The 229,158-nt window shown below is 70.9% G+C and carries 197 protein-coding genes, 1 tRNA gene, 3 pseudogenes and 1 riboswitch (2 of these 202 cut by a window edge); of the genes and pseudogenes, 100 read left to right on the top strand and 101 right to left on the bottom strand.

The features are described from left to right. Positions 1–405, top strand: the 3' portion of a protein-coding gene (locus tag ACFZBP_RS01505) for a shikimate dehydrogenase (RefSeq protein ID WP_391409267.1). Its footprint begins 498 nt before the window's first position; the window shows 405 of its 903 coding nt (coding positions 499–903); its start codon lies beyond the left edge, outside the window; it ends in the stop codon at positions 403–405. A gap of 28 nt (positions 406–433) precedes the next feature. Continuing rightward, positions 434–2,221, top strand: a complete 1,788-nt coding sequence (locus tag ACFZBP_RS01500) for a TIM barrel protein (RefSeq protein WP_391409266.1) — start codon at positions 434–436, stop codon at positions 2,219–2,221. A 28-nt stretch (positions 2,222–2,249) separates the two neighbouring features. Here ACFZBP_RS01500 and ACFZBP_RS01495 read toward each other — a convergent pair whose 3' ends face one another. From ACFZBP_RS01495 to tkt, 8 genes are all read right to left on the bottom strand, one after another. Beyond that, a complete protein-coding gene (locus tag ACFZBP_RS01495; RefSeq protein WP_391409264.1) occupies positions 2,250–3,716 on the bottom strand; it encodes a membrane-associated oxidoreductase in 1,467 nt (488 codons plus the stop codon). Positions 3,717–3,797: 81 nt separating this feature from the next. Next, a complete protein-coding gene (locus ACFZBP_RS01490) occupies positions 3,798–4,388 on the bottom strand; it encodes a histidine phosphatase family protein (protein WP_391409263.1) in 591 nt (196 codons plus the stop codon). A gap of 6 nt (positions 4,389–4,394) precedes the next feature. Next, positions 4,395–5,273, bottom strand: a complete 879-nt coding sequence (gene gnd, locus ACFZBP_RS01485; RefSeq protein ID WP_383453218.1) for a phosphogluconate dehydrogenase (NAD(+)-dependent, decarboxylating) — start codon at positions 5,271–5,273, stop codon at positions 4,395–4,397. Between the two features lies 1 nt (position 5,274). Further along, complete coding sequence (gene pgi / locus ACFZBP_RS01480) at positions 5,275–6,927, bottom strand: glucose-6-phosphate isomerase (protein WP_391409262.1); 1,653 nt, start codon at positions 6,925–6,927, stop codon at positions 5,275–5,277. Next, positions 6,920–7,855 carry a glucose-6-phosphate dehydrogenase assembly protein OpcA gene (gene opcA / locus ACFZBP_RS01475; protein ID WP_391409261.1) on the bottom strand — a complete coding sequence of 312 codons (936 nt, stop codon included), beginning with the start codon at positions 7,853–7,855 and terminating at the stop codon, positions 6,920–6,922. Before opcA ends, pgi begins: the two co-directional genes overlap by 8 nt. Next, positions 7,852–9,381: a glucose-6-phosphate dehydrogenase gene (zwf, locus tag ACFZBP_RS01470; RefSeq protein ID WP_383453224.1), complete on the bottom strand. Its 1,530-nt coding sequence runs from the start codon at positions 9,379–9,381 to the stop codon at positions 7,852–7,854. Before zwf ends, opcA begins: the two co-directional genes overlap by 4 nt. Beyond that, positions 9,378–10,526 carry a transaldolase gene (gene tal, locus ACFZBP_RS01465; RefSeq protein ID WP_383453228.1) on the bottom strand — a complete coding sequence of 383 codons (1,149 nt, stop codon included), beginning with the start codon at positions 10,524–10,526 and terminating at the stop codon, positions 9,378–9,380. The genes zwf and tal overlap by 4 nt, the downstream gene beginning before the upstream one ends. A gap of 19 nt (positions 10,527–10,545) precedes the next feature. Next, positions 10,546–12,621, bottom strand: coding sequence for a transketolase (gene tkt, locus ACFZBP_RS01460; RefSeq protein WP_391409260.1), 2,076 nt, complete (start codon positions 12,619–12,621; stop codon positions 10,546–10,548). A gap of 177 nt (positions 12,622–12,798) precedes the next feature. On the opposite strand from tkt, the gene ACFZBP_RS01455 reads away from it, so the two are divergent. Both ACFZBP_RS01455 and ACFZBP_RS01450 read left to right on the top strand, forming a co-directional pair. Beyond that, a complete protein-coding gene (locus ACFZBP_RS01455) occupies positions 12,799–13,707 on the top strand; it encodes a helix-turn-helix domain-containing protein (protein ID WP_391409259.1) in 909 nt (302 codons plus the stop codon). Positions 13,708–13,782: 75 nt separating this feature from the next. After that, positions 13,783–14,175 carry a spore germination protein GerW family protein gene (locus tag ACFZBP_RS01450; protein WP_391409258.1) on the top strand — a complete coding sequence of 131 codons (393 nt, stop codon included), beginning with the start codon at positions 13,783–13,785 and terminating at the stop codon, positions 14,173–14,175. Positions 14,176–14,250: 75 nt separating this feature from the next. Here ACFZBP_RS01450 and ACFZBP_RS01445 read toward each other — a convergent pair whose 3' ends face one another. The 3 genes from ACFZBP_RS01445 to ACFZBP_RS01435 all read right to left on the bottom strand — a co-directional run bounded on the left by ACFZBP_RS01445 (position 14,251) and on the right by ACFZBP_RS01435 (position 17,246). Then, entirely contained in the window at positions 14,251–15,645 is a 1,395-nt protein-coding gene (locus ACFZBP_RS01445; RefSeq protein WP_391409257.1) for a carbohydrate-binding protein, read from the bottom strand. Positions 15,646–15,884: 239 nt separating this feature from the next. After that, the gene (locus ACFZBP_RS01440) at positions 15,885–16,688 is read right to left on the bottom strand and encodes an IclR family transcriptional regulator C-terminal domain-containing protein (RefSeq protein ID WP_391409256.1); all 804 of its coding nucleotides are present in this window, start codon (positions 16,686–16,688) and stop codon (positions 15,885–15,887) included. Between the two features lie 18 nt (positions 16,689–16,706). Beyond that, the gene (locus ACFZBP_RS01435) at positions 16,707–17,246 is read right to left on the bottom strand and encodes a MarR family transcriptional regulator (RefSeq protein WP_391409254.1); all 540 of its coding nucleotides are present in this window, start codon (positions 17,244–17,246) and stop codon (positions 16,707–16,709) included. Positions 17,247–17,372: 126 nt separating this feature from the next. Here ACFZBP_RS01435 and ACFZBP_RS01430 point away from each other — a divergent pair, with 126 nt between their 5' ends. The 8 genes from ACFZBP_RS01430 to fxsT all read left to right on the top strand — a co-directional run bounded on the left by ACFZBP_RS01430 (position 17,373) and on the right by fxsT (position 29,949). Beyond that, positions 17,373–18,290 carry an SDR family NAD(P)-dependent oxidoreductase gene (locus tag ACFZBP_RS01430; protein WP_383453243.1) on the top strand — a complete coding sequence of 306 codons (918 nt, stop codon included), beginning with the start codon at positions 17,373–17,375 and terminating at the stop codon, positions 18,288–18,290. Positions 18,291–18,301: 11 nt separating this feature from the next. Next, positions 18,302–19,177, top strand: a complete 876-nt coding sequence (locus ACFZBP_RS01425; protein ID WP_391410318.1) for an amidohydrolase family protein — start codon at positions 18,302–18,304, stop codon at positions 19,175–19,177. Between the two features lie 10 nt (positions 19,178–19,187). After that, positions 19,188–20,690: a long-chain-fatty-acid--CoA ligase gene (locus tag ACFZBP_RS01420; RefSeq protein ID WP_391409253.1), complete on the top strand. Its 1,503-nt coding sequence runs from the start codon at positions 19,188–19,190 to the stop codon at positions 20,688–20,690. Between the two features lie 8 nt (positions 20,691–20,698). Next, positions 20,699–21,154 carry a MaoC family dehydratase gene (locus ACFZBP_RS01415; protein WP_383453248.1) on the top strand — a complete coding sequence of 152 codons (456 nt, stop codon included), beginning with the start codon at positions 20,699–20,701 and terminating at the stop codon, positions 21,152–21,154. Positions 21,155–21,566: 412 nt separating this feature from the next. Next, on the top strand, positions 21,567–23,705 hold the full coding sequence (locus ACFZBP_RS01410; RefSeq protein ID WP_391409252.1) for an FxsB family cyclophane-forming radical SAM/SPASM peptide maturase: 2,139 nt from the start codon (positions 21,567–21,569) through the stop codon (positions 23,703–23,705). Beyond that, the gene (locus ACFZBP_RS01405) at positions 23,702–24,538 is read left to right on the top strand and encodes an AAC(3) family N-acetyltransferase (protein WP_391409251.1); all 837 of its coding nucleotides are present in this window, start codon (positions 23,702–23,704) and stop codon (positions 24,536–24,538) included. The genes ACFZBP_RS01410 and ACFZBP_RS01405 overlap by 4 nt, the downstream gene beginning before the upstream one ends. 49 nt (positions 24,539–24,587) lie before the next feature. Continuing rightward, complete coding sequence (locus ACFZBP_RS01400) at positions 24,588–25,964, top strand: TIR-like protein FxsC (protein WP_391409250.1); 1,377 nt, start codon at positions 24,588–24,590, stop codon at positions 25,962–25,964. Beyond that, positions 25,951–29,949: an FxSxx-COOH system tetratricopeptide repeat protein gene (gene fxsT / locus ACFZBP_RS01395; RefSeq protein ID WP_391409249.1), complete on the top strand. Its 3,999-nt coding sequence runs from the start codon at positions 25,951–25,953 to the stop codon at positions 29,947–29,949. The genes ACFZBP_RS01400 and fxsT overlap by 14 nt, the downstream gene beginning before the upstream one ends. A 25-nt stretch (positions 29,950–29,974) precedes the next feature. Here the strand turns inward: fxsT and ACFZBP_RS01390 are convergent, their stop codons facing one another. The 9 genes from ACFZBP_RS01390 to ACFZBP_RS01350 form a co-directional block, all read right to left on the bottom strand. Beyond that, on the bottom strand, positions 29,975–30,868 hold the full coding sequence (locus tag ACFZBP_RS01390) for an alpha/beta fold hydrolase (RefSeq protein WP_383453259.1): 894 nt from the start codon (positions 30,866–30,868) through the stop codon (positions 29,975–29,977). Positions 30,869–30,982: 114 nt separating this feature from the next. Beyond that, the gene (locus ACFZBP_RS01385; protein WP_391409248.1) at positions 30,983–31,840 is read right to left on the bottom strand and encodes a hypothetical protein; all 858 of its coding nucleotides are present in this window, start codon (positions 31,838–31,840) and stop codon (positions 30,983–30,985) included. Next, complete coding sequence (locus ACFZBP_RS01380) at positions 31,840–33,525, bottom strand: PHP domain-containing protein (RefSeq protein WP_391409247.1); 1,686 nt, start codon at positions 33,523–33,525, stop codon at positions 31,840–31,842. The genes ACFZBP_RS01385 and ACFZBP_RS01380 overlap by 1 nt, the downstream gene beginning before the upstream one ends. Before the next feature lie 18 nt (positions 33,526–33,543). Beyond that, a complete protein-coding gene (locus ACFZBP_RS01375; protein ID WP_391409245.1) occupies positions 33,544–35,385 on the bottom strand; it encodes a LamG-like jellyroll fold domain-containing protein in 1,842 nt (613 codons plus the stop codon). A gap of 36 nt (positions 35,386–35,421) precedes the next feature. After that, entirely contained in the window at positions 35,422–38,343 is a 2,922-nt protein-coding gene (locus ACFZBP_RS01370; RefSeq protein ID WP_391409244.1) for a glycoside hydrolase family 2 TIM barrel-domain containing protein, read from the bottom strand. Next, positions 38,340–39,179, bottom strand: a complete 840-nt coding sequence (locus tag ACFZBP_RS01365; RefSeq protein WP_391409243.1) for an ABC transporter permease subunit — start codon at positions 39,177–39,179, stop codon at positions 38,340–38,342. The genes ACFZBP_RS01370 and ACFZBP_RS01365 overlap by 4 nt, the downstream gene beginning before the upstream one ends. 12 nt (positions 39,180–39,191) lie before the next feature. Continuing rightward, the gene (locus ACFZBP_RS01360) at positions 39,192–40,145 is read right to left on the bottom strand and encodes an ABC transporter permease subunit (RefSeq protein ID WP_391409242.1); all 954 of its coding nucleotides are present in this window, start codon (positions 40,143–40,145) and stop codon (positions 39,192–39,194) included. Continuing rightward, positions 40,145–41,431, bottom strand: coding sequence for an extracellular solute-binding protein (locus ACFZBP_RS01355; protein WP_391409241.1), 1,287 nt, complete (start codon positions 41,429–41,431; stop codon positions 40,145–40,147). The genes ACFZBP_RS01360 and ACFZBP_RS01355 overlap by 1 nt, the downstream gene beginning before the upstream one ends. A gap of 63 nt (positions 41,432–41,494) precedes the next feature. Beyond that, positions 41,495–42,514 (bottom strand): PfkB family carbohydrate kinase, encoded by a 1,020-nt coding sequence (locus ACFZBP_RS01350; RefSeq protein WP_391409240.1) that lies wholly within the window; start codon positions 42,512–42,514, stop codon positions 41,495–41,497. Between the two features lie 127 nt (positions 42,515–42,641). On the opposite strand from ACFZBP_RS01350, the gene ACFZBP_RS01345 reads away from it, so the two are divergent. Genes ACFZBP_RS01345 through ACFZBP_RS01330 form a run of 4 tightly spaced genes read left to right on the top strand, consistent with a single transcriptional unit; the run spans position 42,642 to position 49,100 of the window. Continuing rightward, positions 42,642–43,406, top strand: a complete 765-nt coding sequence (locus tag ACFZBP_RS01345) for a DeoR family transcriptional regulator (protein ID WP_391410316.1) — start codon at positions 42,642–42,644, stop codon at positions 43,404–43,406. After that, positions 43,403–44,743, top strand: a complete 1,341-nt coding sequence (locus tag ACFZBP_RS01340) for a 6-phospho-beta-glucosidase (RefSeq protein ID WP_383453279.1) — start codon at positions 43,403–43,405, stop codon at positions 44,741–44,743. Before ACFZBP_RS01345 ends, ACFZBP_RS01340 begins: the two co-directional genes overlap by 4 nt. Before the next feature lie 57 nt (positions 44,744–44,800). After that, the gene (locus ACFZBP_RS01335; RefSeq protein ID WP_391409239.1) at positions 44,801–47,845 is read left to right on the top strand and encodes a glycoside hydrolase family 38 C-terminal domain-containing protein; all 3,045 of its coding nucleotides are present in this window, start codon (positions 44,801–44,803) and stop codon (positions 47,843–47,845) included. Positions 47,846–47,849: 4 nt separating this feature from the next. Further along, positions 47,850–49,100, top strand: coding sequence for an alpha-L-fucosidase (locus ACFZBP_RS01330; protein WP_391409238.1), 1,251 nt, complete (start codon positions 47,850–47,852; stop codon positions 49,098–49,100). Between the two features lie 245 nt (positions 49,101–49,345). Here the strand turns inward: ACFZBP_RS01330 and ACFZBP_RS01325 are convergent, their stop codons facing one another. Next, on the bottom strand, positions 49,346–51,031 hold the full coding sequence (locus tag ACFZBP_RS01325) for a carbohydrate binding domain-containing protein (RefSeq protein ID WP_391409236.1): 1,686 nt from the start codon (positions 51,029–51,031) through the stop codon (positions 49,346–49,348). 137 nt (positions 51,032–51,168) lie between these two features. After that, positions 51,169–52,302 (bottom strand): ATP-grasp domain-containing protein, encoded by a 1,134-nt coding sequence (locus ACFZBP_RS01320; protein WP_383453287.1) that lies wholly within the window; start codon positions 52,300–52,302, stop codon positions 51,169–51,171. A gap of 286 nt (positions 52,303–52,588) precedes the next feature. Between ACFZBP_RS01320 and ACFZBP_RS01315 the strand changes: the two genes are divergently transcribed. Together ACFZBP_RS01315 and ACFZBP_RS01310 are read left to right on the top strand one after the other, a co-directional pair. Continuing rightward, positions 52,589–53,449: a metallophosphoesterase gene (locus ACFZBP_RS01315; protein WP_391409235.1), complete on the top strand. Its 861-nt coding sequence runs from the start codon at positions 52,589–52,591 to the stop codon at positions 53,447–53,449. Continuing rightward, entirely contained in the window at positions 53,446–54,126 is a 681-nt protein-coding gene (locus ACFZBP_RS01310) for a 4'-phosphopantetheinyl transferase (RefSeq protein WP_383453292.1), read from the top strand. Before ACFZBP_RS01315 ends, ACFZBP_RS01310 begins: the two co-directional genes overlap by 4 nt. A 27-nt stretch (positions 54,127–54,153) precedes the next feature. Here ACFZBP_RS01310 and ACFZBP_RS01305 read toward each other — a convergent pair whose 3' ends face one another. The 3 genes from ACFZBP_RS01305 to ACFZBP_RS01295 form a co-directional block, all read right to left on the bottom strand. Continuing rightward, on the bottom strand, positions 54,154–54,384 hold the full coding sequence (locus ACFZBP_RS01305; RefSeq protein WP_383453294.1) for a hypothetical protein: 231 nt from the start codon (positions 54,382–54,384) through the stop codon (positions 54,154–54,156). Between the two features lie 107 nt (positions 54,385–54,491). After that, positions 54,492–55,016 carry a toxin-antitoxin system, toxin component gene (locus ACFZBP_RS01300; RefSeq protein WP_391409234.1) on the bottom strand — a complete coding sequence of 175 codons (525 nt, stop codon included), beginning with the start codon at positions 55,014–55,016 and terminating at the stop codon, positions 54,492–54,494. Between the two features lie 39 nt (positions 55,017–55,055). Then, on the bottom strand, positions 55,056–55,706 hold the full coding sequence (locus ACFZBP_RS01295; RefSeq protein ID WP_391409233.1) for a helix-turn-helix domain-containing protein: 651 nt from the start codon (positions 55,704–55,706) through the stop codon (positions 55,056–55,058). A gap of 223 nt (positions 55,707–55,929) precedes the next feature. Between ACFZBP_RS01295 and ACFZBP_RS01290 the strand changes: the two genes are divergently transcribed. From ACFZBP_RS01290 to ACFZBP_RS01280, 3 genes are all read left to right on the top strand, one after another. Further along, positions 55,930–56,592, top strand: a complete 663-nt coding sequence (locus ACFZBP_RS01290; RefSeq protein WP_383453298.1) for a hypothetical protein — start codon at positions 55,930–55,932, stop codon at positions 56,590–56,592. A gap of 90 nt (positions 56,593–56,682) precedes the next feature. Next, positions 56,683–57,681: a substrate-binding domain-containing protein gene (locus tag ACFZBP_RS01285; protein WP_391409232.1), complete on the top strand. Its 999-nt coding sequence runs from the start codon at positions 56,683–56,685 to the stop codon at positions 57,679–57,681. Positions 57,682–57,791: 110 nt separating this feature from the next. Beyond that, a complete protein-coding gene (locus ACFZBP_RS01280; protein ID WP_391409231.1) occupies positions 57,792–59,099 on the top strand; it encodes an extracellular solute-binding protein in 1,308 nt (435 codons plus the stop codon). Here ACFZBP_RS01280 and ACFZBP_RS01275 read toward each other — a convergent pair. The 4 genes from ACFZBP_RS01275 to ACFZBP_RS01260 are packed head-to-tail and all read right to left on the bottom strand — an operon-like array spanning position 59,068 to position 62,420. After that, entirely contained in the window at positions 59,068–59,880 is an 813-nt protein-coding gene (locus tag ACFZBP_RS01275) for an ATP-binding cassette domain-containing protein (RefSeq protein ID WP_391409230.1), read from the bottom strand. The genes ACFZBP_RS01280 and ACFZBP_RS01275 overlap by 32 nt on opposite strands. 25 nt (positions 59,881–59,905) lie before the next feature. Next, positions 59,906–60,682, bottom strand: coding sequence for an ABC transporter permease subunit (locus tag ACFZBP_RS01270; RefSeq protein ID WP_391410314.1), 777 nt, complete (start codon positions 60,680–60,682; stop codon positions 59,906–59,908). Then, positions 60,682–61,455 (bottom strand): ABC transporter permease subunit, encoded by a 774-nt coding sequence (locus tag ACFZBP_RS01265; RefSeq protein ID WP_391409229.1) that lies wholly within the window; start codon positions 61,453–61,455, stop codon positions 60,682–60,684. The genes ACFZBP_RS01270 and ACFZBP_RS01265 overlap by 1 nt, the downstream gene beginning before the upstream one ends. Further along, positions 61,452–62,420, bottom strand: coding sequence for an ABC transporter substrate-binding protein (locus ACFZBP_RS01260; RefSeq protein ID WP_391409228.1), 969 nt, complete (start codon positions 62,418–62,420; stop codon positions 61,452–61,454). Before ACFZBP_RS01260 ends, ACFZBP_RS01265 begins: the two co-directional genes overlap by 4 nt. Before the next feature lie 159 nt (positions 62,421–62,579). Between ACFZBP_RS01260 and ACFZBP_RS01255 the strand changes: the two genes are divergently transcribed. Then, positions 62,580–63,431: an IclR family transcriptional regulator C-terminal domain-containing protein gene (locus tag ACFZBP_RS01255; protein ID WP_391410312.1), complete on the top strand. Its 852-nt coding sequence runs from the start codon at positions 62,580–62,582 to the stop codon at positions 63,429–63,431. On the opposite strand, the gene ACFZBP_RS01250 is transcribed toward ACFZBP_RS01255, so the two are convergent. From ACFZBP_RS01250 to ACFZBP_RS01225, 6 genes and pseudogenes are all read right to left on the bottom strand, one after another. Then, a complete protein-coding gene (locus ACFZBP_RS01250; RefSeq protein WP_391409227.1) occupies positions 63,346–64,284 on the bottom strand; it encodes a 2Fe-2S iron-sulfur cluster-binding protein in 939 nt (312 codons plus the stop codon). The two genes, ACFZBP_RS01255 and ACFZBP_RS01250, sit on opposite strands and share 86 nt — an antisense overlap. Then, positions 64,281–64,469 carry a hypothetical protein gene (locus ACFZBP_RS01245; RefSeq protein WP_383453320.1) on the bottom strand — a complete coding sequence of 63 codons (189 nt, stop codon included), beginning with the start codon at positions 64,467–64,469 and terminating at the stop codon, positions 64,281–64,283. Before ACFZBP_RS01245 ends, ACFZBP_RS01250 begins: the two co-directional genes overlap by 4 nt. Further along, complete coding sequence (locus ACFZBP_RS01240; RefSeq protein WP_391409226.1) at positions 64,466–65,536, bottom strand: Rieske 2Fe-2S domain-containing protein; 1,071 nt, start codon at positions 65,534–65,536, stop codon at positions 64,466–64,468. The genes ACFZBP_RS01245 and ACFZBP_RS01240 overlap by 4 nt, the downstream gene beginning before the upstream one ends. A gap of 353 nt (positions 65,537–65,889) precedes the next feature. After that, a pseudogene (locus tag ACFZBP_RS01235) lies at positions 65,890–66,686 on the bottom strand (hypothetical protein); the annotation flags it as partial. Positions 66,687–66,847: 161 nt separating this feature from the next. Continuing rightward, complete coding sequence (locus tag ACFZBP_RS01230; protein WP_391409225.1) at positions 66,848–67,642, bottom strand: maleylpyruvate isomerase family mycothiol-dependent enzyme; 795 nt, start codon at positions 67,640–67,642, stop codon at positions 66,848–66,850. Positions 67,643–67,717: 75 nt separating this feature from the next. After that, on the bottom strand, positions 67,718–68,281 hold the full coding sequence (locus tag ACFZBP_RS01225) for an SDR family NAD(P)-dependent oxidoreductase (protein WP_391409223.1): 564 nt from the start codon (positions 68,279–68,281) through the stop codon (positions 67,718–67,720). Positions 68,282–69,145: 864 nt separating this feature from the next. Between ACFZBP_RS01225 and ACFZBP_RS01220 the strand changes: the two genes are divergently transcribed. Next, positions 69,146–69,868 carry a methyltransferase domain-containing protein gene (locus ACFZBP_RS01220; protein ID WP_391410310.1) on the top strand — a complete coding sequence of 241 codons (723 nt, stop codon included), beginning with the start codon at positions 69,146–69,148 and terminating at the stop codon, positions 69,866–69,868. A 35-nt stretch (positions 69,869–69,903) separates the two neighbouring features. Beyond that, positions 69,904–70,067, top strand: a pseudogene (locus ACFZBP_RS01215) (ATP-binding cassette domain-containing protein); the annotation flags it as partial. Positions 70,068–70,213: 146 nt separating this feature from the next. On the opposite strand, the gene ACFZBP_RS01210 reads toward ACFZBP_RS01215, so the two are convergent. The 12 genes from ACFZBP_RS01210 to ACFZBP_RS01155 form a co-directional block, all read right to left on the bottom strand. After that, positions 70,214–70,372 (bottom strand): hypothetical protein, encoded by a 159-nt coding sequence (locus ACFZBP_RS01210; RefSeq protein ID WP_391409222.1) that lies wholly within the window; start codon positions 70,370–70,372, stop codon positions 70,214–70,216. 209 nt (positions 70,373–70,581) lie between these two features. Further along, positions 70,582–71,022, bottom strand: a complete 441-nt coding sequence (locus ACFZBP_RS01205) for a hypothetical protein (RefSeq protein WP_391409221.1) — start codon at positions 71,020–71,022, stop codon at positions 70,582–70,584. 18 nt (positions 71,023–71,040) lie between these two features. Further along, the gene (locus ACFZBP_RS01200; protein WP_391409220.1) at positions 71,041–72,264 is read right to left on the bottom strand and encodes an FAD-dependent monooxygenase; all 1,224 of its coding nucleotides are present in this window, start codon (positions 72,262–72,264) and stop codon (positions 71,041–71,043) included. A 268-nt stretch (positions 72,265–72,532) separates the two neighbouring features. Continuing rightward, positions 72,533–73,549: an FAD-dependent oxidoreductase gene (locus ACFZBP_RS01195; protein ID WP_391410308.1), complete on the bottom strand. Its 1,017-nt coding sequence runs from the start codon at positions 73,547–73,549 to the stop codon at positions 72,533–72,535. A 684-nt stretch (positions 73,550–74,233) separates the two neighbouring features. Further along, the gene (locus tag ACFZBP_RS01190; RefSeq protein ID WP_391409219.1) at positions 74,234–75,112 is read right to left on the bottom strand and encodes an alpha/beta fold hydrolase; all 879 of its coding nucleotides are present in this window, start codon (positions 75,110–75,112) and stop codon (positions 74,234–74,236) included. A 168-nt stretch (positions 75,113–75,280) separates the two neighbouring features. Next, positions 75,281–75,856 carry a TetR family transcriptional regulator C-terminal domain-containing protein gene (locus tag ACFZBP_RS01185; protein ID WP_391409218.1) on the bottom strand — a complete coding sequence of 192 codons (576 nt, stop codon included), beginning with the start codon at positions 75,854–75,856 and terminating at the stop codon, positions 75,281–75,283. 876 nt (positions 75,857–76,732) lie between these two features. Next, positions 76,733–77,083: a UBP-type zinc finger domain-containing protein gene (locus ACFZBP_RS01180; RefSeq protein WP_391409217.1), complete on the bottom strand. Its 351-nt coding sequence runs from the start codon at positions 77,081–77,083 to the stop codon at positions 76,733–76,735. Beyond that, positions 77,080–78,540, bottom strand: coding sequence for an ATP-binding protein (locus tag ACFZBP_RS01175; RefSeq protein ID WP_391409216.1), 1,461 nt, complete (start codon positions 78,538–78,540; stop codon positions 77,080–77,082). Before ACFZBP_RS01175 ends, ACFZBP_RS01180 begins: the two co-directional genes overlap by 4 nt. Then, a complete protein-coding gene (locus ACFZBP_RS01170) occupies positions 78,537–80,213 on the bottom strand; it encodes an FAD-dependent oxidoreductase (protein WP_391409215.1) in 1,677 nt (558 codons plus the stop codon). The genes ACFZBP_RS01175 and ACFZBP_RS01170 overlap by 4 nt, the downstream gene beginning before the upstream one ends. A gap of 29 nt (positions 80,214–80,242) precedes the next feature. Then, on the bottom strand, positions 80,243–81,085 hold the full coding sequence (locus ACFZBP_RS01165) for an alpha/beta fold hydrolase (RefSeq protein ID WP_391409214.1): 843 nt from the start codon (positions 81,083–81,085) through the stop codon (positions 80,243–80,245). 108 nt (positions 81,086–81,193) lie between these two features. Beyond that, positions 81,194–82,009, bottom strand: coding sequence for an oxidoreductase (locus tag ACFZBP_RS01160; protein WP_391409213.1), 816 nt, complete (start codon positions 82,007–82,009; stop codon positions 81,194–81,196). Between the two features lie 1,050 nt (positions 82,010–83,059). Beyond that, the gene (locus tag ACFZBP_RS01155; protein ID WP_391409212.1) at positions 83,060–83,683 is read right to left on the bottom strand and encodes a TetR family transcriptional regulator; all 624 of its coding nucleotides are present in this window, start codon (positions 83,681–83,683) and stop codon (positions 83,060–83,062) included. Positions 83,684–83,888: 205 nt separating this feature from the next. Here ACFZBP_RS01155 and ACFZBP_RS01150 point away from each other — a divergent pair, with 205 nt between their 5' ends. The 3 genes from ACFZBP_RS01150 (at position 83,889) to ACFZBP_RS01140 (ending at position 86,363) form a co-directional block, all read left to right on the top strand. Then, positions 83,889–84,713, top strand: coding sequence for an SDR family NAD(P)-dependent oxidoreductase (locus tag ACFZBP_RS01150; RefSeq protein ID WP_391409210.1), 825 nt, complete (start codon positions 83,889–83,891; stop codon positions 84,711–84,713). A gap of 252 nt (positions 84,714–84,965) precedes the next feature. Next, the gene (locus tag ACFZBP_RS01145; protein WP_391409209.1) at positions 84,966–85,109 is read left to right on the top strand and encodes a hypothetical protein; all 144 of its coding nucleotides are present in this window, start codon (positions 84,966–84,968) and stop codon (positions 85,107–85,109) included. A gap of 66 nt (positions 85,110–85,175) precedes the next feature. Beyond that, positions 85,176–86,363 carry an alpha/beta fold hydrolase gene (locus ACFZBP_RS01140; protein ID WP_391409208.1) on the top strand — a complete coding sequence of 396 codons (1,188 nt, stop codon included), beginning with the start codon at positions 85,176–85,178 and terminating at the stop codon, positions 86,361–86,363. Positions 86,364–86,451: 88 nt separating this feature from the next. Here the strand turns inward: ACFZBP_RS01140 and ACFZBP_RS01135 are convergent. From ACFZBP_RS01135 to ACFZBP_RS01125, 3 genes and pseudogenes are all read right to left on the bottom strand, one after another. Then, positions 86,452–87,059 (bottom strand): annotated as a pseudogene (locus ACFZBP_RS01135) (transposase); the annotation flags it as partial. A gap of 667 nt (positions 87,060–87,726) precedes the next feature. Further along, on the bottom strand, positions 87,727–88,839 hold the full coding sequence (locus ACFZBP_RS01130; protein ID WP_391409207.1) for an alkene reductase: 1,113 nt from the start codon (positions 88,837–88,839) through the stop codon (positions 87,727–87,729). A 59-nt stretch (positions 88,840–88,898) separates the two neighbouring features. Then, complete coding sequence (locus ACFZBP_RS01125; RefSeq protein ID WP_391409206.1) at positions 88,899–90,245, bottom strand: aldehyde dehydrogenase family protein; 1,347 nt, start codon at positions 90,243–90,245, stop codon at positions 88,899–88,901. Between the two features lie 174 nt (positions 90,246–90,419). Here ACFZBP_RS01125 and ACFZBP_RS01120 point away from each other — a divergent pair, with 174 nt between their 5' ends. Beyond that, entirely contained in the window at positions 90,420–91,340 is a 921-nt protein-coding gene (locus ACFZBP_RS01120; protein WP_391409204.1) for a helix-turn-helix domain-containing protein, read from the top strand. A gap of 344 nt (positions 91,341–91,684) precedes the next feature. Here ACFZBP_RS01120 and ACFZBP_RS01115 read toward each other — a convergent pair whose 3' ends face one another. Continuing rightward, a complete protein-coding gene (locus ACFZBP_RS01115) occupies positions 91,685–92,227 on the bottom strand; it encodes a hypothetical protein (RefSeq protein ID WP_391409203.1) in 543 nt (180 codons plus the stop codon). 50 nt (positions 92,228–92,277) lie between these two features. Then, positions 92,278–93,576, bottom strand: coding sequence for an MFS transporter (locus ACFZBP_RS01110; protein WP_391409202.1), 1,299 nt, complete (start codon positions 93,574–93,576; stop codon positions 92,278–92,280). Positions 93,577–93,738: 162 nt separating this feature from the next. Here ACFZBP_RS01110 and ACFZBP_RS01105 point away from each other — a divergent pair, with 162 nt between their 5' ends. Continuing rightward, positions 93,739–95,790, top strand: a complete 2,052-nt coding sequence (locus ACFZBP_RS01105) for a phosphocholine-specific phospholipase C (protein ID WP_391409201.1) — start codon at positions 93,739–93,741, stop codon at positions 95,788–95,790. A gap of 14 nt (positions 95,791–95,804) precedes the next feature. Here ACFZBP_RS01105 and ACFZBP_RS01100 read toward each other — a convergent pair whose 3' ends face one another. Together ACFZBP_RS01100 and ACFZBP_RS01095 are read right to left on the bottom strand one after the other, a co-directional pair. Beyond that, entirely contained in the window at positions 95,805–96,812 is a 1,008-nt protein-coding gene (locus tag ACFZBP_RS01100) for a DMT family transporter (protein WP_391409200.1), read from the bottom strand. After that, positions 96,809–97,654 carry a phosphatase PAP2 family protein gene (locus ACFZBP_RS01095; RefSeq protein ID WP_391409199.1) on the bottom strand — a complete coding sequence of 282 codons (846 nt, stop codon included), beginning with the start codon at positions 97,652–97,654 and terminating at the stop codon, positions 96,809–96,811. The genes ACFZBP_RS01100 and ACFZBP_RS01095 overlap by 4 nt, the downstream gene beginning before the upstream one ends. A gap of 206 nt (positions 97,655–97,860) precedes the next feature. Here ACFZBP_RS01095 and ACFZBP_RS01090 point away from each other — a divergent pair, with 206 nt between their 5' ends. After that, positions 97,861–98,475 carry a TetR/AcrR family transcriptional regulator C-terminal ligand-binding domain-containing protein gene (locus ACFZBP_RS01090; RefSeq protein ID WP_383453334.1) on the top strand — a complete coding sequence of 205 codons (615 nt, stop codon included), beginning with the start codon at positions 97,861–97,863 and terminating at the stop codon, positions 98,473–98,475. A 160-nt stretch (positions 98,476–98,635) separates the two neighbouring features. On the opposite strand, the gene ACFZBP_RS01085 is transcribed toward ACFZBP_RS01090, so the two are convergent. The 3 genes from ACFZBP_RS01085 to ACFZBP_RS01075 form a co-directional block, all read right to left on the bottom strand. After that, positions 98,636–99,634 (bottom strand): DUF2510 domain-containing protein, encoded by a 999-nt coding sequence (locus ACFZBP_RS01085; protein WP_391409198.1) that lies wholly within the window; start codon positions 99,632–99,634, stop codon positions 98,636–98,638. 87 nt (positions 99,635–99,721) lie between these two features. Beyond that, positions 99,722–100,876, bottom strand: coding sequence for an anhydro-N-acetylmuramic acid kinase (locus ACFZBP_RS01080; RefSeq protein WP_391409197.1), 1,155 nt, complete (start codon positions 100,874–100,876; stop codon positions 99,722–99,724). A 4-nt stretch (positions 100,877–100,880) separates the two neighbouring features. Further along, positions 100,881–102,218, bottom strand: coding sequence for an MFS transporter (locus tag ACFZBP_RS01075; RefSeq protein WP_391409196.1), 1,338 nt, complete (start codon positions 102,216–102,218; stop codon positions 100,881–100,883). A 214-nt stretch (positions 102,219–102,432) separates the two neighbouring features. Here ACFZBP_RS01075 and ACFZBP_RS01070 point away from each other — a divergent pair, with 214 nt between their 5' ends. After that, a complete protein-coding gene (locus tag ACFZBP_RS01070; RefSeq protein ID WP_391409195.1) occupies positions 102,433–105,108 on the top strand; it encodes an AAA family ATPase in 2,676 nt (891 codons plus the stop codon). 4 nt (positions 105,109–105,112) lie between these two features. Here ACFZBP_RS01070 and ACFZBP_RS01065 read toward each other — a convergent pair whose 3' ends face one another. The 8 genes from ACFZBP_RS01065 to ACFZBP_RS01030 form a co-directional block, all read right to left on the bottom strand. Next, positions 105,113–105,904, bottom strand: coding sequence for an SDR family NAD(P)-dependent oxidoreductase (locus ACFZBP_RS01065; protein ID WP_391409194.1), 792 nt, complete (start codon positions 105,902–105,904; stop codon positions 105,113–105,115). Between the two features lie 63 nt (positions 105,905–105,967). Continuing rightward, positions 105,968–107,086: a 3-oxoadipate enol-lactonase gene (gene pcaD / locus ACFZBP_RS01060; protein WP_391409193.1), complete on the bottom strand. Its 1,119-nt coding sequence runs from the start codon at positions 107,084–107,086 to the stop codon at positions 105,968–105,970. Further along, the gene (gene pcaB / locus ACFZBP_RS01055) at positions 107,083–108,414 is read right to left on the bottom strand and encodes a 3-carboxy-cis,cis-muconate cycloisomerase (protein WP_391409192.1); all 1,332 of its coding nucleotides are present in this window, start codon (positions 108,412–108,414) and stop codon (positions 107,083–107,085) included. The genes pcaD and pcaB overlap by 4 nt, the downstream gene beginning before the upstream one ends. Then, the gene (pcaG, locus tag ACFZBP_RS01050; RefSeq protein ID WP_383453350.1) at positions 108,411–109,016 is read right to left on the bottom strand and encodes a protocatechuate 3,4-dioxygenase subunit alpha; all 606 of its coding nucleotides are present in this window, start codon (positions 109,014–109,016) and stop codon (positions 108,411–108,413) included. The genes pcaB and pcaG overlap by 4 nt, the downstream gene beginning before the upstream one ends. Positions 109,017–109,022: 6 nt before the next feature. Continuing rightward, positions 109,023–109,796: a protocatechuate 3,4-dioxygenase subunit beta gene (gene pcaH, locus ACFZBP_RS01045; RefSeq protein ID WP_383453352.1), complete on the bottom strand. Its 774-nt coding sequence runs from the start codon at positions 109,794–109,796 to the stop codon at positions 109,023–109,025. 116 nt (positions 109,797–109,912) lie between these two features. Beyond that, the gene (locus tag ACFZBP_RS01040) at positions 109,913–111,115 is read right to left on the bottom strand and encodes an acetyl-CoA C-acyltransferase (protein WP_391409191.1); all 1,203 of its coding nucleotides are present in this window, start codon (positions 111,113–111,115) and stop codon (positions 109,913–109,915) included. Then, positions 111,112–111,756: a CoA transferase subunit B gene (locus ACFZBP_RS01035; protein ID WP_383453355.1), complete on the bottom strand. Its 645-nt coding sequence runs from the start codon at positions 111,754–111,756 to the stop codon at positions 111,112–111,114. The genes ACFZBP_RS01040 and ACFZBP_RS01035 overlap by 4 nt, the downstream gene beginning before the upstream one ends. Beyond that, on the bottom strand, positions 111,756–112,538 hold the full coding sequence (locus tag ACFZBP_RS01030) for a CoA transferase subunit A (protein WP_383453357.1): 783 nt from the start codon (positions 112,536–112,538) through the stop codon (positions 111,756–111,758). Before ACFZBP_RS01030 ends, ACFZBP_RS01035 begins: the two co-directional genes overlap by 1 nt. 222 nt (positions 112,539–112,760) lie before the next feature. On the opposite strand from ACFZBP_RS01030, the gene ACFZBP_RS01025 reads away from it, so the two are divergent. After that, positions 112,761–113,225 (top strand): MarR family winged helix-turn-helix transcriptional regulator, encoded by a 465-nt coding sequence (locus tag ACFZBP_RS01025; protein WP_383453359.1) that lies wholly within the window; start codon positions 112,761–112,763, stop codon positions 113,223–113,225. 24 nt (positions 113,226–113,249) lie between these two features. Here the strand turns inward: ACFZBP_RS01025 and ACFZBP_RS01020 are convergent, their stop codons facing one another. Beyond that, entirely contained in the window at positions 113,250–114,206 is a 957-nt protein-coding gene (locus ACFZBP_RS01020; protein ID WP_391410306.1) for a DUF3048 domain-containing protein, read from the bottom strand. 250 nt (positions 114,207–114,456) lie between these two features. Between ACFZBP_RS01020 and ACFZBP_RS01015 the strand changes: the two genes are divergently transcribed. Continuing rightward, entirely contained in the window at positions 114,457–115,647 is a 1,191-nt protein-coding gene (locus ACFZBP_RS01015; protein WP_383453361.1) for a zinc-dependent alcohol dehydrogenase, read from the top strand. A 12-nt stretch (positions 115,648–115,659) separates the two neighbouring features. Here the strand turns inward: ACFZBP_RS01015 and ACFZBP_RS01010 are convergent, their stop codons facing one another. Next, entirely contained in the window at positions 115,660–116,730 is a 1,071-nt protein-coding gene (locus ACFZBP_RS01010) for an ATP-dependent DNA ligase (RefSeq protein WP_391409190.1), read from the bottom strand. A 74-nt stretch (positions 116,731–116,804) separates the two neighbouring features. Here ACFZBP_RS01010 and ligD point away from each other — a divergent pair, with 74 nt between their 5' ends. Then, on the top strand, positions 116,805–117,830 hold the full coding sequence (gene ligD, locus ACFZBP_RS01005) for a non-homologous end-joining DNA ligase (RefSeq protein ID WP_391409189.1): 1,026 nt from the start codon (positions 116,805–116,807) through the stop codon (positions 117,828–117,830). Here ligD and ACFZBP_RS01000 read toward each other — a convergent pair. The 3 genes from ACFZBP_RS01000 to ACFZBP_RS00990 form a co-directional block, all read right to left on the bottom strand. Further along, entirely contained in the window at positions 117,827–119,998 is a 2,172-nt protein-coding gene (locus ACFZBP_RS01000) for a HEAT repeat domain-containing protein (protein ID WP_391409188.1), read from the bottom strand. The genes ligD and ACFZBP_RS01000 overlap by 4 nt on opposite strands. Before the next feature lie 62 nt (positions 119,999–120,060). Next, positions 120,061–122,247, bottom strand: coding sequence for an OmpL47-type beta-barrel domain-containing protein (locus ACFZBP_RS00995; RefSeq protein WP_391410304.1), 2,187 nt, complete (start codon positions 122,245–122,247; stop codon positions 120,061–120,063). A 14-nt stretch (positions 122,248–122,261) separates the two neighbouring features. Further along, complete coding sequence (locus ACFZBP_RS00990) at positions 122,262–124,739, bottom strand: ThuA domain-containing protein (protein WP_391409187.1); 2,478 nt, start codon at positions 124,737–124,739, stop codon at positions 122,262–122,264. Between the two features lie 178 nt (positions 124,740–124,917). Here ACFZBP_RS00990 and ACFZBP_RS00985 point away from each other — a divergent pair, with 178 nt between their 5' ends. Both ACFZBP_RS00985 and ACFZBP_RS00980 read left to right on the top strand, forming a co-directional pair. Further along, positions 124,918–125,919 (top strand): multicopper oxidase domain-containing protein, encoded by a 1,002-nt coding sequence (locus ACFZBP_RS00985; RefSeq protein WP_391409185.1) that lies wholly within the window; start codon positions 124,918–124,920, stop codon positions 125,917–125,919. A 156-nt stretch (positions 125,920–126,075) separates the two neighbouring features. Then, on the top strand, positions 126,076–127,110 hold the full coding sequence (locus ACFZBP_RS00980; RefSeq protein WP_391409184.1) for a substrate-binding domain-containing protein: 1,035 nt from the start codon (positions 126,076–126,078) through the stop codon (positions 127,108–127,110). A 21-nt stretch (positions 127,111–127,131) separates the two neighbouring features. On the opposite strand, the gene ACFZBP_RS00975 is transcribed toward ACFZBP_RS00980, so the two are convergent. Next, the gene (locus ACFZBP_RS00975) at positions 127,132–127,923 is read right to left on the bottom strand and encodes a VOC family protein (RefSeq protein WP_391410302.1); all 792 of its coding nucleotides are present in this window, start codon (positions 127,921–127,923) and stop codon (positions 127,132–127,134) included. 287 nt (positions 127,924–128,210) lie between these two features. Between ACFZBP_RS00975 and ACFZBP_RS00970 the strand changes: the two genes are divergently transcribed. Next, positions 128,211–128,465, top strand: coding sequence for a WhiB family transcriptional regulator (locus ACFZBP_RS00970; RefSeq protein WP_383453376.1), 255 nt, complete (start codon positions 128,211–128,213; stop codon positions 128,463–128,465). Between the two features lie 41 nt (positions 128,466–128,506). Here the strand turns inward: ACFZBP_RS00970 and ACFZBP_RS00965 are convergent, their stop codons facing one another. The 5 genes from ACFZBP_RS00965 to ACFZBP_RS00945 all read right to left on the bottom strand — a co-directional run bounded on the left by ACFZBP_RS00965 (position 128,507) and on the right by ACFZBP_RS00945 (position 135,348). After that, positions 128,507–129,481, bottom strand: a complete 975-nt coding sequence (locus ACFZBP_RS00965) for an acyl-ACP desaturase (RefSeq protein ID WP_383453378.1) — start codon at positions 129,479–129,481, stop codon at positions 128,507–128,509. A 219-nt stretch (positions 129,482–129,700) separates the two neighbouring features. Beyond that, entirely contained in the window at positions 129,701–130,477 is a 777-nt protein-coding gene (gene ddaH, locus ACFZBP_RS00960) for a dimethylargininase (RefSeq protein WP_383453380.1), read from the bottom strand. Positions 130,478–130,576: 99 nt separating this feature from the next. Next, positions 130,577–132,892, bottom strand: coding sequence for an ATP-binding cassette domain-containing protein (locus ACFZBP_RS00955; RefSeq protein WP_391409182.1), 2,316 nt, complete (start codon positions 132,890–132,892; stop codon positions 130,577–130,579). A gap of 10 nt (positions 132,893–132,902) precedes the next feature. Then, positions 132,903–134,528, bottom strand: coding sequence for an ATP-binding cassette domain-containing protein (locus ACFZBP_RS00950; protein ID WP_391409181.1), 1,626 nt, complete (start codon positions 134,526–134,528; stop codon positions 132,903–132,905). A gap of 403 nt (positions 134,529–134,931) precedes the next feature. Next, a complete protein-coding gene (locus tag ACFZBP_RS00945) occupies positions 134,932–135,348 on the bottom strand; it encodes an SsgA family sporulation/cell division regulator (protein ID WP_383453387.1) in 417 nt (138 codons plus the stop codon). 220 nt (positions 135,349–135,568) lie between these two features. Between ACFZBP_RS00945 and ACFZBP_RS00940 the strand changes: the two genes are divergently transcribed. After that, positions 135,569–136,672 carry a WD40/YVTN/BNR-like repeat-containing protein gene (locus ACFZBP_RS00940; protein ID WP_391409180.1) on the top strand — a complete coding sequence of 368 codons (1,104 nt, stop codon included), beginning with the start codon at positions 135,569–135,571 and terminating at the stop codon, positions 136,670–136,672. A gap of 217 nt (positions 136,673–136,889) precedes the next feature. Here the strand turns inward: ACFZBP_RS00940 and ACFZBP_RS00935 are convergent, their stop codons facing one another. Beyond that, complete coding sequence (locus ACFZBP_RS00935; RefSeq protein WP_383453391.1) at positions 136,890–137,189, bottom strand: YciI family protein; 300 nt, start codon at positions 137,187–137,189, stop codon at positions 136,890–136,892. A gap of 41 nt (positions 137,190–137,230) precedes the next feature. Between ACFZBP_RS00935 and ACFZBP_RS00930 the strand changes: the two genes are divergently transcribed. Both ACFZBP_RS00930 and mmpA read left to right on the top strand, forming a co-directional pair. Then, a complete protein-coding gene (locus ACFZBP_RS00930; RefSeq protein ID WP_383453393.1) occupies positions 137,231–137,923 on the top strand; it encodes an endonuclease V in 693 nt (230 codons plus the stop codon). Positions 137,924–138,007: 84 nt separating this feature from the next. Then, positions 138,008–138,154, top strand: a complete 147-nt coding sequence (mmpA, locus tag ACFZBP_RS00925; RefSeq protein WP_383453397.1) for a morphogenic membrane protein MmpA — start codon at positions 138,008–138,010, stop codon at positions 138,152–138,154. Between the two features lie 31 nt (positions 138,155–138,185). Here the strand turns inward: mmpA and ACFZBP_RS00920 are convergent, their stop codons facing one another. Continuing rightward, a complete protein-coding gene (locus ACFZBP_RS00920) occupies positions 138,186–139,364 on the bottom strand; it encodes a saccharopine dehydrogenase family protein (RefSeq protein WP_383453401.1) in 1,179 nt (392 codons plus the stop codon). Between the two features lie 91 nt (positions 139,365–139,455). On the opposite strand from ACFZBP_RS00920, the gene ACFZBP_RS00915 reads away from it, so the two are divergent. The 5 genes from ACFZBP_RS00915 (at position 139,456) to ACFZBP_RS00895 (ending at position 145,757) form a co-directional block, all read left to right on the top strand. Further along, positions 139,456–139,836: an MmcQ/YjbR family DNA-binding protein gene (locus ACFZBP_RS00915; RefSeq protein ID WP_383453403.1), complete on the top strand. Its 381-nt coding sequence runs from the start codon at positions 139,456–139,458 to the stop codon at positions 139,834–139,836. 129 nt (positions 139,837–139,965) lie between these two features. After that, positions 139,966–141,114: a CoA transferase gene (locus tag ACFZBP_RS00910; RefSeq protein ID WP_391409179.1), complete on the top strand. Its 1,149-nt coding sequence runs from the start codon at positions 139,966–139,968 to the stop codon at positions 141,112–141,114. Next, a complete protein-coding gene (locus ACFZBP_RS00905) occupies positions 141,111–142,253 on the top strand; it encodes an acyl-CoA dehydrogenase family protein (protein WP_391409178.1) in 1,143 nt (380 codons plus the stop codon). The genes ACFZBP_RS00910 and ACFZBP_RS00905 overlap by 4 nt, the downstream gene beginning before the upstream one ends. A gap of 64 nt (positions 142,254–142,317) precedes the next feature. After that, entirely contained in the window at positions 142,318–143,532 is a 1,215-nt protein-coding gene (locus ACFZBP_RS00900; protein WP_383453409.1) for an acetyl-CoA C-acetyltransferase, read from the top strand. 50 nt (positions 143,533–143,582) lie between these two features. Then, positions 143,583–145,757, top strand: a complete 2,175-nt coding sequence (locus ACFZBP_RS00895; protein ID WP_391409177.1) for a 3-hydroxyacyl-CoA dehydrogenase NAD-binding domain-containing protein — start codon at positions 143,583–143,585, stop codon at positions 145,755–145,757. A 342-nt stretch (positions 145,758–146,099) separates the two neighbouring features. On the opposite strand, the gene ACFZBP_RS00890 is transcribed toward ACFZBP_RS00895, so the two are convergent. After that, a complete protein-coding gene (locus ACFZBP_RS00890; protein ID WP_391409176.1) occupies positions 146,100–146,852 on the bottom strand; it encodes a MerR family transcriptional regulator in 753 nt (250 codons plus the stop codon). A 231-nt stretch (positions 146,853–147,083) separates the two neighbouring features. On the opposite strand from ACFZBP_RS00890, the gene ACFZBP_RS00885 reads away from it, so the two are divergent. After that, positions 147,084–148,550 (top strand): amino acid permease, encoded by a 1,467-nt coding sequence (locus ACFZBP_RS00885; RefSeq protein WP_391409175.1) that lies wholly within the window; start codon positions 147,084–147,086, stop codon positions 148,548–148,550. Between the two features lie 378 nt (positions 148,551–148,928). Here ACFZBP_RS00885 and ACFZBP_RS00880 read toward each other — a convergent pair whose 3' ends face one another. Next, entirely contained in the window at positions 148,929–150,455 is a 1,527-nt protein-coding gene (locus ACFZBP_RS00880) for a M1 family aminopeptidase (protein ID WP_391409174.1), read from the bottom strand. A 208-nt stretch (positions 150,456–150,663) separates the two neighbouring features. Between ACFZBP_RS00880 and ACFZBP_RS00875 the strand changes: the two genes are divergently transcribed. The 5 genes from ACFZBP_RS00875 to ACFZBP_RS00855 all read left to right on the top strand — a co-directional run bounded on the left by ACFZBP_RS00875 (position 150,664) and on the right by ACFZBP_RS00855 (position 158,706). Next, positions 150,664–152,625: a Xaa-Pro dipeptidyl-peptidase gene (locus ACFZBP_RS00875; protein WP_391409173.1), complete on the top strand. Its 1,962-nt coding sequence runs from the start codon at positions 150,664–150,666 to the stop codon at positions 152,623–152,625. Continuing rightward, on the top strand, positions 152,622–153,914 hold the full coding sequence (locus tag ACFZBP_RS00870) for a M14 family zinc carboxypeptidase (RefSeq protein WP_391409172.1): 1,293 nt from the start codon (positions 152,622–152,624) through the stop codon (positions 153,912–153,914). The genes ACFZBP_RS00875 and ACFZBP_RS00870 overlap by 4 nt, the downstream gene beginning before the upstream one ends. A gap of 79 nt (positions 153,915–153,993) precedes the next feature. Continuing rightward, positions 153,994–155,697, top strand: coding sequence for a BCCT family transporter (locus ACFZBP_RS00865; RefSeq protein WP_391409171.1), 1,704 nt, complete (start codon positions 153,994–153,996; stop codon positions 155,695–155,697). Positions 155,698–155,854: 157 nt separating this feature from the next. Further along, positions 155,855–156,877: an oxidoreductase gene (locus ACFZBP_RS00860; protein WP_391409170.1), complete on the top strand. Its 1,023-nt coding sequence runs from the start codon at positions 155,855–155,857 to the stop codon at positions 156,875–156,877. A gap of 188 nt (positions 156,878–157,065) precedes the next feature. Then, complete coding sequence (locus ACFZBP_RS00855) at positions 157,066–158,706, top strand: ABC-F family ATP-binding cassette domain-containing protein (RefSeq protein ID WP_383455453.1); 1,641 nt, start codon at positions 157,066–157,068, stop codon at positions 158,704–158,706. Here the strand turns inward: ACFZBP_RS00855 and ACFZBP_RS00850 are convergent. The 4 genes from ACFZBP_RS00850 to ACFZBP_RS00835 form a co-directional block, all read right to left on the bottom strand. Further along, positions 158,703–159,266: a putative glycolipid-binding domain-containing protein gene (locus tag ACFZBP_RS00850; RefSeq protein WP_391409169.1), complete on the bottom strand. Its 564-nt coding sequence runs from the start codon at positions 159,264–159,266 to the stop codon at positions 158,703–158,705. The two genes, ACFZBP_RS00855 and ACFZBP_RS00850, sit on opposite strands and share 4 nt — an antisense overlap. Positions 159,267–159,338: 72 nt before the next feature. Beyond that, complete coding sequence (locus tag ACFZBP_RS00845; RefSeq protein ID WP_383455446.1) at positions 159,339–161,714, bottom strand: Tex family protein; 2,376 nt, start codon at positions 161,712–161,714, stop codon at positions 159,339–159,341. Between the two features lie 114 nt (positions 161,715–161,828). Continuing rightward, positions 161,829–161,960, bottom strand: a complete 132-nt coding sequence (locus ACFZBP_RS00840) for an LPFR motif small protein (protein ID WP_252100478.1) — start codon at positions 161,958–161,960, stop codon at positions 161,829–161,831. Between the two features lie 402 nt (positions 161,961–162,362). Then, the gene (locus ACFZBP_RS00835; protein ID WP_391409168.1) at positions 162,363–163,232 is read right to left on the bottom strand and encodes a hypothetical protein; all 870 of its coding nucleotides are present in this window, start codon (positions 163,230–163,232) and stop codon (positions 162,363–162,365) included. Positions 163,233–163,346: 114 nt separating this feature from the next. Between ACFZBP_RS00835 and ACFZBP_RS00830 the strand changes: the two genes are divergently transcribed. Together ACFZBP_RS00830 and ACFZBP_RS00825 are read left to right on the top strand one after the other, a co-directional pair. Further along, positions 163,347–164,306, top strand: coding sequence for a DJ-1/PfpI family protein (locus tag ACFZBP_RS00830; protein ID WP_391409167.1), 960 nt, complete (start codon positions 163,347–163,349; stop codon positions 164,304–164,306). A gap of 22 nt (positions 164,307–164,328) precedes the next feature. Further along, entirely contained in the window at positions 164,329–164,964 is a 636-nt protein-coding gene (locus ACFZBP_RS00825; RefSeq protein WP_391409166.1) for a DJ-1/PfpI family protein, read from the top strand. Here the strand turns inward: ACFZBP_RS00825 and ACFZBP_RS00820 are convergent. Then, positions 164,951–165,706 carry an enoyl-CoA hydratase-related protein gene (locus ACFZBP_RS00820; protein ID WP_391409165.1) on the bottom strand — a complete coding sequence of 252 codons (756 nt, stop codon included), beginning with the start codon at positions 165,704–165,706 and terminating at the stop codon, positions 164,951–164,953. The genes ACFZBP_RS00825 and ACFZBP_RS00820 overlap by 14 nt on opposite strands. Before the next feature lie 290 nt (positions 165,707–165,996). Between ACFZBP_RS00820 and ACFZBP_RS00815 the strand changes: the two genes are divergently transcribed. After that, positions 165,997–166,506 (top strand): ATP-binding protein, encoded by a 510-nt coding sequence (locus tag ACFZBP_RS00815; protein WP_391410300.1) that lies wholly within the window; start codon positions 165,997–165,999, stop codon positions 166,504–166,506. Between the two features lie 16 nt (positions 166,507–166,522). Here ACFZBP_RS00815 and idi read toward each other — a convergent pair whose 3' ends face one another. From idi to galE, 3 genes are all read right to left on the bottom strand, one after another. Continuing rightward, positions 166,523–167,116, bottom strand: coding sequence for an isopentenyl-diphosphate Delta-isomerase (idi, locus tag ACFZBP_RS00810; protein WP_391409164.1), 594 nt, complete (start codon positions 167,114–167,116; stop codon positions 166,523–166,525). 187 nt (positions 167,117–167,303) lie between these two features. Further along, positions 167,304–168,245, bottom strand: coding sequence for a cation diffusion facilitator family transporter (locus tag ACFZBP_RS00805; RefSeq protein ID WP_391409163.1), 942 nt, complete (start codon positions 168,243–168,245; stop codon positions 167,304–167,306). Positions 168,246–168,400: 155 nt separating this feature from the next. Next, on the bottom strand, positions 168,401–169,384 hold the full coding sequence (gene galE, locus ACFZBP_RS00800; RefSeq protein ID WP_391409162.1) for a UDP-glucose 4-epimerase GalE: 984 nt from the start codon (positions 169,382–169,384) through the stop codon (positions 168,401–168,403). A 280-nt stretch (positions 169,385–169,664) separates the two neighbouring features. Here galE and ACFZBP_RS00795 point away from each other — a divergent pair, with 280 nt between their 5' ends. The 20 genes from ACFZBP_RS00795 (at position 169,665) to ACFZBP_RS00700 (ending at position 190,973) form a co-directional block, all read left to right on the top strand. Continuing rightward, a complete protein-coding gene (locus ACFZBP_RS00795) occupies positions 169,665–171,473 on the top strand; it encodes a DUF5941 domain-containing protein (RefSeq protein ID WP_383455424.1) in 1,809 nt (602 codons plus the stop codon). Next, positions 171,470–172,222 carry a sugar phosphate nucleotidyltransferase gene (locus ACFZBP_RS00790; RefSeq protein WP_383455421.1) on the top strand — a complete coding sequence of 251 codons (753 nt, stop codon included), beginning with the start codon at positions 171,470–171,472 and terminating at the stop codon, positions 172,220–172,222. The genes ACFZBP_RS00795 and ACFZBP_RS00790 overlap by 4 nt, the downstream gene beginning before the upstream one ends. Continuing rightward, positions 172,210–173,271: an iron-containing alcohol dehydrogenase family protein gene (locus tag ACFZBP_RS00785; RefSeq protein ID WP_383455418.1), complete on the top strand. Its 1,062-nt coding sequence runs from the start codon at positions 172,210–172,212 to the stop codon at positions 173,269–173,271. The genes ACFZBP_RS00790 and ACFZBP_RS00785 overlap by 13 nt, the downstream gene beginning before the upstream one ends. Beyond that, positions 173,249–174,028, top strand: a complete 780-nt coding sequence (locus tag ACFZBP_RS00780; protein ID WP_383455415.1) for a CDP-alcohol phosphatidyltransferase family protein — start codon at positions 173,249–173,251, stop codon at positions 174,026–174,028. The genes ACFZBP_RS00785 and ACFZBP_RS00780 overlap by 23 nt, the downstream gene beginning before the upstream one ends. 5 nt (positions 174,029–174,033) lie before the next feature. Then, the gene (locus ACFZBP_RS00775) at positions 174,034–174,906 is read left to right on the top strand and encodes a glycosyltransferase family 2 protein (protein ID WP_383455506.1); all 873 of its coding nucleotides are present in this window, start codon (positions 174,034–174,036) and stop codon (positions 174,904–174,906) included. Positions 174,907–175,003: 97 nt separating this feature from the next. Next, on the top strand, positions 175,004–175,939 hold the full coding sequence (locus ACFZBP_RS00770) for an ABC transporter permease (protein ID WP_391409161.1): 936 nt from the start codon (positions 175,004–175,006) through the stop codon (positions 175,937–175,939). Next, a complete protein-coding gene (locus ACFZBP_RS00765) occupies positions 175,932–176,714 on the top strand; it encodes an ABC transporter ATP-binding protein (RefSeq protein ID WP_383455410.1) in 783 nt (260 codons plus the stop codon). The genes ACFZBP_RS00770 and ACFZBP_RS00765 overlap by 8 nt, the downstream gene beginning before the upstream one ends. A 386-nt stretch (positions 176,715–177,100) precedes the next feature. Next, entirely contained in the window at positions 177,101–178,000 is a 900-nt protein-coding gene (gene hpnC, locus ACFZBP_RS00760; RefSeq protein WP_391409160.1) for a squalene synthase HpnC, read from the top strand. Then, positions 177,997–178,959 (top strand): presqualene diphosphate synthase HpnD, encoded by a 963-nt coding sequence (gene hpnD, locus ACFZBP_RS00755; protein ID WP_383455404.1) that lies wholly within the window; start codon positions 177,997–177,999, stop codon positions 178,957–178,959. The genes hpnC and hpnD overlap by 4 nt, the downstream gene beginning before the upstream one ends. Continuing rightward, entirely contained in the window at positions 178,959–179,102 is a 144-nt protein-coding gene (locus ACFZBP_RS00750) for a DUF6380 family protein (protein WP_383455402.1), read from the top strand. The genes hpnD and ACFZBP_RS00750 overlap by 1 nt, the downstream gene beginning before the upstream one ends. Further along, positions 179,099–180,613, top strand: coding sequence for a hydroxysqualene dehydroxylase HpnE (gene hpnE, locus ACFZBP_RS00745; protein WP_391409158.1), 1,515 nt, complete (start codon positions 179,099–179,101; stop codon positions 180,611–180,613). The genes ACFZBP_RS00750 and hpnE overlap by 4 nt, the downstream gene beginning before the upstream one ends. Before the next feature lie 65 nt (positions 180,614–180,678). Further along, positions 180,679–181,752: a polyprenyl synthetase family protein gene (locus tag ACFZBP_RS00740; RefSeq protein ID WP_391409157.1), complete on the top strand. Its 1,074-nt coding sequence runs from the start codon at positions 180,679–180,681 to the stop codon at positions 181,750–181,752. Between the two features lie 143 nt (positions 181,753–181,895). Further along, positions 181,896–183,926 carry a squalene--hopene cyclase gene (gene shc, locus ACFZBP_RS00735; RefSeq protein WP_391409156.1) on the top strand — a complete coding sequence of 677 codons (2,031 nt, stop codon included), beginning with the start codon at positions 181,896–181,898 and terminating at the stop codon, positions 183,924–183,926. Continuing rightward, complete coding sequence (locus tag ACFZBP_RS00730; RefSeq protein ID WP_383455393.1) at positions 183,926–184,567, top strand: 1-hydroxy-2-methyl-2-butenyl 4-diphosphate reductase; 642 nt, start codon at positions 183,926–183,928, stop codon at positions 184,565–184,567. The genes shc and ACFZBP_RS00730 overlap by 1 nt, the downstream gene beginning before the upstream one ends. A 5-nt stretch (positions 184,568–184,572) precedes the next feature. Then, positions 184,573–185,595, top strand: a complete 1,023-nt coding sequence (gene hpnH / locus ACFZBP_RS00725; protein WP_383455391.1) for an adenosyl-hopene transferase HpnH — start codon at positions 184,573–184,575, stop codon at positions 185,593–185,595. A gap of 4 nt (positions 185,596–185,599) precedes the next feature. Continuing rightward, positions 185,600–186,775 (top strand): flavodoxin-dependent (E)-4-hydroxy-3-methylbut-2-enyl-diphosphate synthase, encoded by a 1,176-nt coding sequence (ispG, locus tag ACFZBP_RS00720; RefSeq protein ID WP_391409155.1) that lies wholly within the window; start codon positions 185,600–185,602, stop codon positions 186,773–186,775. A gap of 31 nt (positions 186,776–186,806) precedes the next feature. Continuing rightward, positions 186,807–188,765, top strand: a complete 1,959-nt coding sequence (gene dxs, locus ACFZBP_RS00715) for a 1-deoxy-D-xylulose-5-phosphate synthase (protein ID WP_383455385.1) — start codon at positions 186,807–186,809, stop codon at positions 188,763–188,765. After that, positions 188,762–190,147, top strand: a complete 1,386-nt coding sequence (locus ACFZBP_RS00710; RefSeq protein WP_391409154.1) for an aminotransferase class III-fold pyridoxal phosphate-dependent enzyme — start codon at positions 188,762–188,764, stop codon at positions 190,145–190,147. The genes dxs and ACFZBP_RS00710 overlap by 4 nt, the downstream gene beginning before the upstream one ends. A gap of 77 nt (positions 190,148–190,224) precedes the next feature. After that, positions 190,225–190,857: a helix-turn-helix domain-containing protein gene (locus ACFZBP_RS00705; RefSeq protein ID WP_391409153.1), complete on the top strand. Its 633-nt coding sequence runs from the start codon at positions 190,225–190,227 to the stop codon at positions 190,855–190,857. Further along, positions 190,854–190,973 carry a DUF6126 family protein gene (locus ACFZBP_RS00700; protein ID WP_048579905.1) on the top strand — a complete coding sequence of 40 codons (120 nt, stop codon included), beginning with the start codon at positions 190,854–190,856 and terminating at the stop codon, positions 190,971–190,973. The genes ACFZBP_RS00705 and ACFZBP_RS00700 overlap by 4 nt, the downstream gene beginning before the upstream one ends. Before the next feature lie 21 nt (positions 190,974–190,994). Here the strand turns inward: ACFZBP_RS00700 and ACFZBP_RS00695 are convergent, their stop codons facing one another. Next, complete coding sequence (locus tag ACFZBP_RS00695) at positions 190,995–191,792, bottom strand: tyrosine-protein phosphatase (RefSeq protein ID WP_391409152.1); 798 nt, start codon at positions 191,790–191,792, stop codon at positions 190,995–190,997. Positions 191,793–191,972: 180 nt separating this feature from the next. Between ACFZBP_RS00695 and ACFZBP_RS00690 the strand changes: the two genes are divergently transcribed. The 4 genes from ACFZBP_RS00690 to ACFZBP_RS00675 all read left to right on the top strand — a co-directional run bounded on the left by ACFZBP_RS00690 (position 191,973) and on the right by ACFZBP_RS00675 (position 197,291). Next, a complete protein-coding gene (locus ACFZBP_RS00690) occupies positions 191,973–194,042 on the top strand; it encodes an alpha-galactosidase (RefSeq protein WP_391409150.1) in 2,070 nt (689 codons plus the stop codon). Positions 194,043–194,341: 299 nt separating this feature from the next. Beyond that, positions 194,342–194,508, top strand: a riboswitch (cyclic di-AMP (ydaO/yuaA leader). A gap of 4 nt (positions 194,509–194,512) precedes the next feature. Then, positions 194,513–195,442 carry a peptidoglycan DD-metalloendopeptidase family protein gene (locus tag ACFZBP_RS00685; RefSeq protein ID WP_391409148.1) on the top strand — a complete coding sequence of 310 codons (930 nt, stop codon included), beginning with the start codon at positions 194,513–194,515 and terminating at the stop codon, positions 195,440–195,442. A 201-nt stretch (positions 195,443–195,643) separates the two neighbouring features. Continuing rightward, positions 195,644–196,360 carry a DUF6250 domain-containing protein gene (locus tag ACFZBP_RS00680; RefSeq protein WP_391409147.1) on the top strand — a complete coding sequence of 239 codons (717 nt, stop codon included), beginning with the start codon at positions 195,644–195,646 and terminating at the stop codon, positions 196,358–196,360. Between the two features lie 145 nt (positions 196,361–196,505). Continuing rightward, complete coding sequence (locus tag ACFZBP_RS00675; RefSeq protein WP_217208143.1) at positions 196,506–197,291, top strand: SGNH/GDSL hydrolase family protein; 786 nt, start codon at positions 196,506–196,508, stop codon at positions 197,289–197,291. A gap of 97 nt (positions 197,292–197,388) precedes the next feature. Here ACFZBP_RS00675 and ACFZBP_RS00670 read toward each other — a convergent pair whose 3' ends face one another. After that, positions 197,389–198,009 carry a TetR family transcriptional regulator C-terminal domain-containing protein gene (locus ACFZBP_RS00670; RefSeq protein WP_391409146.1) on the bottom strand — a complete coding sequence of 207 codons (621 nt, stop codon included), beginning with the start codon at positions 198,007–198,009 and terminating at the stop codon, positions 197,389–197,391. Between the two features lie 69 nt (positions 198,010–198,078). Continuing rightward, positions 198,079–199,257 carry a Glu/Leu/Phe/Val dehydrogenase dimerization domain-containing protein gene (locus ACFZBP_RS00665; RefSeq protein WP_391409145.1) on the bottom strand — a complete coding sequence of 393 codons (1,179 nt, stop codon included), beginning with the start codon at positions 199,255–199,257 and terminating at the stop codon, positions 198,079–198,081. Between the two features lie 182 nt (positions 199,258–199,439). Here ACFZBP_RS00665 and ACFZBP_RS00660 point away from each other — a divergent pair, with 182 nt between their 5' ends. From ACFZBP_RS00660 to ACFZBP_RS00600, 13 genes are all read left to right on the top strand, one after another. After that, positions 199,440–200,666, top strand: coding sequence for an MBL fold metallo-hydrolase (locus ACFZBP_RS00660; RefSeq protein ID WP_391409144.1), 1,227 nt, complete (start codon positions 199,440–199,442; stop codon positions 200,664–200,666). Positions 200,667–201,283: 617 nt separating this feature from the next. Beyond that, the gene (locus ACFZBP_RS00655; protein WP_391409143.1) at positions 201,284–203,713 is read left to right on the top strand and encodes an ATP-binding protein; all 2,430 of its coding nucleotides are present in this window, start codon (positions 201,284–201,286) and stop codon (positions 203,711–203,713) included. A 92-nt stretch (positions 203,714–203,805) separates the two neighbouring features. Next, positions 203,806–204,240, top strand: coding sequence for a roadblock/LC7 domain-containing protein (locus ACFZBP_RS00650; RefSeq protein ID WP_003996239.1), 435 nt, complete (start codon positions 203,806–203,808; stop codon positions 204,238–204,240). Positions 204,241–204,242: 2 nt separating this feature from the next. Further along, on the top strand, positions 204,243–204,614 hold the full coding sequence (locus tag ACFZBP_RS00645; RefSeq protein ID WP_234761968.1) for a DUF742 domain-containing protein: 372 nt from the start codon (positions 204,243–204,245) through the stop codon (positions 204,612–204,614). After that, entirely contained in the window at positions 204,592–205,191 is a 600-nt protein-coding gene (locus ACFZBP_RS00640; RefSeq protein WP_234761895.1) for an ATP/GTP-binding protein, read from the top strand. Before ACFZBP_RS00645 ends, ACFZBP_RS00640 begins: the two co-directional genes overlap by 23 nt. 60 nt (positions 205,192–205,251) lie before the next feature. After that, positions 205,252–205,827, top strand: a complete 576-nt coding sequence (locus ACFZBP_RS00635) for a GAF domain-containing protein (protein ID WP_383455354.1) — start codon at positions 205,252–205,254, stop codon at positions 205,825–205,827. A 151-nt stretch (positions 205,828–205,978) separates the two neighbouring features. Then, entirely contained in the window at positions 205,979–207,007 is a 1,029-nt protein-coding gene (gene tdh / locus ACFZBP_RS00630; RefSeq protein ID WP_391409142.1) for an L-threonine 3-dehydrogenase, read from the top strand. A gap of 51 nt (positions 207,008–207,058) precedes the next feature. Then, positions 207,059–208,252: a glycine C-acetyltransferase gene (locus tag ACFZBP_RS00625; RefSeq protein WP_391409141.1), complete on the top strand. Its 1,194-nt coding sequence runs from the start codon at positions 207,059–207,061 to the stop codon at positions 208,250–208,252. Positions 208,253–208,289: 37 nt separating this feature from the next. Further along, positions 208,290–209,192 carry a LysR family transcriptional regulator gene (locus ACFZBP_RS00620; RefSeq protein WP_383455347.1) on the top strand — a complete coding sequence of 301 codons (903 nt, stop codon included), beginning with the start codon at positions 208,290–208,292 and terminating at the stop codon, positions 209,190–209,192. Between the two features lie 61 nt (positions 209,193–209,253). Continuing rightward, positions 209,254–209,874, top strand: a complete 621-nt coding sequence (locus tag ACFZBP_RS00615; protein ID WP_391409140.1) for a helix-turn-helix domain-containing protein — start codon at positions 209,254–209,256, stop codon at positions 209,872–209,874. Then, positions 209,871–210,383 (top strand): GNAT family N-acetyltransferase, encoded by a 513-nt coding sequence (locus tag ACFZBP_RS00610; RefSeq protein ID WP_383455342.1) that lies wholly within the window; start codon positions 209,871–209,873, stop codon positions 210,381–210,383. The genes ACFZBP_RS00615 and ACFZBP_RS00610 overlap by 4 nt, the downstream gene beginning before the upstream one ends. A 248-nt stretch (positions 210,384–210,631) precedes the next feature. After that, a complete protein-coding gene (locus tag ACFZBP_RS00605; protein WP_383455339.1) occupies positions 210,632–210,991 on the top strand; it encodes an MmcQ/YjbR family DNA-binding protein in 360 nt (119 codons plus the stop codon). Positions 210,992–211,140: 149 nt separating this feature from the next. Beyond that, positions 211,141–211,214, top strand: a tRNA-Pro gene (locus tag ACFZBP_RS00600). A gap of 63 nt (positions 211,215–211,277) precedes the next feature. Here ACFZBP_RS00600 and rox read toward each other — a convergent pair. Further along, positions 211,278–212,705, bottom strand: a complete 1,428-nt coding sequence (gene rox, locus ACFZBP_RS00595; RefSeq protein ID WP_391409139.1) for a rifampin monooxygenase — start codon at positions 212,703–212,705, stop codon at positions 211,278–211,280. Positions 212,706–212,918: 213 nt separating this feature from the next. Between rox and ACFZBP_RS00590 the strand changes: the two genes are divergently transcribed. Continuing rightward, complete coding sequence (locus tag ACFZBP_RS00590; protein WP_391409138.1) at positions 212,919–213,269, top strand: DUF2218 domain-containing protein; 351 nt, start codon at positions 212,919–212,921, stop codon at positions 213,267–213,269. A gap of 47 nt (positions 213,270–213,316) precedes the next feature. Here ACFZBP_RS00590 and ACFZBP_RS00585 read toward each other — a convergent pair whose 3' ends face one another. The 6 genes from ACFZBP_RS00585 to ACFZBP_RS00560 all read right to left on the bottom strand — a co-directional run bounded on the left by ACFZBP_RS00585 (position 213,317) and on the right by ACFZBP_RS00560 (position 219,173). Beyond that, entirely contained in the window at positions 213,317–213,844 is a 528-nt protein-coding gene (locus tag ACFZBP_RS00585) for an NUDIX hydrolase family protein (RefSeq protein ID WP_383455499.1), read from the bottom strand. Positions 213,845–213,886: 42 nt separating this feature from the next. After that, positions 213,887–215,053, bottom strand: a complete 1,167-nt coding sequence (locus tag ACFZBP_RS00580; protein WP_391409137.1) for an amidohydrolase family protein — start codon at positions 215,051–215,053, stop codon at positions 213,887–213,889. Between the two features lies 1 nt (position 215,054). Further along, positions 215,055–216,458 carry a glutamine synthetase gene (locus ACFZBP_RS00575; RefSeq protein WP_391409136.1) on the bottom strand — a complete coding sequence of 468 codons (1,404 nt, stop codon included), beginning with the start codon at positions 216,456–216,458 and terminating at the stop codon, positions 215,055–215,057. 66 nt (positions 216,459–216,524) lie between these two features. Then, the gene (locus ACFZBP_RS00570) at positions 216,525–217,334 is read right to left on the bottom strand and encodes an SAM-dependent methyltransferase (RefSeq protein WP_391409135.1); all 810 of its coding nucleotides are present in this window, start codon (positions 217,332–217,334) and stop codon (positions 216,525–216,527) included. Positions 217,335–217,505: 171 nt separating this feature from the next. Then, a complete protein-coding gene (locus tag ACFZBP_RS00565) occupies positions 217,506–218,354 on the bottom strand; it encodes a hypothetical protein (RefSeq protein WP_391409134.1) in 849 nt (282 codons plus the stop codon). A gap of 111 nt (positions 218,355–218,465) precedes the next feature. Then, positions 218,466–219,173, bottom strand: a complete 708-nt coding sequence (locus ACFZBP_RS00560; protein ID WP_391409133.1) for a response regulator — start codon at positions 219,171–219,173, stop codon at positions 218,466–218,468. Between the two features lie 132 nt (positions 219,174–219,305). Here ACFZBP_RS00560 and ACFZBP_RS00555 point away from each other — a divergent pair, with 132 nt between their 5' ends. The 8 genes from ACFZBP_RS00555 (at position 219,306) to ACFZBP_RS00520 (ending at position 227,681) form a co-directional block, all read left to right on the top strand. After that, entirely contained in the window at positions 219,306–220,547 is a 1,242-nt protein-coding gene (locus ACFZBP_RS00555) for an ATP-binding protein (protein ID WP_391409132.1), read from the top strand. Between the two features lie 162 nt (positions 220,548–220,709). Next, positions 220,710–221,420, top strand: coding sequence for a cupin domain-containing protein (locus ACFZBP_RS00550; protein WP_391409131.1), 711 nt, complete (start codon positions 220,710–220,712; stop codon positions 221,418–221,420). A gap of 45 nt (positions 221,421–221,465) precedes the next feature. Continuing rightward, on the top strand, positions 221,466–222,803 hold the full coding sequence (locus ACFZBP_RS00545) for a M24 family metallopeptidase (RefSeq protein ID WP_391409130.1): 1,338 nt from the start codon (positions 221,466–221,468) through the stop codon (positions 222,801–222,803). Next, positions 222,803–223,780: a thiamine pyrophosphate-dependent dehydrogenase E1 component subunit alpha gene (locus tag ACFZBP_RS00540; RefSeq protein WP_383455307.1), complete on the top strand. Its 978-nt coding sequence runs from the start codon at positions 222,803–222,805 to the stop codon at positions 223,778–223,780. Before ACFZBP_RS00545 ends, ACFZBP_RS00540 begins: the two co-directional genes overlap by 1 nt. Next, entirely contained in the window at positions 223,768–224,748 is a 981-nt protein-coding gene (locus ACFZBP_RS00535; RefSeq protein WP_391409129.1) for a pyruvate dehydrogenase complex E1 component subunit beta, read from the top strand. The genes ACFZBP_RS00540 and ACFZBP_RS00535 overlap by 13 nt, the downstream gene beginning before the upstream one ends. Before the next feature lie 22 nt (positions 224,749–224,770). Then, a complete protein-coding gene (locus tag ACFZBP_RS00530; protein WP_383455299.1) occupies positions 224,771–226,123 on the top strand; it encodes an amidohydrolase family protein in 1,353 nt (450 codons plus the stop codon). Further along, positions 226,120–226,995 carry a cupin domain-containing protein gene (locus ACFZBP_RS00525; RefSeq protein WP_391409128.1) on the top strand — a complete coding sequence of 292 codons (876 nt, stop codon included), beginning with the start codon at positions 226,120–226,122 and terminating at the stop codon, positions 226,993–226,995. The genes ACFZBP_RS00530 and ACFZBP_RS00525 overlap by 4 nt, the downstream gene beginning before the upstream one ends. Beyond that, positions 226,992–227,681: an SDR family oxidoreductase gene (locus ACFZBP_RS00520; protein ID WP_391409127.1), complete on the top strand. Its 690-nt coding sequence runs from the start codon at positions 226,992–226,994 to the stop codon at positions 227,679–227,681. Before ACFZBP_RS00525 ends, ACFZBP_RS00520 begins: the two co-directional genes overlap by 4 nt. Positions 227,682–227,693: 12 nt before the next feature. Here the strand turns inward: ACFZBP_RS00520 and ACFZBP_RS00515 are convergent, their stop codons facing one another. The 3 genes from ACFZBP_RS00515 to ACFZBP_RS00505 all read right to left on the bottom strand — a co-directional run. Next, positions 227,694–228,503, bottom strand: coding sequence for an SAM-dependent methyltransferase (locus ACFZBP_RS00515; protein ID WP_391409126.1), 810 nt, complete (start codon positions 228,501–228,503; stop codon positions 227,694–227,696). Between the two features lie 96 nt (positions 228,504–228,599). Further along, positions 228,600–228,932 carry a DUF3140 domain-containing protein gene (locus tag ACFZBP_RS00510; protein WP_391409125.1) on the bottom strand — a complete coding sequence of 111 codons (333 nt, stop codon included), beginning with the start codon at positions 228,930–228,932 and terminating at the stop codon, positions 228,600–228,602. Positions 228,933–228,986: 54 nt separating this feature from the next. Further along, on the bottom strand, positions 228,987–229,158 hold the 3' end of the coding sequence (locus ACFZBP_RS00505; protein WP_383455285.1) for a Dps family protein. Its footprint extends 311 nt past the window's final position; only the last 172 of its 483 coding nucleotides appear in the window; its start codon lies beyond the right edge, outside the window; its stop codon occupies positions 228,987–228,989.

Below are 229,158 nucleotides of genomic sequence, written 5' to 3'. Positions count from 1 at the left end.
GCCGCCGATCTCGCCGCCTCCCTGAACCGGCACTTCGGCGAGGGCCGGGCGGTCGGCGCCACCCCGGACGCACTGCGCATCCTGACCGGCGGCGCCGACGGCCTCGTCCACGCCACCCCCACCGGCATGGCCGCCCACCCCGGCCTGCCCCTCCCGGCCGAACTGCTCCACCCGGGGCTGTGGGTCGCCGAGGTCGTCTACCGCCCGCTGGAGACGGAGCTCCTGCGGGCGGCCCGGGAGCTGGGCTGCGCCACCCTCGACGGCGGCGGCATGGCGGTCTTCCAGGCCGCGGACGCGTTCCGCCTGTTCACCGGGCGCGAGCCCGACAGCACACGGATGCTCGCGGACATCACCGAGCTCACCGAGCTCGCCGAACGTGCGGGCGCCGTGGGAAGCCCCAGCTAGCAGAGCAGGAACAGGAAGAGGTACCGGCATGCGCACGTCCATCGCCACCGTCTCCCTCAGCGGATCCCTCACCGAGAAGCTCACGGCCGCCTCCCGGGCCGGCTTCGACGGCGTGGAGATCTTCGAGAACGACCTGCTGGCCAGCCCGCTCACCCCCGAGGAGATCCGGGCGCGCTGCGCCGACCTCGGCCTCACCGTCGACCTCTACCAGCCGATGCGGGACATCGAGGCCGTGCCCGCCGACGAGTTCACCCGCAATCTGCGGCGCGCCCGGCACAAGTTCGAGCTGATGCGCCGGCTCGGCGCCGACACCGTCCTCGTCTGCTCCAGCGTCCACCCCCTCGCCGTGGACGACGACGCGCTCGCCGCGTACCACCTGCGTCAACTCGCCGATCTGGCACAGGAGTTCGGTATCCGGGTGGCGTACGAGGCGCTCGCCTGGGGCCGGCACGTGAGCACGTACGACCACGCCTGGCGCATCGTCGAGGCGGCCGACCACCCCGCGCTCGGCACCTGCCTCGACAGCTTCCACATCCTCTCGCGCGGCTCCGACCCCAAGGGCATCGAGAACATCCCCGGCGAGAAGATCTTCTTCCTCCAGCTCGCCGACGCACCCCTGCTCGCGATGGACGTCCTCCAGTGGAGCCGGCACTACCGCTGCTTCCCCGGCCAGGGCGGCTTCGACGTCGCCGGACTCGTCCGGCACGTCCTGCACACGGGATACGACGGCCCCCTCTCCCTGGAGGTCTTCAACGACGTCTTCCGCCAGGCCGAGGCCGGCCCGACGGCCGTGGACGCGCTCCGCTCCCTCCTGGTCCTCCAGGAGACGCTCGGCGTCACCACCCCGCCGGCGCCCGTCGTCCCCACCGGCGTCGCCTTCGCCGAACTGGTCACCCCCGACGCCGAACCGGTCGCGGCCGTACTCGGCGCCCTCGGCTTCGCCCGCACCGCACGGCACCGCAGCAAGCCGGTCGACCTCTGGCAGCAGGGCGAGGCCAGGATCCTGGTCAACACCTCGGGTGCCGCCCGCCGCGACGGCACCGGACTCGCCGCGATCGGCCTGGAGTCACCCGACCCCACCGGCGCCGCCCACCGCGCCGAGGCCCTCCTCGCCCCCGTCCTGCCCCGCCGCCGCGCCCCGCAGGACGCCCCGCTCGACGCGGTCGCGGCACCCGACGGCACGGAACTGTTCTTCTGCGCGACGCAACGGGACGAACTGCCCAACTGGCGGGCCGACTTCACCGACCTCGAACACGAGGCACCCTCGCCCGGCGTCCACGGCATCGACCACCTCGCCCTCACCCAGCCCTGGCACCACTTCGACGAGGCGACCCTCTTCCACCGCAGCGTCCTCGGCCTGCACGCCCAGGAGAGCGTCGACGTCGCCGACCCGTACGGCCTGATGCGCAGCCGTGCCGTCACCAATACGGACGGGAGTGTGCGGATCGCGCTGAGCGTCGGCGCGGCGCCGACCGACGACACGGTGCACGCCCAGCACATCGCGCTGGCCACGGACGACGTGGTCGCCGCCGCCCGCCGCTTCCGGGACGCGGGCGGCCGGCTGCTGCCGATCCCCGCGAACTACCACGACGACCTGGCGGCGCGGTACGCGTTCGCGGACGGCGAGCTGGAGACGTACCGCGAGCTGGGCATCCTCTACGACCGGGACGCGCACGGCGAGTTCCGGCACTGCTACACCGTCACGGTCGGCCGCGTCTTCTTCGAGCTGGTCCAGCGCGACGGCTACCGGGGCTACGGCGCCCAGAACGCGCCGGTGCGGCTGGCCGCCCAGCACGCGGGGCGGCCGGTCCGATGACGGGACCCACCCCCGGGAGCCCCGCGCGTCACTGGCGGCTGACGGTGCGGGTCACACCGGCGATGACCGTCGTCGCCAGGATCCAGCCGGTGAGGACGAGGACGTAGGCCAGGGCCTGCTGCCCGCCCTCCGGGGCGAATGCCGGTTCCTGACCGAAGGAGATCACCGGCAGCAGCAGGTCGAGCGTGTAGAACACCGGGTTGAACCGCGGTGCCTCGCCCGCCTTCAGCGGCGGTGGCGCGTCCAGCGCGAAGGCGACGGAGCCGACGGCGAGCAGCGACAGCAGCCAGCCGAGCGCACGCATCGGCCGGAACCCGTAGCCGACGGTGGCGTCCTGGACGTGGCCCCACAGACGGCCGTACCAGGGCAGGGTCGTGCGGTGGCGGCGCTGCTTGGCGAGCTGGACCAGGCGGGCGGCGTGGTCGTCGCCGGTGCGGCGGTAGGCGGCGGTCAGCTGCTCGAATCCGTGCGGGTCGAACGTGTCCTCGTCCCGCTCCAGCATGGGCAGCCGCTGCTCCGGCGGCACATGCGGGGTCAGGGACGTGTAGGTGAGGTCGAGGAGGCGGACCTGTGCCGGGAGCATCTCCGGCTCCAGGTTGAGGTGCTCTATCTGCGAGCGGCGCAGGTTGAGCATGCCCTCGATCCGCGGGCCCCTGCGCAGCCACACCTCGCCGATGACACAGCTGCTCGCCCGCATCGCGGTGCCGCCGGGATGGGACAGCCGGCTGTACAGCAGGTCGAGCCGGCCCGGTATGCGGGCGCCGCGCAGGTCGATGCGGCCGTGGGCGCTCAGCCGTCTGCACAGGACGTTGGCGCCCACCTCGAGGGCCTCGGCACTGAGGACGAAGGCGCCGGAATGACGCAGCTCGGCTTCCTCCAGCCGGAGCGAGCCGCTGATCGTGGCACCGTCGAGGCGCAGCTCCCCGAGGGTACGCAGCCGCGACGCGCACAGGTCCTCGCCGACGGTCACCTGGTGGAGCTGCAGGACGGGGCCCTCCGTCCCCTCCGGCGCGAGGACCTCCGCCCCCTCCAGATACAGCGCCCCGGCGATCTGCGCCCCGCCGAGCCGCACCCGCCCCCCGAACCGGCACCTCGTCAGCCGCAGCCCGCCGTCGACCCGAATCCGCGCCGCCCCCAGACCCGGCAGTCGCGACCCGGTCAGGTTGAGGTACTTGAGCTGGGCCCCGGAGACGTCGGGAACGTCCTCGAAGTGACAGTGACTCAGCCGGGCCACGCTGTCGATCACCGCGTACCGCAGGTCCAGTACGCCCGTGATCCGTGCCCCCGCCACCTTGAGCGCGGCCACCTCCCCGCTCTCCACCGGTCCGGCGAGCAGCAGGGCCCGCAACACCGTGGCGCGCACGGTCCGTTCGGGCCCCCATCCGGCACCCTCGACCGCACCCTCGCCTTCCCCCGCACGGAAGTCCACGGCCTCACCCTTGGGAAAGGCCTGCCACACCCGCAGTTCGGCCGGCGTCAGATCGTTGATCTCCATCAGCGGGGACTCTGACGCCGGCCTGCCGAAACTGTCAACTCCGCCAGGGGAGTCACGGCCGGGCGTTCCTCCCCCACTGCCTTAAGGGCGTGGGGGTGCCCCCACCGCGATCACAGGCCGCCCGTGCTCCGTCGACAACCGGCTCACCGTGCCCGTCGCCAGCTGGAACAGGCGCCCCTCGGCCGGGGCGAGCCCCAACCGGCGGGCCGTCACCACGCGCAGGAAGTGTCCGTGGGCGACGAGGACGACGTCGCCGTCCAGCAGCGCCACGTCCACCCGGGACAGCACCCGGTCGGCCCGCGCGCCCACCTCGGCCGGGGATTCCCCGGGGTGACCGTCCGGGCCGGGTGGCACTCCGTCGGTCCACAGGTACCAGTCGGGGCGGGAGCGGTGGATGGTGTCGGTGGTGACGCCCTCGTAGCCGCCGTAGTCCCATTCGTGCAGGTCCGGGTCGGGTACGGCGCCCGTCACGCCCGCCAGTTCGGCGGTGCGGACCGCGCGGCGCAGCGGGCTGGTGAGGGCCAGCGAGAAGGGGCGGCCGGAGAGGAGCGGGGCCAGGGACTTGGCCTGCTCCTCTCCCGCCTGGGTGAGGGGCAGGTCGGTCCAGCTGGTGTGCTGTCCCGACCTGCTCCACTCCGTCTCACCGTGGCGGACCAGGAAAAGATCCCCCACGGCGGGCTACTCCTTCGACTCGACGGCGTGACCGCCGAACTGGTTGCGCAGCGCCGCGATCATCTTCATCTGCGGGGAGTCGTCCTGACGGGACGCGAACCGCGCGAAGAGGGACGTGGTGATCGCGGGCAGCGGGACGGCGTGGTCGATGGCGGCCTCCACCGTCCAGCGGCCCTCGCCGGAGTCCTGCGCGAAGCCCTTCAGCTTCTCCAGGTGCTCGTCCTCGTCGAGGGCGTTCACCGCGAGGTCCAGCAGCCAGGACCGGATGACCGTGCCCTCCTGCCAGGAGCGGAAGACCTCCCGGACGTTGTCGACCGAGTCGACCTTCTCCAGCAGCTCCCAACCCTCGGCGTAGGCCTGCATCATGGCGTACTCGATACCGTTGTGGACCATCTTGGCGAAGTGCCCGGCACCCACCTTGCCCGCGTGGACATAGCCGTACGGCCCCTCCGGCTTGAGCGCCTCGAAGATCGGCTTGAGCCGGTCGACGTACTCCTTCTCGCCGCCCACCATCAGGGCGTAGCCGTTCTTCAGGCCCCACACGCCGCCGGAGACGCCCGCGTCGACGAAGCCGATGCCGTGCTTGCCCAGCTCCTGTGCGTGCTTCTCGTCGTCCGTCCAGCGGGAGTTGCCGCCGTCGACCACCGTGTCGTACGGCTTGAGCAGGCTCCCCAGCTGGTCGATGACGAGCTGGGTGGCGTGGCCGGCCGGGACCATGACCCACACCGTGCGCGGCGCGTCGAGCTGGTCGACGAGGTCGGCCAGGCTCGTCACGTCGGACAGTTCGGGGTTCGTGTCGTAGCCGACGACGGTGTGGCCGGCGTTGCGCAGACGCTCGCGCATGTTGCCGCCCATCTTGCCGAGACCAACAAGACCGATCTGCATGTCAGTTCACTTCCTTGAGTTCACGGTAGGCGGCCACGAGGGCGCTGGTCGAGGCGTCGAGGCCGGGGACCTCGGCCCCTTGCGTCAGGGCGGGCTCGACCCGCTTGGCGAGGACCTTGCCCAGCTCGACGCCCCACTGGTCGAAGGAGTCGATGTTCCAGACGGCGCCCTGCACGAACACCTTGTGCTCGTAGAGGGCGACCAGCTGGCCGAGGACCGACGGGGTCAGCTCGGGGGCGAGGATCGTGGTGGTGGGGTGGTTGCCGAGGAAGGTGCGGTGCGGCACCTGCTCCTCGGGCACCCCCTCCGCGCGCACCTCGTCCGCTGTCTTGCCGAAGGCCAGCGCCTGGCCCTGCGCGAAGAGGTTCGCCATCAACAGGTCGTGCTGCGCCTTGAGTTCGTCGCTCAGCTCGGCGACCGGACGGGCGAAGCCGATCAGGTCGGCCGGGATGAGCCGGGTGCCCTGGTGGATCAGCTGGTAGTAGGCGTGCTGCCCGTTGGTGCCGGGCGTGCCCCACACCACCGGACCGGTCTCCCAGCCCACGACCTGCCCGTCCCGGTCGACCGACTTGCCGTTGGACTCCATGTCGAGCTGCTGGAGATACGCCGTGAACTTCGACAGGTAGTGGCTGTACGGCAGCACCGCATGCGACTCGGCGCCGAGGAAATTGCCGTACCAGATGCCCAACAGGCCCAGGATCAGCGGGGCGTTGGCCTCGGCGGGCGCGGTGCGGAAGTGCTCGTCGACGGTGTGGAAGCCGTCGAGCATCTCCCGGAAGCGGTCCGGGCCGATGGCGATCATGAGCGAGAGCCCGATGGCCGAGTCGTACGAGTACCGCCCGCCGACCCAGTCCCAGAACTCGAACATGTTGTCCGGGTCGATGCCGAAGTCCGTCACCTTCTCGGCGTTGGTCGACAGCGCGACGAAGTGCTTGGCGACCGCCTTGTCCTCGCCGCCGAGCCCGGCCAGCAGCCAGGAGCGGGCCGAGGTGGCGTTGGTGATCGTCTCGATGGTGGTGAACGTCTTGGACGCCACGATGAACAGCGTCTCCGCCGGGTCCAGGTCCCGGACCGCCTCGTGCAGGTCGGCGCCGTCCACGTTGGAGACGAACCGGAACGTCAACTCGCGTGCCGTGAACGGGCGAAGGGCCTCGTACGCCATGGCGGGGCCGAGGTCGGAGCCGCCGATGCCGATGTTGACGACATTGCGGATACGGCGGCCCGTGTGGCCGGTCCACTCACCGGAGCGGACGCGGTCCGCGAACGCGCTCATCTTGTCGAGCACCGCGTGGACGCCGGGCACGACGTTCTCGCCTTCGACCTCGATGACGGCCTCGCGCGGCGCCCGCAGCGCGGTGTGCAGCACCGCCCGGTCCTCGGTGACGTTGATCCGCTCGCCGCGGAACATCGCGTCCCGCAGCCCGAACACATCGGTCGCGGCGGCCAGTTCCCGCAGCAGGGCGAGCGTCTCGTCGGTGATCAGGTGCTTGGAGTAGTCGAGGCGCAGATCACCGACGCGTACGACGTACCGCTCGGCGCGGGACGGATCGGCCGCGAACAGCTCACGCAGCCGGGGCCGCTGCAACGCGTCCGCGCGGTGGTCCTCCAAGGCCGCCCACTCGGGGCGCCGGATGAGCCGGGGGGTCTCAGACATGGGAGGGGCTCTCCTTGGTGGCCTCGCCGCGCAGGGCGATGGCGTACATCTCGTCCGCGTCGAGGCGCCTGAGCTCCTCGGCGATGAGTTCGGAGGTGGTGCGGACCTTCAGCGCCAGGGTGCGCGACGGCTGGTCCGGCAGGGACAGCGTGGCCAGCGGGCCCTCGGGGCGGTCGATGACGATCTCGCCGTTCTCGGTGCCCAGCCGCACGCCGGTGACGACCGGGCCGGCGGTGACGACCCGCTCGGCGGTGACGTGCAGCCGGGCCTCCAGCCAGCGGGCCAGCAGTTCGGCGGCCGGGTTGTCGGCCTCGGCCTCCACGACGGCCGAGATGATCGGCACCCGCGCCTGGTCCAGGGCCGCGGCCAGCATGGAGCGCCACGGGGTCAGCCGGGTCCACGCGAGGTCGGTGTCGCCGGGCGCGTAGGAACGGGCCCGGGCCTCCAGCTCCACCAGCGGGTTCTCGGTCGTGTACAGGTCGGTGATCCGGCGCTGCGCCAGCGCGCCCAGCGGATCCTTCGCGGGGTTCTCCGGCGCCTCCACCGGCCACCACACCACGACCGGCGCGTCCGGCAGCAGCAGCGGCAGCACCACCGAGTCGGCGTGCTCGGACACCTCGCCGTACATCCGCAGCACCACCGTCTCGCCGGTGCCGGCGTCGGCGCCCACCCGGACCTCGGCGTCGAGGTGCGAGCGGGTGCGGTCGCGCGGGGTGCGGGCGTGCCGCTTGATCACGACCAGGGTGCGTGCGGGGTGCTCGTGCGAGGCCTCCTCCGCCGCCTTGATCGAGTCGTAGGCGTTCTCCTCGTCCGTGACGATCACCATCGTCAGGACCATGCCCACGGCCGGCGTGCCGATCGCGCGGCGGCCCTGCACCAGCGCCTTGTTGATCTTGCTTGCCGTGGTGTCGGTCAGGTCGATCTTCATGGCCTGCGCCAGCTCCGTCCGTCTCGTGCGAGCATCTCGTCGGCTTCCTCGGGTCCCCAGCTCCCGGACGCGTACTGCGCCGGCTTGCCGTGCGTGTCCCAGTACTCCTCGATCGGGTCGAGGATCTTCCAGGACTCTTCCACTTCCTGGTGACGGGGGAACAGGTTGGCGTCACCGAGGAGGACATCCAGGATGAGCCGCTCGTAGGCCTCCGGGCTGGACTCCGTGAACGACTCGCCGTAGGCGAAGTCCATCGTCACGTCCCGGATCTCCATCGAGGTGCCCGGCACCTTGGAGCCGAACCGCACCGTCATGCCCTCGTCCGGCTGGACGCGGATGACGATCGCGTTCTGGCCGAGTTCCTCGGTGGCGGTGGAGTCGAACGGGGAGTGCGGCGCCCGCTGGAAGACGACCGCGATCTCGGTGACCCGCCGCCCGAGCCGCTTGCCGGTGCGCAGATAGAACGGCACGCCCGCCCAGCGCCGGTTGTCGACGTTCAGCTTGATCGCGGCGTACGTGTCGGTCTTCGACCGCGCGTCGATGCCCTCCTCCTGGAGGTACCCGAGGACCTGCGCGCCGCCCTGCCAGCTCGCCGCGTACTGCCCGCGCACGGTGTGCAGGCCCAGGTCCTCCGGCAGCTTCACCGCCTTGAGCACCTTCAGCTTCTCGGTGAGCAGCGAGGCGGCGTCGAACGCGGCCGGCTCCTCCATGGCGGTCAGCGCCATGAGCTGGAGCAGGTGGTTCTGGATGACGTCACGGGCCGAGCCGATGCCGTCGTAGTAGCCCGCCCGGCCGCCGATGCCGATGTCCTCGGCCATCGTGATCTGCACGTGGTCGACGTACGACCGGTTCCAGATCGGCTCGAACATCTGGTTCGCGAACCGCAGCGCCAGGATGTTCTGGACGGTCTCCTTGCCCAGGTAGTGGTCGATCCGGAAGACCTGCTCCGGGTCGAACACGTCATGCACGATCGCGTTCAGCTCCCGGGCGCTCGCGAGGTCGGAGCCGAACGGCTTCTCGATGACCGCCCTGCGCCACGAGCCCTCCGGCGCGTCCGCCAGGCCGTGCTTCTTCAGCTGCTGCACGACCTCCGGGAAGAACTTCGGCGGTACGGAGAGATAGAAGGCGTAGTTGCCGCTGGTGCCGCGCGCCGCGTCCAGCTCGTCCACCGTCTGGCGCAGCTGCTTGAACGCCTCGTCGTCGTCGAAGGCACCCGGGATGAACCGCATCCCCTCGGCGAGCTGCTGCCAGACCTCCTCGCGGAACTCGGTGCGGGCGTGCTCGCGCACCGAGTCGTGCACGACCTGCGCGAAGTCCTGGTCCTCCCAGTCCCGGCGGGCGAACCCGACGAGGGAGAAGCCCGGCGGCAGCATCCCGCGGTTGGCCAGGTCGTACACGGCCGGCATGAGCTTCTTGCGGGACAGGTCGCCGGTGACCCCGAAGATGACGAGCCCGGAGGGGCCGGCGATCCTCGGCAGACGGCGGTCGCGCGCGTCGCGCAGGGGGTTGTCCCAGTCGGAGATCATTCTGCGTCAGCTCCCTTGCTGCCGAGCGACTTCTTCACGGCGTCCAACAGGTCCTGCCACGCCACCTCGAACTTGGCGACGCCCTCGTCCTCCAGTCGGGTGACGACGTCGTCGTACGAGATCCCGAGCGCCTCCACGGCGGCGAGGTCGGCGCGGGCCTGCGCATAGCGGCCGGTCACCGTGTCGCCGGTGATCTCGCCGTGGTCGGCGGTGGCGTCGAGCGTGGCTTCGGGCATCGTGTTGACAGTGCCCGGCGCGACCAGCTCATCCACGTACAGCGTGGACTTGTACGCCGGGTCCTTCACCCCGGTGGAGGCCCACAGGGGGCGCTGCCTGTTGGCCTTGGCGCCGGTGAGGGCGGTCCAGCGGTCGCTCTCGAAGATGTCTTCGTAGGCCTCGTAGGCCAGGCGGGCGTTGGCGAGCGCGGCCCTGCCCTTGAGCGCGAGGGCCTCGTCCGTGCCGATCGCGGTCAGCCGCTTGTCGATCTCGGAGTCGACGCGGGAGACGAAGAAGGACGCCACGGAGTGGATGCCGGACAGGTCCAGGCCCTGCGCGGCGGCCTTCTCCAGACCGGCCAGGTAGGCGTCCATGACCTCGCGGTAGCGCTCCAGGGAGAAGATCAGCGTGACGTTGACGCTGATGCCCTGGGCGATGACCTCCGTGATGGCGGGCAGACCGGCCTTGGTCGCCGGGATCTTGATCATCACGTTGGGCCGGTCGACCAGCCAGGCCAGCTGACGGGCCTCGGCGATGGTGGCCGTCGTGTCGTGCGCGAGCCGTGGGTCGACCTCGATGGAGACCCGGCCGTCGCGACCGTCGGTGGCGTCGTACACGGGCCGCAGGATGTCGGCGGCGGCACGGACGTCGGCGGTGGTCATCATCCGTACGGCCTCGTCGACCGTGACGCCCCGCACGGCCAGGTCGGCGAGCTGCTCCTCGTAGCCCTCACCGGAGCCGATGGCGGCCTGGAAGATGGACGGGTTGGTGGTGACGCCCACGACGTGCTTGTCCGCGACGAGTTCGGCGAGGTTGCCCGACTCGATCCGCTTGCGCGACAGGTCGTCCAGCCAGATCGAGACGCCTTCGTCGGAGAGGCGCTTCAGGGTTTTGGCGGTCGCGGTTGCTTCGGTGGTCACTGTGCTCAACTTCTCTCTGGCGTTCGGATCAACCGCGGGCGAGGGCAAGGGATTCCCTCGCGGCGGCGGCGACGTTCTCGGCGGTGAAGCCGTACTCGGCGAACAGGGTCGTGGCGTCGGCGGAGGCACCGAAGTGCTCCAGGGACACGATGCGTCCCGCGTCTTTGACGAACCGGTACCAGGTGAGCCCGATCCCGGCCTCGACGGCGACCCGCGCCTTCACGGCCGGCGGCAGGACACTCTCGCGGTACTCGCGCGGCTGCTCCTCGAACCACTCGACGGACGGCATCGACACCACCCGGGTACCGATCCCCTCGGCCTCCAACCGCTCCCGGGCGGCGACGGCCAGCTGGACCTCGGAGCCGGTGGCGATGAGGATGACGTCGGGCGTCCCGGTCGAGGACTCCTCGAGGACGTAACCGCCCTTCGCCGCATCGGCGTTGACCGGCAGGGTCGGCACACCCTGACGGGTGAGCGCGAGGCCGTGCGGGGCCGGGTCGGTGGAGTGCCGCCTGAGGATCTCGGCCCAGGCCACGGCGGTCTCGTTGGCGTCGGCGGGGCGGACGATGTTCAGGCCCGGGATCGCCCGCAGCGAGGCCAGGTGCTCGACCGGCTGGTGGGTGGGGCCGTCCTCGCCGAGACCGATGGAGTCGTGGGTCCAGACGTACGTCACCGGCAGCTGCATCAGCGCGGACATGCGGACCGCGTTGCGCATGTAGTCGGAGAACACCAGGAACGTGCCGCCGTAGATGCGGGTGTTGCCGTGCAGGGCGATGCCGTTCATCTCCGCGGCCATCGAGAACTCGCGGATACCGAAGTGGATGGTGCGGCCGTACGGGTCGGCCTCCGGCAGCGGGTTGCCCTTCGGCAGGAACGAACTCGTCTTGTCGATGGTCGTGTTGTTGGAGCCGGCCAGGTCGGCCGAGCCGCCCCACAGCTCCGGGACGACCGAGCCGAGCGCCTGCAGCACCTTGCCGGAGGCGGCCCGGGTGGCGACCGACCTGCCCTCCTCGAAGACCGGCAGCGCGTCCTCCCAGCCCTCGGGCAGCTGTCCGGCGACGATCCGGTCGAAGAGCAGGGCGCGCTCGGGGTGGGCCGCACGCCAGGTGCCGAGCCGCTTGTCCCAGGCGGCGTGCGCCTCGGCGCCACGGTCGAGGGCGCGGCGGGCGTGGGCGAGGACCTCGTCGGCGACCTCGAAGCTCCGCTCCGGGTCGAAGCCGAGGAGGCGCTTGGTGGCGGCGATCTCCTCGGCGCCGAGGGCGGAACCGTGGGAGGCCTCGGTGTTCTGCGCGTTCGGAGCGGGCCAGGCGATGATCGTGCGCATGGCGATGATCGAGGGACGCTCGGTCTCGGCCTGCGCCGCCTTCAGCGCCGCGTACAGCGCGTGGACGTCGATGTCGCCGCCGAGCTCCGGCTCGATCCGCTGTACATGCCAGCCGTACGCCTCGTACCGCTTCAGCACGTCCTCGGAGAACGCGGTCGCCGTGTCGCCCTCGATGGAGATGTGGTTGTCGTCGTAGAGGAAGACCAGGTTGCCGAGCTTCTGGTGGCCGGCGAGCGAGGAGGCCTCGGCGGAGACGCCCTCCTCCAGGTCGCCGTCGGAGACGATCGCCCAGATGGTGTGGTCGAACGGAGACTCGCCCTCGGGGGCGTCCGGGTCGAACAGGCCCCGCTCGTAACGGGCGGCCATCGCCATGCCCACGGCGTTGGCGACACCCTGGCCCAGCGGACCGGTGGTGGTCTCCACGCCGGCGGTGTGCCCGTACTCGGGGTGACCCGGCGTCTTCGACCCCTGCGTCCGGAACGACTTGAGGTCGTCGAGCTCCAGCTCGTACCCCGCGAGGAAGAGCTGGGTGTAGAGGGTCAGCGAGGTGTGCCCGGGGGAGAGGACGAAGCGGTCACGCCCGGTCCACTCGGGGTCGGCCGGATCGTGCCGCATCACCTTCTGAAAGATCGTGTACGCGGCCGGGGCGAGGCTCATCGCGGTGCCCGGGTGGCCGTTGCCGACCCGCTGTACGGCATCGGCCGCCAGGAGGCGGGCCGTGTCGACGGCACGCCGGTCGAGTTCGGTCCATTCGAAGCTGTCCGGTGTCTGCGTGCTCATCTTCAAAAAGTCCTCGATCGCAGCGAAGTGGCTGGTCCAACGCGTTCAAAAGTAAAAGTCTGACTTTTACGAGGGAAGGTCGGCGTGTGTCACGCTGTGGTGAAAGTGGGACACCGTGAGGAGTGCCGCGCACGGCTGAGCGTGGGGCGCGCACGAGTGAGACGGTACGAGACGGACATGGCGGATATGGCGGATACGGCGGACGTGCGGGCTGATGGCGGCGACGGGATACGGACGTTCCCGTTCCCGGTCGACCTGAGCGTCCTCGGTGTCGGCATGCAGGTGGGCCAGATGGGCACGGGTCGCACCTGGCACGCCGCCGACGCGCCACTGGAGCGCGTGCACCGCATCGACTTCCACAGCGTGATGCTCTTCGACGAGGGGCCCGTACGCCACATGATCGACTTCGCCGAGTACGAGGCGCACGCGGGTGACGTGGTGTGGATCCGGCCGGGCCAGGTGCACCGCTTCTCGGGGACCGGCGGCTACCGGGGCACCGTCCTGACCATGCAGCCCGGCTTCCTGCCCCGCGCCACGGTGGAGGCGACCGGGCTCTACCGCTACGACCTGCCACCCCTCCTCCACCCCGACGAGGCCCAGCTGACCGCTCTGCGTTCGGCGCTCGCCCAGCTCCAACGGGAGTACGAGGACACGACGACGCTGCCGCTGAGCCTGCACACGGCGGTGCTGCGGCACTCGCTCACGGCGTTCCTGCTGCGGCTGGCCCATCTCGCGGCGAGCTCCGCGGAGGCCGCGCGGCAACAGGGGGACACGACGTTCACGCTCTTCCGGGACGCGGTGGAGAAGGGGTTCGCCACCAACCACAGCGTCAGCGCGTATGCCGACCAGCTCGGGTACTCCCGGCGGACCCTCGTCCGCGCGGTGCGCGCCGCGACCGGACTCACGCCCAAGGGGTTCATCGACAAGCGGGTGATCCTGGAGGCGAAGCGGCTGCTCGCCCATACGGACATGGCGATCGGGCGGGTGGGGGTGGCCGTCGGGTTTCCGGACGCCGCGAACTTCTCGAAGTTCTTCCATCAGCACACGGAGGTCACGCCGGCGGTGTTCCGGGCGGAGATCCGCTGATTGTCCGGCCGCCTTCCCTCTCCGGTCCCGGTGGGTCCCCTTGACAGGTGTCGGCTGGTTGTCTACGAGTGCTGGATGACCGACCACGAGGAGAACCCCGCCGTCGCGACGCAGGCCGCGGACGCGTTGTTGGAACACCTGGCCGACAGACTCGGTGGCAGCGCCTCGGTCACCGCCGTCTACGGCGAACCCGTCACCGCTGACGGCGTCACCGTCATCCCGGTCGCCAGAGTCGCCTTCGGGCTCGGCGGCGGAGCCGGGTGGGTCGGCGAGGCCGGAGGGCGTGAGGGCGGGGGAGGCGGGGGAGGGGCGGACGCCAGGCCCGTCGGCTACATCGAGATCAGCAACGGTGTCGCGACGTACCGGCCCATCCGCCGCACCTGGACGGACGTCGCGGTTCCACTGGCCGCGCTGGTGGTCGGCGTCGCGCTCCCGAAAGTCGTCCGGATGCTACGGCGGCGGCGCTGACCATGCCGGTGCCCCGCCAGGGCCGGTGGGCTCTCGCGGGGCATCGGCGTGGTGGCTGTCCGGGCAACGCGCCGGTCAGCGGCCGAAGTTGAACCAGTTCACGTTCACGAAGTCCGCCGACTGGCCGCTGGTGAAGGTGAGATGGACGTCGTGCGTGCCGGTCACCCCGGTGATGTTCGCCGGGATGGTCCGCCACGACTGCCACCCGCCCGTGTTGCCGACCGCGAAACTGCCCACCGGCGCGTTGCTCCGGCTGTCCAGGCGCACCTCGACCAGGCCGCTGACCCCGCCCGCCGCGCCGCTCGCCACCCGGGCGACGAACTGGGTGGCCGCGCTGGAACCGAAGTTGACGCCCCTGTACAGCGCCCAGTCGCCGTTCGCCACGGCACCGATGTTCTGTCCGCCGCCGGAGTCGGACGTGGTCTCGGCGCTCACGCCGCTCTGGCTGTCGTACGACTCGGCCTGGATGGCGCTGTAGGCGTCACGGTTGCCGGTCGGCGGGGGCGTGGTACCGCTCCCACTGGACAGCACCTGGACGTAGTCGACGACCATGGCGTGACCGGGCTGCGTCCCGCTGTCCGGGCCGCCGCCGAAGGCGTCCGGGAAGGCGCCGCCCATGGCCACGTTGAGGATGATGAAGAAGCCGTGGTTCGTGGCGTTCGCCCAGGTCGTCGCGTCGACCTGGTTGGCCCGCACGGTGTGGAAGTTGACGCCGTCGAGGTAGAAGCGGATCTCCTCGACGCTCGTGGAGCGGTCCCACTCCATCCGGTAGGTGTGGAAGCCCGCCTGGCAGGTGGTGCCGGAACAGGTGGTGTTGCCGCCGATGCCGCTGGTCTCGTTGCAGGGGCCGCCCGGTGAGGTGCCGCAGTGCATCGTGGCGAACACCGTGTTCATGCCCTGCGTGTTCTCCATGATGTCCAGCTCGCCGACGCTGGGCCAGTTCCAGTAGTCGCCCCGGTAGGGTGCGCCGAGCATCCAGAACGCCGGCCAGTACCCCTTGGCGGCGGCCCCGGTCACGTTCGGCACCTGGATCCGTGACTCCACGCGGAGCTTGCCGCCCGCCGGGGGCTGGAAGTCGGTGCGGTTGGTCTCGATGCGACCGGAGGTCCAGTTGCCGGACGCGTCCCGGCGCGGGGTGATGCGGAGGTTGCCGTTGCCGTCGAGCGAGACGTTGTCGGTGCTGTTGGTCATCGTCTCGATCTCGCCGGTGCCCCAGTTGGCGGGGCCGCCGGGATAGCCCTTGCCGGTCGCGTACTGCCAGTCGGCGGTGTTCACGCCGGTGCCGGCCGCGCCGTTGAAGTCGTCCAGGAACACCTGCGTCCAGCCCGACGGCGGCGTGGGCGCGGAGGCGTTGGCGGAGGGAACGGCGACGGTGGCGACGGCCGCCGCCAGGCCCAGCGTGCCGAGCAGGGCGACGAACGTCCGCCTGAGGGAGCGGTGTCTGCGATGTATGCCGGAGGGTTCACTCATGGGGTGCTGCCTCTCGGTGTACGGGTGGGGATGCGGGGAGCCTTGGGCTTTGAGAGCGCTCTCAAAGTGTCGCCAATGTGCTCCCCGTCCCTTCGGTCGTCAAGAGGTGAAGCAGAGAAAACCCTTGCGGCACAGGGGAGTTCACCCTGTGAAGGCGGAAATGTGCCAGAGCGCGGTGCCCGCCTTCCACGGCGCCCACGACAGGTTCCAGCCGTTGAGCCCGTTGGCCGGATCGAGGTCTACCCCTTTTCCGGCTGCCACCCCAACCCCCGCGAGATCCCGCGCGCCGCGAGCCGCACCGCCGGTACCAGGACCGGGACCTGGGCGTCGGCCTGGGGTACGACGACGGACACCGCGGCGGTGACCGAACCGCCCGGGCCGCGTATCGGGGCGGCCACCGACAGGGCGTCGTCGGTGACCTGGCGGCTGCTGACCGCCACACCGGTGCGGCGTACGTCGGCCAGTATGCGGCGCAGCCGGGCCGGTTCGGTGACGGTGTACGGCGTGAACGCGGCGAGGGGGCCGGCGCAGTACTCCTCCTGGAACTCGGGGGCACTGTGCGCGAGCAGGGTGAGCCCGACCCCGGTGGCGTGCAGCGGCCAGCGCGCCCCGACGCGGATGTGCACGCCGACCGCGGAGCGTCCCGAGAGCCACTCGATGTAGACGACCTCGGCTCCGTCCCGCACCGCCAACTGCACGTTCTCGTGCGTCGCCTCGTACAGGTCCTCCAGATACGGCAGCGCGAGCTGTCGCAGCGCCAGCCCGCGCGGCGCCAGTGCCGCGAGCTCCCACAGTCGCAGCCCGACGTGGTAGAGGCCGGCGTCGTCCCGCTCCAGGGCGCCCCACTCCGTGAGGGCGTTCACCAGCCGGTGCGCGGTGCTCAGGCTCAGTCCGGCCCGGCGGCCGATGTCCGTCAGGCACAGCGCGGGATGTTCGAGGTCGAAGGCTCCGAGCACGGACAGCAGCCGGTCGGGCGCGGAACGCGTCCCCTTGGCCGGCCCGGACGGGACAGGCGGCGCGGACGGCACTGCTTCGGAGGTCATCGGCACCTCATCCTCCGGTCATCCCAGCCCGGACTCGGTGACCCGCTGCAGCAGCCCGTGGAGCTGCTCCCGCTCAGCCGGGTCGAGGGGCTGGAGGAGTTCGTTGGTGACCCGCTGCCCGGCCTCGTCGGTGTCCCGAAGGAACGCGCGACCGCCCTCGGTCAGGACGATGATCCGGCTGCGGCGGTCGTCGGGAGAGGGGCGCCGCTCGGCGAAGCCAAGCTTCTCCAGGTCGTCGACCAGACCGACGATCGCGCTCGGGTCGTAGCCGAGCGACGCGCTCAGCTCGCGCTGGAGGGCGCCGGGGGACGTGGCGAGGAACCGCAGCACCGCGTAGTGGCGCAGCCGCAGCCCCGACTCCTGGAGGAACGTGTTGAACAACTGACCCGAGCGCAGGCCCAGGCGGTACAGCAGATACCCCGTGTCCGCGTGCAGTCCGCGCATCCACGGTTCGTGTCCGTCGATGGGTGCCGGGTTCGTGGCGTGCTGGCGGGCGATGGCGGACTCCCTGGTCTCGGCCCCCGGTGGCCGGGGGTTCCTCTGTGCAGATTCCAGCATGACGCACCCGAAGGTCACCAACAACTATTGACGACAACAATTATTGCTCTTAACTTCGATCGCGTAGCCGCACCCCGCGTCGAAGCAACCCTGGCGCGCAGCACCCCACGTCGAAGGGACCCTCCCGTGCCCAGCATCGATCTCACCGGCAAGGCCGCCGTCGTCACCGGCAGCGGCCGGGGCCTCGGCCTCGCCTATGCCCACGCCCTGGCCGCGCACGGCGCCTCCGTGGTCGTCAACGACGTCGACGAGGCCGTGGCCGAGGCGGCCGTGAAGTCCATCACCGAGGCCGGCGGCACCGCCGTCGCCGAGGTCGTCCCCGTGGGCACGACCGAGGCCGCCGAGCGGCTGGTGAACCGCGCGGTCGAGGAGTTCGGGCGGCTCGACGTCCTGGTCACCAACGCGGGCATCCTGCGCGACAAGGTGCTGTGGAAGATGACCGACGACGATTTCGACGCGGTCATCACCACCCACCTCAAGGGCACCTTCACCTGCGCCCGCGCCGCCGCCGTCCGCATGCGCGAGCAGGGCGAGGGCGGCACCCTCATCCTGGTCGGCTCCCCGGCCGGCCAGCGCGGCAACTTCGGCCAGACCAACTACGCCGCCGCCAAGGCCGGCATCGCCGCCATGGCCCGCACCTGGTCCATGGAACTGGGGCGCGCCAACATCACCGTCAACGCGATCGTGCCGGTCGCCGCCACCGCCATGACCGAGACCATCCCCGCCTTCGCCCCGTACATCGAGGCCATGAGGAACGGCGAGCCGCTCCCCGACTTCCTGCGCAAGGGCGAGGGCTTCGGCACCCCCGAGGACTGCGCCGCCCTCGTCCCCTTCCTCGCCTCCGAGGCGGCCCGGGGCATCACCGGCCAGGCCATCGGCGTCGGCGGCGACAAGGTGGCACTCTGGTCGCATCCGCAGGAGATCGCGGCCGCCTACGCCGACGGCGGCTGGACCCCCGACACCCTGGCCGACGTCTGGCCCACCTCGGTCGGCGCCGCACTCCAGTCGGTCGGCATCCCGGCGCCCAAGTTCCCGGAGGCGTGATGGCCCCGTCCATGAACCCCGACGACCTCGTCGCGATCGACGTACACACCCACGCGGAGGTCTCCTCCAAGGGCCACGCCTCCCTGGACGACGATCTGCACGACGCCTCCTCGGCCTACTTCAAGGTCGAGGGCAAGCGGAAGCCGACCCTGGAGGAGACCGCCGCGTACTACCGCGAGCGGAAGATGGCGGCCGTGATCTTCACGGTCGACGCCGAGTCCGCGACCGGCACCCCGCCGGTCCCGAACGAGGAGGTCGCCGAGGCGGCCGCCGCCAACGCGGACGTCCTGATCCCCTTCGCCTCCATCGACCCCTTCCGCGGCAAGGCGGGCGTGAAGCAGGCCCGCCGTCTGGTCGAGGAGTACGGGGTGCGGGGCTTCAAGTTCCACCCCAGCATCCAGGGCTTCTTCCCCAGCGACCGTGCGGTGGCGTACGACCTCTACGAGGTGATCGAGGAGACGGGCACCATCGCCCTCTTCCACACCGGCCAGACGGGCATCGGCGCCGGAGTGCCGGGAGGCGGCGGCATCCGCCTCAAGTACTCCAACCCCCTGCACGTGGACGACGTGGCGGCCGACTTCCCCCACCTGAAGATCATTCTCGCCCACCCGTCCTTCCCCTGGCAGGACGAGGCCCTCGCCGTCGCCACCCACAAGCCGGGCGTCCACATCGACCTGTCCGGCTGGTCGCCGAAGTACTTCCCGCCGCAGCTCGTGCAGTACGCGAACACGCTGCTCAAGGACAAGGTCCTCTTCGGCTCCGACTTCCCCGTCCTCACGCCCGACCGCTGGCTCGCCGACTTCGAGAAGCTGTCGATCAAGGACGAGGTCAAGCCGAAGATCCTCAAGGAGAACGCCGCCCGGCTGCTCGGGCTGACGAAACCGTAAGGGGCGCGACATGCGCAACGAGGGACTGGGGTCGTGGCCCGCACGCCGGGCCCGCAAGACCCCGCACCGCACCGCCCTGATCCACGGCGGGACGTCCATCGACTACCGCACCCTGCACCTGCGCACCACCCGCCTCGCCCACGCCCTGCGGGCCCGGGGCGTCCGGCGCGGCGACCGCATCGCCTACCTCGGCCCGAACCATCCCTCCTACCTGGAGACCCTGTTCGCGGCCGGCACGCTCGGCGCGGTCTTCGTCCCGCTCAACACCCGCCTCGCCGGCCCCGAGATCGCATACCAGCTCGCCGACTCCGGCGCCAAGGCCCTCGTCTACGGCCCCTCCCACGCCGGGCTCGTGGCCGGACTGCCCGGCAGCACGGACGTCCGTACCTACGTCGAGGTGGGCGCCGAGTACGAGGAGGCGCTCGCCGCAGCCTCCGAAGAACCCGTCGACACACCGGTCACCCCGGACGACACCTGCATCATCATGTACACCTCGGGGACGACCGGCCGCCCCAAGGGCGCGATGCTCACCCACGGCAACATCACCTGGAACGCGCTCAACGTCCTCGTCGACACCGACCTGATCGCCGACGAACGCGCTCTGGTCTCGGCCCCGTTGTTCCACACGGCGGGCCTGAACATGCTGACGCTCCCGGTCCTCCTCAAGGGCGGCACCTGTGTCCTGGTCGAGGCCTTCGACCCGGACGCCACCTTCGACCTGATCGAACGGCACCGGATCACCTTCATGTTCGGCGTCCCGACCATGTTCGACCAGATCGCCCGCCACCCCCGCTGGCCCGACGCCGACCTGTCCTCCCTGCGCATCCTCACCTGCGGCGGCTCCCCGGTGTCGACGCCGCTCATCGCCGCCTACCAACAACGGGAACTGACGTTCCTTCAGGGCTACGGCATGACGGAGGCCGCCCCCGGCACCCTGTTCCTGGACGCCGAACACGCCGTCGGCAAGGCCGGCTCCGCGGGCGTGCCGCACTTCTTCAGCGACGTACGCGTCGTCCGGCCGGACCTGGCGCCGGTCGACGTCGGCGAGACCGGCGAGGTCGTCGTCCGCGGCCCGCACGTCATGCCCGGCTACTGGGGGCTGCCCGAGGAGACGGCCGCCTCCTTCGCGGACGGCTGGTTCCGCAGCGGGGACGCGGCCCGGATCGACGAGGACGGCTATGTCTTCATCGTCGACCGCATCAAGGACATGATCATCTCCGGCGGCGAGAACATCTACCCGGCCGAGATCGAGGACCTCCTCCTCGCCCACCCGGACATCGTGGAATGCGCGGTGATCGGGGTGCCCGACGACAAGTGGGGCGAGGTGCCGCGCGCGGTGGTCGTCCCCCGCGAGGGCACCACGCCCGACCCCGACGCGATCCTCGCGTCCCTCGCCGGCCGCCTCGCCAAATACAAGATCCCGAAATCGGTGGTGCTCGCGGACGAACTCCCGCGCACCGCCTCAGGAAAACTCCTCAAGTCCCGCGTCCGTACCCGATACGGCAACCAGTAAGGAACCGCATGAGCATCACCGTGAACGGCCTCGACGAACTGAAGAAGCTCGCGGGCAGCGACCTCGGCACCAGCGAATGGATCGAGATCACCCAGGACCGCATCAACACCTTCGCCGACGCCACCGGCGACCACCAGTGGATCCACGTGGACCCCGAGAAGGCGGCCGAGGGCCCGTTCGGCGCCCCCATCGCCCACGGCTATCTCACCCTCTCCCTCTTCATCCCCCTGTTCACCGAGTTGTTGGACGTCCAGGGCGTCACCACGAAGGTCAACTACGGCCTGAACAAGGTGCGTTTCCCCGCGCCGGTGAAGGTGGGCTCCCGCATACGCCTGGTCGGGAAGCTGGCGGAGGTCGAGGAGGTGCCCGGCGGAGTGCAGATCACCGTGGACGGCACCATCGAGATCGAGGGCGGGAGCAAGCCGGCGGCAGTGCTGCGCAGCCTGTCGCGGTTCTACGCCTGAGCCGGGCCGCAGCGTCCATGCACAGACGGCACGTCACCCGTGCGGAGCCACTTCATCATCAGAATTCACACTGGTGACCTGGGAAAACAGAAATGCGGTGGCCCTGACGCCTCGAAGGTGGCACAGCTTAGCGGTAGCGTGCTGCCATAAAAGTTCTGCCCCAACGCTCCTCTGCCCACCCACTTGGGCCTTTCGACAGGGAATGCCGTGACCATTCCAGCAAGAACCACTGCAGGTACGACCGTGCAGTCGGTGGTCGCCGCCACGCCTCGCAAGAGCGCGTTGCGGCTCGATGCTCCGCACGACCCGAAGAGTGTCCGAGGAGTGCGTCGCGCCCTCTCGTCCACCCGGGCAGGCAGCAGGGCAGGGGTGACGTTCCAGTCGTCCATCTGAGGACACCGAATCCTCCGTCATGACCGGTCCGACTCTTCCGCTGCGGCAGCTCGTGCTGAAAGTGCACAGCAGGTGCGATCTCGCCTGCCGGCACTGCTACATCTACGAGCACGCCGACCAGAGCTGGAGCTCCCGGCCCAGGGTGATCTCCGAAGAGACGATCACCTGGACGGCCCTCCGGCTGTCGGAGCATGCCAAGGACCACCAGCTCGCCTCCGTGCAGGTCATCCTGCACGGAGGCGAGCCCCTTTTGGCGGGTCCGGCGCGATTACGGCTGATCTGCGAGGAACTCCGCACCGCCCTGCGCGGAGTGTGCGAACTCGATCTGCGGATCCACACCAACGGCGTGCAGCTGAATGAGCGTCACCTCGACCTGTTCGCCGCACACGGCGTCCGCGTCGGCATCTCGCTCGACGGCGACCGCGCCGCCAACGACCGCCACCGCCTCTTCACCAACGGACGCAGCAGCTACGACAAGGTGCTGAGGGCCCTGGGCCTGCTGAACCAGGACCGCTACCGTCACCTCTTCGCCGGTATCCTGTGCACCGTCGACGTGCGCAACGACCCGATCGCCGCCTACGACGCCCTCGCCGCGCTGCACCCCCCACGCATCGACTTCCTCCTGCCCCACGCCACCTGGGACACGCCGCCCCTCAGGCCCGACGGCGCCCTCACTCCGTACGCCGACTGGCTCCTGACGATCTACGACCGGTGGGACTCCCAGGGGCGCCCGATGCCGGTGCGGCTGTTCGACTCGGTGATCAGCACCCTCGGCGGCGGTCCCGCCCTGACCGAGGCGATGGGGCTGGAATCGGCCGACGTGGTGGTCGTCGAGACCGACGGGACGTACGAGCAGGCCGACTCCCTCAAGACCGCGTACGACGGGGCGCCCGTCACCGGAATGAACGTCTTCCGGCACACCCTCGACGAGGTGGCCCGCCACCCCGGCATGACCGCCCGGCAGCACGGCCTGGACGACCTGAGCGCGCAATGCCGTACCTGCCCGGTGGTCCGCTCCTGCGGGGGAGGGCTCTTCGCCCACCGCTATCGCGACGACGGCAGCGGCTTCGACAACCCGTCGGTCTTCTGTGCCGACCTGGCCGAGCTGATCCACTCCATCGACGCCAGGACCGGCGTCGGCGCGAACCGCCCGATCGACGGCTTCGACGAACTGGCCGACGGCACCGACGACGGCACGGCGGTACGGGTGTTGATCCGGTCCCAGCAACGCGTCACGCTTGACCTGCTGAAGGCTCTGCATACCGAACCGGGCCTGATCAAGGGACAGTTGTGGACGCCCGCATGGCAACTGGCCCTGAAGCTCGGTGAGTACGACGAGTCCCTGCTCGCGTCACTCCTGACGCACCCGTACACCAGGCCCTGGATCCTGCGCTGCCTGGACGGCGAGGCATCCTCCGACCACCTGGCCTCCCTCGTGGCGGCGGTCGCACTGCCCGCGCGTGCCGTCGACGGCATCGAGGTCCCCGTGCGCGACGGCTTCGCCCATCTCCCCGGAATCGGCCGACTGCGTGCCGAACTCCCGGACACCACCGTCTCGTTGGGCGCCCATGCCATCGCTGGATCCCCCTCCGCCTGGGAGCCCGTGCGATGGCTGCGGGCCGAGGGGCTGGAGGTCGCCGTCGACGACATGGATCCCTACCGCGACTGCTTCGGGGCTCCGGTGCGGGCACGCCTGACGGACGAGGACATGCAGCTCTGGCGGGACGTGGTGCCGCAGGCCTGGATGTTGATCGGGAAGACCCTGCCCGCCGTCGCCGCCGGCATGGCCGCGGGGGTCTCCGTGCTGACGCCGCTGGCCACCGCGCCCGACCCCGAACGGACCACGGCCGGCGCCGGTTTCACGGCCCTGGGCGTACACCTCCACCCCGATCCGGTCGACGTCGCCGTCGACCTGGTCCGTGGATTCCGGCTCGGGGTGCTGGACACCCTGCTCGACGAGTGCGAGTTGTACGACGAGACGGACACCCGCGTCGCGGCACTGCTCGCCGACACCTACGCACGCGCGGCCACCGACACCCTGCGCCCGGCCTCCGAGTCGGCCCACCGCACCCGCGCGCAGTGGGAGCGGCTCGCGTCCGCCGCGTCGCTCACGGCGCTCGGACGGCGTTTCGTCGACGGCATCGGACGGAGCCTGTGAGCGGGGGCCGGTCCCTCGGTGAGGGCCTGCGGGCGTTGGGGGTCCGGCCCGGGTCGGTCTTGCTGGCGCATGCCTCGCTGCGGCGGGTCGGGGCGGCGCCCGAGGCTGTGCTGGCCGCGCTGCTCGATGTGCTCGGGCCCGGGGGGACGCTGGTCGTACCGGCCTTCACCGCGGGAAATTCCGACACCTCTCCGGCGTATCAGGAGCGGATCCGTGGCATGACGGAACGTCAAGTGAGCGACTACCGGGCCGCGATGCCGCCGTTCGAGGCGGATCGGACGCCCTCCCAGGGCATGGGGCGGCTGGCCGAGGCCGTACGGTGCCATGGGGAAGCAGTGCGCAGCACGCATCCGCAGACGTCGTTCGCGGCCGTGGGGGCCCGGGCGCGGGAGCTGATGGCGGCGCACGACGAGGAGTGTCATCTGGGGGAGCGCTCCCCGCTGGCCCCGCTGTACCGGGCCGGGGCCGAGGTGCTGCTCATGGGGGTCGGCTACGAGGTGTGCAGCGCCTTCCACCTCGCCGAGTACCGCGTGGCGGAGCCGCCGCACCGGGAGTACAGCTGCGTGGTCCTGCGGGGCGGCGAGCGGTGTTGGACCTCGTACAAGGACGTCGCTCTCGACGACCATGACTTCGGCGCCCTGGGCGCGGCGTTCCAGGCGGACGGCGACACGCGGCCCGAGCCCGTCGTCCGGCGCGGTCCGGTCGGGAACGCCCGGGCCCGGTTGTTCCCCTTGGCGGGGGCGGTGGATTTCGCCACCGGATGGCTGGCCCGAAATCGACCCCGCGGCCTTTTCACGGAGCCGTCACAAATCGCTGCGGGGTTCCTACACTGAGTGTCCACCCCCGCGGGGCGGGGGACGGGGGACGGGATCGGGGGATCGCGTGGAGCCGACGGCACCGACGGGGGAGGACCTCACCGCTCCCTATTTCTTCCTGAGCTACGCCCACCTCCCCCGAAACGGTTCGGAGGAGGCCGATCCGGACCTGTGGGTCCACCGTCTCTTCTGCGACCTGTGCGAGCACATCCAGAACATGACCGCCCACGCGGGCGCGCCCGGATTCATGGACCGCTCGATGCGGGCCGGGCAGATCTGGAGTCATGAACTCGCCGATTCACTGGTCGGTTGCCGGGTGTTCGTGCCGCTGTACTCGCCGCGCTACTTCATCAGTTCCTGGTGCGGCAAGGAGTGGGCCGTCTTCGGCGGCCGCCAGGCCCGCTACCGGGTCGAGGGCCAGCGCGGCACGCCCAGCGCGGTGGTGCCCGCACTGTGGTCGCCGGTGCCCGACCACCAACTTCCGGACACTGTCAAGGAAGTTCAGTACGCGCATCCCGAACTCGGCCAGAAGTACCGCTCGTTCGGGCTGTACGGACTGGCCAAACTCAGTTCGTTCCGCAACGACTACCAGAAGGCCGTGCTGCACCTGGCCCGGCGCATCGTCGAAGTCGGCGAGAGCATCATCGTGGAACGCGGCGACCGGACCGCGATGGACACCGCGCACGACGCCTTCGCCGGCCCGCCCGCCGTACCCGTGACGCTCATCCGGCCCGCCGGGCACACGACGACCGTCGGCCACTCCACGGCCGCGCGGCCGGTCCGTCCCACGACACCCGGGCGCAGCCTGCGGATCAGCGTGGCTGCGGGCAGCCTGGACCGGTTACCCGAGGGCCGCGGTCCCGACTGCTACGGCCCCTCACCGCTCGACTGGAACCCGTACCACCCCACCTCCGCCCAACCCCTCGCCCAGGTGATCGCCGGTATCGCGGAGCGGCTTCAACTCCGCCCCGATCTACGTGAGTTCGGCCAGGTGCCCGGTTCCGCCGACGGGCCGGAGGTCCTGCTCCTGGACCGCTGGGTCCTGCGCGACCGGGAACAGCGCGGCAGGCTGCGCGAGTTCGACGCCGGCGCCCGGCGCTCCACCGGCCTCGCCGTCCCGTGGAACCGCGCCGACCCGGACAGTGACGAGGCCGAGGACGAACTGGCCGCCGAGGTGGAGGTCACCCTGCCCCGCCTGATGTACCAGGGGCGGCAGACGTGCAGACCCGCCGTCCAGGGCATCCCCGACCGCAAGGCCTTCAGCCACCTGCTGCCGCGCGTCGTGCAGGAGGCCGAGAGGGAGTACCTCAGAAGAGCCCCGGCCAGGACGCCGTCCGGTCAGGGCACCGCGCGATTCCGGCTGGGCGCTGCGGACAGCCCGGACAGCCGGCCACAGGGACACCGCCGGGACGCCGAGGAGGAAGACCGCGATGAGCAGCGTTGACGAACGGGACGCACGGGAGGAGCGGGGCGAGCGGGACGGGCGTACCGGCCGCATCGTGACGTTCTACTCGTACAAGGGCGGCACCGGCCGGACCATGGCCCTGGCGAACACCGCGTGGATCCTGGCCGCCAACGGCAAACGGGTCCTCGCCGTCGACTGGGACCTGGAGGCCCCCGGCCTCCATCGCTTCTTCCACCCCTTCCTGGATCCGGCCACCGTCGGCGCCACCACCGGCGTCATCGACCTGCTCAAGGAGTACGCCTGGGCGGCCACCGGTGGTGAGGGCGAGGACGAGCAGCGCCCGCCCGACTGGCACCGGGAGTACGCCCGCATCCAACGCCACGCCGTGTCGCTGGACTGGCCCTTCCCCGAACCCGGCACCCTCGACCTGGTCTCGGCGGGCCGGCAGAGCCGTGACTACTCGGCGATCGTGAGCACCTTCGACTGGGACAACTTCTACGACCGCCTCGGCGGCGGACTGTTCTTCGACGCCCTGCGCGAGGACATGCGGCAGAACTACGACTACGTCCTCATCGACAGCCGCACCGGACTCTCCGACATCGCCGACATCTGCACCGCCCATCTGCCCGACGTCCTCGTGGACTGCTTCACCCTCAGCGACCAGAGCATCGACGGCGCCTCCATGGTCGCCCACGACATCCACGACCGCTTCCACAGCCGCAGCATCCGCATCCTGCCCGTCCCCATGCGCATAGACGAGGGCGAGAAGGAGAAGGCCGACGCCGGACGCTCGTTGGCCCGGGCGAAGTTCGACGGGTTCCCGGCCGGCCTGGTCGACGACGAACTCTCCACCTACTGGGGGTCCGTGGAGGTCCCGTACCGGCCCTACTACGCCTACGAGGAGACGCTGGCCACCTTCGGCGACGAGGCCGGCAACCCCACCTCCCTGCTGTCGGCCTTCGAACGGCTCACCAGCGTGATCAGTGACCGGGCGATCACCACGCTGCCGCGCATGGACAAGGATCTGCGCGAGGGCATCAAGAAGAAGTTCACCCGCACCCGGCTGTCGCTCCCGGCCGACCTGCATCTGAGCTACGTCGCCGAGGACCGCATGTGGGCCGACTGGATCGCCGTGCTGCTGTCCCGGGCCGGGTTCCGGGTGGTGCTCAGGTACGTGGGCTGCGACGGGGACGGCGCCGAGCAGCCAGCCGACCGGACCGTCGTCGTGATCTCCCCCGCGTACCAGCGCTCCGCACGGGCCCGGCAGGTGTGGGAGGCGGCCACGGGCGGTGACCCGTCCGGCCGCCGCCAGGTGGTGGCGGTGCGGGTCGGCGACTTCCGGCCGGCCCCGATGTTCAGCGAGTGGCCCTCGGTCGACCTGGTGCGGACGAACGAGAAGAACGCGGCCTCCGCGCTGCTGCGGGCCCTCGGCAAGCCGCCCCTGCCGGCCGAACTGCCCGACGACGCCGTCGCCTCCGACGCCCGCTTCCCGGACACCGTGCCCAGGTTCTGGAACGTCTCCCCGCGCAACGCCGCCTTCACCGGCCGCAGCGCGCTGCTGGAGCGGCTGCGCGACGGCCTCGGCAGCGCCTCCGGCGGCACGGCCGCGATGTACGCCCTGTACGGGCTGGGGGGTGTCGGCAAGACACAGATCGCACTGGAGTACGTGCACCGGTTCGCCGCGGACTACGACCTGGTGTGGTGGATCCCGTCGGAGCAGAACGAACTCGTCGTCTCCGCCCTCGCGGACCTGGCCCGCAAGTTGGGCCTGCGGGTCGGGGACGACGCGGCACAGGTCGCCCAGGAGGTGCGCGACCATCTGCGCCAGTCGAGCTCGACCCTGCGCTGGCTGCTGGTGTTCGACAACGCCGACGAGCCGCAGGAGGTCAGCCGGCACTTCCCCGGCGGCAACGGCCACGTCCTGGTGACCTCGCGGAACCAGACCTGGCTCCAGTACGGCAAGGCCCTGGAGATCGACCCGTTCCTGCGCGAGGAGAGCGTCGAGCACCTGCTGCGCCGGGCCGCCGACCTCACCGCCGAGGACGCCGACCGGGTCGCCGCCGCCGTGGGCGACCTGCCGCTCGCACTCGACCAGGCGGGGGCGTGGCTCGCCGAGACGGGCACACCCGTCGACACCTACCTCGCCGAACTGGAGCAACAGGCCGAACGCGTCCTGTCGTTCAGCCAGCCCGCGAACTACCCGAAGCCCGTGGGCGCCACCTGGAACGTCTCCATCGAACGCCTCAAGGAGCGCTCCCCGGCCGCCGTACGCCTGCTGCAGCTGTGCGCCTTCTTCGCGGCCGAACCCATCTCCATGAAGCTGCTCTACGGCGACGAGATGATCCGCGTCCTCGCCACGGAGGACCCCTCGCTCCAGGAGAAGATGGTCCTCGGCCAGGTCATCCGGGAGATAGGCCGGTTCGCGCTCGCCAAGGTCGACCGGGCCACCGAGTCGATCCAGGTGCACCGGCTGGTGCAGGCGGTCATCCGCTCCCAGCTGACCCGGCAGGAGCAGGAGGAGGCACAGCACGTCGTCCACCGCATCCTGGCCGGTGCCCGCCCCTCCGGTGAGGAACCGATCGACGACCCCGAGAACCAGCCCACCTTCGCGGCGATCTGGCCCCACCTGGAGGCCTCCGAGGCCAGCATCTGCGACGAACCGGAGACCCGCCAGCTGCTCATCGACCGGGTCCGCTACCTGTGGAAGCGCGGCGACCTGAACGCCGCCCTCGCCCTCGGGGAGTCGCTGCGGCGCCTGTGGGAGGGACAGCTGACCGAGCGGGTGAGCGCCGCCCAGCGCGGCCACGCCGCCAACCTCCGGATCCAGATCCTGCATCTGCGGTTCCACATCGCCAACGTGCTGCGCTCCCTCGGCAAGTACGTGGAGGCGGAGAAGCTGGGCTCGGACACCCTGGCCCGCCAGCGCGACCTGCTGCGGCCCGGGCACCCGCACATCCTCATGACGGCCAGCGGCCTCGCGATGGACCTCGGCAACGTGGGCCGCTTCAACGACGCCCTCGACATGGCCACCGAGGCCTACCTCGGCTTCAAGGAGAGCTTCGGCGAGGACCACCCGCGCACCCTCAGCGCCAACAACAACCGCGCCCTGTGCCTGCGCCAGCTCGGCCGCTACAGCGAGGCCCGCGACGTCGACCAGGAGATCTACGACCGGCGCCGCAACGACCTGGGCAAGGAGCACCCGCACACCCTGATCAGCGTCACCAACCTGGGCCGCGACCTGCGCGAGGTCGGCGAGTACGAGACGTCGATCTCCCTGCTGCGCGACAGCTACCAGTCCTACGAGGCACTGTTCGGCAAGGTCCACCCCGAGACCCTGCGCACCGCCAAGAGTCTCGCGGTCTCGCTGCGCAAGGCCGGACAGCTTCAGGAGGCCCGCGCCCTCACCCAGCAGACCCGTGAGCTCTACCGGGTGCGGGAGACCCCCACGTCCACCCCGGACGTCCTGGACTGCACCCTGAACTACGCGGCCGATCTGTACGCCACCGGGGCCAGGGACGAGGCGTTGGTGCTGGCGCAGGACATAGTGCGGCAGTACCGGACGGCGCCCGGCGAACGCCACCCGGCGACGCTGGCCGCCGTCAACAATCTCGGCATCTTCCTGCGCGGCGCCGGTGACGCCGCCCAGGCCGGCAAGCTGATGGAACGTAACTTCGCCACCCTGCGGAAGGTGCTCGGCGAACGCCACCCGTACACGCTCGCCGCCGCCGTCAACCTCGCCAACGTGCTCGCGGACCAGGGCGAGTTGCGCGAGGCCGAGGACCTGGAACGGACGGCCGTGGCCGGATTCCAGGCCGCCCTCGGTACGAAACACCCGGACACGATCGTCTCGCGCGCCAACCTGGCCGTGACCCTGCGCGCCCTGTGCCGCATCCCCGAGGCCGACCAGCTCCAGGAGAGCGCCCAGGCCGAGCTGACCCGGCTGCTCGGCGAGGAACACCCGCACACGGTGAGCGTGCGCGACGGCAAGCGGATCCACCGGGACCTGGAACCACTGGCCGTGTGACCGCGTGCCCAGCGGGTGGCGCCGATCAGCCGCGGTCGGCGGCCAGTCGGGTGCGGCCGCCCAGCAGCCAGGTCACGATGTCCGGCAGCACCCGTAACGAGGCGAAGTGTGCCGCGGCCGGCTGGAGGATCGCCGTCACCCCGGGGATCCGCTCGGCCAGCCAGCGGGTGTGGCCGGCCGGTGAGAACCCGTCCTGCTCGCCGTGCCACAGCAGCACCGGCACGGAGATGTCGGACGGGTTGAAGCCCCAGGGCGTGCAGAAGGACAGCGCGTCGTCCACCCAGCCGTCGGCCGACACGCTCAGCGCCTCGCGGTAGTTGCGCAGCAGCATGGCCCGGATGCCGGCGTCGGCGACCACCCGCAGGTCGGACTCGGTGAGGTCGCGGCGCAGCTGGGCCAGCAGCCGCACCGGGTCGGCGCGGATGCCGACGGAGCGTTCGCGGAGACTGGCCTCCAGGTGGTCGGGGCTGGCCTGCGCCTTGGTGTACTCGCTGACGTTGAACGCCGCCATCCCGGCGAACCAGTCCAGCCCGTCGGCGTCGCGGGGCGCCAGGCTCACCAGTACCGCGACCCGGGTGACCCGGTCGGGCAGCAGGGCGGCGCAGGCCAGGGCGTGCGGTCCGCCGCCGGAGCGGCCGACCACCGCGAACCGTTCGACGCCGAGGGCGTCGGCGATGGCGGCCACGTCGGCGGAGACATGGGCGACCCGGCGGCCGGGGAGCCGGTCCGAGGGGCCGTAGCCGGGGCGGTCGTAGGTGATGAGCCGGACCTGCTGGTGGTAGAGCAGCATGGGCCTCGGCGCCGGGCCGAGCCTACTGCCGGGGGTGCCGTGCAGCAGGAACACCGGAAAACCGTTGAGATCCCCGGAGATCTCAACGGCTAATCGGCGGCCGTCCCCCGTGATCACCTCTTTGCGCATGCGCGGCCTCCCCTCGAAGCCCCCGCCCGCTGCGGCGTGCCGTCCGGTCGTGCGACGGCCATTCCCCATCGTGCCCCAGATCATCCCGGTGTGCGGGTGTTTCCGAGGTCTCGATCAGTTCGTGACCTGCTGGTACGCGTACACGGCCGTCGCCGCGGCGCACACGCCCGGCGGGATCATCTGGGCGCGCAGGGTGCCGCTGTTGGCGTCGTAGTCGACGCCCTCCGTCTCGAAGGTGCCGAACGAGCCGGTGCACAGGCTGCGCTGCGGCAGCGCGAACAGGCTTGTCACGGCTCCCGTCACCGGCTGTCCGTCCACCTTGCGCGGCAGGTCGACCTGGAGGAGCGGGCGGATCTCCGGGAAGAGCGTGCCCGAGGCGTCGTTCGAGGCGCACACCAGCCGGGTGTCCGTCACGAAGTCGCAGCCCTGGATGTCGCGTACGGGCTTGTCCAGGGTGATCTGCCAGGCCTCCTTCAGCTCGCCGCCGGACTGCGGGGTGGACGGGTTCAGCAGGGGTGCCGGGAACACCTGGAGTCTTCGCTGCTCACCCCACTCGCCCGACACCAGCCACTGTCCGTCCGGCGAGACCGTGGCGAAGGAGTTGTTCAGCTTCTCGCCCGGGTTGAGCTGGTGGACGTACTCGTAGCGCTTCCCGGCCGGGGTCGTCACCGCGAACATCTTGGACGTGGCCGTGTCCGGGCCCTGGTAGGCGTCGAAGACGTGGCCGCGTGCGATGTCCGGGTCGCCGACGTGGTTCCAGCCCTTGATACGCAGGTCCAGCGGGATGGAGGCGAGCCCGCGGTACAGCAGTGAGCCGTCCGCGCGGCTCGCCAGGCCCTGCCCGCCGCCCAGCGTGTCCGTGTACGCCGTGCCGGACTCGGCCCAGCGCGGGGCACCGGCGGCGGACGCCGTCCCCGCGCCGAGCGCGAGAGCGCCCAATAAGCAAGCGAGGGTGCTGAGATGACGTTTCATCAGGCTCCTGCCACGTCGACGAATACCGGGTTCGAATAGAACCACGTATCCGCCCACGGGTCACCGTCCCCGGGCGCGTGCGGGATCGGCCCGTGCGGGTCGACCGAGGTGCCGAGGTAGCCCGGGCCGTTGCGGTTGCCATCGCTGCCGCGCAGCCGCACGTAGAAGGACTCGTCCCCCGCGGTCAGCGGGATGCACAGGGTGTACGTCCCCTTGCGGCCGCTCACGTCCGTCGTCCGCACGACCCTGGTGTCCGGGGCCTGCCAGGCGTCCCGGTCGGTCACCGGGCCGCGCACCGCGCCCCGGACGACGTCCACATGGGCCAACTCCGGCAGGATTCCTTGCGGGTTGGGCCGGGAGGCTGTCGTGACCGTCACGTTCAGCGTGAGCTTCTCGCCCTTGCGTACGCGCAGCCGGCCGCCCAGCGTGACCCCCCGGCCGTGGTCGCAGTCACGCTTGAGCCTTACGTCGAGGCCGTCGAGCAGATGACCGTGGTCCAGCCAGACCCGGCCCGCACGCAGGCCCGCCATCACCGCGCGGTAGCCGTAGCGGGTCACACCGACGTGGGTGCGGCTGAACTGGCCCGGCCAGAAGTCGCTGCCGGGCTGCGGGGTGGTGGTGTTCACCGGGTCGGGCAGCTTGCCGGTGGTGTCGAAGTTCTGGCCGGCCGGCCAGTCGCCGTTCTTCCAGGTGTCGAAGACGATGCGGTGGGCGTCGGAGTTCGTGGTGATCGAGAACAGGCGGCCCTCCGCCAGCATCGAGTCCCACAGCCCGCCGACCGTGGCGGTCGCCCAGTCGAAACCGCCGTAGGTGAGGTACGCGTCCGCCGGGTAGCCCGCCCAGGACTGCGAGGACGGCTTGTTCTCGTACTCGCCGCGGATCGAGGTCGCGCCGCGCCAGCCGGGGATGGCCGCGCCCTGGGCGCCGGGCGCGGCCTCCATGCCGATCATGATCTCGGGGGCCGCGTCCCGCCAGGCCCGCATCTCGTGCGGGGAGTCGATGCCGAGGCGCATCGGGTGGTTGGCGAGGACGAGGACGTCGTCCACGTAGCGCCTGCGGCGCTGTTCGGCCAGCCACTGGATGGCCTTGACCGCGTGGGCCTCGTTGCGGGCGGTGTCCGCGTCGGCGGCCCCGCCCTTGTCGTAGCCGAGCAGCTTGCCGTCGTAGGCGCTCTCGAACCGGGTCAGCAGGTCCACCTCGTGGCGGCCGGGCGCCGCGAAGACCGTGCAGTGCTCGGCACCCGGGATGTACCACTCCAGGCCCTGGAAGATGAGCTGGCGCGGGTTCTCGGCCCGCGCCCTGAGGATCTCCTCGTGCTCCAGTGCGGCCCCGAACCTGGCGTGCCCGAAGTTGGAGTGCTCGGTGAACACCATCCAGTCCAGGCCGAACCTGGCGCTCGCGGCGGCCAGTTGGGAGAACGTGTACTTGGCGTCATGGCTGTAGACGGAGTGGATGTGGTGGTCGCCCACGAGGTAGGCGAGGCGCGGGTCGTCGCCGCCGAGACGCCGGTCGGAGGCGGCCGAGGCCGGTCCCGCCAGGGCGGGTGCGGCCGCGCCGCCCAGCGCGAACGCGGCGCCGAACAGGCCCGCCCGGCGCAGGAGCCCGCGCCGGGAGACGCCCTGCGGGTCGAGGTCGGCGGGGGACACGGACGGGTCGGCCCAGCTGGGCAGCTGCTGCTCGGTCATGATGTGGTCCTCTGAAGGTCAGTGGTTCATGAAGGACTTGACGGGCAGCGCCCGCGCGACGATCCGGACGTCGCCGAGGCGGCCGTGCAGGATCTGGTCGATCTTGCCGCCGTACTCGTAGCCGCCGAGCAGCCACGGCAGGCCGACGGAGGTGATGCCGGTCGAGCGTGCCTTCGGGTTGCGGACCACCGGGCAGCCCTCGACGTACATCGTGGTGTGCTCGCCGTCGTTGACCACCGCGAGGTGCCACCAGGTCTGCAGCGGGGTCTCCTGGGCCCAGTTGGTGGCGATGCCCTCCTGGTTCAGCGGGCGCATCGCCCACTGCGGCTCGCGGTCGTTCGACAGGGAGAGCGTGGCGAGCGGTTCGTCCGGGTCGTCGGCGGTCTTGCCGGCGGCGCCGCCCGTGCCGGTACGGCTCACCAGGCCCGACCAGGCGTGGTGGTCTGGGTCCCAGTCGGCGGGGAGGCGGTAGAACGCCTCGATCGTGTAACCGTCCCCGAACGTCGCCGAGTTGAGCGGCGCCCCGTCGACCGTCCGCAGGCAGGCCCCCTTCAGCGGGGACTTGAAGCCCTGGAACTCCAGGCTGCCGTGACCGGGCTGGTCGGGGTGGTGGTCCGCGGACCAGCCCAGCTCGCCGTCGCCGACGCTGACGAGCGCGAGGTCGTTGCCGCGCCCCGAGAGGTCGCGGACCGTGGCGCCCTCCACCGGCTTCTCGAAGCGCCAGTACGCCACCGTGCCCGGGATCAGCAGCCGCGAGGCGGGGCGCGCCGGGCGAGCGGGCACCGGGGCGAAGCCGGAGAAACGGTCGGCGAAGTCGATCTCGACGCTGAACCGGTCGGCGTCACCGCTGAGTTCGATCTCCTGCCGTTCCAGCTCGTTGAGCCCTTTGGCGGCCCGGCCGAGGATCCACGGGGAGACCGTCTCCACGTCGATGACGTTCCGATCGAGGTCGAAGCGGTACAGACGGATCATCGCCGCGCCGCCGAAGTACCGGTTCTGGTAGTTCGTCAGATGCAGATGGACGTCGTTGCCCGCCGCGTTCCTGCGGGTCGCCCGGCCGGCCGGCCAGTAGTGCCCGTTGAGGGTGAGGAAGATCTGGTCGTGGTCCTCGACCAGCTGGTCCCACAGCTGCTGCCCGTACGCGGACAAGGTGTCGTCCTGGACGACCAGCTCATGGGTGGTGAGGACGACCGGTGTCCTGGGGTGCCGGGCGAGCACGTCCTTGGCCCACGCGTAGCCCTTCGCCGACAGCCGCCAGTCCAGCGCCAGCACCATCCACTCGCGGCCGGCGGCCCTGAACAGGTGGAAGCTGTTGTAGCCGTCGGGGGAGGCGCCCCCGAAGGTCTTCTTCCCCCGGAACCGCTTCGGCCCGAAGGCGTCCAGATACGGTGTCGCACCGCGCTGGTCGTCCGTGGACGACTTCACGTCGTGGTTGCCGGCGAGGACGCTGTAGCCCACGCCCCGCCGGTCCAGGACCCGGAACGCCTCGCTGATCGCGGCCACCTCGGGCTGGGTGCCGTTCTGGGTGAGGTCGCCGAGGTGCGACAGGAAGACGATGTTCTCCTTCCGGCCGTGCTCCAGCAGATACCGCAGCGACGCCTCGATGGGCGCCTTGTCGATGCTCGGCCCGTCGAAGAGGTACTGGGTGTCCGGCATCACGGCGAGCGTGAAGCGACGGCTGTCGGGGTCGGGCCGCCAGTCGGAGCCCACGGCCTCGGCGGGCACGGCGTCGGCGACCGCCGGCAGGGCGACCGAGGCGGTGGCGGCGGCGCCGATCAGCGCCGTGGCCCGCAGGAAGCCGCGTCTTCCGGCGGCGGCCTGCGCGGCCTCGCCCTGGTCGTGGGCATGCGAAGTACACATGGGTGCTCCATGAGGAGGAGGGAGGGGAGGAGGAGTTCAGAGGACGCGCAGGGTCCAGCTCCAGCGATGGACGCCCGGTGCGACGCGGTACGAGGGGAAGGTGTCGGGGCCGCACGACGCGGTGCCGAGGCCCCGGTGCGCCGCGTCGAGGTGGACCACGCAGCCGGGACGCGGCACCAGTTCGTCGTGGTGCTTGGCGGCCGTCAGGTCCTCGGCACGGTAACGGGTGACACAGACCTGACGCGGCTCGTCCAGCGCCACCGCGAGACCGGTGGCGTCCGGCGCGGACAGCGTGAACCGCCGTACGCCGTGCCGGCCACCGCTCTCCTGCGGGCGCAGGTAAGGGGTGAACAACTCGTCGACGGGGAGGGAGTGATGGCCGACGGGCGCACCCGCGCGGCGGTCGGGGTACGACTCCCAGGGCCCCTGCCCAAACCACTCCAGCAGGTCGAGCCCCGCGACCGTCTCGAAGACCGTGCCGACCCGCGCCACGTCGTCGAACGCCTCCGGCAGCTCGGCCTCCTCCTCGACGCGGACGCCGCCCTCGACGGGCGTGAACACCTGCCGGTGCCGTACGACCCCGGTGGTGCCCGCGTACTCGGACCGCACGGTCACCTGCCCGGCGTCCTCACGCACGGACACGACCTTGCGCACCAGCGCGTCCAGCCCCCAGCTCCGCCAGCGCCCCGCCATGCCGCCCAACTCGTCGTTGTCGGTGGGCGCACGCCACAGCGAGAGGGTGGGTGCCACCGTCAGCAGCGGGTGGACGAGGAGGCCCTCGCCGTCGACCTCCACCGAGCCCGCCGCGGCCGGCTCCCGCCGCACGTCGGCCGCCCGCAGCTGTATCTGCGGCACGCACACCTCCGTGCCGCGCGGCGCCCACGGCAGGTCTCGCGCCGTCGTCACCCGCAGCGTCAGCCACGCCTCGCCGCCGCCCTCCGGCAGCGCGAACGGCAGCGGCACCGCCGCCGTCTCACCCGGGCACAGCTCGGGCAGTTCGGCCGGCGCGGTCAGCGTACGGCCGTCGGCCAGCGACAGCTCCCACACGGCGGCCAGCCAGTCGAAGCCGCGGAAGTGCTGGTGGTTGGTCAGGACGACACCCTCGTGCCGGTAGCTCTCGATGCGCACGGGCGCCGCGATCTCCCGGTGCTCGTACATCGCCGGCTTGGGCGTGCGGTCGGGGAACACCACACCGTCCGCGATGAACGCGCCGTCGTGGATGGTCTCGCCGAAGTCACCGCCGTACGCCCAGCGGTACCCGGGTGCGGTGACACCGTTGTCGTACAGCCCGGCACCCCCACGCCCGGCCGGTCTTCCGTCGCTCACGCGTTGCAGAATCCCGTGGTCCCAGAACTCCCAGATGAACCCGCCCTGAAGACCCGGGGTGGCCTCGATGGCGGCCCAGTGGTCGGCCAGCGTGCCGTTGCTGTTGCCCATGGCGTGCGAGTACTCGCACTGGATCAGCGGCTTGGTCTGCTCGCCGGAGAGCGCGTGCGCCACGCAGTCCTCCAGCGGCGCGTACATCGGGCAGGCGATGTCGGAGGCGAGCCCCGGGTCGGCCCAGCCGAGTTTGGCCGCACCCTCGTACTGGATCGGCCGGGTCGGGTCGTGCCGGCGCACCCAGCCGGCCGCCGCGTCGTGGTTGGCGCCGTAATCGGACTCGTTGCCCAGCGACCAGATGATCACCGACGGGTGGTTCTTGTCGCGCAGCACCATCCGCGAGACCCGGTCCACGAAGGCGCCGAGGTAGCGCGGGTCGTCGGCGATCTCGTGGGCGTGGTCGTGGGACTCGATGTCCGCCTCGTCGACGACGTAGAGACCGAGCTCGTCGGCGAGGTCGTACAGCGTCGGGTCGTTCGGGTAGTGCGCGGTGCGGACGGCGTTGAAGCCGAACCGCTTGAGCAGCACCAGGTCGGCGCGCATGTCGGCGTACGACACCGTCCGGCCGGTCAGCGGGTGGAAGTCGTGCCGGTTGACGCCGCGGATGAAGACCCGCTCGCCGTTGACCAGCAGGTCGCGGCCGACGATCTCGACGTCCCGGAAGCCGATCCGGTGCCGGGAGGTGTCGGCGACCGTGCCGTCGGCGCGGTGCAGGCGCACGGTCAGGTCGTACAGCTCGGGCGTCTCCGCGTTCCAGGTGCGCACCTCGGGGACGGTGGTCAGCATCCGTGCCTCGCCGAGGAAGTCGGAGACCCGCTCGTCCTCGGCGTTGGCGCGGTCGAAATCCGCGTCCTGCGCGAGCGGCTGCCCGTCCAGGTCGCCGGTGAGGTACCACCCCTCGGGCAGCGCACCGCCCGCGTCCCGGACCTGGCAGTCCACCCGCAGGTCGCCGCTGTACCGGGCCCGCACCGTGACGTCCGCGAGATACAGCGGGTCCGTCGCGTACAGCAGCACCGAGCGGGTGATCCCGCCGTGCCACCACTGGTCCTGGTCCTCGATGTGCGAGGCGTCGGACCACTTGACGACCGTGAGCCGTACGGTCGCGGACGCGCCGGGGCGGACCAGCGCCGTCAGATCGAACTCGGCGGCCAGGTGCGAGTCCTTGGACACGCCCACCGGCCGCCCGTCCACGTGCACCAGCAGCACGCTCTCGGCGGCCCCCACCTGGAGCACGATCCGGCGGCCGGTCCAGTCGGCGGGGACGTCCACCTCGCGCTCGTACACGCCCGTCGGGTTCGCCGCGGGGGAGGCGGGCGGGTACTCGGGGAACGGCATCCTGACGTTGGTGTACCGCGGGAGGTCGTCGGTGCCCCGCACGGTCCAGACGCCGGGGACGTGTGACGTCGACCAGGCACCGCCGACCGGCGCGTCCGGAGCGGACAGCAACTCAAAGCGCCAGTCGCCGTCCAGGGGGAGTGCTCCGTCGCGCCGGTCGACGGCGTTCATGGGGAGCCGCCCCCAGGAGGTCACCTCGGGTGCCTCCCAGGGGCGAAGCGCCAGCAGCGGATCGCCGGTCATCCGCGGACGGCTCCCTTCGCGAGGTCGCCGATGATCTGCTTGGCGCCGACCGCGAACACGATCAGCAGCGGGATGAGGGCGAGCAGGGCGCCGGTCATCACGATGCCGTAGTCGGTGGTGCCGTGGGTGCCGTTGAGCTGCGACAGCGCGACCTGGAGGGTGACGTTGTCGGGGTTGGTGAGGGCGATCAGGGGCCAGGCGAAGTCGTTCCACTGGCCCATGAAGGTGAAGATGCCGAGGAAGGCGAGGCCCGGCCGGACCACCGGGAGGGCCACGTGCCAGTACTGGCGCAGGAAGTTCGCCCCGTCGAGCTTGGAGGCGTCGAGCAGCTCGTCGTGGATGGCCGTCTTCATGTACTGGCGCATCCAGAAGATGCCGAAGGCGTTGGCCGCCGCCGGCACGATCAGCGAGGTCATCGAGCCGATCCAGCCGATCTTCGCCATGACGACGAACTGCGGGATGACCGACAGCTGCGCCGGCACCATGAAGATGACCATGAGCAGCCCGAACAGCAGTCCCTTGCCGGGGAACTCGAACTTGGCGAAGACGAAGGCCGCGAGCGAGTCGAAAAGCAGGACCAGGAAGGTCACCGCCGTCGCGACCAGTATCGAGTTCCACATCGACCCGAAGAAGTCGATCGCGTCGAACAGGCCCCGGACGTTGTCCAGGAAGTGCGTGCCCGGCAGCAGCTTCGGCGGGTAGGAGAAGATCTCCGAGGAGCTGTGCGTCGACATGATCACGGCCCAGTAGAACGGGAAGGCCGAGATCACCGTGCCGACGAGCAGCGGAAGGTGCAGCGCGATCCCTCTGCGGCGGGACCCCTTGATGGAAGACATGATGGGCCCCTCCTAGTCGCCCCGGCGCTGCACGAGGCGCCAGTTGATGATCGAGAACAGGACGACGACGAGGAAGATGCCCCAGGCCACCGCGGCGCCGTACCCGAAGTCGTTGTTGTCGAAGGTCTGCTGGAAGAAGTAGAGGACCATCGTCTGGCCGGAGTGGCCCGGACCGCCCGCGAACGTGGAGTCGTTGGACGAGGTCTGGAGCAGGACCTGTGGTTCGGAGAAGCTCTGCAGGCCGGTGACCGTCGAGACGACGAGCACGAACAGCAGGGTGGGCCGCAGCAGCGGAAGCGTGATCCGGAAGAAGGTCTGGATCGGTCCGGCGCCGTCCATTCGCGCCGCCTCGTACAGGTCGCTCGGGATGGTCTGGAGTCCGGCGAGGAAGATGATGGCGTTGTAGCCGGTCCACTGCCAGGTCATCAGGGCCGCGATGGTGACCTTGATGCCCCAGGGCGTGTTCAGCCAGGCCACCTGGTCGATGCCCACCGCGTGCAGGACGGCGTTCACCATGCCGGCGTTGGTGGAGAAGATCGAGCCGAAGACGATCGCGATGGCGACGACCGAGGTGACGTTCGGCAGGAAGTACGCCACCCGGTACAGGCCCTTGAACCGGACCACGGAGTTGAGCATCACGGCCGTGACCATCGCCAGGAAGATCATGGGGAAGGTGGCCAGCGCCCAGATGATGACCGTGTTGCCGATCGAGTTCCAGAAGTCGCTGTCGCTCAGCAGGTACTGGTACTGCGAGAGCCCGGCCCACTCCATGGAGCCGAGGCCGTCCCAGCGGTGGAAGGACAGGTAGAGCGAGAAGCCGACCGGGAAGAGGCCGAAGCCGAGGAAGATCAGGTAGAAGGGGGAGATCGCGGCGTAGAGGTGCCAGTACTTGCGCAGGCCCTTCTTGGGCCCGGTCGGGGCGGGCTGCGGGGTCACCGCGGGCGGGGTCTGCTCCAGGACGGCCATCAGTAGCTCACCCCCAGGTGCTTCGCTATGCGACGGCACTTGCTCATGGCGTCACTCCAGGCCTTCTTCGGGTCCTTGCCGAGGACGCCGACGTTCTTGATCTCGTCCTTGAGGGGCTGCCCGAGCGCGATGTCGAACGGGCTGTTGTAGGCGACCACGATCTTCCGCGCGGCCGGCCCGAAGACGTCGGTGGTGACCTGGCCGCCGAAGAAGGGGTCCGGCTCCTGCATCTGCTTCAGGCCGTACGAGGCGGGCGTCGAGGGGAAGAGGCCCGCGTCGACGTAACCCTGCGCCTGGTTGGCCGCGTTGAGGATCCAGGTGATGATCTCGAAGGCCTGCTCGGGCTCCCGGCACGCCTTGGTGATCGACAGGAACGAGCCGCCGTTGTTGGCGGGCCGCACCGGCATCTGCGCCACCCGCCACCTGCCCTTGGTCTTCGGCACGCCGTTCTTGATGTCGAAGGAGGCCCAGGAGGCGTTCAGCTGGCTCGGCAGCTTGCCGTCCTGGATGGCCGACTGCTGGTCCGGGGTGCCGCTGACCAGGTCCGAGACGATGCCGCGCCGCTTGGCCTCCACGGCGAGGGCCCAGGCCCGGCGCACATGGTCCTGGTCGCCGATGAAGTGGCGGTCCTTGTCGACGTAGCGCTTCGCCCCCTGCTGCACGACGTTCTCGAAGACCGCGTTGACGTCGGTGAGCAGCTTGGCGTGCGGCACCCGCTTGCCGAGTTGTACGCCCGCGTCGAAGAACTTCTCCCAGGTGTTCAGCTCGTTCGTCACGTCCTCGGGCTCGTACGGCAGTCCGGCCCTGCGGAAGATCTCGTACTGGTAGTAGTGCGCGACCGGCCCGCAGTCGATCGGGAAGCCGACCATCGTGCCGTCGTCGGCGATGCCCTGGTCCCACTTCCAGGGCAGGTACTGGCTCCGGTACTTCTCCGCGCCCAGCGTCCGCAGGTCGATGAACTGGTCCGCGTTCGGCAGGTAGGCGGCCATGTCCTCGCCCTTGAGCCCCGCGATGTCGGGGATGTGGGCGCGGCCGGTGATGGTGGTGATGAGCTTCGAGCGGTACTGGCCGCCGATCTGGATGGCGTCGAGGGCCACGGAGCTGTCGTAACGCGCCTTGGCGTTCTTGACGACCGTGTCGCTCAGACCGCCGCTCCAGTACCACAGGACCATGTTCCGGCCGGTCGAGCCGGTCGGAACGGCACAGCCGGACGCCAGGCCGCCGAGCGCCGTGGCGGCCGTACCGGCCAGGCCCGCGCGGAGCAGGCCTCTTCGTGAGAGCCGCACAGCTCCCACCGCCTTTCGGATCTTTTCGGGACTTCGCATGAGAGGGGCGTGGGGGGAGGTCGGTCAGTTCTGCCGTGCGGGCGGGGTCACCGGGGCGTGCGCGACGGGCGGCCCCGGGTCGTCGGGGAGCCGGTCCGCAAGGAAGCCGTACGTCCGCTTCAGCTCGGGGTCGGTCAGGGAGCGCCACCAGCGGTCGACGCCGTACCAGCCGGGGGCGGCCAGCGCCCCGCCGTGCCGCCCGACCGACAGCCCGGCGGACAGGACGGCGAACTTGAGCCGTTCCTCCAGGGGCCAGCCGTCGAGCGAGGCCGCGACGAAGCTCGCCCCGAACACGTCACCGGCGCCCGTCGCGTCGAGGACGTCGACGTCGAGGGCGGGGACCTCGGCGTACTCGCCGGTCGTCTGATCGACGGCGACGGCGCCGTCCCCGCCGCGGGTCACCACGGCCACCGGCACCAGTTCGCTGAGCGTGCCGAGGGCCGCGATCGCGCTGTCGGTGCGGGTGTAGGCCATCGCCTCGGTCTCGTTGGGGAGGAAGGCGTGGCACAGGGAGAGCTGGTCGAGCAGGTCGGTGGACCACCGCTGGGTGGGGTCCCAGCCGACGTCGGCGTAGATGTGGGTGCCGTTCGCCGCGGCCTTGGCCAGCCATGCGCGGGGTTCGGCCTCGATGTGCACGAGGGCCGTGCGCGCCTCGGGCGGGTCGCCCATGAGCGCGTCCTGCGAGTACGGGGGTTCCTGGCCGTGGGTGACCAGGGCCCGGTCGTGGTCGTGGGCGAGGGAGACGGTGACCGGGGTGGGCCAGCCGTCCGCCGTGCGGGAGAGCGAGAGGTCGATGTCCTCCTGGTCGCACAGGACGTCCCGGCAGTACTCGCCGTAGAGGTCGTCGCCGAACACCGTGGCCAGCGAGGTCCGCAGACCGAAGCGGGCGGCGGCGACCGCGAGGTTGGCGATGCCGCCCGGGCCGCAGCCCATGCCGCCGGTCCAGATCTCCTCGCCCGGTGTGGGCGGCTTCCCGAGCCCCGTGAGGACGAGGTCGTAGAAGAGCAGCCCGGTCAGCAGCACATCGGGCCGGTCATCGTCCACGGCTGGGTCCTCTCGTCAAAACTCTTCATTTCGGTGACCGGAATCGTGCGCCGTTCGAGGAGATTGGTCAATACCCGAGCAGAAATGAGCATGGCGATGATTGAAGATGACGAGTAGTGTTCACGTCGTGCTGGCAGAACGACGACACCAACTCATCCTGCGGGCCCTGCGCGCCGGTGGCCCCGCGGCCGTGACCGATCTCTCCGAGCAGCTGGGTGTGAGCCCGGCCACGATCAGGCGTGACCTGGTCAAACTCGAGGAGGACGGCCTGCTCACGCGGGTGCACGGCGGGGCGGTCGTGGAGGAGGGCGACCAGCCCTTCGCCGAGGTCGCCGAGATGCGCGTGGCCGAGAAGGACGCCATAGCCGCGAACGCCGCAGCGATGATCGAAGACGGTCAGTCGGTGCTGCTCGACATCGGCACGACCGCCTTCCGGCTGGCCCGCCAGCTGCACGGCCGCCGCCTCACCGTGATCACCAGCAACCTGGTGGTCTACGAGGAGCTCGCCGACGACGAGGGCATCGAGCTGGTCCTGCTCGGCGGCATGGTCCGTCGCGAGTACCGCTCCCTGGTCGGCTTCCTCACCGAGGACAATCTGCGCCAGCTGCATGCCGACTGGCTGTTCCTGGGCACCAGTGGAGTGCGGCCCGGCGGTCAGGTGATGGACACGACGGTCGTCGAGGTGCCGGTCAAGCGGGCCATGATCAAGGCCGGCGACAAGGTCGTCCTGCTCGCCGACGCGGCGAAGTTCCCGGGTACGGGGATGGCGAAGGTGTGCGGTCCGGACGACCTGGACGTGGTGGTGACGAACGCGCCGGTCGACGCGGCGACGCGAGCCTCCCTGGAGGAGGCGGGCGTCGAGGTGGTCGTGGCAGGAAAGGTACAAGAGTGAAACTGACGATTCTGGGCGGCGGCGGGTTCCGCGTGCCGCTCGTGTACGGGGCGCTCCTGACGGACCGCGCCGAGGGCCGGGTCACCCGGGTCGTGCTGCACGACCTGGACGCCGGGCGGCTCGCCGCGGTGACCCGGGTCCTCGCCGAGCAGGCGGCCGGGGTGCCGGACGCGCCCGAGGTGACCGCCACGACCGATCTGGACGAGGCGCTGCGCGGCGCAGACTTCGTCTTCTCCGCGATCCGCGTCGGCGGCCTCGAAGGCCGGGCCAACGACGAGCGGGTCGCCCTCGCCGAGGGCGTCCTCGGCCAGGAGACGGTCGGCGCGGGCGGCGTCGCCTACGGCCTGCGCACGGTCCCGGTCGCCGTCGACATCGCCCGGCGGGTCGCCCGCCTCGCGCCGGACGCCTGGGTCATCAACTTCACCAACCCGGCCGGCCTGGTCACCGAGGCCATGTCCCGTCACCTGGGCGATCGCGTCATCGGCATCTGCGACTCCCCGGTCGGCCTCGGCCGCCGTATCGCCCGGGTGCTCGGCGTCAAGAACCCCGGCGAGGCGTGGATCGACTACGTCGGCCTCAACCACCTCGGCTGGGTGCGCGGCCTGCGTGTCGCCGGCCGCGACGAACTGCCGCGCCTGCTCGCCGACCCCGACCTGCTCGGCTCCTTCGAGGAGGGCAAGCTCTTCGGCGTCGACTGGCTGCAGTCACTCGGCGCCATCCCCAACGAATACCTGCACTACTACTACTTCAACCGCGAGGCCGTCCGCGCCTACCAGCAGGCCGACAAGACCCGCGGCGCCTTCCTCGCCGACCAGCAGGCGCACTTCTACCGCGAGGTCGAGCGCTCGGACGCCTCCGCCCTGGAGGTCTGGGACCGCACCCGCGCCGAGCGCGAGGCCACCTACATGTCCGAGAACCGGGAGACGGCCGGCGCCGGCGAGCGCGACGCCGACGACCTCTCCGGCGGCTACGAGAAGGTCGCGCTGGCCCTGATGCGGGCCATCGCCCGCGACGAGCGCACCACCCTGATCCTCAACGTCCGCAACCGGAACACGCTGTCGGTGCTCGACTCCGACGCCGTGATCGAGGTGCCCTGCCTGGTCGACGCCAACGGCGCCCACCCGGTCGCCGTCGCCCCGCTGCCCGACCACGCCACCGGTCTCGTCTGCTCGGTCAAGGCGGTCGAGCGCGAGGTGCTGGCCGCCGCCGAGACCGGTGCCCGCGCGACCGCCGTGAAGGCCTTCGCGCTGCACCCGCTGGTCGACTCCGTGGGCGTCGCCCGCAGGCTGGTCGAGGGATACACCTCGGTCCACCCGGGCCTCGCGTACCTTAAGTAGCGCCCGCTTCCTGGAAAGCGCTTTCTCGAGCTCTTCCGCCCCCTCTGGAGACCTTTCATGCACGACGAACGCAACCGCATCGAGGAGCGCGTCCAGCGCGCGCACGACCAGCGCATCAAGCCCGCGATCTACGCGGCCACCGTCCCCTTCGAGGTCGAGGCGTGGCAGGCGCCGGGGGAGCCGGTCTCCTTCGAGGAGGCCGCGGCAGCCCGCTATGAGCCCTTCGCGATGAACACCCCGTGGGGTCCGCCCTGGGGCACCACCTGGTTCAGGATGCGCGGTCAGGTGCCCGCGGAGTGGGCCGGCAAGCGCGTCGAGGCCGTCATCGACCTCGGTTTCGTCGGCGACTGGCCCGGCAACCAGGCCGAGGCCCTGGTCCACCTGGCCGACGGCCGCCCCCTGAAGGCCGTGAACCCGCTCAACCAGTACGTCCCCATCGCCAACCCGGCGACCGGCGGCGAGCAGATCGACTACCTGGTCGAGGCCGCCTCCAACCCGGACATCCTCAAGGACAACTTCTCGAAGATCACGCCGATGGGCGACAAGCTCACGGCCGGCTCCGCGCCGCTCTACACCTTCCAGCGCGCCGACCTCGCGGTCCTCGACGAGGAGGTCTTCCACCTCGACCTGGACCTCCAGGTGCTGCGCGAGCTGATGGTCCACCTCCCCGACCACGAGCCCCGCCGCCACGAGATCCTGCACGCCCTCGACCGGGCCATGGACACCCTCGACCTGGACGACGTCTCCGGCAGCGCGGCCGCCGTACGCGAAGTGCTCGCCCCCGTCCTGGCCCGCCCCGCGCACGCCAGCGCGCACACGATCTCCGGTGTCGGCCACGCCCACATCGACTCGGCCTGGCTCTGGCCGATCCGCGAGACCAAGCGCAAGACGTCCCGCACCTTCTCCAACGTCACGTCCCTCGCGGACGAGTACGACGACTTCATCTTCGCCTGCTCGCAGGCCCAGCAGTACGAGTGGGTGCGCGACAACTACCCGCACGTCTGGGCCCGCATCCAGGAGTCCGTGAAGAAGGGCCAGTGGGCGCCCGTCGGCGGCATGTGGGTCGAGGCCGACGGCAACCTGCCCGGCGGCGAGGCCATCGCCCGCCAGCTCATCCACGGCAAGCGGTTCTTCATCGAGCACTTCGGCGTCGAGACCAAGGGCGTCTGGCTGCCGGACTCCTTCGGCTACACCGCCGCCTACCCGCAGCTGGCCAAGCTCGCCGGCAACGAGTGGTTCCTGACCCAGAAGATCTCCTGGAACCAGACCAACAAGTTCCCCCACCACACCTTCTGGTGGGAGGGCATCGACGGCACCCGCATCTTCACCCACTTCCCGCCGGTCGACACCTACAACGCCCGCTTCAGCGGCGAGGAGATGGACCGGGCGGTCCGCAACTACTCCGAGAAGGGCGGCGGCACGCGCTCCCTCGCGCCCTTCGGCTGGGGCGACGGCGGTGGCGGCCCCACCCGCGAGATCATGGAGCGGGCGCGCCGGCTCGCCGACCTCGAGGGCTCGCCCAAGGTCGTCGTCGAGCACCCGGACGAGTTCTTCGCCCAGGCCCGCGCGGAGTACCCGGACGCCCCGGTCTGGGTCGGCGAGCTCTACCTGGAGCTGCACCGCGCCACCTACACCTCCCAGGCCCGCACCAAGCAGGGCAACCGTCGCTCCGAGCACCGGCTGCGCGAGGCCGAGCTGTGGGCGACGACGGCCGCGCTGCACGCGCCGGGCTACTCCTACCCGTACGAGAAGCTGGACCGGCTGTGGAAGACGGTCCTGCTGCACCAGTTCCACGACATCCTGCCGGGCTCGTCGATCGCCTGGGTGCACCGCGAGGCGGAGGCCGAATACGCCCGTGTCGCCGAGGAGTTGGAGGCGCTGACGGCCGAGGCGGTCGCGGCGCTGGGCGCCGGAGACACCCGGGTGTTCAACACCAGCCCGTTCGACCGGGCCGAGGTGGTCCGTACGGCGGACGGGGCCACGGCGTACGTGCAGGTCCCCGCGAGCGGCAGCGCGCCGCTGACGGACGCGCGGCCCGCCCGGTCCGTGCGGACCGAGGGCCGGGTCCTCGACAACGGCCTGGTGCGCGTGGCGGTGGCGGAGGACGGCACCCTGTCCTCGGTCCTCGACCTGCGCGCCGGGCGTGAAGTCCTCGGCGACAAGGGCAACCTGCTCCGCCTGCACACCGACCTCCCGAACTACTGGGACGCCTGGGACATCGACAAGCACTACAAGAACCGGTACACGGATCTTCTGGAGCCCACGTCGATCGAGGTCGTGTCGGACGACCCGCTGCTCGGCGCGATCCGTGTGACGCGTGCCTTCGGCAAGGGCTCGACGATCACCCAGACCATCACACTGCGCGCCGACAGCCCCCGCATCGACTTCGAGACCGAGATCGACTGGCACGAGGCGGAGAAGATCCTCAAGGCCGCCTTCCCGGTGGACGTCCGGGCCGCGCACTCCTCCGCGGAGATCCAGTTCGGCCACATCCAGCGGCCCACCCACACCAACACCAGCTGGGAGGCGGCCCGCTTCGAGGTCTCCGGCCACCGCTGGGTGCACATCGGCGAACCCGGCTACGGCGTCGCGGTGCTCAACGACTCCACCTACGGCCACGACGTCTCCCGCACGGTCCGCGAGGACGGCGGTACGACGACCACGGTCCGGCTCAGCCTGGTCCGTGCCCCGCGCATCCCGGACCCGGAGGCCGACCAGGGCAGGCACCGCCTCACCTACTCGCTGCTGCCCGGCGCGAGCATCGAGGACACCGTCGCCGAGGGCTACTCCCTCAACCTGCCGCTCCGGGTCGCGGACGCGGCCGGCGCACCCGAGCCGGTCGTCTCGGTCGACGGCCAGGGCGTGACGGTCGAGGCGGTCAAGCTCGCCGACGACGGCTCCGGTGACGTCGTGGTGCGGCTCTACGAGTCCGGCGGCGGTCGCGCCCAGGGCGTGCTGCGGACCGGGTTCGAACTGGCCGGCGCCCAGGTGACCGACCTGCTGGAGCGACCGCTGGACGAGAGCGTCGAGGTCTCGGACGGCGCGGTGGCGGTGTCCCTGCGGCCCTTCCAGGTGCTGACCCTCCGGCTGCGGAGGGGCTGACCGCATGCCGATGCAACCCTGGTTCACCGACGCCAAGTTGGGGATCTTCATCCACTGGGGCATCTACGCCGTGGACGGCGTGCAGGAGTCCTGGTCGTTCTACGACGACATCGTCCCGTACGACCGGTACATGTCCCAGTTCGACCGCTTCACCGCCGCCCGCTACGACCCGCGCGACTGGGCGAAGCTCTTCGCGCGGGCCGGCGCCAGGTATGCCGTGCTGACCAGCCGGCACCACGACGGCGTGGCCCTCTGGGACACGGCCCACGGCGACCTGAACGTGGGCCGCGACCTGATCGGCGGCTACGCGGACGCCCTGCGCGAGCAGGGCCTCAAGGTCGGCCTCTACTACTCGCACTCGGACTGGAGCCACCCCGACTACGCCTCCACCCGCAAGCCCGGCCGCCCGCCGGAGCTGGAGGACAACCGGTACTCGGAGGTCGCGGCCGAGGACGAGGACCTGGCCGCCTGGGAACGCTTCCTCGCCTACCGGGACGGCCAGATCCGGGAACTCACCTCGCGCTACCGGCCGGACCTGCTGTGGTTCGACGGCGAGTGGGACCGCAGCGAGGAGCAGTGGCGCATCCCCGAACTCGCCGCCCTGATCCGCTCCGAGGTGCCGGACGTCGTCTTCAACGCCCGCATGCTCAGCGAGGGCGACTACGCGACCCCGGAACAGGGCGCCCCGGTCGTCCCGCCCGAGGGCCCCTGGGAGCTGTGCCTGACGATCAACGACTCCTGGGGCCACCAACACCACGACCACAACCACAAGTCGGTCGACCAGCTGATCCGCTACTTCACGGAGACGATCGGCGGCGGTGGCAACCTGCTGCTCAGCGTCGGACCACGCGAGGACGGCACGATCCCGCGTGAGCAGGCCGAACGCCTGGAGGGGCTCGGCGACTGGATCGCCAAGCACGCGGAGGCGGTGTACGGCACCGAGCGCGGCCTCCCGCCCGGCCACCACTACGGCCCGAGCACCCTCTCCAAGGACCGCCGCACCCTGTACCTGATCCTCTTCGACGCCCCGCGCGCCGAGATCAACGTACGCGGACTGCTCGGCGCGGTACGCCGGGTCACCGTCCTCGGCAGCGGCACCGAACTGGCCCACCGCGTCACCGGCGGCCTGCACGAGACACCGGGCGTCCTCTGGATCGAACCGCCCACCGGAGCCGACCTCGACCCGCACGCCACGGTGCTCGCCGTCGAACTGGACGGGGAACTGGAGCTGTACCGCGGCGCGGGCCGCTTCTGACGCCCCCACAACGCACCTTCGGGCCGGCCGGCCGCCACCCCCGTGACAGCGCCGGCCGACCCGAAGCCCCCGTACATCCCCCGTGGTGGTGCTTCCCCCCATGGATCCCTCGTGGATCCCCCGTTGATCCCCGAGAGTCCCCCCGTTCCCTTTCACTCTTATGAGCACGGGGTCCGAGCCCTGATACACCCCTCGCTCAATTCTTTTCGCGTCCCCGCGTCACAGGCACCTGGCTGGGTACGCCCCTAGCCGGTGAACCCGGCCGTGATCGACGTGAACTGCCAGTTGTTCTGACTGATCCCGGAGCAGTTGCTCGTCACGCCGCCGCCCGGGCAGGGCCGGTCGCGGTTGACCGACCAGAAGGCCAGCCGCGCGAGGTGACGGGAGTTCGCCCAGTCGCGGATCTGCGTCCAGGTCGCGGGCGAGGTGAGCTCCTGCTGGTCGGACAGGCCGTTCATGCCGGAGATGCCGATGTGCGCGTAGGCCGTGGCGTCGTCCCAGCCGAAGGTCGACTTCAGCTTGGTCTTCAGCCCCTCCGTGGCGTTCACGGTGTTGCCGTACATGTCGGCGCCGCCGCCGAAGTCGAACGGCATGATCGTGAAGACGTCGATGTCCGCGTTCAGCGCCTTGGCCTGCTCGATGAGCCGGTTGCCCCAGTAGTTCGGGCCGGTCGTCGAGGTGCCGAAGGTGATGATGGTGCGCAGCCCGGGGTTGTTCGCCTTGACGATCTTCAGGGCGTTCAGGATCCGGTCCTGCACGGTCGCGTTCTCGAACTCGTCGGTGTTCTCGATGTCGACGTCGATCGCCTTCAGCCCGTAGGCGTCGATGACCTTCTGGTACGCCCCGGCCAGCGCCTCGGCGCTGGAGCAGTTCGGGCCGAGCTTGTTGCCGCTCCAGCCGCCGATCGACGGGACGATGTCACCGCCCGCGGCACGGATGGAGTTGATGACGCTCTGGTCGTTCCCGCCGGTCAGCGGCCTCGTCCCGTCCCAGGCGGGGTTGCAGCCGCCGGAGGAGAGGATGAACGCCATCGTGTACCACCTGACGCCGGTCGCGCTCATGACGGACGTGGCGCTGGGTGGGTCGCCCCAGCCCAGGTACAGATAGGGCGCGGCCTGCTTGAAGCCGGTGCCGCCACCGCCGCCCGGGTCCGTGGTGACGCTGACGGCGTTCGACGCCGCCGAGACGTTCCCGGCCGCGTCCCGCGCCTTCACCGTGAAGGAGTAACCCGTGCTCGGCGAGAGCCCGCTGACCGTGGCGCTCGTCCCGGACACGCTGAGCACCTGACTGGAGCCACGGTAGACGTCGTACGCCGTCACCCCGACGTTGTCCGTCGAGGCGTTCCACGCCAGCGACACGCTCGACGACGTCTTGCCGGTGGACCGCAGGCTGCCCGGCGCCGACGGCGCCTGACTGTCCGGACCGCCCCCGCCGGGCCCGTCGAGGCTGACGTCGTCGGCGTAGTAGGTGCCCTGGGCGTACCAGCCGTGGACGTAGACGGTGGCGCTGGTCTGCGAGGCCCCGGTCGTGAAGGCCACGGTGAGCTTGCTGTACGCCGACGGCGACGATGTCCACGTGGACGCGCCGCCGCTCACCCCGAGGTAGACGTAAGACCCGCGCACCCAGCCGCTCAGCGAGTACGCCGTGTTCGGCTGGACCGGGACGGTCTGGGCGCACCGGGCGATGTCGCTCGAACTCACCGCCCCCGCGAGGGCCTTGGACCCGGTGTGCACGGGGGAGGAGACGACCGAGCCGAGGTTGCCGCCGCAGGACCACGGCGAGAGCGCGCCCGACTCGAATCCGGAGTTGTTCAGGAGGTTGGCCGCGTGGGCCGTACCGGGAAGGGCGACGGCTCCGGCGACCGCGAGGGCGGCGGAGCCGAGCAGAGCGAGAAGACGGCGTCTGAGCCGGCCGATGGGTTGATTGCGCACGCGATCTCCCTGGGGAATGAGGGGTCTTCGGGAGTGCACGAAATGCCGAGCGGTGCAGAGAGGTGTGCGCAGACCAAGTTGGTATGGACCAATCGCGGTGTCAAGATGTGGCACCGGGATTGGTCCATACCGGAGGTTTACAGCGGCAGTGCCTGGGCCGCCCCGCTCTCGACGGAGTCGACCGGCGCCGGCGCGGGCACCGCCGGCAGCAGCGGCCCGTCGACCTCCGCCCGCTGCTGCGGAATCGACACCGGCCGCAGCGGCCGCGGCCCGGAGACCACCGTGTAGTCCTGCCCCAGGAACGGCGGAGCCACCTCGCCCGGATCCTCGCCGAGCGCCAACTGCACAGCCAGCCAAGGCACGTTGACCCCGCACAGCGACAGCTGGTGCAAGCCCCCGGCGGGTCGCGTGTTCACATCCATCAGCACCGGAGTCTCCCCGAACATCCGGAACTGGATGTTGGACAGATAGTGCAGCCCGAACCCTTCCGCGATCAGCCGCGCGGGCTCCAGCCACTGCTCCTGGAGCGTGAACCCGCGACGCCGGCCGTTCTTGATCCGGCCGATCGCCAGCCGCACCCGGTTGTCGGGACCGGTGAGGCAGTCCACCGACACCTCGGGCTGCTCAAGACGCGGCATGACCAGCCAGTCCACCGGCTCGTCGGCCCGCCGCAACGCGTCCACGACAAGGTCCAGCTGCACATACGGGGTCGGGAACCCGCTGAGGTGCACGAGCGAGAAGGGGGCGCGCGTGATCACGCGGAAGCCCACCCCGCCCGCACCGGACGCCGGCTTGAAGCAGGCCTTGTACCCGCCCGCCTCCAACTCCTCGACGGCGGCGACCAGTTCATCGGCGTCCCGGACCCGCCACCACGGCGGCACCGGCACCCCGACGGCCTGCACGGCCTCGTACGCGATCACCTTGTCCTGGAAGACGGCCACGGCCTCGGGCGGCGGGGCCAGCAACGCCGTACCGACCGCCTCGAACTCCGCGCGGTGCGCCACGATCGCCGACTGGTGCAGCCGCGGCACGAACACGTCGATCCCCCGGCGCCGGCACTGGGCGAGTGCGTACTCGACGTACGCGGCCGGGGACAGGCCCTCCGGCTCCAGCTCGGCGGTGTCGGCGGCGGCCAGCACGGGCGAGTCGGCGTCTGCGTGCGTCGCATGGATCTCGACGGCCCGATCGCTGGGATTTCTCCGCAGCTGATCCATGAAGAACACGTTCTCCGCGTACGTGCGGTTGAGCCAGACGCGTACGCGAGAGACCATGCAGGGCCGTCCTTTCGGGGTTCGCGGGCAGGGCAAAGCAGGCCCGTGCCCGGGCAGGGTGGTTGGAGGGACACCAAACCGCCCCTTGCGAAGGGAAGTTCCGGCGGTGGTGTTGGGGCGATCATACGGCTTTCAAAGGGTGCCGCGTGCAACGTACGTGTTACGGAATTGCGGATCATTCCTGACCGTCCCGCCCGCCCCTGCCGGGGCGACGCGTGTCCCCCTTGTACGGTGAACACATCCTGTGTTCTCGTGGTGTCGTTCGTGTGATCGAAAGGGGCGAGGGGTGACGTCGACGGTCGGCGGTGCCGGGCAACTGCTGGCCATCAGTGACCTGCACATCGGGTACGACGAGAACCGCGCCCTGGTCGAGAAGATGCGGCCGGACTCCGACGACGACTGGCTGCTCGTCGCCGGTGACGTCGCGGAGACCGTGGCCGACATCCGCTGGGCCCTCCAGACGCTCGCCGGCCGCTTCCGCAAGGTCGTCTGGGTCCCGGGCAACCACGAACTGTGGACCCACCCGAAGGACACCGTCACCCTGCGCGGCGTCGCCCGCTACGAGCATCTGGTCGAGATGTGCCGGGAGCTGGGGGTGACGACCCCCGAGGACCCCTACCCCGTCTGGGACGGCCCCGGCGGCCCGGTCGCCGTGGCCCCGCTCTTCCTGCTGTACGACTACTCGTTCCTGCCCTCCGGCTGCACCACCAAGGAGGAGGGGCTGAAGTACGCCCACGGCACCGGGGTCGTGTGCAACGACGAGTACCTGCTGCACCCCGACCCCTACCCGTCCCGTGAGGCCTGGTGCGAGGCCCGGGTCGCCGAGACCGAGCGCCGGCTCGCCGCACTGCCCGAGGACCTGCCCACCGTCCTCGTCAACCACTACCCGCTGGACCGGCACCCCACCGACGTCCTGTGGTACCCCGAGTTCGCCATGTGGTGCGGCACCCGGCGCACCGCGGACTGGCACCGCAGGTTCCGGGTCGAGACCATGGTCTACGGCCACCTGCACATCCCGCGGACCACCTGGCACGAGGGCGTCCGCTTCGAGGAGGTGTCGGTGGGCTACCCCCGCGAGTGGCGCAAGCGACCGGACCCGCCCGGGCGGCTGCGCCGGATTCTGCCCAGGGAGGACGGGTCCCGTTGATCGAGGAACTGCTGCCGGCCTCGGTCGTCACCGTCGAGGCGTACGGCGACGAGGAGCCCGCCAACACGGCCCTGTACCCCGAGGAGGAGGCGGTCGTCGCCCGGGCGGTCGGCAAACGGCGTCGGGAGTTCGCCGTCGTCCGCTCCTGTGCGCGCCGCGCCATGGACAAGCTCGGCGTGCCGCCCCAGCCGATCCTGCCCGGCGAACGCGGCGCCCCGACCTGGCCGAAGGGCCTGACCGGCAGCATGACCCACTGCGACGGCTACTGCGGTGCCGCACTGGTCCGCGCCGCCGACCTGGCCTCCCTCGGCATCGACGCCGAACCCCACCAGACCCTCCCGGACGGCGTCCTGCCCGCCGTCGCCCTGCCCGCGGAGGCGGAGCGGCTGCGCCGGCTGTCCGGCGAGAACCCGGACATCCACTGGGACCGGCTGCTGTTCAGCGCCAAGGAGTCCGTCTACAAGGCGTGGTTCCCGCTCACCGGAAAGTGGCTGGACTTCACCGAGGCCGACATCGAGATCCTCACCGACCCCGGTGAACAGCGCGGCGGCGGTTTCCGCGCCCGGCTGCTCGTGCCGGGTCCATGGGTCGGCGACCGGCAGCTCGACGGGTTCGAGGGACGGTGGACCGTCCAGCGGGGGCTGGTGGCGACAGCGGTGAGCGTGCCGCACACCTGAGCCCCCCCGGGTCCGGCGCGCCGGCCGCTACGGCTCGCCCGGACACCAGCTGCGGAGCATCCGGAAGAACTCCTCCTCGTTGCCCGTCAGCCCCGCGTCCGCCAGGGCCTGTTCCGCCTCGGCGAGGACGGCGGGCGGCACGACGGGTGGTCGGCCGCCCCCGGGAGGACCGTCGAACGCGGCCCGTACGGTGTGCAACAGCCGCAGATAGGCCTGGACGGCGGTGCGCTCGCGGTCGGTCAGTACGGCGGTGGGCATCGGTCGGCTCTCCCCGGGTCGGCGTCGTCGCGTCACGCCCCGCACATGAGGGCGTACCACCAGCTTGCCGTCCACCACTGACAATCCATCCTCAACAGGGCGGTGGGTCAGCCCTGTGGCCCCAGGTAGCCCAGTGACGCCTCGATCCGCCCGGCCAGATGGTCACGCTGTCCACGGGCCGAGGAAACCGCCAGCCAGGTACGGCACTTGCTGGCGAGCAGCAGGCCGAAACTCTCGGCCTCCTTCTCCTCGGCCTGGTCGAAGTGGTCGCGGGCGGCGACCTTCAGCACCGTCGACCGTAAGTCGGCGTCGTCGTGGAGGAGCCGGGCCGCCACGGTGGCGCCCTCGACGCTGTGGCTGCCGTGACCGGCCTTCATGTGCCACAGCTCGTGGCCGAGGATCACCAGCTGGTGGTCGGGCGCGGTGCGTTCCTCGATCACCACGAGGTCCTGGTCGGCCATGTCGAGCCACAGTCCGCTGGCGGTACCGGGCGGGAAGGCGGCCGTACGGAAGTGGACGGGGCGGCCGCGGCGTCTGCTCATCGCGTCGCACAGCGCGCGGTACAGCTTCTCCGGCGGCGCGGGCGTCGAAAGCGCCAGCTCCGCGACCAACTCGCCGCACAGGCGGCGCATTTCCCTACCGATGCCCACTGGTCTCCCGTTCTCCGCGGATCACGACTCGGGCCGCTTGACGCTCTCCAGGAGCATGTCCAGCCACTCCGCGACCTTGTCGCGATGCTGGTCGGTGGGCAGTTGGGCGGCCCGCCAGGCGATGCCGCGCACCCCGTGGTCCTGGAGGAGTCTCTCCAGCGGATCCTCGGCGGCCTGGGCCGCCTCGCGCTCGGCGAGCTTCTGGAGCAGGTCCTGCTCGGTGCGCTGGAGCGCGCCCGCGAGCGCCTCGGGGTCCTCGGCCGTGAGGAATCCGGCGTGGACGCGGAAGAAGCGCTGGATGGCGTCGCAGTGCTCCATCGTGGGGCGCCGGTCGCCGTTGATCAGGGCGCCCGCCTGCTGCCGTGACATGCCCGCGCCGTCGGCGATCTCCTGCTGGGTGTACTTGCGGCCGTTCGGCTTGAGGCGGGTGCGCCGCACGAGGTCGAGGCGCTGGAGGAACCGGGCCTGCACGTCGGGCTCCCCCGCGGGGCGGCCGCTCAGCAGGGCCTTGACCACGGGTACCGGGACGCCGGAGGCGACGGACAGACGGCCGGTGTCGAAGACCTCCGCGTGCGGCACGCCGAGCCGGTCGGCGAGCGCGGTGACACGAGCGACGACGGCCGGCAGCTCAGCCGTCGGCGTGGCGCCCGGACCCTCGATGCCATCCGTCACCGACAGATCTCCTAGGTCTCTCACAGGCTTCTCACAAGCGGTTGCCGTGAACTCGACGGAGATTACCGGGTAGTTCGAACTCACATCCAGGTCTCGCCACAACTGTGTCCAATTTCAGCCGTCAACCGGCACGAAATGCCACGATAGTTGACACGGCTCCGGCACGGGCAGCAGGATCAAGGCGCCGCGTGAAGGCCGCATAGGCAAGAGGGGTGACCTCCCGATGGCATATCAGGCAGGTGGACAGCGGTCCGTACCGCGGTCCGTCCCCGAGCGGCCCGAGGCCGAGGCGTACCTACGGGACTACGCCACCCTCGTGGAGGCCGTGCCCTTCCCGTCCGTCGTCGTCGACCACCGCTGGGACGTCGTTCTGGCGAACACCGCTTTCGCGTCACTTTTCCGAGGCGTGGGCCCGCATCCCACGGCGATGCCCGCCGACAACTTCCTCAGGTTCGTCCTCTTCCACCCGGACGCGAGCACGGTCCTCGGCGACCACGAGGCCGGCTGGTGCCTGCCGATGCTGGCCCACTTCGCCGCCGCCGTGGAGTCGCACGGCCATGACCACGGCCTCCAGGCCATCCGCCGGGAGATCGCCCAGGACCCCCTCATGGAGGCCGCCTACCGGCAGGGCCTGCCGCACTGGATCCGCGCGGTCGGCGAGCGGGCGGTCGCCCAGGACGGTGCCGTACGTCCGCTGCTGCACCCGGATCCGCGCTGGGGCGCCACCGACTGCCGGGTCGTCGACGAGACGCCCCCGACCCTGCGGGAGATGGGGTACACCCGGCTGACGCTGGTGCTGCGCGAGGTGCGCCGCGACCGGCCCCGGGCACGTGCGGCGCGCCGTGGCGCCGCCCATCTGCGCGTGGTGCCGACCCCCGGGAACTGAACGGGGCACCGTCGGCGTTCAGGTCGCCGACGGCGCCCCGTCAGCAGAGCGACGCAAGCCGCTTGCATTCCTTGCGCTATTCTTGCGCCCATGACGCGACGACTTGCTGAAGTGGCGAAGAAGGTCGGGGTCAGCGAGGCCACGGTCAGCCGGGTGCTCAACGACAAGCCCGGCGTCTCCGAGGCCACCCGGCAGGCGGTGCTCTCCGCCCTGGACGTCCTCGGCTACGAGCGGCCCACGCAGCTGCGCGGCGAACGCGCCCGCCTCGTCGGCCTCGTGCTCCCCGAGCTCCAGAACCCGATCTTCCCCGCGTTCGCCGAGGTCATCGGCGGCGCCCTCGCCCAGCTCGGGCTCACACCGGTGCTGTGCACCCAGACCAAGGGCGGGGTGTCCGAGGCCGACTGCGTCGCGTTGCTGCTGCAGCAGCAGGTCTCCGGAGTCGTCTTCGCCGGCGGGCTGTACGCCCAGGCCGACGCCCCGCACGACCACTACCAGGAGCTCGCCGACCGCAACATCCCGGTGGTGCTGGTCAACGCGGCCATCGAGCACCTGGGCTTCCCCGCCGTGTCCTGCGACGACGCCGTCGCCGTGGAGCAGGCCTGGCGGCACCTGGCCTCGCTGGGGCACGAGCGCATCGGGCTCGTGCTCGGGCCGGCCGACCACATGCCGTCGGCGCGCAAGCTGGCCGCCGCGCGGAGCGTGGCCGGCGACCTGCCCGAGGAGCGGGTGGCGCGGGCCATCTTCTCGATCGAGGGCGGACACGCCGCCGCCTCCCGGCTGATCGACCGCGGTGTCACCGGCATCATCTGCGCGAGCGACCCACTGGCGCTCGGCGCCATCAGGGCCGCCCGACGCAAGGGGCTCGGCGTCCCGTCGCAGATCTCGGTGGTCGGGTACGACGACTCGGCGTTCATGAACTGCACCGAGCCTCCGCTCACCACCGTCCGACAGCCCATCGAGGCCATGGGCAGGGCGGCGGTGGAACTGCTGAACGCGCAGATCGCGGGCAGTGCGGTAGCCGCCGAGGAACTGCTCTTCGAGCCGGAACTGGTGGTGCGCGGGTCGACCGCGCAGGCGCCGCGTTCCTGAGATCCTCTCAGCTGTTCAAAAATTGCGAACTTCGCGCGACATCTTGCGGTTGGATGTCGCCGGTGCTTGAGTGTGCGGCGCCCACCGCTCCTGCCCAGAGGGGTCCACCGATGAGAAGCACCGGGTTCCGCCACGCCTTTGCCGCGCTCAGCGTCTGCTCCTTGGCTCTCGCCGTCTCCGCCTGCGGGTCGAGCGACGACTCCGCGAGCGGCAAGACCCGTATCACGGTCAACTGCATGCCGCCCAAGAGCGCCAAGGTCGACCGGCGGTTCTTCGAGCAGGACGTCGCCGCCTTCGAGAAGCAGAACCCGGACATCGACGTCGTCGCCCATGACGCCTTCCCCTGCCAGGACCCGAAGACCTTCGACGCCAAGCTCGCCGGCGGACAGATGGAGGACGTCTTCTACACGTACTTCACCGACGCCCGGCACGTCGTCGACATCGACCAGGCCGCCGATCTCACGCCGTACGTCAAGGAGTTGAAGAGCTACGAGACCATCCAGCAGCGGCTGCGTGACATCTACACCGTCGACGGCAGGATCTACGGCATCCCGCGCACCGGCTACTCGATGGGCCTGATCTACAACAGGAAGCTCTTCCAAAAGGCGGGCCTCGACCCAGAGAAGCCCCCGACCACCTGGGCCGAACTGCGCGCCGCCGCCGAGAAGATCGCCGGTCTCGGCGACGGTACCGTCGGCTACGCCGACTACAGCGCCCAGAACCAGGGCGGCTGGCACTTCATCACCGTCGACGGCGCCACCGTGCGCAACACCGGTACGGTCGTCGTCCAGGCCGAGACGCAGGGGGCCGCCACCTTCCGCGACGTCACGGCGACCGGCGTCGGCGCGGCGGGCGTCTACAACTGCCCCTACCCGGCGGGCTCCGGCACCTTCACCGTCGCCGACGGCGGCGGCAACTCCGGCTGGAGCGGCACCTGGTCCGACTGCTCCACCTGGCCGCAGCCCGGCCAGGGCAACCCCGACCCGGATCCGGGCCGCAACCTCGCCAAGGGCCGGCCGACCACCGCCACCGGATCGCAGGACGTCTACATCCCCGGCAAGGCGGTCGACGGTGACGCCAGCACCTACTGGGAGTCCACGAACAACGCCTTCCCGCAGGCGCTGACGGTCGACCTCGGCTCGACGGAGACGGTACGCCGCCTGGTGCTGAAGCTGCCACCTTCCCCGGCCTGGGGCGCGCGCACCCAGACCGTCACCGTGCTGGGCGGAACCGACGGCTCCACGTACTCGACGGTCGTCGGCGCCACCGGCTACCGCTTCGACCCGGCCCCCGGCAACACGGCCACCGTCTCCCTGCCCGCCGGGACGAGCCTGCGCCATCTACGGCTGTCCGTCAGCGCCAACACCGGGTGGCCGGCCGGTCAGTTCAGTGAGGTGGAGGTGTATCCGACTTCGTGACCGCCTCCGGTACGACCCCGCGCTTCGCCGCCTGGATCTGCTCGTACACATGGGTGCGCAGCTCGGCGAAGCGCGGGTCGACGCGGGTGTGCAGCTGGTCGCGCTCGGCGGGCAGGTCGACCTTCAGCTGTTCCTGGACGACGGTGGGGGAGGCGGACAGGACGAGGACCCGTTCGCCCAGGTACACGGCCTCGTCGATGTCGTGGGTGACGAACAGGATCGTGATGCCGCGTTCCCGCCACAGCCCCCGGACGAGGTCCTCCAGATCGGCCCGCGTCTGCGCGTCCACGGCCGCGAACGGTTCGTCCATCAGCAGCACCCGGGGCTCGTACGCGAGCGCGCGGGCGATGGCGACGCGCTGCTGCATACCGCCGGACAGCTGCCACGGATACGCCCCCACGGCGTCGGTCAGCCCGACCGACGCCAGCGCGTCGCGCACCAGCTCCCGGCGCCGGGTCTTGCTCAAGTCCTTCTGTTTCAAGGGGAGTTCGACGTTCTCGCCGACCCGCATCCAGGGGAACAGGCTGCGTCCGTACTCCTGGAAGACGAACGCCATGCCGGGCGGCGGGCCGTTCACCTTCCGTCCCTCCAGGAGGACTTCGCCGCTCGTGGGTGTGAGCAGCCCTCCCATGCACTTCAGCAGGGTCGTCTTGCCGCAGCCCGACGGGCCGACGAGACAGACCAGTTCGCCCGCGTCGACGGTGAAGGTGAGGTCGCGCACCGCCTCCACGCGTCGTCCGGAACCCTCGTAGACCTTCTTCAGGCCGCGTACGTCGAGCATGACCCGCCCCTTCACTTCAGTTCACTCAGGACCGCCGGGTGGTCGCGCGCAGACCCCGGTACCAGCCGAGCACCCGGCGCTCGACCAGCTGGAAGACGACGGACAGCAGGAAGCCGAGCAGACCGAGGACGAGGATGCCGGTCCACATGTCGGGGACGGCGAAGCTGCGTTGGAACTGGACGACGGTGAATCCGATGCCGTTGTTCGCGGCGAACATCTCGCTGATGACCATGAGGATGATGCCGATGGACAGGGCCTGGCGCAGTCCGGCGAAGATCTGCGGGCTCGCCGAGCGCAGCACCAGATGGCGCAGCCGGGCGACCCCGGTGACACCGTAGGAGCGGGCCGTCTCCAGCATCACCGAGTCGACCGCGCGCACGCCCTCCACGGTGTTGAGCAGGATCGGCCAGACGCAGCCGCTCGCGATGACGACGATCTTCATGGTGTCGCCGATGCCCGCGAACAGCATGATGACCGGGACCAGGACGGGCGGCGGCACGGCCCGCAGGAACTCCAGGACCGGCTCGCACACCGCACGTACCCGGCGGTAGGAGCCGATGACCGTGCCGAGCGCGACCCCGACCACGGCGGCCAGCGTGTAGCCGCCCAGAAGACGCAGGAGACTCGGTACGACGTCCGTGCGCAGCCGGTCGGCCGTCCAGACGTCCGGGAAGGTGTCGAGGATCGTCCGCAGCGGCGGCCAGAACGGGTCCGTGCTGCCGCTCGACGCCGCCCACCACACGGCGACCAGCACCGCGGGCAGCGCGACGACGAAGAGCAGTCTCAGCAGCAGGCGTCCGATCACACCGCCACCTCCCCGCGCACCGACTGGTGCCAGGAGAGCGCCCGCCGCTCCACCGTCCGGGCGCCGACGTTGATGAGCAGCCCCAGCAGCCCGGCGACCACGATCAGCGCGTACATCTCCGGCACCGCCTGCGAGGTCTGCGCGACCGCGATCTGCCGGCCCAACCCGGGGGCGCCGATGACGAGTTCGGCGGTGATCGCGAGGATCAGCGCCACCGCCGCGGCCAGCCGCACCCCGGTCATGACGTACGGCAGGGCCGTCGGCCACAGCACATGGCGGACGCGCGCCCAGGTGCCGAGGCCGTAACTGCGTGCCGTCTCCTCGGCGACCGGGTCGACGTCCTGGACGCCGTAGAGGGTCTGGATCAGCACCTGCCAGAAGGAGGCGTACACCACCAGCAGGAGCACCGACTTCAGCTCGGTGCCGTAGAGCAGTACCGCCAGCGGGATCAGTGCCACGGAGGGAATGGGGCGCAGGAACTCGATCGTGGAGGCCGTCGCCTCGCGCAGGTACGGCACGACCGAGACGGTCACGCCCACGACGACGCCGGCGCAGACCGCGAGGGCGAGGCCCAGCGCCCAGCCGGTGAGCGTGTCGCCGAGGGCGCTCCAGAAGGCGGCGTCGGCGGCCTCGTCCAGGAGCGCTTCGGCGATCCGGCTCGTCGGCGGGACGTAGGCCTCCTTGACCAGGCCGAGCCGCGGCGCCGCCTCGCCCAGGGCGAGGAAGGCCGCGAGCCCGGCCGCACCGAGTGCGACGTTCCCGCCCTTCACGGCAGGAGCGCGTCCAGGTCGGGCGTCTTCTTGAAGAGGCCGTCCGTCTCGCCGAGCTTCATCAGAGCCTCGATGGAGGACCGGTTCGCCTCCGCGGGCCACTTCGGCAGGGTGACCTTCGCCAGCACGTCCGCCGGGATCTTCGTGTACGTCGTGATGATCTGGCGGGCCTCGTCCGGGTGGGCGTCGGCGTAGGCGAGGGACTCGGCGGTGGCGTCCTGGAACTTCTTCACCACTTCCGGGTTCTGCTTCGCGTACTGCGTGGACGCGAAGTACATGGCCACGGTGAGGTTCGGGGCGACGTCCACCAGGGGTGAGGCGATCTCCACGCCGCCCTGGCTCTTGATGGTGGCGGTCGCCGGCTCCACCACCATGGCGGCGTCGATCTGTCCCTGGTCGAGGGCGGCCGGCATCTGGTCGAAGGCCAGCTCGACGAAGTCCACCTTGTCCGGATCACCGCCGGCCTTGCGCACGGACTCGCGGACGGCGGTCTCGTTGATGTTCTTCAGCGTGTTGATGGCGACCTTCCTGCCCTCCAGCTCCTTCGGGGACTTGAGGGGGCTGCCCTTCTTGACCATGAGGGCGCCGAAGTCCTCGCCCGCCACGCCGGTCGACGCGATGCCGTTGGCGACCGCCTTCACCGGAACGCCGTTGGACTGGGCGACCATCAGGGACGTCACATTGCTGAACCCGAACTGGAACTGCCCGCTCGCCACCCCCGGCACGATCGCCGCGCCGCCCTGCGCGGTGGTGAACTCCAGCTTCAGGCCCTGCTTCTCGAAGAAGCCCTGCTTCTGGCCGAGATACAGCGGCGCGACATCGACGATCGGGATGAGGCCGACTTTGACGGTGGTGACGCCGCCGGACGACGCGCCCGCGTCCGGCGAACCGCCGTCGGACGAGCCACAGGCCGTCGCGACGAGCAGCAGGACGCCGGCGGTGAGACCGGCCGACAGACGACGCATTGGCTCCTCCTGTACAGACAACGGTGCAGCGGTGTTCCGACAGGTTGTGCGCAAGGCGCACAGTAGTGCGCGGGAACGCTCAGCGGGAAGGTAGAAGTCTCAACCGGTCCAGGGTCAATGAGTTCGCCGACAACATTGTTGACACTATTGGAGGTGGCGATGCTTCCGGGAGACCGCGCACCGCACTTCGTGAGGTCCTTCGAGCGCGGCCTCGCCGTGCTCCGCTCCTTCGACGCCGACCACCCCGTGCGCACCCTCAGCGAGGTCGCCCAGACCTGCGAGCTGACCCGCGCCGCCGCCCGCCGGCTGCTGCTCACCCTCGTCGACCTCGGCTACGTCCACCAGGACGGCCGCCTCTTCCGCCTCACCCCGCGCGTGCTGGAGCTCGGCTACTCCTACCTCTCCAGCGTCACCCTGCCCCAGATCGCCGAGCCGCATCTCGAACAACTCGTGGCGCAGGTACGGGAGTCGTCGTCGCTGTGCGTCCTGGACGGCGAGGACATCGTGTACGTGGCGCGGGTCCCGACCCGGCGCATCATGACGGCGGCCATCACGGTGGGCACCCGGTTCCCGGCGTACGTGACCTCGGTGGGCCGGGTGATCCTCGCCCATCTGCCGCAGGACGAGGCCGAACTCCAGCTGGCGGAGGCCGAGTTGATGCAGCTGACGGCCCGCACGATCACCTCGCCGGACGCGCTGCGGGCGGAACTGGCGCGGGTCCGGCGGCAGGGATACGCCATCGTCGACCAGGAGTTGGAGGAGGGGCTCCGGTCGGTGGCCGCCCCGGTGCGGGAACCGGACGGCGAGGTGGTGGCCGGCGTGAACATCGCGGTGCACGCCGGCCGTACCTCGGTGGACTCGATCCGTGCCGACCTGCTGCCGCATCTGCTGGCGGCGGTGGCCCGGATCGAGGCCGACGTCAGGATCACAGGTCCAGCACGAGCCGCTTCCCACGGCAGCGGGACACACAGATCATCATCGTCTCGCCGCTCTCCTGCTCCTCGGCCGTGAGCACGGAGTCCCGATGGTCCGGGGTGCCGTCGAGGACGTCGGTCTCGCAGGTTCCGCAGGTGCCCTCGGTGCAGGAGAACAGCACCTCGACACCGGCGGCGCGCACGGCGTCCAGCACGGACACGTCCGCGGGCACGGAGACCGTCCGGCCGCTCTGCGCCAGCTCGACCTCGAACTCCGTCTTCTCGCCGCCCTCCTGCTCCTTCGGCGCGAACCGCTCCACATGCAGCAGCCCGGCCGGGCAGCGCGCCTCCACCGCGTCGAGCAGCGGCCCGGGCCCGCAGCAGTAGACGAGGGTGCCCTCGGGGACGTCGTCGAGCACCGGGGCGAGGTCGAGCAGACCGGTCTCGTCCTGCGGCGCGACGGTGACACGGTCGTCGCCGTAGCGGCTCAACTCCTCGGTGAACGCCATGGAGCCGCGGGACCGCCCGCCGTACAGCAGGCTCCACTCCGCGCCCGCGGCCTCCGCCGCCGCCAGCATCGGCAGGATCGGCGTGATGCCGATGCCGCCCGCGATGAAGCGGTAGCGGGGCGCCGGCCGCAGGGCGAAGTGGTTGCGCGGTCCGCGGACCCGCACCTTGTCGCCCTGCCCCAACTGCTCGTGCACATGGGCGGATCCGCCCCGCCCCTCCGGCTCCCGCAGGACGGCGATCCGCCAGGTGTCCCGGTCGGCCGGATCACCGCACAGCGAGTACTGCCGCTCCAGCGCAGGACCGAGGACCACGTCGACATGGGCCCCGGGCTCCCACCCCGGGAGCGGCTCGCCGAGCGGGTGGCGCAGGGTGAGGGCGAGCACGCCGTCGGCCGCCGACTCCCTGCGCTCGACGACGAGTTCGGCCTCGTACACGGTCATGAGCTGTTCCCTCGCGGCTCGTGGCCCTGCGGCTGGTGTCCTTGTGGATGGGCCAGCATCCACTCCCACATCTCGATCGGGTCCTGCGAGGTGTGCTCGCGTCCGCAGTGACAGGTGCCGTGCAGGACGTCGGTGCCCGGCAGCCAGTCGATGCGGTAGATCTCTCCGGTGGGGCTGCCGCTCACAGGACCTTCTCCACGGGCTTGTCGCCCTCCTCGACCAGCCGGGCGAGGATACGGCGGGCGGCCAGACCGCCGGTGTCGATGTTGATGCTCAGCTCCTGGTAGCCGGTGCGCTCACTGCCGAGGGTCCGCTGGAGCAGGTTGAGGGCGGTGACGTCCTGCATCACGACGGTGTGGTTGTTGCCCCGCAGGAACTCGGTGACCTCGGCGTCGTCCGTCGCCCAGTCCCGGGAGACCGCCCAGAAGTCGTACACCTTGCCGTCGCCGGACGGGGTGATGGCGTACGTGATCTCGGTGTGGAAGCCGTTCGGGTCGCTGCCGTCCGCCTCGGGCAGCACACCGACCGGGGCGATCCGGCTGTGCAGCAGATAGAGGCAGGGGGCGTGGTACTCGATGTCCTGCCAGCGGGTGATCCGGCCCTCGATGCCGGTGGACCTGGCGTAGAACGGCGGACACTCGGCGTCGTCCATGTGCCGGCTCACCCGGACGATGCCGGCGCCCTCGTCGACCTCCGTGGTGATCGGGGTCTCGGCGACCTCGGGGGTGCCGATGTAGCCGCCGTGCAGGTAGGTCTCGTGGGACAGGTCGAGGAGGTTGTCGACGAGGAGGCCGTAGTCGCAGTCGATCGGCTCCATGCCGCGCACGGTGACCCAGCCGGGGGAGTCGAGGTGCCTGGCCCGCGGGATGCCCTGCGGATCGGCGAGCGCCGGGTCGCCGATCCACACCCAGATCAGGGAGTCCTGCTCCACGACGGGGTACGAGGCGACCCGCGCCGTGCGCGGCACGCGCTTCTGCCCCGGCACGTACACACAGGTACCGGTCGTGTCGTACGTGAACCCGTGGTACCCGCACACGATCCGGTCACCGTCGAGCCGGGTCGGCGCCTCGGACAGCGGGTACCGGCGGTGCACACAGCGGTCGTGCAGCACGACCGGCGTCCCCTCCTCCTCCGTGCGGTACAGCACGAGGGTCTCACCGAGGATCGTCCTGCCGAGCAGCTCCCGTCCCACCTCATGGCTGTAGGCGGCGACGTACCACTGGTTCCTGGCGAAGGCGGTCATGTGCGGCATGAAGGTTCCCGTCCCTGTCGGCGGGGCGTCGTCGCCCCGCGTGCCGTGGTTGGAAACAGGGTCGTGAGGCTTGCATCGGCTCGGCAAGACGGCTTCTGCCAGGCGGAAGAACTTCTGTAAAGAGGCTGGTCAGAGCCTTGTTCTGTCAACCCCTGGTCGCCAGAGTGGAGTGCCGCGTGGTGTGACCGTTCGGTTCGCGCTCGGGGGAGCCGGAGGCGGCGACGGCGAGTGCGGCTACTCGCAGCGTGGCGTTAATCGATGAATGCGCTGGTCAGCTCGGGTCGCCAACGCCAGGTAGCGGAGATCCGGAGGCAGAGTCGGCGGCCTCCGCGGGTGATGCGGGCGGCGGCGCGCAGCAGCCGGTAGCGGAGCTTCTTCGGCTCGGCGGTGGCCAACTCGCCGTCCAGCAGCAGGGCCTGGGTCCAGACGAGCAGGCGGATGCGCTCCTCCACGCGGGCATGCGTGCGGTAGCGGGCCTCCAGGCGTTGCGCGGTTCCCCCACCCGTGACCGAGGTGTCGGTGAGAAAGACCAGGTGCGCATGCCTTCGTCGAAGTCGAACAGGGACAGCCGGGCACCGGGATGCGGACGCTCACGCCGCACGATGACGCGGGTGCCGTCGGGGTAGCCGGTGAGGTCGATCATGCCGGTCAGCTCGGCGGCCGCTGCTCCGTCGCGCAGGGATCCGTCCTGTTCCAGGGCCGGGTGCCAGACCCGGTCGGGCAGGGCCCGGATGTGGTGCAGGAAGCACAGCAGCGGGTAGTAGCCGAAGCCGCGCTTGCAGGCGGCGACTGCCTGCTCCTTCTCGGAGTGGCTGGTGACCAGGGGGGCGTCGAGAGGACCGATGTCGGCGAGAAGACGCCAGGCGGTGGGTGTGGCGGCGACCGGGCCGAACACCTCGCGCTGGTCACGCAGGACAGCGAGGTCAGTGATGGTCTCGCCGCCGTCGGCGAGCATCACGGCCAGGTCGACCGCCACCCGGCCGGGGGCGTGCCGTGCCGCGCGGCCGCAGCCGACGCAACGCGCTGGTGAAGGCACTGGCCGCCCGGTGATTTTGGCTGGATCGGCCGGCAGACGGGATCCGGTATGGCTGACCACCCCGCGACCGTCGGCCGAGACGACGAGTCGGGGACGTGACCCGGTGGTGTGCACGCGGAAAGTGCCTTCCCCCGCGAGACGACAGAAGCCTTGTGCAAGCCCTGTCGTCCCAGCTCAGAAGGCACTTTCGCTGTGTCGCTCATGATCCGGACACGACCCCGAGTGAAACGCGCGGGCTGGGGCGTGTGCCCGTGCCCGTTGCCTCGCCGCCGGGCTCAGAACCCGGGGAAGACCCTGCGCAGGTCGTCGAGGGTGACGGTGTCGCCGGTGAGGGTCACGGAGGGCGGGGTGTGGGCGGGGGCGTGCCGGCCGGTGACGAGTCGCAGCCACCACTCGGCGGGAGCCGTCAGCACGGCGTCGGCGTTCTCGGGTTCGCCGGTGAGCGCGACCGTCTCGCCGACCGAGAGACCGAAGGTGCGCTCGGGTTCGGTGGTGTGCACCGCGACGGCGACGGGGCGGTTCTCCAGGGCGTCCGCCTTGCCGATGAAGCCCAGCATCATGCCGGCCTGGTCGAGGAGCGGCCCGGTCGCGGCGGACGCCAGGGTCGTCGACGGGTCGAAGGCCGCCTCGACGTCCCACGAGTGGTGGGCGAGCTCACCGAGCCGGAGCCCCGCCGCGGTCGCGACGTCCACCGGCGCGGGCAGGAAGCCGAGGTCGATCCGGAGGTCGCTGCGGGCCCCCGCGTCGAGGCCCTCGTAGCGTTCGACCAGCGCCTGGTCGGCGGTGACGAAGCCTTCGGCGCGCTCGGCCGGGGTCATCGCGTCCCAGCGGGCCCACACCGACTTGTTGAAGTCGCCGTCGGGGGCACCCGTACCGCCCGTCGCGCCCTCCAGTGCGGCCAGGCCTATTTCGGCGCCGCTGCCCAGATGGCCGAGCACCTGGGAGACGTCCCACTCCGACGCGCCGGACGGGCGGGTGAGATTGGCCGCGGTGAGTCTGCGCACCACGGCGGCGAGGTGGTCGTGCCCGCTGCGCAGGGCGTCGATGATCCGGTCTGTGGCTTCGGTCATGTTCTTTTCCCCAATGAAGGCGATCTGATTCGGTGTTGTCGTCACACGGCCGTCGGTGTCACACGGCGCTCGGTGTCACACGGCCGTCTGGAACGAGCGCTTGGAGAAGCCGACCGTGTACCCCTCCACGGTGGTCCGCACCGACCGGTCGGGGTGCGCGGCGGCGCCCAGGGTGATGAACGGCGGGATGTAGCGGTCGACGGTCGGATGGGCGTACGGCACACCGGGCGCCCCCGTCCGGAACGCGGCGAGTTCGTCCACAGCGCCGCGCGCGAGGGCATCGGCGGCCCAGGCGCCGAAGTCGGCGGACCAGCCCGGGACTTGGCCTTCGAAGATCGGCAGGGGCGAGTCGGGTGCCATGCTGCTCGCCTCGAAACTTGTGCTGGTGTAGGCCGGTTCGACCAGCAGCATCCGGATGCAGTGTTCGCGAAGCTCGTCGATCACCTCCCCGACCAGGGAGCGGACCGAGTTGTCGTCGGCCACGTCGAGATCGAGGAACGTCACCCCGGCGATCGGCTCGGCCGCGTTGCGGCTCGTGCCGACCACCGCGAAGCCGGCGCCCACGAGGGCGAGCGCCGGCGCCCGCCCGATCCCGGAGGAGGCACCCGTCACGAGGGCCACTCGGGGAGCTGTCTGCATGGCGGTTCCTTCGGTTGTGGGCATGACCGACACGGTCCGCACCCGTCCTGCAAGGCCGTGAGCTCAGGATGGTTGTGTACTGAACAGTCGGAAACCTATGCAGTTCCGTACTGAGTTGTCAAGAAGTGCGGGTCGGCTTTGCCTTCCACGCATGGCGAGACCGTGAAGCTTCGACCGCGACCACGTCCTGCATGCCGCCGAGCGGCAGTTCCGCGCCTCGGGCTATCATCCGCGGCATCGATGTCGTAGGCGCATACGGCCACAGCCCCGACCGCCTGACCTCGATAGCAGAAAGCGCGTTCGCCCTGCTGCCCCGCCCCCGCCACCACTGACAAGGGCACGGCCGACCTCGTCGTGCAGGCGTCCGAGGCGGTCGGCCCACCTCGACGCCGCGCAGGCACGCTCGCACGAACTCGGCCACCGCCATCGCGACCACGGCGAAAAGGTAAGGCCGGCCCACCGCACTTGACAGCTCAGTACAGAACGCCTAGGTTTCTGACTGTTCAGTACACAACCGCCCTGGGCTCACCGGACAGGCTGCGTGCACGTCTGGCGCCATCACCGTCCCGTCGCTCTACATCCACGGGGCCGACGACAACTGCTTTTCCGTGGAGTTGAGCGACAGCATGGACGACCTGTTCACGAACGGCTTCGAACGCATCGTCATACCCGGCACAGGCCGTCCACTTCCTGCACCTCGGACAGCCCAAGACGGTCGCCGACCACATCGTGGGCTTCCTGTACGGCTGCCCCCGCCAGCCACCCAGAACTCGAAGGGTTGACCGAACCATGACTGACAAGGGAAGGCAGGAGGCCATGGCTCTGACGACTCCTTTCGTGGAAAAGCACCGCGGCACCGAGGCCATGCTGGCCCTCCTCGACGCGATGGACCAGATGCCGAGCGCCGGCCTGCTGCGGGCCCGCTCCTACGAACTGCTGTCTCTTGTCCCGGGCTCGTATGTCGTGGACGTCGGCTGCGGTGCCGGGCGGGCCGTCGCCGAGCTGGCCGAGCGTGGCGTCCACGCGGTGGGCGTGGATCCCGATCCGTGGATCCTGGCCGAGGCCCGGAAACGGTGGCCGGGGGCCGAGTTCCGGGAAGCGGGGGCGGAGGATCTGCCGTTCGCCGACGGAAGTGTGCGCGGCTACCGTGCCGACAAGGTCTTCCATTTTCTTCAAGAGCCGTGGCGTGCGGTGGCGGAAGCGCGGCGCGTCCTCTGCCCGGGCGGCAGGATCGCCCTGGTTGGGCAGGACTGGGACGCCATCATGATCGACTCGGATGACGCGGCGCTCACCCGCACGATCGTGCACGCCCGCGCCGACCTCCTGGGCACGCCCCGCGCCGCCCGCCAGTACCGCAACCTGCTCCTGGACAGCGGCTTCAACGACGTCACCGTCGAGGTGCACACCAGCGTGTTCACCGATCCCGCGATGCTGTCGCTGCTCACCGGGCTCGCCGAGTCGGCCTGCACGATCGGTGCCGTCGGCCGTGACCAGGCCCATGAGTGGCTCGCCGAACAGCGCCGACGCGCCGAGGCCGACCGCTTCCTCATCGCCCTTCCGTACTTCGTGGCTGCCGCCTCCGCCTAGAGAGCAGATGGAGCACGGGCCGCGGGGATCCGCCGGGCCCCGGGCGTTTCGTGTCGGTGGTCGGTCCGACCGGATGCGGGAAGTCGACTGTGCTGACGTCGTGGCCGGGCTGCGCGACCCGTCCTCGGGCAAGGTGCTCATCGACGGCGAACCGCTCAAGGGCCTCAATCGCACAGCGGGCTACATGTTCCAGCAGGATGGACGGTCATCCGCTCGGGTTCCGAGTGCAAGATCATGCTGGGGAGGATCCGTGTAGGCCGGTTTCACCGTGATGTTCCGAGTCGGAGTCGGAACTGGAAGCCGAATTTCCCGACCTTGCTGTGGAGTCACTGCCCACTCCTCAGCTCAGGCGCGGCTGCTGAGGAGTAGTACCGACAGGCGATCGCGCGGCGCAGCCGCACACCGATCCGCGGCGGGCTGGGCCGCGCCCATCTCCTCCATGGCGAATGGCTGCGCCGTGCGCAGCGTCAGCGCGACGCTCGTGCCCAACTGCGTATCGCCCATGAGCCGTTCTCCGCAATGGGCATGAACGCTTTCGCCCGGCGGACCGCGCGTGAACTACCGGCCACCGGTGAGGAGGCCCGCAAACGGAGCGTCGAGTCCAGCAGCGAACTGACCGCGCAGGAAGCCCAGATCGTGCGACGGGCAGCGCGTCGGGCCGGTCCGCGCGGTCGCGTTCCTCGGGACAGGCCGCGAGAAGGTATGAGGCCGTCTCAGACCGACAATGTCTGCTCGATGACGAGAGGCCTCCTTCGTACCGCACCCCTATCACGCGGCGACAACGGCCGAGCCCGTCGGCCGCTCCACGCTACGTCGACCCAAAGCCCGAACGCCGCCATAAGAGCGGGCGCCAGGGGACGTCGTATCCCGGACCGAGCGAACAGCACGGCGGCCAGCCAGTCGGCCGCCGGCCCGGACGCCCCGGCGATCGTCCGCACGCCGAAGAAGCCCATCGGATACGGGGACAGCAGGCTGTAGTTCGCGGTGTGCAGCGCGCCGAACCAGAACAGTCCGTACGCCGAGTCGCCGTGCTCGGCGGTGAAGCGCGCCCAGGTGGCCGTCTCGGTGTCCGCGGTGGCCAGCGTGCCGTTGATGTCGGCGCCGGCCGCTGCGGAGGCCCCGACCTGGGCGACCGCATCGGTGGCGTTTAGCACTTGCCGCGAAGAGTCCAGTCACGCTGCAGCGGCGGCGATGTCCAGACTCTTCATCCGCGCACTCTTGGCCCTCGTCCTGGCGAGCAGCCGGCCGACGATCGGCAGCCGGCCGAGGCGGATCATCACGGACCGAAGCAGCAACTCGGCGCGGTTGCCCGGGGTGAAGAAATTGCGCTGGCTCACAGCGCTGCCGAGGTGGTGGGCGATGAACGGGCGCAGGTGGTCCTCCCAGTCCTGCAGCGCTCGTGGCACGTCGTGCGGGTGGCGTTCCAGCATGGTGCCGAGCAGGTCCGCCCCGGCCAGGCCGGTGGATGCCCCCATGGCGGAGTAAACGGTCAGGCACCACGCGGCGTCGCCGACGAGCACGACTCGGCCGCGGTGCCAGTGGTCGAGGTGCACCTGCTCGGCGGAGTCGAACAGGTGGTCCGGGGCCTTCTCGAACTGGTCGAGCAGCCAACCGAGCGTGGAGCCGGTGGGCTCGGGGCCGTAGGCGGCGCGCAGCGAGTCGATGGCCGGCCGGGTGAACTCGGCGTCCACGTCGTCGGTGCGGTAGGAGAACATCACCGACGGCGGACGGTCGGCGAACGAGAACACCCACGCCGATCGGCCCGCCTCGATCATGCTCAGCCCATCCTGTGGGCGGTAGCCGGGTATCTGCTCGGGCAGTCTGTACACGGCGATCATGTAGTTCAGCCGACGGATCGGGCTCTGCTCGGGCTCGAACGCAAGCCGGCGCACCGTCGAGCGCAGTCCGTCTGCCCCGACCACCAGGTCGAACCGCTCGACGGTCGTCGTCTCCGTCGTCAGGTCGCGGATCTCGACGTCCACCCCGTCGAGGTCCTGGTCCAGCGCGGTCGGCACGGTCGAGTACCGTATCTCGACCTCGTCGGGCAGGGCGGTGAAGGCCGCGTCCTCGATGTCGCCCCGCAGTACCATGCGAGACCCGCCGAACACATCGGCGTAGCCCACACCCCGGCGCCGCCGGCCCGTGCGGGCAACGTCGTAGCTCACGCCTTCCGGAGCGAAGCGATTCGGCACCGCATCGGCGAAGCCCAGCCGTTCGGCGGCGGCGAGCCCGGTCCCGAACAGGGCGATGAAGTATCCACCGCGGCGCCGCTCGGGGGCCTTCTCCAGCACCACCACGTCCCAGCCCGCGCGATGCAGTCGCAGCGCGGAGGCGATCCCGCTGATCCCGAGGCCGACCACCAGGGCCCGCTGTCGCGATGTCGTGTTCTTGTCCATGGGATTGTGCTCCGACACTGTTGTGTCCTCCATCTGGTGGGGGGTGGGTCGGCCGTTCAGGAAGCCGAGGATGTGGGGTCGTCGAGGCGGGCGAGGACGTCGAGGAGGGCGGCGCCGACCTCGGCGCGACGCTCCTGCTGCCTGCTTGCCGGGCATCACTGAGAACCGTCTGGGAACTGATCAGTTTCCAGACGGGAAAGCAGATCGGTTTTCTCGCCGGTGACGGTGGGGCGGGCGGGTGACGGGCTGAGATCTCAGCGCTTGGAGATCATCGTGTGGCCGCTTCGGGACTTGCCTCGGCGATCTCCTGGAGGGCCGCGTCGGTGTCCGCGGTGGCCAGCGTCCTGTTGATGTCGGCGCCGGCCAGTACGCCGGCCGCTGCGGAGGCCCCGACCTGGGCGACCAGATCGGTGGCGTTGCCGGCCACCCACACACCCGGCACCTCGGTGGCGCCGGCCGTGCCGGAGGCGAACCCGCGGCCCTTCGGCAGGTCCTGCACCGGCAGGCCCAGACCTTCCAGGCCCTTGGTGCGGGCCTGCAGCTGCGCGGCGACCGCGACGACGCGGCGGGCCACGACCTGCCCGTCGGCCAGGCGCACCCCGGCGAGGGAACCGCCGGTGTCGTTGACGACCTCGGTGACCGGGGTGTCGATGACGCGGATGCCGCGGGCGGCGAAGCGGGCGCGGCTGCCCTCATCCAGGTCGGTGCCGTGGGTGAAGTAGGTCAGGTCCTCGGTCAACTGGCGGAACAGATACGCGTGCTCGATGGAGACCGGGCCGGTGGCGAGGACGCCGATGGGCTCGTCGCGCACCTCCCAGCCGTGGCAGTACGGGCAGTGCACCACACTGTCCCCCCAGTGCTCGGCGAGCCCGGGCACCTCCGGCAGCACATCCTTCAGGCCGGTGGCCACCAGGATGCGGCGAGCGGTGATGCTGCGGCCGTCGGCCAGGGTGACGGTGAACCGCAGGTCCCCGTCCGCCGACGGGGCGGCAGGCTCGGCCGAGACCACCTCGCCGGACACGACGCGTCCGCCGTACTGGCGCACCTGCTCCCGGCCCCGCCCCAGGATCTCGGACGGCGGGGTGCCGTCCAGGGCGAGGAGGCCGTGTACGGCCTGGGCGGGCGCGTTGCGCGGGGAGCCGCTGTCGATCACGACGACCGAGCGGCGAGAGCGGGCGAGGATCAGTGCACCGTTCAGCCCCGCGGCGCCCCCGCCGATCACCACCGCGTCGACGGTCCCCTCGGCCAGTGCGTCGCTCGCGTACGGAGGAGTCGCCACAGCCATGGCCTCCTGCCTTTCCTTGTCAGTCATGGTTCGGTCAGCCCTTCGAGTTCTGGGTGGTTTGAGGGGGCAGCCGTTCAGAAGCCGAGGATGTGGTCGGCGACCGTCTTGGGCTGTTGTGGAGAGTCCGGCCCCGGTTTGCTTGGGACGGTCGGGATGTACAGATCCCGTACGGCGATGAAACTCGCCGTCGCCAGGATCGCGGGGATCAGAACGGCCTTGCCGGCCCTGGACGGCGTCGCGACGCCGGGCGGCGCGGGAGGAGTTCAAAGGCATGGGTTGCCCTCGATCGCGCCAGGCGTGCACGCAGCCTGTCCGGTGGGGTCAGGACCGTTGTGTACTGGACAGTCAGAAACCTAGGCGGTTCTGTACTGAGTTGTCAAGCACGGCAGGTCGGCCCTCGCTCACCACGACGATGCCCGCAATATTGAGTTGGGCTTCTAGGCGGTCGCGGGCTTGGCCAGCAGCGGCAATGCACCGATCAGGGCGAGGGCCGCGAAGGCGGCGTTCACGTACATCACCCAGCGCCACGACGCCCATTCGGTGAGCATGCCGCCGGGCAGCGGCCCGAACCGCTCGATGGTTTCTGGCCCGTAGATGCCGGCGAAGTCGAGGTGGGGGACGGCCTGAGTCGTGGCGCTTCCTCATGTCTGGGCGGGAGGGGCGGGAGGTGCCGGTCGTTTGGGGTCAGGCGGCGTCGCGCAGGATCCGCGCCATCTCGTCTGGGCGCTCCAAGGCGGAGAAGTGGCCGGTGCGGGGCACGGTGATGCGGTGGACGTCCGCCAGCGCGTTGGCCACGCGGTCGCGCTCGGCGGGCCGGGACCAGTCGTTCTCGCTGTAGACGAGGGTGACGGGTGCCGACACGCGCGGATATCGCTCGCGGGCCCGGTCGAATCCCTCGAGGCTGCGGAAGACGGCTCGGGACACCTTGTCGTAGCCCTTGCGGCGGCCGCTTCGGGACAGGTCGGCGAGGAAGTCCTCGGGCAGCTTGCTCTTGTCGACGTAGCCGCCCCGCAGGATGGCCCGCAGGACGGGCAGCGGCTCGATGGTGGCGAACAGCGGGCCCAGCACGGGCGTCCGCACCGCGGTTATCATCACGCGGGCGATCCAGTTCCCCCGCTTCCCGCCCTCGGGGTAGTCGTAGCTGTTGAACGCCACGACCCGGCTGACCCGGTCCTTCAGGTCGATCGATGCCGACAGGGACAGAGCGCCCCCGAGTGACTCTCCCGACAGGGTGACGTCGTGCAGGTCCAGTCCGCGGACGAACTCGACGACCGCGGCCCGCAGTTGCGGCTCCTCGTACTGTGCGCCGAAGGCGATGTCGGACCATCCCATCCCGGGCAGATCCAGTGCGTAGACGGTGTAGTGGTCCCACACCTGCGGAATCACCCGCTGGAAGTAGTCCAGCTGGCCGCGCACGGTGTGCATCAGTACGAGGGCGGGGCCGGTGCCCACGGTGTAGTAGCGCAGCCGCGAGCCGTCGGCGCGAGTGAAGTACCGCACCTCCCCGCGGTCGTTGCTCCAGGTCCTCGTGTACGTCGCGTCGGGAAACTCGTTGAGTTCCATGGTCTTGTCCTTTCAGTGAGGAGCACGCGCAAGTGTGCGAATTCTCATGATTTGTTCGGTCTGTGAAGTTGATCAGGGTTCGGACGCTCGGCGTGAAGAACCACACATTCTTGACCTCAAGGTCAAAAATCAGGGCGTAAAAAGGCCCGACGCCCGAAGGGTTGTGTCTCAGAGGCCCGCGAGGGATGTGTCGATGATCCGGTACAGTGCCGGCCGGTCGAACGTCCTAGCCATGACGCGCAGCCCGGCGAGGGTGGTCTGCAGGAGCATGGCCTGCGCCTGGGCGTCGACGTCCTCGTCGACGTCACCGTCCCGCTGGCCCTGCTGGATACGGGCGGCGAACAGCTCGATCACACCCTCCTGCAAGCGGTGCACCGCACGGGTGACCTCCGCGTCACGCCCCCCGAGCTCGCCGACCGTGTTCTGGGCCAGACACCCGCGGCGCACCGGCCCGTCCAGGTCTGCGTCCATCAGCAGCGCGAAGTAGGCGCGGATGCGCTCCTTGGCAGTGCCCGGCTGCGCCAGGCACTCCACGGCCCGCTCGGCCTGCATCAGGCTGTAGCGGTCCAGCGCCTTGTCGAACAGCTGACGCTTGGAGCCGAACGAGTGGTACAGGCTGCCCTTGGCCACCCCGGTCGCCTCCACGAGGTCGGCCGGGGAGGTGTCGGTGTAGCCCTTGGTCCAGAACGTCTCCATCGCCTGCGCGATGACTGCGTCCGGTTCGAAGCTCTTCGGTCTTCCCATGCCTCCACCGTAGCAAGTATTTGACCTGTAGGTCATATACTTGGGTTCAGGCCGACGCCGAGGATCAGTGAGGCCCTCTCCCCGGATGGAAGACGACGGGTCAGAGACACGCACTGATCGAGACTCCGCGTGGACCAGGTAGGGGCTGGTTCGGTGCCGCATCTTTCTGAGTTGGAAGGACGCATGTCGTGCCGAAGAAGATGGATCCCAAGCTGAGGGCCCGAGCCGTCCGGCTGATGCTGTAGCACCGTGCCGAGTACCCGACCGAATACCGTGCCGGCGCTGACGGTGTCCAAGCAGGTCGGGGTAGGCAGAAGTCGTTTGGCGCTGGGTCGCCCAGGCCGGGATCGACGGCGGCGAGGCGCCCGGGGTCACGATCGAGAAGAACGAGGAGATCCGCCGGCTGCGGGCGGAGAACCGTCGGCTGCGTGAGGACGTGGTGATCCTGAAGGCGGCCACAACTTTCTTCGTCGGGGAGCTCTACCCCCGCAACGGCTGATGGTCGCCTTCATCGACGAGCAGAATGCACCTGACGGTTCTGACCGACCGGGTTGACGGTTGCATTGCTGGTCACCGGGCGGAGATCCTCCCCATCCCGCCGTCAGCGACAACGCCATGTCCGAGTCGGCCCCGCGCCGCCCATCCCGGTGGTCTCGCCGCGAGGGTCGAGGTGACCGACGTCGGGGACGACCTCCAGCGCGTGCGGGGCGGCGAACCGATGTCGGTCGTCGACCTGTGGGGGGAGGATGCCGCCGTCGTCGGCACCGTAAAGCTGCGGCAGGGGCATCGCGATCGGCCGATGAGTGGAGTGCCGAACAGGTTCCGCGGCACAGATGAATCCTGACATCCACCACTGACAGCCCTGGTCGGCCAGGCTCAGCGCAGCGTGTCCGCCCAGTTCGTCGGCACGCGCCCCGCCGGTCCCGGCGTGGGCTGGTCGGCAGGGTGGGCGGCCGGGGGAGCCAGGGCCGGACCGGACTCGTAGAGCTCACCCGTCTCGAAGTTCCAGAACCACTCCTCACCCGGCTCGAAACTCTGCACCAGAGGATGCCCCGAGTCCCGGAAATGCCCCGTCGCGTGCTGGCCGGGGGAGGAGTCGCAGCACCCCACGTGCCCGCACTGCGCGCACCGCCGCAGATGGAACCACCAGCCACCCGCAGCATCGCACTCCACACACCCGTCCCCGCTCGGCGGCACGCTCGGGTCGATCCCCTTGACGTCGGTCATTCCGGCTCCTCGGTCGTGTCGTTGTCCACGGCGGTCAGCGGAAGCAGCACCTGGAAGCGGGTGTCGCCCGGTGTCGACTCCACCTGAAGCGCCCCGTGGTGCTTGTTGACCACGATCCGCCACGAGATGTCGAGCCCCAGCCCCGTGCCCTCGCCCACCGGTTTGGTGGTGAAGAAGGGATCGAAGATCCGCCCGCGGATGTCCGGCGGGACTCCTGGCCCGGTGTCCCGGAACTCCACCAGCAGCCGGTCGTTGTCGAGCGCGGTCCGGACGGTCAACGTCCCTTCGCCGCCCACACTGTTCATGGCCTGCACCGCGTTGTCGATGAGGTTCGTCCACACCTGGTTCAGTTCGGCGGGATAGGCCGGGATCCTCGGCAGGGTCCGGTCGTACTCCTTGACGACCTTGATCTGCTGCCCGATCTTCCCCGACAGCATCAGCAGCGTGCTGTCGAGGAGTTCGTGCACGTCGGCGACCTGGTAGGGCGCACGGTCCAGCTGGGAGTACTGCTTGGCCGCGTCGACGAGATGGGAGATCCGGGCCGTGGAGTCCTCGATCTCGGACATCAACAGCTCGGCCTCGACCGTGTAGTTGAGGCACTCGATGGCACTCTGCAGGAGTTCCTGCTCGTCGACGGCCGCCGCGATCTGCTCCAGCCAGTCGACGTCGAGACCGCCCTGCACGAAGGTCGGCGCGATCTGCCAGCCGTTTGGGACACCGTGGTCGTCCAGCCAGTCGGCGAGTTCGTCCTCCCGGTCGGACGCCTCCAGCGGGCTCAGTACCGGCGCCTTGGAGACCCGCTCGGCCGTACGCTCCTGGAGGTCGACCAGGGCCTTCAGGGCGTCGCGGTGGTAGGGGCCCGAGGCGATGACGCCGAGCTTGTTGCGCATGTGCGCGACCCGGTCCCTGAGCGAGGAGGTGGCCCGTGCGGCCGCCGCGGCCGGGTTGTTGAGCTCGTGGGTGAGGCCTGCGGACAACGAGCCCAGCGCGAGCAGCCGTTCGCGCTGCCCGACGGCCCGCTGGAAGGTCTGCGAACCGAGGGCGAGCCCCTCCAGGAGATGGACCGCCATCGGAAACCACTCGTGGACGAGGTTCGCGAACGATTGGGCGGGCAGGACGAAGAACCGTGTCGGCTCCGACACCCGCACCGAGTTCATGTAGCGCTGCGGTTTTCCGTCCCAGAGGTACGCCATCACGGCCCCCGCGTACACCCCTGGCTGGGACGTGCGGCTCACCTCGATGTCGTCGCTGCCCACCCGGCGCGACATGACGAGCGTGCCCTCGATCATCACGTAGAAGCAGTCCGCCGGGTCACCTTCGGTGAACACTGGCCCGGGGTCGAACAGTTCGACCCGCCCCTCGCTGCACAGCCTGTCGAGCTGCTCGGCGCTGAGCTTCTCGAAGAGGAACAGCGAGCTGATCTCCGCCGCGTCGCACGGCATCGGCCGCCCGCTCACGACTGCTCCAGATACCGGTGGACGAGCATCACGGCCATGGCTCCCTCTCCGACGGCGGACGCGACCCGCTTGGCGGACTCCGCGCGCGCGTCCCCGGCGACGAAGACGCCGGGGATGTTGGTCTCCAGGTGGTACGGCGGCCGGTCCAGTTCCCAGGCCGCCGGTGGCCGCCCGTCGGCGGTCAGATCGGGCCCGGCGAGGATGAACCCGCGCTCGTCCCGCGACACCGTGCCGTCCAGCCAGTCGGTCAGCGGGGCCGCGCCGATGAACACGAACAGCCACTGTGCGTCGACGAGTTCGGTCTCCCCGGTGTCGACGTCGCGCAGGGTGAGCTGTTCCAGGTCGTTGTCGCCGTGCGCGGCCTCGACGACGGTACGCGCGCGTACCGAGATGTTGGGGGCCTCGGCGATCTGCTGGATCAGGTAGTGCGACATCGACGCGGTGAGGTCCGCGCCACGCACCAGCAGGGTGACCGACTTGGCGCCCCTGGACAGGTACATCGCCGCCTGTCCGGCCGAGTTGGCGCCGCCGACGATGTACACGTCGTGGCCGTGGCAGGCGGCGGCCTCGGTGAGCGCGGACCCGTAGAACACCCCGCGGCCCGACAGCTCGTCGGCACCCGGCGCCTCCAGCTGCCGGTAGGACACACCGGTCGCCAGGATCACGCTGTGCGCCGCGATCGTCGACCCGTCCGCGAACCGTACGAGCCGCGCCGCCCCGCTGCTCTCCAGACCGGTCACCTCACGGGCGGTGAGGATCTCGGCGCCGAACTTCGTGGCCTGGCGTCGCGCCCGGTCGGTGAGCTGGCCGCCGGACACCCCGTCCGGGAAGCCCAGGTAGTTCTCGATCCGCGAGCTCTGCCCGGCCTGCCCACCGGTCGCCGACCGCTCCACCAACACCGTATGCAGGCCCTCCGAGGCCCCGTACACGGCCGCGCCAAGACCGGCCGGCCCGCCGCCGATGATGACCAGGTCGTAGAAGTCGGCGGTGGGTGTCGTCGCCAGTCCCACGTGCGCGGCCAGTTCGGGCACCTCCGGCTCGGCGAGCGCCGTACCGTCCGCCGTGATCACCACCGGCAGCCGCTGCCCGTCCTCGCCCGCCGCGGCCAGCAGCCGCTGCCCCTCGGGCTCCTCGGTGGAGTACCAGCGGTAGGGCACCTGGTTGCGGGCCAGGAACTCCCGCACGTTCGACGAGCGGGCCGACCACCGGTGACCGACGACCTTGGTGGCGGGCACCGGCCGGTAGTCGCTGCACCGCCACGCCTCCAGCAGGTCGTCGAGGACCGGGTAGAGCTTCTCCTCGGGAGGGTCCCAGGGCTTGAGCAGGTAGTGGTCGAGGTCGACGACGTTGATCGCGTCGATCGCCGCGTTGGTGTCCGCGTACGCGGTCAGCAGCACGCGCCGGGCGCCCGGATAGATGTCCAGGGCCTGTTCGAGGAACTCGATGCCGTTCATCTGGGGCATCCGGTAGTCGGCCAGGATCACCGCCACGAGGTCGCCGCGCAGCTTCAGCTCGCGCAGCGCCTGAAGCGCGGACTCGCCGGACTCCGCGCGCACGATCCGGTACGACTGGCCGTAGCGCCGCCGCAGGTCACGGGCGACGGCCCGGGACACCCCGGGATCGTCGTCCACGGTCATGATGACGGTCCGCGCAGCGTCCGCGGTCTGTGCCATAGGTCTCCCACCTCGAGTGATGTGATCCGCTACTTGGTCCATGACGCGATCCGTTCCGCGATGGCCGCGGGGGCCTCGATGCGCAGGAAGTGGCCGACGTCGGGGACGATCTCCAGCGCGTGCGGGGCGGCGAACCGATGCCGGTCGTCGATCTGTGGGGGGAGGATGCCGCCGTCGTCGGCACCGTGGAGCTGCAGGAGGGGCACCGTGATCGGCTGAGACGTGCGGCGCAACACCCCCAGCATGCCGGGTCGCATCATCTGCCGGTAGTACTTCAGGGGCGCGGGCATGCTCGCCCGCAGGTCCTCGTGCAGTTCCGCCTGGAGGGCTGGATCGAGCGAGAGGCCGGGCGACCACTGACGCCAGAGGTGGTCGATGAGGGCGAGATCGCGGGCGATGGCCATCCAGCCGCTTCCCGGCAGCTGAAAGAGCCCCATGTGCCAACTCCGGGGTAGCTGAGCGGGGCGCAGCAGGCGCAGGAACGTGCGTGGGTGGGGGATGGCGAGCGTGACCGCGCGTTCGATCCGCTCCGGCGCGGTGGCGACGGCGTCGTAGGTGATAAAGGCGCCCCAGTCGTGGCCGATCAACTCCACGGCTCGCCCGGGAGACCAGCGGTCGATCAGCGCGAGCACGTCGCTGGTGAGGGATGCGAAGTCGAACGGCCCCGCGGTCGGGGACGGCGCGTAACCGCGAAGCCAGGTAGCGAGGACGTGGCGTCCGCGGCGGCCGAGCTCGGCGAGGAAGGGCTTCGCGGTCGGCGGATGGTCCGGGAAGCCGTGCAGGACGAGCGTCGGTCGACCATCGGGATCACCACCCTGCAGGGCGTGAAAGGTGCCGTGTGGCAGGTCGAAGGTGACGCGTTCGAACTCCATGTGCGTCAGCCTTCGCCAAGAGCGGTCGGACGGCAGATGCTGATGCCGGCTTCGGTGTCTCTGGTTCTGGTCATGTGTGTCCCCTCGGGCGCCGGGTGTCCTGCGGGGTCAGCCGGCCAGTCGGTTGAGCTTGCGGACTTGTCTGTCGAAGGTGCGCGAGGGCACGATCCGGCGCAGGAGGCTGACGCGCCCGGCCATCGGGCCGGCGGTGTAGCGGAGCTTGGGCTTGGCATCGGTGGCGGCCGTGACGATCACCTTCGCGACAACGCCCGGGTGGTCGGCGGTGCGCACGGCCGTGGCCAGCACGTCTCGGGAGATCTCCCGCTGTGCGGCGTAGATCGGCAGGGGCGAGTCGGGTGCCATGCTGCTCGCCTCGAAACTTGTGCTGGTGTAGGCCGGTTCGACCAGCAGCATCCGGATGCCGTGTTCGCGAAGCTCGTGGTCGACGGACTCGGAGTAGCCCTCGACCGCGTGCTTGGTGGCGGCGTAGACGGCCATGTAGGGGGCTGGGATCAGACCGAGGACCGAGGAGACGTTGACCACGCGGCCACGGCCCTGGGCGCGCATGTGGGGCAGCACTGCGTTGGTCATCCGCATCAGGCCGAAGACGTTGATGTCGAAGACATCCTTGGCCTGGTTGATCGAGCTCTCCTCGCCGGCGCCGACCGCGCCCACGCCTGCGTTGTTGATCAGGACGTCGATCCGGCCGAACCGCTCGATCACCTCCCCGACCAGGGAGCGGACCGAGTTGTCGTCGGCCACGTCGAGATCGAGGAACGTCACCCCGGCGATCGGCTCGGCCTTGGCCGCGTTGCGGCTCGTGCCGACCACCGCGAAGCCGGCGCCCACGAGGGCGAGCGCCGTCGCCCGCCCGATCCCGGAGGAGGCACCCGTCACGAGGGCCACTCGGGGAGCTGTCTGCATGGCGGTTCCTTCGGTTGTGGGCATGACCGACACGGTCCGCACTGGTCCTGCAAGGCCGAACCCAGCCTGTCCGGTGACCCCAGGGCTGTTGTGTACTGAACAGTCGGAAACCTAGCCAGTTCTGTACTGAGTTGTCAAGTGCGGCGGGTCGGTTTTACCTTTCTTTGTGGTCGCGACGGCGGTGGCCGAGTGGGCGAGCGGCGCAGCAGGAGAATGCGCAGCACTCCGTCGTCGTGGGCCGCGATCACGTCGCCGCGTCGGACGGTGGTGCCGGCGACCACGGCGGGCGCGGTCACCGGGCTGGGGCCGGCATTCACCCTGCCCTGCGCCGAGACTCCTCGCGAACAGGCAGGGGCCTATTGCCGTCAGCTCGGACGGACCCTGTGGGCCTGCGCGGTCATGCAGCCCATCGCCTTGGTCTCGACGCGGGACACGGGCGTGCTGTCCAGCAGCAGGTCGGGGGCGAACCTCGCAGACCTGGTCGGCGCGGCTCGAACTGGAACCCCTGGGCGACGACGAGCGGTCGGGTGCGCGGTGATGGTCGTGGGCCTGGGCGATCCTGCGCGTCAGCAGGGTGATCGCCTGTGCCTGGTTGTGGTCCCGGTGGTACGGGGGCGTTTGCCACGTGGGTGAGCAGGACGTCGGGCTGACGCTCGCGCAGGATGACGATGATCGGGCCGGTCGCCGACTCGTCGACGCCCGGCGGGAGTTTGTACTGCTGCCCGCATCCGCGGGGGGACGGTACCCAGCTCTACGAGGCACCGAGGCGGAGCGCTGGCGCGAATTCCTGCCAACGCGGTCCGAGTTGGCGCAGTGGCTGCCGAAGTACCAGCGTCTGTCGGCGGCGAGGCGTTCGGCGGCTGACCGTGCAGTTCAAGCCCGGCGACACCGTGTATGCGGTGGAGCAACTCGACGGGATGCGGGCGCAGTTCTTCGGCCGGCCGCCCAGGCGACGCCCGGCGGCGCGTAAGTCTGCGGGCCGTGTCTTCGCGGCGTCGAAGTGGGCCGGCCGCATCGGACGCCTGTGCGACGGGGCCGGCCGTGGCCTTGTCAGTGGTGGCGCGGGCGCGGCAGCAAGGCGAACGCGCTCTCCGCGATCGAGGTCAGGCGGTCGGGGCTGTGGCCGTGCGCGCCGATGACATCGATCCCGCGGATGATGGTCAGCACAAGGTACGCGAGGTCCTCGGGGTCGGCGTCGGGGTCGATGTCGCCGTGGCGCTGCGCCGCTCGCACACACTCGGCCACCGCCCCCACGACCGCGGAGAGGCAGTCTTTGGCCAGGCGTTCCACCTCGGGGTCGGAGGCGCCGATCTCCAGGGTCATCTTGGCGGCGAAGCAGGCCGACGCCGCCCGGTCAGGTGCGGGGGGTACGTCGGCGGCGAGTGGCACTCCGTGGACGGCGCGGAGCAAGTATGCGTGCAGTCGTTCCAGGGCGCCCTCGTCCGGTCCGGCGAGCAGCTTCGGCGCAGACTGCCCCACCCGGGCGAAGTAGTCGGCCATCGCCTGCAGCAGCACGCCGCGCTTGCCGTCGAACGCGGCATAGAGGCTGCCGCGGCCCAGGCCGGTGGCGGCGCTGATGTCGTCGACGCTGGTGCCGTTGTAGCCCGAGGCGCGGAACTGCCGCTCGGCGGCGTGGAGGACGTGGTCGGGGTCGAAGCTTCGTGGTCTGGCCATACATCGAAGGTAAAGCCGACCCACCCTTCTTGACAACCCGGTACAGAACTGCCTAGGTTTCCGACTGTCCAGTACACAACTGTCCTGGGCTCACCGGATCGGCTTGGTTCAGCGCGCATGCGCTCACGCAACTGAGTCTCAGGCTGAGTTGCAGTCCCTCTACAACACCTCTCTACAACACCTCGTTTCGAGTAGGAGTGTCCCCATGAGCAAGATCTGGTTCATCACGGGTTCCTCGCGCGGCTTCGGCCGCCAGTTCGCCGAGGCGGCCCTTCAGCGCGGCGACAAGGTCGCGGCCACCGCCCGCAACACCGATTCCCTGAAGGACCTGGTCGCGGCGCACGGCGAGGCGATCCTTGCGCTGACCCTGGACGTGACGGACAAGGCCGCCGCCACCGAGGCCGTGCAGCGGGCGCACGCCCACTTCGGCCGCCTGGACGTCATCGTCAACAACGCCGGCTACGGCCTGTTCGGCGCCGTCGAGGAACTGACCGAACAGCAGGTCCGCGACCAGATGGAGACCAACTTCTTCGGCGCCCTGTGGGTGACCCAGGCAGCCCTGCCCCTGCTGCGCGAGCAGGGCAGCGGCCACATCGTGCAGATCTCCACCATCGGCGGCGTGACCACCTTCCCCAACCTCGGCGGCTACCACGCCTCCAAGTGGGCCCTGGAAGGCCTGACCGAGTCCCTCGCCCAGGAGGTCGCCGCGTTCGGGATCAAGGTCACCCTGGTCGAGCCCGGCGGCTTCGCCACCGACTGGTCCGGCGCCTCCGCCAGCTTCGCGGAGCAGCTGCCCGTCTACGACGGGGTGCGCGCGGCCGTGGCCGAGGGCTGGCGGAACATGAAGATCGGCGACCCCACGGCGGCCGGACCGGCCCTTTTGAAGGTCGTCGACGCCGATGCCCCGCCCCTGCGGGTCTTCTTCGGCACCGCGGGACTGGAGCTGCTTCCCCCCGTATACGCCGAGCGCCTCAAGACCTGGCAGGACTGGGCCGACGTCTCCGCCCTGTCCCAGGGCAACCCCGCCTGAACCCAGCGGCGGTAAGTACGGTCTGCCCGTGGACCCTCACCAGGGCACACCCGCAACAGCAGGCTCAGCGGCGCGCGTCACCGCTGCTCTGTTCAGCCGCCTCCGACCCGACCGGGCCTTCGACGCCTTCACCAAGCGCGCTTGCGGTGCGCTGGCCGGAATTTTCGCGACGCCGGATGGCAAGGTCCCCACGCTCGACATCAACGGGATGGCGCTGGCCATGCACGGCGGCGCCAACCTGGCTCGGACCTCATGCGCATCGCCACGCAGATCGAGCCGTACAGCGTCGAAGAGGTGCGCGAGAAGAACCCCGAGCTGGTCGCCCGCCGTGACACCGAGCTCGCCCTTCTGCGTCGCCACCTGGGCCGGATGCCGGTCGGCACCCTGCCGGCCTGATCCATGCCGCCGAGGCGGCCGCTTGGATCCGGTCGCTCTCTCCCCACACATGGAAGACACAAGGACATGACAAACAACTCCGACGGTGATGCCTCCGTGCGCCCGTTCCGTATAGACATCCCGCAGGCCGACCTGGACGACCTACGAGAGCGCCTCGGCCGCGTCCGGCTGCCCGACTCGATTCCCGGCACAGAATGGGAGATGGGCGTCCCGGTCGACTACCTGAGCGAGCTGGCCGAATACTGGCGCACCACCTACGACTGGCGCGCCTGGGAGAAGCGGCTGAACGAACTGCCGCAGTTCACCACCACGATCGACGGTCAGAACATCCACTTCCTGCACGTCCGCTCACCCGAGCCCGACGCCACCCCGCTGGTCCTCACCCACGGCTGGCCCGGCTCGTTCCTCGAGTTCCTGCAGGTGATCGGCCCCCTGAGCGACCCGCGGGCACACGGCGGCGACCCTGCCGACGCCTTCCACCTGGTCATCCCGTCCCTCCCCGGGTACGGGTTCTCGGGCCCGGTCACCGAACGCGGCTGGGACCCCACGCGGGTGGCCGGCGCCTGGGCACAGCTGATGGCCCGCATCGGCTATGACCGCTACGGCGCTCAGGGCGGCGACTGGGGCTCGTTCGTCTCCCAAGCACTGGGCCACGTCGATGCCGACCACGTCATCGGCGTACACATCAACTTCCTGACGACCGACCCCACCGGCGCCCCCGGCGAGCTCGACGACGTCAGCCCGGAAGACAAGGCCAAGCTCGAGCGCAACCTGCAGATCCGGGCCGAGGCCAGCGCCTACTTCGCCCTCCAGGCGAGCCGGCCGCAGACCATCGGATTCGCCCTGGCCGACTCTCCGGCCGGGCAACTCGCCTGGATCGCCGAGAAATTCAAGGAGTGGATCGACCCCAACGGGGGGACAGTCGACCGCGACCACATGCTCACGAACATCACGCTGTACTGGCTGACCAACACCGCCGCGTCATCGGCCCGCTTCTACTACGAGGTCACCCACCCGGCGAACCGCCTGCAGCAGTCGGCCGACCCGGTCGGAGCCCGGCCAGAGCGGTCACCCACCCCGCTGGGCGTCGCGGTCTTCCCGTACGACGCCCTGCCCATCCGCGCCCTGGCGGAACGCATCGCCAACGTCGTGCACTGGACCGAGTTCGACCGCGGCGGCCACTTCGCCGCCATGGAACAGCCCGAACTGCTCGTCGGTGACATCCGCACCTTCTTCCGGGAACTGACCCACTGAGTCGTCACGCCGTCGCACGCCGCGCTCTCCAAGCCGAGGTCGGAGGCGACCGGGACGTCGTTGCTTGGCCAAGCCGTCGCCCGTTCCATTCGACCCTCCACCGGATCGGCTGCGGCACGAACTCCTTGGCCTGCGGGTGGCGTTGGACGATCTCGACGTCGATCCCCAGGCCGGCGCCGTGTGCGACGACCTGGTTCTTGAAGCCCTGGTCGACCAGGGCTTTGCGGACGGTTCCGCCGGCGTGCTCGACGACCTGGTCAAGCAGGAGATTGCCCGCGGCGTTGTCGTGGGTGTTCGCCGCGAGGACGACGACCGCGATGACCAGGCCGAGGACGTCCACGGCAAGGCCCCGCTTGCGGCGGGGCACCCGCTTGGCCGGATCGTGACGGCGGGGACCCCGGCGGCCACATGGACACTCTTGGTGTCCAGCACCACCAGGGTCGGGTCCTCTAATCGTCGGGCGCGTTCGCGGACCTGGCAGCGCAGGAGTTCATGGATGACCTGGTCGGGCCCGTCGTCCCGCCAGGCGGCGAAGTAGTAGTACGGCGCGCTCTTCTGCGGCAGGTCGTGCGGCAGATAGGCCCACTGGCAACCGGTCCGTCCCTGATAGAGGATCGCGTTCACGATCTCCCGCATGCCGTAGGCGCCCTGATGGCCGCTGACCGAGCGGTGCCGGTCCTTCCACGCGGTGATCAACGGGGGTCGTTCGCCACGTGAGTGAGCAGGACGTCGGGCTGACGCTCGCGCAGGATGACGATGATCGGGCCGGTCGCCGACTCGTCGACGCCCGGCGGGAGTTTGTACTCCTGCTGACCGTCATCCGCGGCAGCGAGTCATCGCTTGAGTTGCGACGCAGGCGAGGAGCCCGTTCATCGCGGACTTGGGTGCCGTTTCAAGAGCGTGGGTCGGTCGAACTCCCGTTCCGGGCGGGAGTCCGGTCGAGCGGGGCGCGCGTGACGCGCCGGCCCACCTCGCGGGCGCACATGCCGACGCTGGTGAGGGAGAGGCGACGGATCTTGGCGAGGAAGCAGTCGTCGAAGCTCGCCGGCGACAGGTCCGCGGGGACGCGGGAGCAACATGACCTCCTCCATCCCGTTGGGAACGACCATCAACGGCCCCGTCCAGCAGGTGCTCGATATCGTCACTCCGCGGGGCGACGCACAGAGCGATGTGCTCGACGAGGTCACCGAACGCAGGCTGACCAGGAACCTGCGGACCGTCAAGGCCCTGACGGACCCGACGGTCCTCGAGCCGGTGATCACCGATGTGACCGCGGGCTCAAAGAGGCGGGCACAGTGTCGCCGGTCGGGCGCCTGTCCATGGGTGAGTGGGGTTGCCGCATGGACAGGCGTGACGGTGGGCCTCAGGCCGCTTCGAGGAAGGGGTAGTCGGTGTAGCCCTCGGCGCCCGGCCCGTAGAACAGTTCCGGCCGCGGCTCGTTCTCCGGGTGGCCATCCTGCCAGCGCTCGACCAGGTCGGGGTTGGCGATGAGGGCCCGGCCCACGGCCACGGCGTCGGCGTGGCCGGCCTCGATCTGCTGGAGCGCCTGCTCGCGGTTGGTCTGCCCCCCGAAGGGGCCGCTGTTGACGATCAGCTTGCCGTCGAAGCGCCGCCGCAGCTCCTGCACCAGGTCACCGCCCGGCTCGGCGTGCAGTACGGAGAGGTAGGCCAGGCCCAGCGGGCGCAGTTGGTCGAGCAGGGTGCCGTAGGTGGCCAGGACGTCGTCCCGGTCGGTCTCGAAGACGTCCCCGAGGTCGACCTCCGGCGAGATCCGCAGTCCGACCCGCTCGGCACCGACGGCCTGGGCGACCGCCGTGACGACCTCGACGACGAAGCGGGCGCGGTTGTGCGGCGAGCCGCCGTATGCATCGGTGCGCTGGTTGGCCGCCGGGGAGAGGAACTCCTGGAGCAGGTAGCCGTTGGCGCCGTGGATTTCCACGCCGTCCGCTCCCGCCTCGATGGCCCGGCGGGCCGCGGCGACGAAGTCGTCCAGGGCTGCCCGGATCTCTGCGGTGGTCATCGCTTCCGGTACGGGGTAGGGCTGCTCGCCCTTCTCGGTGAACGTCTTGTTGTCGATGGCGATCGCGCTGGGGGCGAGGATGCGGCGGCCGCCGTTGATGTCGGGGTGGGTGCCGCGGCCGGCGTGCATGATCTGCAGGACGATGCGGCCGCCGTCGGCGTGCACTGCCTCGAACACCCGCTGCCAGCCGGCCGCCTGCTCGTCGGTGGCGATGCCCGGCTCACCGACATACCCCTGCGAGGCGTGGTCGGGGTAGGTGCCCTCGGTGATGATCATTCCGACGCTCGCCCGCTGCCGGTAGTACTCGACCATCAGGTCCCCGGGGATGCCGGAGGAACCGGCCCGGACCCGGGTCAGCGGTGCCATGACGATGCGGTTGGCGAGCTCGATCTTCCCGAGAGAGACGGGGGAGAAAAGTGACGGGACGGGCGAAACTTCTGAAGTGTTGACAGGCATGGGTTGCTTTCTTTCTGCACTACGGAGGGAAAGGGGATGAAGGTCTGCGACGCAGGGGGCTAGCTGAGCGGGACGTCCGCGACACCCTTGAGGTGGCTGAACGTCTCGAGGGAGTACCGGCCGTGGTACCGGCCCATGCCGCTTTCTCCGACGCCACCGAAAGGCAGGCCGGGCATGAGCAGTTGCATCACCGGCTGGCCCCAGGCGACGCCACCGGAGGACGTCTCGTTCACCAGGCGCGCCTTGGTGGCCTCGGACTCGGTGAAGGCGTAGAGCGCGAGGGGCTTGTCGCGCTCGTTGATGAAGGCGATGGCGGCATCGAGGTCTTCGACTTCGACGACGGCGAGGATCGGACCGAAGATCTCCTCCTGCATGACCGGCGATGCGGGGTCGACATCGGTGAGCACGGTCGGTGCGATGAACAGGTCGTCACGGTCGTGCTGGCCTCCCACCGCCGCCCGGCCGGAGTCCAGCAGACGCGTGAGCCGGTCGAAGTGCCGCTCGTTGATGATCCGGCCGAAGTCGGCCGAGGTCTGCGGGCTGGTGCCGAACTGAGCTTCGACAGCCGCACGCAGGGCGGGAACCAGTGCGGTGGCGGTGGCGGGGTCGGCCAGCACGTAGTCGGGGGCTATGCACTGCTGCCCCGCGTTGCCGAACTTGCCGCCGACCAGCCGCTTCGCGGTCTCCTCCACGTCGGCGTCGGGCGCCACGAAGACCGGCGACTTGCCCCCGAGTTCGAGCGTGACCGGGGTGAGGTGCTGGGCGGCTGCGGCCATGACGATCCGGCCGACCGTGCCGTTGCCGGTGTAGAAGATGTGGTCGAAACGCTCTGCCAGGAGGGCCGTGGTCTCCTCGGCGCCCCCCTCGACCACCGAGAGCACGTCAGGGTCGAAGTACTCGCGCAGGAGGCGTGAGGCGACCGCCGAGGTGTGCACCGAGATCTCGCTCGGCTTGGCCACCACGGTGTTCCCGGCGGCCAGTGCGCCGATGATGGGGTCGATGAGAAGGTGCAGCGGGAAATTCCACGGAGCGATCACCAGGACGACCCCGAGCGGGTCGTACGTGGTGTAGGCCGTGGTCGTGGGACCGAAGTGGGCGGGAACCTCCACCGGGCGAGGCTGAAGCCAGCTCTCGAGATTCGCCAGCGTCTCGTCGATGTCGGCGACGGTGAAGTCGATCTCCTGCGTCTTCGCCTCGGCGGCGTTCTTCCTCAGATCCGCCCAGAGCGCTTCGATCAGCTCCTGCTCGTTCTCGACCAGCAGGGCCCGCAGCCGCCGCAGCTGGTCGACGCGCCAGTCCAGTCCGCGGGTGACGCCGGTGTTGAACGTGGCACGAAGGCGGCCGACCGCCTCCGCGGCCGTTTCGCTCTGGCGCGTCCTCGACTCGGTCCCCTGTGTCGTGGTCATGGGCTGTACTCCGTTCTTGATGCAAGCCACGCCCCGGCTGCCTTCCAGCCGGGCACGGTCCCCAGCGTCCTCGACGATCCGGTATTCACCCAGGTCACGGCTTTGTGTACATCGGCTGTGCCTACCACTGGCTTGGGCAGGCTGGTGTGTGTCCGACCGTGGATACTCGGAGGCATGGACGAATACCTCGAACCGGTGCACGAGCCCGCCGACGGTGCTCTGGACCCGCGTGCCGAGCTCAGTGAGTTCTTGCGCACCCGGCGGGCCCGGCTGAAGCCGGAGGACGTGGGCCTGCCGGACTTCGGGCGGTACCGGCGGGTGCCGGGGCTGCGCCGCGAGGAGCTGGCGCAGCTGGCCGGGGTGTCGGTGGGGTACTACACGCGGCTGGAGCAGGGCAACGGGCGGCACGTGTCGGCGGAGGTCCTCGACGCCATCGCCCGCGCGCTCAGGCTGAGCGACGCCGAGCACGCCCACCTCACACACCTGGCGAAGCCGAAACAGAAGAAGAAGCCGGCGGGCCGCACCCAGCGGGTGCGGAGCTCCCTGCGGACGCTGCTGGACACCATGGAAGGCGGCCCGGCGATCCTCGTGGGGCGGCGGGGGGACATCCTCGCCTGGAACCGCATGGCCGCGGCGGTCTTCGGCGACTGGGCCGAGCTGCCCGCGCACGAGCGGAACTGGGCGCGGCTGGTGTTCCTCAGGCCCGAGTACCGCGACCTGTTCGTGGACTGGGAGCAGAAAGCGAACGACGTCGTCTCTCAGCTGCGTATGGACGCCGGCTCCCATCCCAACGACCCCCGGCTGTCCGCGCTGGTGGGCGAACTCTCCGTGAAGAGCGAGGAGTTCCGGCGGCTGTGGGGCGCCCACGACGTCAAGGACAAGTGCCACGGCATCCAGCGCCTGCACCATCCGCTCGTCGGTGAACTCGATCTGCGCCTCGAGTCGTTCCACCTGGCCGACGACCACGAACAGACGCTGGCGACCTACCACGCCGAACCCGGTTCCCCGTCGGCGGAGGCACTACGACTGCTGGCCAGCTGGGGCACCGACGCGACAAGGGCGGGAGCCGGGATGCCGCCGGCACGCAGGGCTTGACAACCGCGAGTCCACCTGAGTCCCGCCGGGCGACCAAGGCAGTTCGCAGAGCATCCGGTTCGGGTGCGGTTGGGTTGGCAACACTCGAACGGGGGAGGGGGCTGTGACAGTGCACCGCGCAGTTGGTCGGCGCGGTGGCTGCGGAAGAGGGCGACCAGGCAGCCGTCGGACAACCGGTGGACGTTCAGCCAGGAGGCGCGGGGACAGGCCCGGTACGCGGTCGCCGCCGCGGTGGAGCGCCTGGACCAGGACCGCACCGAGCCCCGCGAGGTGGTCCTCACTCCGCAGCTCGTCGTGCGCGGGCACCATCGTCGAGCCGCGCGAGGGCTGACCAGGGGCCCGGCTCAGCCCAGCGGCGGTTCGAACGTGATGCCCAGGTGCCGCTGGAGACCTTCACGCTGCTCGGCCGTGGCCAGGACCATGAAGTCGTCGTCGAAGTGCGGGCCTTCCTGCTTCACGCAGCGGAAGTCCCTCGGGTCGTCGGCGGGGCTGAGCGCTTCGATGGCCTCCTGGGCCGCTCCCATGTCGAGGTAGTCGTTCGACTCCTGCTCGACGCCGAAGGAGAGCGGCGTGCCGTTGCAGGTGAAGTGCATCGTGCCCAGGCCGCAGTCCTCGTCGTCGGGACTGCTCTTCTCGAAGCGGTAGTCGGAGACGGTGACCTTGCCGCCGGTGAGGGCCGCGGCCTCGTTCAGGAGCCACGCGTAGTGCTCGTCGGCGAAGTCGACGTCCTCCGAGTGGATGGCCACGGCCACGCCGAACGATTCGAGGGCGTCGGCGATCTCACGAGGTCCGCTGATCGGCTCGCTCGCGTAGGAGGCGGCCTCGTCCAGCACCTTGCGGGCCTGGTTTCGAGTGATCAAGCCGAGGTCGGTGAGGACTTCGGCCATCCGTGCATACGTAGTCACCTGAGTTGTCGCCACCCGGGCATCCTGCCAGGTCATCGTTCCAGCGGCTTGTGCGCGGTCTCCGGGAGGCGCAGATACACCAGCGAAGAGCCGAGGCACAGGACGGCGACGTACCAGGGGAAGAGGTTCGCGTGCCCCAACTCCTTGAACAGCGTGCCCACATACGGCGCCGTACCGCCGAACATCGCCACCGTCAGCGAGTACGGGAACCCGATGCCCGCCGCCCGTACCCGCGGCGGGAACACCTCGGCGTTGACGGCCGCGCTGATCGAGGTGAACCCGGTCAGCAGCACCATGCCCGCGCACTGCACGAGCAGCAGGGTCGCGAACGAGTCGTGCAGGGCGTGCAGCAGCGGGACGGTGAGCAGGGCGAAGCCCAGGCCGAAGAAGAGGAGGAGCGGGCGGCGGCCGAAGCGGTCCGAGAGGAGGCCTCCGATCGGCTGGAGCAGACCGAAGAAGGCCAGCGAGATCGTGCCCGCGAGCAGCGCGTCCGACTTCTCGATACCCGCGTTGAGCTCGGCGTACGTCGGCAGATACGACGTCCAGGTGTAGTACGCGATCGTGCCGCCCGCGGTGATGCCGCAGATCAGCAGGGACTGGCGCGGGTGGCGGCGCAGGGCCTCCAACAGGCCGGGACGCGGGGCCTGTCGCTGTTCGGCGCTCCGCGTCTCCTCCGCGCCCTGCCGGATCCAGAAGCCGACCAGGCTGAGCACGGCACCGAGGACGAAGGGCACCCGCCAGCCCCAGCCGTTCATCTGCCCGTCGCTCAACGTGTCCACCAGCAGCGTCGCGATCCCGGAGGCGACCAGCTGCCCGGCGGTCGTCGACACGTACTGGAAGCTGGAGAACAGCCCGCGCCGGCCCGGCCCCGCAGACTCCACCAGGAACGTCGTCGACGCCGCGAACTCGCCGCCCACCGACAGGCCTTGGAGGAGGCGGGCCAGCACCAGGATCACCGGGGCGAGGACGCCCACGGTCTCGTAGGTCGGGGTCAGGCCGACCAGCAGGCTGCTGCCGCCCATCAGCAGGATGGTGACCGTCAGCGCGGAACGCCGGCCGCGGCGGTCCGCGACGGCGCCCATCAGCAGCCCGCCCACCGGTCGCATGAAGAAGCCCACCGCGAAGACCGCGAACGTCGACAGCAGCGGCACCAGGGAGTTGTCCGCGCTCTTCGGGAAGACCTCGGCCGCGATATAGGTGGCGAGGAAGGTGTAGGCGTACCAGTCGTACCACTCCACGGCATTGCCGACGGAGGCGGCGAGGAGCTGGCGTACGGGCCGTGAGGCCGGCGGGGAATCCGTGCGCGTCGTCTCTGTCATGATCGCGACCATCCCCCCGCCCGGGTCCCGGCACACCTCCCGTACCGACGACTTTCACACGAGCGCCACCGGACCCTTCCCTGTCGTTTGGTGCTCCTGGAACACTCCTTCCGCGCGGCTTCCGTCACCAGCCGGCCGGTCAAACCACCCTAGATGGGAAGAGGTCCCTCACTCATGCCCGAAGTCAATCGCCGCCGATTCCTTCAACTCGCGGGCGCGACCACGGCGTTCACGGCTCTGTCGAGCAGCATCCAGCGGGCCGCCGCGATCCCCGCGAACCATCGCACCGGGTCGATCGAGGATGTCGAGCACATCGTCGTCCTGATGCAGGAGAACCGTTCCTTCGACCACTACTTCGGCAAGCTGCGCGGCGTCCGCGGCTTCGGTGACCCCCGCCCGGTGAAGCACGACGACGGCAGGTCGATCTGGCACCAGTCGAACGGCAGCAAGGACATCCTGCCGTTCCACCCGGACGCCGACGACCTGGGCATGCAGTTCCTGGAGGGCCTCCCGCACGGCTGGACCGACGGCCAGCAGGCCTACAACGGCGGCAAGTACGACAAGTGGATCCCCGCCAAGGGCACCACGACCATGGCGTACCTGACCCGTGACGACATCCCCTTCCACTACGCCCTCGCCGACGCCTTCACCGTCTGCGACGCCTACCACTGCTCGTTCATCGGCTCCACCGACCCGAACCGCTACTACATGTGGACGGGCTACACGGGCAACGACGGCCAGGGCGGCGGACCGGTCCTCGGCAACGACGAGCTCGGCTACGGCTGGACGACCTACCCCGAGCGGCTGGAGCAGGCGGGCGTCTCCTGGAAGATCTACCAGGACATCGGCGACGGCCTCGACGCCCAGGGCTCCTGGGGCTGGATCCAGGACGCCTACCGCGGCAACTACGGCGACAACTCGCTGCTGTACTTCAACAAGTACCGCGAGGCCGAGCCCGGCGACCCCTGGTACGACAAGGCCCGCACCGGCACCGACGCCAAGAGTGGCGAAGGCTACTTCGACCGGCTGAAGGCCGACGTCAAGGCCGGCAAGCTGCCCCAGATCTCCTGGATCGCCGCCCCCGAGGCCTTCTCCGAGCACTCCAACTGGCCCTCGAACTACGGCGCCTGGTACATCGCCCAGGTCCTGGACGCCCTCACCGCCAACCCGGAGGTCTGGTCGAAGACGGCCCTGTTCATCACCTACGACGAGAACGACGGCTTCTTCGACCACGTCGTGCCGCCGCTGCCGCCGAAGGACGCCTCCCGGGGCAAGTCCACCGTCGACGTCTCGCTCGACCTCTACAAGGGCGACAGCAACCGCCCGGCCGGCCCCTACGGTCTCGGTCCGCGGGTGCCGATGCTGGTCGTCTCGCCGTGGAGCAAGGGCGGTTACGTCTGCTCGGAGACGCTCGACCACACCTCGATCCTGCGCTTCATGGAACGCCGCTTCGGGGTGAAGGAGACGAACATCTCCCCTTGGCGCCGGGCCATCTGCGGCGACCTGACCTCGGCCTTCGACTTCTCCCGCAAGGACACCCGCCCGGCCGCGCTGCCGGGGACGGACGAGTACGAGCCGCAGGACCGCGAGCGCCACCCCGACTACAAGCCGGCCCCGCCGGCCGACCCCGACATGCCCCGCCAGGAGCGCGGCCCGCGCCCGACCCGGCCGCTCAAGTACGCCCCGCACGTGGACGGCTCCGTCGACGCCGCGGCCGGAAAGTTCACGCTGGCCTTCGCCTCCGGTGCCAAGGCCGGCGCCGCCTTCCACGTCACGTCCGGCAATCGCACCGACGGTCCCTGGACGTACACCACCGAGGCCGGCAAGGGCATCGCGGACACCTGGAACTCGGCGTACTCGAACGGCTCGTACGACCTGACCGTGCACGGCCCCGGCGGCTTCGTGCGCTGGTTCAAGGGCTCGAACAGGGCGGCCGGCCCCGAGGTCACCGCCCGGCACACCGGGGACGACGTCGAGCTGACTCTCACCAACAAGGGAACGGCGACCGTCCGGCTGAAGATCGCCAACGGGTACGGCGGCCGTGCCACGACGGTGACCGTGCGGCCCGGCGCCACGGTGTGCCGCACGGTCGACCTGGCGGGGAGCCGGCGCTGGTACGACCTGACCGTCACCGCCGACACCGACCCGGCGTTCCTGCGGCGGTTCGCCGGGCACGTCGAGAACGGGCGGCCGGGTGTGAGCGACCCGGCGATCATCACCGAGTAGCCCCGACCGGGTGCTCAGAGCGGTGTGAGGTGCCTCGGCTCCGGTTGCCGGGGCACCAACGCCGGTTCCTGTGCGGGGGCGACCACGGGGGTGCCGCGTCGGATTGTTCGTCGGGTGCGGCTGTACCGTGGTTGATCGCGCCTACGCGGCGGAGCCGCAAAACGATACGGCCCGCGCCCCTTTCGCGGCGCTGCCGCGCGGGCAGCAGGAGTCGCCCGGGTCAGCAGCACCACGCCCCAGGACGCCAGGCCCGCCCCGGCCAGTGCGAGGAGCACCCCCTGCGCGCCGCCCTGCAGCCGTTCGCCGAGCAGGACGAGCCCGATCACCGCGGCCGCCATGGGGTTGGCCAGCGTCACCATCGCCAGCGGAGCGCCGAGGCCGCCCTGGTAGGCGGTCTGCGACAGCAGCAGCCCGCTCGCCGCGAGGGCCGCGACCAGCAGTGCCACCCCGATCACCTGCGGGCTGAGCAGCGGGGCGGAGTGGTCCGTCAGGGCCACCGTCACGGTCTGCGTGAGCGCCGAGCCCACCCCGGAGGCGAAACCGGACGCGGTCGCGTGCCGCAGCCCCGGCCGGGCGCCCGGTCGCGACAGCATGCCGATCAGTGCCACCGTCACGGCCGCGACCGCCACGGCCTCGGACGTGCTCAGCACCTCCTCGGGCGCGGACCCGGACGCCGTCACGAGGATCGCCGCCAGACCGGCGAGCGTCAGTGCCGTACCGCGCCACTCGACCGCGCTGACCCGCCGTCCGGCGATGCGCGCGCCCAGCGGCACCGCGGCCACCAGGGTGAGCGCGCCGAGCGGCTGCACCACGGTCAGCGGACCGTACTTCAGGGCCACGACGTGCAGCAGCGCGCCGGAGCCGTTGAGGAGGACGGCCCCCCACCAGGCGCCGGACCGCAGCAGCCGGAGCAGGCTCGATCCCGGGGCGCGGGCGGCCAGCCGCTCCTGGGCCACGGCCGCGGCGGCGTAGGCGACCGCGGAGAACAGGGACAGGGCGACGGCGGTCAGGGTGGCGTTCATCGGCCCGCTCCCACGAGCACTGCTTCCTCGTCCCCGGCCGAGGGCACGAGCTGGTCGGCGCCGCGTCCGGCCGTCGTCGCCGTGCGCCGTGGCGAGCGAAGCGAGATGGGGGTCCCCCCGGACGAAGTCTGGGGGCGGATCACCGCGAGCGCGATGCCGAGCAGGGCCGTCGCCACGATCGCGTCGAGCCAGTAGTGGTTGGCCGTGCCCACGATGACCAGCAGGGTCAGCAGCGGGTGCAGCAGCCACAGCCAGCGCCAGCGCGAGCGGGTCGCCACGATCAGGCCGATCGCCACCATCAGGGCCCAGCCGAAGTGCAGCGACGGCATCGCGGCGAACTGGTTGGAGAGGTGGTCGGTCTGGGGCGAGCCGTACACGGAAGGGCCGTAGACCCGTCCGGTGTCGATCAGTCCGGTCGCGGCGAGCATGCGCGGCGGGGCCAGCGGGAACGTCAGATGGGCCACCAGGGCCCCGGCCGTGACGGCGGCGAGGACGCGGCGGGCCCAGACGTAGTGGGCGGGGCGGCGCAGGTACGTCCAGACCAGGAAGGCCGCGGTGGCCGGGAAGTGCACGATCGCGTAGTAGGTGTTCGCGAGGTGTATGAGCGTGTCGCCGTGCAGGAGCAGATGCTGCACCGCGCCCTCGCCGGGCAGCCGGACGGCTCGTTCCAGGTCCCACACGCGGTCCGCGTTGCGGAACGCCTCGCCGGTGTGGCCCGTGACCAGCTGCCGGCCGAACTTGTAGACGAGGAAGAGCCCTGCGACGAGCAGGAGCTCCCGGACGAGCGGAGGCCGCGCTATCGCGTCGGTCTCCCTCCGAGCAGCCTCGGTGCGGCCATTCATTGCCCCCGGCCTTTCGCCGAACGGTGGGTGGTGCTGGGTGGTACCCGGCGAAGTCATCGATACGGCGGCGTACCGAAACGTCGATGTACCGAAACGCCACTGTACCGATACGTCACTGTACCGATACGATGGCGTTCCGGTACAGTGGCGTATCGATAGACGTACGACACACTGGACACGGCACACGGAAGTGAGGGGAAGGGCCGATGACGTCGCAGGCCGCGGAGGGACCGGAGACGGTCGTCGCCTCGCGCCGCTCCAAGATCACGCCGGAGCGTGAGCAGGAGTTCTTCGACGCCGTGCTCGAACAGATCCGCGCGTGCGGTTACGACGCCGTCACCATGGAGGGCGTCGCCAGCAGCACCCGGTGCAGCAAGTCCACGCTGTACCGGCAGTGGAGGACCAAGCCCCAGTTCGTGGCGGCGGCCCTGCGCGCCAGCCGGCTCACCCGCTTCGAGGGCATCGACACCGGCACCCTCGCCGGTGACCTGCGCGAGGCGGCACGGGCCGCGGGGGCGTGGTCCGGCAAGGACACCCGGCTGTTCCAGGCGCTGGGACACGCCGTGATGGAGGACCCGGAACTGAAGTGCGCGCTGCGGGAGGCGCTGATCGACCCCGAGATCGACGCGCTGCGGCAGATCCTGCTGCGGGGCGTCGAACGCGGCGAGGTCGCCGCCGACCATCCCGCCCTGGAGTACGTCCCCGCCCAGATCTTCGGCGTGCTGCGGGCCCGGCCCGTGCTGGAGGGCGAGGACGCCGACCCCGACTATCTCGTCCGGTTCGTGGAGGCCGCCGTGCTGCCCGCACTGGGCCTCACCTGAGACTCAGGACGCCGTCCACGGGATGACTGGACGGCGGCCTGATCCGCGCCGCACCGTGGGGACGGGGGCGGCGCGCACCCCCCGGCCGGGTGGGGTTCCTCTTGAGCGGAGGGGCGCCCCACCCGGCCGCGACATGTCCGGGGGTGTTTTCGGTCGGGGCTCAGACGTCCTGGCCGTTGCCTCCGCCGGTGGTGGACACCTTGATGCCCTTGGTGATCTCGTCCAGCACCGCCTGGCCCTGGTCGACGTCGACACCGAAACGGACCACGACGATCCGCCGCTCACTCGCGGGCGAGGGGAAGGCCAGCGACTCGACGTAGCCGTCGGCGCCCTTGCTCGTGATCGCCTTCCAGCGGACCAGGTAGCCCTTCTGCCCGGCCACGGTCACCGCCTTGGAGGCCAGCACGTCGTGCGAGGTGATCTCGCCGTACCCCTTGCCGTAGGACTCCTCGGCGTTCGCCGCGATGTCCGCCTTCGCGACCTCCTCGGCCGTGTCGCCCTTGGTGCCGAGCGCGAGCGCGGGCGCCGAGTACGCGCCGCCCTTCATGCAGGTCTGCGAGGTGTCGGAGGGGCACTTGTACGTCTCGTCCGAACCGACGTGGGCACCCCAGTTGATCTCCTGGCCGTACCAGCCGTCCGGGATGGGCAGACTGATCCCGCTCAGGGCGTCGGTCACCGACCCGCTGTCCACCTTCGGCGCCTCGGACTGGTCGGGTGAGGGCGACGCCCCACCGGAACCGCCGTTCCCGCCCCCGCCGCCGTTGCCGCCGCCCCCGGACCCGCCGTTGCCGCCGAAGGGCCCGCCCTGACCGCCGCCCGGCCCGCCCTGCTGGGAGTTGGCGCCGCCGCCCGAGCCGTCGTCGGCGGTCAGCGCGTACACGCCGACGCCGATGCTCGCGAGGACGACCGCGGCAACCCCCACGGCTATGCCGGTGCGCAGCCCGCGTCGGCCGCCCGACGGCAACTGGCCGGGATAACCCGGGTGCACCGGATACGTCCCGCCGGCCGCCAACTGCTCCGGAGGACCCCATACGTCCGCCGACCCCACGGGCCGGACCTGGTCCGTCCATGCCTTGCCGTCCCACCAGCGCTCGGTGGGCGGACCGTCGTTCTTCTGCCCCGGGTCGGGGTACCAGCCGGGAGGAGTCACCTGCGTCATACGCCCACCGTATGAGGTGTCGGTGAAAGTCGGATGAGAGGAACCGGCCCCGGAACCACCGGATCCGGCCCCGGAAGGCCCGCCGCGTCACTCCAGGACGAGCCGTACCGGCCGATTCTCCGCAGGTGGGGGGAGCCGCAGCCCGTTCCGGCCGGGCGTGATCGAGCCGAGTACGCGTGCCTGCCGGGCGCCCGTGGCCGAGGGCACGCTGCCGGGCAGGGCGTGGGCGGTCAGGAAGCCGAGCACGGCGAAGGCGTACGCCTCCTTCGCGGCCGCCGGGAGCCCCAGCTCGTCGGAGGAGCGCAGGGGCACCCCGGGCAGGCACTGCCCGAGCATCGTCATCAGGACCGGGTTGCGGGTCCCGCCGCCCGAGGCGATCACCTCTGTCGCGCCCGCCGCCCGCACCGCGTCGGCGACCGTCCGCGCCGTGAGCATGGTCAGCGTGGCCACGACGTCCTCGGCGGGCAGGGTGCCGAATCCGGCCAGCGCGTCCCGGAGATGGCCCAGGTGGAAGAGTTCCTTGCCGGTCGTCTTGGGCGCGGGCAGCGCGTAGTACGGCTCCTCCAGCAGCCGTCGCAGCAGCGGCTCATGGACGCCGCCGCGAGCGGCCAGCGCCCCGTCCACGTCGTACGCCAGCCGTCCGCCGCTGAACCCCCGGGCCGCCGCGTCGATCAGCGCGCAGCCGGGGCCGGTGTCGAAGGCGGTGCCGTCGGGCGCGGTGAGGTTGGCGATCCCGCCGATGTTGAGGGCGACGGGAGTGCCCGGCCGGCCGCGCAGCCACAGCAGGTCGACCAGGCTGACCAGCGGGGCGCCCTGGCCGCCGGCGGCGATGTCACGGGGCCGGAAGTCGGCGACCACGGGCAGCCCGGTCGCCTCGGCGATCCAGGCGGGCTGCCCGAGCTGAAGGGTGCCGTGCACCTGCCCGTCCTCGGCCCAGTGGTAGACCGTCTGCCCGTGCGAGGCGACCAACTCCGACCGTCCCTCGCCCAGTTCACGGTCCGCGCGCACGGCGGCCGCCGCGAAGGCCTGTCCGATCCGCGTGTCGAGCCGGCACACCTCCGCCATCGAGGTCGTCCCCGGCGGCAGCGCCGCCCCGAGCGCCTCCCGCACCACCTCGTCGTACGCCTCGCTCACCAGCCCCAGCGGCCTGAGCACCAGGCTGTCGTCGACGAGGCTCAGGTCGGCGGCCGCGGCGTCGACGGCGTCGTACGACGTGCCCGACATCAGGCCGATCACCCGCATGCGCTCACTCCGCCTTTCCCGTCGCTTCCCTCGCCTCGTCGAGCGCGGCCGTCGGCTTGCGCCCCGTCGCCTTCCGCACCGATGCCCCCGATACGGTGGCGAGCGCCAGGACGCTCACCGCGCAGGTCGCGGCCGCGTAGTACGCGGGGACGTCCACGTTCCCGGTCCGTTCGATCGTCTCCGTGATGATGAGCCCGGCACACCCCGAGAACACCGCATTGGACAGGGCGTAGGCGAGCCCCAGCCCCGTATGGCGCACGTTCGTCGGGAACAGCTCCGCGAGCATCGCCGGACCCGGCCCCGCCATCAGCCCCACCACCGCTCCCGCGCCGCACACCGCCGCACCCTTCACGGTGAGGGAAACGCCCGGGGCCTGCAGAAGGTTGAGCAGCGGCACCGCGAGGACCACCACCAGCGCCGCCCCCGCCAGCATCACCGGCCGCCGCCCGACCCGGTCGCTGAGCCAGCCCGCGGGCACGATCGTCATCGCGAAACCGAGGTTGGCCAGCACCGTGGCGATCAGCGCCTGCTGGAAGCTCGCGTCCAGCGCGGACTGGAGATACGACGGCAGCACGACCAGGAAGGTGTACCCGGCCGCCGCCCACCCCATGATCCGCCCGGCGCCCAGCGCGATCGCCCCGGCGACCGCACGCCCGCTCGGCCGCTCGGCCTCCCGCTCCTGTCGGAACGCCGGCGTCTCGTCAAGACGCAGCCGAAGCCACAGGGCACCCAGCCCCAGCGGCAACGTCAGCAGGAACGGCAACCGCCAACCCCAGTCGCCCAGCTGCCGCTCGGTCAGCACCGTCGCCAGCAGCGCCGCCGCCCCCGCACCGCCCAGCAGTCCCAGCGCCACCGTGAACGACTGCCACGACCCGTACAGCCCGCGCCTCCCGGGTGGCGCGAACTCGGTCATCACCGACACCGCGCCCCCGAACTCCCCGCCCGCCGAGAGCCCTTGCAGCACCCGCAGGAACGTCAGCAGCCACGGGGCGAGCGCGCCGACCGTGTCGTACGTGGGCAGCGCGCCGATCAGCGTCGTCGCCCCGGTCATCAGCGCGATCACCAGGATCAGCACCGGACGCCGGCCGATCCGGTCGCCGAGCAGGCCGAACACGGCCGCGCCGACCGGCCGGAAGAAGAACGCCAGCGCGAACGACGCGTACGTCTTCACCAGCGCCTCGATCTCGCTGCCGCCCTCGGGTGTGAAGAACCGCGCCGCGATGATCGTCGCGAAGTAGCCGTAGACACCGAACTCGTACCACTCGATGAGGTTGCCCACCGATCCCGCGACCAGCGCCCTGCGGGACCGGGCCGTGCCGCGGTCGGGGTAGGTCGATGTCATGCACGCGCCTCCTGAATCACGAATTCCGGTCGCTGGGACGGTTTTTGACTATCAGTAAGTTTCGGCCGTGCAGGTCGCGGGCCCTGCGCGTCGCCCGCGCGCGCCGGTTGTCACCCGTCACGGCAACAGGTGCCCTGACCCGACTCCACTTAGGCAATTGGACGGCTACGCTCGAGCTCTGTACGTCGTTCGGGCGACTTGGGGAGGTAGCGGGATGACGGAGGTACGGCCCACACAGGCCGCCTCGGCCTCGCTGTGGGAGCGCGACGAGGAGGTCGCCGCCGTCGAGCGGGCCCTCGACACCCTGTGCGCGGACAAGTCCTCGTCAGGCAGCCTTCTGGTGCTGCGCGGCGAGGCGGGACTCGGCAAGACCGCACTGCTGGCCGAAACCCGCCGTATCGCCGAGGCCCGCGGCTGCACGGTGTGGTCCGCCCGGGGCAGCGAGACCCTGAGCTCCGTCCCCTTCAACGTCGTACGGCAGTTGCTCCAGCCCGCGCTGCTGTCACTGATGCCGGAGGAGGCCCGCGAGTACCTCGGCGACTGGTACGACATCGCCGGACCCGCCCTCGGCATATCGGAACCGGGCGAGCGTCAGGCCGACCCGCAGGGCGTGTGCGACGGACTGGTGGCCGCCGTACGCCGCCTGGCCCGGCGCGACTGGCCGCTGGTGCTGCTGATCGACGACGCCCACTGGGCCGACCAGGAGACCCTGCGCTGGCTCGCCGCCTTCGCCGAACGCCTCGGTGAACAGAGCGTCCTGGTCGTCGTCGCCCGCCGCCCCGGCGAGGTCGGCGGCGACGGCGCCCGCCACCTCGACTCGGTCGCCGCCGCGGGCAGCTCCGTGGCCACCCTGAGCGCCCTCACCCCGGACGCGACCGCCGGCCTCACCCGCGCCACCCTGGGCGCCCACGCCGACGCCCCGTTCTGCCGCGAGGTCTGGGCCGTGACCGGCGGCAACCCGTACGAGACCGTCGAGCTCCTCGCCAAGGTCCAGGACAGCGAGTTCGAGCCCACCGAGTCGGCGGCGGCCGAGCTGCGCGCCCTGAACCGCTCGGCGCGCGGCGGCGGCCTGGTCGCCCGCCTGGAGACGCTCGGCATCGAGGCCACCCGGTTCGCCTGGGCGGCGGCGATCCTCGGCACCGGCATCTCCGTCGACCTGGTGGCCGAACTCGCCACCATGGGCGTGGACGACGCCATGCGCTGCGCCGACCTGCTGCGCGCCGCCCGCATCCTCACCGAGCCCGACCCGGCGGGCGTCCAACCGGACGACGGCGACCTGGAGTTCGTCCACCCGCTGATCGCCAGCGCCGTCTACAACTCCATTCCCGACGCCCTGCGCACCGCCATGCACGGCATCGCCGCCCGCGTCGTCACCGACAACGGCCGCGGCGCCGCGGTCGCCGCCCGCCACCTCCTGGAGGTCCACCCGGACAGCGACGAGGAACTCGTCGAGCAGCTGCGCGAGGCCGCCCGCGAACACCTCGCCGTGGGCGCTCCCGACGCCGCCCGCCGCTGCCTGGAGCGCGCCCTCGTGGAGCCGCCCCCGCCCGAGGCGCACGCGCGCGTGCTGCACGAACTGGGCTGCGCCACCCTCCTCACCGCGCCCGCCACCACCATCGACCACCTCCAGAGCGCCCTCGCGATGCCCGGCCTCGACGGCGACGAACGCGTCGACGCCGTCTGCCGCCTCTCCCAGGCCCTGCTCCACAACGACCAGCTGGAGGAGGCCGTCCGCACCGTCGAGGCGGAGGCCGCCCGGCACCAGGCCGGCCCCGCCAGGCTGCGGCTCCAGGCCGTGCAGTTCATGTGGGAGGGCCTCCACGCGGGCGAGGCCACCTCACCGGGACGCTCCACCCGCCTCGCCGAACTCGCCGCCACCTGCACCGGACGCGACAACTCCGAGCGCGCCCTGCTCATACTGCGCGGCTTCGACGCCATGGCCCGCGGCGAGAACGCCGAGGAGGTCGTCGAAGTGTGCGACCGCGCCCTCGTCAACGGCCGCCTCGCCCCCGGACTCGGCTGGACCGACCCCGAGTGGGGCCTGGAGCTGCCGATGATGCTGGCCAGCGCCTACGCCTTCACCGACCGGCTCGACCGGGCCGAAACCCTCTACAACGAGGCGCTGCGCGCGTACGAGTCCGCGGGTTGGAGCGGCGGCCATCTCGCCCTCGCCCACGCCTACGTCGGCCTCGGCCACCGCAGGCGCGGCCGGCTCCGCGAGGCCGAGGCGTCCCTGCGCAAGTCGCTGGCGCTCGCCGAGCGCGTCGGCCGCCGACTGCCGCTGCACTGGTCCGCGACCTGCAACCTCGTCGACACGCTGCTCGCCCGCGGACACGTCGACGAGGCCTGGGAGATCGCCGAGCGGTACGGCTTCGCGCCGCCGTACCCGACCACCATCGTCCTGCCCGACCCGCGCTCGGTCCGCGGCCGCCTGCTCCTGGCCGTCGGCCGTACGAAGGACGGCGTCAACGAACTGGAGGCCGCGGAGAAGGCGGCCGACGTACGCGGCCACCACAACCCCGTGCTCGTCCCCTGGGCCGTCGACCTGGCCCGCGCCCTCGCGAGCGAGGACCCCGCACGCGCCGCCCGCCTCGCCACCGACGTCCGCAGGCACGCCGAGCGGCTCGGCACCGACACCGCGATCGGCGAGGCCCTGCGCTGCGCCGCCGCCCTGGAGACCGGCCAGCGCGCGGTCCGCCTCACCGAACAGGCGGTCACCTACCTGGAGGCCTCACCCTGCCAGTACGAACACGCCGCGGCCCGCGTCGAGTACGGCATCGCCGCCCGCTCGGCCGCGGAACTCCGGCGCGGACTGACGCTGGCCCGCTCGTGCGGGGCGGACGGGCTGGTGAGGCAGGCGGAGGCGGCGTTGTCGGCGGGCTTGGTGTGAGCGCTCAGAGGGCCAGCAGCTGATCGGTGACCGCGGCCAGCCGCTTGCGCACCTCCGGGTCGTACGTCCCTTCGTGTGCCCGGGACGGGCTCGTGCCGTCGAAGTAGCCGCCCGTGCCCAGGTCCCGGGTCGCCAGGGCCAGGACGCCCGCCGCCCCCTCGGCGACCGTGCTCCAGGGGGTCATGCCGCCTTCGCGCACCATCGCCGTGTCCATGAAGGTCGCCGGGTGGAGCACGTTCACGGCGACACCGGTGTCGGCCAGCTCCTCGGCCAGGGCGAAGGTGTGGGCGGCCAGGGCGAACTTGGCTCGTCGGTACGCCGCGAAGCCGTCGTATCCGCGGCGGAATTCGACGTCGTCGAAGTCGAGGGGCTCCTGGCCGACCGAGCCCACGTTGACGATCCGGGCGGGCGTGTTGTCCCGCAGAACCGGGAGCAGGGCTCGCGTCAGCGTCACCGGCGCCAAGTAGTCGACGGCGAGCCGCAGTTCGTGTCCGTCCGCGCTCAGCTCGCGTCCCGCGCCGGGCACGCCCGCTCCCACGCCCGCGTTGTTGATCAGCACGTCCAGGTCGGGATGTGCGTCCGCGACATGAGCGCCCAACTCGCGCACCCGCGTCAGCGAGGCCAGATCGGCGACGAAACCCTCGGCGTCACCCTCGGTGCGCAGCTCCTCGACCAGGTGCCCCGTACGACCCGGGTCGCGTCCGTGCGCGAGGACGACGTGCCCCGCGCGGACCAGTTCGAAGGCGACGTAGCGGCCGAGACCGGAGGTGGCGCCGGTGATGAGAATCGTCGACATGCCTCCACCGTAGACACGCGGCAGGACAGGTGCGAGGTGCTGCTGAGGCTACGACCAGCAGGGTCACCCTTCGTCTTCCGCCAGCACCCGCTGGGCCGCCGCGAACGCCGAGTTCGCCGCCGGGACCCCGCAGTACACGGCCGTCTGGAGCAGTACGGCCCCGATCTCCTCCGGGGTCAGCCCGTTGCGCCGGGCCGCCCGGACGTGCATGGCCAGCTCGTCGTAGTGGCCGTGGGCGACCAGGGCCGTCAGTGTGATCATGCTGCGCTCGCGGCGGCTGAGCGTCGGGTCCGTCCAGATCTCGCCCCAGGCGTAGCGCGAGATGAAGTCCTGGAAGCGCGCGGTGAACGGCGTCTGCCGGGCCTGGGCCCGGTCGACATGGGCGTCACCCAGCACCTCGCGCCGCACCTCCATGCCCAGTCCGGCGCCGCCGCCGAGGTGCGCCCGCATCGCTGTCAGCACGGCCCGCGGGCACTGCGCCGGCGCCAGATGCGAGGCCCCGGGAAGCTCGACGAGCGTGGCACCGGGTACGGCGTCCGCGATCTCCCGCAGATGTGCCGGCGGTGTCGCCGGGTCCTCGCGGCCCGCGATCAGCAGGGTGGGCGAGGAGATCTCGGGCAGCCGTTCACGCAGGTCGAAGGCGGCGAGCGCGTCACAGCAGGCGGCGTACGCGGCGGGATCGGCGTCCCGGTGGTCCTGGATCAGCGCCGGCACGGTGAAGCCGGGCGTGAACCAGCGGTCGTCCGCGCTCGCGGCGAGCCTCGCCAGCCCTTGGCTGCGCACCAGCGCAGCCCGCTCCTCCCACGGCTTCGCCCCGTTGAAGTGCGCCGACGAACAGATCACCGCCAGCGAGGAGACCCGCTCGGGGTGGTGCACGGCCAGGTGCAGTCCGACCGCACCCCCCAGCGACACACCCGCGTACGCGAACCGCTCGACGCCGAGCGAGTCGGCGAGCGCCAGCACCAGGTCGGCGAGGTCACCGACCGTGGCGCCCGCGTCGATGAGATCCGCCGCCGAACCCCCGTGCCCGGGCAGGTCCCAGCGGACCACCCGATGGGTGATCGACAGCTCGGGCGCGACCTGGTCCCACAGGGCGTACGAGGTGCCGAGCGAGGGCCCGAGAAGCAGCGCGGGCGCGGAAGTGGGCCCCTCGGCGCGGTGGTTGAGGAGTTTGTCGGTCAACGTCGCTCCAGAGCACGGTCGGTGAGGGTACCGGCGGAGCCGGTGTAACGGGCGGGGTCGGTGAGCTCGTCGAGGTCGACGTCCTTCAACTCGGTTTCTCCGGCGAGCAGTTCTCCGAGACTGCGCCCCTCGGTGCAGGTGCGTTCGGCGAGGTCCGTGAGCAGGGCCTTGGCGCGGGCCCGCCCCAGTACCGGGGACAGCTCGGCGGACAGCCGCTCGGAGACGATCAGCCCGTGGGTGAGGTCGAGGTGGTCCCGCATGACGTCGGGCCTGACCCGCAGCCTCTCGGTCAGCTCCACGGCGTCCCGCGCCGCCCCGCCGACCAGCCGCAGCAGGTCCCTCAGCGGCTCCCACTCGGCGTGCCAGGCCCCGGCCGGCCGCTCGTCCTCCGCCGCGAGCGACCCGTACAGCGTGGCCGCGAGCTGAGGCGCCCGCCGCGCGGCGGAGGCGATCAGGGTGGCCCGTACCGGATTGGCCTTGTGCGGCATGGCGGACGAACCCCCGCCGCTGCCCTCGGCGACCTCGGCGATCTCGGTACGGGCCAGCGTCAGGACGTCCACTGCGATCTTGCCGAGCGCGCCCGCCGCGAGGGCGAGGCATCCGGCGAGGTCCGCGATCGGGGTCCGCAGCGTGTGCCAGGGCAGCTCGGGCGTCCGGAGGCCGAGTTCGTCGGCGTACGCCGACGGCAGCGCGGTCGGCTCGCCCGCGCCGTAGGCCCCGAAGGCCGCCAACGTCCCGGCCGCACCGCCCAGTTGGGCGGGCAGCGAGTCCCGTACGGCCGTCACCCGGTCCCGCGCGTCCAGCACCAGCGACCGCCACCCGGCCGCCTTCAGTCCGAACGTCGTCGGCACGGCGTGCTGGGTGAGCGTCCGCCCCGGCATCGGGGTGTCGCGGTGCTCGGCGGCGAGCCGGGCCAGGGCCCGCTGGGTGCGGTCGAGGTCCGCGAGCAGGAGACCGAGGGCGCGGGCCGCCACCAGCATCGTCGCCGTGTCCAGGATGTCCTGGCTGGTGGCGCCCCGGTGGACGTACGGGCCGTACTCCGCTCCGACCGCCCCGGTCAGGTCGGCTACCAGAGGGATGACCGGGTTGCCGCCGCCGCGTGCCCGTTCGGCGAGGGACCGTACGTCGAAGCGGTCGGCGTCGGCGGCCTCGGTCACCGCGGTGGCCGCCTCGGCCGGGGCGAGCCCCAGGGAGGCCTGCGCCCGGGTGAGGGCTGCCTCCGCGTCCAGCAGCGCCTGGAGGAAGGCGCCGTCTCCGGTCGCGGAGGCGGCGGGGGAGCCTGCCCACCCGGGGGCGAGCAGACTGGTGTCCGGATCGGGAGAAGTCACTGGAACTCCAGGAAGACCGTCTCGCCTTCGCCCTGAAGGCGGATGTCGAAACGGTAGGTGCCATCGCGCTGTTCCCGTGCGACCAGCGTGTCGCGCCGCTCGGCCGGCACCCGGGTGAGCAGCGGGTCGGCGGCGAGGGCCGCGTCGTCGCCCGGCAGGTAGATCCGCGTGTACAGATGCACCAGCAGGCCGCGCGCGAACACGCACACACTGATGTACGGCGCGCTCTGCCCCCGCGCACCCGGCCGCAGCGTCCGCGCCGTCCAGTGCCCGTTCGCGTCGGTCTGGATACGCCCCCAGCCGGTGAACTCGACGCCGTTGCGGCCCAGGTAGCCGCCGCTCGCCGGGTCGCGCCGGATCGAGCCGTCGACCTGCGGGACGTTGCCGTCGGGGTCGGCGCTCCACAGCTCCAGGAACGCGTCGGGCAGCGGATTGCCCTCGCCGTCGTAGATGTAGCCCTGCAGGGCGATGCCGGCCGGGTGCCCGACGGGCGCGATGTCGCCGCCGCCGGGGAACGGCAGGGCATGGCCGTAGAAGGGGCCGACCGTGTGCGACGGGGTGGGGAGCACGGTCTCCGGGCGGCTCGTGTCGATCTTCGTCATGGCAGGTCAGCGTCCCTCTTCGATCCAGGTGGCGTTCGGTCCGTCGAGCACGATGTCCCAGTGGTAGCCCATCGAGAACTCCGGCACCGACAGGCTGTGGTCGTAGGTGGCGACCAGCCGCTGGCGGGCCGCGTCGTCCGTCACCGACTGGATGATCGGGTCGTACGGGAACAGCGGGTCGCTCGGGAAGTACATCTGCGTCACCAGCCGCTGCGTGAACGCCGTGCCGAACAGCGAGAAGTGGATGTGGGCCGGCCGCCAGGCGTTGACGTGCTGGCGCCAGGGGTACGGGCCCGGCTGGATCGTGGTGAAGCGGTAGAAGCCGCTGTCGTCGGTCAGGGTGCGGCCGACGCCGGTGAAGTTCGGGTCCAGCGGGGCGTCGTGCTGCTCGCGCTGGTGGGCGTAGCGGCCGGCCGAGTTCGCCTGCCAGACCTCGATCAGCTGGCCGCGCAGCGGACGGCCGTCGCGGTCCAGGAGCCGGCCCTCGACGGTGATGCGCTCACCGATCGGCTCGCCGTTGTGCTGCCGGGTGAGGTCGTTGTCGATCTCGGTGATGTCCCGTTCGCCGAAGGCGGGGGAGTGCAGCTCCACCAGCTCCGGGTCCTTGCTGACGTCGATCCGGACCGGCGGCTGTTTCGGGTGGCGCAGCACCGAGGAGCGGTACGGGGTGTAGTCGCGGCGCGGGTGGTGCTCGACGGGGGCACCGTCGGCGACGCGCTTCTCGTACGCGGCGTGTTCCGCGGCGATCTCTAGGTCGATGTCGTGCTGGGTGAGAGTCATCGGGATTCCTGGTGATTCTGACGGTCGCTTCGAAGACGGGCGGGAGGGCCGCGCCCTGTAAGGGGCGCGAGGAACGGCGCGGCCAGCCACAACGGGCCTGCGGCCGCTGACGGCGCTCAACGTTCCAGGACGAGGGCGAGTCCTTGCCCCACACCGATGCAGAGAGTGGCGACCCCGACACCGCCGCCGCGGCGGGCAAGCTGATGGGCGACCGTCCCGGCGAGCCGCGCACCAGAGGCACCGAGGGGATGGCCGAGGGCGATGGCACCGCCCTGCGGATTGAGGATCGCCGGGTCGAACTCGGGCCACTCCGCCACACACCCGAGCACCTGCGCGGCAAAGGCCTCGTTCAGCTCCAGCACGGACAGATCACCGAACCCATGGCCCGCCTTGGCCAGCGCACGCGTGACCGCCTCGACGGGGGCGAGCCCGAAGTAGTCGGGGTCGAGGGCGTGCACGCCGGTCGCGGAGATCCGGGCGAGCGGCTCGCGGCCGGTGGCCTTCAGGCCCTCCTCGTCGACCAGGAGCAGGGCGGCGGCACCGTCGTTGAGCGGTGAGGCGTTGCCCGCGGTGACCGTGCCGTTCTCCGTGCGGAAGGACGGCTTGAGCTTCGCCATCGCGGCGAGGGAGGCGTCGGCCCGTACGGACTCGTCGGCGGCGAAGGCGACCGGGTCGCCCTTGCGCTGCGGGATGAGGACGGGGGCGAGTTCGGCGTCGAAGAGGCCCTGCCGCTGGGCCGCGGCGGCCTTCTGGTGGGAGGCCAGCGCGTACTCGTCCTGCTGCTCGCGGCTGATCTTGTGCTTCTCGGCGATGAGTTCCGCCGACTCGCCCAGCGGGATGGTCCACTGCGGTGCCATCCTCGGGTTGACCATGCGCCAGCCCAGGGTGGTCGAGTACAGCTCCGTGTGCGCGGCGGGGAAGGGCTTGTCGGACTTGGGCAGGACGTACGGGGCCCGGGTCATCGACTCCACGCCGCCCGCCACGGCGATGTGGGCGTCCCCGGCGGCGATGGCGCGGGCCGCCTGGATCACCGCCTCCAGGCCGGAGGCGCACAGGCGGTTGACGGTGACGCCGGGCACGCTGGTCGGCAGACCGGCGAGCAGGGCGGCCATGCGGCCGACGTTGCGGTTCTCCTCGCCGGCGCCGTTGGCGTTGCCGAAGTAGACGTCCTCGATGCGGGAGGGGTCCAGGTCCGGTGTGCGGGCGAGGAGTTCGCGGAGGGCGTGGGCGGCCAGGTCGTCCGGGCGGACGGTGGCGAGCGTGCCGTTGTAGCGGCCGATGGGAGTGCGGACCGCGTCGACGATGTAAACGGTGTTCACAGCAGATTCTCCGCGACGGTGAGTTTTGCGTCGGTCTTCGCGATGATCTCGTCAACGGCCACGCCGGGTGCGGTCTCGACGAGCACCAGGCCGTCGGCGGTCACGTCGATCACGCCGAGATCGGTGATGACCCGGTTCACACACGCCTTGCCCGTGAGCGGCAGCGCGCACTCGGTGAGGATCTTCGGGCTGCCGTCCTTGGCGGTGTGTGTCATCACGACGATGACCGTGCGGGCCCCGTGCACGAGGTCCATCGCGCCGCCGATCCCGGTGATCATCTTGCCGGGGATGGCCCAGTTCGCCAGGTCACCGTTGGCGGAGACCTGCATGGCGCCCAGCACGGCGACATCGATGTGCCCGCCGCGGATCATCGAGAACGACAGCGCCGAGTCGAAGAAGGAGGCGCCCGGCAGGACCGTCACGGTCTCCTTGCCGGCGTTGATCAGATCCGGGTCGACCTGGTCCTCGGTCGGGTACGGGCCGGTGCCCAGGATGCCGTTCTCGGACTCCAGGATCACCTCCACGCCCTCGGGCAGGTAGTTCGGGATCAGCGTCGGCAGTCCGATGCCGAGATTGACGTACTGCCCGTCCTGAAGTTCGCGCGCGGCCCGCGCGGCCATCTCCTCGCGTGTCCAGGCCATCAGTTGCTCCCCGTCCCTCGCGCCGCGGGCGCGGACGTCGTGCGCTGCTCGATCTGCTTGTCGGCGGCCTGCTCCGGGGTGAGCGCGACGACCCGCTGCACGAAGATCCCCGGCAGGTGCACCGCGTCCGGACCGATCTGACCGGGTTCGACGAGTTCCTCGACCTCGGCGATCGTCACCCGTCCGGCCATCGCGGCCAGCGGGTTGAAGTTCCGGGAGGACTTGTTGAACACCAGGTTCCCGTGCCGGTCGCCCTTCGCCGCCCGGACCAGCGCGAAGTCGGTACGGATCCCGCGCTCCAGCACGTACTCGGTGCCGTCGAACTCCCGCACCTCCTTCGGCGGCGAGGCCAGCGCGACCCCGCCGGACCCGTCGTAGCGCCACGGCAGCCCGCCGTCGGCGACCTGTGTCCCCACTCCGGCCGGGGTGTAGAACGCGGGGATCCCGGCACCGCCGGCCCGCAGCCGCTCGGCCAGCGTGCCCTGCGGGATCATCTCCACCTCCAGCTCTCCGCCCAGGTACTGACGGGCGAACTCCTTGTTCGCGCCGATGTACGAGCCGGTCACCCGGGCGATCCGGCCCGCCGACAGCAGCACCGCGAGACCCGACTCCATCGCCCCGCAGTTGTTCGAGACCACCGACAACCCGCCGGTGCCCTGCTCGAACAGGGCCTGGATCAGTACGTTCGGCACACCGCTCAGCCCGAAACCACCCACCGCGAGCGACGCGCCGTCACCCACGTCGGCCACCGCCTCCGCGGCTGTGGCGACCACCTTGTCCATCCGAGAAGCCCCATCTCTTCCGAGCTCCCAGCCCCCGAATTAGTCAGGGCACTGAGTATTTCCGCGAGGTTGCTCCTCACGCTGCCACCGGAGCGGGAAACCGTCAAGGCCTCGGTAAATGCGAAATCCATGGCCTCTGCGGCCCGAGGGCAGTTCCGGCGAGGGTCGGGTATTGTTCAGTGCACCGACGATTCATCGACGACTATGGACAGGGGAGTGCGGATGGCCGCCGTGGATCTCACCACCCACCCCGGGCATCTGGCCCGGCGGCTCCAGCAGGCGCACTACCTGCTGTGGAACACGATGGTCTCGGAGGAGATCACCTCGCCCCAGTTCGCCGTCCTCAACGCGCTCGTCGCCGAGCCGGGCCTGGACCAGCGCACGGTGGGGGAGCGCGTCGGGCTCGACCGCTCCACCATCGCCGAGGTGATCAGCCGGCTCGGCCGCCGGGGGCTGCTCGACAAGGTCCGCGACCCCCAGGACGGCCGCCGCTTCCTGCTGCGCCTCACGGACGACGGGCTGCGCACACACAGGAAGCTGACCGTGCGCACGGCTCGGATGAACCAGGTCTTCCTGGCCCCGCTCGCCACCGACGAGCAGGCGCTGTTCTTCGATCTCATCCGCCGCGTCGCGGACGCGGCCGAGGGGCTCCGCAACCCTTCGGAGCCCCTCGTCGCCCCATCCTGATCCCCGGTTCGAACTCCCGGATGCTCAGGACGCCTTCGCGAACACCACCCACACCGGGCCCTTCTGGAAGTTCATCCGCTTCCCGTCCTCGGTCGTGAACCTGGTGCCGCCCGTGGCCTTCGGACGCGTCCAGTAGACGTCGTAGGCGCGCCCGTCGCGCAGGACCCGCGCCTTCCCGGAGCCCACCGTCTCGGTGTACGGCGTGTTCTTGCCGAGGGAGTCGTGGAACGTGGACCTGCGCACCTTCACGTACTGCACGACGACCGTCCCGGCCCCGACCCGCTTGCCGTCCGTCGTCGTGGCGGCCTTGCCGTCCATGGCGACCAGCCAGCGGTCCTGGCTCCCGGACCAGGTGAACGTGTAGCGGGCCAGGTCGTAGCGGACCGTCTGCGAGGCCGTGGGCTTTCCGCCTGCCGGGGCGGCGCCGTAGCGGAAGCCGGTCGTCAGGGCGTCCGCGCCGGGGGCGGAGCCCATCAGCCGCTGGGGCCGCAGATAGAGGTTGTGCGGCGAGGTCCGGTGCCGGCTGCGGAAGTAGGCGTCGGCCGCCTCGCCGGGCGGCACCGCCTGCAACGGGGCCTTGTCGATCAGGGGCAGGAGCTTGCTCTGCGCCCCGGAGAAGGCGAGGGTCGGCCGGTTGAACTGGCGCAGCAGCTCCAGGTCGCTCTCGCGGGCGCTGCGCACCGGCCCGACGGCCTTCGGCAGCTTCGTCGCGTACACCGCCATCAGCCGGCTCAGTCCGCCCTCGACCTGCTCGACGTACACGACGTCCGCGGCGTTCAGGCCCGTGTGGGGCCGGGCGGCACGGGCGTTGTCGATCTTCACGGCGAGCACCGAGGCGCTGTTCGCCAGGCTCTCGTGCCCGGTGCCGTTCTCGTGCGACGGCACGTGCGTGGTGCCGCGCCCGTCGTCGCGCTGGCCGCCGGACGTCGTACAGCCCGCCGCCAGGGAAGCCGTCAGCGCGGCGGCCAGCAGCCCCGCCATGGTCGTGGCGCGTCTCGTACGCGCACCTCGTTGCCTGCCCACCGTCGCCACCCGTAGCCACCCACCCAGTCCGTGTCACTAATTGTGCGCTTATCTGTTCATAGATGCACATACCCGATCGCTCGCCTTCCGCCTCGCAAATCCGCCGATCGGCCCACACCACCGTCCGCGCGGTTGGGCCGGAGGGCGCAGGGGTACCCGGCGCCCACCGCATCAGCGGACGCACACGCCACGGAGGGAGCGCGGGGCGATGAGGGCAGTGACCTGGCAGGGCAAGCGCGACGTCCGCGTGGAGAACGTGCCCGATCCGACGATCCAGGAGCCGACGGACGCGGTCATCCGCATCACGTCCACCGGACTGTGCGGCTCCGACCTGCACTTGTACGAGGTGCTGACGCCGTTCATGACACCGGGGGACATCCTCGGTCACGAACCGATGGGCATCGTCGAGGAGGTCGGCGCCGCGGTGCCGGACCTCCAGGCGGGCGACCGGGTCGTGGTGCCGTTCCAGATCGCCTGCGGCGACTGCTGGATGTGCCTGACCGGGCTGCCGACCCAGTGCGAGACCACCCAGGTCACCGGCGAGGGCATGGGCGCGGCCCTGTTCGGCTACACCCGGCTGTACGGCGCGGTGCCGGGCGCCCAGGCCGAGTACCTGCGGGTCCCTCAGGCGCAGTTCGGCCCGATCAAGATCCCGGAAGGGCCGTCCGACGACCGGTTCGTGTACCTCTCCGACGTCCTGCCCACCGCCTGGCAGGCGGTCCGCTACGCCGAGGTCCCGGAAGGCGGCAGCGTCGCCGTGCTCGGCCTCGGCCCCATCGGCGACATGGCCTGCCGGGTCGCCCAGGTGCAGGGCGCCGGGCGGGTGTTCGGCGTGGACCTGGTGCCCGAGCGGCTGCGCCGGGCGCGCGAGCGGGGCGTCGAGACGTACGACCTGAGGAGCTTCGACGACGAGAAGGAACTCGTCGCCGCCATCCGCGACGTGACCGACGGCCGCGGCCCCGACGCCGTGATCGACGCCGTCGGCACCGAGGCCCACGGCAGCGCCGCCGCCAGGCTCGCCCAGTCGGCCTCGGCGATGCTGCCCCGCAGGATCAGCGGCCCGTTCGCCGAACGCTTCAGCGTCGACCGACTCGCCGCCCTGTACACCGCCATCGACCTGGTGCGGCGCGGCGGCACGATCTCCCTGTCCGGCGTGTACGGCGGCATGGCCGACCCGATCCCGCTGCTCACCCTGTTCGACAAGCAGATCCAACTGCGCATGGGACAGGCCAACGTACGCCGCTGGACCGACGACATCCTGCCGTTCCTGACGGACGAGGACCCCCTCGGCGTCGATGACTTCGCCACCCACCGCGTGCCGCTGAGCGACGCCCCGCACGCGTACGAGATGTTCCAGCGCAAGCAGGACGGCGCGGTCAAGGTGCTGATGAAGCCCTGACCCCGCTCCCCGTCAGGCCGGCGGCGCGAAGATCTCCGCCAGGTCGTAGCGGACCGGCTCCTCCAACTGCGCGTACGTGCAGCTCTCGGGGGTCCGGTCCGGGCGCCAGCGGCGGAAGCGGGCCGTGTGCCGGAAGCGCACGCCGTTCTCCATGTGGTCGTACGCCACCTCGGCCACCCGCTCCGGTCTGAGCGGCACCCAGGACAGGTCCTTCTTGCCCGACCAGCGGCTCGGCGCCCCCGGCAGCCGCGCCGACTCGTGCGCCGCCTCCTCGGCCCAGGCCGCCCACGGATGCCCCGCGGCATCCTCCATGCGCAGCGGCTCCAGCTCCTCGATCAGTTCGGCGCGCCGCTTCATCGAGAACGCGGCCGACACCCCCACATGCTGGAGCGCCCCCTTGTCGTCGTGCAGGCCGAGCAGCAGCGAGCCCACGACCGGACCGCTCTTGTGGAGCCGGTACCCGGCGACCACGACGTCCGCGGTCCGCTCGTGCTTGATCTTGAACATGGCCCGGGCGTCCTGGAGGTAGCGCAGCGTGAGCGGCTTGGCGATCACACCGTCCAGGCCGGCCCCCTCGTACTGCTCGAACCACCCCTGGGCGGTGTCCACGTCGGTCGTCGCCGGCGCCACATGCACCGGTGCCGTCACCCCGGACAGCGCCGTGGTGAGCCGCGCCCGCCGATCCGCCAGCGGGACCTCCAGCAGCGACTCGTCCGCCAGCGCCAGCAGGTCGAAGGCCACGAACGACGCCGGGGTCCGCTCGGCCAGCATCCGCACCCGGGAGTCGGCCGGGTGGATGCGCTCGGTCAGCGCGTCGAAGTCCAGCCGCCCCTCGCGCGCGATGACGATCTCCCCGTCCAGCACGCACCGCTGCGGCAGCCGCTCCTTCAGCCCTGCCACCAGCTCCGGAAAGTACCTGGTCAGCGGCTTTCCGGTACGGCTGCCGAGCTCGACCTCGTCCCGGTCGCGGAACACGATCGCCCGGAACCCGTCCCACTTCGCCTCGTACTGCATGCCAGGCGGGATCTTCGCCACCGACTTGGCGAGCATCGGCTTCACGGGCGGCATCACCGGAAGGTCCATGGTCCGATTCTGCGCGCATCCGGTCGCTGACGCCCGGTGTGCGAGGTGCGCGGCGTACGCCTACCGTGGCTCGCATGGGCGAAGCGGTGGAACTCCAGGCGGGCGGCCGCACCGTGCGCCTGTCCAACCCGGGCAAGGTCTTCTTCCCCGAGGCCGGATACACCAAGCTGGACCTCGCCCGCTACTACATCGCCGTCGGCCCCGGCATCCTGCGCGCCCTGCGCGATCGCCCCACCACCCTGGAGCGCTACCCGGACGGCGTGACCGGCGAGTGGTTCTACCAGAAGCGGGCGCCCAAGAGCATGCCCGACTGGATCCCCACCGCCCACATCACCTTCCCCAGCGGCCGCAGCGCCGACGAGATGTGCCCCACCGAGGAGGCCGCCGTCCTGTGGGCCGCCCAGTACGGCACGCTCACCTTCCACCCCTGGCCGGTGCGCCGCGACGACGTCGACCGCCCCGACGAACTCCGCATCGACCTCGACCCCCAGCCCGGCACCGACTTCGACGACGCCGTCCGCGCCGCCCACGAACTGCGCGCCGTCCTCGACGAGTTCGGCGGACTGCGCGGCTGGCCCAAGACCTCCGGCGGGCGCGGCCTGCATGTCTTCGTGCCCATCGAACCGCGCTGGACCTTCACCCAGGTCCGTCGCGCCGCCATCGCGGTCGGCCGGGAGATGGAACGCCGGATGCCGGAACACGTGACGATCAAGTGGTGGAAGGAGGAGCGGGGCGAGCGCATCTTCATCGACTACAACCAGACGGCCCGCGACCGCACTATCGCCTCCGCCTACTCCGTACGGCCCCGCCCGCACGCACCCGTCTCGGCGCCCCTGCGCTGGGAGGAGGTGGGCACCGCCCACCCCCAGGACTTCGACATCGCGACCATGCCCGCGCGCTTCGCCGAACTCGGCGACGTGCACGCCGACATGGACGACCACCGCTTCTCGCTGGACGCGCTGCTGGAGCTGGCCAACAAGGACGAACGCGACCACGGGCTCGGCGATCTGCCGTACCCGCCCGAGTATCCGAAGATGCCGGGGGAGCCCAAGCGGGTACAGCCGAGCAGGGCGAAGAAGGAACCGGGCGGGACCGCCTAGGACAGCCCGGGGAGAGCAAGCAGCCGACGGCAGTCCCTCAGCAGCCCCTCGTCCGCGGCGACGTCGTGACGCATGCTCAGGGCGGAAAGGTCGTCGTCACGGCGGTCGTTGCTGTGGCGGCGTGGGGAGGCCAGCTCCGCCCGTATCAGGGGGAGCGCCGGAGCCGCGGCGGGCCCCAATTCCAGCAGGCAGGCGGTGACGGTCGGCCGGGTCCCCGGGAAGGCCGTCCACTTGTCGAGCAGCATCGGCAGCACCTCCTCGGCGTCGCCCGCGGTCTTCCACAGTGCCACGATCACGTCCATGTGCCTGTCGTGCGCCGCGAGCAGCTGCCGCAGCCGCGGGGCCAGCGGCGCGGCCACCGGGCCCAGTGCGGTCGCGGCTCTGAGGGCGGGCGACAGCTCCAACCACTTGTCCGACTCCAGGCCCTGTCCCACCAGGGGCAGGAGGGGCTCGCCGGCGCCGCCGACCGCGACCAGTGCTGCCGCCGCGTCCAGCCGGATCTCCAGCGGCACCGACGCCGTGGCGACCAACTCCCGCAGCCGCGGACCGGCTTCGGCTCCGGCCGGCCCGTACCGGGTGAGGGCACGCGCCAGTGACCACATGCGCATGCGTCCGATCCCCGGCTCGATCATCTCGACGAGAAGCGGCAGCGGCTCGGGGCGGGCGAGCGCACCCAGCGCGTCGACCAGCCGCTCCCGTGCGGGGCCGCCGTGGCCGCACGGCAGTGCCGCGAGCCGGCGGTGCAGCTCGGGCCCCAGGGCGGCCGCGCCCTCGGCGCCGATTCGCTCGACCCAGGTGCCCAGGCTCTCCGGGACGGTGCCTTCCTGAGCCAGCACCCCGAGCAGCGCGGGCACGGCCCGGTCGTCGCCCTGAAGCGCGAGGGCCTTCAGCGCCCTGCCGAAGAGCGTCCCCTCCCAGTCACCCGGCTCCCAGGAGTCGTCCCACTCCCGTACGCACACCGCGAGGACGTCGGCGACGACCCGCGCGATCGGGGCCACATGGCCCAGCTCGGTCAGGGCCCGCTCCGACAGCCGGGGTTCGTCCTCGACCAGCTGACGGGCGAGAAGCGCGACCGGCAGGTCGTCGGGTGCCCGCCACCCGGTCAGTAACGTGCCCGCCATGTCGACGGCGGCCATGCGCTGGCCCCAGTCCTGGGTCTGCAGCTGTCCGACGAGGAGATCGAATCTCGGCTCCGTGTGATCCCCGAGCGCCCCGTGCAGCTCCTCCAGCAGGTCGCCGGCCCGCGTCGCGTCGACGCGACGGCGCTGCGTGGCCTCCAGCTCGCGCAGATACGACACCATCGTGTCCGTACGGGGCCGCTCCTGCCCGGCCACCGTCGGCCCGACCTCCTCCTGCTCGGCCTCTTCCTGCTCGTGCGCGAGCCGCATGATGTCCAGGACGGTCTCCGCCAGGTCCTCGGGCAGTGAGCCGACCCCGCAGCGCGCCAGTTGGACCAGCCCCGCCAGCCGCTGCTCCGGGTGGGACGCGACGGCCACGACCTCCTGGAGCGCCGCGCCCGCCTGGGCACCGAGCGCCTCCCGGTGGGCGGCGCCCACCCTGCCGATCGCGTCGACGATCGCGCCCACGGCCTCCGGGTCCCGCTCGACGGCCAGCCGGTCCCGCAGCGCGCCCAGGACACGCGCCGGAGCCGGATGCACATGGGCCAGCGCCGCCGCAGCCGCCGCACGCACCCCGGCGTCCGGATCCGCGAGCAGCCTGAGGAAGACCTCCGCCCGCCCCCGGACCGCCGCCCACGCGTCCAGGAACGGCTGGACGAACGCGGCGTCCTCCTCCTCGTCCTCGAAGAGGCCCCCGATCTCCTCCGGATCGGGTTCCCGCTCGCCCGCGATGCTGCACAGCAGACGCACGACCGCGCCCCGGTCGGCGACGGCCTCGGCGGTCACGAGCTCGAAGAGGAACGGTATGCAGGCGACCGTGCTGTCGTACACATCGCCCTGATGATGCAGCGCCCCGTACATACCGTCGAGCGCGACGTCCCGTCGGGCCGGGTCGTCCGAGGCCAGGTCCCGCAGCAGGTCCGGCACGTCCGTCGCCGAGTCGGTGTACGCATGCCCCATCGACGCCCAGTCGACGTCGTCGATCCCCGTGAACACGTCTTTCCTCCCGTAGCGCAGTGGCGCACGGCGGCTGCCACTGATCGACAGCATGCCGTACGCCACTGACAACGGGCCGGGCGGGAGCCCTGGTCAGAGCTCCGTCAGCACTCCTCTCAGAGCTCCTTGATCCGGATGTCCCGGTAGGACACCACATCCGTCGTGCCGTGCACCTGGAGGCCGATGTAACCGGAGGCGAACCTCCGCCCGTCCGTGCCCGGGTCGTCCGAGCGGGGCGGGACGAACTCCTGGCCGCCGGTGTTGTCGAACTCGTTGATCAGCACGCCATTGCGGTAGACCGAGTAGTGCTGGTCGACCACCCGGATCTCGTAGTCGTTCCAGGTGCCCTTCTGGGTGACGCCGGCACCGGCGAGCCCCACCCGGTCGAACCCGTAGACCGACCCGGTCTTGTACATGTCGCCGTCAGGCCGGTCGAGCACCTGCACCTCGTGCCCGTACTTGATGGCGACCCACTCGGGCCGCGACTCCTCGGGGTGGTCGTGGACCCACGGGAACCGGACGAACACACCGGAGTTGGCGTTGCCCGTGCCGGGGGCGTCGTCACGCCACTGGAGCCTGAGCGAGAAGTCGCCGTACTTCCGCTCGGGGAACCACAGCATGCCCAGGCCGGCCTTCGTCGTCCCGGACGTGATCGAGCCGTCGCCGTTCGGCGCGAACGAACCGCCGCCCACCTGCTGCCACTTGGCGAGGGACGCCGCGCTGCCGTCGAGGATCGTGCGGTAGCCCTCGGTCTGTCCGGGCTTGCCGATCCCGGACTGACGGGCCGCCTTCCGGATGGCGTTGTACTCGCGCTCGTCGACGACCCCGTCCTTCAGGAGCTGGTCCAGGACCGTCTTCACATGCTTGAGGAACAGCGCCTGGGACGTCCACTCCTTCTCGTCCTCGATCAGCTCGTTGATCCGGCACCGGCTGTTGGTGAGCCGGTTCGGGACACCCGAGTCGACCGTGCCGACGATCACCGTCAACCGCTCGTCGAACTCCGGGCAGTTGGGCGCCGGGACCTGACTGGACACGACGGTGAAGGTCACCGTGCGGGCCGCGGAGGTGTTGCCCGCCTTGTCGGTGGCCCGGTAGGCGAGCGTGTGCGGGCCGGCGCGGTCGACGACCACCGGGGCGCCGTACGCCAGGTACGGACCGCCGTCGAGGGAGTACTCGATCCGGTCCACGCCCGACCCGTGGTGCTCGTCGGTCGCCGTGACGGTCACCTTGGCGCCGCCGACGTAGGCCCCGTCGGAGTTCTTCGTGCCCTCGACGCTCACGCCGGTCACCGGCGCGGTCGTGTCCGGCTGCGGCGAGGCCACCACCGTGAACTGCACGCTCTTCTCGGCGGCGACGTTGCCCGCCTTGTCGGTGGCCCGGTAGCGCACCGTGTGGCCGCCGACCTCGTGCACCATCACGGGCGCGGTGTACGGCTGCCAGGAGCCGGAGCCGAGCGCGTACTCGATGGTGTTGACGCCGGAACCGGTGTCCGAGGCGGAGACGGTGACGGTCGCCATGCCCACGTACGTCCCGTCGGGATTCTGCTCGCCGCCGACCGTCGCCGAGGTCTCCGGCGGGGTCGTGTCGTCGGACTGCGGTGCCACGACCGTGAACTCGGCGCTCTTCTCCGCCGAGACGTTCCCCGCCTTGTCCAGCGCGCGGTACCGGATCTTGTGGTCGCCGACCTGGTCGACGACGACCGGGGTGGTGTACGGCGTCCAGGTGCCCTCGTCGCCGACCGCGTACTCGACGCGGTCGACCCCCGAGCCGCCCTCGTTGTCCGTCGCGTGGATCGCCACGCTCGCGGAACCGACGTACTGCCCCTGTGCGTTCTGCGTCCCGCTGACGTGGGCCGATGCCTGGGGCGCCGTCGTGTCCTCGCCGCTGCCCTCGGTCACCACCAGGATGCCCTGCATCTGCCCGTGGCCGGGGATCGTGCAGTAGTAGCGGTACCGGCCCGGGGTGAGCGTGACCTCCGCGGTGTGGCGGCCGCCCTGGTCGTCGTTCGGGTTGGCGAGGATGTTCAGCTGGACGTCGTTGTTGTACTCGGGATCGGACGTGTCGAACGTCAGCGTGTGCGGCATCCCGGTGGTGTTGCCGGTCGCCGTGCTGTTCTCGAACACGATCGTCGTCGTACCCGCCACGGCGGTCGTGGGCGCCGAGGCGTACTTCGTGATGTCGTCACCGGCGGTCCAGGTGAGGACCTGTGCCGCGACTGCCTGCGGCGCCTGTGGCTGTCCGGTCGCGGGAAGTGCCTGCAGTCCGAGCACCACGAGCAGCGCGGCCAGCAGGGCCGCCCACATTCTTCGTTGTCGTCTCACTGCGCCCCCCTGGCCAGCTGGTCGGCGGCCGGCGTGGGTCCGCCGCCCGTGTAAGTCACCCTCCACAGCGCCGACTTGGCGTCCGAGGTGAAGAAGCCGCGGCCGTAGTCGAGCACGTACAGCGCGCCGTCCGGGCCGAACTTCCAGTCCATGAGGTTCTTGATGCCGTCGTTGCCGACCGGCACGATCTTCTTCAGCGACTCCGAGTGCACCGGCAGACCGCCGTCACCGTGGGTCTTCGGGTCGGTGATCACCGCGTTGCGCGGCTGGTCGGCGTCGTAGAAGTCACCGACGAACCACTTGCCGTCCCAGTACGCCGGCCACTTCGTCCCACTCGTGCTCGCCGCGTCGTACCGGTAGACCGGCCCGTTCATCGCGGCCTGGCCGCCGCCCTTGAGCCACGGCAGCCCGTAGGTGGCCTCCTCCTGCTTGTACGACGGCACGCCGTTCGCGTCGCGCGGGAAGTCCGGGGCGCCGCCCTGGGGCGAGTACCAGATGTTGTTGCCGGTGACCGGCGGGAGGTTGACGAGCCCGTCGTTGTTGGGCGACTCGTTCTTCGGGTGGTCGCAGTCGTACCACCCCAGCGGCTTCGTCGGGTCCGGCAGATTGCGGTCGCGGTAGGGCTGCTTGTTGCCCATGCAGTACGGCCAGCCCCGGTTGCTCGCCTTGGTGATGACGGCGAACGTGTCGTACTTCGCCGGGCCCCAGGTGGTGGACGGTGCCGAGGCGTCCGGGCCGACCCAGCCCGCGTACAGGACGTCGGTCCGCTGGTCGACGGAGATGCGCGCCGGGTTCCTGACGCCCATCACATAGATCTCGCCGCGTGTCTTGCCGCCGCCCTCGTCGGTCTCCCGCCCGGTGAAGAGGTTGCCCTCCGGCAGCGTGTACGTGCCGTCCGGCTCCGGGTGGATGCGCAGGATCTTGCCGTTGAGGTTGTTGGTGTTGCCGGCGGTGCGGCGCGCGTCGGCGAAGGACACGCCCTTGTAGTGGGGCTCGGGGTTGTTGCCCGAGTAACCGCCACTGAAGCCGCTGGAGTTGTTGTCGCCGGTCGCGATGTACAGGTTGCCCTTGGAGTCCCAGGCCATCCCGCCGCCCGCGTGGCAGCAACTGTGTACCTGCACCGGCCACTTGAGCAGCACCTTCTCACTGCCCAGGTCCAGCTTGTCGGTGGCCAGGTCGAGCGTGAAGCGGGAGACACGCCGCTCGGCCATCCGCTTGTCGCGGTCGAGTCGAGAGTGCGGGGTGTAGTGCAGGTACACCCAGCCGTTCTCCTCGAAGCGCGGGTCGAGCTCGATGCCGAGGAGCCCCTCCTCGACCTTGATCAGCTCGTCGCCGCCGCCCTTGTTGCCGAAGACCGTCAACGCCCCCGCCAGGGTGACCTTCTTGGTCTTCGGGTCGTAGACGTGGATCTCGCCCTTGCCCTTGCCGATGTCCGGGTTGTTCCAGTCGGTGATCACCGGCTGGGAGGAGTCGGCGCCGCCCCGGCCGATGTAGAGCACCCGGCCGTCAGGGGCCGTGACCAGGCCGTGCGGCTCGCCGATCTGGTCGTTCTGGCCCGGCTGGTTGGGCTGGGTCAGCCGCTCGGCCTTGTAGTTGCCGTTGATGGTGGCCTTGCAGTCGGCCTGCGAGAGCCTGGTGGTCCACAGCAGGGCGCCGCGCAGATGCGTACGGAAGTCGGTCTCGTCGTACGACGACACGGTGCCGCCCATGCCGGTGTAGAAGGAGCGGCCGCCGTCGTAGTCACGGCACCAACTCACCGGGTGGTCCCAGCCGTTGGCGCCCGCACCCGGCTGGTACGTCGACTCGCGCACCCGGGCGACGGTGTGCACCGAGCCCGACGGGTTCCTGGCCCAGTTCAGCCACTTGTCCGGCCGTTTCCACTGCACCGGCAGTTTCCTGGTGGCCGGGTGCCGGCGGTCGCCGACCTCGACGACGGCCCGCTGTACGGTCGTCGGGCTCCCGGCGGCCGGGCGGGCACCGACGAGACCGGTGAACCAGTCCGAGTACGGCTCGGCGCGGGCCGCGTCATGGACGCCGACGAAACCGCCGCCCGCCTCCATATAGGCCTCGAGGCCCGCCTCCTGCTCGGGATCGAGGACGTCGCCGCCACCGGTGAGGAAGACGACGGAGTTGAAGCGGCCCAGCTTGGTCTCGTTGGTGAACACCGAAGCGTCGTTCGTGGCCTCGACCTTGAAGCGCTGGTCGGCCGGACCCGACAGGCCGATCTTCTCGATCGCCCCGATACCGGCGTTCACCAGCGGCGACTCGTCGCCGGCCGCCGCGGACCCGTAGAAGATGAGCACCCGTACATTCGCGCCGCCCGGTGGCGACTTCACGGACATCGTTGTCAGGGGCGGTTCCGGGGCCGGGCGTGCGTCGGCGGCCGGGGCGGACATCAGCCCGGCGGCGACGAACCCGGCCGTCACAGTGGCCACCCAGGTCTGTCTTCTTGTGCTCAACCCTCGTAAGCGCATGGGCACCTCCACGGTCACAGCAACAGCGACAAGGAAGCTAGACCCCTTTGAACGACTCGCCAATACCTATGGCCGTTCTGGGACCAACTTTGTCCTGAGTGTGGATAAACGGGAGACCGGCCGGTACCGTCTCAGCGGTTCATCCCCGTAATTTCCGTACCGCCGCTGGGAGTTCGGCATGAACAGACGCAACGTCAACAGGCGTACCTTCAACAGACGCATGCTGCTGGGTGGCGCGACCGTCGCGACATCGTTGTCCCTGGCGTCGGTACCCGAGGCCGTGAGCGCCGACACCCCGCCGCGCACCGCCCCGGCCGGAGGCGAGGTCCGGCACATCAAGCTGTACGCCGAGAAGCTCGCCGACGGGCAGATGGGCTACGGCTTCGAGAAGGGCAAGGCGACGATCCCCGGCCCGCTGATCGAGCTCAACGAGGGCGACACCGCGCACATCGAGTTCGAGAACACGATGGACGTACCGGTCAGCCTGCACGTCCACGGCCTCGACTACGAGATCACCAGTGACGGCACCAAGCTCAACAAGAGCGACGTGCAGCCCGGCGGCACCCGCACCTACACCTGGCGCACCCATGCACCCGGCCGCCGGAAGGACGGCACCTGGCGGGCGGGCAGCGCCGGTTACTGGCACTACCACGACCACGTCGTCGGTACGGAACACGGCACGGGCGGCATCCGCAAGGGCCTCTACGGGCCGGTGATCGTCCGCCGCAAGGGCGACGTCCTTCCCGACGCGACCCACACCATCGTCTTCAACGACATGCTGATCAACAACAAGCCCGCCCACTCCGGTCCCGACTTCGAGGCAACGGTGGGTGACCGGGTCGAGTTCGTGATGATCACGCACGGCGAGTACTACCACACCTTCCACATGCACGGTCACCGTTGGGCCGACAACCGCACCGGCATGCTCACCGGCCCCGACGACCCCAGCCAGGTCATCGACAACAAGATCGTGGGCCCGGCGGACTCCTTCGGCTTCCAGGTCATCGCGGGCGAGGGGGTCGGGGCGGGCGCGTGGATGTACCACTGCCACGTCCAGAGCCACTCCGACATGGGGATGGTGGGACTGTTCCTGGTGAAGAAGGCGGACGGGACGATTCCCGGGTACGAGCCGCATGAGCACGATCACGAGACGGCGTCGGGGGCCGGGCACGAGCACTGACGGACCATGACCGGGTGGGTGACGGGCTCTCCGAGCCGTCGGCGGGTGGCGTCGGCGGCGTGGATCCAGGAGTCCTCCCGGTCATCCGAGAGCGCTCTCACCTCGCCCTCCCGCCACGGCTATCCTGATCGGCAGTCGCCGACGAGGAGCCGCCCAGTGACCGAAACCGCCCCGCGTCCCACCCTGGAGGCCGTGGCCGCCCGGGCCGGGGTCTCGCGGGCCACCGTGTCCCGGGTCGTCAACGGCGGGGACGGGGTGCGCGAACCCCTCGTGGAGCGGGTCCGCAAGGCGGTGGAGGAACTCGGGTACGTGCCCAACCAGGCCGCCCGCAGTCTGGTGACCCGACGGCACGACGCCATCGCCGTCGTGGTCGCCGAACCGGAGACCCGGGTCTTCGCCGACCCCTTCTTCGCCCTGCAACTGCGCGGCATCAGCAAGGAGTTGACGGCCCACGACAACCAGCTCGTGCTGCTCCTCACGGAAGGCCGCGACGACCACGCCCGGGTCGGCCGCTACCTCGCCGGCGGCCATGTCGACGGTGCCCTCGTCTTCTCCCTGCACCTCGACGACCCGCTGCCGGGACTGATCCAGCGCGCCGGCGTCCCCACCGTCTTCGGCGGACGGCCCGGCTGGTCCGGCGACCAGCGGGGCGTCGTCTACGTCGACAGCGACAACCGCGGCGGCGCCCGCGACGCCGTACGGCACCTCGCCGGCCTCGGCCGCACCCGTATCGCCCACATCACCGGTGCCCTGGACCAGACGTCGGCGGTGGACCGGCTCGACGGATACCGGGACGTCATGGTCGACGCCGATCCGGGGCTGATCGCCGAGGGCGACTTCACACCGACCGGCGGTGAACGGGCCATGCGCGAACTCCTCGCCCGCTGCCCGGACCTGGACGCCGTCTTCGCCGCCAACGACCTCACCGCGGCCGGTGCGCTGCGGGTGCTCCGTGCGTCGGGGCGGCGGGTGCCGGACGACGTCGCGGTGGTCGGGTTCGACGACATGCTCCCCGTGGCGGAACAGACCGACCCCGCCCTTACGACGGTCCGTCAGGACATCGAGGAGATGGGCCGGCTGATGGCCCGGCTGCTGCTGCGCGGCGTCGACCGCCGTACCGGGGAACGGGTGGGCGGGGCGCCGTCCAGTGTCGTCCTGCCGACCACACTGGTCCGACGCGCATCCGCCTAGGGGGCGTCTCGGCGGGGCGGCTCAACTCTGCGCCGGAGCGCTCTTGATCACCGCGAAGCGGGCGCCGTACGGGTCGGTGAGCTTGGCGATACGGCCCACGTCCGGCAGATCCGTCGGAGGCATCCGGACCGTGCCGCCCAGCTCGGCCGCCTTGGCGGCCGTGGCGTCCGTGTCGGTGACCTCGAAGTACGGCAGCCAGTACGCCGGGCCCTCCGCCTCCGCCGGGTCGTCGGCCTTGTCCACCACCCCGCCGAACATGGCGTCCTCCCCGGCCGCCTCCGGGCTGAACGTCGTGTAGGTGCCGCCGTAGAAGTCGAGGGCGAAGGTCTCCAGGCCGAGGGTCGCGTGGTAGAAGCCCGCCGCGGCCGGTACGTCCGTGGTGTACAGCTCCAGCCAGCAGAGCGAGCCGGGCTCCTGGACGACGTCGAGGCCCTTGTTGGTGCCGGGCTGCCAGAGCCCGAAGCCGACGCCCGCCTTGTCGGCCAGGATGGCCATACGGCCCATGTCCAGCACGTCCATGGGCTGCACGAGCACCGAGCCGTGAGCCTGCTCGGCCGCCTTCGCGGTGGCGTCCGCGTCCGGTGTCTGGAAGTACACCGTCCAGGACGGCGGACCCTGCTCCTCGGTGGTCTGCATCCCGCCGGCCACCGTCCGGCCGTCGAGCTGGAAGAGGCCGTAACCGCCGGTCTCGGGCCCGCCCGGCTGGAACCGCCAGCCGAACAGGCCGCCGTAGAAGGAACGGGCGCCCTCGATGTCGGGTGTGCCGACATCGAGCCAGTTCGGCGCGCCGGTGACATAGCGAGTGGTGAGCATCATCGCCCTCCTCGGAAGGGGTCCCCTGGTCAGCTCTGCCGGTCCCTGCTCTGCCGAGTCTTGCACCGCCCACTGACAATCGCTGCCGGAGTGCCGCCGTCGGCTGAAACGGAGCCGGTGATCACCGTGGGTGACCGGCGCGGATCTCCTCGCTTTCCCCTGCTTCCGCGCGCCGCCGTGCGCCGCACCGCGCGGAGGGAGACCATCGAATCCGGCCGGGGGCCCTGCGGTGCGGCGTTGATCCCGCGTTGATCGAACGTTTTTCGGCGACCGGCACGATCCTGCGCATGCACATCGATTCGATCACAGCGATCACCTCGCCCGACCTGGACTGGCAGCAGGATGCGTTGTGCGCACAGACCGGCGCGGACTTCTTCTTCCCCGACCCGGGCAGCTCCGTGCGGGAGGCCAAGCGGATCTGCGGCATGTGCCCGATCCGCTCCGCCTGCCTGGAGTACGCCCTCGACAACGACGAACGCTTCGGCGTCTGGGGAGGCCTGTCGGAGAAGGAACGGCTGGAACTCAGGCGCATGTCACGTTGAGAGCCGGGGAGCCGGAGGGGGACCCCCGACGGGCCGGGACGTCAGCCGGCGGCCCGGGCCGCCATGCGGGCCTTGCGGGCCGCCAGCTTCTCGTCGAACTTCAGGGCTTCCGCGTCGAGGCCGCTCATGAAGAGGCCCAGTTCCTCCTGGGCCTTGAGGCCCTCGGGGCCGAGGCCGTCGATCTCCAGCACCTTCAGGTGGCGCAGGACGGGCTGGAGGACGTCGTCGTGGTGGATACGGAGGTTGTAGACCTCGCCGATGGCCATCTGGGCGGCGGCGCGCTCGAAGCCGGGGATGCCGTGGCCGGGCATGCGGAAGTCGACGACCACGTCGCGTACGGCCTGCATCGTGAGGTCCGGCGCGAGTTCGAAGGCGGCCTTCAGCAGGTTGCGGTAGAAGACCATGTGGAGGTTCTCGTCGGTCGCGATGCGCGCCAGCATGCGGTCGCAGATCGGGTCACCGGACTGGTGGCCGGTGTTGCGGTGCGAGATGCGGGTCGCGAGCTCCTGGAAGGCGACGTACGCGACGGAGTGCAGCATCGAGTGCCGGTTGTCCGACTCGAAGCCCTCGCTCATGTGGGACATGCGGAACTGCTCCAGCTTGTCCGGGTCGACCGCACGCGAGGTGAGCAGGTAGTCGCGCATCACGATGCCGTGCCGGCCCTCCTCGGCCGTCCAGCGGTGCACCCAGGTGCCCCAGGCGCCGTCACGGCCGAAGAGCGAGGCGATCTCGTGGTGGTAGCTGGGGAGGTTGTCCTCGGTCAGGAGGTTCACCACCAGCGCGATCCGGCCGATCTCGGTGACCTTGGACTGCTCCTTGTCCCAGGCCTCGCCGTCCTCGAAGAGACCGGGGAAGTTGCGGCCGTCCGTCCACGGCACGTACTCGTGCGGCATCCAGTCCTTGGCGACCTTCAGATGCCGGTTGAGCTCCTTCTCGACCACTTCCTCCAGGGCGTACAACAGCCGGGCGTCGGTCCAGACGGCAGGGCTGCCGAGGTGAGGGGAAGTGATCGTCACGGGAACTCCAGGGGGACGCACAACACAGGGGCAGGTGACCGGCGAGCGGTTGCCGGGAACCTACGGGATCGTAGGCTACGAACCCGTAGGTTACGAAGCCGTAGGTTAAGAGCGACGTAAAGATCCCTGATCAGCGGCCGTTCTGCCCGGCCTGCACGGGTATGCGAAAAGCCCCGGACCCGCAGGTCCCGGGGCTGAAAGAGTGTTCCGCCCAGTCGGTCAGGCGTACAGATCACGCATCCGGACCGAGAGACATGTCACACATCCCTCCAGCTTCTCGAACTCGCCGATGTCGACCGGCACCGGCTCGTGGCCCAGGTCGGCGAGCAGCTCCGCCGTCTTCGGCGCGCTCGCGGCCATGAGCAGCTTGCCGCCGCCGAGCAGCACCACATGCGCCCCGGACTCCTCCGGCACCGGCAGGAAGCGCGGGAACAGCGACGGGGCGTCCAGCTGGGGTATACGGCCGAGAATCGTTCCGTCGGGCAGGGCCGTGATCGCCGACTTCAGATGCAGCACCTTGCTCACGGGGACGGCGACGACCCGCGCCCCCAGCGGTTCGAAGGCGGCCCGCAGCTGCTGGACGCCGGCCGCGTTGGTACGGCCGCCCCGGCCGACGTAGATCGTGTCGCCGACCTTCAGCACGTCGCCGCCGTCCAGCGTGCCCGGCTCCCAGATCCAGTTCACGGAGCAGCCGAGCGAGGCGACGGCCTCCTCGACGCCGAGGGTCTCGTCGCGCCGGGACTCGGCGCCGGGCCGGGTGATCAGGGCGACGTTCCGGTACATGACGACCGTGTCCTCGACGAACACCGAGTCCGGGCAGTCGTCGGCCGGGTCCACCTCGATCGTCTCCCAGCCGTGCGTGCGCAGGGCCTCCACGTACCCCTCCCACTGCTCGACCGCCAGGTCGACGTCGACCTTCTCCCGGTCGATGTGCGTCACCAGCCCTTCGGCGAGGCGCGGGCTGGGGTGGCGGACGAGGGCCTTCTTGCTGGGCACGGGGGATCTCCGGGTCGGTGGCAGGTGTCGGCGCCATGATGCATGGGGCACCGACCCGCCATCATGCAGGTGTTACCCGCCCGTACAAAACCCCCGGAGTCAGGCTGTGGCCCTCCTGAGATGCTCGGCGGTGAAGGAACCGGGGGCGTCGAGGAGCTGCCGCGGGGTTCCCTCGAAGATCACCCGGCCCCCGCCGCGGCCTCCGTCCGGCCCCAGGTCGATGATCCAGTCGGCGTGCGCCACCACGTCCAGGTCGTGCTCGACCACCACGACCGTGTTGCCCGCGTCGACCAGCCGGTCCAGCAGACCGAGCAGCCCGTCCACGTCCGACATGTGCAGTCCGGCCGTCGGTTCGTCGAGGACGTACACCGCTCCCTTGCGGTGCAGCCGCGTGGCCAGCTTGATGCGCTGACGTTCACCGCCGGAGAGCGTGGAGAGCGGCTGGCCGAGCGTGAGATACGTCAGCCCGACGTCCCGCAGGGCGCGCAGCCGGCGGCGTACGCCCGCGTCCTGGAAGAACTCCAGTGCCTGCTCGGCCGTCATCTCCAGGACGTCCGCGACGGAGCAGCCGTCGACGGTCAGCCGCAGCACCTCGTCCCTGAAGCGCCGCCCCGCGCAGTCGTGGCACGTCGTCGTCACCGGATCCATGAAGGCCAGGTCGGTGTGGATGATCCCGCGGCCCTCGCAGGTGCCGCACGCGCCGGACGAGTTGAAGCTGAAGAACCCCGGCTCGGCGCCCGTCCCGCGCGCGAAGACCTTCCGCACCGTGTCCATGATCCCGAGGTAGGTCGCCGGAGTCGACCGCGCGGAGATCCCGATCGACGACTGGTCGACGACCACGGCGTCGGCGTGCGCGGCGGTGAACTCCGCGACCAGCGTGCTCTTCCCGGACCCGGCGACCCCCGTGACGACGGTGAGCACCCCGGCCGGAAACTCCACCGTCACGTCCCGCAGGTTGTGCCGGCCCGCCCCCTTCACCCACAGCCCACCGTCGGCCGCGCGGACCTCCTCCTTCAACGCCGTACGACGCCCCAGGCACCGCCCGGTCACCGTGTCGGAGGCGGCCAGCTCGCCCGGTGTCCCCTCGAACACGACCCGTCCGCCGCCCGCGCCGGCCCCGGGACCCATGTCGACGACGTGATCGGCGAGCGCGATGACGTCCGGGTCGTGCTCGACCACCAGCACGGTGTTGCCCTTGTCGCGCAGCCGCAGCAGCAGATCGCCGAGGCGGCCGACGTCGCGCGGGTGCAGTCCGACACTGGGCTCGTCGAAGACGTACGTCATGCCGGTCAGGCTGGAACCCAGGTGCCGGACCGTCTTCAGACGCTGCCCCTCGCCGCCGGAGAGCGTGGACGTCTCCCGGTCGAGACTGAGATAGCCGAGCCCGATGGCGTCGATGCGTTCGAGGGCGGTGACGGCGGCCCGGGCGACCGGTCCGGCGACCGGGCCGTCGATCTCCTTCAGCACCGCGATCAGGTCGGTGACCTGCATATGGGTGCAGTCGGCGATGCTGAGGCCGTTGATGCGGGTGGCGAGCGCCGCCGCGTTCAGCCGGGCCCCGTCGCACACCGGGCAGTCGCCCTCCTCCAGGAACTCCCGCACCAGATCTCGGGTCTTCTGGCTCATCGCCGACAGGTCCCGCTTCAGATACAGGCGTTCGAAGCGGGTGGCCAGCCCCTCGTAGTCGGTGGTCCAGGTGCCGCCCGTGCCGTTGACGGTGACCTTGCTGCCGGGGCGGCCGCGCATCAGGAACTCCCGCTCGGCGGCGGTGAACCGCCCGACGGGCTTGTCCGGGTCGAGTTCGGCGCTGTTCGTGTACGTCTTCCCCTGCCAGGTGCCCGCCGCGAACGGCGGGAAGCGGACCGCCCCGTCGGCGAGCGTCCGGTCCGGGTCGAGGATGCGATCCCAGTCCGGCCGTACCGTACGACCCAGACCGTCGCACTCCGGGCACATGCCCGAGGGGTCGTTGAAGGAGTAGGCCGTCGCCGGTCCGGCGCTCGGGGTGCCGTGCCGGGAGAACAGCACGCGGATCACCGAGTAGACGTCGGTCATCGTGCCGACCGTGGACCGCGAGTGGCCCCCGATCGGCCGCTGGTCGACGACGATCGCGGGGGAGAGGTCCTGAAGCGCCTCCGCGTGCGGGCGCTCGTACTTGGGCAGCCGGTTGCGCACGAACCACGGGAAGGTCTCGTTGAGCTGGCGCTGCGACTCGACCGCGATCGTGTCGAAGACGACCGACGACTTCCCCGAGCCCGAAAGGCCGGTGAACACCGCCAGCCGGCCTTTCGGAATACGGAGGGAGACGTCCTTGAGGTTGTTCTCCCGTGCTCCGCCGATGGTGAGGAACCCGGGCGGAAATCCGGGCGTGAACCCGGGCGCGGATTCGGGCGCGGATCCGGATGTGAAATCAGGCATGAACCCGAAGCTAGGCGGGATACCCGACAGCCTCTGGCGTGATTTCCTTCAGTTCTCCCTCCTCCATCATCAGCCAGCGAGTGATGCCGATCGACTCCAGGAACGGCACGTCGTGACTGGCCACGATCAGCGCCCCCTCGTACGACTCCAGGGCCGTGGTGAGCTGCCGTACGCTCGCCATGTCCAGGTTGTTCGTGGGCTCGTCCAGCATCAGCAACTGAGGTGCGGGCTCGGCCAGCATCAGCGCGGCCAGCGCTGCCCGGAAGCGCTCGCCGCCGGACAGCGTCGCCGCCTTCTGGTCGGCGCGGGCACCCCGGAACAGGAAGCGGGCAAGCCGCGCCCGGACCCGGTTGTTGGTGGCGCCCGGCGCGAACCGGGCCACGTTCTCGGCGACGCTCAGCTCACCGTCCAGCACGTCGAGCCGCTGCGGCAGGAACCGGTGCGGGACATGGGCCGTCGCCTCACCCGACACCGGCGCCAGCTCCCCTGCGATCGTCCGCAGCAGCGTCGTCTTGCCCGCGCCGTTGCGCCCGATCAACGCGACCCGCTCGGGGCCGCGCAGATCGAAGCCACCGCTCACGCGCGCACCGTACGCCAGCTCCAGGTCCATCAGCGTGAGGACGCCGCGCCCCGGCGGTACGGCCGTGTACGGCAGGTCGACGCGGATCTCGTCGTCGTCCCGTACGGCCTCCACCGCCTCGTCGAGCCGCTCCTTGGCCTCGGCGAGCTTCTCCTCGTGCATGATCCGGTGCTTGCCCGCGGACTCCTGAGCCGCCCGCTTGCGCGCACCCATGACGATCTTCGGCTCGCGCTTCTGCTCCCACATCTTCTGCCCGTACCGCTTTCGCCGGGCCAACTTGACCTGAGCGTCGACCAGTTCGCGCTTCTGCTTCTTCAGATCGGCCTCGGCGACCCGCACCATCCGCTCGGCGGCCTCCTGCTCGGTGGCGAGCGCCTCCTCGTACGCGGAGAAGTTGCCGCCGTACCAGGTGACCTCCCCGGCCCGCAGATCGGCGATCTGGTCGACGAGCTCCAGGAGTTCACGGTCGTGGCTGACCACCACCATCACCCCCGGCCAGGACGCCACGGCCGCGTAGAGCCGCCGACGCGCGTACAGATCCAGGTTGTTGGTGGGTTCGTCGAGCAGCAGCACCTCCGGACGGCGCAGCATCAGCGCCGCCAGCCGCAACAGCACCGACTCGCCGCCCGACACCTCACCGATGGTGCGGTCCAACTCGACATGTCCGAGACCGAGTTCACCGAGGGTGGCCACGGCCCGCTCCTCGACGTCCCAGTCGTCGCCGACGGTCTCGAAGTGCTCTTCGGCCACGTCGCCCGCCTCGATGGCGTGCAGCGCGGCCCGCTGGTCAGCGATACCGAGAGCCTCGTCGACCTTCAGGCCGGTGTCGAGCGTGACGTTCTGCGGCAGATACCCCACCTCGCCCGCGACGCGCACAGCGCCGTCGGCCGGCGCGAGCTCACCCGCGACGAGCTTCAACAGGGTCGATTTTCCCGACCCGTTGACGCCGACCAGCCCCGTCCGGCCCGGACCGAACGAGACGTCGAGGCCCTCGAAGACGGGAGTGCCGTCGGGCCAGGAGAAGAAGAGGGAAGTACAAGTGATGGAAGTAGACATACGGGCCTCCGCGGATGCTCGAAGCGATCAAGGGCAAACGCGTATCGAGACACCGGCGACCAACGGGGAGGCCTCGGGGAATTCAGGGAAACGAAAAAGCCCTGCTCCGGAGGACGGCTCGAACGCCGAGGTCGCACGCAGCGCAAACACACCTCAGGTGTGGCGCGGTGTCTCAGGACCTCAGACGAGCAACGTCCTTCTCCAATCGACGGCAACAGGACCGAGATACACGGTATGGAGGTGAGGAGTGGGTGTCAACGGAATTGAACCGAGCCAACCCGAGGTACTCCCCAGCCCGTCCGGCGTTTGAGGACGAGGCCCGAAGGGCCGATCAGGGGGGTCTGGGGGCGCAGCCCCCAGGGATGGGACGGGTCGGGCGGCGAGGGCGAGAAACCCGCCCGCGTCAGCAGGCGTCCCGCATCAGCTCCGCCAGATCCCGGTCCAGATCCAGCTGAAGATGCTCCAGCCCCATCGGCACCAGCTCACTCGTCGACTCCAGGAACCGCCGAACCTCCCCCGACCGGATATGCACGACAGCCGTACCCTCAGGCGCGTGAAACTCCAGCACCGTACGGTCGAACCCGTACGGCCGCACCCGAACGTCCCCCTGCCCCTCGGGCCCCTCGAGCCCGCCCACCAGCAACTCCCGACTGAAGGTCCAGCACACCTCGACCCCCTCCAGCGTCGCCGGAGCCGGAAAGGTCATACGGACCGCGAACGGATCGCGCCGGTCGTAGTGCAGGGTCGCCGGAATGCTCGGCATCCGCGGCGCGGCGGCGACGAGACGGGCCTCAACGGGCTGCTCGATGACGGTGGACAACGCCTTGCTCCCTTGTGACGGCTGGACGAACATCCGGGCGGACGAGACCGTGCACCGGTAGAGACGATGGAATCAGCCAATCCGTGCACACGAAGGGTGAGTGACCTCGGTCACCGCCTTCATGCACAGGGGTGACGCGTTCGTCCCCCTGCGCCGGGAAAGTCACGTGTGACGGGTGCGGTCTGGACGCCACCGGAGCGGTCGGCTAGCTTCGCCCGCCATGAGGCGTTCGGGGAGCACGCGACGGTCGGGGCGTACGTTTCGGACAGTGGCCGCGGGGGTGGCGTGCGGGGCGGCGCTGGCCGCGCTGACGGCCGTACCCGCGCAGGCGCACGAACCGGAGCGCCGGGCGCCGCACTGGGAACTCAAGGACAGCGGCGCACCCGAGGTCCGCTTCCGTGGGCTGTCCGCGGTCAGCCGGAACACCGCGTGGCTGGCCGGCACGGCCGGCACCGTCCTGCGCACCACCGACGGCGGCACGACCTGGCGCAACGTCTCGCCGCCCGGCGCGGGCGAGCTGCAGTTCCGGGACATCGAGGCGTTCGACGCGCGCCGTGCGGTGGTGCTGGCCATCGGGGAGGGCGAGGCGTCCCGCGTGTACCGCACCGACGACGGCGGCGCGACCTGGACGGAGTCCTTCCGCAACACCGACGCGCGGGCCTTCTACGACTGCATGACCTTCCTCGACCGCCGCCACGGACTGGCGATGAGCGACCCGGTCGACGGCAGGTTCCGCATCCTGTCGACCAGCGACGGCGGCCGCTCCTGGAAGGTGCTGCCCAGCGAGGGGATGCCTGCCGCGCTGGAGGGCGAGGCCGGGTTCGCGGCGAGCGGGCAGTGTCTGGTCGGCTCCGGGCCGAAGGACGTCTGGCTGGCCACCGGCGGGGCCGCACGCGCGCGCGTGCTGCACTCCCGCGACCGAGGACTGACCTGGACGGCCGCCGACACCCCGATCCCGGCCGGCGACCCGGCCCGCGGCGTGTTCGCCCTCGCCTTCCGCGACCGCACGCATGGCCTCGCGGTCGGCGGCGACTACCGCCCCGACCAGACCTCCCCGCAGGCCGCCGCTCACACCGGCGACGCCGGCCGGGCCTGGCGCCCCGCCGCCACACCCCCGCCCGCCTACCGCTCCGGCGTCGCCTGGCTCCCGCACAGCCGCACCGCCGCCCTCGCGGTCGGCCCCACCGGCACCGACCTGACGACCGACGCCGGCCGCACCTGGCGGACCGTCGACACCGGTTCGTACGACACCGTGGACTGCACGCCCGACCTGGGCTGCTGGGCCGCGGGGGAGAAGGGGCGGGTCGCCAGGCTGGAAGGCTGACGCCGCCAACCGGTACCAGGGCGCCGACCCCGGGAGGAGTCACCCGACGGGCCACCCCGTTCGAGCCCGGAGCGGGAACGCCGGCACGCCGTACGCCGAGCAGCGCCCTGCCCAAGGGCGTTCGGGCACGAACAGGAGCCGGCTCAGGCAGGCGCCGGGCGGTGTGACCGACCGCCCCGGCCGGCCCTCCGCGATCGACCCGTCCCGCTCGACCGCCTCAGCCGACGGGCGTCTCGCGGTAGCGCTCCAGCCCCGGTGCCGTCTTCGTGGCGACGAACTCGGTGATGCGGTACGCGCACACCCCGGCGGTGACGAACGGATCCCCCGCGGCGATCTCCTCGACGCGCCCGCGGTCCTCCGCGACGGCGAGGATCACCCCGCCGTCGCGGGGGTTCTTGCGTCCGGACGCGAGGAACACCCCTTGCTCGTACTGCTCGTCGAGCCACGCCACATGGGCCTCCAGCACGGCGTCGACGTCCTCGAGCGGGGCGGTGTAGGTCAGTTCCAGCACGAACATGATCGCGAGCCTACCCCTGGGCCCGTACGCTCGTGCCCACCATGACGACCGTAAGCATTCCCGCGGGCTGGCCCGCGACCGAGGAAGCGGCCCGCGCCGTCCAGGACGAACTCCGGGAGCGCGTGGTCCTCGACGAGCCGGGCCCGCCGCCCGGATCCGGTCATGTGACCGGCGTCGACGTGGCCTACGACGACGAACGGGACGTGGTCGCGGCCGCCGCGGTCGTACTGGACGCCGCGACCCTGGAAGTGGTCGCCGAGGCCACGGCCGTCGGCCGGATCTCCTTCCCGTACGTCCCCGGCCTGCTCGCCTTCCGCGAGATCCCCACGGTCCTGGCCGCCCTCGACGCCCTGCCCTGTCCACCCGGCCTGGTCGTCTGCGACGGCTACGGCCTCGCCCACCCCCGCCGCTTCGGCCTCGCCAGCCACCTCGGCGTCCTCACCGGGCTGCCGACGACAGGCGTCGCCAAGAACCCGTTCACCTTCACCTACGACGACCCGGCCCCCGCACGTGGATCCTCCGCGCCCCTCACGGCGGGCACCGAACAGGTCGGCCGAGCCCTGCGCACCCGCGACTCCGTCAAGCCGGTCTTCGTCTCGGTCGGCCACCGGGTCACCCTCGACAACGCCTGCGCCCACACCCTCGCCCTGACCCCCACCTACCGCCTCCCGGAGACAACCCGCCGCGCGGACTCGTTGTGCCGCCAGGCACTGAAGGCCGCGACCGGTCGATGAGGTCCACCCGGCGGCCCGGCTGAGTACGTCGCCTGAGTACCTGTACGGATGCCGCCGCCCGCCGGGGTCGGCAGGCTCGGGGGTATGACGACGCACCGTGCAGCGAAGCCCCTCGCCGATCCCGACCGTCCCGTCGAGCGTGCCGTGACGGCTGTGCTGGTTCTCGCCGTGGTGGCGGGGCTGGCCTGGATCGGCGGGATGATCTTCACGGTGGCGGGGTGGACTCTGTAGAACCGGTTTCGGCGAGCCGGGTTGGCCCGGTTCAGCGGGTCGCGGCCACCCGGAAGGCGATGCCCGCCTTCCGCAGCCGTTCGATCAGGGCGTCGCCCATCGCGACCGCTGTCGTGACCTGACCGGCCGTGCGCGGCAGGTCGTCGAAGGCGAGGGACAGGGCCGACTCGGCGAACATCTTCGCCGTCTCCCCGTAGCCGGGGTCACCGCCCGCGACCTCCGTGAAGACGCGCCGGCCGCCGCCCTCGCCGACGAAACGGACCGAGAACCAGCTCTTCGCGCGCCTCTGAGGGCTCGGCCCCTCGCCGGGCTTGAGCCGGTCGGACAACCAGCGCCGGGCGGGCGGCAGTTGGGCGGCCGTGGCGAGCGCGCCGACCGCCGCGACCCCGCCGAGCGCGACCGGCAGATGCCGTACGGCGGCGTAGTGGCGGTAGCGGAAGTCGGGGCCGTACCGGTCGAGGGCCCGCGCGGACCGCTTGACGATCTGCGGGTCGATCGTCGGCAGCGGCACCGCCCAGGAGCCGACCTCCTTGGCGAACCGCGGCGCACCCGTCGGTGCCTGCGCCCGCCGCCCCATCAGCCGCGGCTCGTGGCGGGCCCGGTCACGCGCGGCGGACAGCATCTGGCGCCCGCGCGAGAACTGGTTGAGCGCCGACGCGAACGTGCCGCCGGAGAACATGGCGTCGGCGGTCACGAACCCGTCCACGGTCAGCGGCACGCCCTCCGGCAGCTGCTGGACGGTGAAGTACGCGCCAAGGTCGTGCGGGATCGAGTCGAAGCCACAGGCGTGCACCAGCCGCGCGCCCGTCTCACGCGCGCGTGCGTCGTGCCGGACATATGTCAGGTCCACGAACTCCGGCTCACCGCACAGGTCGAGATAGTCGGCGCCGGTGTCCGCGCAGGCGGCGACGAGATCCTCGCCGTAGTTCACGTACGGCCCCACCGTCGTGGCCACCACGCGCGCGTGCTCGGCGAGCCGCCGCATGGAGGCCTCGTCCGAGACGTCCGCCTCCAGCACCCCGATCTCCGTGCCGCCCGGCAGCCGGTCGCGCAGCCGCTCCAGCTTCTCCTTGCTGCGCCCGGCGATCGCCCAGCGCAGCCCCTCGGGCGCCTGCGCGGCGAGATACTCCGCGGTGAGGATCCCGACGAAGCCCGTCGCTCCGAAGAGCACCACGTCGTACGGGCGATCCGTCCTGTTCAGCCTGGTCATGACACCCCTCGGTCTCGCAGCACGCGCCGTTGTCGGTGGCCGAGGCTAGCGTGAGGGATGCGGAGCCCGACGACGAGCCCGGAGGTAAGCGGTGGCCGTGCCCAGGTCTGCCCTGAAGAAGTGGGAAAAAGTGCGCCTGTTCGCGCTGGGGATGCCCGGTGCGGTCGAGGAGTTCCCGTGGGGCGAGACGGTCGCGAAGGTCAACAAGAAGGTGTTCGTCTTCCTCGGTGTCGACGACGGCGGCTATCCGCTGGGCGTCACGGTGAAGCTCAAGGACGAGTCGGCGCACGCCCACGCCCTGACCTGCCCGGGCGCCGAACCCGCCGGATACGGCCTGGGCAAGGCGGGCTGGGTCAGCATCCCGCTGGAGCACAAGGGCGCCCCGACGGCCGAGCTGCTCTGCGACTGGGTGGAGGAGAGCTACCGCACGATCGCCCCGAAGCGGCTGATAGCGGAGCTGGACGGCCGCTGATTCCCTCGGGGCGGGTTCGCCTCCGGGCTTCCGGCGGGTAACTTCCTAAGCGCTTGCTCTTGTTTCCATCGATGCATGTTCCTAGCATCACCGGTGTTACAGCAGTTGTGTCATACCCCTGGGGGCAGCATGGCGACGACGCCAGGACAGGGCCCGCTCACCGGCGTGCGCGTGGTCGAGCTGGCCGGAATCGGGCCCGGCCCGTTCGCCGCCATGCTCCTCGCCGACCTCGGCGCCGACGTCGTCCGTGTGGACCGCCCCGGCGGCACGCAACTCGCCATCGACCCCGCGTACGACATCACCAACCGCAACAAGCGCTCGGTGATCGTCGACCTGAAGTCCCCCGACGGCCCCGCGCGCGTCCTCGACCTCGCCGCCCGCGCCGACATCCTCATCGAGGGCTACCGCCCCGGCGTCGCCGAGCGCCTCGGCGTCGGCCCCGACGCCTGCCACGCCCGAAACCCGGCGCTGGTCTACGGCCGGATGACCGGCTGGGGCCAGGACGGACCGCTCGCCCAGCGCGCCGGCCACGACATCGCGTACATCGCCCTCACCGGCACCCTCGGCATGATCGGCAGCCCCGACGAACCGCCCGCCGTCCCCGCCAACCTCGTCGGCGACTACGCGGGCGGCTCCCTCTACCTCGTCATCGGCGCCCTCGCCGCCCTCCACCACGCGCGCGCGACCGGCACCGGCCAGGTCGTCGACGCCGCCATCGTCGACGGCACCTCCCACCTCGCCGCGATGATCCACGGCATGCTCGCCGCCGGCGGCTGGCAGGACCGGCGCGGCGCCAACCTCCTGGACGGCGGCTGCCCGTACTACGGCACCTACGAGACGGCCGACGGGAAGTACATGGCCGTCGGCGCCCTGGAGCCGCAGTTCTACGCCGAGTTCCTGCGGCTGCTCGACATCGAGGAGCACGCGGCCGCCCGCAAGGACTGGTCCCGCTGGGGCGAGCTGCGCGCGGCGGTCGCCGCCCGCTTCAAGTCCCGTACCAGGGACGAGTGGACGGCCGTCTTCGAGGGCACCGACGCCTGCGTGGCCCCCGTCCTGTCCCTGCGCGAGGCCCCGCACCACCCCCACCTCGCCGCCCGCGGCACCTTCACCGACCACGGCGGCATCACCCAGCCCGCGCCCGCGCCCCGCTTCTCCGCGACCCCGACGGCCGTACGGACCGGACCGGCCCAGCCCGGCGCGGACACCGCCGACGTGGCGCGCGACTGGGACGTACCCGATCTTCCGAAGCACCAGGAACCCACGAAGGACCCCGAATGAAGCGGCAGCTCTTCGCCCCCGAGCACGACGCGTTCCGCGCGACCGTGCGCAGCTTCCTGGCCAGGGAGGTGCTGCCCTACTACGAGCAGTGGGAGAAGGACGGCATCGTCTCCCGCGACGCCTGGCGCGCGGCCGGCAAGCAGGGCCTGCTCGGCTTCGCCGTCCCCGAGGAGTACGGAGGCGGCGGCACCCCGGACTTCCGGTACAGCGCCGTCCTCGCCGAGGAGTTCACCCGCGCGGGCGCCCCGGGGCTCGCACTTGGCCTGCACAACGACATCATCGGCCCGTACCTCACCTCGCTCGCCACCGACGAGCAGAAGCGCCGCTGGCTGCCCGGCTTCTGCGACGGCTCGCTCATCACGGCCATCGCGATGACCGAACCCGGCGCCGGCTCCGACCTCCAGGGCATCCGCACCCACGCCGAGGACCACGGCGACCACTGGGTGCTCAACGGCTCCAAGACCTTCATCTCCAACGGCGTCCTCGCCGACCTGGTGATCGTCGTCGCGAAGACGACCCCCGAGGGCGGCGCGCACGGGCTGTCGCTACTGGTCGTCGAGCGCGGCATGGACGGCTTCGAGCGCGGCCGCAACCTCGACAAGATCGGTCAGAAGGCACAGGACACGGCCGAGCTGTTCTTCCGCGACGTCCGCGTGCCCAAGGAGAACCTCCTCGGCGACCTCGACGGTGCCTTCGTCCATCTGATGACGAACCTCGCGCAGGAGCGGCTGAGCATCGCGGTCTCCGCCATCGCCGCCGCCGAACACCTGCTGGAGATCACCACCGAGTACGTCAAGGAACGCGAGGCGTTCGGCCGACCGCTCGCCACCAAGCAGCACATCCGGTTCGAGATCGCCGAGATGGCCACCGAATGCGCCGTCACTCGCACCTTCCTCGACCGCTGCATAGCCGACCACGACAACGGCGAGCTCGACGCCGTGCACGCCTCCATGGCCAAGTGGTGGGCGACCGAGCTGCAGAAGCGGGTCGCGGACCGCTGCCTCCAACTGCACGGCGGCTACGGCTATATGAGCGAATTCCCGGTCGCCCGGGCCTTCACCGACGGCCGTATCCAGACCATCTACGGCGGGACGACCGAGATCATGAAGGAGATCATCGGACGTTCCCTGCTCGGCTAGGGGGTTTCGCACACCTCCAGGGCTCCCTTTGCTCGGCTGACCCTCACCCTCGAAAGGCTTCCCAGTGAGCACCGAAGCGTACGTGTACGACGCGATCCGCACCCCGCGCGGCCGCGGCAAGGCCAACGGCGCCCTGCACGGCACCAAGCCGATCGACCTGGTCGTCGGCCTCATCCACGAGATCCGCGACCGCTTCCCCGGCCTCGACCCGGCCGCCGTCGACGACATCGTGCTCGGCGTCGTCGGCCCGGTCGGCGACCAGGGCTCCGACATCGCCCGCATCGCCGCCATCGCGGCCGGCCTCCCGGACACGGTGGCCGGCGTGCAGGAGAACCGCTTCTGCGCCTCGGGCCTCGAAGCCGTCAACCTGGCCGCCGCCAAGGTGCGCTCCGGCTGGGAGGACCTCGTCCTCGCGGGCGGCGTCGAGTCCATGTCCCGGGTCCCGATGGCCTCGGACGGCGGCGCCTGGTTCAACGACCCGATGACCAACCTCGCCGTGAACTTCGTGCCGCAGGGCATCGGCGCCGACCTCATCGCCACCATCGAGGGCTTCTCGCGCCGCGACGTCGACGAGTACGCCGCCCTCTCCCAGGAGCGTGCCGCCACGGCCTGGAAGGAGGGCCGCTTCGACCGCTCCGTCGTTCCCGTGAAGGACCGCAGCGGCCTGACGGTCCTCGACCACGACGAGCACCTGCGCCCGGGCACCACCGCCGACTCCCTCGCCAAGCTGAAGCCGTCCTTCGCGGACATCGGCGACCTGGGCGGCTTCGACGCCGTGGCGCTGCAGAAGTACCACTGGGTCGAGAAGATCGACCACGTCCACCACGCGGGCAACTCCTCCGGCATCGTCGACGGCGCCTCCCTGGTCGCCATCGGCTCCAAGGAGGTCGGCGACCGCCACGGCCTCACCCCGCGCGCCCGGATCGTCTCCGCCGCCGTCTCCGGCTCCGAACCCACCATCATGCTCACCGGCCCCGCGCCCGCCACCCGCAAGGCCCTCGCCAAGGCCGGCCTGACCATCGACGACATCGACCTCGTCGAGATCAACGAGGCCTTCGCGGCGGTCGTCCTGCGCTTCGTGAAGGACATGGGCCTGTCCCTCGACAAGGTCAACGTCAACGGCGGAGCCATCGCCCTCGGCCACCCGCTCGGCGCGACCGGCGCGATGATCCTCGGCAGCCTGATCGACGAGCTGGAGCGCCAGGACAAGCGGTACGGCCTCGCGACCCTCTGCGTCGGCGGCGGCATGGGCATCGCCACGATCGTCGAGCGCATCTGAACACCCGGCGGAACCAAGAGACTTCAGAGACTTCTACGGAGACCCCCGTCATGACGCAGAGCACCACCATCCGCTGGGAACAGGACCGCACCGGCGTCGTCACCCTCGTCCTCGACGACCCCGACCAGTCCGCGAACACCATGAACCAGGCGTTCCGCGACTCCCTCGCCGTGATCACCGACCGGCTGGAGGCAGAGAAGGACAGCATCCGCGGTGTCATCATCACCTCCGCCAAGAAGACCTTCTTCGCCGGCGGCGACCTGCGCGACCTGATCCGCGTCACCCCCGAGACGGCCCAGGACCTGTTCGACGGCGGCCTCGCCATCAAGCGCGACCTGCGGCGCATCGAGACCCTGGGCAAGCCGGTCGTCGCCGCGATGAACGGCGCGGCCCTCGGCGGCGGTTACGAGATCGCCCTCGCCTGCCACCACCGCATCGCCCTCGACGCACCCGGCTCCAAGATCGGCTGCCCCGAGGTCACCCTCGGCCTGCTGCCGGGCGGAGGCGGCGTCGTCCGCACCGTCCGCCTCCTCGGCATCGCCGACGCCCTGCTGAAGGTCCTCCTCCAGGGCACCCAGTACAACCCGCAGCGCGCCCTCCAGAACGGCCTGATCGACGACGTGGCCACCACCCAGGAGGAACTGCTCGCCAAGGCCCGCGCCTTCATCGAGGCCCACCCCGAGTCACAGCAGCCCTGGGACAAGCCGGGCTACAAGATCCCCGGCGGCACGCCCGCCAACCCGAAGTTCGCGGCGAACCTCCCCGCCTTCCCGGCCAGTCTGCGCAAGCAGACCAACGGCGCCCCCTACCCGGCCCCGCGCAACATCCTCGCGGCCGCCGTCGAGGGCTCGCAGGTCGACTTCGAGACGGCACAGGTGATCGAGGCGCGCTACTTCGTCGAACTGGCCGCCGGCCAGACGTCGAAGAACATGATCCAGGCGTTCTTCTTCGACCTCCAGGCCGTCAACTCGGGCGCCAACCGGCCCAAGGGCATCGAGTCGCGTCCGGTCCGCAAGGTCGCCGTCCTGGGCGCCGGGATGATGGGCGCCGGCATCGCCTACTCGTGCGCCCGCGCGGGCATCGAGGTGGTCCTGAAGGACGTAGCGCTGGAAGCGGCTGTCAAGGGCAAGGGCTATTCCGAGAAGCTGTGCGCGAAGGCGGTCTCCAGGGGCCGTACGACGCAGGAGAAGGCGGACGCGCTGCTGGCCCGCATCACGCCCACGGCCGACCCCCAGGACGTGGCCGGCTGCGACGCGGTCATCGAGGCCGTCTTCGAGAACCCGGAGCTGAAGCACAAGGTCTTCCAGGAGATCCAGGACATCGTCGAGCCGGACGCGCTGCTGTGCTCCAACACGTCGACCCTGCCGATCACGGCGCTGGCCGAGGGCGTGGACCGCCAGTCCGACTTCATCGGCCTCCACTTCTTCTCTCCGGTCGACAAGATGCCGCTCGTCGAGATCATCAAGGGCGAGCGCACGGGTGAGGAGGCGCTGGCCCGCGCCTTCGACCTGGTCCGTCAGATCAACAAGACTCCGATCGTCGTCAACGACTCGCGCGGCTTCTTCACCTCTCGCGTCATCGGCCACTTCATCAACGAGGGTGTCGCCATGGTCGGTGAGGGCATCGAGCCCGCGTCGGTCGAACAGGCGGCGGCCCAGGCCGGCTACCCGGCCAAGGTGCTCTCCCTCATGGACGAGCTGACCCTCACCCTCCCGCGCAAGATCCGGAGCGAGTCCAAGCGGGCCGTGGAGGAGGCGGGCGGCACCTGGACGGCCCACCCCGCCGAGGCCGTCATCGACCGGATGGTCGACGAGTTCGAGCGCCCCGGGCGCAGTGGTGGGGCGGGCTTCTACGACTACGACGCGGACGGCAAGCGGGTCGCCCTGTGGCCGGGGCTGCGTGAGCACTTCACCCGTGAGGGCGCCGAGATCCCCTTCCGGGACATGCAGGAACGCATGCTCTTCTCCGAGGCCCTGGACACCGTCCGGCTCCTCGAGGAAGGCGTCCTCACCTCCGTCGCCGACGCCAACATCGGTTCCGTCTTCGGCATCGGCTTCCCCGGCTGGACCGGGGGTGTCCTCCAGTACATCAACGGCTACGACGGCGGCCTCCCCGGCTTCACCGCCCGCGCACGCGAACTGGCGGAACGGTACGGGGACCGGTTCACTCCGCCGGCGCTGCTCGTCGAGAAGGCCGAGAAGGGGGAGCACTTCGGGGACGCCTGACGCCGGGCGCGGCGGGGGCTGCTTTCCGCCCCCGCCGCCCCTACCCGTCCCATCCCCCGGGGGCTCCGCCCCTTCGACCCCGGTCGGTGGTCCTTCGGGTGCGGGTGGGTGGGGGCTGGTCGCGCCCACGCGGCGGAGCCGCATATCGACACGGCCCCGCGCCCCTTTCTGGGGCTCAGCCCCAGACCCCGTTCCTCAAACGCCGGAGGGGCTGGATTTGCCGGGCCTGGATCTTTCAGCCCGTCCGGCGTTTGAGGACGAGGCCCGCAGGGCCGACAGCGGGGGTCTGGGGGCGCAGCCCCCCAGGGATGGGACGGGTAGGGGCGGCGGGGGCGAGATCCCTCAGGGGGAGTCGTGGTCGTCGGGCCCGCCGCCCACCCACCCCCGCAACTCCTCCCGCAGCGACCGCTGAAAGGTCGTCAACAGAGCCTGCACCACCACGGGCTGCATGGACGCGGACAACGACCGCACATCCCGCGCCGCACGCTCCGACACCTCCCCCCGGAACAACTGCGACAACTCACGCGCGACGGCACGCGAGTGCTCCAGCAGAACCTTCCGCGCAGCGAGGATCGCCTCCTGCGACAACGGCACATCCAGCAGTCCGACCCCCAGCCGCAGCAGCCCGAGATCGACCCGGTAGTCAAGGGAACCGTCCCCGCCCCCACCCCCGCCACCAGCGCCGGCACCCCTCTCCACCACCCCCATGGCGACCAGCCGCTCCACGTCCTCGTCCCCGAGCCCCCGCCCAGCCCGCCGCTCCAACTCCCCCCGCGTCACCGTCTCCACCGCATCCGGCGCCCACGACGCCACCACGGCCCGGTGGATGGCGAGATCATGCGCGTCCAGCCCGGGCGGCAACTGCTGCACATACCGCTCGATCGCGGCCAACGTCATCCCCTGCTGCTGCAACTCCTCGATGAGCGCCAGCCGGGCCAGATGATCACGCCCGTAACGCCCCACCCGCCGCGGCCCGAGCACCGGCGGCGGCAACAGCCCCTTGGTGCCGTAGAACCGCACCGTGCGCACCGTCACACCCGCCCGCGCGGCCAGTTCGTCGATCGTGAGGGTCGTCTCCTCGGTGCCGCTCGTCATGTCCAGCAGTATCGCTGTCTCACCAGTGCTGTGACACCACCGGCGACCGATGAGGACGGTACGGAAGCGCCGTGTGAGAAGTAACGCTCTGTGACGTGCGCCACCGCGTGCGCCGCGTGCTCTGGGGGAAGGTGACCCCTTGGTCTGCGCCTTTACCGAGGGCGCAGGCCATACGTACGTCCGGACACCCGAGCGAGACCCGCTCGGGAGCACCAGAGAGTGGTACCACCCGTGAGCAAGGACGCCGTGAACACGGCCGTGGCCGCACCTCGCAGAGACGCGGCCCAGATGCCCGCGGACGCGGGCGACGCCGGTTACAGCAAGGACCTCAAGGCCCGCCACGTCAACATGATCGCCATCGGCGGGGCCATCGGCACCGGCCTCTTCCTCGGCGCCGGCGGCCGCCTCCACAACGCCGGCCCGGCACTGGCCATCGCCTACCTGGTCTGCGGCATCTTCGCCTTCTTCGTCGTCCGTGCCCTCGGCGAGCTCGTCCTCTACCGCCCCTCGTCCGGCTCGTTCGTGTCGTACGCGCGTGAGTTCCTCGGCGAGAAGGGCGCGTACGTCGCCGGCTGGATGTACTTCCTGAACTGGTCGACGACCGGTATCGCCGACATCACCGCGATCGCGCTCTACACGCACTACTGGAGCCTGTTCACCGACATCCCGCAGTGGGTGCTCGCCCTGGCCGCCCTGGCGGTGGTCCTGGCGGTGAACCTGATCTCGGTGAAGATCTTCGGCGAGATGGAGTTCTGGTTCGCGATCATCAAGGTCGCCACGCTCGTCGCCTTCATGTTCGTCGGCATCTTCCTGCTCGCCACCCAGCACGAGGTCGGCGGCCAGACCCCAGGTCTGGACGTGATCACCGACCACGGTGGCGTGTTCCCGCACGGCCTGATGCCCGTCGTCCTCGTCATGCAGGGCGTGATCTTCGCGTACGCCGCGCTGGAACTGGTCGGCGTCGCCGCGGGCGAGACCGCCGAGCCGGAGAAGGTCGTCCCGCGCGCCGTGAACTCGATCATGTGGCGCGTCGGCCTCTTCTACGTCGGCTCGGTCGTCCTCCTCGCCCTCCTGCTCCCCGGCTCGGTCTACTCGGCCGACGAGAGCCCCTTCGTCACGGTCCTGTCGAAGATCGGCGTCGAGGGCGCGGGCGACGTGATGAACCTGGTGGTCCTGACGGCGGCGATGTCCTCCCTCAACTCCGGCCTGTACTCCACGGGCCGCATCCTCCGCTCGATGGCGATGGCGGGTTCGGCCCCGAAGTTCACCGCCCGCATGAACCGCAGCCAGGTCCCGTACGGCGGCATCCTGCTCACCTGCGCGGTGTGCGTCCTCGGTGTCGGCCTGAACTACCTCATGCCCAGCCAGGCCTTCGAGATCGTGCTGAACGTCGCGTCCCTCGGCATCATCTCGACCTGGGTGATCATCATGATCTGCCACCTGCTCTTCGTCCGCCGAGCCAAGGCGGGCCTGGTCACCCGCCCCAGCTTCCGCCTCCCCGGCAGCCCGGTCACCGAGATCGTCACCATCGCCTTCCTGATCGCCGTCCTCGGCCTGATGTGGAACGACCCCGAGGTCGGCCGCAAGACCCTCCTCCTCATCCCGGTCATCGCCCTCATGCTGATCGCCGGCTGGTTCGCCCTCCGCCGCCGCGTCACCCAGACGGAAGACCGAGAACTGACCGACCTCACGAAGTAGTCAGCGCCCGTCAACGACCGATCCGCACCGCTGGGCGGGAACCGGAAGGGGTGTGCCGTGCCCGGCAGGGTGAGCTGGCGTCCAAGGCCCTCGCACTGGGCTTGGTCCATAACCTGTCGGCGCACGGCCACGGACGCGCCCTGAAGGGGCGCGGGGAACTGCGCGACCAACCACACACGACGTGCGGTCGCCCACTGTCCGGAGGACCATGGCGAGGGTGTCGGCCCACTCAGCGGAGCGTCCCCGCGTCGAACCCCTCATCACCGAGCGGTTGGTGCGCCGAGGGATCGGCGTCACGGTCTACGACCACGGGGAGGGCGTGCACAACCCCTGACCGACGGCGAGGTCATGCACGTCCCCCTCAGGCGCACCAGGGCGTCAGTGCTCGCCCCCGCCCTCGCCCTCGTGCCCATGGTCGTGCACGCCGTTCGTCGCCGCGATCTTCTTCCAGGACTTCGGCTGGACCGGTTCCTCGGACGACCTGGCGATGGACGCGCCGCGCGCCGCCGGCGCGGCCGGCTTCGACGGCTGGAACAGCCAGGTGTCGAAGAGCGCGGCCAGCGGCTTCCCGGACACCTCCTCGGCGTACCGCTGGAAGTCGGCCACCGACGCGTTGCCGTAGGCGAACCTCTGCGGCCAGCCCTTGAGAACGGCGAAGAACGCGTCGTCCCCGATCTCGTTGCGCAGCGCCTGGAGGGCCAGCGCACCCCGGTCGTAGACCGCGATGTCGAACTGGTGCTCCGGCCCGGGGTCACCGGGCTTCACCGTCCAGAACGGGTCGTCGGCGGCGTGCGAGGCGTACACGTAGTCGGCGATCTCCTGCGCCGTGCCCTCGTCCTCGTGCTCCGACCACAGCCACTGCGCGTACCGGGCGAAGCCCTCGTTGATCCAGATGTCCTTCCAGTCCCTGACCGACACGTCGTCGCCGTACCACTGGTGGGCCAGCTCGTGCACGACCACGGAGACGTTCGACCCGTTCGCGAACTGGCGGGGACTGTAGAAGGGCCGGGTCTGGGTCTCCAGCGCGTACCCGACGGCGGGGGTGTTGGGCACGTACCCGCCGAGCGCGTTGTACGGATAGGGCCCGAAGTACTCGGTCAGCCAGTCGGCGATCTCCCCGGTCCGCTCGACGCTCGCCCTAGCCGCCCCGGCGGTGTCGCCGAGGTCCTTGCTGTAGGCGTTGATGACCGGAATCCCACTCTCGGAGGTCTCGGTCGTGACGTCGAACCTGCCGGCCGCGAACGTGGCGAGATAGGTGGCCTGCGGCTTGTTGGAGCGCCAGTTGTAGCGCGTCCAGCCGGCCCGTGAACTCGTCGACTGCAGCGTGCCGTTGGAGATGAACTGCGTACCGTCCGGCACCTGCACCGACACGTCGAAGGTCGCCTTGTCACGCGGGTGGTCATTGCTCGGGAACCACCACCAGGCCCCCTCGGGCTCGCCCGCGGCCACCCCGCCGTCCGCGGTGCGCAGCCAGGCGTTGAAGCCGTACGCCTCCTTCGAGGACGGCACTCCGCGGTAGCGCACGATCACGGTGACGGTCGCACCCTTGGCCAGCGGCTTCGCCGGCGTGATCTCCAACTCGTGCTCGCCGGACGTCGCGAACGACGCTTTCGCGCCATTGACCCGGACCTCGCTGACGTCCAGCAGAAAGTCCAGATTGAACCGGGACAGATCCTGCGTGGTGCGCGCCAGCAGCGTCGCCGTGCCCTGCAACTCGTCCGTGGCCGGCTGGTACTTCAGCCGGAGGTCGTAGTGCGAGACGTCGTATCCGCCGTTGCCGTAGGCCGGGTAGTAGGGGTCGCCGATGCCCGGAGCGCCGGGGGAGAGGCTCGCGGCCGACGCCGGGATCGCCAGCATCAGAGAGGCGGCTGCGAGTGCGCCCGGCGCCATCATTCTGCGGTGCACGAAAGCTCCAAGTCGTAGGGGCCCGAAGTCTGTCCGGAGCCTATTCAGTACCTGTGGCTCCGGTGTGTCCATGACCACCGCTGTCACACGATCGCCATTCGGCCGCAACGGACCGACTCGTCCCAGGGGCGGTTATCGGCCACACGGGACCTCATATGCCGTCAGCCGCCCTCTTCTGCACAGGAGTTCACCGATGTACCGTCCGCGCATGCCGAACCGCATGCGCTCCACGATCTTCAGACAGCTCGCGGCGGCGGCCACAGCCGCCCTGCTGGCCACGTTCCTCGCCCCCGCCACGGCGCAGGCTGCCGCGCCGCGGGAGAGCAGGCCCGTCTACTCGTACGAGAACGCCATCCGCGAGGCCGTATGGGTGGACACGGGGCTCGACTTCGACCGCGACGGCCGACGCGACCGCGTCGCCGTCGACGTCGTCCGGCCCCGCGAGGCGGCCGCGCAGGGCCGCAAGGTGCCCGTCGTCATGGACGCCAGCCCCTACTACTCCTGCTGCGGGCGCGGCAACGAGAGCCAGAAGAAGACGTACGACGCGAACGGCGACGTCGTACAGATGCCGCTGTTCTACGACAACTACTTCGTGCCCCGCGGCTACGCCTTCGTCGGCGTCGACCTCGCCGGCACCAACCGCTCCGACGGCTGCGTGGACGTCGGCGGCCGCTCCGACATCCTCTCCGCGAAGGCCGTCGTCGACTGGCTGAACGGCCGCGCCAAGGCGTACACGACCCGCACCGGCACCACCAAGGCCCAGGCGACGTGGACCAACGGCCGCACCGGGATGATCGGCAAGAGCTGGGACGGCACCATCGCCAACGGCGTCGCCGCCACCGGCGTCGAGGGCCTGAAGACCATCGTGCCGATCAGCGCCATCTCCTCCTGGTACGACTACTACTTCCAGCAGGGCGCCCCGCTGTACGACTCCGGCCCCGACGCCCTGTCCGACTACGTCGACAGCCCCGACGCCCGCGCCAAGTGCGCCGCCGTCCAGCAAAAGCTCGTCGACGGGGCCCCGCGCACCGGCGACTGGACGCCCCTGTGGACCGAGCGCGACTACGTGAAGGACGCTCGCAAGGTCCGGGCCAGCGTCTTCCTGATCCACGGCATGCAGGACCTCAACGTGCGGATGAAGCACGTGGGCCAGTGGTGGGACGCCCTCGCCAAGAACGGCGTCGAGCGCAAGATCTGGCTCTCCCAGACCGGCCATGTCGACCCCTTCGACTTCCGCCGCGCCGAGTGGGTCGAGGCCCTGCACCGCTGGTTCGACCACGAACTCCTCGGCTACGACAACGGCATCGACCGCGAGCCGATGGCCGACATCGAACGCCACCCCGACCAGTGGGTCACCTCCAAGGTCTGGCCGCCGCGCGGCACCGACACGACCACCCTGCGCCCCGCCAAGGGCAGCGAAGCCGGAGTCGGCGCCCTGGGTCTGCGCCCGGGCAAGGGCACCGAGACCTTCACCGACGACCCGCAGCACGGCGAGACCGACTGGGCCGCCCAGATCGACCGGTCCACCCCCGACAAGGCGGGCTTCGTCACCAAGCCGCTCACCCGTGACCTGCGGCTGTCCGGCTCCTCCGAGGTCACCGTCACCGCGACCCCGACCACCTCGACGGCCCACCTCTCCGCCGTCCTTGTCGACCTCGGCCCCGACACCATCCGCGACTACGCGGCGAGCGGCGAGGGCATCACCACGCTCACCGACCGCACCTGCTGGGGCGTGAGCACCACCGGCGACAGCGCCTGCTTCAAGGAGACGAAGGCCAAGACCGCCGACGTCGACTACACGGTCGTCAGCCGCGGCTGGGCCGACCTCGGCAACCACGCCTCGGACCACCAGGGCCGGCCCCTCACCCCGGGCCAGGCGTACACGATCACCCTCGACCTGGCCGCCACCGACCACGTCGTCCCGGCCGGCCACCGGCTCGCCCTGATCGTCGCCGGCACGGACAAGGACCTGATCGACCCGCCGTCGACCAAGCCGACCCTCACCGTCGACCTCTCCCGGACGAAGGCCCGCCTCCCGCTGGTCGGCGGCGCCCACGCCTTCGCCCGCGCCACGGCGGGTTCCGCCGCCACGGCCGCCCCCGCGGCCACGCCCCTGGACGGCGTCGCCCCGCCGCGCACCGTCCACCGCATCCCGGAGGGAGGCCGGTGACCCGCACCCGCACCCGCACCCGCACCCTGACCCTTGCCGCGGCGGCCCTCGCCGCGTCCCTGGTGGCGGTCCCCGCCCAGGCCGCCGACTCCCCGCCCCGCACCGGCTTCGAGCAGTCGAACGGCGCCCGCTGGACCAGCCAGCCGGAGGAGCAGCGCTTCCTCGGGGCCGTCGACAGGGCGAGCGACCGGGTCTCCCTCACCCGCATCGGTACGACGAAACAGGACCGCCCCCTCCAACTGGTCAGGATCGGCGCGCGCCACGCCCCGAACAAGGTGCTGCTGGTGTGCAGCCAGCACGGCGACGAGCCCTCCGGCCGCGAGGCCTGTCTGTCCACCGTCCGCGATCTGGCCTACGCGAAGGACCGCAAGACCCGGCGCTTCCTGGAGCGCACCACCCTGCTCGTCGTGCCCACCGCCAACCCCGACGGCCGGGCCGCCGACACCCGGGGCAACAGCGACGGCGTGGACATCAACCGCGACCACCTCGCGCTGCAGACCGCCGAGGGCCGCGCCATGGCCGCGGTCGTCCGCGACCAACGCCCCGACGTGATCTACGACCTCCACGAGTACGGCGCCACACCGCGGTACTACGACAAGGACCTGTTCGACCTGTGGCCGCGCAACCTCAACACGGACGCGCACGTCCACGACGAGGCGCGGACCCTGTCCCAGGCGTACGTACGCCCCGCCGCGACCGGCTCCGGCTATTCGACGGGCACGTACGGCATCTGGACCGACCCCGTGACGGGCGAACCGGTCAAGCAGGTGGCCGGTGACGGACAGGAACGCATTCTGCGGAACATGTCCGGCATCAAGCACTCGGTGGGCCTGCTCATCGAGAGCCGTGTCGACCCCCTGACCGAGGAGGAGAAGGCCGACGCGTCCCTCAACAACCGGCGTCGGGTGGACTCCCAACTGGCCGCGCTGGACGGCCTGTTCGACTTCACCGACGTCCGTCGCCGACAGGTCGAGGCGGCGACCGGCGCGGCCCGGCTCTCGGGCTTCGCCGACTCCGGGCCCGTCTACGTCGGCGGCGCCGACAACGACCCGGCCGAACCCGCCGAGGTGATCCAGGACCCGCCCTGCGGCTACCGGCTCACCACCGACCAGTACCGGCAGGTGAAGGACGAACTGGCGCTGCACGGAGTGAAGTCGAAGACGACCTCCACGGGCGCCCTCGTCCCGCTCCGCCAGTCCCTGCGCAACCTCGTCCCGCTCCTCCTCGACGAGCGCGCCCCGTACCGCATCACGGCCGGTGAACCCGACACCGACTGCACAAACGGCTGAGATCGACGGGATCTGTGGTAGGTCCTGGGAGACGACGTGGAACCGGCGTATCCACCGTTCACCGGGGAAGGTGCCGCAGATGACTGAGGATCTGAAGAAGAGAGGTGGCCGGGAAGGTCCGTCGGACGGTCCCGGCCACCCCAGCACGGACCGAGTGGTGTTCGGCGTCACCGCCGTCATCACCGTGGCCTTCGTGATCTGGGGGTGGGCTGCCACGGACTCGCTGGAGAGCGTGTCCACGAAGATGCTGAACGGCCTGATCCACAACGGCGGCTGGGCGTTCATGCTCGCCGCCTCGTGTTTCGTGCTCTTCGCGCTCTGGCTCGCGATCAGCCGCTACGGCCGCATCCACCTCGGCGCCGAGGGCGAGGAACCCGAGTTCAAGACCGTCTCCTGGGTCGCGATGATGTTCAGCGCCGGCATGGGCATCGGCCTGATGTTCTACGGCGTCAGCGAGCCGCTCTCGCACTACACGACCCCGCCCCCGGGCACGGACCCCGCCAACTCCGGCGAACGCATGGAGACGGCGATGGCGACCACCCTCTTCCACTGGACGCTGCACCCCTGGGCGATCTACGCGGTGGTCGGACTCGGCATCGCCTACAGCACCTTCCGCAAGCGCCGGCGCCAGACCATCAGCGCGGTCTTCACCCCGCTGATCGGGGAGAAGCACGCCAACGGCGTCGGCGGCCGGGTGATCGACATCCTCGCGATCATCGCCACCGTCTTCGGCTCCGCGGCCTCCCTGGGCCTCGGCGCCCTCCAGATCGGCTCCGGCTTCCGGGAACTGGACTGGATGGACGACGTGAGCACCGGCCTGCTCGTCGCGATCATCGCCGTGCTGACGCTCGCCTTCGTGGCCTCCGCCATCTCCGGCATCGAGCGGGGCATCCAGTGGCTGTCCAACACCAACATGGTGCTCGCCCTGATCCTCGCGGTCTTCGTGTTCATCGCGGGCCCCACGATCATCGTGCTCGACCTGCTGCCCACCTCGATCTTCGCCTACCTCGGCGACCTGCCCCAGCTCGCCGGCCGCACCGAGGCCAGCGGGGGCGAGGGCGTCGCGGACTGGCTCGGCAGCTGGACCGTCTTCTACTGGGCCTGGTGGATCTCCTGGACGCCGTTCGTCGGCATGTTCATCGCCCGGATCAGCCGCGGCCGCACCATCCGGCAGTTCGTCGGCGGCGTCATCCTCGTGCCCAGCACCGTCAGCCTGGTCTGGTTCGCGATCTTCGGTGGCTCGGCGATGAAGGTGAAGGAGGACGGCGGGCTCGCCGGCGAGGACACCCCGGAGGGCCAGCTCTTCGCCCTCCTCCAGGAGTTCCCCATCGCCACCGTCACCAGCCTGCTGGTGATGATCCTCGTCGGCATCTTCTTCGTCTCCGGAGCCGACGCCGCCTCCATCGTGATGGGCACCCTCTCCCAGAAGGGCGCCCTGGAACCCGGCCGCTTCGTCGTCGTGTTCTGGGGTGTGGTGACCGGCGCCGTCGCCGCCATCATGCTGCTGGTCGGCAGCGGCCAGGGCGACGCGCTCACCGGCCTGCAGAACCTCACGATCCTGGCCGCGGCGCCGTTCGTCCTCGTGATGATCGGCATGTGCGTCGCCCTCATGCGCGATCTGCGGCGGGACCCGGTCATCGTGCGGACGGAGATGGGCACCGAGGCCGTCGAACTCGCCGTGATCGAGGGCCACAGAAAGTACGACGGTGACTTCGAGATCAGGGTCGGCCCGGGCGCCGGCACCGAGACGGAGGGTGACCCCCTGGGCCACGACCACGGCTGAGCGCGGCACCTGGGGGCGCAGGAGGCGAGCACGACGGCCTCCCGCGCCCCCCGGTTCCATCAACGCGCCCCCGGCAACCGCGGAGGTGGCGCCGGGGCGATGAGCGGAATATGTCATGCCGCGCTCATATCGGTCCCGTCCTGGGGATACTCACACCATGTCTGCCGAGTACGCGACCTTCGGCCTGGCACCGGCGATGCGTGCCGGTGGCGTCCTCGCCAACGGTGACTACCAGGTGCACCGGGACTTCGTGGACTTCATCGTCGACGGACGCCCGCTGCTGTTCCAGCTCTCCGACCTCGACGCCGTCTCCCCACTCGCCTCCGACGTGCCGCCCGCCATCTTCACCGCCCAGGTCCGCAGCCTGCTCCTGGAGGCGGAAGCCCCGCTTCCTGGCGGCCGGTACGTCATCTACGGCTGCCCCGACTGCGAGGACCTCGCCTGCGGCGCCGTCACCGCGCTCATCGACAAGGACGGCGACGACTACATCTGGCGGGACTTCGCCTGGCAGACCGACGAACACGCCGACCTGGAGCTCAACGGCTATCACGGCATCGGCCCCTTCCGCTTCCGCGCCACCGAGTACCGCGCCGCGCTCGGCTCCCTCCTCGACCGCGCCGCCGAGGCGCCACGCCGCCGCGTGCTCCTCATCGGCCCCCGCGTCGCCCTCCTGGCCAAGCTCGCCGCCGCCCTGCGCACCATCGGCATCGGCGCCGAGATCACCCACGACGTGAGCGGCGTCACCGCGGACGAACTGCGCACCTACGGCGCGGTGGCCTTCGGCCGGGGCATCGGGGTGGAGCAGCGTGCCGCCGTGCGCCGCGCCTTCACGGACGCCGGGGTCGAGGTGGCGTACGTCGACGGACTCGCGCCGATCGTGCCGTTGCTGGTCGCGCAGATCGAGCACGCGCTGGACCGCAGTCCTGCCGAGCAGCGCCGGCTGACGCGGTTGGTGGCCGCCGACGGGGAGGCGGGTGTGGAGGTCACCTCGCCGTGCCGGGTGCGTCTCACCGCGTATCGGGTCGACCGGCTGTACCGGACCCATGCGCATGAGGCCTTCGACGGTGTGCTGGAGGCGGGGCGGCACCGGATCGCGTTGGACGCGCGGGCTGTGAAGGGGGAGTCGTTCGTGGTGGCTCGGACGTCGGGGAGTGTGCTGGTGGAGTCGATGACGAGGTAATGCGCCGCCGTGGGTGCCGCGATGGGTGGTGGGGTGTCTTTGGGCTCGTTGTGGCTGGTCGCGCCCACGCGGCGGAGCCGCATGTCGACACAGCCCCGCGCCCCTTGAGGACGTTGCATTCCCCGGCGTTTCCACGCGCCGGAAATCGCGGCGCGTCTGGGGTCGCTCGGCTATTAGGATCGCTCCCTGTGACCGCAACCCTCGTCGTCAAGAATCTCGCCGCCGGCCACGGTGACCGTTCCCTGTTCAGTGGGCTCGACCTTGTCGTGGCGCCCGGAGATGTGATCGGGCTGGTCGGGGCCAACGGGGCGGGCAAGTCCACGTTGCTGCGGCTGCTCGCCGGGCTGCTCGTGCCCGAGGAGGGCGAGCTGCGGCTGTCGCCGCCGACCGCGACCGTGGGTCACCTCCCGCAGGAGCCCGAGCGGCGTCCCGGTGAGACCGTGCGGACGTTCCTGGCCCGCCGTACCGGAGTCGCCGAGGCGCAGCGGGTGATGGACGAGGCGACGCAGGCCCTCGTCGACGGGGCACCGGGCGCGGACGACGCGTATGCGACGAGCCTGGAGCGCTGGCTGGACCTGGGCGGTGCCGACCTCGACGAACGGGCCGAGGAGGTCGCCGACTCGCTGGGACTGGCCGTCGACCTCGACCAGCCGATGACGTCCCTGTCGGGCGGCCAGGCGGCCCGCGCCGGGCTGGCCTCGCTGCTGCTCTCGCGCTACGACGTCTTCCTCCTCGACGAGCCGACGAACGACCTCGACCTCGACGGCCTGGAGCGCCTCGAACGCTTCGTCGGCGGCCTGCGCGCCGGGACCGTGGTCGTCAGCCACGACCGCGAGTTCCTCACCCGCACGGTCACCAAGGTCCTCGAACTCGACCTCGCCCAGCGGCAGATCAACCTCTACGGCGGCGGCTACGAGGCCTACCTGGAGGAGCGCGAGGTGGCCCGCCGGCACGCCCGCGACGACTACGAGGAGTACGCCGACAAGAAGGCCGCCCTCCAGGACCGGGCGCAGATGCAGCGCTCCTGGATGGACAAGGGCGTCAAGAACGCCCGCCGCAAGGCGAACAACGACAACGACAAGATCGGCCGCAAGTTCCGCAGCGAGGCGAGCGAGAAGCAGGCCGCGAAGGCCCGCCAGACCCAGCGCATGATCGAGCGCCTCGACGTCGTCGAGGAGCCGCGCAAGGAGTGGGAGCTGCGCATGGAGATCGCGTCGGCGCCCCGCTCGGGCGCGGTGGTCGCGACCCTGCGGGACGCCGAGGTACGGCGCGGCGACTTCACCCTGGGCCCGGTGTCCCTCCAGATCGACTGGGCGGACCGGGTGGCGGTCACCGGCGCCAACGGCGCGGGCAAGTCGACACTGCTCGCCGCCCTGCTGGGCCGCGTCCCGCTGACCGCGGGGCAGGCGCACGTCGGCTCCGGCGTCCTGATCGGCGAGGTCGACCAGGCCCGCAAGCTCTTCCATGGCGAGGAGTCCCTGCTGGACGCCTTCTGCGCCGCGGTCCCGGACACCGAACCGGCGGAAGTCCGCACCCTCCTGGCCAAGTTCGGCCTCAAGGCGGACCACGTCCTGCGCCCGGCGGCCACCCTCTCACCGGGCGAACGCACCCGCGCCGCCCTCGCCCTCCTCCAGGGCAAGGGCGTCAACCTCCTCGTCCTGGACGAACCCACCAACCACCTCGACCTGCCGGCCATCGAGCAGCTGGAATCGGCCCTGGACGCCTACGAGGGCACGCTGCTCCTGGTCACCCACGACCGCCGCATGCTCGACGCGGTCCACGTCACCCGCCGCCTGGAGGTCGCCGACGGCAAGGTGACCGAACGCTAGGTCGTGTCCGACCCGAACCGGGTGGCCAGTCCCGGGTAGTCGAGGACGATGCCGTCGTCGTCGAACGCGATGTCCCTGCGGAAGTCCCCGGACACGAAGCGAACGCGGCCCCGGCCGAGAGCCGTGTACGTCTGCCGGGAGGCGGCCACGGTCAGATCCGGCACCGACACCCACGCCATCAGGAACTCCCGCTCCCCGGGCGTCAGATGGAGCTGGTGCCGCAGCACCGGCATCGTGTTGGTGAGCGGACACAGGCCGAGGTCGCAGTCGAGCGCGCCGTCGACGTCGGGCAGACGCGCCCCGTTCGCCGTCCACCGGCCCGCCCCGTCGTGCCGCAGATCGAGCAGGCGCGTGCCGCCCGCGTACTCGGCGGTGACCCGCAGCCGACGCGTCACGAAGTCCTCGGCCGTGTCGAGTTCGTACGAGATCCAGTACGGCTCCGGAACCGTACCGACCGCCCGTCCACGCCCGCTCAGGATGCCGTCGCCGCACTGGACCCAGGCGGTCTCGAAGCCCTGGCTCCCCGACACTTCCCAGGTGATGACACGCGACCTCGGCATGTCCTCACCCTACGGGCGAACCGGCCCGGACCCTCCGTGGCGTACCGGAAGAGTCCGGGCCCGTGTCTCGTCTCAGCGCTTGCCCTTCTTGGGGTCGACCAGACCCGCGCGGCGCAGTGCGTCGGCCATGGCGCTGTTCGCGGGAGGCGGCGCCTGACGCGAGCCGCCCCCGCCCCCTCCACCGCCGCGGCCCTGACGCTGCTGCGGTGGACGTCCGCCCCGCTGCCGGCGCTCGCCGCCGCCCCCGCCCTGCTGGCCCTGCGCCGCCGCCTCGTCGTCGAGCCGCAGCGTGAGGGAGATCCGCTTGCGCGGAATGTCGACGTCGAGGACCTTCACCTTGACGATGTCACCGGGCTTCACCACGTCCCGCGGGTCCTTGACGAACGTCTTCGACAGCGCGGAGACATGCGCCAGACCGTCCTGGTGGACACCGACGTCGATGAACGCCCCGAAGGCGGCCACGTTCGTCACCACGCCCTCCAGGACCATCCCGGACACCAGATCCGAGATCTTCTCGACGCCCTCCTTGAAGGTGGCCGTCTTGAACGCGGGACGCGGGTCGCGCCCCGGCTTCTCCAGCTCCTTGAGGATGTCGGTCACGGTCGGCAGACCGAACGTCTCGTCCACGAAGTCGTTCGCCTTCAGCGACCGCAGCACGCCCGTGTTGCCGATGAGCGCGGCCACCTCCTGACCGGACGTCTTCACCATGCGCCGGACGACCGGGTACGCCTCGGGGTGCACGCTGGACGCGTCCAGCGGGTCGTCGCCGCCGCGGATCCGCAGGAAGCCCGCGCACTGCTCGTACGCCTTCGGGCCGAGCCGTGCCACGTTCTTCAGCTGCGCGCGGGAGGTGAACGGGCCGTTGGCGTCCCGGTGGGACACGATGTTCTCGGCGAGGCCGGAGGTGATGCCGGAGACGCGCGCGAGCAGCGGCGCGGAGGCGGTGTTGACGTCCACACCGACGCCGTTCACACAGTCCTCGACCACCGCGTCCAGCGAGCGCGACAGCTTCACCTCGGACAGGTCGTGCTGGTACTGGCCGACGCCGATCGACTTGGGGTCGATCTTCACCAGTTCGGCGAGCGGGTCCTGGAGCCGACGTGCGATGGAAACGGCTCCGCGCAGCGAAACGTCCATGTCGGGCAGTTCCTGCGAGGCGAAGGCCGAGGCCGAGTACACGGAGGCGCCCGCCTCGGACACCATCACCTTGGTGAGCTTCAACTCCGGGTGCTTGGTGATGAGTTCACCGGCGAGCTTGTCGGTCTCGCGGGAGGCGGTGCCGTTCCCGATCGCGACCAGATCGACCGAGTGCTCCTTCGCCAGCCGGGCCAGCTTGGCGATGGCCTCGTCCCACTTGTTGGCGGGGACGTGCGGGTAGATGACGTCGGTGGCCATGACCTTGCCGGTCGCGTCGACCACGGCGACCTTCACACCGGTACGGAAGCCCGGGTCCAGGCCGAGCGTCGCGCGTGTGCCGGCGGGCGCGGCCAGCAGCAGGTCACGCAGGTTGGCCGCGAAGACACCCACGGCCTCGTCCTCGGCGGCCGTCCGCAGGCGCAGCCGCAGGTCGATGCCGAGGTGGACGAGGATGCGCGTCCGCCAGGCCCAGCGAACCGTGTCCGTCAGCCACTTGTCGGCGGGGCGGCCGCGGTCGGCGATCTGGAACTTGTGGGCGACGATGCCCTCGTACGACGACGGGCCGTCGGTGGGCTCCTCGGGCTCCAGGACGAGGTCGAGGACCTCCTCCTTCTCGCCGCGGAGCATCGCCAGGACGCGGTGCGAGGGCAGTTCGGTGAACGGCTCGGCGAAGTCGAAGTAGTCGGCGAACTTCGCGCCCGCCTCCTCCTTGCCCTCCCGCACCTTCGCGGCCAGCCGGCCGCGCACCCACATGCGCTCACGGAGCTCGCCGATCAGGTCGGCGTCCTCCGAGAACCGCTCCGTGAGGATCGCCCGGGCGCCGTCCAGGGCGGCCTGCGGGTCGGCGACGCCCTTGTCGGCGTCGACGAAGGCCGCGGCGGCGGCGAGGGGCTCGACGGTCGGGTCGCCGAGCAGGCCGTCGGCGAGCGGCTCGAGTCCGGCCTCGCGCGCGATCTGAGCCTTGGTCCTGCGCTTCGGCTTGTACGGCAGGTAGATGTCCTCCAGCCGCGCCTTCGTCTCGGCGCCGCGGATCCGGGCCTCCAGCTCGTCGGTGAGCTTGCCCTGCTCGCGCACCGACTCCAGGATCGCCGTCCGCCGCTCCTCCAGCTCCCGCAGGTAGCGCAGCCGCTCCTCGATCGTGCGCAGCTGCGCGTCGTCGAGCATCTCGGTCGCTTCCTTGCGGTAGCGGGCGATGAAAGGCACCGTCGAACCGCCGTCGAGCAGCTCCACGGCAGCCTTCACCTGCCGCTCTCGTACGCCGAGCTCCGCGGCGATCCTGCCTTCGATGGACCCTACGAGGGGTGTCGTCACGATCCCGTCCCGCCTTCTGACTGAGGTTGCGCGGCAATTGTGGCAGGTGGCACCGACAACCGGGGATCAGGGCGGCGACGTGGCCCGTCGCGGCGGGTCGGAATCAGCCCTACGTCAGGCCCTACGACTGCGTGTACTGCTGGATGCACCTCCGAAGAGCCGAGCCAGAGCCCGGAACGGCAACGTCACGACGGTGGCGATGGCACCGCCTATCTGGCGGAGCACGTCTGCGATTGCACGGAACACGTGATTACTCCTTCCTCAGTCTGAGGACCGAGTACCGCGACTTGGACGGGCTATGCGATGCCTGCGGCGGGCCGTTGCGGTGGTCGGGGGTGCGCGTAGCGCGGTTCGGTGGGGTGGGGGGCGGGGCCGCGCCGGGGGGTGTCCGTCCTCGGGCCGGCGGGCGGGTGTAGGCCAGGAGGTCCTGTTACTTGACACCGGACTCTGCGGGCGGACACCCCCGACACGTCCCCTTCGCGCCGTGGGCGACCGCGGCTTCGTGGGGGTGCGCCGCCCCACTCCTCGGACGAGGCCCGGAGGGCCGATGGGGGTCCAGGGGGCGGAGCCCCTTGGTGGGGTGGAAGGGCGGAGCCCCTGGGGATGGGATGGGTAGGGACGGCGGGGGCGAGGAACGGGGTGGAGAGGTCAGGCCCTGCCGAGAAGGTCCGGGGGGAAGGCGCCCGCTGCCACCGCCGCTCGGGCGAACTCCGCGCCGAGTTCCGTCAGCCGCCCCACCCCCTCCACCCCAAGGTGCTCATACGGCGCCCGGTCGAGCCGATCCGTCTCGGACTCGATCTGCTCGCGCAGCGCGACCCCCTCCGCCGTCAGCCCACCCGCGTCGTCCAGAAGACCACGCCCACGCAGCCGGTCGGACGCCGCGTCCCAGTCCTCCTGCGTCCAGCCACGCGTCGTGAGCACCCACTTGGGCGTCATCCCCTTCCCGGTCGCCGTATGGGTGACGACGGCCTCCAGCCCGTCGAGCCCGGCCGACATCAACACCGCGAGATGCCCATCACCCCGGTGCTCCCGCAGCAGCGTCGTGGCGTGGAAATACGCCAGGTGCGCCTCCTTCGGCACCGCCAGATCCGCATGGGCGGAATACAGCGGCCGCGCACTGCGAGAGCACGCCTCGGCCGCGCGCAGCGCGAGCCCGGCGGCCTCCGCCATCTCCGGTGACGCCACCGCGTCCTCGCCCAGCAGCCGCCGCAGCGCAGCGTCGACCGCACGCGCGCGTGCCGCCAGAACGTCCTCGGGCGAGGCGACGGCCCAGACGGCGGGCACGTGCCGGGCCACGAGGTCGTGCTTGTAGTTGTAGAACGCCGCCGTCACCGCCCCCGCCCCGACCGGCCCCAGCGCGGCCGCCCGCACCGCGAAGTTGACGGCCCTGGGGTGCGTGATCCCGAGAGCGCCCAGCTCCTTGCCCAGCTCGGGGGCGAAGTAGGACGTCGAGTGCAGGGAGTTGAGCATGTTGTGGCAGCGGCGGCCGGCACGCGGCTCCAGGGCGGCAGTAGTCATGGCCGGGAGGTTACCAACCGCTTGGTACGTTCCCGAGGGTCATGCACGCTCGTGGCAGAAAAGGTGGGGAGCCCGTCATTGTGGTCATGGTGCCGGTCCCGAAGAATCGAGGGCATGGCGCAGCGAACCGTTCTCTTCGTTCTCTTCGACGGTGTACAGAGCCTCGACCTCACCGGCCCGCTGGAGGTCTTTGCGGGGGCCGAGAAGCACCGCCCGGGCACCTATCGCATCCGCACGGCCTCCCTGGACGGCGGCCCGGTCCGCGCGTCCAGCGGCCTGACCGTCGTACCGGACGCATCCCTCGCCGACGTGTCCGAGCCGCACACCCTCCTCGTACCGGGCGGCGAGGGCACGCGCGCGCCCCGGCCCGAGCTGGTCGACTGGCTGCGTACGCACGGCCCGCGTGCCGAGCGCCTGGTCTCCGTCTGCACCGGCGCCATCCTGCTCGCGGGGGCGGGCCTGCTGGACGGCCGCCGTGCCACGACCCACTGGGCGTACTGCGACAAGCTCGCCCGGGACCACCCCGGGGTGCGGGTCGACCCGGACCCCATCTTCGTGCGCGACGGACACGTGGCCACCTCCGCCGGCGTCACCTCCGGCATCGACCTGGCGCTCGCCCTGGTCGAGGAGGACCTGGGCCGGGACGTGGCCCTCGGCATCGCACGGCACCTGGTGGTCTTCCTGCGTCGGCCGGGCAACCAGGCCCAGTTCAGCGCCCAGCTGGCCGCCCAGACCGCCCGGCGCGAACCCCTACGCGACGTCCAGCGCTGGATCACCGAGCACCCCGACACCGACCTGAGCGTCGAGACCCTCGCGGCCCGCGCCAGCCTCTCCCCGCGCCACTTCGCCCGCGCCTTCCAGGCCGAGACGGGAATGACCCCCGGCCGGTACGTCGACCGGGTCCGCCTCGGACACGCCCGCCGTCTGCTGGAGGACACCACGGACGGCGTCGAGGAGATCTCCCGGGCCAGCGGCTACGGCACTCCGGAGGCCATGCGGCGCGCCTTCGTCAAGACCCTCGGGGCGGCCCCGGCCGAGTACCGCCGCCGGTTCCACCCCGCCCCGGCCCACTGAGACCCTGCCGAAAGGAAGCACCGTGCAGATCGCCATGGTCCTCTACGACCGCTTCACCGCCCTCGACATCGTGGGACCCTACGAGGCACTGAGCCGCCTCCCGGACGTACGGGTCGACTTCGTCGCCCGGACGGCGGGGCCCGTGCGCGCGGACACCGGGTTCCTCGCCCTCACGGCCGACAAGGCGCTCGCCGACGTACCGCACCCCGACGTGATCGTGGTGCCGGGCGGCCCCGGGACCTTCACCGAGGTCGAGAACGAGGTCCTCCTGGAGTGGCTCAGGACCGCCGACGCCACGAGCACCTGGACGACGTCCGTGTGCAGCGGTTCGCTGATCCTCGGGGCCGCGGGCCTCCTGCAGGGGCGCCGTGCCACCTCGCACTGGCTCACCCTCGACTTCCTGCCGCAGTACGGCGCCGAGCCCACGGGCGAGCGGGTCGTAGCGGACGGCAAGTACATCACCGCGGCCGGAGTCTCCTCCGGCATCGACATGGGGCTGACCCTGGTCGGGAAGATCGCCGGTGACGAACACGCCCAGGCCGTCCAGCTGTTGACCGAGTACGACCCCCAGCCGCCCTACGACGCCGGCTCCCCGCAGAAGGCGCCCGCGCACCTGGTCGAGGAGTTCCGCACCGACAGCCGCTTCAGCCTGACGTAGGGACGTTCCAGGTGAAGCGCGGTTGCCTGCGCTCCAGGAACGCGGCGACGCCCTCCGCGGTGTCGCCGCTTCCGCGTGCCTGCTCCGCCCAGTGCTCGTCGCGGTCGGTGCGCCCGTCCGCGAACTCCTTCGCCGCGGCCTGCGTCAACTGGGAGCGCGACACCAGGACCCGGGTGAACTCCGTCACCCGCTTGCCGAGTTCGCCCTGGGGCAGCACCTCGTCCACCAGGCCCGTGCGCAGCGCGCGCTCCGTGTCGATCAACTCACCCGAGAACAGGAGGTACTTGGTGGCGGCCGGCCCCACCAGCGACGCCAACCTCCGCGTGGAGGACGCCGGATAGACGATCCCGAGCTTGGCCGGCGTCACCCCGAACAGCGCCCCCTCCTCTGCGAACCGCAGATCGCACGCCGCCGCCAGCTGGGACCCGCCCCCGACACAGTGCCCACGGATCGCGGCCAACGTCGGCTTGGGGAAGGCCGCCAGCGCCTCCTCGGCGGCCACGGCCAGCCCCTGCGCCTCCCCGGGCGACCCCTGGAGCGTGGAGATGTCGGCGCCCGCGCAGAACGTCTCGCCCTCGCCGGTCAGCACCAGCGCCCGTACGGCCGGATCGGCGGCCAGCGTGCCGAGCAGCGGCGGCAGCGCCCGCCACATCGCGGCCGTCATCGCGTTGCGCTTGGCCGGATGGTGGATGACGACGGTGGCGACCGAGTCGGTGACGCTGTGCAACAGCTGGGGCTCCATGGCCCGGATGCTATCCGGCGACCTCGGCGGCCCAGCAGGGAGGACGGCTCCTCACGGAGAGTGACCCTCGGGACGCGCCGGACGGCGGTGACGTCAAACCCGTACAACCCGAATAGTTCGTGAAGTCGGCACAAGCGGCGCCGGAGCGGTCCCACAACTGACCGTGTCATACGCCAACGGTCAGAAACGCTCGATACTCGCTGACTTGTGTTCAGTTCTACGGTCCGGACCTGCGGGTTACCAACACTCGACGTGTGGTGACAATCGAGCGCGAGGGTGGCGACCGGACGATGGAGAACCACGGGCGCGGGTCCGGCCCACGCCCAGGAGGTGGCGCGGACGAGTCGCTCGTCCAGCGGCCGCCGCATCCACTGCCGTACGAGGGCGTCTGGCGGTTCACCGCCCCAGCCGTCGACGCCTCGGTCCCGCAGGCCCGGCACGCCGTCCGGGACCTGCTGTACCGCCAGGGCGTGCCGGTGCCGGACGACCTGGTACAGGGAGTGCTGCTGATCGTGTCGGAGCTGGTCACGAACGCCGTCCGGCACGCGGCGCTGTTGTCGCCGACGCTCGCCGTGGAGGTCGCCGTCGGCGCCGAGTGGCTACGGGTCTCGGTGGAGGACAACCACCCCTACCGCCCGACCGCCCTGGAGGCCGACCACGGCCAGACCGGCGGCCGCGGGTTGCTCCTGGTCCGCGAGGTGACCCGGGAGGCGGGCGGCGTGTGCGACGTCGAGCACACGGCGAGCGGCGGCAAGGTGATCTGGGCCGCCGTCCCGCTCAAACCCGTGCGCGTGCCCTAGGCCCCCGCAGTCCTCGTCACCAGCCGGCCGACGGGCCCGTCAGCTCTCTGACCGCGGGGCGGGCGGCGTCGAGGACGGTCATGAACCAGGACGAGAAGGTGTCCTTCGCGTGGCGCACCGCCAGCTCGGCGGGCGTCACGAAGGCCGTGTCGCCCACCTCCTCCGGGTCCGGCCGCAGCGCGGACTGCACCAGCCCGACGAAGAGGTGGTTGTACTCCTGCTCCACCAGGCCCGAGTCCGGGTCCGGGTGGTTGTAGCGGACCGTGCCCGCCTCGGCGAGCAGGGACGGGGAGACGCCGAGCTCCTCGAACGTCCGGCGGGCCGCGGCCGCGAAGGGTGCCTCGCCGGGGTAGGGGTGGCCGCAGCAGGTGTTGGACCAGACGCCGGGGGAGTGGTACTTGCCGAGCGCCCGCTGCTGGAGCAGCAGCCGGCCCTGCTCGTCGAAGAGGAAGACGGAGAAGGCGCGGTGCAGCTGGCCGGGAGGCTGATGGGCGGCGAGCTTCTCCGCGGTGCCGATCGTCACACCGTTCTCGTCGACCAGTTCCAGCAAAATCGCGTCTGCGGTGCCGTTCGACGCACGGTGCGTCGCGGTGGCAGGTGTGATCGGCATACCCATCCTTCGCCTCGGTCTTGCGCCCCAAGTGTGCCGTACGAATCCGACACTCCCGGCAGTTGATCGTGCCCGGCGCGGCGGGTACGGAACCGCACGAAGGGGTGCTGTGGGCATGAGGACGCCACCGACCACCGGATCGCTGCATTCCGTCCGTACTGACGTTTTGTCGGACCGTACGGTTGTTTCAGTGACAGAGCCGGGCCTCGTGCTCCGCGTGCCCGACCGGCTCCAGCTGGAAGGTGCAGTGCTCCACGTCGAAGTGGTCGCCGAGGCAGCCCTGGAGCTCGTGCAGCATCTTCTCGTGGCCGATCGCGTTCAGGACGTCGGAGCGCACCACCACATGGGCGGACAGCACGGGCATGCCGGAGGTGATCGTCCAGGCGTGCAGATCGTGCACGTCCTCGACGCCGTCCAGGGCGAGTATGTGGGCCCGCACCTCGTTCATGTCGACGTCCTTGGGGGCCGACTCCAGCAGGACGTCGAGGGTCTCGCGCAGCAGCTTGAGGGTGCGCGGCACGATCATCACGCCGATGACCAGCGAGGCGACAGGGTCGGCGGCCTGCCAGCCGGTGGCCAGGATCACCGCGGCCGAGACCAGCACCGTGAGCGAGCCCAGCGTGTCCGCGGCCACCTCCAGGAAGGCCCCCCGCACGTTCAGACTCTCCTTCTGGCCGCGCATCAGCAGCGTCAGCGAGATCATGTTCGCGACCAGGCCGATCGCCCCGAACACGATCATCAGGCCGCCCTCGGTGTCCGCGGGGGTGAAGAACCGCTGGATCGCCTCGTACAGCACATAGCCGCCGACGCCGAGCAGGAGCAGGCAGTTGGCGAGGGCGGCGAGGATCTCGGCGCGGGCGTACCCGAAGGTGCGCGTCGTGCTCGCCGGGAGGTTCGCGAAGTGGATGGCGAGCAGGGCCATGCCCAGACCGACCGCGTCCGTCGCCATGTGCGCCGCGTCCGCGACCAGGGCGAGCGAGTCCGCGGCCACACCGCCGACGATCTGGACCACCATGACGCCGAGCGTGATCGCCAGTGCCACCCGCAGTCTCCCGCGGTAGGCGGCAGCCGCCGTACCGCTGGTCGGCACGTGCGCGTGCCCGTGCCCATGATCGTGCCCAGCCCCCATGGGAAGCCGCCCTTCCGTGATCCGTCCGACGATCGGAATGTCCGTCCGGGATGACAGTGAACTACGGGTGGGGGGTATCGGGCAACGCGGCACTGAACACCGTTGTCATGTGCCCTGACCTGCGGAAACGACCCGCAGGTCAGGGCCCTGCATGATCAGTTGCCCGGTCGGCCGCCGTGGTGCACCAGCCACCCCTGCCATGCCGACTCGACCATCTCGCGTACCCCGCGCCGGGCCGTCCAGCCGAGCTTCTCCGCGGCGAGTGCGGCCGAGGCGACCGCGCGTGGGGCGTCACCCGGGCGCCGGGCCTCGACCACGGCGGGGCGCGCGTCGCCGGTGGCCTCGCCGACGACGGTGACCAGCTCGCGTACGGAGACGCCCTCGCCGCGGCCGATGTTGACGGTCAGATCACCGCTCGTGTCCGGTGCGGTGAGCCGCCGGGCCGCCGCCAGGTGTGCTTCGGCGAGGTCGGCGACATGGATGTAGTCACGCACGCAGGTGCCGTCCGGCGTCGGATAGTCGTCACCGAAGATCCGCGGGGCCTCGTCGCGGGTGAGCCGGTCGAAGACCATGGGGACGATGTTGAAGACGCCGGTGTCGGCGAGCTCGGGCGCGGCGGCGCCCGCGACGTTGAAGTAGCGCAGACATACGGTGGAGATCCCGTGCGCGTGGCCCGCCGCCCGCACCAGCCACTCCCCGGCCAGCTTGGTCTCGCCGTACGGGTTCACCGGCGCGCACGGCGTGTCCTCCGTGATGAGATCCACATCCGGACTGCCGTAGACCGCGGCGGACGACGAGAACACGAACCGCCCGATGCCCGCCTCGGCGACCGCCTCCAGGAGCGTGGCCAGACCGCCCACGTTCTCCCGGTAGTAGCGCGTCGGCTCCGCCACGGACTCGCCGACCTGCTTGCGCGCCGCGAGATGCACCACACCTGTCACCGCATGCTCGGCGAACACGCGTTTGAGCAGGTCACCGTCGAGGGACGAGCCCTCGACGAGGGGGACGTGAGCCGGGAGCCGCGCGGGTCGCCCGGCCGAGAGGTCGTCCAGGACGACGACCCGTTCCCCGGCGTCGGTCATGGCCCGCGCCACATGTGCCCCGATGTAGCCGGCTCCGCCTGTGATCAGCCATGTCATGGTCGCCCACCCTATGCCGGGGTGTTGGCGGTGGAACCAATGTCCCCGATGTCCCGTCTGTGAGTACGAGTTTGTGGGCGGGGCCCCGGATCCCCGATGATGATCGCGGCAATGCGCTGGGCAAACCGCGTTGATCGCTCCGCCAAACGGGTGGTGAACGTCGGCTTCCATCCATCCGATAGCCTCTGCCGACACGCCGCCCGGCCGCCACCGCCAACGGGCGCCGCCACCCACGTACATGACCGGCGCGGACACGCCGGCACCCAGGGAGTGAGTTCGGTTGTCGACCGCCATCCTCACCGGTCAGCCGGTCCCCGGATCGCAGATCGAGGGCGATCTGCGGTCCCTCGGCTACGACGTGCGGGCCGCTGCCGACGCAGCCGACGCCGAGACGCTCCTCGCCCAGGTGCCCGGCGACCAGCGCGTCGCCGTCGTCGACGCCCGCTTCGTGGGCCACCCGCACGCACTGCGCCTCGGCCTGACCGACCCCCGCTTCCCGCTCGCCGCGATCCCCGGCGCCGTGACGGCCCAGCCGGCCGGACGCCAGGCCCTGACCCGCGCCATGGCCCGCGAGAACTCCGCGGGCGGCGGCACGGCGGTCGCCGTCGACAGCCTCGCCGACCGCATCGTCACCGCCCTCGACGACGAGGGCACCGACGTCCACCGCCCCGAGCTCGGCAGCCTGGTCGCCGCCGTCCCGGCCGACCCGCAGGCCCGCAACGAAGCACGGCAGGCCGTCGCCGCCGTCGACGACGAGGCCGTACGCCTGAAGTCGGCCGTGAAGTCCCGCGACGGCTTCTTCACGACCTACTGCGTCAGCCCGTACTCCCGCTACCTCGCCCGCTGGTGCGCCCGCCGGGGCCTGACCCCCAACCAGGTCACCACCGCCTCCCTGATCACCGCGCTCATCGCGGCGGGCTGCGCGGCCACCGGCACCCGCGGCGGGTTCGTCGCGGCCGGCCTGCTGCTGATCTTCTCGTTCGTCCTGGACTGCACCGACGGCCAGCTCGCCCGCTACTCCCTGCAGTACTCCACGCTCGGCGCCTGGCTCGACGCCACCTTCGACCGGGCCAAGGAGTACGCCTATTACGCCGGTCTCGCTCTCGGCGCGGCTCGCGGCGGTGACGACGTCTGGGGGCTCGCACTCGGCGCGATGGTCCTGCAGACCTGCCGGCACGTCGTGGACTTCTCCTTCAACGAGGCCAACCACGACGCCACCGCCAACACCAGCCCCACCGCTGCCCTCTCCGACAAGCTCGACAGCGTCGGCTGGACGGTCTGGGTGCGCCGCATGATCGTCCTGCCGATCGGTGAGCGCTGGGCGATGATCGCGGTGCTCACGGCGGCCACGACTCCTCGGATCACCTTCTACGCGCTGCTCATCGGCTGCGCCTTCGCCGCGACGTACACCACGGCGGGCCGCGTACTGCGCTCGCTGACCCGCAAGGCCCGCCGGACCGACCGGGCGGCGACGGCACTGGCCGACCTGGCGGACAGCGGGCCGCTCGCCGAGGCGCTGGCGCGAGCACTGCGCAAGCTGCCCGCCAAGCCGCCGTTCGGCGCCCGCGTCCTCGTCGCCCTGCCCGGTGCGGCCCTGCTGGTCCTCGGGGCGGCACTGGAGCCGTACGGCAGCGCGCTGCCGGTCGTGGCAGCCGTCCTCTACGTGCTCACCTCGGCCGCCGCCGTCGCCCTGCCCCTCAAGGGCGCCCTCGACTGGCTGGTCCCGCCGATCTTCCGCGCCGCCGAGTACGGCACCGTCCTCGTCCTCGCGGCCAAAGCGGACGTGAACGGAGCCCTTCCTGCGGCTTTCGGGCTGGTGGCGGCTGTCGCCTACCATCACTACGACACGGTGTACCGCATCCGCGGCAACGCCGGAGCGCCCCCGGCCTGGCTGGTGCGCGCCATCGGGGGGCACGAAGGACGGACGCTGCTCGTCACCGTCCTCGCCGCGGTGCTCTCCGCCTCGCAGTTCACGGTCGCGCTCACGGCCCTGGCCGTGGCAGTGGCCCTCGTGGTGCTCGTCGAGAGCATCCGCTTCTGGGTGTCCTCCGGGGCGCCCGCCGTACACGATGAAGGAGAACCCGCATGATCGGCCTCGTGCTGGCGGCCGGCGCCGGACGGCGTCTGCGCCCCTACACCGACAGCCTTCCCAAGGCTCTGGTGCCGGTGGGGCCCGCGGGCATAGAGGGCGAACCAACGGTTCTCGATCTGACCCTCGGCAACTTCGCCGAGATCGGTCTGACCGAGGTCGCGATCATCGTCGGGTACCGCAAGGAAGCGGTGTACGAGCGCAAGGCTGCGCTGGAGGCGAAGTACGGCCTCAAGCTCACCCTCATCGACAACGACAAGGCCGAGGAGTGGAACAACGCCTACTCCCTGTGGTGCGGCCGTGACGCCCTCAAGGACGGCGTGATCCTCGCCAACGGCGACACCGTGCACCCGGTCTCCGTCGAGAAGACGCTGCTCGCCGCCCGTGGCGACGGCAAGAAGATCATCCTCGCCCTGGACACGGTCAAGGACCTGGCCGACGAGGAGATGAAAGTCGTCGTCGACCCCGAGAAGGGCATGACGAAGATCACCAAGCTGATGGACCCCGCCGAGGCCACCGGCGAGTACATCGGCGTCACCCTCATCGAGGGCGACGCCGCCCCCGAGCTGGCCGACGCCCTGAAGACCGTCTGGGAGACCGACCCGCAGCAGTTCTACGAGCACGGCTACCAGGAGCTCGTGAACCGCGGCTTCCGTATCGACGTGGCGCCGATCGGCGACGTCAAGTGGGTGGAGATCGACAACCACGACGACCTCGCCCGCGGACGGGAGATCGCATGCCTGTACTGACCCGGTTGATCCCCTCGCCCGTCGTCGTCGACATCCGCCCGGGTGCCCTCGACGACCTGGGCTCTGTGCTCGCCGACGAGCGCATCTCGCACTCCGGCAAGCTGGCCGTCGCGGTCAGCAACGGCTCCGGCGCCCGGCTCAAGGAGCGGCTCGCTCCCGCGCTGCCCGGCGCCACCTGGTACGAGGTCGGCGGCGGCACCCTCGACGACGCCGTCCGGCTGGCCGGTGCCATAAGGGCCGGCCACTACGACGCGGTCGTCGGGCTCGGCGGCGGCAAGATCATCGACTGCGCCAAGTTCGCCGCGGCGCGCGTCGGCCTGCCCCTGGTCGCCGTACCGACGAACCTCGCGCACGACGGTCTGTGCTCGCCGGTCGCCACCCTCGACAACGACGCGGGCCGCGGCTCCTACGGCGTGCCCAACCCGATCGCCGTCGTCATCGACCTCGACGTCATCCACGAGGCCCCGGCCCGCTTCGTACGCGCCGGCATCGGCGACGCCATCTCCAACATCTCCGCGATCGCGGACTGGGAGCTGGCCAACCGCGTCAACGGCGAGAAGATCGACGGCCTCGCCGCCGCCATCGCCCGCCAGGCCGGCGAGGCGGTGCTGCGGCACCCCGGCGGCATAGGGGACACCGACTTCCTCCAGGTACTCGCCGAGGCGCTGGTGCTCAGCGGGATCGCCATGTCGGTGTCGGGTGACTCCCGCCCGTCCTCCGGCGCGTGCCACGAGATCAACCACGCCTTCGACCTGCTTTTCCCCAAGCGCGCCGCCGCCCACGGCGAGCAGTGCGGGCTGGGCGCGGCCTTCGCGATGTACCTGCGCGGAGCCCACGAGGAGTCGGCCTTCATGGCCGAGGTGCTGCGTCGGCACGGGCTGCCGGTACTGCCGCAGGAGATCGGCTTCACGGACGACGAGTTCGTCCGAGTAGTGGAGTTCGCCCCGCAGACCCGGCCCGGCCGGTACACGATCCTCGAACACCTCGACCTGACAACCGACCAGATCAAGGACATCTACGCCGACTATGTCAAGGCCATCGGTAGCTGAACTCCGCCCCGTCGTTCACCCCGCGGGGGTGAAGGACCGGCGCAGCGGTGAGCACTGGATGGGACGCCTCTACATGCGTGAGGTGTCCCTGCGGGTCGACCGCTACCTGGTGAACACCAGGGTCACGCCCAACCAGCTCACGTACCTGATGACCGTCTTCGGTGTACTCGCGGCCCCGGCACTTCTGGTGCCGGGGATCCCGGGCGCCGTGCTGGGCGTCGTGTGCGTCCAGATGTATCTGCTGCTGGACTGCGTCGACGGCGAGATCGCGCGCTGGAAGAAGCAGTACTCGCTGAACGGCGTCTACCTCGACCGCGTCGGCGCCTACCTCACCGATGCCGCCGTGCTCGTCGGCTTCGGGCTGCGCGCCGCCGACCTGTGGGGCAGCGGCCGTATCGACTGGCTGTGGGCTTTCCTCGGCACGCTGGCCGCGCTCGGCGCCATCCTGATCAAGGCCGAGACCGACCTGGTCGGCGTCGCCCGCCACCAGGCAGGCAAGCCGCCGGTCCAGGAGGCGGCGTCCGAGATGCGCTCCTCCGGCATGGCCCTGGCCCGCAAGGCCGCCGCCATGCTCAAGTTCCACCGGCTGATCCTCGGCATCGAGGCGTCGCTGCTGATCCTGGTCCTGGCGATCGTCGACCAGGCCCGCGGTGACCTGTTCTTCTCCCGGCTCGGCGTCGCCGTACTCGCCGGCATCGCGCTGCTGCAGACCCTGCTGCACCTCGTGTCCATCCTCGCCTCCAGCAGGCTGAAGTGAACGCCATGAAGGTCGGCGCGGTCATCATCACGATGGGCAACCGCCCCGACGAGCTGCGCGCCCTTCTCGACTCGGTCGCCAAGCAGGACGGCGACCGGGTCGAGGTGGTCGTCGTCGGCAACGGCTCCCCGGTGCCGGACGTCCCCGCGGGCGTCCGCACCATCGAGCTGCCCGAGAACCTCGGCATCCCCGGTGGCCGCAACGTCGGCATCGAGGCGTTCGGGCCCAGCGGCCGTGACGTCGACGTCCTTCTCTTCCTCGACGACGACGGTCTGCTCGCCCATCACGACACCGCCGAGCTGTGCCGTGCGGCCTTCGACGCCGACCCCAGGCTCGGCATCATCAGCTTCCGCATCGCCGACCCGGAGACCGGCGTCACCCAGCGCCGCCACGTGCCCCGGCTGCGGGCCTCCGACCCGATGCGTTCCTCACGGGTCACCACGTTCCTGGGGGGCGCCAACGCCGTCCGTACCCAGGTCCTCGCCGAAGTCGGCGGACTTCCGGACGCATTCTTCTACGCCCATGAGGAAACCGACCTGGCATGGCGGGCCCTCGACGCGGGCTGGATGATCGACTACCGGTCCGACATGGTGCTGTACCACCCGACGACCGCGCCCTCGCGGCACGCGGTCTACCACCGCATGGTCGCCCGCAACCGCGTCTGGCTGGCCCGCCGAAACCTCCCGGCCCCGCTCGTCCCGGTCTATCTGGGCGTGTGGATGCTGCTGACCCTCGTCCGCCGCCCGTCCCGCCCCGCCCTCAAGGCATGGTTCGGCGGATTCCGGGAAGGGTGGACCACCTCGTGCGGTCCCCGCCGGCCCATGAAGTGGCGTACGGTGTGGCGGCTGACTCGACTGGGCCGACCTCCCGTCATCTGACAAGCTCGGTCCTGAAGAGCCCCCGGGCCGCATCCGGGCCCCAGGTTCATGCCAAGCCCGCACAGGCTGCGCATCTCGAAGACGAAAGTTTCCACTGGTGAGTGAGACAACGCACGACGGCGGAGTCGCGGTGAGCGCGCCTCTGTCGCCCGACGAGGGACTCACGGCGGCCCAGCTGGCGGCCAAGTACGGGCTGTCCGTGAGCGGCGCCCGCCCCTCGCTGTTCGAGTACGTCCGCCAGCTCTGGGACCGGCGGCACTTCATCCTCGCGTTCTCGCGGGCGAAGCTGACCGCCCAGTACAGCCAGGCGAAGCTCGGCCAGCTCTGGCAGGTGGCCACGCCGCTGCTGAACGCGGCCGTGTACTTCTTCATCTTCGGCATGCTGCTGGGAGCCCGGGAGGGCATCCCGAACGACATCTACGTGCCGTTCCTGGTGACCGGCGTGTTCGTCTTCACGTTCACCCAGAGCTCGGTGCTCGCGGGTGTGCGCGCCATCTCCGGAAACCTGGGTCTGGTGCGCGCGCTGCACTTCCCCAGGGCCTCGCTGCCGCTGTCGTTCGCGCTCCAGCAGCTCCAGCAGCTGCTCTACTCCATGATCGTGCTCGTCGTGATCATGATGGCGTTCGGCAGCTTCCCCGACCTGTCCTGGCTGCTCGTCCTGCCCGCGCTGACGCTGCAGTTCGTCTTCAACTCGGGGCTCGCCCTGATCTTCGCCCGCATGGGCAGCAAGACGCCCGACCTGGCCCAGCTGATGCCGTTCCTCCTGCGTACCTGGATGTACGCGTCCGGCGTGATGTTCAGCATCCCGGCGATGCTCGCGGACAAGAACTGGCCGGGCTGGATCACCGACGTGCTGCAGTGGAACCCCGCCGCGATCTACATGGACCTGGTCCGGTTCGCGATGATCGACGGATACGACTCCTCGTTCCTGCCCGCGCACGTGTGGGCCTTCGCGCTGGGCTGGGCGGTGCTGGCGGGCGGAGTCGGCTTCGTCTACTTCTGGAAGGCGGAAGAGAGGTACGGCCGTGGCTGACCCGCAGAAGGACGCGGAGCGCATCCCCACCGTCATCGCGGACGAGCTGCACATCGTCTACCGCGTCAACGGCGCCAAGACCGGCAAGGGCAGCGCCACGGCCGCCCTGAGCCGCATCCTCAAGCGCGGCGAGGAGCGGGGTGTGCGCAAGGTGCACGCCGTCCGCGGTGTCTCCTTCGTCGCCTACCGGGGCGAGGCCATCGGCCTGATCGGCTCCAACGGCTCCGGCAAGTCCACGCTGCTGCGGGCCATCGCCGGCCTGCTCCCGGCGGAGAAGGGCAAGGTCTACACCGACGGCCAGCCCTCGCTGCTCGGCGTGAACGCGGCCCTGATGAACGACCTCACGGGCGAGCGGAACGTCATATTGGGCGGGCTCGCCATGGGCATGTCCCGTGAGCAGATCAAGGAGCGTTACCAGGAGATCGTCGACTTCTCGGGCATCAACGAGAAGGGCGACTTCATCACGCTCCCGATGCGCACCTACTCCTCCGGCATGGCGGCCCGCCTGCGCTTCTCCATCGCCGCCGCCAAGGACCACGACGTCCTCATGATCGACGAGGCGCTGGCCACCGGTGACCGCAAGTTCCAGAAGCGCTCCGAGGACCGCATCCGTGAGCTGCGCAAGCACGCGGGCACGGTGTTCCTCGTCAGCCACAACAACAAGTCGATCCGCGACACCTGCGACCGCGTCCTGTGGCTGGAACGCGGCGAGCTGCGCATGGACGGACCGACGGACGAGGTCCTCAAGGAGTACGAGAAGTTCACGGGCAAGTAGTCCACCCGGTTGTGGGCCGTGCGGCCCAGGACGCTTCGCAGGGCCCTGCCGGAACTGCTCCGGCGGGGCCCCGCGTCTGCAAAGGAAACGTCAACTCCGGCTGGTTTCCGGAAGCTTGACGCCAATCGGTGTGTTGTTGTGATGTGCAGGACACCCCCACGGGCCCGGCCCCGTTGTACAACGTAAGCTGTACCGGTACCGAAACGCGGCAAGTGGGGCGATAAGGAACGACACCCCCGCGCAGGGCCGCGGCGCGGACGCCGGGCGGCGTGTCCGAAATAGTGTGCATTGGGTCTGCGGTGTAGAACGGGAGATGTGACGGCAATGGCTACGGAAACTCCCCAGCTCCACGCAGCATGTGCCGTCCCCGCGCCGGGCAGTCCACGGTGACGGGAACCGGCGCGCGGACAGCTGATCCGGAGCGTGGCACGCTCGACAAGGCCGCCGCGGAGAACTTCCCCGTGGCGCCTTTCTTCCTGCCCAGGGCCTGGCGCACCGACCTCATGGCCGTATACGGCTTCGCCCGCCTCGTCGACGACATCGGCGACGGCGATCTCGCCCCCGGCGGCGCCGACGCCCGGCTGCTCGGCGTGTCGCCCGCGGAGGCCGACGACCGCCTCGTCCTCCTCGACGCCTTCGAGGCCGATCTGCGCCGCGTCTTCGACGGCACCCCGCGCCACCCCCTGCTGCGCCGCCTCCAGCCGACCGTGCGGCGCCGCTCGCTGACCCCCGAGCCCTTCCTCGGCCTGGTCGCCGCCAACCGACAGGATCAGCTCGTCGCGCGCTACGAGACCTACGACGATCTCCTTGCCTACTGCGAACTGTCCGCCAACCCCGTCGGCCGGCTCGTCCTCGCCGTCACCGGCACCGCGACGCCCGAGCGGATCCGCCGCTCCGACGCGGTCTGCACGGCCCTGCAGATCGTCGAGCACCTCCAGGACGTCGCCGAGGACCTCGGCCGTGACCGGATCTATCTGCCCGCGGCGGACATGAAGCGCTTCCACGTCCAGGAAACCGATCTCGCGGTAAAAACAGCGGGCGCATCGGTGCGCGCACTGGTCGCATACGAAGCCGAACGCGCTCAAACCCTCCTGAATGAAGGCACCCCCCTGGTGGGTAGCGTCCACGGCAGGCTGAAGCTGCTGCTCGCGGGATTCGTGGCGGGGGGAAAGGCGGCGATCCGTGCGATCTCCGCCGCCGAATACGACGTACTTCCCGGCCCGCCGAAGGCCAGCAGGCTCCAGCTGCTGCGCGCGGTGGGCGTGACTCTGCGAGGAGAGGGGTGATCCGGACCGTGGAGTCTGCACCACACGCGTCCGCACCGGTACTCGCCGCCTACAGCTACTGCGAGGCCGTCACGGGGCAGCAGGCCCGTAACTTCGCCTATGGCATCAGGCTGCTGCCCACGCCCAAGCGCCGTGCGATGTCGGCGCTGTACGCGTTCTCGCGCCGCGTCGACGACATCGGCGACGGCGCCCTTGCCGACGACGTCAAGATCGCCAGGCTCGAGGACACCCGGGAGCTGCTGACCCGGATCCGCGACCGCGAGGTCGACGAGGACGACACCGACCCCGTGGCCGTCGCCCTCGCCCACGCCGCCGACACCTTCCCGCTGCCGCTCGGCGGCCTCGACGAGCTCATCGACGGCGTCCTGATGGACGTACGCGGTGAGACCTATGAGACCTGGGACGACCTGAAGGTCTACTGCCGCTGTGTGGCGGGCGCCATCGGACGGCTCTCGCTCGGCGTGTTCGGCACCGAACCCGGCGCGCGCGGCGCCGAGCGCGCCCCCGAGTACGCCGACACGCTCGGCCTGGCCCTGCAGCTCACCAACATCCTGCGGGACGTCCGCGAGGACGCCGAGGGCGGCCGCACCTATCTGCCCTCCGACGACCTGGCCAAGTTCGGCTGCTCGACCGGCTTCAGCGGGCCGACTCCACCGGAGGGCTCCGACTTCGCGGGCCTCGTGCACTTCGAAGTGCGTCGGGCCCGCGCCCTCTTCGCCGAGGGCTACCGGCTGCTCCCCATGCTGGACCGCCGCAGCGGCGCCTGCGTCGCCGCCATGGCCGGCATCTACCTCCGCCTCCTCGACCGCATCGAGCGCGACCCCGAGGCCGTGCTGCGCGGCCGGGTCTCGCTGCCCGGGCGGGAGAAGGCGTACGTCGCCGTGCGCGGGCTGTCCGGACTGGACGCCCGGCATGTGACCCGGCGAACCGTCAGTCGTACCGTCAGGAGGCGCGCCTGATGGACATTCCGGCCCAAGGTGATGCCACCGGCGATAAGCGGCGGGCAACCCTCCGCCGCCGGGTCGCGTCCCTGACTGAGACGACCGGCCGTGCACCGTTCAAGTACCGGCACGGCGGTCGCGCTGGGGAGGGTGCACGATGACCGACGGCACGCGGCCCGAGGGGTCGCTCGCGGACATTGCGGCAGATGGCGCCGGGAAGGACGCCGTGGTGGTCGGCGGCGGGCTCGCCGGCATCACCGCCGCGCTCGCGCTGGCCGACGCCGGAGTGCGCGTCACCCTCATCGAGGGCCGGCCGAGACTCGGTGGCCTGGCCTTCTCCTTCCAGCGCGGCGACCTGACCGTCGACAACGGACAGCACGTCTATCTGCGCTGCTGCACCGCCTACCGTTGGTTCCTCGACCGCATCGAGGGGACGGCGCTGGCACCGCTCCAGGACCGTCTCGACGTTCCCGTGGTCGACCTGGCGCGGCCCGAGGGCCGTCGGCTCGGCAGGCTGCGGCGCGACGCCCTGCCCGTACCCCTGCACCTGGGCCGGAGCCTGGCGACATATCCGCATCTGTCGCTGGCCGACCGCGCCAAGGTCGGGCGTGCCGCGCTCGCGCTCAAGGGGCTCGACCTCGCCGATCCGAGCCTGGACGCGACTGACTTCGGCAGCTGGCTGGCCGCGCACGGCCAGTCGGCGCGTGCCGTCGAGGCCCTGTGGGACCTGGTCGGGGTCGCCACGCTCAACGCGGTCGCGGGCGACGCCTCGCTGGCGCTCGCCGCGATGGTGTTCAAGACCGGTCTGCTGTCCGACCCGGGCGCGGCCGACATCGGCTGGGCGCACGTCCCGCTGGGCGAACTGCACGACCGGCTCGCCCGCAAGGCGCTCGACTCCGCGGGCGTGCGCACCGAGGTCCGCACCCGGGTCACCTCCATCTCCCCTGACGAGAACGGACGTTGGAGTGTCCAGGTTCCCGGCGAGACGCTGCGCGCGGACGCGGTCGTGCTCGCGGTGGCCCAGCGCGAGGCATACGACCTGCTGCCCCAGGGCGCCCTCGACGCCCCGGAGCGACTGCTGGAGATCGGCACCGCGCCGATCCTCAACGTCCATGTCGTGTACGACCGCAAGGTGCTCAGCAGCCCCTTCTTCGCGGCGCTCGGCACCCCGGTCCAGTGGGTGTTCGACCGGACCGACGCCTCCGGGCTCAGGGAAGGGCAGTACCTCGCCCTGTCCCAGTCGGCCGCGCAGGACGAGATCGACGAGCCTGTCGCCGCGCTGCGCGAGCGGTATCTGCCGGAGCTGGAGCGGCTGTTGCCCGCGGCGCGCGGTGCGCGGGTGAAGGACTTCTTCGTGACCAGGGAGCGCACCGCGACGTTCGCTCCCGCCCCCGGCGTCGGGCGGCTGCGGCCCGGCACCCGTACCAAGGCACCCGGCCTCTGGCTGGCCGGAGCGTGGACCGCCACTGGGTGGCCCGCGACCATGGAGAGTGCGGTCCGCAGTGGCGTGAGCGCGGCCGAAGCCGCGCTGAGCGCCCTGGGCCGGCCCCGCCCCCGTCACCTCTTCGATGTCGAGGAGGCGGCGTACTGCATCTTCCCGGGGGACAACCCCCGGACCCCCGGCCGAAAGCCACAGGAGACCGGCGCCACATCGCGAGGTGGGGTCCGGTGAAGGTGAACCAGCGCCCGGCGGCAGGCCCCCGCACCCCCGGTAGTACCGCAACAAGAGGAGAGACCGTGCCCACTGTGCCCCCGGCCGAGAAGGCCGCTCGAGAGACCGCGGTGGACGTGGCCGCGCTCCTGGAGCGCGGGAGGACCCTGGCCACACCGGTACTGCGGGCGGCGATCGACCGCCTGGCCGCTCCCATGGACACCGTTTCCGCCTACCACTTCGGCTGGATCGACGCCGACGGCAAGCCCACGGCCGGCGACGGCGGCAAGGCCGTACGCCCCGCCCTCGCGGTGCTCTCCGCCGAGGTCACCGGCGCCGCGCCCGAGGTCGGCATCCCCGGCGCCGTCGCCGTCGAGCTGGTCCACAACTTCTCCCTGCTCCACGACGACCTGATGGACGGCGACGAGCAGCGCCGCCACCGCGACACGGTGTGGAAGGTGCACGGCCCCGCCCAGGCCATCCTGGTCGGCGACGCCCTGTTCGCCCTCGCCAACGAGGTCCTGCTGGAGCTCGGCACCGTCGAGGCCGGCCGCGCCACCCGCCGCCTGACCACCGCCACCCGCGCCCTGATCGACGGTCAGGCGCAGGACATCTCCTACGAGCACCGCGACCGCGTCAGCGTCGAGGAGTGCCTGGAGATGGAGGGCAACAAGACCGGCGCCCTGCTCGCCGCCTCCAGCTCGATCGGCGCGGTCCTCGGCGGCGCCGACGACCGCACCGCCGACACCCTGGAGAAGTACGGCTACCACCTGGGCCTCGCCTTCCAGGCCGTCGACGACCTGCTGGGCATCTGGGGCGACCCGGTCTCCACGGGCAAGCAGACCTGGAGCGACCTGCGCCAGCGCAAGAAGTCCCTGCCGGTCGTGGCCGCGCTCGCGGCGGGCGGCTCCGCCTCCGAGCGGCTCGGCGAGATGCTCGCCGCGGACGCCAAGAGCAGCGACTTCGAGAACTTCTCCGAGGAGGAGTTCGCGGCCCGCGCCGCCCTCATCGAGGAGGCGGGCGGACGCGAGTGGACCGCCGACGAGGCACGCCGTCAGCACGCCGTCGCCGTCGAGGCGCTCGACGCGGTCGACATGCCCGACCGGGTGAGGGCGCAGTTCACGGCGCTCGCCGACTTCGTCGTCGTACGGAAGAGATGAGCACCCACGGGCGAAAAGAGATGATCAGTATCGGTCGAATAGCCCTCGCGTAGTCGCCGGCCGGTGTGGCGGGAACCAGCGCACCGGCCGACGGCGGACCCACAGCAGACGCAACTCCAGGAGCACTGCACGAAGGGGAAGCCATGACAGCGACGACCGACGGAAGCACCGGGGCTCTCCCGCCCCGGGCAGCCGCGGCCAGCGACACCGACAGTGAGACCCCCGTGGCGGCCGGGGTGCACGAGGCCGCCCAGCGCGCTGTTCGGCGCGCCACCGACTTCCTGCTGTCGCGGCAGGACGCCCAGGGCTGGTGGAAGGGCGACCTCGAGACGAACGTCACCATGGACGCCGAGGACCTCCTGCTCCGCCAGTTCCTGGGGATCCGCGACGAGAAGACCACCCTGGCCGCCGCGCTCTTCATCCGGGGCGAGCAGCGCGAGGACGGCGCCTGGGCCACCTTCTACGGCGGTCCGGGCGAACTCTCGGCCACCGTCGAGGCCTACGTCGCCCTCCGGCTGGCCGGCGACGCGCCGGACGCACCGCACATGGCGAGGGCGTCGGCGTGGATCCGCGAGCGGGGCGGGATCGCCGCCTCCCGGGTCTTCACCCGGATCTGGCTGGCCCTGTTCGGCTGGTGGAAGTGGGAGGACCTGCCCGAACTCCCGCCGGAGCTCATCTACTTCCCCAAGTGGGTGCCGCTCAACATCTACGACTTCGGATGCTGGGCCCGGCAGACCATCGTCCCGCTGACGATCGTCTCCGCGAAGCGCCCGGTACGGCCCGCGCCCTTCCCGCTCGACGAACTGCATACCGACCCGGCCGACCCCAACCCGCTGAAACCACTTGCCCCGGCGGCGAGTTGGGACGGCGCCTTCCAGCGGCTCGACAAGGCACTGCACCAACTGCGCAAGGTCGCCCCGCGCGGACTGCGCAGAGCCGCCATGAACAGCGCGGCGCGCTGGATCATCGAGCGGCAGGAGAACGATGGCTGCTGGGGCGGCATCCAGCCGCCGGCGGTGTACTCGATCATCGCCCTGCATCTGCTCGGCTACGACCTCGAACACCCCGTGATGCGCGCGGGGCTGGCGTCGCTGGACCGTTTCGCCGTGTGGCGCGAGGACGGGGCCCGGATGATCGAGGCCTGCCAGTCGCCGGTCTGGGACACCTGCCTCGCGACCATCGCACTCGTGGACGCCGGGGTGCCCGCCGACCATCCGCAGCTGGTCAAGGCCGCCGACTGGATGCTGGGCGAGGAGATCGTCCGGCCCGGCGACTGGGCGGTCAAGCGGCCCGGGCTGCCGCCCGGTGGCTGGGCGTTCGAGTTCCACAACGACAACTACCCCGACATCGACGACACCGCCGAGGTCGTCCTCGCACTGCGCCGCGTCAAGCATCACGACCCGGAGCGGGTCGAGAAGGCCATCGGGCGCGGGGTCCGCTGGAACCTCGGGATGCAGTCGAGGAACGGGGCCTGGGGCGCCTTCGACGTCGACAACACCAGCCCGTTCCCCAACCGGCTGCCGTTCTGCGACTTCGGCGAGGTCATCGACCCGCCGTCGGCGGACGTCACCGCGCACGTCGTCGAGATGCTCGCGGTCGAGGGCCTCGCCCACGACCCGCGCACCCGGCGCGGCATCCAGTGGCTGCTCGCCGAGCAGGAGCCGGACGGCTCGTGGTTCGGACGCTGGGGCGTGAACTACGTCTACGGCACCGGGTCGGTCGTACCCGCCCTGGTGGCGGCCGGTTTCCCGGGCTCGCACCCGGCGATCCGCCGCGCGGTGGCCTGGCTGGAGTCCGTGCAGAACGACGACGGCGGCTGGGGCGAGGACCTGCGCTCCTACAAGTACGTCAAGGAGTGGAGCGGCAAGGGCGCCTCCACCGCCTCGCAGACCGCGTGGGCGCTGATGGCGCTGCTGGCGGCGGGGGAGAAGGAGTCCAAGGCCGTCGAGCGCGGCATCGAGTGGCTCGCGGCCACCCAGCGGGAGGACGGCTCCTGGGACGAGCCCTACTTCACCGGCACCGGCTTCCCCTGGGACTTCTCGATCAACTACCACCTCTACCGTCAGGTCTTCCCGCTCACCGCCCTCGGCCGGTACGTCCACGGAGAGCCCTTCGCCGACAAGGCGGGGGCGGCTCTCGACGAGGCGGCTCTCGCCGAGGCCAAGGGGAGCTGATGAGCCCACAGCCCGCTTTGGCCCCGCTGCTGATCGCCTGCGCGCTCGGCATCGAGCAGTTCGCCCTGCGCGCCGGTGACCGCGGCGGGGCCGACGGGCCGGTCACCGTCCTCCGTACGGGGATGGGACCCCGGGCGGCGGAACGGTCCGTCACCCGGATGCTGGCCGATCCGGCCCTCAATGGGGCCGCCGTGCTCGCCACGGGCTTCTGCGCGGGGCTCGCCCCCGGGATGCACCCCGGTGATCTGGTGGTCGCCGAGGAGACCCGGGATCCGGCGGGAACCGTTCCGTGCGTCGGAACCGACCTACTCGTCAAAGAACTCAAGCGCGCCGCCCCCGGCCGCACCGTCCACACCGGTCCGCTCACCGGCTCGGATCACATCATCCGAGGTCAGGAACGGTCCGATCTGCTCACGACCGGCGCAATCGCGGTCGACATGGAGTCGGCGGCCACGCTCCTGAGCGCCGTACGCACGGGTGAGCGCCCGGTTGCGGCCGTCCGGGTGGTCGTGGACGCTCCAGAACATGAACTCGTCCGGATCGGCACGTTGCGCGGTGGAATATCGGCTTTCCGCGTCCTTCGTGTCGTTCTACCCGCATTCTACGAATGGCACCGTTCTTTGCTGCTCCCCAGGAGGTGAGCCAGATGGCCATGCCGCTGCGTCAGTCCATCAAGGTCGCTACTTACTTGGCCGAACAGAAGCTTCGCGGGCGCGACAAGTTCCCGCTGATCGTCGAACTGGAACCGCTCTTCGCCTGCAACCTCAAGTGCGAGGGCTGCGGCAAGATCCAGCACCCGGCCGGAGTACTGAAGCAGCGCATGCCGGTGGCCCAGGCCGTGGGGGCCGTACTCGAGTCCGGTGCGCCGATGGTGTCCATCGCCGGCGGCGAGCCCCTGATGCACCCGCAGATCGACGAGATCGTGCGGCAGTTGGTGGCCAAGCGGAAGTACGTCTTCCTGTGCACCAACGCCATGTTGCTGCGCAAGAAGATGGACAAGTTCACGCCCTCGCCCTACTTCGCCTTCGCCGTGCACATCGACGGCCTGCGCGAGCGCCACGACGAGTCGGTGGCCAAGGAGGGCGTGTTCGACGAGGCCGTGGAGGCGATCAAGGAGGCCAAGCGGCGCGGCTTCCGGGTGACCACGAACTCCACCTTCTTCAACACCGACACCCCGCAGACCATCATCGAGGTGCTCAACTTCCTCAACGACGACCTCAAGGTCGACGAGATGATGATCTCGCCCGCCTACGCCTACGAGAAGGCACCTGACCAGGAGCACTTCCTCGGCGTGGAGCAGACCCGCGAGCTGTTCAAGAAGGCCTTCGCGGGTGGCAACCGCAGGAAGTGGCGGCTGAACCACTCGCCGCTCTTCCTCGACTTCCTCGAGGGCAAGGTCGACTTCCCGTGCACCGCATGGGCGATCCCGAACTACTCCCTCTTCGGCTGGCAGCGCCCCTGCTACCTGATGAGCGACGGGTACGTCCCGACGTACCGGGAGCTGATCGAGGAGACCGACTGGGACAAGTACGGCCGGGGCAAGGACCCGCGCTGCGCCAACTGCATGGCGCACTGCGGCTACGAGCCGACCGCCGTCCTCGCCACCATGGGCTCGCTGAAGGAGTCGCTGCGCGCGATGCGCGAGACGGTCTCCGGAAACCGGGAGTGACGCCATGACCGCCATCTCCTTGGGCGTCCCCGAGGTGCCGGCCCGCCCGATCGCCGAGCGGCGCCTGTCGCGGCAGATCCAGGTCGGGCCGGTGGCGGTCGGGGGCGACGCCCCGGTGTCGGTCCAGTCGATGACGACGACGCGTACGTCCGACATCGGCGCGACCTTGCAGCAGATCGCCGAGCTGACGGCGTCCGGCTGCCAGATCGTGCGCGTGGCCTGCCCCACGCAGGACGACGCGGACGCCCTCTCCACCATCGCCCGCAAGTCGCAGATCCCGGTGATCGCGGACATCCACTTCCAGCCGAAGTACGTGTTCGCGGCGATCGAGGCGGGCTGTGCGGCGGTCCGCGTCAATCCCGGGAACATCAAGCAGTTCGACGACAAGGTCAAGGAGATCGCGCGGGCCGCCAAGGACCACGGCACCCCGATCCGCATCGGCGTCAACGCCGGCTCCCTGGACCGGCGCCTGCTGCAGAAGTACGGCAAGGCGACGCCGGAGGCGCTCGTGGAGAGCGCGCTGTGGGAGGCGTCGCTGTTCGAGGAGCACGACTTCCGGGACATCAAGATCTCGGTCAAGCACAACGACCCGGTCGTCATGATCGAGGCGTACAAGCAGCTGGCCGCCCAGTGCGACTACCCGCTCCACCTCGGCGTGACCGAGGCGGGTCCGGCGTTCCAGGGCACGATCAAGTCGGCCGTCGCCTTCGGCGCGCTGCTGTCGCGGGGGATCGGCGACACCATCAGGGTCTCCCTGAGCGCTCCGCCCGCCGAGGAGGTCAAGGTCGGCATCCAGATCCTGGAGTCGCTGGGCCTCAGGCAGCGGCGCCTGGAGATCGTCTCCTGTCCGTCGTGCGGACGGGCCCAGGTCGACGTGTACAAGCTGGCCGACGAGGTCACGGCCGGTCTGGAAGGCATGGAAGTGCCGTTGCGGGTAGCCGTCATGGGCTGTGTGGTCAACGGCCCCGGCGAGGCGCGGGAGGCGGACCTGGGGGTGGCCTCGGGCAACGGCAAGGGTCAGATCTTCGTGAAGGGCGAGGTCATCAAGACCGTCCCCGAGTCGAAGATCGTCGAGACCCTGATCGAGGAGGCGATGAAGATCGCCGAGCAGATGGAGCAGGACGGGGCCGCATCGGGCGCCCCCGCCGTCGCGGGGAAACCGGCCGTGACGGTGAGTTGAGGCAAGGCACGGACCGAGAGGGGGCCCGAGCGTGACGATTCTGGAGAGCATCCGGGGACCACGTGACCTGAAGGCGCTGTCCGAGACGGAACTCGGTGATCTGTCCCATGAGATCAGGGAGTTCCTGGTGCACGCGGTCGCCAGGACCGGCGGACATCTCGGGCCCAATCTGGGGGTGGTGGAACTCTCCATCGCGCTCCACCGGGTCTTCGAGTCGCCGGTCGACCGCATCGTCTGGGACACCGGTCACCAGAGCTACGTACACAAGCTTCTGACGGGACGGCAGGACTTCTCCAAGCTGCGCGGCAAGGGCGGCCTGTCGGGCTACCCCTCGCGCGAGGAGTCCGAGCACGACATCGTCGAGAACAGCCACGCCTCCACCGCGCTCGGCTGGGCCGACGGCCTCGCCAAGGCCCGCGAGGTGCAGGGGGAGAAGGGCCATGTCGTCGCGGTGATCGGCGACGGGGCGCTGACCGGCGGCATGGCCTGGGAGGCGCTGAACAACATCGCGGCCGCCAAGGACCGGCCCCTGATCATCGTCGTCAACGACAACGAACGCTCGTACGCCCCGACCATCGGAGGGCTCGCCAACCACCTCGCGACCCTGCGCACGACCGACAGCTACGAGAGGATCCTGGCCTGGGGGAAGGACGTACTGCTGCGGACCCCGCTCGTCGGCCACACGGTCTACGAGTCGCTGCACGGCGCGAAGAAGGGCTTCAAGGACGCCTTCGCACCGCAGGGCATGTTCGAGGACCTGGGTCTGAAGTACGTCGGCCCCATCGACGGGCACGACATCGGGGCCGTCGAGTCGGCGCTGCGCCGGGCCAAGCGCTTCCACGGCCCGGTGCTGATCCACTGCCTCACGGAGAAGGGGCGCGGCTATGAACCCGCCCTCGCGCACGAGGAGGACCACTTCCACACCGTCGGCGTGATGGACCCGCTGACCTGCGAGCCGCTCGCGCCGTCGGGCGGGCCGTCCTGGACGTCGGTGTTCGGCGAGGAGATCGTGCGGATCGGGGAGGAGCGGGAGGACGTCGTGGCGATCACGGCGGCCATGCTGCATCCGGTCGGGCTAGGGAAGTTCGCGGAGCGGTTCCCGGACCGGGTCTGGGACGTCGGGATCGCCGAGCAGCACGCGGCCGTGTCGGCGGCGGGGCTCGCGACGGGCGGGCTGCACCCGGTCGTCGCCGTCTACGCCACCTTCCTCAACCGGGCCTTCGACCAGCTGCTGATGGATGTCGCGCTGCACCGCTGCGGGGTGACGTTCGTGCTGGACCGGGCCGGCGTCACGGGCGCCGACGGTGCCTCCCACAACGGCATGTGGGACATGTCGATCCTCCAGGTCGTGCCGGGACTGCGGATCGCCGCGCCGCGCGACGCCGACCAGCTGCGGGCGCAGCTGCGGGAGGCCGTGGCCGTCGACGACGCGCCGACGCTCGTACGGTTCCCGAAGGAGTCGGTCGGCCCGTCGATCCCGGCCGTCGACCGGGTGGGCGGCCTCGACGTGCTGCACCGGGACGCCGGTGACCCCGAGGTGCTGCTGGTCGCCGTCGGCGTGATGGCGCCGGTGTGCCTCCAGGCCGCCGAACTGCTCCGGGCCCGCGGCATCGACTGCACGGTCGTCGACCCGCGCTGGGTGAAGCCCGTCGACCCCGCGCTCGCGCCCCTCGCCGCCCAGCACCGGCTGGTGGCCGTCGTCGAGGACAACAGCCGAGCGTCCGGTGTGGGCGCCGCGGTGGCGCTGGCGCTGGGCGACGCGGACGTCGACGTGCCCGTACGGCGGTTCGGCATCCCGGAGCAGTTCCTCCCGCACGCCAAGCGCGGCGAGGTCCTCGCCGACATCGGGCTCACGCCCGTCGAGGTCGCCGGACGGATCAGCGCGAGCCTCGCCCTCAAGGACGCCGAGGGCAGCCCGCCCGGCGCCGCACAGGGAGACGGCGGCCCGGACGGCCGTACCGTCGCGCCAGTCAAGGAGAAAGCCGAATGACCACGGAGTTCGACCTCGGCAGACTCCTCGCCGAGCGCGGGGCCGAGCGCTACGAGCTGCACGGCAGGTACCTGAACCACCAGCTCCCGCGCATGCTGCACACCATCGGCTTCGACAAGGTCTACGAGCGGGCCGAGGGAGCCTACTTCTGGGACGCGGACGGCGACGACTACCTGGACATGCTCGCCGGGTTCGGGGTGATGGGCCTGGGGCGCCACCACCCCGTCGTCCGCAAGGCGCTGCACGACGTCCTCGACGCCCAGCTCGCCGACCTCACCCGCTTCGACTGCCAGCCGCTGCCCGGGCTGCTGGCCGAGAGGCTGCTCGCGCACAGCCCGCACCTGGACCGGGTGTTCTTCGGCAACAGCGGTACCGAGGCGGTGGAGACCGCACTGAAGTTCGCACGGTTCGTCACCGGCAAGCCGAGGGTGCTGTACTGCGACCACGCCTTCCACGGACTGACCACCGGTTCCCTGTCCGTCAACGGCGAGTCCGGCTTCCGGGACGGCTTCGCCCCGCTGCTGCCCGACACGGCCGTACCGCTCGGCGATCTCGACGCCCTGGCACGGGAGTTGAAGAAGGGCGACGTGGCCGCCCTGATCGTCGAGCCGATCCAGGGCAAGGGCGTGCACGAGCCCCCGCCCGGCTATCTGCGGGCCGCCCAGGAACTGCTGCGCCGGCACAAGGCGCTGCTCATCGCCGACGAGGTGCAGACGGGACTCGGCCGTACCGGCGACTTCTACGCCTACCAGCACGAGGACGGGGTCGAGCCGGACCTGGTGTGCGTGGCCAAGGCGCTCTCCGGCGGCTACGTGCCGGTGGGCGCCACCCTCGGCAAGGACTGGATCTTCAAGAAGGTCTACTCGTCCATGGACCGGGTGCTGGTCCATTCGGCGAGCTTCGGGTCCAACGCGCAGGCCATGGCGGCCGGGCTCGCCGTGCTGTCCGTCATGGAGAACGAGCAGATCGTCGCGAACGCGCGGGTCACGGGCGAGCTGCTCAGGTCCCGGCTCGCGGCGCTGACCGACAAGTACGAGCTGCTCGCCGACGTGCGCGGCCGGGGTCTCATGGTCGGCATCGAGTTCGGCCGGCCCGACTCGCTGAAGCTGCGCAGCCGCTGGGCCATGCTCCAGGCCGCCCGCAAGGGCCTGTTCGCGCAGATGGTCGTCGTCCCGCTGCTGCGGCGGCACCGGATCCTCACCCAGGTCTCCGGCGACCACCTGGAGGTGATCAAGCTGATCCCGCCGCTGATCATCGGCGAGCGGGAGGTGGACCGGTTCGTGGACGCCTTCACGGACGTGATGGACGACGCGCACAGTGGCGGCGGACTGATGTGGGACTTCGGGAAGACGCTGATCAAGCAGGCGGTCGCCAACCGCTAGACAGGCGGTGAGAGGGAGTTTTTGCCTCTGAGGCAACGAATTTGCCGCAGAGGCAAGCCTCGGGCTGAATGGAGAGCATGAGCTCTCCCGAAAGCGAGCCGGAGGCCGATACGGCGGGGCCGGTCGACGCCCTGCCCGTCGTAGCGCCCCAGCTGCGCGCGCTGCGCCGCCGCGCCTCCCTCACCCTGGAGGCCGCCGCCCGCTCCGCCGGGCTGTCGCCCGCGCATCTCTCCCGTCTGGAGACCGGGCAGCGCCAGCCCTCGCTGCCGATGCTGCTCGCGCTCGCGCGTATCTACGGTACGACGGTCTCCGAGCTGCTCGGCGAGACGGTCGCCGAGCGGGATGCCGTGGTGCGCTCGGCCGACATGGAGCCGACCGCGGCCGGCGGCTGGACGTACTGGCAGGCGGGCGCGCCCGGGCGCGGGATGCAGGCCCTGCGGGTCCATGTGCCGTACGGCTCGCAGGGCGACATCGTGCGTGTACACCCGGGGGAGGAGTGGCTGTACGTCCTCGAAGGCAGGCTGCGACTGCGCCTCGGGGACACCACGCACCGGCTCGCGCCCGGCGACAGCGCGCACTTCGACTCGCTCACCCCGCACCGCATCGCCGCCCAGGACCCGGGCGGGGTCGAGCTCCTGTTCGTCCACACCCTGTTGCAGAGCCCCACGGCCGCGCTGTGCCTCGGCCCCACCCCTGGAGAGATGCCATGAGCAACCTGGAGGAGAAGTTCCCCCGCGCCCTGTGGGTGCGGCTCATCATCTACATCGCGGTGGGGCACGTCTTCGCGGCCTTCATCTACCTGCTGTTCGAGGTGGGCGCGAAGTAGGCACGGGCGGGTGTCCGGCCGTCAGTCGAGCAGGCGCTCCCGCAGCCGATCCCGGAGCTCCGGGGTGATCCCAAGACCCTGCTCCAGGTAGGCGTCGACGCCGCCCCAGGTCTCGTCGATCGTCTCGAAGGCCGCCGCCAGATACTCGGCCCGGGCGTCGAACAGCGGGCTGAGCAGCTCCATGATCTCGGGCGAGTAGGCCGACGCGTCGCTGCCGCTGCGGCGCACCTTGTAGCGGCGGTGCTTGGCGTTGGACTCCAGGTAGTCCGCGATGATCGCCTCGCGCTCGACGCCGAGGGCGAGCAGCGTGACCGCGATCGACAGGCCCGCGCGGTCCTTGCCGGCCGCGCAGTGCATCAGCGCGGGCACGCTGTCCTCCGCGAGCGCGTGCAGCACCTGGGAGTGCTCGGCGGTGCGCTCCTTGATGATCGTCCGGTAGGAGGCGATCATCCGGCCCGCGCCCTTGCCGTCCGACAGGATCTCCCGCAGCTGTTCGATGTCGCCGTCGCGGACCATCTTCCAGAACTCCGCGCCGTCCGCGGGGTCGGACAACGGCAGGTTCACATTGCGCACGCCGGGCAGCTCCACGTCGGCGCCTTCGAGCTTCTGGTCGGCCGCGTTGCGGAAGTCGAAGATCGTGTGCAGTCCGAGGGAGCCGAGGAAGGTCGCGTCGTCGTCGGTCGCGTGCGCGAGGTGGCCGCTGCGGAACAGGACCCCGTGCCGCACCCGCCGTCCGTCCACGGTCGGCAGTCCGCCCACATCACGGAAGTTGCGAACTCCGGCCAGCTCGGGCTCGGTCGACGGGATCTGCTGCGTCACGGGGGCTCCTCCCAGTCGGCCCCGACGGCGCGGCTCGGCGATGCGGCCGACGGGGTGCGCTCTCGACCATACGACATGACTTCCTGGGGCAATGAGTTGTCCACAGGCGTTGCCTCAGCAGCCCCCGGACCTTGATGATGTTGGTACTTGATCGCACCTGTTCGTCTCTGTGAGGGCTTGATGCTGGAGATCTCCGCCAACGGCCGTACGTGGCTCCTGACCGGGCCGACCAGCAGTTACGCCGTCCATCTCACCGACGCCGACGAGCTGCTGCACCTCCACTGGGGGCCGCGGATCGCGCTCGCCGACGCCGAGGCCCTCGCCGTACGGCCGCTGCCGGAGTACTGGCCCTTCGAGTCCCCGCTCGACGGGCGTGAGGAGTACCCGGTCGAGGGCGGCCCCCGCTTCGTACGGCCCGCCCTGTCCGTGCGCACCGACGAGCGGCGTGGCACCGAGTGGGGTTTCGAGCGGTACGAGACGGAGGGCGACGAGCTGCGGTTGCGGTTCTGTGACGACGGGCTGACCGTCACCCTGCACTACCGGATGCGCGGGGACGTCGTGGAGCGCTGGGTGACCCTCGACAACCAGGGGTCCGCCCTGGAGTTGCTGCGCGCCGACTCGGCCACCTGGACGCTGCCCGACCGCGAGGAGTGGCGGCTGTCGCAGCTGCACGGCCGTTGGGGCGCCGAGTCCCGGCTGGCGCGGGCTCCCCTCACCTACGGTGAGAAGGTCATCGGCAGCCGCCGCGGGCACACCGGGCACCAGCACCTGCCGTGGGTCGCCCTCGACTCGGACGCCACCGAGGAGCGCGGCGAGGTATACGGCTGTGCCCTCGGCTGGTCCGGGTCCTGGCGCATCGCCGTCGCGCAACTGCCCGACGCGCGCGTGCAGATCACCGGCGGGGCCGGACACGACGACTCGGGCCTGCTGCGGCTGGACCCGGGGGAGTCCTTCACCACGCCCGTCTTCGCCGGTCTGTGGAGCGACGGCGGCTTCGGCGGGGCGAGCCGCGCCTGGCACGCGTACCAGCGCGCGTACGTGATCCCGGACGCCGACCAGGACCGGCCGGTGCTGTTCAACTCCTGGGAGGCGACGGAGTTCGACATCTCCGAGGAGCAGCAGAGTCTGCTCGCGCGGCGGGCCGCGGCCATCGGCGTCGAACTGTTCGTCGTCGACGACGGCTGGTTCGGGACGCGCACCAGCGACCGCGCGGGCCTCGGGGACTGGACGCCCAACCCGGATCGCTTCCCGTCCGGTCTCAAGCCGCTCGCCGAGTACGTGCACGCGCTCGGCATGCAGTTCGGCATCTGGGTCGAACCGGAAATGGTCAATCCGGACAGCGAGTTGTATCGCGCCCATCCGGAGTGGGTTCAGTATCAAACAGGACGAAAGCGGACGGAGTTCCGCAATCAGCTCGTACTCAACCTCGCGCGCGAGGACGTCCAGGAGTACCTCTGGGAGCGGCTCGACGGGATCCTCTCCAGCGCCCCGATCGACTATGTGAAGTGGGACTTCAACCGCTGCTTCACCGACGCGGGGTGGCCCGGCGAGCCGTATCCGCAGCGCCTGTGGGTCGACCATGTGCGTGCCCTGTACGGCCTGCTGGACCGGTTGCGCGCGGCCCATCCCGGCGTCGCCTTCGAGTCCTGCTCGGGCGGTGGCGGGCGGATCGACCTCGGTGTGCTGAGCCGCACGGACCAGGTGTGGACCTCGGACAACACCGACCCCCTGGACCGGCTCGCCATCCAGCACGGCTTCAGCCAGCTCCACCCGGCCCGGGCCATGGCCGCCTGGGTCACCGACAGCCCGAACGCCATGCTCAACCACCGCGCCAGCTCCCTGCGCTTCCGGTTCGTGAGCGCCATGGCCGGGGTGCTCGGGGTCGGCGGCGACCTGACCCGGTGGACCGAGGAGGAACTCGCCGAGGCCCGGGAATGGGTGACCCTCTACAAGGAGATCCGGCATGTGGTGCAGCGCGGCGACCTGTACCGGCTGCGGGCTCCGCGGGGCGGGCTGAGCGCGGTTCAGTACACACTCGGGGACGAAACGGTCGTTTTCGCCTGGCTTCAGGCGCAGAGCTTCGGTGAGCCAGCCCCGGCGCTGCGCCTGCGCGCCCTCGACTCGACAGCGTTGTATGAATGCCTTGAAACGGGCGAAATTCACCGAGGTGCCGTACTGGTGCATCACGGACTTCGCGCCGGGTTGTGCGGCGACCTCGATGCGACGGTTATCCGACTGCGCCGCATCTAGGCTTTCTGTCCGAATTGGCGCCTTCGTTCCAACTCGCTCTGGAGTAAAGGAAGGTGGAGCAGCGTCACGTGAGGAGCGTCATATTCGTGACCGTGCGTCGCCCGTCATGTTCATGTAATTCACGTGCTTTTCAAGGGGTTTTGAGTCCGGCGATGCCCCGATAATTCACGCAGGGTGACGGGTAATTCCCACAAGGGATCAACGGGAACGCATTCGGACGGAACCCCTCACTTGTTCCCTTGCGTCTTCCTCGCTTACGTTCGCCACCAATCCGGACGGACGCCGAATCCTGCCGCCGACCGGATCCCGCGCTAACTCACCCGTGAACGGCAGGAGCGGGGGACCCACAGGCACAACCGCCTGTTCCGGTCTCCGGAACAGGCTTGGGGTCAAGTCGCGTCCCCACGCGACCGGGCATCTCCAGCCCGCACCCGACAGCTCACCTCGCAGGCGCCGGAGAGGAATTCGCCATGCCCGCGAAGGGTAAGCACCGCCGCCCGAAGTCCCTGCGCTTCACCCGCTCCATCGCCGTCGCCGGAACCGGTGGAGCCGCTCTCGCTCTCCCGCTCATCGGTGCCACCGGCGCCCACGCCGCTCCCTCGCAGTCCGTTTCGGAAAAGGCCGTTCAGTCTCTTCCGATCGCCGGCGAGAAGGCCGTAGAGAAGAAGGCCTCCGACAAGAAGGCGGGCTCGCGGACCTATTCGGTGAAGGTCGGCGATTACCTCTCGAAGATCGCCGACGAGCAGAACGTCAGCGGTGGCTGGAAGAAGCTCTACGCCGACAACCGCGAGGCCGTCGGCGACGACCCGTCGCTGATCCACCCCGGCCTGAAGCTCTCGCTCAGTGGCAAGAAGGCCACCGCGAGCGCCCCCGAGCCGTCGTCCTCCCCGTCGTCTTCCTCCCCCGAGTCGTCCGCCGACTCGACCGCCTCGAAGTCCTCCGCGGCGCAGAAGAGCACCACTCAGAGCGCCGAGAACGCCGCCACCTCCAGCGGCTTCTCCGCCCCCGTCTCCGGCGCCTCCGTCGGCACCGGCTACAAGGTGGCGGGCAGCATGTGGTCGAGCGGCTACCACACCGGCGTCGACTTCGTCGCCCCCACCGGCACCCCGCTGAAGGCGGTCGGCGCGGGCACCGTCGTCTCGGCCGGCTGGGGCGGCGCCTACGGCAACCAGGTCGTCATCCAGCTCGCCGACGGCTACTACGCCCAGTACGCCCACCTGTCCTCGCTCTCCGTCTCGAGCGGCCAGACCGTGACGGCGGGCCAGCAGATAGGCCTCTCCGGCGCGACCGGCAACGTGACCGGCCCGCACCTGCACTTCGAGATCCGCACCACGCCGGACTACGGCTCGGACCTCGACCCGGTCGCCTATCTCCGCTCGAAGGGCGTCGCCCTCGGCTGACGCGGCCCCCGCGCAAGACCACCTGCCTGACACGCGACCGAAGGCCGGACCCCGATCCCCGGGTCCGGCCTTCGGTGTGCGCGGGACGGGGTCTTGGGCGGGGGTGGGGTGTCGACAGTGCGGGGGTGATGGGGGAGAGTGATCTCCGATCGGTTGGAGCAAGCGCTTTCTACGTCATCGCCCCAGCGAAGGAGCACTTCCGTGACGACCACGCGCAGAGCATTCGGAGTCCTGGCCGCAGGTGCCGCCCTCGGGGCGCTCGCCCCCGCCGCCGCTGCGAGTGCCGCCCCGGCCCGCCGCCGGCTGATCGCCCACGACGACTTCTGCCACGGCCTCGGCCAGTGGGTGACCGAGTTGCAGGACGGCGGCACCGTCACCGCCGCACGCGGTGTGCTGGAGATCGACGTACCGAGCGGGGCGACGGTGTGGTTCAAGAAGCGGCTCGAAGGACCGTACGTCCTCGAGTACACGGCCACCGCCGTCTCGGCCGGCGGACCCAACGACCGTGTCTCCGACCTCAACAACTTCTGGAACGCCGTCGACGTCCGCTCCCCGGACGACCTCTTCGCCACCCCGCGTGGCGGCGCGCTGGAGGAGTACGACCACCTCAAGACGTACTACGCCGGCTACGGCGCCAACTACAACACCACGACACGACTGCGCCGGTACGTCGGTGAGGCCGGGGTCCGGCCGCTGGTCTTCGACTACACGGAGCCGCTGCTGGTGGCCAACCAGCCCAACCGAGTCCGGATCGTCTCCGACGGCTCGACCGTGAAGTGGTGGAACAACGGGCGGCTCGTCTTCGACCACACCGACCAGGAGCCGTACACCAGTGGGCACTTCGCCTTCCGGACCGTATGGAGCCACTTCCGGGTCAGCGACTTCCGGGTATGGCGGCTGCGCCCACAACACCCCTGATCGGAGGGATATTCCAAGTTTGGTGAACCCTTTAGGAGTGGCTTATCTCACCGCTCGTCAACCCTTGCCTACGGTCGCGTAGGTCACATTCGAAGGTGAATCATGTGCCGATGTGGCAGACGATTCGAAGAGTGACAGCAGATCAGTGATCGGGTCGTACGTCGCGGTGGGGGACAGCTTCACCGAGGGCGTCGGCGACCCGGGCCCCGACGGGGCGTTCGTCGGCTGGGCCGACCGGTTCGCGGTCCTGCTCGCGGACCGGCGCCCCGAGGGCGACTTCAACTACACGAACCTCGCCGTGCGCGGCAAACTGCTCGACCAGATCATCGAGGACCAGCTTCCGAAGGCCGTCGAACTGGCCCCGGACCTGGTCTCGTTCTGTGCGGGCGGCAACGACATCATCCGACCCGGAACCGACCCCGACGAAGTCGCCGAGCGCTTCGAGCGGGCCATCGCCCGGCTCACCGCCGTGGCCGGCACCGTCATGGTGACCACCGGCTTCGACACCCGTGGCGTACCCGTGCTGAAGCACCTGCGCGGCAAGATCGCCACCTACAACGGCCATGTGCGGGCCGTCGCCGACCGATACGGCTGCCCGGTGCTCGACCTGTGGTCCCTTAAGACGGTTCAGGACCGCCGGGCCTGGGACGACGACCGGCTCCACCTGTCTCCCGAGGGGCACACGCGCGTGGCGCTCCGCGCGGGTCAGGTGCTCGGCCTGGACATCCCGGCCGACCCGGACCAGCCCTGGCCGCCGCTGCCGCCCCGCGGCACCCTGGAGATCCGCCGGGACGACGTCCACTGGGCGCGTGAGTACCTGGTGCCGTGGATCGGGCGGCGCCTGCGCGGCGAGTCGTCGGGGGACCATGTGACCGCCAAGGGCGCGCTGTCCCCGGACGACATCAAGATGCGGATCGAATCGGTGGCTTGAAGCGCCGCTTCGCTTCGGTGTGGGCCGTGTCCTGTCCGGGGGCGGCCCACACGGCTGTCGTGGCCGCGGTGGACCGAACGCCCGGCGATCGGCGACCTCACCGCACCGACGCCGTCAACGCCTCCCGCTCCAGGCCCAGTTCCCGGGCCAGCGCCTCGTCCACCCACTCCTGGGCACGCGCGCGTGACACCGCGCCGCGGTACGACGTCAGCTGTACGGCGAGCCCGTCCAGGAGGGCGGTGAGCCGCAGGGCGGTGCCGTCGGGGTCCGCGCAGACGAACTCGCCCGCGGCCACGCCCTCCGCGATGACCTCGGCGATCGCGCCCTTCCACTGCCGGTCGAGGTCCCGTGTGACCTCCTGCAAGGCGGGCTCACGCAACGCCCCCGCCCAGCCCTCGATCCACAGCCGCCAGCCCTTGGCCTGACCGGTCGGCGCGTACCAGCGCACGGCGGTCCGCAGCCGTCGCAGCGCCGTCGTACGGCGGCCGAGGATCCCGCGCAGCCGGGTCAGGTCGCCCTCGGCCGCGTGGGTGAACGCGGCGGCGACCAGCTTCTCCTTCGTGGCGAAGTGATAGAGCACCAGCGCGTTGCTCACGCCGAGCGCCGAGGCCACGTCGGCGATCCGCACCGCCGCCACGCCCCGCGCCTCTATCTGCTCCACAGCGGCCCGCAGCAGCTCCTCGCGCCGCTCCGCCACGCTCAACCGCACTCTCGCCACCCGGTCACCCTAAAGCCTCGGCACGGGCCGTTCCCGGGCAGCGGCCGGGTCACGCGACCTCGACCGCCGTCACCGGTGCCGCCCGAACCGTTCGGCGATCACCGGCAACCGGTCCTCCGCGATGGCGTGCGCGGCCGCCCGGGGCGTCGTCCCGTCGGCCTCCGCGCGGGCCAGCGTGAGGTCGGTCAGGGCGCGCATCGAGCGCCGGGTGTGGGCGAACGCCTGCTCCGCGGAGGGGCCGATGTCGCCGAACAGCGTCCACCACCACCAGGCGTTCGTGGCCGAGTTGACCACGACGTCCGGCAGCACCGTGACGCCCCGCGCGGCCAGCGCCTCCTCCGCGTCCGGCCGTACCGGCATGTTGGCCGCCTCCGCGATCCAGCGGGCGGTGACGCGCCCCTGGTTCGCGGCGTCGATCGCATAGGAGACGGCCGCCGGGACCAGCACCTCGGCCTCGACCGACAGCCAGGCATCGCCCGGAAGTTCGCGGTCGCCTCGGCGCAGCGCCGCGCGGTCGACGGTGCCGTACGCGTCCCGCGCCGCCAGCAGGCTCTCGACGTCGAGGCCCGCCGGGTTGGCGATCGTGCCCTTGATGTCGGCGACGGCCACGACCGTGAGCCCCGCGCGCGTGAGGAAGCGCGCCGTGGCCCCGCCCATCGTCCCGAGGCCCTGCACCACGACGCGCGTCCGCCAGCACGGCACACCGGCCCGGTCCAGCGCCGTGAGCACCGACTCGGCCACCCCGCAGCCGCCGACCAGCTCGTCCAGTCCGATGCCGTCCACGTCGACCGCGAACGCCTCCGCGAGCCGCCGACGCGCGCCGGCCTCGTCGTCCAGCAGCGGATACACGGCCTGCACGGACGACACGAGCCCCGCCTCGGCCGCCGCCCGGTCGACCACGTCCTGGGTGAGCCCGAGGTCCTCGCCCGTCGTCCAGAAGCTCTCGATGTACGGCCGCATGGTCCGCAGATAGCGCACCAGGAGCCCGTACGCCTCCGGATCCCGGGGATCGCAGTCGATGCCACCCTTGGCGCCGCCCAGCGGGACGTACCGGGCCTCGGGGTCGTAGTGCAACGCTTCCTTCAGGCTCATGCCACGGGCGAGCCCGGTGACCTCGTCCACCGTGCATCCCGGCCGCATGCGCAGCCCACCGCTGGACACGCCGCGCACCAGCCGGTCGATGACCAGGAAGCCCTGGCGGCCGGTGACGTCGTCGGTCCACGTGAGCGACAGCAGGGGGGTGGTCATGGAGTCTCCGGGGGAGGGGGCGGGGGCCGTGTCCCGCGTTCTTACTGAACGGTGGGTCAGTATCGAAGGCGGGTGGGGACATGTCAACGCGCGGGGCCGTGCGGAATGGGTCAGGGGGTGTGCGGGGTTGTCGGAGGGGCCGCCCATAATGGAATTTCTCACCGACTCCACCTGGAGGTACCGTGGCCGGTTTCCGTTTCCCGAGCACCGGGCTGCGTGCCCTGCGGCCCGAGGCCTTCGGCGTGGACCCGAGCGGTGAGCGCATGGCGCGCATCCGCAGATCGCCGCACTTCCGGGACGGGGTCTTCCAGAACCCCGGGGGCGTCGCGCGCACCAGACCGTCCGGATCGATGCTGGAGTTCGCCAAGGTCTTCTTCGACCGGGACACCCGGCCCCGCCGCGCCCCGAAGTCCACCGTGCCGATCCACCCCACCACCTACGCCGACCTGGCGAAACCGTCCGCCGAAGGACTGCGCCTGACCTGGATGGGGCATTCGAGCGTCCTCGCGGAGATCGACGGGCACCGGGTGCTCTTCGACCCCGTCTGGGGCGATCGCTGCTCGCCGTTCCCCTTCGCCGGGCCCAAGCGGCTGCACCCCGTGCCGCTGCCCCTCGCCGCGCTCGGGCCGGTCGACGTCGTCGTCATCTCGCACGACCACTACGACCACCTCGATCTGCCCACGATCAAGGCGCTGGTCGGCACGGACACGCTGTTCGCCGTACCGCTCGGCGTCGGCGCCCACCTCGAACACTGGGGCGTCCCGGCCGACCGGCTGCGCGAGCTGGACTGGCACGAGTCGACGAAGATCGGCGGCCTCACCCTGACGGCCACCCCGGCCCGCCACTTCTGCGGCCGCGGCCTGCGCAACACACAGCACACCCTCTGGGCGTCCTGGGTCGTCGCCTCGGACGAGCACCGGATCTTCCACAGCGGCGACACCGGCTACTTCGAGGGCTTCAAGGACATCGGCGCCGAACACGGCCCGTTCGACGCCACGATGATCCAGCTCGGCGCCTACTCGGACTTCTGGCCCGACATCCACATGACGCCGGACGAGGGCGTCCAGGCCCACCTCGACCTCCAGGGCGGCGATCCGGCAGCGGGCGTCATGCTGCCCATCCACTGGGGCACCTTCAACCTGGCGACGCATCCCTGGGCCGAGCCCGCGGAGCGGACCATGTGGGCCACGCACAGGGCCGGGGTCACCATGGCGGCCCCCGTCTGCGGTGAGCCCTTCGAGCCGGCCTCGGTGCCGCCCGTGACGCCGTGGTGGCGTGCGGCGGCCGAGGAGCCCGCCGCGGGGTGGCCGACCTGGCCACCGGTCGCGCCGGGGCCGGACGCACCCGGCACACCCGACACGCCGGACACGGACACCCCGGAGAGGCCTGACAGCGTGGCGGTCGGGTAGCGACCGTGACTCCTGGCGGGCCCCGTCGATCGTGGATCGGCGGGGCCCGCTGTGGCGTGTGCGGCATGTGCCGGACTCGTCCGGGCGCCCAGTCGGGCGCCCGCTGTTCTTCCGGCGCCCTTCCGAGGCCGTTCGCGCGGGGCGCGTGGGAGCGCTGCGGCGCGCTCGCGGAGCCCTGTGCGCGGATACGGCCCGTGACGTGACCGGCGTCGGTGAACGAGGCGCGCCCAATGCTGAATCGTCCCGGCCGGGGCTGCCGCGGCGAGCAAATCAGGGGCCCGCGAGGCATACGGCGGCTGAAGCGCCCCGACGCTCCACTTTTCGTCGTGACCACTTCTGACCAGGTCCGATCGTTCTATTGCTCGTTATGGGCGAACGGCGGAGCGGGTTATCGGTCTGTCGTACGAGACCTCATACCAGAGCGGGACGCTGCCTGCGGGACTTTGTCAACTGCCCACCGCACTTGATGCGGAGGCGACTACTGTCAGTGTCCGTTGGGCGACACGGAGCCGAATTCGTCGGCTCCGTCGACCGACATCGCGATGGCGCATGCCCCGGGCCGCGCAGACCGCGCGCACTCCCAAGGCCCCGACCGACGGACCAGTACGAGGACCCTGATGTCTCAACTCCGCGCCCCGGCCGCACGCGCAGACCGCCGTGAGGGCGGGCGGCACGGGCGTCCGGCCGCCCGCACCGCCACCGCGCTGCCCGAGACCCATATACGGCCCCAACTGCTGCGCCTGGCGGTGCTGCCGCCCGTCGCGGTGACCCTCAGCGCCTGCGCGGCCGTGCTCTTCGTCGTGCGCTCCACCGGAGCACGGCCGAGCCTGACCCTGTGGGCCGTGCTGGCCGGCGCGGTCTCGGTGACCGTGGCGGGCATCCTGATCGCCGCGGTCGCCGCCAACCGCACCGCCCGATCCGTGAGCGACCGCATCGGCGCACTGCGCCGCAACAGCGCACGCGGCGAGGCCGACCTACGCACCCTCGTGGAGGCACTGCGCCGGGGCGACGGCCCGCCGAAGCGCAAGCCGCGCAGCGGTCCGCCGGACGGCGCCGACGACTTCGAACTGCTCGCCTCCGACCTGGCCCGCGCCCACGACGGCGCCGTCAACGCGGTGGTCCAGGCCGCACAGCTCTCCAGCCAGGCGGGCAGCGAACAGAAGCTCGAGGTCTTCGTCAACCTCGCCCGCCGCCTCCAGTCCCTCGTCCACCGCGAGATCTCCATCCTCGACGAGCTGGAGAACGAGATCGAGGACCCCGACCTGCTCAAGGGCCTCTTCCACGTCGACCACCTCGCCACCCGCATCCGCCGCCACGCCGAGAACCTCGCCGTGCTCGGCGGCGCCGTCTCCCGCCGCCAGTGGAGCAACCCGGTCTCCATGACCGAGGTGCTGCGCTCGGCCATCGCGGAGGTCGAACAGTACTCGCGGGTCAAGCTCGTACCGCCCATCGACGGCACCCTGCGCGGACACGCCGTCGCCGACGTCATCCACCTGCTGGCCGAACTGGTCGAGAACGCCACGGTGTTCTCCGCTCCGCACACCCAAGTCCTGCTCCGGGCCAACCTCGTGACCTCGGGGCTCGCCGTCGAGGTCGAGGACCGCGGTCTCGGCATGCCCGTCGGTGAGCAGAACCGCATGAACGCCCTGCTCACCGACCCCGACCAGGTCAACGTCGCCAGCCTGCTGGCGGACGGACGCATCGGCCTGTTCGTCGTCTCCCAGCTCGCCAAGCGCCACGGCATCCATGTGCGGCTCCAGACCAACATCTACGGCGGCGTCCAAGCCGTACTCGTCGTGCCGCAGGGGTTGTTGGGGGCGGATCCGGAGGGGCGGCGTGGCGGTGCGCCGCGGGCGCAGGATCCGGCGGGAGCGGCCGGCCGTGCCGGTACCGGTGCGGGCGCGGGTCCGGGTGCCGGCGGGGCCGTACCGTCGCGCTCCACGCCGCAGGCGCGTCCGCAGCAGCATCGGCAGCCCACGTCGGCCGCATCCGCGGTTCCCGCCGCATCCGCCGTTCCTGCCGCACGCGCCGCACCCTCGGCATCGGCCGCGTCGGAGGGTGGGCAGCGGGGGGCGGCAGATACGTCGGCGGGGTCGCCACGTCGGCAACAGCCGCAGCCGCAGCAGCAGTCCGGTGGCTGGAGCCCGGCCTCCGGGGCTCAGGGCAACGGGCCCGCACCTCTGCCCGTGCGCGGCGCTCGTGAGGAGCGGGCCAACCCGGCGGAGGCCGTGCCCGGCATCAGGCCTGACGAACGTCGGGTCGTCGCGGAGAACACCGTCGCGCCGCCGACCCCGCGCACCGGAACCGTCCGCGGCACCATGGGCAAGCCCCAGCTGCCCCGGCGCCGGGCCCAGGAACACATCGTGCCCCAGCTGCGGAGCGCACCCCTGCCACGTCAGGAGACCGACGAGCCGGCTGGGCACGACCCGGGGCTGATGGCCGCGTTCCAGCGGGGGATCGGTCTCGCCGAGACGCAGCAGCACATGGAGTCCGCGCAAGGGGAGTCGGCCCACATGGAGCCGACCCGTATGGAGCCGGCGACCCACATGGATTCGGCGCACATGGATGCCGGACATGTGGAGGTTGGGCATGTCGAGAGCGGACATATGGAAGCCGGAGGTATGGAAGTCGGCCGTACGGATGCCGAGCACATGGGCGGCGGGCACATGGACGCGAGGCACCTGGGCGCAGGCCATGTGGGCACCTCCTACACGGTGTCGGGCCACATGGTCTCGGGACACACGGCGTTCGACCACACAGCGCCCGACCACCTGAGCGCGAGCCACCTGGACGGAGCGCACCTGGACGCAGCCCACATGGACTCGGCACACACCGTCGGCACCCAGGGCACCACGTCCGCCTACACCCCCTCGCCGCGCCAGCCCACCGAACCGGACCCGACCCGCCTGGAGTTCATGCGCCCGGCGTCCATCCACCTGGAGCCGACGGGCCTCGACGCGGGGCGGGGCATCACCGAGACCCACCCCGGGCCCACGCCCGGCTCCGACCACACCCCCTGGCACGACGGGAGCGCACCGGCCGGATGACCACGACCGCGACCAGCTCGACGTCCGCCTGGCAGTCCACCCCCACCCCCAGCGCTCCCGCTGACCTTCGTACCTCAAGGAGTCGATCCATCATGGCGAGCGAAGCGCCGACCGCTCATGTCTCCGATCTCGACTGGCTGATGAGCGGCCTCGTGCAGCGTGTCCCGCACACCACCAGTGCGGTGCTCCTCTCCTGCGACGGGCTTGTGAAGTCGGTTCACGGCCTCGACCCGGACAGTGCCGACCACATGGCCGCCCTGGCCTCCGGCCTGTACTCCCTGGGCCGCAGCGCCGGGGTCCGGTTCGGCGACGGCGGCGACGTGCGCCAGGTCGTCGTCGAACTCGACTCGACCCTGCTCTTCGTCACGACCGCCGGTTCCGGCACGTGTCTCGCGGTGCTGGCCGGCCGCGAGGCCGACGCCGCGGTGCTGGGCTACGAGATGGCGATGCTGGTCAAGAGCGTCCGTCCGTACCTGGTCACCGCGCCCCGGCAGCACTCCGTCGAACCCTCGGCGATGAGGCCTTGAACGTGACGGCGGCCGGCGACGGGCCCTGGCTCGACGACGCGGCCGGACGGCTGGTGCGCCCTTTCACGGTCAGCAACGGCCGTACCCGGCCCACCATCGCGCTCGATCTGATGTCGCAGGTCATGGCCACCGGGGCGACCCCCCTCGGCTACCTCGGCCCCGAGCACGAGCAGGCACTCGACCTGTGCCGCGCCCCCGTCTCGGTCGCCGAGGTCGCCGCCCACCTGAAGCTGCCGGCTGCGGTCACCAAGGTGCTGCTGTCGGACCTCGTCGACTGCGGGGCGCTCACCACCAAGCCCCCCGAGTTCCACCACAACCCGACTGACCGGGCCCTTCTGGAGGCAGTGCTCGATGGACTACGACGACAGCTCTGACCCCTTCCCCACCGCACTGAAGATCTTGGTGGCAGGAGGGTTCGGGGTAGGCAAGACGACCTTCGTCGGCGCGGTGAGCGAGATCGCGCCGCTCAGCACGGAGGAACTGCTCACCACGGTCAGCGCCGCGACCGACAGCCTCGAAGGCGTCGAGAACAAGGTCGAGACGACGGTGGCCATGGACTTCGGCCGCATCACGCTCGACCCGGAACACGTCCTGTACCTGTTCGGCACGCCCGGACAGGAACGGTTCTGGTTCATGTGGGACGAACTCTCGGAGGGCGCGCTCGGCGCGGTCATCCTCGCCGACACCCGGCGCCTGGAGGACTGCTTCGCCGCCGTCGACTTCTTCGAGCAACGAGGCCTCGGCTTCATCGTCGCGATCAACGAGTTCGACGGCTCCTACCGCTACGACCCGGAGGAGGTCCGAGCCGCGATCGACCTCGACCCGCAGATCCCGGTCGTCCGCTGCGACGCCCGGATCTCCAGCTCCGGTGTCCAGACCCTGCTGACCCTGGTCCGGCACCTCATCGCCCACGCGCCGGCACCCGCACCCAGTCACGGCGCCCACATGTGACATCCGCACACAAAGCACGGAGCCGCATATGACCCACGCCCACAGCGACGGAAACCGCCCATGAGCCACGGCCCACCCCACCCGGTCGCTCGCCTGCTGCTCACCCCCGAGGACAAGGAGGCCCCCGCCCGCGCACAGCGGCTGTTCCAACTGGGTCTGGGGGAGCACCCCGATCCGGCCCTGGACGTCTTCGCGGGCCATCTCGCCGAGCTCACCGGGGCGCCGTACGCCATGGTCAACTTCGTCGGCGAGAACCGGCAGTTCTTCGCCGGTCTGCATGTGCGGCCGACGGTGAGTCTCGCCCGGGGCGACGACCGCAAGCCGGAGCTGGGCCGCCATATGGAGCGCGACCATGGGTTCTGCCCCCATGTGGTCGTCCGACACAAGGCGCTGGTGCTGGAGGATGTCCGCGACTATCCGAGGTTCGCCGGGAACCCGATCGTCGACGAGTTCGGCATCCGCTCCTATCTGGGTGCCCCGCTCATCGACTCCACCGGGATGGCGCTGGGCACGGTGTGCGTCGTCGACGTCGATCCGCGGCCGTGGGGGAAGGCGGGCCTGGAGACGATCAAGGTGTCCGCCGCGGAACTGGCGATGCGGCTGGAGCGAAGGGCGGCGGACGGGCTGCCCCTTTAGGCGTGAAGGAAAGCTGTGGCGCCGCTTAAGAAATCCTCGATGGACCTGGGCGCCGCCGTACGGCAGATTCAGGTGCGATTCCACCCCCCTCCCCGGCCGCGGGCGCCTTCGGCAATGCCCGCGGCCGGGACTCACGCACAGGAGCCGTACCGTGAAGGCGCTGGTCAAGGAGAAGGCGGAGCCCGGGCTCCGGCTCACGGACGTGCCGGAACCGGCCGTCGGACCCGGTGACGTACTGATCAAGGTGCTGCGCACCGGAATCTGCGGCACCGATCTGCACATCCATTCCTGGGACGGCTGGGCACAGCAGGCGATCCGCACCCCGCTCGTGCTCGGGCACGAGTTCGTGGGCGAGGTCGTCGAGGTCGGGCGCGACGTCGCTGACATCGCCGTCGGCGACCGGGTCAGCGGCGAGGGCCACCTGGTGTGCGGCAAGTGCCGCAACTGCCTGGCCGGACGCCGCCATCTGTGCCGGGCCACGATCGGCCTCGGGGTCGGGCGCGACGGTGCCTTCGCCGAGTACGTCGCGCTGCCGGCCGCCAATGTGTGGGTGCACCGGGTGCCCATCGACCTCGATGTGGCGGCGATCTTCGACCCGTTCGGCAACGCCGTGCACACCGCGCTGTCGTTCCCGCTGGTCGGCGAGGACGTCCTGATCACCGGCGCCGGTCCGATCGGCCTGATGGCGGCCGCCGTGGCCCGGCACGCGGGCGCGCGCAACGTCGTGATCACCGACGTGAGCGAGGAACGGCTGGACCTGGCCCGCAAGATCGGCGTGAGCCTCGCGCTGAACGTCTCGGAGGCGGGCATCGGCGACGGACAGCGCGTCCTCGGCCTGCGTGAGGGCTTCGACATCGGCCTGGAGATGTCCGGCCGTCCCGAGGCAATGCGCGACATGATCGCCAACATGACGCACGGCGGCCGGATCGCCATGCTCGGCCTGCCGGCGCAGGAGTTCCCGGTCGACTGGGCCCGGATCGTCACCTCGATGATCACTATCAAGGGCATCTACGGCCGGGAGATGTTCGAGACCTGGTACGCGATGTCGGTGCTGCTGGAGGGTGGCCTCGACCTCGCCCCCGTCATCACCGGCCGCTACGGCCACCGCGACTTCGAGGCGGCCTTCGCCGACGCGGCGAGCGGCCGCGGCGGCAAGGTCATCCTCGACTGGACCGTCTGAGCCGACGCGCACGCCCCCGCGTAAGTCATCTGCCTTTCTAGGAGCTTTCCGATGTTCGACTCCGTGCGCGACGACCTGCGCGCCACCCTCGACGAGATCCGCGCCGCCGGTCTGCACAAGCCCGAGCGGGTCATCGACACCCCGCAGTCCGCGACCGTCAACGTCAGCGCGGGCGGTCGCCCCGGCGAGGTCCTCAACTTCTGCGCCAACAACTACCTCGGCCTCGCCGACCACCCCGAGGTGGTCGCCGCCGCCCACGAGGCGTTGGACCGCTGGGGCTACGGCATGGCGTCGGTCCGCTTCATCTGCGGCACCCAGGAGGTCCACAAGGAACTGGAGGCGCGGCTCTCCGCGTTCCTCGGCCAGGAGGACACGATCCTGTACTCCTCCTGCTTCGACGCCAACGGCGGCGTCTTCGAGACGCTGCTCGGCCCCGAGGACGCGGTCATCTCCGACGCCCTGAACCACGCGTCGATCATCGACGGCATCCGGCTGTCCAAGGCCCGCCGATTCCGCTACGCCAACCGCGATCTGGCCGATCTGGAACGGCAGTTGAAGGACGCCGCCGACGCCCGCCGCCGTCTGATCGTCACCGACGGCGTCTTCTCCATGGACGGCTATGTGGCCCCGCTGGCCGAGATCTGCGACCTCGCCGACCGCTACGACGCCATGGTCATGGTCGACGACTCGCACGCCGTCGGCTTCGTCGGCCCCGGCGGCCGCGGCACGCCCGAGCTGCACGGCGTCATGGACCGCGTCGACATCATCACCGGCACCCTCGGCAAGGCGCTCGGCGGCGCGTCCGGCGGGTATGTCGCGGCCCGCGCCGAGATCGTCGCCCTGCTGCGCCAGCGCTCCCGGCCGTACCTCTTCTCCAACACCCTGGCCCCGGTGATCGCGGCGGCCTCCCTCAAGGTCCTCGACCTGCTGGAGTCGGCGGACGACCTGCGCGTTCGGCTGGCCGAGAACACCGAACTGTTCCGGCGCCGCATGAACGAGGAGGGCTTCGCCGTCCTCCCCGGCGACCATGCCATCGCGCCCGTGATGATCGGCGACGCGGCGGTCGCCGGCCGGATGGCGGAGTTGCTGCTGGAACGCGGTGTGTACGTGATCGGCTTCTCCTACCCCGTGGTGCCGCAGGGCCAGGCCCGTATCCGCGTCCAGCTGTCCGCCGCGCACTCGACGGACGACGTCAACCGTGCCGTGGACGCCTTCGTCGCGGCCCGGGCGGAACTGGAAGGCTGACGTCCGGCCCGCTCCGGACCTTGCGATAATCGATCTCATGATCGAAGCGCGGCGGCTCCACATCCTCCGTGCGGTGGCCGACCACCGCACGGTGACGGCGGCTGCCGCCGCGCTCTATCTGACCCCCTCGGCGGTCTCCCAGCAGCTCACGGCCCTGGAACAGGAGACCGGCCACCGCCTCGTCGAGCGCGGCGCCAAAGGCGTACGGCTGACCCCGGCCGGCGAGATCCTGCTCAACCACACCAACGCCGTCCTCGCCCAGCTGGAGCGGGCGGAAGCGGAGCTCGCGGCGTACGACTCGGGCGCGGCCGGCACCGTCACCGTCGCCTCGTTCGCGACCGGCATCGCCCAGGTCGTCGCCCCGGCGGTGGCCCGCCTCGCCGGCACGTCCCCCGGTATCCGCATCCGTGTCCAGGACGCCGAGGGCGACGCCAGCCTGCCGATGGTGCTGGACCGGCAGGTCGACATCGCCGTGGCCGTCGAGTACCGGGGCGCACCGCCCGCCGACGACCCGCGCCTGGCGCACGTCCCGCTGTACGCCGAGCCCTTCGACGCGGTCGTCCCGGTGAGCCACCGACTGGCCGACACGGCCGAGGTCCCTCTCGCGGAACTGGCCAAGGACGCCTGGATCGGGCCGTACCCCGGCAATCCCTGCCATGACGTGGTCGTCCTGGCCTGCGAGAACGCCGGTTTCCAGCCCCGCCTCGAACACTCCTCGGACGACTTCCGCGCGGTCGTCGCCCTCGCCTCGGCCGACGCGGGCGTGGCCCTCGTGCCGCGCTCGGCACTGCGCGGCATGGACCTCACGGGGGTCGTCGTACGTCCCGTGGACGGGGTGGCGCCCACGCGCCGGGTGTTCGCGGCCGTACGCAGGGGCGCCGAGGAGCACCCGTTGATCCGTCCGGTGCTCGCGGCGCTCGAGGCGGCGGCGGGGGAGTGAGCGGCCCGTAATACTGCCGTCTCATATCTGGGATAGCTTCCCGGATATGAAACGAGTGGATATGAAACGAGTGGATGTGAGACAAGCGGATGTGAAGCAAGGCGGTGCGGACGGAGCCGGGGCCCTGGATCCCGTCGACGCCCGTCTCGGCGCGCGTCTGGCCGAGCTGAGGGCCGAACGCGGCTGGTCCCTGGGCGAGTTGGCCGAGCGCAGCGGTATCAGCCGCTCGACCCTGTCCCGTGCCGAGCGTGCCGAGATCAGCCCCACCGCCTCGCTGCTGAACCGCCTGTGCCATGTGTACGGCCGCACCATGTCCCAGCTGCTCAGCGAGGTCGAGGCCGAGCCGGCGCTGCTGGTGCGGGCGGCCGAGCAGCCGCTGTGGGAGGACCGCGCCTCCGGCTTCGTACGCCGATCGGTGTCGCCGCCGCACACCGGGCTGCGCGCCGAACTCGTCGAGGGACGGCTCGCAGCGGGCGCCGACATCGCGTACGACCGGCCGCCCGTGCCGGGACTGGAGCAGCACATCTGGGTGCTGGAAGGAGCCCTCGACGTGACGGTCCAGGAGGCCGAGCACCGTCTCGACGCCGGGGACTGTCTGCGGATGCGGGTGTGGGGGGCCACGCGGTTCCGGTGCGCCGGGCCCGACGCGGTGCGGTATGTGCTGGCGGTGGTGCTGCCGTGAACGTGACGCGACTGGACGAGGCCCGACTCCTGGAGCGGATCGAGGACTTGGCCGACCTGCTCGTAGACACGGTGACGGACGGCGCCTCCGTCGGATTCCTCGCCCCCCTCGACCGTACGGCGGCCATGGCCTGGTGGAAGGAGCGCGCGGCTGGTGTGGGGGCCGGTCAGCTGGCTGTGTGGGCGGCGGGCGAGGGCGGGCGAACGGTCGGCACGGTCAGTCTGGCCTTCGCCGACAAGCCCAACAGCCGCCACCGGGCCGAGCTGGTCAAGCTCATGGTGCACCGGGACGCGCGGGGGCGGGGCCTCGGCCGCACCCTCCTGACGACCGCGGAAGAGGCGGCGATCGGCGCCGGGGTCACCCTCCTCCACCTGGACACCGAGACCGACAGCCTCGCCGAGCGCCTGTACGGCTCGGCCGGCTGGACCCGGGCCGGAGTGATCCCCGACTACGCGGCGAGCCCGGAGGGAGTTCTGCGGCCGACGACGATCTACTACAAGCACCTGTGACTCGCCGAGGCGTGTGGGGCTTGCGGGGCGGAGCGGGACCCGAGTTGGGCTGATCGGTTCCACTGCACCTGTGCTCCGGCGACGGCTTCCCGATGCCCGGTCGCCTCACCGGAGTTCGTGATGGACGGGTTCCAGATCCTGGTGGAGGGCACCCTGTTCGGATGGACCGGCGTTCAGCTTCCAGGGTTTCGTTCGCGAAAATCCCTCTCACCAGGTGATTGTCAGTGCCAGCGGCTACCGTGCGTGTCATGCCGGATGCCGAAGACGTACGCCGTATCGCCCTCTCTCTGCCGGATACGACGGAGAAGATCGCCTGGAGCATGCCCACCTTCCGGGTCGCGGGGAAGATGTTCGCCACGTTGCCCGAGGAGGAGACGTCCATCGCGGTGCGCTGCCCGAAGGAGGAGCGTGACGAACTGGTCATGGCCGAGCCGGGCAAGTTCTGGATCGCCGACCACGAGGCGCAGTTCGCCTGGGTGAGGGCCCGGCTCGCGGCCCTGGAGGGCGAGGACGAACTGCGCGACATCCTCGCCGACTCCTGGCGTCAGGCGGCACCCACCCGGCTGTTGGACGCGTATCCGGAGTTGGGGCTGCCGACGGGGGAGTGAAACCCCCGGAGCACACCCGGTGTGGTCGCGCGACCCCGGTCCGTCCTCCAGCCGGTGGCCACGCGTAAACTAGTGCGCGACCACCGACCCGAGTGCGGTATTGTTTCCATGCACGTTCGGCCGGGGGAAACCCCAGGTCAGACGGTCACCGGGACGTGGCGCAGCTTGGTAGCGCACTTGACTGGGGGTCAAGGGGTCGCAGGTTCAAATCCTGTCGTCCCGACGGTGCGAAGGGTCTTCGCAGGCGAAAGCCTGTGAGGGCCCTTTCTGCTGTGCGGCCGCGCGCTCAGTCCGTCGCGGCGCCGAACCAGGTGGGCAGCTGGCCGAGCAGATCCCGCTGGTCGTCGCCCACCCACGCGACGTGGCCGTCCGGCCGCAGCAGGACCGCGGGCGCGTCCAGTTCCTCGCTGACGTCGACGACATGGTCGACCCGGTCCGACCAGCCCGCCACCGACAGCCTGCCGGTCTGGTCCAGGAGCAGTCCGCGTCCGTCGTGCGTCAGCTCGTAGAGACGGCGCTGCTTCAGCTGGATGTCACGCAGCCGTCGGCCGAGCAGCTCGTGGCCCTCGCCGAAGTCGTAGCGGACCCCGATCGCGATGATCTTCTCGGTCAGATACCGGCTCACGTCGTCGAAGTCCATCAGCTCCGACAGCAGCCGACGCACCGCCTGGGGGCCGGGCTCGGGCGACATCAGCTCCATCTGCGCCCGGGTGTTGACCAGCACGTCGGCGGCCACCGGGTGCCGCTCGTCGTGGTAGCTGTCCAGCAGCCCCTCCGGTGCCCAGCCCGCGACCTCGGCGGCCAGCTTCCAGCCGAGGTTGAACGCGTCCTGGATACCGAGGTTGAGCCCCTGCCCGCCGACCGGCGGATGGATGTGCGCCGCGTCCCCGGCCAGCAGCACCCGGCCGACCCGGTAGCGCTCGGCCAGCCGGGTGGCGTCGCCGAAACGGGACAGCCAGCGCGGCGAGTGCACGCCGAAGTCGGTGTCGGCGAACACCTGCAGCTGTCGCCTGAACTCCTCGAGGCTCGGCGGGGCCGAGCGGTCGTCGGCCACTCCCTCGGCCGGCACGACCACGCGGAACACGCCCTCCCCGACCGGCCCGAGGCCGAACCGCTTCTCGGTCTTGCGGACTTCGGTCATAACGGCCGTCACCGTCTCCGGCGGCGCGGTCACCTCCATCTCGCCCAGCAGCGTGTCGACCCTGCTCGGCTCGCCCGGGAAGCCGACGCCGATCAGCTTGCGCACCGTGCTGCGGCCGCCGTCACAGCCGACGAGGAGGCGCGAGCGCAGCTGCGTGCCGTCCGCCAGCTCGACGGTCACGCCCTGCTCGTCCTGGCTCAGCCCGACCAGCTCGCAGCCGCGCCGGACCTCGGTGCCGAGTTCCACGGCACGCTCGGCCAGGAGGCGGTCGGTGGTGGTCTGCGGGATGCCGAGGACGTACGGATGCGCGGTGTCCAGCCGGTCGGGCGCGGGCTTGTGGATACCGGCGAAGAACCCGCCGAGCGGGTGCCGCTGCCCCTCGGCGAGGAAGCGGTCCAGCAGACCGCGCTGGGCCATCACCTCGATACTGCGTACGTGCAGCCCCAGCGAGCGCACGAACGGGGGCGGTTCCGCGTCCCTCTCCAGCACGACCACGTGCACCCCGTGCAGCCGCAGTTCGGCGGCGAGCATCAGGCCGGTCGGTCCCCCGCCGGCCACGATCACGTCGATCATCACAACACCCATTTCCGCAGGTACTGGCTTCGGCCGGAGATTCTGCGGCATCACGGGGGCCTTGCCGCAAGCCCCCCGGTGCGCTATATGTTGAGAGTGGCAAGGAGTGGGTGACCTCCTTGCCTATGTCTTTGCCGGGGCCGGTGCCCGTCGTTCATCTCTCTGCGGCACCATCGGAGTCGTTCCGCCCCACCGTCACACCGGGAGTACGCCATGCCCCGCTCCGAAGCCAGCGTCGCAACCGACCGCCCTCAGCGTTACGCCAAGCAGCTCGCGTCCCACCTGGGCCGGCGCAGCGAGACCAGCTGGGACGAGGCGACGGGGGAGGGCACGATCGTCTTCCAGGGCGGGACCGGCACCCTCACCGCGGCCGAGGGCGCGCTGCTGCTGTCGGTGGAGGCCGACGCGGAGCGCCTGGCGCTGTTCGAGGACGTCGTGGGCCGGCATCTCGTCCGCTTCGGCGCCAAGGACGAACTGGTGGTGGAGTGGCGCAGGGACAGTGGCGAGCCCGGCACCACCCAGCGCAAGGGCGACGAGCCCGACGCGGCACACCGCCCGGACTGAGCACGCGCTCTACGGCGGCCGAACCCGGCCCGTCCCCCCGCGGCGAGTCAGATCACGCAGCCCACATGGGCCAGCGCCTGCTTCAGCAGTACCCCGTGGCCACCCGGCATCTCGCTCTGCACCGCCGGGGACAGGGCCTCCTGCGGGCTGAACCAGACCAGGTCGAGGGCGTCCTGGCGGGGGCGGCAGTCGCCGGCGACCGGGACGACGTAGGCGAGGGAGACCGCGTGCTGACGGGGGTCGTGGTACGCGGTGATGCCCTGCGTCGGGAAGTACTCCGCGACGGTGAACGGCTGGAGGGACGTCGGGACCCGGGGGAGCGCGACCGGGCCGAGGTCCTTCTCCAGGTGGCGCAGCAGGGCGTCGCGGACCCGCTCGTGGTGCAGTACGCGGCCGGAGACCAGGGTCCGGCTGACCGTTCCGTCCGGTCCGATGCGCAGCAGCAGGCCGATGCTGGTGACCTCGCCGCTGTCGTCGACGCGCACGGGCACGGCCTCGACGTACAGGATCGGCATGCGGGCGCGCGCCTGCTCCAGCTCGTCGGACGACAGCCAGCCGGGCGTGGTTTCGGTCATGTCAGACATTGCTTGATCATACTTTCCGGGAATTGCGAACGCTCAGTCGCGGTGCGGGCGGGGTTCGGGGGCGGGGTCGGGTAAGGGAAGTCCGTAGAGGCGGCGGGCGTTGTCGCCGGCCGTCCACGCCGCGATCCGCAGCGCGTCCGGCAGACTCAGTTCGTCGGCGTCCACCCGGTCCTGGAGCAGCTCGCCCAGACCGCGACGGAACGCCAGAGCGCCGAGCGCGTAGAACTCGGCCAGACCATACGCGTCGGAGCTGTACAGCAGCTTGCGGAACGGGGTGATCTCCAGCGCCTCCGCCAGGACCGCCCTCGACCGGGCGGGGCCGACATGGTGCAGGGTGAGGCCCACGTCCAGGTACACCTGCTCGAAGACCGCCGCCAGGAACGCGGCCTGGCGCTGGTAGGGCCAGCAGTGCAGGAGCAGGACGGGGATCGTGCCCTTGGTCAGGTGCAGCCAGTCCGTCAGGTGCGTCGGATCCACCCGGTGCAGACGGATGTCGTTGTCGCCGAAGCCGGTGTGCAGCTGCAGGGGGAGACCGAGGTCGACGGCGGTCCACAGCAGGTGCCGGACCAGGACCGGGTCCACCAGCCGTCCGCCGACCGCAAGCCACTGCCTGGCCGCCGCGGTGACCAACGCGTCCGAGGGGCGCGCCGGGTCCAGGTCGAAGCCGGTGCGGTAGGCGGCCACCGACTTCACGGCCACCACGCCGGGCCGCCGTACGGCCTCCTCGGCGGCCGTGCGGAAGGCGGTGGCGTACGCGTCCGGTTCGACTCCGCGCGCGGCAACCGCCTCGGCGATCACTTCCAGCCGTACGACTTCGTACGCGGTCGCCTCGGCCGCCTCGGCCAGTTCCCGGGGCGTGGTGATGGGGTGGGGGGTGTACCCGGTGTCGACGCAGAAGGCCCGCGTCCCCGCGGCGGCCAGAAACCGCCGGTTCACCTCGCCCCCGCCCAGCTCCGCACGCCGGGCCAGGTACGCCTCGGCCGGAGCGTGGCGGGTCAGGCCCAGCAGGGGCGCGCAGTGGCGGCGTACCGACACGCCGACCGGGGTGTCGAAGGGCGAGACGCCGGGCCAGGGCTCGCTCTCGGTGAGCAGCGACTCGAAGCCGTCCCGGTCCAGGCCGGCGGTGACGACCCCGTGGCAGTGGTGGTCCACCAGCGGCAGCGCCGCCAGCGCCTCGTGGACCGGTCCCGTGGCGCTCACGTCAGTACTTCCAGCGGTAGGCCGCCGCCACCCGGTCGTCGTCCAGCCCGGCCACGGCGGCGAGTTCTCCCTGCCGGACGGCGATGACGGCGTCGGCGAGGACCGGGCCCAGCGCGGCGCGCAGCGGCTCGTTCGAACGGAACTCCTCGACGGCCTCGCCGAGGGAGGTCGGCAGTCTCCGGACCCCTCTGGCGGCTGCCTCTCGCGCACTCAGACGGGCCGGATCACCGGTGATCTCCTCCGGCAGACGGGCGTCCGAGGCCAGCCCGTCCAGTCCGGCGGCGATCAGGCAGCCGAGGGCGAGGTACGGGTTGGCGGCCAGGTCCACCGGCTTGACCTCCAGGTTGGCCGCCTGGTGGCGTTGGCCCGCCGTGCCCGTGACCACCCGCAGCCCCGCCTCCCGGGTCTCCCGGCCCCAGGCGGTGAACGCCCCGGCCCACTGCGAGGGCCGCAGCCGCAGATGGCTCGCCGGGCTCGGGGCGGTCACCGCGGTGAGGGCGGGGAGATGGGTGAGTACGCCGGCCGCGAAGGACTCGGCCTCGGGGCGCAGGCCGTGCCGGCGGTCACCGCCCGCGTGCAGGTTGACGCCGTCGCGCCAGGCGGACAGGTGGACGTGGCCGCCGTTGCCGACGCCCTGCCCGAGGACAGCGGGGGCGAAGGACACCGCGAGGCCGTGGCGCCGCGCCACGGCCCGGATCGTCTGCCGTACCAGCACGCTGCGGTCGGCCGCCGCCACCGGGTCGAGCGCGGCCACCGACAGCTCGAACTGCCCGGCCGCGTACTCGGGATGGAGCTGGTCGACCTCCACGCCCTGCCGGGCGAGCGCTGCCAGCAGATCGGCGGCGCAGTCGCTCAACTCGACCTGGCGGGTGGCGCCGTACGCCGGACCCGTCACCGCCGGTTCGAACGCGCCGTCGGCGCCGGGAGGCCGAGCGACGGCCCACTCGATCTCGATGCTCGCCCTGAAGGTGAGGCCATGGCGCTCGGCGGCCTCCTGGACCGTCCGCCGCAGGAAGGTGCGGCTGCACGCGGGATGCCGCTCGCCCTCCTGCGTGATCCGGTCGACCGGCGCCCAGGCCCAGCCGGGCTGAGCGGACAGCTCCACCAGCGGGTCGAGGTCGGGGTAGAGACGCAAGTCGCCGTCCGGGGAGCCGAGGACGTCGGTGGTGACGCTGGAGTCGTTCGCGAGGAACGTGTCGAACACCGGTGACATCCCGACGCCCCAGGCGGCCGCCGAGGCCAGCTTCGCCGTCGGGATCGTCTTCACCCGGCCGATGCCCGCGGTGTCCACGTAGGCCAGGACGATCCCGTGCACGCCCCGCCCGGACAGCTCGCCGCTCAGCGCGCCGGCCCGCTCCACGTCACCGGGACGCCCTCCCGGGACGGGATCGGCAAGGGTGGTCATACGGTCTCCCGGTCTCTTCGACGAGCTCGGCCGGTCCGCGCCGGTCCGTGCGGTCCCCGCTGGGCGTCAGGGTTTCACGGCGACCGCGCCGTACTGCGGCACCGGGGCGGGGGAGTCGGCGGCCCGCCATTGCGAGCAGGACACCATGCCCGGCTCCAGCAGCTCCAGGCCCTCGAAGAAGGCGGCGATGTCCGGGCCGCTGCGGGCCGTGATCGGCGGCGTGGCGTTCTCGTTCCAGAACTTCATCGCCGGGATCTGGCCCTCGCCGCCGAGCTCGGAGTCGAACGTCGGGTGCGTCAGGACCAGGTGGCTGCCGGAGGGTACGGCGGCCAGGACGCGCCGTACGATCTCGCGGGCCTTGTCGTAGTCGAGGACGAAGTTGAGGATGCCCAGCATCATCACGGCGACCGGCTTCGTGAAGTCCAGGGTCTGCGCGGCGCGTTCGACGATCGCGTCCGGGTCGTGCACATCGGCGTCGATGTAGGCGGTGACGCCGTCGCGGGTGCCGGTCAGCAGGGTGCGGGCGTGCACCAGGACGATCGGGTCGTTGTCGACGTACACGATCCGGGAGTCGGGGGCGACGCGCTGGGCGATCTCATGGGTGTTGTCCGCAGTCGGCAGCCCGGTGCCGATGTCCAGGAACTGCCGCACCCCACGCTCCTCGGCGACGAACCGCACGGCCCGCCCGAGGAAGTCGCGGTCCGCGCGGGCGATGTCCCGGATGATCGGGAACATGCCGGCGACCTGCTCGCCGACCCGCTGGTCGACCTCGTAGTTGTCCTTGCCGCCGATCCAGTAGTTCCACACGCGCGCGTTGTGCGCCACACCGGTGTTCAGCTTCGCCGACCCGCCCGACGGGGTGTGGCCATCACTCACGACTCGTCCTCTCCTCGCACGCACGACCGAAACCGGCCATCGCCGCCATTGTGCCGCTCCGTTGATCACGCTGTCCTGGGAATCGGCAGAGCGAGCAGGGCGGTTGGCGGCCGGAAGGCGGGTGCGAGGAGAGCGGGCTGTCGGCCCCGCTGTTCGAACTCGCGGGAGCCGCTATTCGATCTCGCTGGGGCTCGCGGCCGGCGTCTTTCCGGCCAGGACGTCCTTGAGGCGCTGGGTGCCGAGCTGCACCGCCTGCTCCATGGAGTCGTGCTCGTCCCCGTCGAGACCGCCCGAGGTGACGGTGATCGCGTCGTTGCCGACGCGTACGGCGGCGACGTCCAGGGTCAGCGTGGCGTCGTTGCCGTCGGTCTCGCCCCGCACCGTCACGCGCAGGCCCTCACGGGCGTCGCCCACGTCGGGCAGCGAGGTGTCGACGACCTGGACGGTGCGCTCCTCGCCGTTCTCGGTCATCGTGAACTGGTCGCACTCGTCCGGCAGTTTGGCCATCCAGTTCAAGGCGCCCTGCGGGTCGGTCCGGTCGTAGGCGGCGACCTGGTACAGCAGACGGGAGTCGCCCTGCGTGAAGCCGCGCAGCGCGTTCGCGCCCGACGGCCTGCCCAGCAGGTCGTCGTCGAAGAGGGAGTCCATCAGCCGCTGGCAGTCGGCGGCGTCGGCCTTGGCGCTGAGGAAGTCCGAGACGTCGACCGTGCCGATGAGCAGGCTGTCGTGCCAGTTCTCGGCCTCCGTGTCCTTGACCTGCGTCCAGTCGTCCTCGATGTCCGCCTCGGTGATCAGCGCGGTCTGCGCACCGGACTCGGTGAGGGTCGCGTTGGGCGAGCCGGTGGGCGACCCGGTGGGCGAGGTGGTCGGCTGCTTGCGGGCCGCGGGTGAGGCCGTGACGCCCGAGGACCGTGAACCGTCCTTGTCGCCGTCGGACGAGCAGGCGGCCGTGGTCACCAGGGTGCCCGCCACCAGGGCCGAGGACAGGACGCGGACGAGTCGGGTCGGACGACGGGTCATCGGAGTGCCTCCTGAGTACGTGACGAATGTCCTCAGGGCACCACCGCACCCGGCGGCCCACCACCGGCACCGGCCCGTTCGAGTGAGCCCCAGCGGGTCGGGGCCCGCGCCTCACGCGCCGGGCTGACCGTGCCCGTGCTGCCAGGCCCAGGCCGCGATCTCGACGCGGTTCCGGGCGGCCAGTTTCAGCTGCACGCTGGACAGGTGCGTCTTGACCGTGGACAGGGAGACGTACAGCTCGGCGGCGATCTCCGCGTTCGTACGACCGAGGGCGACCAGGCGGACGACGTCGAGTTCGCGGTCGGTGAGGGCTTCCGTGGGAGCGGACACCGGCTTCACCGGGGCGGCGGAGACGGCCGGCGGGGCGGTGACGTGCCTGAGCAGGCGGACCGTGACCGACGGCGAGACCAGGGAGTCACCGGCCGCGGCGGCACGGACCGCCTCCGCGAGGAGGGTGGGCCCCGAGTCCTTCAGCAGGAACCCGCACGCGCCGCCGCGCAGCGCCCCGTACACGTACTCGTCGAGGTCGAAGGTGGTCACCACGACCACCCGCATCGGGTCGGCCACCTCGGGCCCCGCCAGCAGCCGGGTCGCCTCGAGACCGTCCAGCTTCGGCATCCGGATGTCCAGCAGACACACGTCCGGCCGCTCCCGTCGGGCCAGCGTCACCGCTTCCTCGCCGTCCGCGGCCTCGGCGACCACGGTGATGTCGGGCTGGGCGTCGAGGAAGAACCGGAAGCCTGTGCGGACCATCTCCTGGTCGTCGGCGATCAGGACGCGGATGGGGGCGCCCGGTGGGGTCGGGGGCGGGACGGTCATGGCTCGATCATGCCCTACGGGGTTCGCGCCCAGGGAGTTCGTGCCTCCTCGGTCATAAGGCCGACGCCGGCGGGCGGCCCCTCGGCCGAACGGCCGATCCCGCCCCGGTCTGCCTCGCCTACCGTGATCGGCATGAGGTCCGTGTCCCCCCGCGGCTGTGCCCGGGGCTTCGCCGTCGGCGTCCTGCTCGCCGCCTGTGTGGTCGACATCCTCTACGCGGGTGCCGACGGAACGAGCCTCCTGCCGACCGCGAGCCCTGTCTGGCCGACCCTGGCGATGCTGCTCGTGGGGCTGACCGCCGTGCTGTGGCCCGCGAAGCGGCGGCCGGAGTGGCTGACACCGCAGGTGCGCACCACCGTGCCCGCCCTCGCCTCGATCCTCTACTCGGCGGCCGCGCTCGCGGTGGGCGCGCGCAACCTGTTCGGACCCGGAGAGATCCTGATCCTGCTGTGCCTGCTGTTCGTCGCCGTACGGCACTGTCCGCCGCGCTCGGCCTGGGTGTGCGGCGCCCTCGACGTGGGCGCGCTGCTGCTGTTGCCGGTCCGGTACCTGGGGACATTGGACGACGAGGCTCTGACCTTCATCGTGGTCGGGCTGGTCCTGGTCGGTGTGTTCGCCGGACTCGCGGCGTACCTGCGCTCGCTGGACTACCGGCGTACGGTCGCCGTCAGCGAGACCCGGCGGGCCGAGCGCCTGGCCATCGCGGCCGACCTGCACGACTTCGTCGCCCACCATGTCACCGGGATCCTGGTGCAGACGCAGGTGGCGCGGATGATGGCGCAGGCGCAGGCGCAGGCGCAGGCGCAGGCCACGGCCTCGACCGAGTCCCCCTCCCCTTCCCAGTCGGGGGAGCTCGACCCGGTCCTGGCCGGCATCGAACGCGCCGCGACCGAGGCCCTCGCCTCGATGCGCCGCACCGTCGGCGTGCTGCGCGACACCGGGGACGGGGCCGAGACGGCCGACCAACGCCCGGTCGGTGACCTCGCCGGCATCGCCGAGCTGGTCGACGGCTTCGCGAGCCCCGTCCAGCAGGTCACCCTGAGCCGCGACGCCGCCGTCTTGGACGACCTCCCTCACGAGGTGCAGGCCGCCGCGTTCCGGGTCGTCCAGGAGGCGCTGACCAACGTCCGCCGCCACGCCGCCGACGCCACCCACGTCGAGGTCCGCCTACGCCACGACGCCGGACGGCTGGAGGTCTCCGTCGCCGACGACGGCCGAGGCGGCACCCAGCTCCCGGCGGCCGCACACGGCGGCGGCTTCGGCCTCGTCGGCCTCAAGGAACGGGTCACCGCACTGGGCGGCGAACTGCACACCGGCCCGCGCGCCGGGGCGGGCTGGGAGGTACGGGCGGTGCTCCCGGCCGGGAAGCGCTGAGCCTCGTCAGCAGGGGCGCTGTGTGAGGGGAGGCCGCCTGCCCAAACCGGACTGGCGCGGTGACCGGCCCTCGCTGTTCAATGAGGCTGCACACTGAGGGGGCCCCGACGCAGTGGAGGGCCGCCGTCTTGATGCTCCAGGAAACCGGGGGAGGAGCCGTCCGTGTCACCCGCCGACGCACCACCCGTCGGAGCGCGTATCCGACAGGTACGCCTCGCGCGCGGGATCAGCCTGCGTGCTCTGGCCCGCGAGGTCGGCGTCTCGGCGAGCCTGATCTCCCAGATCGAGACCGGCAAGAGCCAGCCCTCCGTGAGCACGCTGTACGCGATCACGACCGCCCTCGCGATCTCGATCGAGGCGCTCTTCGACGCGACCGAGCCAGCGGTCGTCTCCCCGGCGGCAACGGCCTCCGGCACGCGGCCGGCCACAGCCTCCCACGGCGCGTCCGGCACAGCTCCCGGTACGGCTCCCGGCGCAGCCCCCGGCACCGTCACGCACGCCCTCGCCGCCTTCGCCGCCGACCCAGGTCGCCGTATCGGCCCGCTGGTCCCCCCGGGCGACCGGGAGGCGCTGGAGCTGGACTCGGGTGTCGTGTGGGAGCGTCTCGGCCATGTTCCCGGCACCGACGTCGACTTCCTGCAGGTGACGTACCGGCCGGGCGGTGCCTCCTCCAGCTCCGGGGGCCTCATGCGTCACCCGGGTACCGAGTACGGCTACCTGACCTCGGGCGAACTGGTCCTCACCCTCGGTTTCGACGAGTACACCCTGCGCCCCGGCGACGCCGTCTGCTTCGAGTCGACGACCCCGCACCGCTACCGCAATGATGGTGACGTACCGGCCGTGGGCGTCTGGTTCGTGTTCAGTGACACTTGACACTCGCGGCGTGCGGTCGTTCACTCCGAAGTGGGGGTGGTCGCCATGGCGATCCGCACATTCGGACCCAATGCCGTCGACTGGGAAGAGCGCGTCGACCTGGACCGGCTGCGCAGACAGCGGCTGGCCCGCCTCGACGAGACCCTGAACCGCTCCGAGCTGGGCGCGGTGCTCAGCTTCGACTTCGCCAACATCCGCTACATGACCGCCACGCACATCGGCACCTGGGCGATGGACAAGCTCATCCGCTTCGCCCTGCTGGTCCGCGGCGGCGAACCGATCGTCTGGGACTTCGGCTCCGCCGCCCGACACCACCAGCTCTACAACCCATGGCTCGACTACAGCGACGGCAAGGGCGGCTCGCCGACCGGCGCCCGCGCGGGCATCTCCACCCTCCGGGGCGCCTTCCACCCGGCGGCGGGCATCGCCGAGGACGTGGCCGCGAAGATCGCCGCCGAGCTGCGCGAGCACGGTCTCGCGGGCGAGCCGCTCGGCATCGACGTCGCCGAGCTGCCGATCCTCGCCGCCCTGCGCGCCGAGGGCATCGACGTCGTCGACGGACAGCAGGTCTTCCTGGAGGCCCGCCGCATCAAGACCGGCGACGAGATCTCCCTGCTGACCCAGGCCTGCGCGATGGTGGACGCCGCGTACGAGGAGCTGTACGGGTATCTCCGCCCCGGCGTGCGCGAGAACGAGTGCGTCGGAGTCGTCAGCAAGGTGCTGTACGACCTCGGCAGCGAGTACGTCGAGGGCGTCAACGCGATCTCCGGCGAGCGGTGTTCACCCCACCCGCACGTCTACAGCGACCGTCTGATCCGCCCCGGCGACCCCGCCTTCTTCGACATCCTGCACAGTCACCTCGGCTACCGCACCTGCTACTACCGCACCTTCGCCGTCGGCAGCGCGTCCGGCGCCCAGCGTGACGCCTACGTCCGCTGCCGGGAGTACATGGACCAGGCCATCGCCCTCGTCCGCCCGGGCGCCACGACCGCCGACATCGTCCAGGTGTGGCCGCGCGCCGAGGAGTTCGGCTTCGCCGACGAGACCGCCGCGTTCGCGTTGCAGTACGGCCATGGTGTCGGGCTCTCCATCTGGGAGAAGCCGATCTTCAGCCGACTGGTCTCCCTCGACCATCCCGAGGTCCTCGAGGAGGGCATGGTGTTCGCCCTGGAGACCTACTGGCCCGCCGCCGACGGCTGGTCCGCCGCCCGGATCGAGGAGGAGCTGGTCGTCACCGCCGACGGTTGCGAGGTCATCACCAAGTTCCCGGCGGAGGAACTGCTGGTGGCGGGCCGCAAGTACTGGACGGTGGGCGGCGAGCTGAACACCCGACGCGAGTCCCAGTCCCACCTGAACACCGACCGCGACAACGGGGCAGGCTGATGGAACCGGCCGAACTCCTCGCCGCCTACGAGCAGATGACCGTCATCCGCCGCACGGAGAAGGCCGCCCACGACCTGTTCCTCCAGGGCCTCGTCAAGGGCACCACCCACCTCGCCGCCGGACACGAGGCCATCGCCGTCGGCGCGAGCGCCGCGCTGCGGCCCGACGACTACGTCTTCGCCACCTACCGGGGCCACCACCACGCGATGGCCCGGGGCGCCACCCCGGAGGAGTGCCTGGCCGAACTCATGAGCCGGGCCACCGGGTTGTGCGGGGCCAAGGGCGGCTCCATGCACCTGACCAAGGCCTCCACCGGCATGCTCGGCTCCTACGCCATCGTCGGCGCCCACCTCCCCATGGCGGCCGGCGCCGCCTGGTCGGCCAAGCTGCGCGGCACCGGTCAGATCGCGGTCGCCTTCTTCGGCGACGGCGCCACCAACATCGGCGCCTTCCACGAGGCGCTCAACCTGGCCGCCGTGTGGAAGCTGCCGGTGCTGTTCGTCTGCGAGAACAACCTGTACATGGAGTACACGCCGATCGCCGACGTCACGGCCGTGCCCCGGCCCGCGGCCGACCGGGCGCCCGCGTACGGCATCCCGGGCGAGGTGGTGGACGGCAACGACGTCGTCGCCGTGCAGGAGGTGGTGGCCCGGCTCGCGGGGCGGGCCCGGGCGGGAGACGGGCCCGCGCTGCTGGAGGCGCGGACGTACCGGCACTTCGGGCACAGCCGAGCCGACCCGGCGACCTACCGTCCGGCCGAGGAGGTCGAACGCTGGCTGAAGCACGACCCGTTGGACCTGGCGCGGGGGCGGCTCGTCGAGACGGGGGTCCCGGAAGCGGTGGTCGCCGAGGCGGACGAGCGGGCGACCTCCCTCGTGCGGAAGGCCGTCGAGGCGGCGAAGGCCGGCCCCGCGCCCGATCCGCGCGAGGCGCTGACCGACGTATGGGCGGACGGGGGTGCGGCGTGGCGGACGTGATCAGCTACCGGGAGGCGGTCGCCGAGGGCATCGCTCGGGAGATGCGGCGCGATCCGGCCGTCGTGTGCCTGGGCGAGGACATCGGCGAGGCCGGCGGTGTGTTCAAGACGACCGTCGGGCTGTTCAAGGAGTTCGGGCCCGAGCGGGTGTGGGACACGCCGATCTCCGAACAGGCCATCGTCGGGGCGGCCATGGGGGCCGCGATGACCGGGATGCGGCCGGTCGCCGAGATCATGTTCTCCGACTTCCTGGCCTGCTGCTGGGACTACCTCGCCAACGAGATCCCCAAGGTGCGGTACATGACGGGCGGTCAGGTCACGGTCCCGCTCGTGGTGCGCACCGCAAACGGCGGCGGGCTCGGCTTCGGTGCCCAGCACTCCCAGGCGACCGAGAACTGGGCGCTGACCGTGCCCGGCCTGAAGATCGCCGCACCGGCGACCCCCGCCGACGTGGTCGGCATGATGGCGGCGGCGATCCGCAGCGACGACCCGGTCGTCTTCTTCGAGCACAAAGGGCTCCTCGCCACCAAGGGCCCGCCCCCGCCGCCGGACCACGTCGTCGAGCTGGGCCGCGCCGCCGTCGTCCGCGAGGGCGCCGACGTCACCCTCGTCGCGCTCGCCTCGATGGTGCCCATCGCGCTACGGGCGGCCGAACTGCTCTCCGGCGAGGGCATCGAGGCCGAAGTCGTCGACCTGCGCAGTCTGGTGCCGCTGGACATGAGCACCGTGCTCGCCTCGCTCGGCAGGACCTCGCGGCTCGTCACCGTCGAGGAGAACCCGTACCAGGGCGGCTGGGGCGCGACGCTCGTCTCCGTCGTCGCCGACGAGGGGTTCGCGCTGCTGGACGCGCCGGTCCGGCGGGTGGCGGGGGAGTGCGTCCCGCTGCCGTTCGCCGACGCCCTCGAAGAGGAGGTCATCCCCACCGTCGACAAGGTCGTGGCGGCCGTCCGCGGCCTCGCCGCCTACTGAACACCCCATGGGAGGAAGAACGATGCCCCATCGGATACTCCTGCGCGCAGGACACGTGCTGTCGATGGACCCCGACATCGGGGACCTCCCACAAGGGGACGTCCTCATCGAGGACGGGAAGATCACGGCGGTCCGGCCGGAGATCAGCGCCGACGCCGAAGTGCTCGACATGACCGGCCGGATCGTGGTCCCCGGCTTCGTCGACACCCACCGCCACACCTGGGAGGCGCCGATCCGCAACGTGGCCCCCGACGCCACTCTGGACGACTACTTCGTCGACATCCTGGACACCTTCGCCCCGCTCTACACCCCCGAGGACGTGTACGCGGGCAACCTCGCCGGATCCCTGGAGTGTCTGAACGCCGGCATCACGACCCTCGTCGACTGGTCGCACATCAACAACACGCCCGCCCACCCGGACGCCGCCATCCAGGGGCTCACGGAGTCCGGCATCCGCGCCCAGTACGCCTACGGCAGCGCCAACACGTCGCTCGCCGACTACTGGTTCGAGAGCAAGATCGCGGTCCCGGGCGACGACGTACGCCGGATCCGCAGCACCTACTTCTCCTCCGACGACGGCCTGCTGACCATGGCCCTGGCCACCCGCGGCCCCGGATTCTGCACCGACGAGGTCGTCACCGCCGAGTGGGCCCTCGCCCGCGACCTGGGCATCCCGATCACCGTGCACGTGGCGATGGGCCGCCTCGCGGGCCGCTTCGGCATGGTCAAACAGCTCCATGGCCTGGGCCTCCTCGGCCCCGACACCACCTACGTGCACTGCTGCTACTTCCATGAGGACGAGTGGCAGCTGGTCGCCGACAGCGGCGGCACCGTCTCGGTCGCCCCGCAGGTCGAGCTGCAGATGGGGCACGGCTGGCCGCCCGTGATGAAGGCCATCGAGTACGGGCTGCGGCCCTCGCTCAGCATCGACGTCGTCACCACCGTGCCCGGCGACATGTTCACCCAGATCCGCGCCGCCTTCGGCGCCGAGCGGGCCCGCGTCAACGCCGACTGCTGGAAGGCCAACCTGCCCGTCCCGGACACCATGTTGACGGCACGTCAGATGCTGGAGATCGCCACACTCAACGGCGCCCACGTAGCCGGCGTCGAGGACCGCACCGGGTCCCTCACCCCCGGCAAGCGCGCCGACGTCGTGGCGATCGACGCCACCGCGCCGAACGTCGCCCCCGTGCACGACGCGGCCGCCGCCGTGACCCTGTCGGCCGACGTCTCCAACGTCGACACCGTCATCGTCGACGGCGTGATCCGCAAGCGCGACGGCAGGCTCCTCGCCGACCTGGACCGGGCCCGCCGCCTGGTCGAGGAGTCCCGCGACCGCCTCCTGGCCGCGAAGGAGGCGAAGAGCGCCGCATGACCCGACACCTGGTGCGCCGCGCCGCCGACCTCACCGAGCAGCCGTACGACGAACTCGGCCATCGGCGACGGGAGTTGGTCGGTGAGGGCGACGGCAGCGTGCACACCGGCTTCGGCCTGTGCGGGATACGGCCCGACGGCCGGGTCCCGGCTCATGTGCACTCGTACGAGGAGAGCTTCCATGTGCTCTACGGGGCCGTGATCCTCGACGTGCCCGAAGGGGCGTACCTGCTCGAGGAGGGCGACTACGGCCTCCTCCCGACCGGCGTCCCGCACGCCTGGCGCGGCGCCGGGGACAGGGGCGGGCGCTGGGCCGACATGCTCGCTCCCGTGCCACGGGCCCGGTACGGCCACGACACCCAGCCGGTGCCCGCGCTGCCCGCCCGCGACCCCGTCCGCATCGACGTCCGCGACCCGCGCACCAGGTCGTTCGGCCACTTCGAGCCCGCCCAGATGGACCCCGGCAAGCAGGCGCAGGACCTGCTCGCGGTGTCGGCGAGCATGCGGACCGCGCTGCTGGTGTACAGCGGGATCACCGTGAAGATGATGGTCGACGGCGACCTGGGCGCGGTCGCCTCGACGATGTTCATGGTGCAGTACGCGCCCGACGGCGTCGCCGGCACGCACGATCACCCCTTCGAGGAGACGTATCTGTTCCTCGAAGGGGAGGCGGACGCGGTGTTCGACGGCGAGCGGTACCGGCTGGGCCCCGGCGACTGCGCGTGGGCGGGCGCCGGTTGTGTGCACGGCTTCGCCAACGCCGGGCAGGGGCCTCTGCGCTGGCTGGAGACACAGGCGCCGCAGCCGCCGTCACGCCACTCCTACCGGTTCACACGGGACTGGGAGTACCTGAGGGAGGTGCTGGAGTCATGAGCAGTGTCCTCGTGGTGGGCGGTACGTCGGGGATCGGGCTGGAGTTCGCCAGGACGCGGGCCGGGCGCGGCGACGAGGTCGTCCTGACCGGCCGTGACGCCGAGCGCGCCGATACCGTCGCCAGGGAGATCGGCGCCCGGGGTCTCGCCCTCGACCTCGGCCGGCCGAAGGAGATCGGTGCCGCGCTGGCCGGTGTCGGACGGCTCGACCATCTGGTGATCGCGGGTGTCACCCGTGACGACAACAAGGTCACCGAGTACGACATCGACGCCGCGGTGCGGCTCGTCACCCTCAAGCTCGTCGGCTACACCGAGGTCGTGCACGTGCTCCAGGACCGGCTCCACGCCGACAGCGCGATCGTGCTGTTCGGCGGGCAGGCCAAGGAGCGGCCCTACCCGGGCGCGACGACGGTGGCCACGGTCAACGCCGGTGTCGGCGGCCTGGTGAACACCCTCGCCGTCGAACTCGCGCCGATCCGGGTGAACGCCGTCCACCCGGGTGTCGTCGGCGACAGTCCCTACTGGCAGGCCAAGCCGGAGAAGGTGCTCGCCACCCTGCGCACCGAGACCCCGACGGGGCGGCTCGCCACCATGGCCGACGTGGTCGACGCCGTGGACTTCCTGCTGCGCAACGGGTCGGTCAACGCGGTCGAACTGAGCGTGGACGGAGGGTGGTTGCTGGGCTGAGCCGAGGGGGGATCAGTGCTTGAGGCCGACCGCGCCGTACAACGAAACGGGCTCATCGTTGTCCGCGTCCTCGTCGCCCGTTGTCGGGCGCCAGTGCGACAGCGAGACGATTCCCGGTTCCAGCAGATCGAGCCCGTTGAAGAGGCGGCCCACTTCGGCGTGCGAACGGGCCACCAGCGTCACGCCGCTCGCGGTGTAGGCCTCGATGCCCCGCCGGACGTTCTCCGGATCGAAGTCCGCCGTCATCGCCGACAGCACCAGACAGCTGCCCGGCGCGAGCGCGCCGACCAGCGTGTCCACGAGGTGATGGGCGCCGTCGGTGTCCGCGATGAAGTGCAGCAGCGCGATCAGGGAGAGGGCGACCGGGCGGTCGAGGTCCAGGACGGACGCGGCCTGTTCGAGGATCCGTTCCGGTTCCCGTGCGTCGGCCTGCACATACTCGGTCACGCCCTCCGGGGTGCCGCGCAGCAGGGCCGCCGCGTGCGCGAGCACGATCGGGTCGTTGTCGACGTACACCACCCGGGCGTCCGGGACGACGGACTGGGCGATCTGGTGCAGGTTGGGCTCGGTCGGGATGCCGGAACCGATGTCGAGGAACTGCCGGATCCCCGTCTCCCGGACGACCGCCCGGGTCGCCCGCTCCATGAACCGTCGGTTGGCCCCCGCATGCCGTGGCGCGTCGCCCTGCAGCGCGGCGATCCGCCGCCCCAGTTCCTCGTCGACGGGGTAGTTGTCCTTGCCGCCGAGGAACCAGTCGTACACCCGGGCCGGGTGCGGCCTGCTCGTGTCGATACGCGATACGGCCGGCTCGGTCCCGGTCACGCAGGCCTCCTGTGCTCGACGAACGGCGTGTCCGAGCAGTCTTCCACGATCATGCGGCGCGGCGGAGACGGTCTTCGGCCACCTCCGCGGCCTCGCTCAGGGCCTCAGTGGATCGTGGCCGATCGTCATCAACTGGTGGCGGCGGCGCGTCTGTTCGGACTCGGGCTCGTTCTCGAGGTCCGCTTCCTCGGTGACGGTGTCCACCACGTCGTACATCACCTGGATGTCGTCGTCCGTGAGGTCCGTGCGCCGTTTCTGGAGGATCGCGAGAACGTGCTGGCCGGTCGGCGTGCCCGCCTGGTCCGGCAGCGGTTCGGTCTCCTCGTCCGCGTCACTGATCCGCAGCCACGCGGCCAGCTCCTGCGAGGTCATGTTCACCACGCGGTGGAAGTCCTGCCACAGCGTGTCGAGTTCGAGGGCGTCGGTCATGGGTGCCCCTCCTTGCCGATGCGGTGCCGATACGTTGCCGAGTGCGACGGGTGGTCACTCGTCGCGCGGCCAGTTCTCGGCGTCGAACATCCAGCGCTGCTTCTCCAGCTCGCTCGTGATGGCGATCAGCAGGTCCTGTGTCACCGGGTCCGGCTCGGCCGTCGCGCCGATGCGCTCGCGCAGCCGCTCTATGGCCGCGGCGAGGGCGTCCACCACCAGCTGGACG

This window comes from Streptomyces sp. NPDC008086, assembly GCF_042957325.1.
GTDB lineage: Bacteria > Actinomycetota > Actinomycetes > Streptomycetales > Streptomycetaceae > Streptomyces.
This window is presented reverse-complemented; position numbering and strand designations above follow the sequence as displayed.

What these genes read in the sequence shown, in the direction of transcription:
- ACFZBP_RS01260 (WP_391409228.1), bottom strand. Translation starts at nt 62,420, where the DNA reads ATGCGTCGTCTGTCGGCCGGTCTCACCGCCGGCGTCCTGCTGCTCGTC.
- ACFZBP_RS01170 (WP_391409215.1), bottom strand. Translation starts at nt 80,213, where the DNA reads ATGGCACAGACCGCGGACGCTGCGCGGACCGTCATCATGACCGTGGAC.
- ACFZBP_RS01200 (WP_391409220.1), bottom strand. Translation starts at nt 72,264, where the DNA reads ATGGACAAGAACACGACATCGCGACAGCGGGCCCTGGTGGTCGGCCTC.
- ACFZBP_RS01415 (WP_383453248.1), top strand. Translation starts at nt 20,699, where the DNA reads ATGAGCATCACCGTGAACGGCCTCGACGAACTGAAGAAGCTCGCGGGC.
- ACFZBP_RS00665 (WP_391409145.1), bottom strand. Translation starts at nt 199,257, where the DNA reads ATGACCACCCCCCTGCTGTCGCTCACGTGGACCGACGACGTCACCGGC.
- ACFZBP_RS00940 (WP_391409180.1), top strand. Translation starts at nt 135,569, where the DNA reads ATGAGGCGTTCGGGGAGCACGCGACGGTCGGGGCGTACGTTTCGGACA.
- ACFZBP_RS00775 (WP_383455506.1), top strand. Translation starts at nt 174,034, where the DNA reads ATGAAGGTCGGCGCGGTCATCATCACGATGGGCAACCGCCCCGACGAG.
- ligD (WP_391409189.1), top strand. Translation starts at nt 116,805, where the DNA reads ATGGGCGAAGCGGTGGAACTCCAGGCGGGCGGCCGCACCGTGCGCCTG.
- ACFZBP_RS00620 (WP_383455347.1), top strand. Translation starts at nt 208,290, where the DNA reads ATGATCGAAGCGCGGCGGCTCCACATCCTCCGTGCGGTGGCCGACCAC.
- ACFZBP_RS01300 (WP_391409234.1), bottom strand. Translation starts at nt 55,016, where the DNA reads ATGCGCCGCCTGTGCGGCGAGTTGGTCGCGGAGCTGGCGCTTTCGACG.
- pcaH (WP_383453352.1), bottom strand. Translation starts at nt 109,796, where the DNA reads ATGACTCTCACCCAGCACGACATCGACCTAGAGATCGCCGCGGAACAC.
- ACFZBP_RS01035 (WP_383453355.1), bottom strand. Translation starts at nt 111,756, where the DNA reads ATGGCCTGGACACGCGAGGAGATGGCCGCGCGGGCCGCGCGCGAACTT.
- ACFZBP_RS00685 (WP_391409148.1), top strand. Translation starts at nt 194,513, where the DNA reads ATGCCCGCGAAGGGTAAGCACCGCCGCCCGAAGTCCCTGCGCTTCACC.
- ACFZBP_RS00625 (WP_391409141.1), top strand. Translation starts at nt 207,059, where the DNA reads ATGTTCGACTCCGTGCGCGACGACCTGCGCGCCACCCTCGACGAGATC.
- ACFZBP_RS00850 (WP_391409169.1), bottom strand. Translation starts at nt 159,266, where the DNA reads ATGCCGAGGTCGCGTGTCATCACCTGGGAAGTGTCGGGGAGCCAGGGC.
- ACFZBP_RS01095 (WP_391409199.1), bottom strand. Translation starts at nt 97,654, where the DNA reads ATGAATGGCCGCACCGAGGCTGCTCGGAGGGAGACCGACGCGATAGCG.
- ACFZBP_RS01010 (WP_391409190.1), bottom strand. Translation starts at nt 116,730, where the DNA reads ATGGACCTTCCGGTGATGCCGCCCGTGAAGCCGATGCTCGCCAAGTCG.
- ACFZBP_RS00905 (WP_391409178.1), top strand. Translation starts at nt 141,111, where the DNA reads ATGAAGCGGCAGCTCTTCGCCCCCGAGCACGACGCGTTCCGCGCGACC.
- ACFZBP_RS00690 (WP_391409150.1), top strand. Translation starts at nt 191,973, where the DNA reads ATGCTGGAGATCTCCGCCAACGGCCGTACGTGGCTCCTGACCGGGCCG.
- ACFZBP_RS00635 (WP_383455354.1), top strand. Translation starts at nt 205,252, where the DNA reads ATGAGCCACGGCCCACCCCACCCGGTCGCTCGCCTGCTGCTCACCCCC.
- ACFZBP_RS01165 (WP_391409214.1), bottom strand. Translation starts at nt 81,085, where the DNA reads ATGGAGTTCGAACGCGTCACCTTCGACCTGCCACACGGCACCTTTCAC.
- ACFZBP_RS00510 (WP_391409125.1), bottom strand. Translation starts at nt 228,932, where the DNA reads ATGACCGACGCCCTCGAACTCGACACGCTGTGGCAGGACTTCCACCGC.
- ACFZBP_RS00540 (WP_383455307.1), top strand. Translation starts at nt 222,803, where the DNA reads ATGGAACCGGCCGAACTCCTCGCCGCCTACGAGCAGATGACCGTCATC.
- ACFZBP_RS00650 (WP_003996239.1), top strand. Translation starts at nt 203,806, where the DNA reads ATGGCGAGCGAAGCGCCGACCGCTCATGTCTCCGATCTCGACTGGCTG.
- ACFZBP_RS01100 (WP_391409200.1), bottom strand. Translation starts at nt 96,812, where the DNA reads ATGAACGCCACCCTGACCGCCGTCGCCCTGTCCCTGTTCTCCGCGGTC.
- ACFZBP_RS01195 (WP_391410308.1), bottom strand. Translation starts at nt 73,549, where the DNA reads ATGGCTGTGGCGACTCCTCCGTACGCGAGCGACGCACTGGCCGAGGGG.
- ACFZBP_RS01065 (WP_391409194.1), bottom strand. Translation starts at nt 105,904, where the DNA reads ATGTCGACGATTCTCATCACCGGCGCCACCTCCGGTCTCGGCCGCTAC.
- ACFZBP_RS01080 (WP_391409197.1), bottom strand. Translation starts at nt 100,876, where the DNA reads ATGCGGGTGATCGGCCTGATGTCGGGCACGTCGTACGACGCCGTCGAC.
- ACFZBP_RS01440 (WP_391409256.1), bottom strand. Translation starts at nt 16,688, where the DNA reads ATGACCTCCGAAGCAGTGCCGTCCGCGCCGCCTGTCCCGTCCGGGCCG.
- ACFZBP_RS01450 (WP_391409258.1), top strand. Translation starts at nt 13,783, where the DNA reads ATGACCGACCACGAGGAGAACCCCGCCGTCGCGACGCAGGCCGCGGAC.
- ACFZBP_RS01030 (WP_383453357.1), bottom strand. Translation starts at nt 112,538, where the DNA reads ATGGACAAGGTGGTCGCCACAGCCGCGGAGGCGGTGGCCGACGTGGGT.
- ACFZBP_RS00520 (WP_391409127.1), top strand. Translation starts at nt 226,992, where the DNA reads ATGAGCAGTGTCCTCGTGGTGGGCGGTACGTCGGGGATCGGGCTGGAG.
- ACFZBP_RS01145 (WP_391409209.1), top strand. Translation starts at nt 84,966, where the DNA reads ATGCGCATCGCCACGCAGATCGAGCCGTACAGCGTCGAAGAGGTGCGC.
- ACFZBP_RS01280 (WP_391409231.1), top strand. Translation starts at nt 57,792, where the DNA reads ATGAGAAGCACCGGGTTCCGCCACGCCTTTGCCGCGCTCAGCGTCTGC.
- ACFZBP_RS01015 (WP_383453361.1), top strand. Translation starts at nt 114,457, where the DNA reads ATGAGGGCAGTGACCTGGCAGGGCAAGCGCGACGTCCGCGTGGAGAAC.
- ACFZBP_RS01160 (WP_391409213.1), bottom strand. Translation starts at nt 82,009, where the DNA reads ATGCAGACAGCTCCCCGAGTGGCCCTCGTGACGGGTGCCTCCTCCGGG.
- ACFZBP_RS01320 (WP_383453287.1), bottom strand. Translation starts at nt 52,302, where the DNA reads ATGGTCTCTCGCGTACGCGTCTGGCTCAACCGCACGTACGCGGAGAAC.
- ACFZBP_RS00710 (WP_391409154.1), top strand. Translation starts at nt 188,762, where the DNA reads ATGACCACGGAGTTCGACCTCGGCAGACTCCTCGCCGAGCGCGGGGCC.
- ACFZBP_RS01365 (WP_391409243.1), bottom strand. Translation starts at nt 39,179, where the DNA reads ATGTCTTCCATCAAGGGGTCCCGCCGCAGAGGGATCGCGCTGCACCTT.
- ACFZBP_RS00970 (WP_383453376.1), top strand. Translation starts at nt 128,211, where the DNA reads ATGCACATCGATTCGATCACAGCGATCACCTCGCCCGACCTGGACTGG.
- tkt (WP_391409260.1), bottom strand. Translation starts at nt 12,621, where the DNA reads ATGAGCACGCAGACACCGGACAGCTTCGAATGGACCGAACTCGACCGG.
- ACFZBP_RS00830 (WP_391409167.1), top strand. Translation starts at nt 163,347, where the DNA reads ATGGCGCAGCGAACCGTTCTCTTCGTTCTCTTCGACGGTGTACAGAGC.
- ACFZBP_RS00545 (WP_391409130.1), top strand. Translation starts at nt 221,466, where the DNA reads ATGGCGATCCGCACATTCGGACCCAATGCCGTCGACTGGGAAGAGCGC.
- ACFZBP_RS01390 (WP_383453259.1), bottom strand. Translation starts at nt 30,868, where the DNA reads ATGCGCAAAGAGGTGATCACGGGGGACGGCCGCCGATTAGCCGTTGAG.
- ACFZBP_RS00565 (WP_391409134.1), bottom strand. Translation starts at nt 218,354, where the DNA reads ATGACCCGTCGTCCGACCCGACTCGTCCGCGTCCTGTCCTCGGCCCTG.
- ACFZBP_RS01190 (WP_391409219.1), bottom strand. Translation starts at nt 75,112, where the DNA reads ATGGAACTCAACGAGTTTCCCGACGCGACGTACACGAGGACCTGGAGC.
- ACFZBP_RS01360 (WP_391409242.1), bottom strand. Translation starts at nt 40,145, where the DNA reads ATGGCCGTCCTGGAGCAGACCCCGCCCGCGGTGACCCCGCAGCCCGCC.
- ACFZBP_RS01435 (WP_391409254.1), bottom strand. Translation starts at nt 17,246, where the DNA reads ATGCTGGAATCTGCACAGAGGAACCCCCGGCCACCGGGGGCCGAGACC.
- ACFZBP_RS00985 (WP_391409185.1), top strand. Translation starts at nt 124,918, where the DNA reads ATGAACAGACGCAACGTCAACAGGCGTACCTTCAACAGACGCATGCTG.
- ACFZBP_RS00780 (WP_383455415.1), top strand. Translation starts at nt 173,249, where the DNA reads ATGTCAAGGCCATCGGTAGCTGAACTCCGCCCCGTCGTTCACCCCGCG.
- ACFZBP_RS01075 (WP_391409196.1), bottom strand. Translation starts at nt 102,218, where the DNA reads ATGACATCGACCTACCCCGACCGCGGCACGGCCCGGTCCCGCAGGGCG.
- ACFZBP_RS01140 (WP_391409208.1), top strand. Translation starts at nt 85,176, where the DNA reads ATGACAAACAACTCCGACGGTGATGCCTCCGTGCGCCCGTTCCGTATA.
- ACFZBP_RS00895 (WP_391409177.1), top strand. Translation starts at nt 143,583, where the DNA reads ATGACGCAGAGCACCACCATCCGCTGGGAACAGGACCGCACCGGCGTC.
- ACFZBP_RS01500 (WP_391409266.1), top strand. Translation starts at nt 434, where the DNA reads ATGCGCACGTCCATCGCCACCGTCTCCCTCAGCGGATCCCTCACCGAG.
- pcaG (WP_383453350.1), bottom strand. Translation starts at nt 109,016, where the DNA reads ATGACGAAGATCGACACGAGCCGCCCGGAGACCGTGCTCCCCACCCCG.
- ACFZBP_RS00950 (WP_391409181.1), bottom strand. Translation starts at nt 134,528, where the DNA reads ATGTCTACTTCCATCACTTGTACTTCCCTCTTCTTCTCCTGGCCCGAC.
- hpnE (WP_391409158.1), top strand. Translation starts at nt 179,099, where the DNA reads ATGACCGACGGCACGCGGCCCGAGGGGTCGCTCGCGGACATTGCGGCA.
- ACFZBP_RS01250 (WP_391409227.1), bottom strand. Translation starts at nt 64,284, where the DNA reads ATGACCGTGTACGAGGCCGAACTCGTCGTCGAGCGCAGGGAGTCGGCG.
- mmpA (WP_383453397.1), top strand. Translation starts at nt 138,008, where the DNA reads ATGACGACGCACCGTGCAGCGAAGCCCCTCGCCGATCCCGACCGTCCC.
- ACFZBP_RS01085 (WP_391409198.1), bottom strand. Translation starts at nt 99,634, where the DNA reads ATGACGCAGGTGACTCCTCCCGGCTGGTACCCCGACCCGGGGCAGAAG.
- ispG (WP_391409155.1), top strand. Translation starts at nt 185,600, where the DNA reads ATGACCGCCATCTCCTTGGGCGTCCCCGAGGTGCCGGCCCGCCCGATC.
- ACFZBP_RS01230 (WP_391409225.1), bottom strand. Translation starts at nt 67,642, where the DNA reads ATGACCGAAGCCACAGACCGGATCATCGACGCCCTGCGCAGCGGGCAC.
- idi (WP_391409164.1), bottom strand. Translation starts at nt 167,116, where the DNA reads ATGCCGATCACACCTGCCACCGCGACGCACCGTGCGTCGAACGGCACC.
- ACFZBP_RS00920 (WP_383453401.1), bottom strand. Translation starts at nt 139,364, where the DNA reads ATGACCAGGCTGAACAGGACGGATCGCCCGTACGACGTGGTGCTCTTC.
- ACFZBP_RS00585 (WP_383455499.1), bottom strand. Translation starts at nt 213,844, where the DNA reads ATGACCGAAACCACGCCCGGCTGGCTGTCGTCCGACGAGCTGGAGCAG.
- rox (WP_391409139.1), bottom strand. Translation starts at nt 212,705, where the DNA reads ATGATCGACGTGATCGTGGCCGGCGGGGGACCGACCGGCCTGATGCTC.
- ACFZBP_RS00705 (WP_391409153.1), top strand. Translation starts at nt 190,225, where the DNA reads ATGAGCTCTCCCGAAAGCGAGCCGGAGGCCGATACGGCGGGGCCGGTC.
- ACFZBP_RS00805 (WP_391409163.1), bottom strand. Translation starts at nt 168,245, where the DNA reads ATGGGGGCTGGGCACGATCATGGGCACGGGCACGCGCACGTGCCGACC.
- ACFZBP_RS01445 (WP_391409257.1), bottom strand. Translation starts at nt 15,645, where the DNA reads ATGAGTGAACCCTCCGGCATACATCGCAGACACCGCTCCCTCAGGCGG.
- ACFZBP_RS01370 (WP_391409244.1), bottom strand. Translation starts at nt 38,343, where the DNA reads ATGACCGGCGATCCGCTGCTGGCGCTTCGCCCCTGGGAGGCACCCGAG.
- ACFZBP_RS01275 (WP_391409230.1), bottom strand. Translation starts at nt 59,880, where the DNA reads ATGCTCGACGTACGCGGCCTGAAGAAGGTCTACGAGGGTTCCGGACGA.
- ACFZBP_RS01020 (WP_391410306.1), bottom strand. Translation starts at nt 114,206, where the DNA reads ATGGCGGGGCTGCTGGCCGCCGCGCTGACGGCTTCCCTGGCGGCGGGC.
- ACFZBP_RS01000 (WP_391409188.1), bottom strand. Translation starts at nt 119,998, where the DNA reads ATGCTGTCGATCAGTGGCAGCCGCCGTGCGCCACTGCGCTACGGGAGG.
- ACFZBP_RS01220 (WP_391410310.1), top strand. Translation starts at nt 69,146, where the DNA reads ATGCTGGCCCTCCTCGACGCGATGGACCAGATGCCGAGCGCCGGCCTG.
- shc (WP_391409156.1), top strand. Translation starts at nt 181,896, where the DNA reads ATGACAGCGACGACCGACGGAAGCACCGGGGCTCTCCCGCCCCGGGCA.
- ACFZBP_RS00815 (WP_391410300.1), top strand. Translation starts at nt 165,997, where the DNA reads ATGGAGAACCACGGGCGCGGGTCCGGCCCACGCCCAGGAGGTGGCGCG.
- ACFZBP_RS01185 (WP_391409218.1), bottom strand. Translation starts at nt 75,856, where the DNA reads ATGGGAAGACCGAAGAGCTTCGAACCGGACGCAGTCATCGCGCAGGCG.
- ACFZBP_RS00930 (WP_383453393.1), top strand. Translation starts at nt 137,231, where the DNA reads ATGACGACCGTAAGCATTCCCGCGGGCTGGCCCGCGACCGAGGAAGCG.
- ACFZBP_RS00605 (WP_383455339.1), top strand. Translation starts at nt 210,632, where the DNA reads ATGCCGGATGCCGAAGACGTACGCCGTATCGCCCTCTCTCTGCCGGAT.
- ACFZBP_RS01455 (WP_391409259.1), top strand. Translation starts at nt 12,799, where the DNA reads ATGGCGGATATGGCGGATACGGCGGACGTGCGGGCTGATGGCGGCGAC.
- ACFZBP_RS01330 (WP_391409238.1), top strand. Translation starts at nt 47,850, where the DNA reads ATGCCGATGCAACCCTGGTTCACCGACGCCAAGTTGGGGATCTTCATC.
- ACFZBP_RS00615 (WP_391409140.1), top strand. Translation starts at nt 209,254, where the DNA reads ATGAAACGAGTGGATGTGAGACAAGCGGATGTGAAGCAAGGCGGTGCG.
- ACFZBP_RS00975 (WP_391410302.1), bottom strand. Translation starts at nt 127,923, where the DNA reads ATGCTCACCACTCGCTATGTCACCGGCGCGCCGAACTGGCTCGATGTC.
- ACFZBP_RS00750 (WP_383455402.1), top strand. Translation starts at nt 178,959, where the DNA reads ATGGACATTCCGGCCCAAGGTGATGCCACCGGCGATAAGCGGCGGGCA.
- hpnH (WP_383455391.1), top strand. Translation starts at nt 184,573, where the DNA reads ATGGCCATGCCGCTGCGTCAGTCCATCAAGGTCGCTACTTACTTGGCC.
- ACFZBP_RS00865 (WP_391409171.1), top strand. Translation starts at nt 153,994, where the DNA reads ATGACTGAGGATCTGAAGAAGAGAGGTGGCCGGGAAGGTCCGTCGGAC.
- ACFZBP_RS01115 (WP_391409203.1), bottom strand. Translation starts at nt 92,227, where the DNA reads ATGGCCGAAGTCCTCACCGACCTCGGCTTGATCACTCGAAACCAGGCC.
- ACFZBP_RS00640 (WP_234761895.1), top strand. Translation starts at nt 204,592, where the DNA reads ATGGACTACGACGACAGCTCTGACCCCTTCCCCACCGCACTGAAGATC.
- gnd (WP_383453218.1), bottom strand. Translation starts at nt 5,273, where the DNA reads ATGCAGATCGGTCTTGTTGGTCTCGGCAAGATGGGCGGCAACATGCGC.
- ACFZBP_RS01090 (WP_383453334.1), top strand. Translation starts at nt 97,861, where the DNA reads ATGACGTCGCAGGCCGCGGAGGGACCGGAGACGGTCGTCGCCTCGCGC.
- ACFZBP_RS00785 (WP_383455418.1), top strand. Translation starts at nt 172,210, where the DNA reads ATGCCTGTACTGACCCGGTTGATCCCCTCGCCCGTCGTCGTCGACATC.
- ACFZBP_RS01180 (WP_391409217.1), bottom strand. Translation starts at nt 77,083, where the DNA reads ATGACCGACGTCAAGGGGATCGACCCGAGCGTGCCGCCGAGCGGGGAC.
- ACFZBP_RS01285 (WP_391409232.1), top strand. Translation starts at nt 56,683, where the DNA reads ATGACGCGACGACTTGCTGAAGTGGCGAAGAAGGTCGGGGTCAGCGAG.
- galE (WP_391409162.1), bottom strand. Translation starts at nt 169,384, where the DNA reads ATGACATGGCTGATCACAGGCGGAGCCGGCTACATCGGGGCACATGTG.
- opcA (WP_391409261.1), bottom strand. Translation starts at nt 7,855, where the DNA reads ATGAAGATCGACCTGACCGACACCACGGCAAGCAAGATCAACAAGGCG.
- ACFZBP_RS00700 (WP_048579905.1), top strand. Translation starts at nt 190,854, where the DNA reads ATGAGCAACCTGGAGGAGAAGTTCCCCCGCGCCCTGTGGGTGCGGCTC.
- ACFZBP_RS00790 (WP_383455421.1), top strand. Translation starts at nt 171,470, where the DNA reads ATGATCGGCCTCGTGCTGGCGGCCGGCGCCGGACGGCGTCTGCGCCCC.
- ACFZBP_RS01070 (WP_391409195.1), top strand. Translation starts at nt 102,433, where the DNA reads ATGACGGAGGTACGGCCCACACAGGCCGCCTCGGCCTCGCTGTGGGAG.
- ACFZBP_RS00655 (WP_391409143.1), top strand. Translation starts at nt 201,284, where the DNA reads ATGTCTCAACTCCGCGCCCCGGCCGCACGCGCAGACCGCCGTGAGGGC.
- ACFZBP_RS01210 (WP_391409222.1), bottom strand. Translation starts at nt 70,372, where the DNA reads ATGGGCGATACGCAGTTGGGCACGAGCGTCGCGCTGACGCTGCGCACG.
- ACFZBP_RS01385 (WP_391409248.1), bottom strand. Translation starts at nt 31,840, where the DNA reads ATGAAACGTCATCTCAGCACCCTCGCTTGCTTATTGGGCGCTCTCGCG.
- ACFZBP_RS01335 (WP_391409239.1), top strand. Translation starts at nt 44,801, where the DNA reads ATGCACGACGAACGCAACCGCATCGAGGAGCGCGTCCAGCGCGCGCAC.
- ACFZBP_RS01225 (WP_391409223.1), bottom strand. Translation starts at nt 68,281, where the DNA reads ATGCAGACAGCTCCCCGAGTGGCCCTCGTGACGGGTGCCTCCTCCGGG.
- zwf (WP_383453224.1), bottom strand. Translation starts at nt 9,381, where the DNA reads ATGATCTCCGACTGGGACAACCCCCTGCGCGACGCGCGCGACCGCCGT.
- ACFZBP_RS00820 (WP_391409165.1), bottom strand. Translation starts at nt 165,706, where the DNA reads ATGGAGCCCCAGCTGTTGCACAGCGTCACCGACTCGGTCGCCACCGTC.
- ACFZBP_RS00955 (WP_391409182.1), bottom strand. Translation starts at nt 132,892, where the DNA reads ATGCCTGATTTCACATCCGGATCCGCGCCCGAATCCGCGCCCGGGTTC.
- ACFZBP_RS00990 (WP_391409187.1), bottom strand. Translation starts at nt 124,739, where the DNA reads ATGCGCTTACGAGGGTTGAGCACAAGAAGACAGACCTGGGTGGCCACT.
- ACFZBP_RS01410 (WP_391409252.1), top strand. Translation starts at nt 21,567, where the DNA reads ATGACCGGTCCGACTCTTCCGCTGCGGCAGCTCGTGCTGAAAGTGCAC.
- ACFZBP_RS01025 (WP_383453359.1), top strand. Translation starts at nt 112,761, where the DNA reads ATGGCCGCCGTGGATCTCACCACCCACCCCGGGCATCTGGCCCGGCGG.
- ACFZBP_RS00525 (WP_391409128.1), top strand. Translation starts at nt 226,120, where the DNA reads ATGACCCGACACCTGGTGCGCCGCGCCGCCGACCTCACCGAGCAGCCG.
- ACFZBP_RS00935 (WP_383453391.1), bottom strand. Translation starts at nt 137,189, where the DNA reads ATGTTCGTGCTGGAACTGACCTACACCGCCCCGCTCGAGGACGTCGAC.
- ACFZBP_RS00555 (WP_391409132.1), top strand. Translation starts at nt 219,306, where the DNA reads ATGAGGTCCGTGTCCCCCCGCGGCTGTGCCCGGGGCTTCGCCGTCGGC.
- ACFZBP_RS00590 (WP_391409138.1), top strand. Translation starts at nt 212,919, where the DNA reads ATGCCCCGCTCCGAAGCCAGCGTCGCAACCGACCGCCCTCAGCGTTAC.
- ACFZBP_RS01255 (WP_391410312.1), top strand. Translation starts at nt 62,580, where the DNA reads ATGCTTCCGGGAGACCGCGCACCGCACTTCGTGAGGTCCTTCGAGCGC.
- ACFZBP_RS00730 (WP_383455393.1), top strand. Translation starts at nt 183,926, where the DNA reads ATGAGCCCACAGCCCGCTTTGGCCCCGCTGCTGATCGCCTGCGCGCTC.
- ACFZBP_RS00875 (WP_391409173.1), top strand. Translation starts at nt 150,664, where the DNA reads ATGCCGAACCGCATGCGCTCCACGATCTTCAGACAGCTCGCGGCGGCG.
- ACFZBP_RS01155 (WP_391409212.1), bottom strand. Translation starts at nt 83,683, where the DNA reads ATGGCCAGACCACGAAGCTTCGACCCCGACCACGTCCTCCACGCCGCC.
- ACFZBP_RS00910 (WP_391409179.1), top strand. Translation starts at nt 139,966, where the DNA reads ATGGCGACGACGCCAGGACAGGGCCCGCTCACCGGCGTGCGCGTGGTC.
- ACFZBP_RS00860 (WP_391409170.1), top strand. Translation starts at nt 155,855, where the DNA reads ATGTCTGCCGAGTACGCGACCTTCGGCCTGGCACCGGCGATGCGTGCC.
- ACFZBP_RS01305 (WP_383453294.1), bottom strand. Translation starts at nt 54,384, where the DNA reads ATGCCCACCGCCGTACTGACCGACCGCGAGCGCACCGCCGTCCAGGCC.
- ACFZBP_RS00560 (WP_391409133.1), bottom strand. Translation starts at nt 219,173, where the DNA reads ATGACCGTCCCGCCCCCGACCCCACCGGGCGCCCCCATCCGCGTCCTG.
- ACFZBP_RS01495 (WP_391409264.1), bottom strand. Translation starts at nt 3,716, where the DNA reads ATGGAGATCAACGATCTGACGCCGGCCGAACTGCGGGTGTGGCAGGCC.
- ACFZBP_RS01125 (WP_391409206.1), bottom strand. Translation starts at nt 90,245, where the DNA reads ATGACCACGACACAGGGGACCGAGTCGAGGACGCGCCAGAGCGAAACG.
- ACFZBP_RS01110 (WP_391409202.1), bottom strand. Translation starts at nt 93,576, where the DNA reads ATGGTCGCGATCATGACAGAGACGACGCGCACGGATTCCCCGCCGGCC.
- ACFZBP_RS01380 (WP_391409247.1), bottom strand. Translation starts at nt 33,525, where the DNA reads ATGACCGAGCAGCAGCTGCCCAGCTGGGCCGACCCGTCCGTGTCCCCC.
- ACFZBP_RS01105 (WP_391409201.1), top strand. Translation starts at nt 93,739, where the DNA reads ATGCCCGAAGTCAATCGCCGCCGATTCCTTCAACTCGCGGGCGCGACC.
- pgi (WP_391409262.1), bottom strand. Translation starts at nt 6,927, where the DNA reads ATGTCTGAGACCCCCCGGCTCATCCGGCGCCCCGAGTGGGCGGCCTTG.
- ACFZBP_RS01150 (WP_391409210.1), top strand. Translation starts at nt 83,889, where the DNA reads ATGAGCAAGATCTGGTTCATCACGGGTTCCTCGCGCGGCTTCGGCCGC.
- ACFZBP_RS00995 (WP_391410304.1), bottom strand. Translation starts at nt 122,247, where the DNA reads ATGTGGGCGGCCCTGCTGGCCGCGCTGCTCGTGGTGCTCGGACTGCAG.
- ACFZBP_RS00575 (WP_391409136.1), bottom strand. Translation starts at nt 216,458, where the DNA reads ATGACCACCCTTGCCGATCCCGTCCCGGGAGGGCGTCCCGGTGACGTG.
- ACFZBP_RS01290 (WP_383453298.1), top strand. Translation starts at nt 55,930, where the DNA reads ATGGCATATCAGGCAGGTGGACAGCGGTCCGTACCGCGGTCCGTCCCC.
- fxsT (WP_391409249.1), top strand. Translation starts at nt 25,951, where the DNA reads ATGAGCAGCGTTGACGAACGGGACGCACGGGAGGAGCGGGGCGAGCGG.
- ACFZBP_RS00530 (WP_383455299.1), top strand. Translation starts at nt 224,771, where the DNA reads ATGCCCCATCGGATACTCCTGCGCGCAGGACACGTGCTGTCGATGGAC.
- ACFZBP_RS01425 (WP_391410318.1), top strand. Translation starts at nt 18,302, where the DNA reads ATGAACCCCGACGACCTCGTCGCGATCGACGTACACACCCACGCGGAG.
- ACFZBP_RS01240 (WP_391409226.1), bottom strand. Translation starts at nt 65,536, where the DNA reads ATGCCGCACATGACCGCCTTCGCCAGGAACCAGTGGTACGTCGCCGCC.
- ACFZBP_RS00835 (WP_391409168.1), bottom strand. Translation starts at nt 163,232, where the DNA reads ATGACTACTGCCGCCCTGGAGCCGCGTGCCGGCCGCCGCTGCCACAAC.
- ACFZBP_RS00890 (WP_391409176.1), bottom strand. Translation starts at nt 146,852, where the DNA reads ATGACGAGCGGCACCGAGGAGACGACCCTCACGATCGACGAACTGGCC.
- ACFZBP_RS01375 (WP_391409245.1), bottom strand. Translation starts at nt 35,385, where the DNA reads ATGTGTACTTCGCATGCCCACGACCAGGGCGAGGCCGCGCAGGCCGCC.
- ACFZBP_RS01130 (WP_391409207.1), bottom strand. Translation starts at nt 88,839, where the DNA reads ATGCCTGTCAACACTTCAGAAGTTTCGCCCGTCCCGTCACTTTTCTCC.
- ACFZBP_RS01420 (WP_391409253.1), top strand. Translation starts at nt 19,188, where the DNA reads ATGCGCAACGAGGGACTGGGGTCGTGGCCCGCACGCCGGGCCCGCAAG.
- ACFZBP_RS01120 (WP_391409204.1), top strand. Translation starts at nt 90,420, where the DNA reads ATGGACGAATACCTCGAACCGGTGCACGAGCCCGCCGACGGTGCTCTG.